Here is a 230686-nt window from a genome sequence, read left to right as displayed (position 1 = left end):
GCCACCGGCGAGCCGGCGATCTCCGCCGCCCTGGTCGACGGCCGGCCCGGCGTGCTCCTCATGGTGGGCGCTCAGTACGGCGCCAACACCCGGGCGGTCACCGCCCGGGTCGAGGCGGCCCTGGAGGACCTGCGCCCTTCCCTGGCGCGCGACGGCGTGACCCTGCACGCCGACCTGTTCCGCCCGGCCAACTTCATCACCATCGCCAACGGCAACGTGCTCCAGGCCCTCGGGCTCGGCGGCATCCTGGTGGTCGTGGTGCTGTTCGTCTTCCTGTACGACTGGCGCACCGCCGTGATCTCGGCGCTGGCGATCCCGCTCTCGCTCATCGCCGCCGTGGTGGCGCTCCAGGCGCTCGGCGAGAGCCTCAACACCATGACGCTGGGCGGTCTCGCCATCGCCATCGGCGAGGTGGTGGACGACGCGGTGATCGGCGTCGAGAACGTGGTCCGGCGCCTGCGCGAGAACCGCCGCCTCGGCGGCCCGCGGCCCGAGGGGAGGGTGGTCCTCGACGCCATCCTGGAGGTGCGTACGGCGGTCGCTTACGCCACGATCGCGGTGCTGCTGGTGTTCCTGCCGGTGCTCGCGCTCTCCGGCATCGCCGGCCGGCTGTTCGGCCCCCTGAGCCTCGCCTACATCCTCGCGGTGGTGGCCTCGCTCGCCGTCGCCCTCACGGTGACCCCGGCGCTGGCGATGGGCTTGCTCACCGGGCGCCGCGAGGCCGATACGCGCGATCCGCCGGTGATGCGCGTCGCGCGGCGCAGCTATGCCCGCCTGCTGACCCGGATCGATCGCTTCCCGCGCCTCGTCATCGCCTGCGGCCTCCTCGTCACCCTGTCGGGCGCCGCGGTCGTGCCGTTCTTCGGCTCGACCTTCCTGCCCGATCTCAAGGAGGGCCACCTGATCCTGCACCTGGCGGCCGCACCCGGCACCGCGCTGCAGGAATCCATGCGGCTCGGCAGCCGCATCACCGCCGAACTGAAGGCGATCCCGGGCATCCGGGCGGTGGCGTCGCAGATCGGTCGGGCCGAAGCCGGCCAGGACACCGCCGGCACCCATTACAGCGAGATCCACATCGACCTCGAACCCGGCCTCGACGGGGCGGGGCAGGGGGCGGCCGAGGCCCGCATCCGGGCCGTGATGGCGGGCTTTCCCGGCGCCGCCTTCTCGCTCAAGACCTTCCTCACCGAGCGCATCGAGGAAACGGTCTCGGGCTTCACCGCCCCGGTGGTGATCAACGTCTTCGGAAACGATCTCGGGGCGATCGAGACGGCCGCCCGCGACATCGCCCGCGAACTCGCCGAGGTGCGGGGCGCGGCGGATATCCAGCAGAGTTCTCCCGCCGGCCTCCCCCAGGTCAATGTCGGCCTGCGGCCCAACGACCTGCGCCACTGGGGGCTCTCGGCCGTCGAGGTGATGGAAGTGGTGCGCACCGCCTACCAGGGCGACATCGTCGGCCAGACCTATGCGGGCAACGCGGTGTTCAACGTCCTGGTCATCCTCGATTCGGCCACGCGCGGCCGGCTCTCGTCCTTGAGCGACCTGCCCCTGCGCGGCTCCGGCGGCCGGGTGGTGCGCCTCGCCCAGGTGGCGGACATCTACGAGACCTCCGGTCGCTACCAGGTGCAGCATGAGGGCGCGCAGCGGGTCCAGGCGGTCACCGCCAACGTCACGGGCCGCGACGTCGCCGGCTTCGTCGCGGATGCCAAGCGCAAGATCGCCCGCGAGGTGGCCCTGCCCCCCGGCACCTACGTGAGCTTCGCCGGCTCGGCCGAGGCGCAGGCGCGGGCCAGGCGCGACCTCCTGGTCTATTCGGGGCTGGCCGGCCTCGGCATCGTGCTGCTGCTGGCCATCGTCACGGGAAGCCTGCGCAACCTGATGCTGGTGCTGGTCAACCTGCCCTTTGCCTTCGTGGGCGGGGTGCTGGCCGTCTTCGCCACCGGCGCCGTCCTGTCGCTCGGCTCGATCGTCGGCTTCGTCACCCTGTTCGGGATCTCCCTGCGCAACACCATCATGATGATCGCCCATTACGAGCACCTCGTGGTGGAGGAGGGGCAGGCCTGGAACCGGGACACCGCGGTGCTCGGGGCCGCCGACCGGATGGTGCCGATCCTGATGACGTCCCTGGTCACCGGCCTCGGCCTCCTGCCCCTAGCGCTGGGGGCCGGCGAGCCCGGCCGCGAGATCGAGGGTCCGATGGCCATCGTCATCCTCGGCGGCCTCGCCACCTCGACGGTGCTCAACCTCCTGATCCTGCCGACCTTGAGCTTACGCTTCGCGCGCTTCGGCACGGCGCGGGGCAGGGCGCTCGAACCGGTTGCCTGAAACGCCCTCGCCCGGGACGACCCGGACGGTACGGCGGCGTAGACCAGGGTGCCGGGACCAGGGCGCCGGATCTCGGACCGGACAGCGGCCGGATAACCGTCCCGGACCCGGGTTCTGTACCTGTCATCGCTATCTGGCGACGGGGAGAGAAAACTGGCGGGGGAATTCCGGGATTAGGCGGGAACCTGCGGGTTCAGGCGGGTCGCTTTTTGCCAGACGCACCATCACGAGTTCTGGTCCGCACGATCACTCGATTGACGGCGGAGCGTGAAGGAACACGCTCCGAGCCGAACCGCTCGATTGCAGCTTCGCGGATGCGATCCATGTCATCGGTGCCGAGGCGGTCCAGAATGAACGCTCGAACCTCTGGGTCTTTGTCGAGTTGGCTGAGGCGGCCGGTACGCTCGAAAGCGGCGGAGCGTTGTAGCATTGCCAGATATTCGGCCTCTGGGATCAGCACGCTTGGTATGCCGAAAGCGATGACGGAAACGGGAAACCGTGGAAGGATCGGCTCCTCCCCAGCCATGGTGATAAAATGCTCATCGATCATCAAAGCTGCCCCCCTCTAATGTTAACTTCGAGAACCTTCGTGTCTCCTCGCGGAGGCTGCAGCGGGTGGAAAGTGGTCGATTATGGCTTGGTCGACGCGTCTCTAGATGTGATTGCCTCGCTTGATTGAGGCGTAGAATATGATCTCAATTGAGCCTAAATTAGCATTCGAGAGGAATGATCGGATCTTGTTTAGGAGCGACGCTGAGCTCCAGCTATTTCCTCGTGAAGATAAGCGCCTTCATCAAGTAGTGATGATTATTTTCAAACCAAATGGAAAATTTAATGAACAGGGCACTATTTGGGCTTTTCGGACTCGCTGCGATAGTTATCGTCGGCGTTTTGGGACTTATGTATCATTTGTATAGCAATGATGCAGCCGCCGTCGCAATGCTAGGACAAAGAGCCGACTTCTTTGGAGGATTCACCAATCCACTCCTCACCTTTCTGACATTCATTGGCGTACTGATAACTATTTCTCTCCAACGAAAAGAATTGGAAGAGACCAGGATTGAGATTAGACGACAGGCCGATGCGCTTGAAACCCAACTGTTGGCGATCGCAAAGCAGAATTTCGAAGCCACGCTTTTCCAAATGCTAAGCCTGCACAACGACGTTGTGAATTCAATCACAGTGATTGATGGCAACGGCAAAGCTGCCAGTGGAAGGGCAGCATTTGCTGAAATCCTTAAGAAGCTTTCACGACATTACAACAGCCCTCCGCCAAATTACCCTACAGATCATCAAAGAATGCCTTATGTTTATGCAGATGTATACGATAACAATCGACACTTACTTGGTCATTATTTCAGAATGTTATTCAATATTATAAAATTTCTGGACGAAAAATGCCCGGCTGAAGCTGGAATGGCTCCTGCCGATGTGAAAATGACTTACGCGAGGGTAATACGCGCTCAGTTGTCTGACGCCGAATTAGCCCTAATGTTTTACAATGCTACAGTCGGCATGGGTAGCAAGTTTATGTCCTACATCACCGACTTTGATCTGCTTGATAATCTTGATGACCAACTCTTGCTCCACGATGCCGATCGAGCCCTACTCGCGCGTATTCGCCCCTAAAGCTCGCCACAATCCCTGGGCTAAGGCCGAGAACGGACCCAGCAATGGTACCGAGGCGCAATCTCGCTCCTTAGGTCCGTTTAGAGCTTGGACTTAGGTGGCATTCTGGATCAGATAACCAACATCTGGCGCGGTGATAATTTCGCGTACGCGCTCGCCTACCCGCATGACGGTGCCGCCTTCCAAACCGATGTTTTTGTCTTCCCAGGAGCCGGCGATGCGGGTCCCATACTGAGCCGTCATGCCGAACGTGGCGCCGCTCTCGGGCCGCGCTTCCGGGTTGATGAATAGCAGTGATATCGACTTGCCCCAGACCCGCTCGATGACCGGGGCCTGACCAGGGCGAGCCGTGTTGACGAAGCCCTCCCCGATCAGAAGCTTTGTCAGCCCCTCGCCTGAGAAGAGCCGGATGAACTCCTCCACCGAGACGATGCCGCGGCCGGTGACGTTGCCCTTGCAGGCGTTCACGATGTGAGGGTGCGACGACAGGATGGACCAGGTCTCTCGGCTCATCACCATCGTGTTGGGGCGGAAGATCAGCGTGCTGTTGAAGCTCTCCTTCAGCACCCCGATCGGGTCGGAGCCATCGTAGTCGGAAAAGCGATCCGACCCGCTGAGGACTAGGCGTCGGGCTGGCGAGTAGCTGCCGGGAGCCTGGATCAGCGCTGCCACACGAACTTCCCGGTCCGTCTGGATGAGGCTGGTCAACAGTTCGGTCGCCGTCGTGACGGGATTGAAAGTCCCCAGGCCGCGACTGCGCATCGCCGCAGCCTCGTTAATGTCCGAGATCGGGATCGCATCCTCCAAGCCATAATCCCTGACTTCGCTGACCTCTCGCGTGCCGGAGAACTCGACGCGCTCCACGCGGCCTCGGCGGCCGACCTGCGTATGAGGAAAGGTGAAACCCTGCTCGATCGGATGGCGCATCCAGCCGAACTTCTCGCCGCCGACTGGCAGGCGAGGCAGCACTTCATCGGCGATGAGGCGCACCCCGGAGTTGCTGTAGGCGATGGAAAGGGCGGTCAGCACCGGATCAACGGGAAAGGGGCGATTGGTCATGCTGTGAGGCTTTCGAGCTGGAGAGGGATGAGCCGGTGTTCAGCGGCCGGCGTTCGGGTTTGCAGCGGCGAACTCAATGGCGTCGGCGATCGAGAGCGTGGCACCGGATCTGATCTGCTGATCGCGGTAGCGGGTGGCACGCGCAGCAAGCGTCTGTGGCGTCTCGGAACCATCCGGGATGCCTGAGAGCGGACGGCCTTCCAGGCCTGATGGGCGCAGCAGCGGCGTCTTACGCGCGAAGAGCTGCTGGACCTGCTCGAAGCCGGCCGGCGTGGTGCAGAGGGCGGCGTAACCGTCCCGCTCCGCCGGCACGATTTTCTTCGCCTTCAACGCCTCTTCAAGAAGCGTCTCAATGGCGGCCTGGTTGTTGGTGGTTTGAAGGGCACCGAGCTGAGCAAGAACCGCCTCGTGCTCGGCCTTCGGCACCTGCTCGGCCCTCATTGTGCGCACGGCCGCAAGGCACTCGGCTTCCGTCGCCGCTTCACTCAAGCCGAGTGCGATCGCCATAGCCTGCAGCGCTCCAGTGGCAGGTCCGCCTCCCGTCCGAGCCAGCGCCGGCTGTCGCGCCAGCGCGGGTGAGGTGACGAGCGCGAGGGCCTTCAGGCGGGTTGCGCTCCCATCCGTCTGGAAGAAGCTCGGCGAGGTGTAGAGGTACTGGCGCGCCTTCAGGAGCGCCCGACCTTCATCGAGCCAATCGACCTTGATCTGAAGACCGCCCTGATGCTCCCGCAGCTCGGTGCCCCAGCCAACGGCCGGCGCCGGGCCGCCGAACAAGCCCGCAGCATCCGTGGCGTGGTTCACATCCACCGGGATCGAGATGCCATCCTCGTGGAAGGCCGCTATCAGGGTTGCGGCCGACACATCGAAGGCGCGCGCATCCCTGGTTTCGACCCGGCCGGTTTTCGGAAACACGGTGACCCACTCCGGGGCGCTGCCATCCTTGGGCAGAGGGTTCACCATCGCGAACAGAGCGACGCCGCTAGCGTCCGCGTGCTCCACCAGGCTCGGCATCATCATGCGTGGATCTGTCATGCGAGATTGCTCCCAAGATCGTGAAGGCCGTTGTCGCGGGTGTCGCGCGCCCGGCGATCCGCCTCCCGGCGAATGCCGGTTTCAAGGCTCGCCACGTCACGCACGCCGTGCACATGGATCGGACCGCTGACGTTGATCCCGCCGCGTTGGCGCAGACCGGCGCTCTGAAGGCGCGGCGTGGTCTGGCTGCCCCCCGTAGCGCGGACTGGCGAGGCCGCCGCAGGGGAACTCGATCCGTTGCCTGGCGCAGCTCGCGGGGCGGTGATGCTCGGCGTGATCGTTGGGGTCGCGGTGAAGCTGAGGGCGGATTTCATCTGTGCCGCCGCCGAAACCACGAGCGCGATCGCGGCCTGGACGCCGGTCGAGAGGGCGCCCTGGTAGCTCTGCATGCTCGCGACCGCCGGCCCGCTGAGATCCTGCTTCAAGGTCGTTTGAAGGCCCCGGGTCGCATCCTCGGCTTGCTTCACAGCGGTGATGATCGGCTGCGCATCGAACTTCGGCGCGGCAATGTTGGGCGATAGCGGGAAGGCCGTTGCAGTACCTGGCTGTCGGCCGATCCGCATGTCAGTCGTCGGGGCCGGTCCATTGAGGTCGAAGCTCAGGGGCACGGTTCGCGGCTGCGGAGCCGTCACACGTTGCTCACGGATGCGCCGCGCCTCTGCCAGCGCACGCATCGCGGCCTCCATGTTGGGGCGGCGGCCTTCCACGTCCGGCGTATCGAAGCTGCGTTGGCGCTCTGCGGCTGGCCGGCGCTCTTCCGGCCCCAGCACATCCTCGATCTGGTCGATGCCGGCACCGGGCTTCACCGGCAGCGTACGGGGCCGAACCGGCGGCAGGGGCACCTTCACCGCGCGCCGCAAGTCGAGCGGGTACGCTTCGTTGAAGGCGACCGTGCCGATCCCGACCGGCTTCACCTCGCCACTTAGCGGTGCGGTCGGATCGACACCCATGCGAAGCGGCTTCCGCTCGGCTAGTGCGGGATCGGCCTTTGCGCGCTCCACCTGTCCCTTGCGACGGCGGGCCTTCTCTACGGCCTCCTCGCGCACCCGCATCGTGGATGCGATCTCGTCCCGAGAACGGCCCTCGCGTAGTAGCTTGTCCCGGAAGGCTTTGTTGTCGGCCTCCAGCTCCGCGATGCGCCCCGTTTCCTGGCGCTCGCGGTCATCGAGCCAAGCCTTGCGGTTTTCCCGGATGCGCTCCGAAGCATCGCCCGTCGCCTGATTAAATGCGCCTTTCAGGCCGCCTTCGGCGTAGGCCTTGTTCACCCGCTCCAACGCAACAGCGATGCTTTGGAACTCCTTGGCCGCCTCGCTGAGGCCGGTGCTTAAGCCACCCGCATCAGCCGCGCGGGAGGCGGCGTCGATGAACCGGCTCCACGAGTTCGAGACACGATCGATGCTGGCCTGCGCATCCTTCGTCACTTGGACGAGATCGCGCAGCACGGTCCCGCCGGACTTGGTCTGAAGGCTCTCCGACAGCTTCTGCCACTCGCCGCGATAGGTCATCAGGGCGAGCATGCCCCGACCGAACTCCTGATCCTTGAAGAGCTTCGGCATCAGCGACAGGTCGCCCTTGGTCGCCTGTTGCGTCGCCTCCTCCAGCACCTCGACGAGGTTGCGGCCTTCCTTACGACCCCGCTTCAACGCTTCTTCGAGGTCGACGCCCATCTTCTTGAAGTTCTTGGCTGTCTCCTCGCTGTTGAGCTTCTGAAAGATGTTCGTCATCGAGACGGCAGCTTCTTCCGCCGTGCCGCTGCCCTTGCGGATGGTCTGGAGCATCGCGACGATGTCGGCGAGGCCTTGCTCCCCCTTGAAGCCCTGTGCCTTCGCGGCAGGCGACAGGCTCGGCAGGTAGCGAGCCATGTCCTTCAGTTCGAACTGCCCGGCCTTGCCACCAGCGGCCATGATGTCGAACGCGGCCTGCATCCGCTTGCCGGCGATGTCGAAATTGGAACCTACGCTGTCGGCCGACTTGGCGATGTCGTCCACCTCGGACCCGCTCGCCGCCGCCGTCCGGCCGACCGAGGGTAGGAAGTCCATCGCTTCCTTGAGGTTGCGCCCCTGCGCCACGAGGGCTTCGAGACCGCCCGCAAGCTTGTCGACGGGAAGCGCCGTCTCCTGCGCTAGGTCGTGGACGCTGGCGCCCAGGGTGTCGATCTGCGCGCGCGATGCCTCGGCCGTCTGGCCGATCATGGTGATACGCCGGTCGAAGGCGGCTGCCTGCTTGTAGGCGCCCGCCACACCGATCCCGCCGACCAGGCCGCCGACCAAACGGTTGCCGCCCGCGACGATGGGAGAGACGCCCGCCTCCTTCGTTCGCACCCGGCCTTTCGAGCGATCCTCTCGGGGATGCTCCGCGACCGGCTCGCCCCAGGGCCGAACCGGCTTCTCTGGAAGCCGGATGCGCGGCACGACCGAGGCAGCACGCTCCAAGTTGCGTGCGAGTTCGGCAGCAACGACCGCCGTCCCGGCGATGCGGGCGCGTTCGGAGCCGATCCGGCCGAGACCACCGGCCGTCTTCGCCGCAGATGATCCGGCGCGATCCAGATCCTGCGACAGGGCTCTGGCAACAGCATCGAGCCCGGCGACGCCGGCACGCTTCGATCCGAGCTTTCGGAGGGAAGCATCCGCCTGGCTTCCAGCGGTCACCACGCCATTCAGGCTGTGGCCTAAGCGGGCTGCGGCAGTCCCGGTGGCACTGAGCCCGCCACCGGCAGCCACAACCTGGCGCAAGCTGGCGTCGGCCCGGCCCCCGACAGTGACCACGCGGCCGAGGTCACGAGCGAGCGCATCGCCGCCACGGGTGATATTCAGCCGTTGGGCGGAGGTCCGCAGGCTATCGAGATCACGCTTGGCCTCCTGGCTCGGCCCCTTAAGGCCGTTGATGAGACGAAGGCGCAGAGCGACATCGAGGTTTGCCATCGCTCAGCTCGGCCGCTTGCTGAGCTGGCGTTCGGCAACGAGCTCGCGCCGATACAGATAGACGGTGCGCTCTGCGGCCCTGCTCGTGCGAGCGACCTTTACGCGCCGCATCTCGACGACTTTAGGACCGGCTACGCGTCCAAGCCCTTCGGGGAAATACTTAGTGCCACTTCTGGCCGACATGAACCCTCAGCTCCCGGCTGCCCTGCGCCGCTGAAGGTCAATGCTTGTTCCTTGGGCCAGTCAGAAAACACGCTGAACGCATTCAGGGCGAAACTGGCCTACTGCAGGGAGGTTCTGGTGTAATAAATGCGAACGGTGGGCCGTAACCCCCTCCCACAGCCCGCTTTCACGGGGATGGCCGAACGGCCGCCCGAAGGCGAATTCCGCGCTCGCTATTGAAGCCTAGCACGAGGCGAGGAGTTTGCTCAAAGGGTAGCCGTCCGTTTTAGGCCGCGGAGGCAGCTTGCTGCTCAAAAGGTACGATCGGAGCCCAAACGCCTCCGATCCCCCTCCAGCACCTTCAAACCACCTTTAAATTTGATCCTAACTCGGAGATGCAACTCGGAGCGTGAGCTGGGACCGAATTGGGAGCCATTTGTCCGACGAGCAACGCAGCTGCACAGCTTCATTCTTCGTGATCTGTGGCTGAAACATAAAAGCCACACCTACAACCTTGAGCAGCGATCAACGCCAACCTATGCCAAACAATCTTGACGAGCAAAATGATGCATGGCCAACGTCAAACACCAAGGAAAAGGTGCGCCAGATGGTCATCCCAGTGACGTACATGGGAACCAAAAGGCAGTTGGCCACCCATGTTAAGCAGATTGCTGAGGAGTGTCAGCCTGGCCCGTTCCTTGATGCTTTTTCAGGCATGTGCTCTGTTGGTTCTGCGATAGCGCCAAGTCGAAACATATGGTCGAACGACAAACAAGCGTTCGCCGCACTTGTTGCAGAGACCCGTTTCACAAGTAAATCAGCACCGCCTACACTCGCACGACTCTTAGATAGCGACTGGAGTGAAGCTGTCGAGCGCTCCGTTGTTGCACAGGATGTTTTATCCTACGAATTAGCGCTTGAGAGGGAAGCTCTATCAACCTCCGATCTATCAAAGCTGAACGACTTAAGCAGCATCGGTAGCAAAAGGCTGGGCTGTTATGCAGACCCCAGCAAGGTTTGCGGCTCCTTCACTGACCGATACGCCGGGACATATTTCGGCTTTCAACAATGCATAGATATCGATGGAATCAGACAGCATATAGATTTCATGTTCGATAGTAACACGGTCGACAACGACGAACATAAATGGCTCATCGTTGCACTTGCTGCTGCCATTTCGAAAGTCTCAACAACTACCGGACATTTCGCACAAGCATTGAAGCCTAAATCTAGCAACGTTAAAAAGTTTGTCGCTCAAAGGAAAAGGTCGGTAAAGACGGAATGGTTTGAAGCGCTTGGCGGACTTTCTCCAGCTGGGACGCAGCAATGGCGCCGAAGGAATAAGGTGTTTCGTTGCGACTCGGAAAAATTGATCGGTGAGCTGCGTCGAAGCCAAGCTCGACCCTCGGTAGTCTATGCCGATCCACCTTACACCAAAGATCAATATTCAAGATTTTATCACATCTATGAAACATTAGTTCTGAACGACACACCAGAAGTTACTGGTATTGGTATATACCGATCAGATCGGTTTACTTCTCAGTTTTCTCTTTCTTCAAACGTTGAATACTCAATTGAAACGCTGATTGCGCAGTGTGCAGAGATCCAAGCTGACCTCATTTTAAGCTACCCTACTAACGGCTTATTGCCGGACTCGGGGCATCGTATACCAGAGATGATCAACCAACATTATCGTAAATACCCGACATCTCTCGCTCTCGATCACGTTCACTCAACAATGGGCGGGTCCAAGGGGATACCGCGGAACAGCGTGACGGAAATGATATATTGGGTGAAACACTGATGCCCATTACGAGAAGAAGCCAGCGACTTCAGAGCTTGTCGCCAGCAGACATCCGGCCAAATCCTGAAAATCCAAGACTCATTTTCCGGCAGGAAGAGATGGAAAGCTTGATGCGTTCCATTGATACCTATGGAATTCAGGTACCACTCACCGTCTATAGAGAAGGTGAGACCTATTACCTCATTGACGGCGAACGAAGATGGCGATGCGCTAGAAAACTAAATCTCTCATCTGTTCCGGCAATTATTCAGGCAAAACCAACAGAACTTGAAAATCTTGTTTTGATGTACAATATCCACGCTTTGAGGGAGCAGTGGGATTATTATACAATTGCGTCAAAACTTGAGAGAGTTATTGACCTGTACGAAGTTGAGAACGGCCTTAAGCCAAACGAAGTAACCCTGTCTGAATTAACTGGTTTGACTAGAGGCGCAATACGTCGCTGCCAATTATTGCTTGAGCTTCCAGATCGCTTCAAAGATATGCTGATGGTAGAGCTTGATAAGCCGAAAGCACAGCAGCGGTTGTCGGAAGATCTCTTTATCGAGATGGAAAAATCTCTCAAAGCAGTAACCAGAAGGATCCCCGAATACTCTACAAAAATTGAAGAAATTCGCGATACTCTCGTAAAAAAGTTCCAAACTGGCGTAATTTCAGCAGTAACAGATTTTCGGCAACTGTCAAAAATTGCAACAGCAGTCGAAGGTCTTGGTGTTGCACAGAAAACGGCACGGCGGGCGCTCGATCAAATTTTCGATCCAAATAAAAAAGTTACTATTCGGCAGGCTTACTCTGAAACAGTGGAATTCGAGTATGGGGAGAAAAAAGCGTCGAGATACATCACTTCGCTCGTGTCCTTCTTAGACGAAGTGACCGCCGAAGAAAAACTTGACGACATTGACGACGAGCTGCGCGATGAGCTGGAAAGCCTCTATCGTAAGCTTGCGAAACTGCTGAGGCATTGAAATGCCTACGGCAGGCCTGAGTTCAGGCGACTCCTTTTTGGTGGACGCGGCCAAAGCCTTCTTTGTGCAGCTGTATCAGAACCCTACAATTCACCTTGGCACCGCAGTTGATAAAACATTGCCTTGGGCGCCGACCATGCACTTTCGTGTACATGATCATTTAACTGTTGTCGCCGAGGTTTCAGAAAATCCTTATCCACTTATCTTGAATTTGCGCCGGACCAACCTGCTCAATCTAGATATGCCTGTTACTGTATATTCTGTTTGTGCCGAAGAAAGTTATTTGGCAAATCAAAGTGACTATAAACGTCTTACAGCCGACGGGTTCGGAATGATAACTGTATCGGCCGATGGGACTGCTCAGAGACGTACCAGTTCGATACCACTTATTCAGCAAATCACCGATGTAGAGTTTGGGGCAGATATAAGAGGTCTGCCGGCCAAGATTAGGGGTAGATTAGCCGAGTCGTTTGATCGCTATAAGCATAGCGCACCGACAGGTGCTGCGGACATAGCGGAAATAATGGAGGGTTTGGTGCTTCGTGCTGGGCGCGACGCTGCATCAAAAGGGTGGATTGCGAACGCAGATGCGAAGCCAGGTGGATCAGCTCGTACACTTGCAGCGATGCAAAAAGCTCCTCAATGCACGGGTGCCGCAGCAGCCCTAGGTGCTGCACAAGCTTTTATCAGTATGTATAGAAATCTCGGCCACCATTTCCCGAAGGACCGAAAGCATGCAGCAAAAAAATACCGAGATTGCCGGCATGGGTTCTTAGAAGGTCTTAAGAAAATCGGGTTCTTTCGAGAGCAGATGAAAAACATCGGCCTTAGCGGCGGATTTTAATAATCCAATGCATCCTTGAGCCGCCGGTCGATCATAGGCGCCAGCATCAGATCCAACGCCCTTCGCGTGCCGGCAGCTGTCAGGCTGTGAAGTCCGCCTTCGTGACCGAGGTGCGTCAGCATCCAGTCCGATAGAGCAGCCTCACTCGTCTCCGTTTTGTTAGACTGGTAGTCGCGCCAAAGCTTCCAGATCAGGTTGGCCTGCGGCTGGGTGATGAAGCCCGGCATGTCCGCTATCCGGGGCGGGTGCTCCGGCGAAATGAACCCTCGGGAGTAGTAGTAGGCGAGCAGACGGCGCTGGCCACGCTCATCGAGATCGCGGGTGGCCACGCACCCGCCACCGATTACGGCGACGAAGCCGATGTGATCGGCGTAGGGCAGGCGCAAGCCGTAAACGGCAAGGTGGATCTGCCCGAGGACGAAGCGCGACATTGCGTGGCGTGGAGGAAGACGCAGCCGCACCCCGAACCTCTGATGCAGATGGGCAAGCATCATGTAGAAGTTGGCGCCTGTCAGGCGCTCCGAGCGCTCGGTTTGGCCGACCTCAGCGAGCAGCGCCGCGAAGGCCGAACCATCGAGCTCGGCATGCAAGCGCGCCTGCTCCAGCCAGGCGAGGTAGTCTGGCGCGACATCCGGCAATCCCTCATCGCGGAAGCCGAAGCCGAAGAGGTAGTCTATCACCAGGTCGAACCGGCTGCGGGTCGCGCGCAGGAGGCCGCCATCGGCCTTGAGGTTCGTGATGAGGCGGGCGAAGATATCGGCCGGGATTGTAGGCCACTGCGCTGCCCGATGCAGCAGCATGAAGTCGGTGTGGCGCAGCTCGCCATCGGGAAGGGCTTGCTCGGCCGCCACGAGGAAGCGCAGGCGGTTCCCAGCCAACTCGGCCGTAAGCACGGGCGGTAGGCTCGTGGCGGCGATGTCCCGGCGTCGGGTCCGGCCCTGAATGACGGTGCGTACCTCGACGGTCGCACCGAGCCATTCGCGACGATGGCCGGCCGCGATCTCTCCGGCGATACGCCTCATCTCGCCGAGCGAGATCCCGGCGGCCTTCGCCACCAGGCGCAGCGAAACGAAGGCGTCTGCCTTGGGAGGCCTGCAACTCTCAGCCATGTCGAGCCTCGTGCTTTGGGGCACTCCGTGCCTTCATCGCCTTCAGCGACGTGATGACCTTCCCGGCTCCGGCCGTGGTCAGGAACCGCAGCGTCGAGGCGCGGTGATAGCGCTCCAGCCATGCGTTCAACTCGGCTTCAACTTCGGAGCCGGACCATTCACGCCAGAGGGCGCGGATCAGTTCGACCTGTTCGGGCGAGGCGAAGCCAGGCCGGCGACCGAAGCCGGGCTTGGTCACGGCCAACGGCTCGCGCTCGAACCCTTCGGCTTCGAGGAAAGCCATGCATAAGTCGAAGCCGCGTCCATCCAGGTCATTGGCTGAGACGACGCCACCGTAGCCCTGGAGCATGCTGTAGTAGCGTCTGTCCTCCATCGCGTTGCGCTTGCGCGCGACCTGTATCAGACGGACCTTGGCTGGCGTGATGGTTCGGCGTGCCGCCACGAAAGCCGCAACGTCGAGGCCGCGCTCTTCCCAACGTGATAGGAGATCGATCAGGCCCCGGCCGCCGAGGTCGCGCAAATCGGCGACACCGCCGTACCCGCGCAGATCGGCCGCGTAGACATGCGGCGAGAGGCCGAGCTGCTGCGCGGCCGCATCGATCAGCTTGCGGGTGGCGGCCGACAGGATAGGCCGCTGCCGGCACTGAAACCGGATGACGGCGAAGTGATCCATTAGCCGGGCGAAGCCCTGAGCAGTCAGGGCCTCGACAGTATCTACGCCGCCGCAGCGGCGCAGGATCTCCGCGAACTCGGCGGGATCAGAGGCCGCGGCCTCTCGGGCGCGCTCGATGAGCTTGAGCTGCGCCGGCCGGATCACAGGCGTGCCTCTTCGCTAGCGAGGCCAGCGCGATCATCCAGCGCCCCCAGCCGGGCGGCGATGGTCTTCATCACATCGACAACAAGGTGCGACGCCTTCAGTAGGTCGCTGTCTGCATCGGCATCATCGATCAGCGCCTTATCGAACAAGTAAGCGAGCGCAATGAGATCGTGGCTGATCATAGAAGCATCCATGACGATCCCGCGCAGTCGGAGGGCATGTTGCTGCGACGTAGCGAGTTGAGCTTCGTATTGGCGCTGCTGGGCGAGGCGCATCGTTTCAGCCTCGCCTAGCATCCTGTGCCAGTTGTCGAGGAGTGATTGTGGCACGTCGTCCGGCACCAGGTGCCGGGCGGGATCGACACGCATGCTGCGCGAGACGCGCGGCATGGTGTCTGGGGCGATGGGGGATGCCTGTGCTGCCATGGTGCTGTGCCTCATCTCCTGGAAGGTCAGCCGGGTCGGAGCTGGCCTGGGGTACGCAACGAAGGGGGAGGGGGGTCAGCGCCGCTTCGGCAGGCGCTTGAAGCTGCTTTGACGCTCGACCTGCGGGGCTGCCTTGGCCCTCGCCAGGTCACGCGAGAAGTGCGGGAAGAGCGACAGCGCTTCGCGCAGATGATCGACGTTGACCGTCCGGCTGCCCGCCGCCTCCGCGACAGCACGGGCGATAGGCAGCACCTTGCCGATGCCGTCCGCGTGGTGGGTCTCGGCGAGGGTACGGCACAGCCGGAGCGCTTCGGGGTCCTCGACGGCATACTGGCCGGCAAGCAGATCCGCGTCCGCGTCGAGGATACAATCGATCTCTTCACGGATCGGCAGGCGCCGGGCGATCTGCCTGATGGCGGCCTTCTGCGAGTTGACGAACTTCAGTACCTCGTCGTTGCCGAGGAACAGCATCTGGACGCGAGCCTGATCGCTGATCGCCAACAGGTCGCGCGCCACGCGGTCGGCAAGGTTCTGCGCCTCGTCGAATAGTAGGACGGGAAATTCGCTGGCCCGGCTACACAGGAGCTTCAGCGTCGCGGAGACGCTGTAGACGGTGCGCAAACCGACGTGAGGAGCGACCTCCTCCAGCACCGCCATGGTCGAATTTCCCATCACGCCAGTGACGGTCACGAGGCCAACCGGTGGCCCTTCCATCGTGCCCGAGCGGCGTACCGCCTCCTCCAGCGCACGCGTCTTACCGACGCCGGGCGCGCCGGTGACGAGCCCGTTATGTCCAAACCGTACACAGCGGTCGATCGTGTCGAGCACGACTTTGGCCGCCGAGGTCATCACGAACGGGGTGTCCCGGCTGGCGTAAGCCTGACGGCGAGCCTCGAACGCCTCTTTCTGGGCGGCTTCGGCTGCGCGCTTTGCAGCGATCTCCGCACGCTTTTGTGCCAAGCTTTCCTGACACCTGCGCTCTTCGCGATCTTCCTCCTCGCGCTCCAATTTGCGCTGGAGGATACCGCGCTGGAGGTAAAGGGGGAGGTGGGCATACTTGGGGTCAAGCATGGGGGTGAGGTCGTCCATCACAAGCCTCTGAAGCGTTCGACGCGTTCAAGGGTGGCCTTGAGCTTGGCCTGCTTCTCCTCGCGGTCGCGATCACGCCGCTCGGTCGGGCTTTCCATGATGCGCCGGCCGATCTCGGCACGGTCCCTGCCCAGCTCGATCGTGCCCTTACTTGCCGGTACAGGAGGCCCGGATTGACGGCGGCCGGAGGCGATCATCTCCGCCACCACATCGATCGGATTGAGGTCGGTCGCCTCAGACCGGATCGCGTCGCGGGCCACGCCCTTGCGGCGAGCCGCTTCCGCGGCCCCGGCCGGATCGAGGCGAGAATAAACCGGGTCGGGGCGGGCAATGCCGATGTATTCGCCCTTCGTCGTGAACACTGGGACGGCTGGCCAGCACAGGTACTTCGGCAGGCGGATGCTGACCCTGTCGCCGGTGTGGCGAGCCAGCGCGTCGCAATAGAGCCATTCCCCGCCGACGCTGATTTTGCCGTCCTGGACCGTGCGCGTAGCCTCCTCCGAGAAGGCCGTCATCAGCGCCAGTTCGTCCACGTCGGTGCGCTGCCAGCCGGCTGCGACCGCCTGCGCGTAGGCTTGCTCGGGCGAGCGCCCAGCGAGGTCGCCGGTCTGCCGCTTCGTGTTGTAGAAGGCGAGCAGCCCAACGAAGTCGTGGGCGAAGTCGTCGAAGCTGCCGTCGAACGGGGAGGGCGCCTTGCCGAGGTTGGCCCGCCGGGAGTTCATGCGGTCGCCGCCGATATAGCCAGGAACAACCGAGAGGATTGTCTGCTCGATGACGCGGAACGAGCCTTCGAGGATGCCCTTGGCTGCCGCATTGTAGGCGGTCGCCCGGATCAGCGCCCTGCCCCGGCCGAAGTCCTCGCAGTCCAGGCCGCCGAGGCGCAAAGCGTCCTTTAGAAACTCGGCAAAACCGTACTCAGAGCCGTTGTCGAGATAGAGCTTCGCCGGCATGCCCCAGTGAGGGTCCTGCGTCATGTGGATGAAGCTGTCGATCACGTCGCTGTTGCGGATCGCCGTGCCGGGCTCACAGAGCACGAGGTCGATGCGCACGCGTCGGGTGCCGGCATCGAGCCAGGCGATGCCCTTGGGGGTCGCCAGCGTGCCGTCCGGGCGGGCAACATACACATCGAAATGGTGAACATCGCCGTAGACGAGTTCCATTGGCGCGAACCCGGACGAGGTGAGACGAAGGCGTGAGCGCTGATCGTCCCAAGCCTTGATGTCCGTGCGGTACTGATGGACGCGCCGGGCGCTGCGGCCCGCCTCGACGACGCCCTTGGGCAGTTCGCACGCCGGCATGATCTCGGCGAAAGTGCCGCCGATCCTGGCCTTAAGGGTGAGATCAGCGAGGTATTCGCCGGCAAGGCGCTGGACCACGCTGTAGACAGCGCCACTGCCCCATAGGTCGCGGATGCGCTGGTGGACCTTGCGGGCGATCTCGGCGCGCAGGGCGTCATCCAAGCCGGCAGTAGCGGCATCCCAACGCTTCGTGAGGATCAGGCGGCTCTCGGGCTTCGTCTCGCGGCGCTTGCGGATCAGCCCCTTCAGGCCGCCGGCCGTCGCCTTGCTGACCTTGCGCTCGATGTCACGTAGGCTCGGCGTGAACCACACCCCGTGCGGGCCGCAAACCTCAACACCCGCTAGCGCTTCCACCGCGGAGCGTCGCTCACGTGAACCCTTCGGGTGCGTCAGTGCGGGCCGGAGGAAATGAGCCCACCATTCGGCCGCTAGAACGGCCTTTGCTGAGGGGTTCAACTGCCCTTCAACAGGCGTTTGCAAGGTCTGAATGCGGAGCTGCAGATCGGCGGGAAGGCTATCAATTCGAACTTCGTAGCTGCGTCCGGAACATCCGCCCCTGCCGTGCCGATCTTTAGTAACGAGCCGGGCACCATGCCAAGTAAATTCCGGCTTACGGCATGTAAGCGAGAGGACCTCGTGTGCGCTCTGCCTACCTATTCCGGCAAGATCAGCAAGTTCTCTCGTTGTGATCCAGCCAGAACCGCGCATCAAACGACCAGTCTGGCAACGGAGTGGCTGATGATGCGCTCGCGGAGGGCGCGGGCCGATACGCCGTCACGGCTCCCTTTGAGTGCGGCGGTTGCCCATTGACGAGTAACCTTGTTTTCCTCGCACCACTTCGAGAGCGATGAGCCTTGCTGTACGAAGGCAGCCCTGACAGCACGGAGCAGTTCAGGTGACGGCGCTACCATCCCCCAGTCCCTTTATGAGTTCAATTTGCAATCATATGGTTGCAGATTGAACTCATGTCAACGCTTCAGACAGACACAGCAGTCGTCCTGCTCGCACTGAAGAGGCACTTCGGGGTCGAGAGCGATGAGTCTTTGGCGGGAAAACTATGCGTCGCTAAAAGCACAATCGCGACTTGGCGGCGTCGAGGCGGAATTCCAACTAAAACAGTTCGAGAATTGGAAGCTCGATATGGCCTCACATTCGACGATTTGACTAATCAAAACTCTAGCTTCCTAAGAGACTATGTCTTGCGTCAAGCATACTATGTAGTTGTGTTCAGAATGCACAAAGAACTCATTGAGTTAGACGTGACTGAGGCTGAACATTGGAATTTTGCGGATGATATAGCGCTGATAGAACCCTACCTTAGACGCGCAATAGTCCGTGCCGCATCTCTAGATGAATATCAAGGAGTAGCAGGTGCTGCTTCGTTTCTGCTTGACTTGAGAGCAAACAAACTCAGCAGCCAAGCCTGGGTGGCTGAGGCGATGGCAGAGCGCCGCAGCGACCTACCGAAATAGGCGAGGGGGCAGGCGACCCTACCAATACCCCTACCAATGGGATGCCACAGATAGTAGCCCCTACCAAAATCCTGAGTAATTTCAGTAGGCTATCTATATCTGGCGGTAAGGAGCGGGGTAGGTTCGGGCTACCAATCGGACACAACTATGTCGTTGTGGCTGCAAGGTTTTTTCGATCTGCCGCCAATTAGTGACAGCAAGCACCCCGCCAATTTCGCTCCGCGGCCCCAGAGCCTCGTTCCCGGCCCCATGAACGCCGTTCGCATAAGATATATTATGGAACCTGCCCAGCGAGAATCAGGGCAGGGGGCTCGTGCTGACGAAAGGTTCACCGCTTTCCGACACCCGGTCTTCACGCAATCTCGACACCGGCGATTCACGTCATCTGCAGATCACAGTCCGGCCGGCAGGATCTCGGGACTAAATCGCTGGCGGATGTCACAATTCCCCCTCATAATACATGATACCGGACGCTATCCCGGCGGGTGCCCGTCCGAATCCATTCTCTTCCGAAGCGAACGCGATGCCGATTCCCGCACGCCCCTCCGCAGCCCTGACCCTGGCCCTGATGGCCCTCGGGTCCGTTGCGGTCGCCCTCGGACATCCGGCCCGGGCCGAGCCGGCTCCCGTCCCGAACGAACAGACCGATCCCGAGCGGTTGGCCCTGGTCCAGACGCCTGCAGCCGTCGCGCCGCCCATGACCGTGACGCGCGCGGCGATCCCGCGCCGGACCCTGGCCCGCCTCCCCCGTCTCGCCAGCCTCATCGCCCAGGGCCAGCCCATCCGGATCGTGGCCTTCGGCTCCTCCTCGACCGAGGGCTCCGGCGCCTCCTCGCCGAACACCACCTACCCGGCGCAGCTCCAGCGCGATCTCGAGGCCCGGCTGAGCGGGATGGGAGCCGCCCATTCCGCCGTCACGGTGCTCAACCGGGGCGTGGGCGGCGACGATTCGGAGGCCATGGCGCGCCGCCTGGAGCGCGACGTGCTCGCCGACAAGCCGGACCTCGTGATCTGGCAGACCGGCAGCAACGACCCGATGAGCGGCGTCAGCGTCGCGCGCTTCTCCGAACTGACCCGCGCCGGCATCCAGGCCATGCGCGCCACCGGCGCCGACGTGGTGCTGATGGACCAGCAATGGTGCAAGAAGCTCTCGACCACCGACGGGGCCGAGGCCTACGGCGTCGCCCTCCACGCCATCGCCACCGAGCTCAACGTGCCGGTGATCCGCCGCAATGCCCTGATGCGCGCCTGGGCCGCCCAGGGCCTGCTGACGCCGACTCAGATGATCGGCCCCGATGGTCTGCACATGACCGATGCGGGCTACGATCGCCTGGCCCAGGCCGCCACCGCGCAGATCCTCGTCAATGCGGGCCTGCCGCAGGACGCGAGCACCCGGAACTGAGGGCGAGACCCCACCGCTACGGCCGAAGGGGCTTCGACAGGAGGTCAGGGCCGTCGCTCGCTGGGGGCAGGGAGGTGGGGCGTTCCCCCCTCCTCCCGGGCCCTCACAGGTCCAGCGTGACGTTCAACCCGTCATAGGCCGGCACCACGTTCGGCGGCAGCCTGGCGCTCAGCGTGGCGTAGTCGAGATCGGTGTGCAGGTTGGTCAGGATGGCGCGGCCCGGACGCACCCGCGCGATCAGCGCCAGTGCGTCCGAGACCGAGTAATGCGTCGGATGCGGGGTCTCCCGCAGGGCGTCGATGATCAGCAGGTCGAGGCCGTGCAGCCGATCCTGCGCCGCCTCCGGCATCAGGCTGACATCGGGGGCGTAGGCCACCGGGCCGAAGCGAAATCCGAGCGCCGCCTCGTTGCCGTGCTCCAGGCCGAAGGGCAGGGCCGTCACCGCTCCGCCGGGGCCGTCCACCTGCATCGCCTCCCCGTCCGCCAGGTCGTTCATGTCGAGGATCGGCGGGTACTCGCTGCCGGGCGGGGTCTCGAAGCAATAGCCGAAGCGCGCCTCCAGCAGGCTCCGGGTCCGGGCATCGGCGAAAACCGGAATGCGCCGGCGCATATGGATCACGAGGGCGCGCACGTCGTCGATGCCGTGGGTGTGGTCGGCATGCGCATGGGTGAAGAGGATCGCGTCGAGGCGCTGGACCGCCCGCCCCAGCAGCTGCTCGCGCAGGTCGGGGGAGGTGTCGACCAGGAGGGTGGTGGCCGCGTCGCTCCTGGTCGCATCGCGTCCGTCTCTATGCCGCTCGACCAGGATCGAGCAGCGACGGCGCCGGTTCCTCGGCTCGCCCGGATCGCAGGCCCCCCAGCCGTAGCCGACGCGAGGCACGCCGCCCGACGAACCGCAGCCGAGGATCGTCACCGTCAATGAACCCATCCGCCCCTCCGTGCCCGTTGGTATCGGAGGCGGGCAGGGCCTGTCACGCCCCGATCCGAGCCCCCTGCCCGGCTCAGGCCGCGGCCTTGTGGAACAGCCGATGGAAATTGGCCGTGGTCAGGGCGGCGAAGTCCGGGAGTTCCATGGCGAGGGTCTGGGCCAGGGAGCGGGCAGTGTCCGCCGTGTAGGCCGGCTCGTTGGTGCGGCCGCGATGCGGCTCGGGCGCCAGGAACGGGGCATCGGTCTCCACCAGGATGCGGTCGCGCGGCACCGTGAGGGCGATCGCCCGCAGGTCGTGCGAGCGCCGGAAGGTGACGATGCCGGAGAACGACACGAACAGGCCGAGCTCGACTCCCACCGCGGCGAGGCGCGCGCCGGACGAGAAGCAATGCAGGACGGCCGTGAAAGCGCCGCGCCCCATTTCGTCGACGAGGATCGCCTCCATCTCGGCATCGGCATCGCGGGAATGGATGACGAGCGGCAGCCCGGTCTCGCGTGCGGCGGCGATGTGGCGTCGGAAAACCCGCTCCTGCACCGCCTCCGGAGCCGCATTGTCGTAGTGGAAGTCGAGCCCCGCCTCGCCGATGCCGATGCAGCGGGGATGGTGCGTGTGGGCCACGATGGCCTCGGTCGGCACGTCCGGTTCGTCGCCGGCCCCGTCCGGATGGGTGCCGATGGTGTGCCAGATCTCTGGATGCGCCTCGGACAGGGCCTCGTAGGTCCGCGCCCTGGCGACCCGCGTCGAAATCGTGACCATCCGGGTCACGCCGGCGGACCGGGCACGGGCGATGACGCCCGGCAGATCCTCCGAAAAGTTCGGAAAATCGAGATGGCAGTGGCTGTCGACCAGCATTGGGGGGCTCGGGATTCCTTGAACCATCTGAAGCAGGCCGGCAGGAACGCTGGCAGCGGGAGGCTAAAGCCTCAGCCCGCGCCGCCCTTCGCCCTGATGTAGCTCCTCAACACCGCGTTGATCCGAGACTGATAGCCTTTGCCGAGGCTTCGAAAGTGGCGCAGCACTTCCGGATCGAGGCGCAGCGTGATTTGCTCCTTTGCTTCCGGCTTGGCAACGGGCAGCCGATCCCAGAAGCCGTCCGGCACCGTGCCTGCATCCGGATCCTGCAGGGCACGATGAGCCACGTCCTCATCGCTGAGGGCCTTGAAGGCCGGGCTCAACGGCTCGGCGGGCGGCATCGCATCGAGGCTGTCAAACCGCACCGTCGTCCCGGGCTCGGAGATACGCTTCCCGGTCATGTCGTCCCGCCTTCCATGCTGAGATAATCCGGATGTCGTCGCCGCGCGGTGTGTGAACCACGCAGAGCACCGTTCCCTCATACGTGCCCAGGGTTATGAACCGCGGCTCGCCGTAGGCACCTCGGGTATCCTCACGCGTGAGTCGAAATCCGCGGAAGACCTCAGCGGCTTGCCGGAAGCCGACAAGGTGCTTGGATTGGTTTGCCGCGTCCTTCTGCGGGTCCCATTGAAAACCCATCAGGCCCTGTCGTTACAGAATGTAGTGCGAGACGATCGAGCCTTCCAGTCCTCTTCCTCAACCCGACCTCCGCCTCAGGCGGACGGCGCCTCCGGCTCGACGAAGCGCGGGAACAGGCCCGCGGGGGCGGGGAGTGCCGTTCCGGGAACGAGGCGGCCGCCCTCCCCCACGTCGACGAGCTGCCGTCGGTCCGTCGGCACGGCCAGGAGGTCGAGGAGCCGGGCACCGGAGCCCGGCATGAAGGGCTGAACCAGGATGCCGATGGCCCGCAGGGTCTCGGCCACCACGTAGAGCGAGGCCGCCATCCGGGCCGGATCAGATTTGCGCAGCACCCAGGGCTTCTGGGCGTCGAAGTAGCGGTCGGCGGCGGTGATCACGGACCAGATCTCGGCGAGCGCGGTGTGGAGGGCGAGCTTGTCCATCGCCGTCCGCACGGTGGCGGGCAAGGCGTCGGCCAGCGCCAGCAGGGCGCGATCGTCCTCGGTGAGATCGCCATGTTCGGGAACCGCCCCGGAACAGTTCTTGGCGATCATCGAGAGCGAGCGCTGGGCGAGGTTGCCGAGGCCGTTCGAGAGGTCCGCCGTGTAGCGGGTGATGATCGCCTCGTGGCTGTAATTGCCGTCGCCGCCGAAGGGCACCTCGCGCAGCACGAAGTGGCGCACCGCGTCGACGCCGTAGGTCGCGATCAGGTCCATCGGGTCGACGACGTTGCCCAGCGACTTCGACATCTTCTCGCCCTTGGAGAGCAGGAAGCCATGGCCGAAGACGCGCTGGGGCAGGGCCAGGCCGGCCGACATCAGGAAGGCCGGCCAGTAGACCGCGTGGAAGCGCACGATGTCCTTGCCGATGACGTGCAGGTCCATCGGCCAGAATTTCGCCCGCGCGTCGGCCTCGTCGGGAAAACCCGTGACGGTGAGATAGTTGGTCAGGGCATCGACCCAGACGTACATGACGTGGTCCGGGTGGCCCGGCACCGGCACGCCCCAGTCGAAATTGGTGCGGCTGACGGAGAAGTCCTTCAGGCCCGAGCGAACGAAGCTCGCCACCTCGTTGCGCCGGGTCTCCGGTCCGATGAAGTCGGGCTCGGCCTCGTACAGGGCGAGCAGCCGGTCCTGATAGGCGGACAGACGGAATAGGAAATTCTCCTCCTCCATCCAGGTCAGGGGCGTGCCGGTCTCGCGCGAGCGCCGCTCGCCGTCGGGACCGATCTCGGTCTCGTCCTCGGCGTAGTAGGCCTCGTCGCGCACCGAGTACCAGCCGGCATATTTCGACAGGTAGAGGTCGCCGTTGGCCTCCATCCGGCGCCACAGTTCCTGGGCGGCGGCGTAATGATCGGGCTCGGTGGTGCGGATGAAGCGGTCGTGGCTGCATCCGAGCGCCTCGGCCATGGCGCGGAAGCGCGCGGACATGTCGTCGACGAGGTCGCGCGGCGTGATCCCGGCCTTGGCGGCGGTCTGCTGGATCTTGATGCCGTGCTCGTCGGTGCCGGTGGAGAACAGCACGTCGTAGCCGTCGAGGCGCTTGAAGCGCGCGATCGCGTCCGTGGCGATCACCTCGTAGGCGTGGCCGATATGCGGCGCGCCGTTCGGATAGGAGATCGCGGTGGAGAGGCTGAAGGTCTTGGCGGCGGCCGGGTCGGTGGCGGTCACGTCGAAAGGTTCCCCGGATACAGGGTTCATGGGATCACGGGCCGGCGCGACGGTATCGGATCCCAGGATACCAGCCCGCGTCAGACGGCGCGGAGCGCACCGGCCAGGTCTCCGAACAGGGACAGGACCAGGGGCCGGCGGTCGAGATTGTAGGTTGCGGCCTCCCGCGCGGCGCGGGCGATCTTGTCACACACCTCGACCAGGGCCGCAAGGCGGGCGGGCGGCTCGTGCCGGCGCCGGTCGAGTTCGGCCGAGACGAAGCGGAACACCGTGTCGAGGCTGTCGGCGAACAGATCGTCGGATTCGCGCCCGCTGAGCTTCTCGGCCAGGGCCAGGATGCGGCGCCAGTCCGGGTGGTCCAGGCGGGCGAGCAGGGTCTCGACCTCCGCGACGAGGTTGGCGCGGGCGGGATCGAGCATCGCCACCGCCTGCGCCACCGACCCCTCCGCGAGCTGCGCCGCCCGGGCGAGCGCCTGCGGATCGGGCTGCCCGAAGGGCGGGGCGAAGCGGGTGATCACCCGCGCCACGTCCGCCTCGGCCAGGGGGCGCAGGGTGAGGGCGCGGCAGCGCGAGCGGATGGTCGGCAGCAGCCGTCCCGGCGCGTGGCTGACGATGAGGAACAGGCAGCGCGGCGGGGGCTCCTCCACCATCTTGAGCAGCGCGTTGGCGCTGTTGGCGTTCAGGTCCTCGGCGCTGTCGACGATGCAGATGCGGTAGCCGCCCGCGCTGCCCGCCGTGGAGCCGAAGAGCGCGAGGGCGCCCCGGGCCGCGTCGACCGAGATCTTGGTCGCCAACGTCTTGGCATTGGCCGCGCGGGTCCGGCGCAGGGCCACGAGGTTCGGATGCGACAGGGCCGCCACCTGCCGGGCCGCCGGATGGGACGGATCGACCGCGAGGGTGTCGGGCACGTCCCGCGCCGTCGGATGGGCGATGAGCCAGCGGGCGACCCGGTAGGCCAGCGTCGCCTTGCCGATGCCGCGCGGGCCGCCGATGAGCCAGGCATGGTGCAGGCGCCCGGAGCCGATCGCCTCGACGAAGGCGGCCTCCGCCTCCGCGTGGCCGACGAGGTCGGCCTGCTCGCGCGGGCGCGGGACCTCGGGGAGGTCGCCCGGCTCGACATCCTCGGGGGCGCGCTCAGGCCGCATCGTCATGCTTCGGACCGTCCTGCTTGGGACCGTCCTGCCCCGAATCGTCCTGCCCCGGCCCGTCTTGCTCGGGCCCGGCCGAGCCGCGCAGGAGGCGGGGCAGGCGCTCGGCGACGACGGCGCGGATCGCCGCCTCCACCGCATCGGCCGGCAGGGCGGCGTTGACGACGGCGCAGCGCTTCGGCTCCTCCGCCGCGATGGCCAGGAAGGCCGAGCGCAGACGGGCATGGAAGGCGAGGGCCTCCGCCTCGAAACGGTCGACCGCCCCGTCGGAACCGGCCTCGCGGCGCGCCCGCGCCCGCGCGAGGCCAAGCTCCGGGTCGCAATCGAGGATCAGGGTCAGGTCGGGCCGGGTCGGGCCGACGACGACGCGCTCGAGGGCGCCGAGGACGGCCGGGTCGAGGCCGCCGGCCGCGCCCTGATAGGCCCGGGTCGAGTCGGCGAAGCGATCGCAGAGCACGATCTCGCCCCGGGCCAAGGCGGGACGGATCCGGGTGTCGAGATGGTCGATCCGGGCGGCGGAGAACAGCAGCGCCTCGGCGAAGGGACCGTGGGGCTTGGCCAGCCCCGACAGCAGCGCCTCGCGGATGCGCTCGGCCTTGACCGAGCCGCCGGGCTCCCGCGTCGTCAGCACGGGGCGGCCGGATTCCGTGCGCAGATGCGCGGCGAGGCGGCGGATCTGGGTGGACTTGCCGGCCCCCTCCCCGCCCTCGAAGGTGATGAAGGTCCCTCCCCCCGATCCGGCCGCCGTCACGATTTCGCGCCGGCCTTCTCGAAGGCTTTGCGGAACAGGCCGGTGCCGACCTCCCAGGTCGCGTCGAGCGCCCGCTGCGGGATGGTGCCCGCCTCCACGGTGTCGCCCGCATAGAGCGGCTGGTCGAGGGCCTGGGTGTCGCCGCGGGTGATGCGCAGGCGGCCGATCTCGCGGCCCTGTTCGACAGGGGCGACCAGGGGTCCCTGGTAGACCACCTTGGCGGTGATCCGGTCGCCGGAGCCCCGCGGCAGCAGCACCCGCACGGCCTTCTTGGCGACGAGCGGCACGCTGCCGGCCGCACCGCCGTAGACGGAGGCCTCCGCCACGGTCTCGCCGCTGGTGAAGATCTGGCGCGGCTCGAAGGCGCGGAAGCCCCATTCCATCAGCTTGCGCGATTCCGCGGCCCGGTCGCGGGCGGTCTTCAGCCCGCTCACCACCATGATCAGGCGCTGACCGTTCTGCACAGCCGAGCCGGTGAGGCCGTAGCCCGATTCCTCCAGGTAGCCGGTCTTGAGCCCGTCGGCGCCGATGTCGAGGGTGAGCAGCGGGTTGCGGTTCTGCTGCTTGATCTTGTTCCAGGTGAACTCGCGCTCGGCGAAGATCTTGTACAGGTCCGGGTAGGTCTCGATCAGGTGCAGGGCGAGCTTGGCGAGGTCGCGGGCGGTCACCTTCTGGTCCGGCGCCGAGTAGCCGGTGGCGTTGCGGAAGGTCGAGCGCGTCAGGCCGATCTCCTTCGCCCGCGCCGTCATCATCCGCCCGAAATTCTCCTCCGTGCCGGCGATGCCCTCGGCGATGGCGATGGCGGCATCGTTGCCCGACTGCACGATGAGGCCGCGCAGGAGATCGGACAGCTTGATGCGGCTGTTGAGCTGGGCGAACATCGAGGAGCCGCCGCCGCCCGCCCCGCCCCGGCGCCAGGCGTCCTCGGTGATCTGGAACTCCGAATCCATGGTGAGCCGGCCCCGCCGGATCTCGTTGAACACGATCTCGGTGGTCATCAGCTTGGCCATGCTGGCCGGCGAGAAGGGCTCGTCGGCCCCCTTCTCGAACAGCACCGAGCCGGAATCGGCATCGACCAGGATGGCGTGCGGCGCCGCTGTCTGAAAGCTCTGGGCCCGGGCGCCGCCCGTCTCGAAGAGGCTCAGCGCCGCCAGCACCGACGCCACGATCAAGCCTGGCACGACTGCGCGGCCCGATCTGCTGCGCCCTGCGAGGCCGGATCCGGTACGCTCCGCAAGGACCAATCTCAAACCCATTCCCCGCCTCACGCCGACCCGTCCATCGCCCCCACGATCAAGCGTGACGTTACAGGCATTCGCCGCCGAGATCGAACCCCAATCGCACCCGATTGTCGATGACGCGACGATGCGTCCGGAACACCACGGACAGGCCGAGGCGACGCTCAGCGCGCCTCGGCGAAGCGGGCGCGGGCCGACGCCTTGGCGACGAGCGCGGGCTTGCCGACCGAAACAGCCTTGGTCCCCGAGACAACCTTGGTCCCCGAGACAACCTTGCCCCCGGAGACAACCTTGCCCCCGGAGACAACCTTGGCCCCCGAAGCCAGCTTCGGTCCAGAAGCCACCTTCGTCCCGGACGCGTTCGGGCCGGACGCCAGCGCCTTGCCCCCCCCGGGGGCGCTCCGCGCCGCCTCGGCCGAGACCTTGGCCGAGACCTTGGCGAAAACGATCGCCTTCGGTGTCGGCCCGGATCGATGGCCGGCGTCGGCTTGAGCGCCGAGGCCCGGCCTCGATGAAGACCCCGCCTTCAGGCTCGCCACCTGAACGGCAGGGGCCCGGGAGCCGCCCGCTTTCGGCGCGAGGCCCGCCATACCCTGCCCGGCCAGCCGGGCCGGGGCGACCGCGTGGCCGGCCGGGCTTGACCCGGCGGCGGCCATCCGGGCGGTCGCCGCGGCCCGGCCGGACTGAACCGTCGCGACGCGGCTCCCGCCGGCCGTCTCGGAGCGGACCGGCTCCGGCCGCGCACCGGCGAGCCGCAGGGGCGGCGGCGTGAGGCTGAGGGGGCTCGGGCGGGAGGCGGCCTGCGTCGTGCCCGCCTGCGGCTCGGGCAGGTTGTGCCGGACCGGCCGGAAGGCCTCGGCCCGCGCCGCCGTGGGCTGCAGGGCGGCCGGCACCGCCACGGTGGCGGCGCTCGCCATCAGCACCGGTGCGGACCGGACCGGGCGCGGGGCCGGCACGGCCTCCGCGGAAGCTTCCGGTGCCGCATCGCGGTCGCTGTCCGACTTGAAGGCCAAAGCCGGCTGGGACGCGCGGGCGAGGCGCTCGGAAGGCACCTGCGGCGCGTCGGGGCCGAGATCGGCCATCATGACCGGCCCCTGGCCGTGAACCCTTGCGGGCTGGCCGTCGGTGCGCAGGGTGGCGAGAAGCTTGCGGTCGTCGCTGCCGGCGGTCGAGGCTTTGCCGGCATACTCGACGCGGACCCGCGCGGTGCCGCTGCGGCGGAATTCCAGGGCCTCGGCCACCTCCTCGGAGACGTCCATCAGGCGGTTGGCATGATAGGGGCCGCGATCGTTGACCCGCACGATCATCGAGTGGCCGTTGGCGAGGTTGGTCACGCGGGCATAGCTCGGCAGCGGCAGGGTGGGGTGCGCGGCCGCGATCGAATGGCGGTCGAAGACCTCGCCGTTGGCGGTCATGCGGCCGTGGAAGGCCGAGCCGTACCAGGAGGCCAGGCCCTCGCGGACATACCCCTTGGCGTCGTCGCGGGGCACGTAGGTGCGCCCGGCCACCACGTAGGGCTTGCCGGAGAAGCGGCGTCCGCCGCCCTTCGGGATCACGTCGCCCTCGTTATAGAGGCGCGGGCTGGCCTTGACGCCGTATTTCGGATCGAGCGCGGAGCCGCTTCCCGAGGCTCCGGCGAGCTTCTGCGGGTTCTGGGCACAATTGGCGGTGGCGAGCGCCACGGCCGAGACGGCCAGCAGCCGCCAGAGCGGCAGCGGGGCCGGATCCTGGTGTTCCGGCTTCGTCCTACGCGCCATCGCGATGATCCGCCTCAAGCCCTCGCCCCGATACGCACAACACGCTGGATCGGCCCGCCGGCGGGCAAGAGCAGGACCGGCCGGACCCTCGACGGACGCACGCTGTGCCTCCCGTTCGATGGGCCAAGATTGTCCGGACGGCGTAAAGGAAGGCTGAACGGAACCGCGAAGCGGGTGTCCGACAGCGTCGCCGGGCTCCGCCGAACCCCGCGGAAGCGTCGCCTCCGGAACCGGCGCCAAACCCCTGTCCCCACTGGCGAAGACGCCTCGGCCGTCCGGTTCGTCGAAGACTGCGGTGTGGCGGCGGGATCGGATACCGCCCCCTCGCCCGTTCCATGAGAAAACCCTGGCAACCTCTTGCCAGGGCTTCGTCATCGTCTCGCATCGGGGGCTCGGATACGGCCTCAGCGGCCGCCCGGATCGTTGAGCTGATCGATCGACCGGGCGCCGCGCTGCTTGAACAGCAGGTCGAGGGCCTCCAGCATCAGGCCGTGCATCTTGGCGCGCTCCGCATGGGCGATGTCGCGGAGCTGATCGTAGACCGGCGGCTCCAGATAGACCGACATCTGTCGGGCGCGCTGCTTCAGGGTGGCGTTGGGGCGTCGGCCGGGTGGGGCGCCGGTGTCGAGCTGGACGATCTCGGCGGTCTGGTGGGAAGGGTGGTGGGATGACCTGGGCGGGGAACTCGAGGCGGCGACGATGGAGGCGAGACTCAGCTTAGGCGGCTTTGGCATTCTTGATCACCTGCTTGATCCCCGGCTTACTCTCCGATCTGCTCACCTGCATGCGCTTCTCGATCCAGCTCCAGAGCTTGCGCACTTCCAGCGCGGCCTGCCCCTTCGGGTTGAACTCGGTGACGCCCTGACCGACGCCGATGGCGTCCTGGTGATCGGTGCGGGCGACGATGTTGACGTCGGGCAGGATGCCCAGCACGGCGAGGCCGTCGGCGGCATCGCGGATGCGATAGGAGCGTGGCGGCGTCTGGTTCAGCACGAAGGCGAACTTCTTCTCCAGCCGGTAGATCGCCGCGAGCGTCGGCTTGAAGGCGCGCAGATCCGCGGGCGTCGGGCGGCACGGGATGATGCAGAGGTCGGCCGCACGGATCGCCGAGAGGGTGCCGGCGGAATCGACGCCCGGGGTATCGATGAAGACGTAGTCGTAGGCGGAATCGCGCAGCTGGTTCATCACGCCCTCGATCTGGGTCGCGTCGATCTGCGCGACCTCCGGACCCTCGGCGGTGCGATGATCGAGCCAGTCGCTGATCGTGGCCTGGCGATCCATCTCGAGGATGCAGACGGAGAGCCCGCGTTCCTGGGCGGCGACGGCCAGCGAGATGCAGAGCGTGCTCTTGCCGCTGCCCCCCTTCTGGGTGACGAACGTGATGGCTTTCATCCTGGCATCCCTTCGCGAGCGTCGATCAATTCGGGTGGCGTGGAATTCGGGTGGCGTGGAATTCCGGCGGCGCGGAATCCCGGTGGCATGTGCGGCGGACGCATCCCGCAATCTGGATCGCCGGCGGTGGGCGGGGCGGTGGCCCCTGTCCCGTGCCCCTCGTCCTGTGACCCAAGGATGCTGCGATCCCGGTGTCGCGCATCATGGTTAACCAACGGTTAAGCCGTCGGCGCCGCCGAAGCCCACATCGGCAATCTCAGGTTGCTAAAATTGGCATCGAATGTTGCACGCGCCCTTTGCGTCAGCGGGTTTCCCCTCTAGGTTGTTCGCGTACCGGCGGGATGCGCGAGACCCCGATGCCAACCTCAGGTCGTCCTGACGTTTCCCGCCATGACCTTTCGAGCGCCCCGTCGAGGAGGCTCATGACGCGATCCCCCCTGCCGGATTCGGATGCGGATCTCCCCGGCGGCCTGCAGGCGGCGCTGTCCGCTTCGGGCGTCGTCGGCGTCTGGCTGCACGACATCTGGGCGGACCGCCTCGTGGTGTCGGACGCCGTGGCCGTGGCCCTCGGCGTGCCGCCGGAAGCGGGCCTGCGGGGCATTCCCCTGGCCACCCTCCTGGCGCGGACCCACGAGGACGACCGGGCGCGGGTCGACAATGCACTCCACGCCGCCATCGCGCGAGGCGGTGCCTTCGCGATCGCCTTCCGCACCGCCCACGCCCCGCGGCGGCTGGACCTGCGCGGGCGCATCGAGGCGGACGCCGCCGGACGGCCGGCACGGGCGCGCGGCATCGTCCTCGACCTGACCGAGGAGCCGGCCGACGACCCCCGGGACCAGCATGCGGTGAACCGGATGGCCGAGCACGCCATCGCCCTGCGCGGCCTGGCCGACGCTCTCGCGCGGCCGGGCCTGTCCCGGCTCCTCGACCACCTGATGATCGAGATCGGCCACGAACTCGCCCGGCACCTCCGGGACGCGCCGGACGGACAGCGGCACTGACCGATTCCCGCAGGCGAGGGCGCCTGACGGAGTGGCGCAGGCCTCCTGCCGGTTCAGCGGGGCAGGGCCGCGGCCTCCCGCGCCGGGCGGACACCCTGGCTGGCCAGCGCCCGTACGGCGCCCCCTGCCCCGGGTCGCGCCAGGGCCTCGGCGTAGGCGGCGATCAGACCGGCGCAGTCGCGCGGCAGGCGTGCCGCCGGGGCGGGACCGGCTTCGCGACCGCCCGGCCCGGCCTGCCGCGCGGCCCGGGCCAGGAGGGTCCGCACGGCATCGGCCGCCGGACGATCCGGGCTCAGGCTCGGAGCCGACAGGACGTCCTGCAAAGCCAGAAGATCGCCCGTCCCGCCGATGGCGAGGCAGGCGTCTGGATCGGCATCGCGACCGGCTTCCGGACCGGCATCAGGACCCACTTGGCGCATGGCCCGCAGGACGAGTCCGCCCAGTTCGGTCCAGGTCGCCGCATCGGCGCCCTGCAGGACCTGCCGGATCGCGCGCGCCGCCCGGGCGCGCAGGCGATCCAGGGCCTCGCCCTCGGAGATCCCGGCCCGGTAGCCGTCGAGGTAGCCGGAGGCCAGGGCGGACAGGATCTCGTCCCGCCCCGCCAGCGCCTCCAGCAGGGGCAGCGCCCGCAGAACCGCCGCCCGGGCGCCGGCGAAGCTCGGGTCGTCGTCGAGGGTGGAATCGGGGAAGCGGTCGGTGTCGACGAGTTCGGTGGCGACCCGGGCCCGGACTAGGCGCGCGGGATCGGGAATCCACAGGCTGTCGGAGGCGACGCCGAGGGCCTCGGCGGCGAAGGACGGGTCGACGCCCGCCGCCACGTAGGCCGCCCGCTCGACCGCGGCATCGGCCTGCACGACTTGGCCGAACAGGCCGGGATCGTAGGGCGCATGAAAGCCGAGGCGCCCGTCGGTCACCAGGGCGCGGGTGGTGCCGCGCACGAAGGCGAGGGTGCAGGCCGAGACGCAGTAATCCGGCACGTAGGTGGAAAGCCCCCGCGCCGCGATCAGGTCGCCGATCGCCGAAGCCTCCGCGACGAGGCCGCCCTCGCTGGTGAGATGGATGCGCGTCACCGCGGGATGAGCCGCCAGGAGCGCGGCGAGGCGGTCGGCCGCGCCCTCCCCGATCTCGCCGGCGAACCGGATGTCGCGTCCGTGCGGGCCGAGCGCGATCCGGGCCGGCGGAGCCGGCGCCTGGGTGTGAAGCTGGTGCTCCAGGCGAAGGGACAGGGCCGCATAAGCACCGCCGAGGGCCGGGAGCGCGCCCGCGGCTGAAAGGGCGCCGCAGGCGGCGGCTGCCAGGACCATCGTGCCGCAGATCGTGCCCCATGGCCGGGCGCGACGCCCGAGTCCCGATCCGGCCGCCCGAACCCCGTCCGCTGCCATGCGCAAGCCCTCACGAACCCGCCCCACGACAGTCATCGTGGCGGCGCGATCGGCCTATTATTGACCCCGCGAAGTCTCTCGCAAACACCCTGCCAGTCCTCGGGCCGAGGCGATCAGCATCGAAGCCAAGACGAAAGGATTTTTATTGATGTGTTCCGGCGGTCACGGGGGACGATCCCCCATCGATCGGGGCAGGAGCCGGACTTTCCTTCCGGATGCCGGTCACTTATGCCGCAGGCCGCTCCCTCAGGTTCGGTCGCGTGCGACCGGCGCGCGCAGCAGGTAGGTGTCCATGATCCAGCCGTGGCGGGCCCGGGCGGCCTCGCGGACGGCGCCGATCTCGGCCGCCACGTCGCCGAGGCGGCCCGAGACCAGGATCTCGTCGGCGCTGCCGAGGAAGGCGCCCCAGTAGATGGTCAGGTCCGGGTCGAGATGGTCGAAGCGGGGGCGCCCGTCGAGCATCACCACGGTGGTGTCGGCACCCTCTCCCAGGCCGCCGGCGATCTGCCGGCCGGTGGTGATGGTGATCGGGGCGCCGATGCGGTTGAGCGGGATACGGTGGCTCGCCGCCAGCGCCTGCACGCTGGTGATGCCCGGAATCACCCGGACCTCCAGGGCCAGGTGGCCGCGCGCCAGGATGCGGTCGATGATGCGCAGCGTGCTGTCGTACAGGGAGGGATCGCCCCAGACCAGGATGGCGCCGCAGCCCTCCGCATCGAGTTCCGTGGCGATCATCCCCTCGTAGAGCGCGGCCCGCGCCGCGTGCCAGGCCTCGACGGTCGCGCCGTAATCGGACGGGTTGCGGTCCCGCTCCGGGTCCTGCGCCTCGACGAAGCGGTAGGGCCTGTCCGTGAGATAGCGGGCGCAGATCTCCCGGCGCAGGTCCACGAGGTCGGCCTTCTGGCGGCCCTTGTCGAGAGCGAAGACCACGTCGGCGGTGTTGAGGGCGCGGATGGCCTGGATCGTCATGTGCTCGGGATTGCCGGTGCCGATCCCGATCACCAGAAGAGTTCTCATCGCGCCGTCCTCCGCTGCCGAGGCGTCCTCCGCACCCGCCCGCGCCGAGGCCCGGGCCGCCCGCTTAGAGCATGCGGCCGCGAAGGGAAACCGATCGCGCGAGAAACGTCGTGTGTTCCCAGTCCCTTAGGGTACGCCCGAGATGCCCCCGCAGGTGGGCGAGCACGCCCCGCGCCAAAACCGCCCTGTCGCCGTCGCCGCCCGCATGCTAACAATGGGGTCGAGATGACCTGCATCCGGCACATGGCACTCTGGCTCGCGGCCACGATCGTTCTGATCGCGGTCAGCCTCATGCCGTCCGGCGCCCAGGCCCATGCTGGCATGGGCCACGCCGGCCAAGCTCATGCTGGTCACGCGCGCGGCGGCGCGGGCCCCCTCCCCCCGGCCGCTTCGGCGCAGGCCCGGACCGGCGACGCCGACGCCCGGATGCTTCTGCCCGTGGCCGCGATCCGGACGGCCGTGATGCCGACGGCCACGCCGGTCCGGGCGCTCAGTGCCGGCGCCTGCGACGGCGCCTGCTCCAATGCCGGCTGTCGCCTGCCCAGTTCCTGCTGCACCAGCGCCGGGCTCACGCCGGACAGCATCGACGCGGCCGGACCACGCGGCCCCAGCGAGCGCACCCTGGCGCGCGCCCTCCCCGCCCGGGCGGACGTCATCCCGGAAGCCGTTCCCGAACCGCCCAGATTCCACGCCTGACGCTGCCCCGCGTCCGATCGGTGCTCGAGGTCCCCGGCGGACCTTGAGGCCGGGACGCGGTTCCGTCTTCCCCGGCGAAAGAATCCTGGTCGAAAGAACCCTGGTCCATGTCCCGTTCCATCGCGGCCGCCCTGCGCGTGCCCGCCCTTCTGTGCGCCCTCCTCCTGCTGATCCTGCCCGGCCCCGCCATCGCCCATGAGGGCCATGATCACGGCGCTGAGGCCGCCCCGGTCCCGGCCGCGGCCCTTCCGCGGGCGGAGAGCGTCTCCGAGCGCTTCGAACTCGTCGTCGTGGTGCAGGGCACCGACCTCGTGCTCTATGTCGATGCCCTGGCGACCAACGCCCCGGTCGCGGAAGCGACCGTCGCCGTCATGACGCCGGAGGGGAGGCGCAAAGCCGTCGCAGCCGCGCCGGGGACCTACCGGCTCGCGGCCCCCTGGCTGGCCTCCGAGCCGCACCACGACCTCGTGGTCGGGGTCTCGTCCGAGGGCCGCACCGACGTCCTCAACCTCGATCTCGACCTGCCCGCGCCGGCCGGTCCCCCCGCGGCGGGCACACCCGCGGCGTTCGGCCCCAAAGCGTCCGACTTAAAGACGTCCGACCCAAGGAAGATGTCCGACCCAAAGGCGTCCGGCCCCACGGCTGCCGCGATGGCCCTGGCGGGCCGCCTCGCCGGGCAGCACCCGGCCGCCCTCGCGGCCGGCGGCTTCCTGGCGTGGCTCGGAATATCCCTCGGTCTCGGCGTCTTCGCCCTGGCGCGCCGCCGCCGCTCCGGACAGATCCTCGCGGTTCTCGTCGCCGTTCTCTTCGCCGTTCTCTTCGCAGCGCTCCTCGCGGGCGCGGCGGCCCTGGTTCTGGTCCCGGTCGGCACGGCCCTCGCGCATGAGGGTCATGCCGAGGGGCCTGAGACGGACACGCCCGTCACGCCGGCCATGCTGAGCGGCGGCGTCCTGATGGAGCGCGCGCGGCGCCTGCCCGACGGCTCGGTCTTCGTGCCGAAATCGCTCCAGCGCCTGCTGGCGCTGCGCACCGGCCTCACGGCCGAGCGATCCGTCACGCGCAGCGCCGAACTGCCGGGGCGGATCATCCCCGACCCCAATGCCAGCGGCGTGGCGCAATCCTCGGTCGGCGGCCGCCTGGCACCGCCCGAGAGCGGCTTTCCCCGCCTCGGCACGCGGGTGAAGCGCGGGGACGTGCTCGCCACCGTGACCCCGCCGGTCCAGGCGGTGGACGTCTCCGACATGCGCCAGCGCCAGGGCGAACTCGACCAGCAGATCGCCATCCTGGAGCGGCGCGTGACCCGCTTCGAGCGGCTCTCCACCACCGGCGCGGTGGCGCAGACCCAGCTCGACGATGCCCGCTCGGAACTCGGCGGCCTGCGCGACCGCCGTGCCGCCCTCGACGCCGTCCGGCGCGAGCCGGAAGCTCTGGTGGCGCCGGTCGACGGCATCATCGCCGAGACCAATGCGGTGGCGGGCGCCATGGCGGCGCCCGGCACGGTGGTCTACCGCATCGTCGATCCGGCCAGGCTCTGGGTCGAGGCCCTGAGCTTCGAAGCTTTGGCCGAGGGCAGCCGGGCCACGGCGCGGCTGGGGGACGGCGGCACCCTGCAGCTCGCCTATCGGGGCACGGGCCTGGCCGACCGCAACCAGGCGGTGCCCGTGCAATTCGCTGTCGAGGGAGACGGGAAGGGCGACATCAAGAGCTTGCGCCTCGGCCAGTTCGTCACCGTGCTGGCGCCCGTCGGCAGCGCCCGCCCCGGCCTGCCGGTGGCGCGCTCCGGCATCGTGCGGGCCGAGGGCGGCAGCCTCGTCTACGAGCACGTCAGCGCCGAACGCTTCCTGGGCCGCCCGGTGCGGGTGGCGCCGCTGGATGCCGACCGGATGCTGGTGGAGGACGGGATCACGGCCGGGCGCCGGGTCGTCGTCCAGGGCGCCGAACTTCTCGACCAGATCCGCTGAGGCCCCGATGTTCGAGACCATCGTCGCGCAGTCCCTGCGCAACCGCCTGCTCGTGGTGGCGCTCGCCGCCGCCCTGGTGCTGACCGGGCTCCTGGCCCTGACCCGCCTGCCCGTCGACGTGCTGCCCGACCTCAACCGCCCCACCGTGACGGTGATGACGGAGGCCGAGGGGCTCGCCCCCCCGGAGGTGGAGCAGCGCGTCACCTACCCGATCGAGACCCGGATGAACGGGCTTCCCGGCGTCACCCGGGTGCGCTCGGTCTCGGGCATCGGCCTGTCCATCGTCACGGTGGAGTTCGCCTGGGACGCCGACCTCTACCGCGCCCGCCAGTTCGTGGCCGAGCGCCTCGCGCTGGCCCGCACCGAACTGCCCGCCAACGTGATGCCCCAGATGGGGCCGGTCTCGTCGATCATGGGCGGCATCCTGCTGGTGGCGGTGACCTCCGAGACCGCGACGCCGATGCAGCTGCGCGAGACCGCCGACTTCACCCTCCGGCCCCGGCTCCTGTCGATCCCGGGCGTGGCCCAGGTCATTCCCATCGGCGGCGAGGTACGCCAGTTCCGGGTGGCGCCGAACCCCGCCGCCATGCGGGCGCTGGGCGTCACCCACGCGGCGATGACCCAGGCGCTGGAGGGCTTCGGCACCAATGCGGGCGGCGGCTTCACCGATGCGGGTGCCCGCGAGGTGCTGATCCGCGCCATCGGCCGGACCATCGACCTCGACGACCTTCGCAACCTCGTGGTGGCCACGCCCGCAGGGCCGGTCTACCTGCGCCAGGTAGCGGAGGTGGATTTCGCTCCCCGGCCCCGGCGCGGCGATGGCGGCTACATGGGCAAACCCGCCGTCATCGTCTCGGTGGAGAAGCAACCGGGGGTCGATACCGTGCGGCTGACCCGGACCGTGGAGGCGGCGCTCGCCGACCTCGCCCCCAGCCTGCCGCCCGGCATCGCGGCGCAGAAGATCCTGTTCCGGCAAGCGGATTTCATCGAGACCTCCCTGCACAACGTGGTGCAGGTGCTGCTCGAAGCGGTCGCGGTGGTCGCCGTGGTGCTGTTCGCCTTCCTGATGAACGCCCGCACCACCCTGATCTCGCTCACCGCGATCCCGGTCTCGATCCTCGCCACGGCGGCGATCTTCTCCGCCCTCGGGCTCTCCATCAACACGATGACCCTCGGTGGGCTGGCCATCGCCATCGGCGAACTCGTCGACGACGCGGTGGTGGATGTGGAGAACATCCTGCGGCGCCTGCGCGAGAACCGACAGGACGGCGCGCCGCGCTCGTCCTTCGCGGTGATCGTGGCGGCCTCCAACGAGGTCCGCTCCGGCATCGTCTACGCCACCGCGATCATCTGCCTCGTCTTCGTGCCGCTCTTCGCCCTGTCGGGCATCGAGGGCCGGCTCTTCGCGCCGCTGGGGCAGGCCTACATCATCGCGATCCTGTCGAGCCTTCTCGTCTCGCTCACCCTGACACCCGCCCTCGCCTCCTGGCTGCTCCCTGGCCTGAAGACCCTGGAGGCGCCGGAGGGCCGGCTGATCCGCTGGCTGAAAGCCGGCAACGGGCGGCTGGTGGCCTTCGCCTTCGGCCACCAGCGCACCGTGATGGCGGCGGCCGTGATCGGCGTCGGCGCGGCGGCCTATGCCGCCACCACCCTGCCGCGGGCCTTCCTGCCCCCGTTCAACGAGGGCTCGTTCACCGTCAACCTCGCCTTCACGCCGGGCATCTCGCTCGCCGAATCGAGCCGGATCGGCGCCATCGCCGAAGGTCTCGTCCTCGACATCCCGGAGGTGGACCGGGTCGGGCGCCGCACCGGCCGGGCCGAACTCGACGAGCATGCCGAGGGCGTCCACTCCACCGACCTGGAGATCGGGATCAGGACCGGGAATCAGGCGGGGAATCAGGCGAGGAATCAGGCCCGCGGGCGATCGCGCGAGGCCGTCGTGGCGGAGCTGCGGGCCCGCCTCGGAGTGCTGCCGGTCTCGGTCAATGTCGGCCAGCCGATCTCGCACCGCCTCGACCACATGCTGTCCGGCGTCCGGGCCGAGATCGCCCTCAAGCTGTTCGGCGAGGACCTCGACGGCCTGCGCCGCACGGCCGAAGCCCTCAAGAGCGCGTTCGAGACGATCCCCGGCATCACCGATCTCGCCATCGAGAAGCAGGTCCGCATCCCGCAGCTCGAGGTCCGGGTCGATTCCGGACGGGCCGCCCTCTATGGCGTCGCCCCCGGCGCCGTGGTCGAGGCGGTGAGCCGCCTCGCCAACGGCCGGGTGGTCTCCACCCTGGTGGACGGCCTGCGCCGCTACGACGTCACCCTGCGCCTGCCGGAATCCGGCCGCTCGGTGGCGGCCCTGCGCGAACTCCTGATCGAGACGCCCACCGGCTGGGTCCCGGCCCACGCGCTGGCCGACATCGCCGAGCGCGACGGCCCCAACCAGATCCTTCGCGAGAACGGGCGGCGCAGGCTGGTGATCCAGGCCAACACCCGGGCCGGCGCCGACGGCTCGGCCGTGGCCGCCGCCATGGCGGAGATCCTGGCGCGGACCACCCTGCCCCAGGGCATCACCCCGAGCCTGGAGGGCGCGTTCCAGGCGCAGGGGGAGGCGACCCGCACCATCGGGCTCCTCAGCCTCGTCTCGCTGGCCCTGGTCTTCGCCCTGCTGGCGAGCCGCTACCGCTCCGGCGTGCTGGCCCTCATCGTCATGGGCAACGTGCCCCTGGCGCTGATCGGCAGCGTCGCGGCCCTGTTCATCGCGGGGCTGCCCCTGTCGGTCGCCTCGATGATCGGCTTCGTGACGCTCACCGGCATCGTCGCCCGCAACGGCATCCTGAAGATCAGCCACATCCTCAATCTCGGGCTGAGCGAGGGCCTGCCCTTCGGCCCGGCCCTGGTGCTGCGCGCCAGCAACGAGCGGCTGGTGCCGGTGCTGATGACGGCGCTGGCGGCCGGCATCGCCCTGGTGCCGCTGCTGGTCGACGGCACGGCGCCCGGCAAGGAAATCCTCCATCCCGTCGCCGTGACGATCTTCGGCGGCCTGTTCAGCGCCACCCTGCTCGACGCGGCGCTCACCCCCGTCCTCGTCCTGCGCTTCGGCCGGGGCGCCTTCGCCCGGCTGCAGGCGGCGCAGGCCCCGGCTCCCCACCCCGCCCCGGGCGCCCCCGCCCCGTCCCTCTTCTGAATCCCCGGAGACGAACCCCATGAAGACCGCGACTGCCGTCCTCGCCGCCCTCGCCCTCCTCGCCCTGGCGGGCACCGCCCCGGCCCACGAAGATCATCATCACGACGACTGGCACGACCACGCCCACGGCACGCCGGGCCACACCCACCCGGCAAAGCCGGCTGGCGCGGTTAAAGCTGGGGCCAAGGCCGGGACTGGGGTCTCGCCCTCCACCAAGGCGTTCCAGAACGCCGCCATGCGGATGCACGGCGACATGGAGATCCGTTATTCCGGCGACGTCGACCGCGACTTCGCCGCCGGCATGATTCCGCATCATGCCGGCGCCATCGCCATGGCCCGGGTCGCCCTGCAATACTCCAAGGACCCGGAAGTGCGCGCGCTGGCCGAGAGCATCGTCAAGGCCCAGGACACCGAGATCGCGCAGATGCAGGCGATCCTGAAGCGCAAGGAGACCGAGAGCAAAGACGCTCAGGGGAAACCGGCCGAGGGGGCGGCCCCGCGCTGACAGCGCCTCCCTTGCCCACGCCCCCCTTGACCACGCCCGCCTGACCACGCCCCCTGGTCGGGAACCCCGGCGGTTCTATCTGGATCGGTTCCAGACAGGCCACGGCGGAGACAGCCCGGCATGAGCTTTCCCATCACGCTGACCGTGAACGGCACGGCCCGCAGCATCGTCCTGGAGGATGCGCGGGTCACCCTCCTCGATCTGCTGCGCGAGCGCCTCGACCTCACCGGGGCCAAGAAGGGCTGCGACCGGGGCCAGTGCGGGGCCTGCACCATCCTGATCGACGGGGTGCGGGTGAATTCCTGCCTGGCGCTGGCCGTCAGCCACGACGGGGCGGCGATCACCACCATCGAGGGATTGGCGCAGAACGAGGCCCTGCATCCCGTCCAGGCCGCCTTCCTGGAGCATGACGGCTTCCAGTGCGGCTTCTGCACGCCGGGCCAGATCCTCAGCGCGGTCGGCCTGATCCAGGAGGGCCAGACCGGGGGCGACCCCGAGCGGGTGCGCGAGGGCATGAGCGGGAATCTCTGCCGCTGCGGCGCCTATGCGGGCATCACGCAAGCCGTGCTGACGGCCCACGCGCAGATGACCGGGCCGGACGTCCTGCCCGGCCGCCAGATCGCGGAGGATGCGGCGTGAAGGCCTTCGACTATCTCCGCCCGTCCAGCGTCGACGAGGCGGTCGCGGCCGCCGGCCGGCCCGGTGCCGCCTACCTCGCCGCCGGCACCAACCTCGTCGACCTGATGAAGGGCGGCGTCACCCGCCCCGACACCCTCGTGGACATCACCCGGCTGCCCGGCCTCGACCGGATCGAGCGCCGCGCCGACGGCACGACACGGATCGGCGCCCTGGTGCGCAACGCCACCCTGGCGCACGATCCGGTCATCGCCCGGCGCTACCCGGCGCTCGCCGAAGCCCTGCTCTCGGGGGCCTCGGGCCAGCTCCGCAACGCCGCCACCACCGCCGGCAACGTGCTGCAGCGGACCCGCTGCGCGTATTTCACCGACACCGCCAGCGCCTGCAACAAGCGCGACCCCGGCACCGGCTGCGACGCGCAGGGCGGCGTCACCCGTGCCCACGCGGTGCTCGGCTGGAGCCAGCACTGCATCGCCACCCACCCGTCGGATTTCTGCGTGCCGCTGGCCGCCCTCGACGCCGTCGTGGAGATCGAGGGGCCGGCCGGTCCCCGCAGCGTGCCCCTGGACGCGTTCCACCGCCTGCCGGGCGACCACCCGGAGCGCGAGACGGTGCTGGAGCCCGGCGACCTCGTCGTCGCCGTCACCCTGCCGGCAGAGGCCGAAACCTTCGCCGGCCACAGCCGCTACCTCAAGGTCCGCGAGCGCACCTCCTATGCCTTCGCGGTGGTGTCGGCGGCCGTCGGCCTGCGCCTCGACGGGGACCGGATCGCGGAAGGCCGCATCGCCCTCGGCAGCGTCGCCCTGAAGCCCTGGCGCGCCCGCGAGGCGGAACACCTGCTCGCCGGCGCGGCCCCCACGTCCGAGATTTTCGCCAGGGCGGCCGAGGCCGCTCTGGCCGACGCCAAACCCTCGGGCGACAACGCCTACAAGATCGAGCTTGCCCGCCGCATCGTCGTGCGCGCCCTCACCCTGGCCGTTGCCGGCACCCCGGATCGCGTGCCCGCGCTCCCGGCCAGTCCCTTCGCCACCCCTTCGGCCGGAGTCTCCGCCCATGCCTGAGCGTCAGCGCCACGGCGCCTCCATCGGCCAGCCGCTCACCCGGCGCGACGGCCCCGACAAGGTCACGGGTGCGGCCCGCTACAGCGCGGATTTCAAGCCCGAGGGCTTGGCCCACGCGGTGATGGCAGTGAGTTCGATCGCGCGCGGCCGGGTCACGCATCGCGACGTCGCGGCGGCGCAGGCCCATCCCGGCGTGATCGCCGTGATGACGCCGGACAATGCGCCGGCGCTCGCCAAGTCGCCGGACCACAAGGACAATCCGTTCACCTTCCGCCTCGACCTGCTGCAGAACGACGGCGTGCGCTACGCCAACCAGCCCATCGCGGTGGTGATCGCCGAGACGCTGGAAGCGGCCACCGAGGGTGCCGCCCTGCTGGCGCCCCGCTACGAGGCGGAGCCGGTCAGCGTCGCCCTCGGAGCCGGCGAGATCTTCAGCCCCGACACCATCGGGGCCGGCTCGGCCACCGACGAGGGGTCCGGCGATCTGGCCGCCGGCCTGGCGGCGGCGGAGACGCGGATCGCGGCCACCTACGACACGGCGGCGCAGTATCACAACGCCCTCGAACCCCATTCCTGCGTGGCGGAATGGGACGGCGACCGCCTGACCCTCCACACCCCGACCCAGGCCCTCTGGATCGCCAAGGGCCGGATCGCCGACCTGTTCGGCATCCCGCCGGAGAACATCCACGTGGTCTGCCACTATCTCGGCGGCGGCTTCGGCTCGAAGGGCTTCATCGCCGCGCCGCAGATCCTCGGGATCATGGCGGCCAAGATGGTGGGACGCCCGGTCAAGCTGGTGACGCGGCGCGAGCAGATGTTCGGCCCGGTCGGCCACCGCGCCGCCACCCGCCAGACCCTGAGGCTCGGCGCATCGCGGGACGGGACGCTCACGGCCCTCGACCACCACACCCTGACCCTGACGAGCCGGCACGACGACTTCGTCGAGCCCTCCGGCATCCTCTCGCGCCACCTCTACGCGGCGGGCGCGATCGCGACCACGCACGCGGTCTCCCGGGCCGATATCGGCACTCCGATCTTCATGCGGGCTCCCGGCGAAGCCTCGGGCAGCGTCGCGGTGGAGAGCGCGCTGGATGAGCTGGCGCTCGAACTCGACCTCGATCCGCTCGAGATTCGCCTGCGTAACTACGCCGAGGTCGAGCCGATCACCCATCGGCCGTTCTCCTCGAAGGCGCTGCGCGAATGCTACGCCCAAGGCGCGGCACGCTTCGGCTGGGCCGCGCGCCCGCGCCAGCCGCGCCAGATGCGCGACGCCGACGGGCTGCTGGTGGGCTGGGGGCTCGGCACCGCCACCTACCCGGCCGGGATGATGCAGGGCGAGGCCCGGGCCACGATCCGGGCCGATGGCACGGCCCTGATCGAAACCGCCGCCCAGGACATGGGCCAGGGCGCCTGGACGGTGCTGGCGCAGATCGGCGCCGACGGCCTCGGACTGCCCATCGCCCAGGTCGCGCTGCGCATCGGCGATTCGAACCTGCCGAACGGCGGGCTGGCAGGCGGCTCCACCGGCACCGCCACGGGCGGCACGGCGGTCCACAACGCCGCGCAGGCGGCGATCGCCGAACTCGCGGACCTGGCCGTCAACGACCCGGCCTCGCCCCTCTACGGCGCCGGCAATGCCGGCGTCACCGCCCGCGACGGACGCCTCGCCCGCAACGACGACCCCGCCCGCTCGGAAGCCTTCTCCGAAATCCTGGGCCGAGCCGGCAAGGCCTCGGTCGAGGCCAAGGGCGCGGGCGCGGGCGACCCCGCTTCGCGAAAAGCCTACGCGATGCACGCGCACGGGGCGGTCTACGCGGAGGTGAAGGTCGATCCGGACTTGGGCCAGATCCGGGTGACGCGCCTCGTCGGCGCTTTCGCGGCCGGGCGCATCGTCAACCCGCACCTCGTGCGCAGCCAATATTACGGCGGCATGATCTGGGGCGTGTCCCTGGCCCTGCACGAGCACGCGGTGCTCGATCCGCGCTCGGGCCGGGTGATGAACGGGAACCTGGCCGAGTACCACATCCCGGTGAATGCCGACGTGCCCGCGATGGAGGCGATCCTGGTGGAGGAACACGATCCGCACGTGAACCCGCTGGGCATCAAGGGGGTCGGCGAGATCGGCATCACCGGCACCGCCGGCGCCATCGCCAACGCGGTCTGGCACGCCACCGGCGTGCGGGTGCGCGACATCCCGGTCACCCTGGACAAGCTGCTGGGGTGAGGCCGGGCGACCGGTCCCTCCGGGTCGCCGGCGCCGCCTCGCGAATCAGGCCTATTCGCGAATCAGCTTGCCCGAATACACCACCGGCCCGGTCGGCAGGCCGGTGGGGGAGCCCCCCTCCGGCTCGACCGAGACCGCGAAGGTGCCGCCCGCCAGGGCGTCGGCCTTGGCCGGCAGAATCAGGCCCTTCGCGTCCGATCCGACGAGCCCGAGGGTCTTCGGCGGTTCTCCCGCGCCGACATACCAGAGTTCGAGGCTGTGCCCCGCGGGCGCCTGCGCGCCGACCGGGCGTACGCGGGCGGTCCCGGCCCGGGTGTCGATGCTGACGAGGAGCGCGGGGGCCTCGCCGCCGCTGTTGACCACGGCGATGTAGCGCCCGTCCCCATCGCCCGGGCGCGGCTCGCCCACGGCGATGAACAGGGCCAGCCCGGCCGCCAGGGCGGCCGCCGTGCCGGCGGCGAGGCGCCAGCGCCACACCGCGCCCTGCAGGGCGCCGATGCGGTCGTCGTTTGCGGCGGCGGCGCGGTGTCCCGGCCCATCGCCGGCCACGGCCCGGGCGATCGCCGGCCACACCTCCGGCCCCGGCGGAACCTCGGGCGCCGCGAGGGCGAGGGGCGCCAGGCGACGCTCCCAGGCCTCCCGCGCCGCCCGGGCGGTCGGGTCGACCGCGAGTTCGAGGTCCACCGCGGCCCGTTCGGCCGGCGGCAGGGTGCCGAGCACGTACTCGGCGAGGCGCAGGTCGCGCTCGTCCGGATCGGGGGTCATGCGACACCGTCCAGGCAGCCGCGCAGGGTCGCGAGACCGCGATGCAGCCAGGTCTTGATGGTGCTCACGGGCCGGTCGTAGCGCAGGGCGAGGTCCTCGCGGGACTGGCCCTCGCAATAGGCCAGCACGATGCAGTCGCGGTGCATCGCCTCGAGCCGGCCGAGACAGGCCCGCAGGGCATCGCGTCCCAGGATCGTGCCCTCGCTGTCGTGGGGATCGACCAGACGCTCCACCCAATCCTCCCCGTCCTCGGTGACCGGCCCCTGGACCTCCTGGCGCCGCCGCACCCCGTCGATGGCGCGGTTGCGCGCGATGGAGCACAGCCAGGCCAGGGGTCGCCCGGCCGCCGGGCTGTAGGAGGCGGCCTTCTGCCAGACCCGCAGATACACCTCCTGCAGCACGTCCTCGGCCATGCCGCGATCGGTCTGGATACGCAGGATCACCCCCAAAAGTTTCGGCGCCGTCCGATCATAGAGGGTCCGCAGGGCGGTTGCGTCGCGCCGGGCGATATCGGCGATCAGGTCCGCGAGGGCGACGTCGGTGCGCGAGGGATCGTCCGCGACGGCACCATCACGCAGGGGGCTGGCACGCAACGGCTGGGCATCCTCTTCCCGGGCGCGGGTTGTCCCCTGCACGACGGCGCGGCCTCGGATCGATTCGGTGCGATCCGCACAATCGCGCCCGCATCAGTTAATCGAGGTCGGCGCCGCGCGCCACCGGACGCCGTCGCCGACCGCGCGATCGATGGGGATATTCGGTCAGGCCGGGCGAAACGGCCTCGCCGTCAGCGGCGCTCGTAGAGCAGACGCGCCCGGATCGTGCCGTCGAGCGCCCGGATCTCCTCCAGCAGGCTCTCGGCGTCGGCATCGGTCACGTCGGTCTCCACCACCACGTAACCGACCTCGCCGTCGGTCTGGTAGAACTGCGCCGCGATGTTGACCCCGCGCCGGGCGAAGGTGTCGTTGAGGCGCCCCAGCATGCCCGGGATGTTGCGCTGGACGTGGATCAGGCGCGTGCCGGTGGGGCGGGCGGGCAGCTGCACCTGCGGGAAGTTCACGGTGCCCACCGTCGAGCCGATATCGGAATAATCGACGAGCTTGCGCGCGACTTCCGAGCCGATGCGCTCCTGCGCCTCCTCCGTCGAGCCGCCGATATGCGGCGTCAGGATCACGTTGGGCAGGCCCTGGAGCGGGCTGACGAAGCGCTCCTGGTTGGAGCCCGGCTCCACCGGGAACACGTCGACGGCGGCCCCCCGCAGGTGGCCGTCGCGCAGGGCACCGGCCAGGGCGTCGAGATCCACCACGGTGCCGCGGGCGTTGTTGATCAGGAAGGCGCCGGGCTTCATCGCCCGGATCTCGGCCTCGCCGATCATGTTGTGGGTCTCGGGCGTCTCCGGCACGTGGAGGGAGACCACGTCGCTCTGGGCCAGCAGGGTCTCCAGGCTGTCGGTGGGCTCGGTGTTGCCGTGGCGCAGCTTGTCGGTCTGGTCGTAGAACACCACCCGCATGCCCATTGCCTCGGCCAGGGTCGAGAGCTGCGAGCCGATATTGCCGTAGCCGACGATGCCCAGCGTCTTGCCGCGCACCTCCTGCGAGCCCGTGGCCGACTTGTCCCACGCGCCCGCATGGGCGCCCACCGAGCGCGGCACGATCCGGCGCAGCAGCATCACGATCTCGCCGATGACGAGCTCGGCCACCGAGCGGGTGTTGGAGTAGGGCGCGTTGAAGACCGGGATGCCGCGGTGGCGCGCGGCCTCGAGATCGACCTGGTTGGTGCCCACCGAGAAGCAGCCCACCGCCAGCAGGCGCTCGCCATGGGCCAGGGCCGCCGCGTCGAGCTGCGTGCGCGAGCGGATGCCGAGGATGTGGGTGCCCTTCAGGGCCTCGTGCAGGGCCTCGCGGTCCAGGGCCTTGGCCACCCGCACGACGTTGGTGTAGCCGGCGGCGGCGAAGAGCTCGGCGGCGCTGTCGTTGATGCCTTCGAGCAGCAGGACGCGGATCTTGTCCTTCGGGAAGGAGAGTCGTTCGGCCATGGTCGTGTTCTTCTCGGATCTCGCGCCCGTGTCGGGCGGATGGGACGCCGGACCCGTCGGGCCGCGCGACGCGGTCGGGCCCGTGGCGCCAGCGCCCGAATGGGCCGTGTGAGAGGCCAGTTCGCCGGGACGGTCAAGGCCCGGCCTTGAGCATCGGCGGCGATTGTCAGGCCGCCCCCTTGACCCGGGCCGCCGCCGTCGGGATGCCGGGGCGACCCGTTTTCGGACAGGCGGCCCGGCCCGGGCCCCCGCACGAGGAGGCCGCCCATGAGCCTGCTGATGAGCCCGACCACCCTGCCCGCCGATCTCCTCGGCCGGCTGGATTCCTGCCTCGGCCGGGGCGGTCTGCTCACCGCCGCGGACGATCTCGCGCCCTACGCGGTCGATTGGCGGGGCCTGTTCCCGGGCCGGCCGGCGGCGGTGGCGCGCCCCGCCACCACCGCCGAGGTCTCGGCCGTGATGGCGGCCTGCCACGCGGCCGGCGTCGCGGTGGTGCCCCAGGGGGGACATACCGGCCTTGCGGGCGGCGCAACCCCGGACGCCTCCGGCGGCCAGGTGGTGCTCTCGCTCGCCCGCATGAGCGCGATCCGCCAGGTCGATCCCCTCGGCCTCACCCTGGAGGCGGAGGCCGGCTGCATCCTCAAGGTGGCGCAGGACGCGGCGGAGGCGCAGGGCCGGCTCCTGCCCGTCAGCCTCGCGGCGGAGGGCTCGGCCATGCTGGGCGGCATCATCGCCACCAACGCGGGCGGCATCAACGTCGTGCGCTACGGCATGACCCGCAACCTCGTCCTCGGGCTCGAGGTGGTGCTGGCCGACGGGACCGTGGTCGACGGCCTGCGCGCCCTGCGCAAGGACAATGCGGGCTACGACTGGAAGCAGCTCTTCATCGGCAGCGAGGGCACGCTGGGCATCGTCACGGCCGCGATCCTGCGCCTCGTGCCGCGCCCGCGCCACACCGCCACGGCGCTCCTGGCGGTGCCGGACCCGGCCGCCGCCCTGCGCCTCCTGCGCGCGGCCCAGGACGCGCTGGGCGACACCATCCAGGCCTTCGAGCTGATCGCGGGCGAGTCCCTGGCGCTGGTGGCCGAGCATGCCGGCCTGGCGAGCCCCATCGCCGCCGCGGACTGGACCGTGCTGATGGAGGCGGGTTCGAGCCTGCCCGGCCTGCGCGAGGCGGTGGAGACGCTGCTGGGCGAGGCCCTGGAGCGGGGCGACGCCACCGACGGCGTGCTGGCCGAATCCGGCCCACAGGCAGCCGGCCTCTGGGCCCTGCGCGAGCACATCACCGAGGCCGAGGCCCGGGCCGGCAAGAGCGTCAAGCACGACGTCTCGGTGCCGATCCCGGCGATCCCGGACTTCCTGGCGGCGGCGGGCGCGGCGCTGCGTGCGGGCGCGCCCGGCACCCGGCCGAACATCTTCGGCCACATGGGCGACGGCAACATCCACTACAACGTGCTCATCGGCCCCGAGCACGGCCCGGAGGCCATCAACCGCATCGTCCACGACGCGGTGGCGCGATTCGGGGGCAGCATCTCCGCCGAGCACGGCATCGGGCAGTACCGGGTCAACGAACTCGTCCGCCACCGGCGCCCGGAGGAGATGGCGCTGGCCCGCCGGATCAAGCAGGCCCTCGACCCGCAGGGGCTGCTGAATCCCGGAAAGGTGCTGCGCGCCGCGCATTGAGCGGTTGCAACGTCGCTCCAGACTGTCGAAATTCGAGCCGGCGACCTATCTCCGGTCTCATCGACACGACACGACGGCAGGAAAGACGCTCCCATGGCCTCGCCCGGAGACTGGAAGATTCCCGCATCCGCCCAGCCCAAGGCCGCCGATTACGGCTACGACCTCGAGCAGGCGCTCACCGCCATCGTGGCGCTCTCGACGCGGGTGCCGCCGGAGGCCTTCACCGCCGAGACCCTCGGCACCGAGCGGGCCGGCAACGGCGTCGTCATCGGCGAGGACGGCCTCGTCCTCACCATCGGGTACCTGGTGACGGAGGCCGAGTCCGTCTGGCTCACCACCCATGACGGGCGCTCCGTGCCCGGCCACGTGGTCGGCTTCGACGCGGTGACCGGCTTCGGCCTCGTCCAGGCGCTGGGGGACCTCAGGATCAAGCCGCTGAAGCTCGGGCGCTCCGCACCCGTCAAGATCGGCGACCGGGCGGTGATGGCCGGGGTCGGCGGACGCGCGCGCAGCCTCGCGGTCGAGATCGTCGCCCGCCAGGAATTCGCTGGCTACTGGGAATACGTCCTCGACGAGGCCCTGTTCACCGCGCCCTCGCACCCGCACTGGGGCGGCGCCGCGCTGATCGGGCCGGACGGGTCCCTCCTCGGCATCGGCTCGCTGCAATTGCAGCAGGGCAGCACGGCCGGGCCGAAGACCATCAACATGATCGTGCCGATCGACCTGCTGCCGCCGATCCTCGACGACCTCACCACCCGCGGGCGGGTCGACCGGCCGGTGCGCCCCTGGCTCGGCCTCTACGCCAGCGACGGCGAGGAGGCCGTGGTGGTGATGGGGCTCGCCGACGATGGCCCGGCCGAGGCGGCGGACCTGCGCCCGGGCGACGTCATCGTGGCGGTGGCGGGCGAGCCGGTGGCCGACCTCGCGGGCTTCTTCCGTCAGGTCTGGGCGCTCGGCGAGGCCGGGGTGCGGGTGCCCCTGACGATCCAGCGCGACGGCAAGCCGCTCAAGCTCTCGGTGACCTCCTCCGACCGCGAGCGCTTTTTGGCCTCCCCCCAGCTCCATTGATCCGAGGGTCGGGCGGGTCTATCCCGTGGCGATGACGGACAGCGCGGACTCCTTGCCCATCCATATCGTCGGCGGCGGTCTCGCCGGGTCGGAGGCCGCCTGGCAGATCGCCGAGAGCGGCCACGACGTGGTGCTCCACGAGATGCGCCCGGTGCGGGGCACCGAGGCCCATCACGGCTCCGACTTCGCCGAACTGGTGTGCTCGAACTCGTTCCGCTCGGACGATGCCAACGGCAACGCGGTCGGGCTCCTGCACCAGGAGATGCGGACCCTCGGTTCGCTGATCCTGCGCGCGGCCGACGCGCATCAGGTCCCGGCCGGCGGAGCGCTCGCCGTCGACCGCGAGGGGTTCGCCAGGGCCGTCACCGCCGCGATCGAGGCGCATCCGCGCATCACCATCGTGCGCGAGGAGGTCGAGGGCCTGCCGCCCGAATCCTGGGGCCGCACCATCATCGCCACCGGTCCCCTCACCGCCCCGTCGCTGGCGCAGGGCATCCGCGAACTGACCGGCGCCGAGTCGCTGGCCTTCTTCGACGCGATCGCCCCCATCGTGCACCGCGACTCGATCGACATGGGCAAGGCCTGGTTCCAGTCGCGCTACGACAAGGTCGGGCCCGGCGGCACCGGCGCCGACTACATCAACTGCCCGATGAACCGCGAGCAGTACGACCGGTTCATCCAGGCGCTCGTCGAGGGTGAAAAAATCGGGTTCAAGGAGTGGGAGGCCTCGACCCCCTACTTCGACGGCTGCCTGCCGATCGAGGTCATGGCCGAGCGCGGCCCCGAGACCCTGCGCCACGGCCCGATGAAGCCGGTCGGCCTCACCAACCCGCACGACCCCACCGTGAAGGCCTGCGCCATCGTCCAGCTGCGCCAGGACAACGCGCTCGGCACGCTCTACAACATGGTCGGCTTCCAGACGAAGCTGACCTATTCCGAGCAGGTCCGGGTGTTCCGCACGATTCCCGGCCTCGAGAACGCCGAGTTCGCGCGGCTCGGCGGCCTCCACCGCAACACCTATCTCGACAGCCCCCGCCTCCTCGACGCGACCCTGCGGCTGCGGGCGCGGCCGAGCTTGCGCTTCGCCGGCCAGATCACCGGCTGCGAGGGCTATGTCGAGAGCGCCGCCATCGGGCTGATGGCCGGCCGCTTCGCGGTCGCCGAGGCGCAGGGCCACACCCTCGAACCGCTGCCCGCCACCACGGCACTCGGCGCCCTGATCGGCCACATCACCGGCGGCCACATCGCGGCCGAGGACGTCGGCACCCCGCGCTCGTTCCAGCCGATGAACGTGAATTTCGGCCTGTTCCCACCCCTCGATCACGCCCCGAAGGGCGAAGGCGGCAAGCGCCTGAAGGGGCCGGAGAAGGCGGTGGCCAAGAAGAAGGCGCTGACCGACCGGGCCCGCGCCGACCTGGCGGCCTGGATGGGACAGGGCGCGGCGCGGATCGCGGCCGAGTAGGGTCCCGCTGCGGCGTCCCGAACACGCCGGCCGCATTGAAACCTTTGGAAACCCTTGTGACCCCGCCGGCCCTAGCGCTCGCGAAAAAACATGCCCACCCTGGGATGAACGGCCCAGGGCCGGGCGTATCAGGCAAGGACCTCCGATGGCGAGCCATCCGGATCACGACCAGGGCGGCTCCCGGGCCTCTACCGTCCTGCGGGTGACGAGCGGCAACTTCCTGGAGATGTTCGACTTCTTCGCCTTCGGGTTCTACGCCACCTACATCGCCAAGGCGTTCTTCCCGAGCGAGAGCGACGTCGCCGCGCTGATGCTGACCTTCATGACCTTCGGGGCCGGCTTCCTCATGCGGCCCCTCGGAGCCGTGCTGCTCGGGGCCTATGTCGACCGCGTCGGCCGCCGCAAGGGCCTGATCGTCACCCTGTCGATCATGGCCGCGGGCACCATCCTGATCGCCCTGGTGCCCGATTACGCCAGCATCGGCCTCGCGGCGCCGGTCCTGGTGCTGATCGGCCGCCTGCTCCAGGGCTTCTCCGCCGGTGTCGAACTCGGCGGCGTCTCGGTCTACCTCGCCGAACTGGCGCCGCCCGGCCGCCAGGGCTTCTACGTCGCCTGGCAATCGGGCAGCCAGCAGGTGGCGATCATGGCGGCGGCCGCCATCGGCTACGCCCTCAACCGCCTGTTGATGCCGGCCGAGATGGGCGCCTGGGGCTGGCGCATCCCTTTCCTGATCGGCTGCCTCCTGGTGCCGTTCCTGTTCTACATCCGGCGCTCGCTGCAGGAGACCTCCGCCTTCCGCGCCCGCAAGGTCCACCCGCCGGTGGGCGCGGTGCTGCGGACCCTGGCCCGCAACTGGCGGATCGTCGGGCTCGGGATGCTGATGGTGGCCATGACCACGATCGCGTTCTACGCGATCACGGTCTACACGCCGACTTTCGGCAAGAACGTCCTCCGCCTCTCCGACACCGACAGCCTGATCGTCACCTTCTGCGTCGCGGTCTCGAACCTGTTCTGGCTCCCCGTGATGGGGGCGCTCTCCGACCGGATCGGGCGGCGTCCGATCCTGCTGCTGTTCTCGGGGCTGACCCTCGTCACCGCCTACCCGGCGCTGGCCTGGCTCGTGGCGCATCCGAGCTTCGAGACCATGCTGGCAGTGCTGCTGTGGCTGTCCTTCCTCTATGGCGGCTACAACGGCGCCATGGTGGTGGCGCTCACCGAAATCGTGCCGCCGGAGGTGCGCACGGCCGGGTTCTCCCTGGCCTATTCCCTGGCGACCGCGCTGTTCGGCGGGATGACGCCGCTGATCGCCACCTGGCTCATCGCGGAGACGGGCAACAAGGCGGCGCCCGGCCTGTGGCTCGCCCTCGGCGGCGCCTGCGGACTCCTCGCCACGCTCATCATCTATCGCCGGAGGGCGTCGGATCTGCCGGCCCCGGTCACGTCCGCTCCGCTCGCTTCCGCCCCCGTCACGCCGGCGCGAACGTGAAGATCCGGCGTCCGGGCAATTCGCCCGCATCGCCGGTGTCGCGGAATCCGACCTTGCGCAGGAGACCGGCCGAGGCCGCGTTTTCGGGACGGCACTGGGCGATGATGAAGCGATGGGGGAAGCGCTCCCGCAGCAGGCCCACGGCGGCGGTGACCGCCTCGGTGCCGAGCCCCTGCCCCCGGGCCGCGCCGCCGACCCAGTAGCCGACCTCGGCGGCATGGTCGCCGCGCAGGTGCAGGCCGATCACCGCCGCGAGGGCGCCGTCCGACCGCAGCCGTGCCCCGAGGAAGCAATCCTTGGTCACCTTGGCCGGGCCGATCAGCCGGCGCGCGTCCTGGAGGGTGAAGGGCGTCGGCAGGAAATCGACCACGCCGGTGATGGCCGGGTCGTCGGTCAGCGCCCGCACGGCCTCGGCATCGGACGGCACCAGCGGCGCGAGCCGCAGCCGGGCCGTCTCGACGGGCTTGAGGTTCGCGAGGCTGTAGCGCGAGGCGAGCTTGCGGAAGAACATGCCCCGGATTTGCGCCCGCGCGGCCCGGGACACAAGCGGCATCGCGCGCCGCCGGGTACCCTCACCGAAAAACCTGCCCCGGATCGTCTCCGGGGCAGGCACCGGCATGGAAAAAACCCGCCCGGACATTTCCGGGGCGGGCACCGGCATAAAAAAAACCCGCCCCGGACATTTCCGGGGCGGGCTCTGTCGTCAGGGTGTCGGGCGGGTGACGCCTAGGGGTGGATCACCATCGCGCTGAAGGGATGCACGTAGGCCTGCAGCATCACCAGGCAGCCGACGAGGCAGGCCAGCACGATCGAGTGCCAGAACACGAAGCGCAGGATCTTGCCCTCCTGGCCGAAATAGCCGGTGGCGGTGGAGGCGACGACGATCGACTGGGCGTCGATCATCTTGCCCATCACGCCGCCCGACGAGTTCGCCGAGGCCATGAGGATGCCCGACAGGCCGAGCTGCTCCGAGGTGATCTTCTGCAGGCCGCCGAAGAGCACGTTCGAGGCCGTGTCCGAACCGGTCAGGGCGACGCCGAGCCAGCCGAGCAGCGTGCCGAAGAACGGGTAGAGGATGCCGGTGCCCGCGAAGGCGAGACCCAGGGTGGCGTCGACGCCGGCGTAGCGGGTGAGCACGCCGAGGGCCAGCATCGCCGCGATGGTGATGAGCGAGTAGCGCAGGACCCAGATCGTCTCGAGGTAGGCCGTCACCAGGCGCCAGGGCGAGAAGCGCATGATCAGGCCGGAGATGATCGCGGCGAAGAGCACGCCGGTGCCGGTGTAGGACATGTAGGTGAAGGAGAAGACGGCCGCTTCCGGGTGCGCCTTGGCCACCACCGGCGGCACCTTCATGATGACGTTGTGCAGGCCCGGGACCTCGTACTTCCAGGTGAAGAGCGGGTTGACGATGCCCTTGAACCAGCCGGTGCCCCAGATCGCCACGATCACCGAGAGGATGATCCACGGAACCCAGGCCATCATGATCTCGCGGGAGGTCGCGGTGCGGCCGCCCAGATCGACCTTCGGCAGGTCGCCGGGCACGGCGGCGCCGAGGGAGACCGGACGGCCCCCGTTGACGTAGCCGATCGACGGGTCGTTGCCGCGCAGCGCCGGGGAGGTCCAGATCTCCTTCGGCTGCCAGACCTTGAGGAAGGCCACCAGGGCGGCCATCGAGATGAGGGAGGCGCCGATGTCGACGATCCAGGGGTTCACGTAGTTCGAGATCAGGAACTGGGCCGCCGCGAACGAACCGCCGCAGACCAGAATCGGCGGCCAGATCTTGATCATGCCGCGGAAGCCCGCGAACACCCAGATCAGCCAGAACGGCACGATGATCGAGAAGAACGGCAGCTGCCGGCCAATCATGGCGCCGAGGATGTAGGGATCGTAGCCCGTCACCGAGGCGAGGCCCTGGATGGGCGCGCCGAGGGCGCCGTAGGCCACCGGCGCCGTGTTGGCGATGAGCGAGAGGCCCGACGCCGCCAGCGGCGAGAAGCCGAGGCCGATCAGGATCGCGCCCGTCACCGCCACCGGGGTGCCGAAGCCGCCCGCGCCTTCGAAGAAGGCGCCGAAGGCGAAGGCCACCAGCAGGAGCTGGATGCGCCGGTCCGTGGTGATGCCCGCCACCGATTGCTGCAGGGTCGCGAACCAGCCCTTCTCCACCGTCAGGCGATAGAGGAAGATGACGTTCAGGATGATCCAGCCGATGGGGAACAGGCCGAGCGCCACGCCGTAGGCGGAGGCGCGGGTGGCCAGATCCGCCGGCATGCCGAACAGGAAGACGGCGACACAGAAGGCCAGCACGAGGGAGAGCACGGCGGCGATATGTGCCTGCACCTTGCCGCTCGCGATCATGCCGAGGAGGGCGATGACCGGCAGCGAGGCCGCCAGGGTCGAGAGCCAGGGACTTCCGAACGGATCGTAGACCTGATTCCAGGTGGTCACTGTGTTCACGGGCGCCGTACTCCTCCAGGGCAGCCCGATCTCCCGCCGGGCCTTGCTTCGTTGCTAGCAGAGCAGTTCGGCGGGCTCAACGCGGTTAATCATGTATTCAGAGGGTGTTGCATGCGGATATCAGCGCGCGGCGCGACGGGGCTGACAAATGTTGCCCCGATTTAGGACACCGAGCCGCACATCATCGTGGTGCCCGAGGGGAACATGCCCCTCCGACGACCCGTTCCCGGTCGAGACCCCGAGCGACCGGAACCGGAGATTTAATCTATGTTTATGCGCGTCGACAAGCTACAGGCCGAGCTTCCCGCCCCGAAGCGGAAAGATCCCAACGCGGCTGCGGCCCTACAGGAACTCCTCGGCGGCAAGTATGGTGAGATGTCAACTCTGGGAAATTACATGTTCCAGAGTTTCAATTTCCGCAGCAAATCCAAGCTACGCCCGTTTTATAGCTTGGTTGCCGCCATCACGGCCGAAGAACTTGGCCACGTGGAGCTCGTCAGCAACGGCGTGGCGATGCTCAACAACGGCCCCGACAACGACGGCGACGCCAAGGACGGCGGCGACATCTCGAAGGCGCCCTTCGAAGACATGAAGGATATCCGGCTCGCGGCCGCCTTCCTGTCGAACGGCGGCGGCGTGACCCCGGTCAACAGCAACGGCGCCTCCTGGAACAACGACTTCATCACCACCACGGGCAACGTCGTGGTCGACCTGCTGCACAACTTCCATCTCGAATGCGGCGCCCGCCTGCACAAGCTGCGGGTCTACGAGACCCTGAAGGACCCGACGGGCCGCGAAGTGTGCGGCTACCTTCTGGTGCGCGGCTCGGTCCACGCCCATGCCTACGCCCTGGCGCTGAAGAAGATCACCGGCGTCGAGATCGAGAAGTTCCTGCCGACCCCGAACATCAACCTCGACAAGATCCCCGAGTGCCAGAAGTACCTGCAGGAGGGGTCGCATCGCCGGCTCTACACCTTCAGCCCCGGCGACTACACCGAGATGGCCGGCATCTGGGGCAATGGCGAGATGGCGCTCCCGGGTGATCCGCCGGGCGAGCTCAGCGTCGTCGAGGGCATGCCCGAAGGCGGCAAGATCCACCAGCTCACCGGCGTCCCCTCGGCCTTCACCCCGGACTACGCGCCCGAGGAGATGTTCGAGATCGCCGAGAAGCTGACGAAGAAGGCCCGCTGACGCGGACCTTTCTTCGAAGCCATCCTGGGGCGGTCCCTTCGGGGGCCGCCCTTTGTCATGCGCCGCGGCGGCCGGACAGGAGCCGGCCGGGCCTCCGGGCCTCAGCCGCGCCGGGAGGCGCGCCAGAGCGCCCACAGGCGGCGCCAGCGCGGGATCTCGATCACGGTGTTGAGGGGATCGTAGCCCGGCCGCTCCATGGCGGCGAGGTAGGGCTCGACCAGGGCCACCGGCAGGAAGGCGGGACGCGCCGCGGGCGCGATGGTGGCGCGGGCCGCCTCGTAGGCCTTGAGATGGCTGCGCGCCAGGGCCCGCAGGTCGGCGGCGGCGCGCAGGAGCCCGGGGCCGCCGCGTCCGGTGACGATGTCCTCGCGGGTGACGCCGTAGGTCTTGAGGATGTCCGCCGGCAGGTAGACCTGGCCGGAGCGGGCGTGCCACGGCAGGGCCCGCAGTAGGCCGGTGACCCCGTAGGCCACGCCGGCATGACCGGCGGCGGCGGCCCCGCCGGGCTCGACCCCGTCGCACAGGACGAGGGCGCCGAGCCGGATCAGGGACGAGACGGTCTCGCCGCAATAGCCCTCGAGATCGTTCACCCGGGGCATCGGGTCCTCGTAGAGGTCGAAGACCCGGGCATCGATCAGATCGACGAAGGGCTGGCGCCCGAGCTTGCGCCGCACGATCGCATCGTCGAGGGCCGCGGCGACCGGGTTGGCCTTCACGTCGCCACGCGCCTCGCCCTGGAGGGCATCGCGCCACCATTGCAGGCGGATCTCGCCGGCCATCGGGTTGGAGGCGGCCTCGCGGACCCGCGCGACGGTGAGGCTGAAGGCGATGAGGGCGAAGAGGTGGGGCCGGGCGCTCGCCGGCGCGAAGAGGGTGGCGAAGTAGCGGTCGGGGTCGCCCTCCCGCACCAGGGCCTCGCAATGCTGGAACGCGAAGGCGAGGTTGCCCTCCGCCGTGGCGGCGCGGGTGTCGGACTCGGTCATGTCCCGGCCCCCCTCACGCGACCGCGATCAGGGCGGCGGCGACCTTGCGGTTCTCCGCCATGAGGATGTTGTAGGTGCGCGCCGCCGCGCCGGTCTGCATCACGTCGAGTCCGATGCCACCCTCCTTGAGCCAGCGCCGGAGCGCATCAGGGAAAGGCGCGATGTCGAGCCCGGTTCCGACGAGGAGCAGGTCCACCGCTCCCGCCTCGGCGAGAATCGGCCGCAGGGCATTGCGGTCGATGCCGCGGGGCTCGGTCACGTCCCAGGCCCGGATGCCCGAGGGCGTGACCAGGATCGAGCCGCGATGCGACATCTCGGCGAAGCGGAAGCCGCCATTGCCGTAGGCGTCGATCAGGTGGCGCCCGGGAACGAAGCCGTCGTGCAGGCTGCCGGAGGACGCCATGGCCGCTCCCTACTCCGCCGCCTGGGGCAGGCGCCCGCCGGTGGGGCCGTTCCCGCCGGTCGGACGGGCCTGCGCCTTCACGCCCGAGAGCATCAGGCCGAGATAGATCAGCACCGGCGTCGAGACGAAGATCGCCGAGTAGGTGCAGATCACTACGCCCGCCAGCATCACGATGGCGAAGCCCTTGATCGCCTCGCCGCCGAACAGCACCAGGGCCAGCAGCGACAGGAAGGCCGAGGTCGCGGTCATCACCGTGCGGGACATGGTGGAGTTGATCGAGAGGTTGAGGAGTTCCACCGTCGGAATGGTCTTGTAGCGCCGCATCAGCTCGCGGGTCCGGTCGAACACCACCACGGTCTCGTTGAGCGAGTAGCCCACGATGGTGAGGATCGCGGCGATCGAGGTCATGTTGAACTCGATGCGGGTGATGACGAAGACGCCGAGCGTCAGCACGATGTCGTGCAGCGTGCCCACGATGGCGCCCAGAGCCAGCTCCCGCTCGAAACGGAACCAGAGGTAGAACAGGACGGCCAGCACCGAGAGCACGACGCCGATGGTGCCGGACTGCACGAGCTCGCCCGAGACGCGCGGCCCCACGGTCTCGGTGCGGCGGAACTCGTAATCGGCGTCGAAGGCGGCATGCGCCTTCTGCATCACGGCGGTCTGGCCCTGCTCGCCCGGCTGAAGCGGGAAGCGCACCAGCACCGTGCCCTCGCCGCCGAGTTCCTGCACCTCGGTCTCGCCGAAGCCGAAGCCGTTCGCCGTATGGCGGACGGTGCCGACATCGGCCGTCTTCGACTTCGCCTGCAGCTCCACCAGGGTGCCGCCCTTGAAGTCGATGCCGAAATTCAGCCCCACCGTCAGGAACAGCACCACCGTCGCCACCGACATGAAGGCCGAGAGCGGGAAGGTGAAGCGCCGGAAGCGCATGAAGTCGACGTGCGACTCGTCGGGCCAGAGGCGGAGCAGGCGCATGATCGGTCTTTCGGCGATGAGGTCGAACGGAGGCCCGATGATCGCACACGCTGCCCCGGGCTCGGCGTCATTCCGGGGCGCCGAAGGCGAACCCGGAATCCAGAACCACGGATGGCGCCGGTCCTGCCGCGTCGGTGCGTCTGGATCCCGGGCTCCGCTTCGCGGCCCCGGGATGACGCGGTGACGTGACGACCGTGCGGATCACGCGAAAACCGGATCGACCTCCCTTTGCAAGCAGTGAACGGACGGACAGCGAAGTTCAGAACGGCCAGACTTTTAGAACGGCAGAGCCTTTGGAACGGCAGGACGTCTAGAACGAAAGGACCTCTAGAACGGAAGGGCTTTGGGCCGGGCCATGTTGTACCACAGGGCGATCATCATGCGGGTCAGGGTCACGGCGGTGATGACCGTGGTGAGGATGCCGAGGATGAACACCACGGCGAAGCCCTTCACCGGGCCGGAGCCGAGGAAGAACAGGATCAGAGCGGCGATCGCCATGGTCGAGTTCGAATCGATGATGGTGGCGAAGGCCTTGTCGAAGCCGGCCTGGAGCGCCGAGACGATGGAGCGCCCGGCCCGCACCTCCTCGCGCACGCGCTCGTAGATCAGCACGTTGGAATCCACCGCCGTGCCGATGGTGAGCACGATGCCGGCGATGCCCGGCAGGGTCATGGTCGCCTCCAGCACCGACATCAGGCCGAGGATGAGGCCCACATGGACGATGAGGGCGATGTTGGCGAAGAAGCCGAACACCCCGTAGGTGGCGAACATGAAGACGACCACGAGGGCGCCCGCCACCAGGGTCGCCAGCTTGCCGGCCTGGATCGAGTCGCGGCCGAGGCCGGGGCCGACCACGCGGCGCTCGACCACGGTGAACTTGGCCGGCAGGGCGCCGGCCCGCAGCAGCACCGACAGGTCGTTGGCCTGCTGCACCGTGAAGTTTCCGGTGATCTGGCCGGAGCCGCCGGTGATCGGCGTGTTGATGCGGGGGGCCGAGACCACCTCGTTGTCGAGCACGATCGCCATGCGGCGGCCGACATTCTCGGAGGTCGCCTGGCCGAAGCGCTGGGCGCCTTTCAGGTTGAACTTGAAGCTGACCATCGGCTCCTGGGTCTGATGGTCGAAGGCCGGCTGCGCGTCGATGAGGTCGCCGCCATCGGCCATGATCCGGCGCTCGACCGGGACCCGAGCCCCCTTCTCGTCGCGGGATGGCAGCAGATCGACGTCACCCGAGGGCGAATCGGCCAGCATGCGGAATTCGAGCTTGGCGGTGGAGCCGAGGAGCTTCTCCAGGCGCTCCGGGTTCTGCTCGCCCGGCACCTGGATCAGGATGCGGTCGGCCCCCTGCTGCTGGATCGACGGCTCGGTGGTGCCGGTGGAATCGAGGCGGCGGCGGATGACCTCGATGCCTTGGCTCACGGCGCGGCGGGTGCGCTCGGTGATGCCGGCCTCGGTGAGGGTCATGCGGATCAGGCCATCGGGCTGCTCGGCGATGTCGAGGGTGCGCCCGGCGCCCTGGCCCACGAGGGGGTTGGCGATCGGCTGGGCGAGTTCGCGCAGCTTGGGCAGCAGCTTGGCGCGGGCGGCCGCGTCGGTGACGCGAACCTGGACGCCGCGCGGCAGGAGCTGGATGCCGCCCTCGGCCCGCACGCTCTCCTGCTGGAGGATGCGGCGGACGTCGTCGCGCAGGGCCTTGGCCTGCGAGGCGACGAGTTCGTTCTGGTCGACCTCCAGCAGCAGCTGCGAGCCGCCCTGGAGGTCGAGGCCCAGCACGATGGCGCGCTGGGGCACGATCCAGCTCGGGAACCAGCCCGGCAGCGAGGCCATGAAGCCCTTGCGCTGCTCGGGCGAGAAGAAGCTCGGCACGGCGAGGCTGAGGCCGATCAGGATGACGGCCAGCGTCGTGACGATCTTGGTTCTCGAGAAGCGCAGCATCCGCCGGTACCGTCCTGTGTCCGTGCCTGTGTCCGTGGGTTCAGTGGCGATGCGGGCCGAGGGCGGCGCGCATCGCGGGTCTTGAGCCGTCAGGCGGCCTTGACCGGCGCGCCCTTGACGCGGACTTCGGAGATCATCGCGCGCACGACCTTGACGCGGACGTTGGGGGCGATCTCGACCTCGATCTCCGAGGCCTCGTCGGCGACCTTGGTGACGCGGCCGACGATGCCGCCGGTGGTCACGACGGTGTCGTCGCGGCGCACGTTCTTGACCATGTTCTGATGCTCCTTCACGCGGCGCTGCTGCGGGCGGAGGATCAGGAAGTACATGATGACGAAGATGAGGACGAACGGCACCACCTGCAAGGCGATGTCCGCTCCGCCAGCGGCCGAAACGGCCCCTTGCGCGAAGGCGGGGGTGATCAAGCGGGTGACTCCTCAAGGATAGGGCCGGGTCCGCCAGACCCTCGTCGAGGGGGCGTCCGGGCTTGTCAAAAAGCGCGCGGACTATAGCCAGGGCCTAAGTGAAAGCAACGCCGCCCGGGTGAGGCGAATGGGTCGAGCCCCCGAAAGGGGCCGTCCGCCGCGCGATTTATCGGGTTCATGCCGATGGCCCGGCGCCGTAAAGGACCGGATCTTCCGCGATCTCCGCCCGCTTCCAGCCCGTTCGAGGAGCTTCCATGACCGCCACGCCTCCCGCCGACACGCCTCCCGCCGCCACGCTTCCCGCCGGTGCCGCGACCCTCGCCGCGGTCCTGTCCGTCCTCGAGCGGATCGCCGCCGCTCTAGAGCGCGCCGCCCCCGTTCCCCCTGCCCCCGTCGACCTGACGGCGGCGGATGCCTTCCTGTGGGGGCCGGAGCGTCGGCTGATCCCGGTGCCGCGGGTCAACCGGGTGGCGATCGGGCTCCTCACCGGCATCGACCGGGCCCGCGACACCCTGGTGGAGAACACGAGGCTGTTCGCCGCCGGCCTGCCGGCCAACAACGCGCTGCTGTGGGGCGCGCGCGGCATGGGCAAGTCGTCGCTGGTCAAGGCGGCGCATGCGGCCATCAACGCGGCCCGCGCCGACGGCGCCCTGCCCCTGAAGCTCGTCGAGATCCACCGCGAGGACATCGAGGCGCTGCCCGACCTGATGGCAACCCTCCGGGCCGACGCCCATCGCTGGATCGTCTTCTGCGACGACCTCTCCTTCGACGGCGACGACACCTCGTACAAGTCCCTGAAGACGGCGCTGGACGGCGGCATCGAGGGGCGCCCCGAGAACGTGCTGTTCTACGCCACTTCGAACCGGCGCCACCTGCTGGCCCGGGACATGGTGGAGAACGAGCGCTCCACGGCGATCAACCCCGGCGAGGCGGTGGAGGAGAAGGTCTCGCTGTCCGACCGCTTCGGCCTCTGGCTCGGCTTCCACAAGTGCAGCCAGGACGAGTATCTGGCGATGATCCGTGCCTACGTAGCGCGCCACGGCCTCAAGGCCGAGCCCGACCGGGTACGGGCCGAGGCCCTCGAATGGGCCACCACCCGCGGCTCTCGCTCGGGCCGCACCGCGTTCCAGTTCATCCAGGATCTCGCCGGGCGCCTGGGGCAGCGGCTGGAGGGGTGAGGACCCAGTCTCATCGTCACGCTTGCGCTGCGCCCGCTCAGAGACCGGATCATCGCGCCGCGCGGCCGCAAGTCAGGGCGATTGCACAGGCTGATCGGCTCATCGGAAACCCACGCGCAACACCGCGTCATCCCGGGGCCGCGCAGCGGAGTCCGGGATCCAGAAACACTGGTTTTGCAAGGTCTTGCACTCTCGGCGGCTCTGGATTGCACGCCGTTGGCGCGCGCCTTCGGATCCAGACTCACCTGCGGCGCTCCAGAATGCCAGCGCGCCACTGGGCGTAAGCTCCGTCCGGTCTGCCGCGGATCGTAGATCGAACCTCCGACCGAGCCACACCGTCTTTATCAAGCCGCGTCCATCACGCAGCCATCCGTCCCGTCACGGCACGCGGTGACACAAAAAAGGGGCAGGGAACGCTGTCCCCTGCCCCCTGGGGCGCGGCCCCCATTTCAGGCCGCGCCGAACGTCGGATAACCAATCAATCCTTGAGGTCGGCCGGCACCTTGCCGCCATTCTCTTCCAGCTTCTTGATGACCTGCTTGTGCAGCCAGACGTTCATCGTGGCCGAGTCTTCCTTGTCGCCGGTGTAGTGCAGCTCGTCGGCGAGCTGCTTGCGGGCGGTGAGGCTCGAATCGAGGTCGAGGAGCTTCATCAGGTCGACGATCGAGGTGCGCCAGTTCAGGCTCTGCGAATTCTTCGCCGCCATGCCGTTGAGCACCTGCTCGACGTCGACGGGGCCGCCGGCCGGGGCGCCGGTGCTGGTCGGGGTCGAGGCGGGGGCATCCGAGCCGCCGGCGGAGGGCTGCGCGTTCGCTTCCGACGGCTTGGCCTGGGCATCTCCGCCGCCGAAGGGATGGAGGATCTTGCTGACGATGCTGCCGAGGAGGCTCATAACAGGTGTTCCCTCAATCTCACGTCGGCGGCCGGTGCCGCGACGGGGTGACAACGGGGTGAGTCCGGACGCGTTCCCGTAACGGCACAGATCACCGGGCGACGCGGGGGAATCCGAGGGGCTGCCGACCTTGCCGGGCAGCCCGCTTCCCTTCGATGGTGGGAGATTCATCTTCTCTCCCGAGCATTCCGCGGAGATGAAAACGCCAAACATCCGGGCTGGAACGTCGAGACCAGAGCGGATTCTTGCGCTGCGGCCCCGTGCATGCCACTGCGCGGCATCCTCCTTGCCGACCCCACGCCGCCGCACGCCGTCCCGCCGCGTGCGCGCCCGGGTTCGGCCCGTCCCTGACCGGAACCCCCCGATGCGCCCCACCCGCCGTACCGTGACCCTCGCCGCGACTTTTGCCGCGTCCCTCGCCGCCGGAGCGGGCCTGCTCGCCGCCGGCCCGGCGGCGGCGCAGACCGCCACCCCCGTGCCGGTCCGCATCGGCGTCATCCCGGTGATCGGCGCGGCGCCGGTCTTCGTGGCCAACGGCGAGGGCTGGCTCAAGGAGGCGGGCCTCGCCCCCACCTTCACCACCTTCGAATCCGGCCCGAACATGATCCAGGCCCTGGCCTCCGGCACCATCGACGTCTACGTCGCCGGCGTGGCGCCGCTGGCCGTCGCCCGCACCAAGGGCATCGACGTGCGGGTGGTGGCCGCCACCGCCATCGAGGAGATGGTGTTCGTGGCCGGCCCGAAGCTCGCCCCCTACTTCGCGAACGGCGCCGACAAGGCCGAGGCCTTCGCGCAGTTCCGGGCCAAGGAGGGCAAACCCGCCCGCCTCGCCACGCAGCCGCCGGGCTCGGTGCCCAACACCACCCTGCAGCACTGGCTCTGGCAGGTGGCGAAGGCCGACAAGGCCAATGCCGAGGTGGTGCCGATGGGCATCGACGCGACCCAGCAGGCCATGCTGGCCGGGGCCGTCGACGGCGCCTCGATCCGCGAGCCGGCGCTGACCATCGTGCAGATGCGCAACCCCGCCATCAAGCTGATCGCCACCGGCGGCGAGATGTTCCCGGACCAGCCGGGCACGGTGGTGGGCGTGTTCGGCGCCTTCGCCGACAAGAACCCGGCCGCGGTGGAGGGCCTGGTGAAGGCCGTGATGCGCGCCACCGAACTCCTGACGCGCGATCCGGCCCGCGCGGCCAAGCCGGTGGAAGCGGCGCTCGGCAAGGGCATCACCGACATCGCCACCATCACCAAGGCGCTGACCTCGCCGGCCGCGAAGTTCACCGCCGACCCGCGCCAGATCATCGCCGCGACCAAGGCGATGCAGGCCTACCAGGTCTCCATCGGCACCCTCGACAAGGACGTACCCCTCGAGGGGCTGTTCGAGCCGAAATACTACGAGGCCGCCACGAAGCGCTGACGCATCCCGTCAGCCCCGGTCCCGGGCGCGCTGCGCCTGGGTGAGCCCGCCATAGCCCCAGGCTTCCGCCGGCACCGCGTCGACCACCACGTAGGTGGCGAGGGGCAGGCCCGCCCCGAGAGTCCCGGCGAGCAGCCGATGCGCCGCCGCGATGAAATCCGCGATCGGCGCCGGGCCGTTGCTGCCGGCCGTGATCGTGGCCACGAGATGGGCCGCGACGGCCACGGGCACGGCCCCGACGCTCCAGGCGCCCGACGCCGTGCCCTCCACCAAGACCGCCGTGAGGTCGGCGCGCTTGCCCAGAACCTCGGCCATCAGGGTCGTGACGCCGGCTTGGAGCGCGGCCACGGCCTCGTCGCGTGGAGGTGGGCCGGCCAGGGTGATGCGGACGAACGGCATGGAGGTCTCCCGGGGCTGTCGCTGCACGGCGGGTCCGTGTTGACGCCCACAGGCTTAGGCGCGCAGAACACGCGCGAAAATCGCGAAGATCCGAACGGATCGTTTGGGAAACCCGAATGGTCGCGCCGACCGCCCTCGACCTCGATGCCCTGCGCAGCTTCGTCACCGGGATCGATCTCGGCAGCTTCGCCAAGGCCGCCGACCGCCTCGCCCGCTCGCCCTCGGCGGTCAGCCTGCAGCTCCGCAAGCTGGAGACCCAGGTCGGCCGGCCGCTGACCCGGAAATCCGGCCGGGGCCTCGCCCTGACCGAGGCCGGCGAAGCCCTCCTGGGTCCGGCCCGGCATCTCCTCGCCCTCAACGACGAGACCCTGGCCCGGCTGCGCGAACCGGCGCTGGCCGGCAGCGTCCGCCTCGGCCTGCCGCAGGATTTCGCCGAGACCTGGCTGCCGGACCTCCTCGGTCCGTTCGCGCGCCAGCATCCCGCGGTGCGGGTCGACGTGCTGGTGGAGGGCAACACCGCCCTGCTGGCGGGATTCCAGGCCGGGCGTCTCGACCTCGTGCTGGCCTGGGACGGCGTCGTCGCGGATTCCGGGGCTTCGACGGCGGCGCTCTGGCCGGGTCCGGCCCCCCTCGCCCGGCGCGATCTGCCGATGGCCTGGATCGGCCCGCGCGACGGCTTCGTGCGCGATCCCGGCACGCCCCTGCCCCTGGTCGCCTTCGCGGCGCCGTGCCTGTTTCGCCAGGCGGGTCTGCGGGCCCTCGACGGGGCCGCGATCCCGTGGCGGGTCGCCTTCACCTCGCCGAGCCTGAGCGGCCTCTGGGCCGCGGTGGGGGCCGGTCTCGGCATCGCCCTGCGGGTGCCGCACGGCCTGCCGCCGGGATTGCGGGCCCTGGAACCGGACGCGGCGAACCTGCCGGCGCTGCCCCGGATCGGTCTCGCCCTGCGGGTCTCGACCGCGCGCCGCTCCCCGGCGCTGGACCGCTTGGCAGAGCTGCTGCGCGCCGCGATGGCTCCAAACCTGTTCGGCTAAGCGTCTGTTCGGCCGAGAGGCTGGTCGCCCGAGGGCCTATTCGGCGGCGAACAGGCCCGGCAGGCCGGATTCCTCGGCCGGCGGCGATGCGGCCGGGGCGCCGGATTTGGTCTCGACCGGGGCCTTCGGGTCGCCCGGCGCGGTCTCGCAGGCCAGGGCCGGCAGGGCGACGATGCGGTTGCCGCGGTAATCCATGCGGCACACGATGGTGCCGCGGGTCTCCACATAGGCGAGCAGGCGCCGGGCCCGGCCGGGCGAACGGCTGCCGATCGCCCGGGCCAGGGCCTCGTCGCCGGGGCAGGGCTCGCCGGCCAGCGCCGCGCGGGCCAGCAACAGGAACAGGCCCTGGACCTCGTCCGGCAGGGCGGCCGCGGCGGCCTGCGCCTCCTCCCAGCGCGCGTCCACCGCGCCCGGGGCGTCGTCGTCCGCATCGAACCCAGCGCGGGCGACGCCGAGGCGGCGGCGGAAGGCGGCCAGGCTCATGGCCTCGCCGTCGAGGCCGCGCATACGGCAGCGCACGAGGAAATCCTGGTAGATGACCGCCACCGGCTGGCCGCCGGCATCCGGGTCGGCGGCGATGCCGCGCAGGACCGCGTCGAGCCCGGCGCGGATCTCCTCCTCGCTCATCGGCGCGGGCGCCTCCACCGGCTCGGGGCGGTAGGCGCTGAGTTCGCGCATCAGGTCGGCCGGCGTGGCGCGGGGGGTCGGCGGCGTGCGCGGGGCCGGCGCCCAGCCCTGCGCCGGCTCGTCGGGCGAACGGGTGAGGATCAGGGCGCGGAGGTCCGCATCGGCCGGGGCGGGCAGCGGCACCAGCTTGGGCGAGCCGGAGCGCGCCGAGGTCGTCACCGGACCGATGCGGAGCGCCAGGGGCCGCCGGCTCAGGGCCGGCCCCAGAGCCACGAACTCGCCGCGGGACAGATCGCGAAACCGCTCGGCGCCGCGCCGGTCGAGGCCGAGGAGGTCGGCGGCGCGGGCCATGTCGATGTCGAGGAAGGTGCGGCCCATCAGGAAGTTGGTGGCCTCGGCCGCCACGTTCTTGGCGAGCTTGGCGAGGCGCTGGGTCGCGATGATGCCGGCCAAGCCCCGCTTGCGGCCCCGGCACATCAGGTTGGTCATGGCGCCGAGCGACGCCTTGCGGGCCTCGTCCGAGACGTCGCCGGCCGCGGCGGGCGCGAAGATCTGGGCTTCGTCGACCACGATCAGGGCGGGGTGCCAGTGGGTGCGCTCGGCCTCGAACAACCCGCCCAGGAAGGCGGCCGCCGCGCGCATCTGCGCCTCCATGTCGAGGCTTTCGAGGGTGAGCACCACCGAGACCCGGTGCGCCCGCACCCGCGCGGCGATGGCCTGGAGGTCGGCCTCCCCGTGGGCGCCGTCCACCACCACGTGGCCGTAGGCCTCCGCCAGGGTGACGAAGTCGCCCTCGGGATCGATCACCACCTGCTGCACCGCGCCGGCGCTCTGCTCCAACAGACGCCGCAGCAGGTGCGACTTGCCCGAGCCGGAATTGCCCTGGACCAGGAGACGCGTCGCCAGGAGTTCCTCGAGGTCGAGGCGCGCGGGCTCCGCCCCCGGCCCCATGCTCAGACCCATCTCGATGCCGACCGTCATGCCTGCTCCGGCTCCCGCGCGGGGGCTGTTCCGCCGCGCCTCCTGGCTCTCGCACGAAGGTCTTAACACGCGGGCCAGCCGGCCGGTCCGTCTCGCGAGGCCGGCATCCACAGGCCAGGGGCCGCACCCCGGGCGGGGGCTGAGCCGGCGAATCTTTTCTTGTTCCGTTTTCGTTCCAAAGGCACCAAAAAGGTATTATCTTTAGTCCTAGGATATAGAACCTGTGCTCTTTATCCTAGGTATCTTGACCTATATCACCTGCGCGACGGCGTCGATGGCATTCCGCATGGAACAAACATGGAACGATCGCCGGCACGGAGACCTGCCGTCACGGAGACCTGCCGTCACGGAGACCTGCCGTCACGGAGACCTGCCGTCACGGAGACCTGCCGTCACGGAGACCTGCCGTCACGGAGACCTGCCGTCACGGAGACCTGCCGGGAGGGAGACCTGCCGGGAGGGAGACCTGCCGGGAGGGAGACCTGCCGGGAGGGAGACCTGCCGGGAGGGAGACCTGCCGGGAGGGAGACCTGCCGGGAGGGAGACCTGCCGGGAGGGAGACCTGCCGGCACGACGATCGACAATCGTCACAAGTTCGGCAGGCTTGAGGGAGAGTCGCAGGCCTTCAAAGCCACCCGCGGCAAAGGCAGCCCTTGCCGCTCCGCCGGCCTGTTCCAGTTAATCCCGTCATGAACCCAGTCCTCGTCGTCGCCCTCGTCTGCGCCTCCACCGTCCAGGCCCCGGATTGCTCGCGGGAAACGGCGCTCGACATCATCACGGGCCCCGCCCACACGCTGCAGGAATGCCTGATGCAGGGACCCGTGCTCGCCGCCAATGCGGGGCACGGCAACGACCAGGGCACCTACGTGAAGACGCGGTGCGAACCGCGGCGCTGACGCCGTGCGGAAGGGCGGGACACGCCAGGGATACCGGACACAGCATGGATGACATCGATCCCGAACGCGCGGTGATGATCCGCCTGCGCGCCCGCCTCGCGGTGGTGGAGCGCGCGGCCTGGTTCGGCCTGGTCCAGGCGATGCGGACGCAGCCCGCGGAGACCGAAGCCTATCTCACGGCCGAGCGGGCCAAGTGCGCCGAAGGCTTCGGTCAGCGCGGCTGGGCCGCCGACCTGACGGAGGCCGAGCGCCGCATGCTCGGCGCCGAGGTCGATGCCGGCCTCGCCGGCCTCATCGCGGATGCCAAGGCCGAACTCGGCCAAACCTGATGCCCAAGGCCGAACTCGGCCCCACCTGATGCCCAAGGCGGGGCTCGGCCAGACCTGGTGCCCAAGGCCGGATTCGGCCCGATCCAATGCCAAGACCGGGCCTGAACCGGTCATCCTCCGAACCGGTCGCGCCAGGCCGGCGGTCCGGCGAATCCCGGCGGGGTCGTGGCGCGATGGACGCCGATCGCCACGGCGCGCGCCAAGGTCCGGGCGGCCGCGTCGCCGATGCGGGCGAGGTCGATGACGGGATCGGCGAGCGCCACCCGCCCGGTGGAGACCGCGAAGACGACGTCGCCGTCGAGCGGCGTGTGGATGGGGCGGATCGCCCGGGCGAGACCGTCCTGGGCCATCACGGCGAGGCGGCGGGCCTGGGCCTTGGTGAGGGTCGCGTCGGTGGCCACCACCGCGAGCGTCGTGCTGGCCCCGGCCGACCCCTTGCGCGGGGGCCAGGTGAACGCATCGGCCGGCATCGCGGCGGGACACCCGAGGCCCCCGAACTCGGCGCCGATCTCGTCGGCGCCGGCCCAGAAATGCGGCCCCTCCCCCAGCGTCACCCGGCCGAAGGCGTTCACCGCCACCAGCGCCCCGACCCGGACGGGCCAATCAGCAGAATCGAGGCCCGTGGGATCGAGGCCGGCGACCTCGGCCGAGGCGGAGCCGATCCCGCCCTTCAGGTTGGCGGTGGCCGCCCCGGTCCCGGCCCCGACCGAACCGAGGGCGAAATCCCGCGTCGCCGCCACCGCCGCCGCATGGCCGAGTTCGCGATAGGGCGCGTACCGGCCCCAGGCCTTGTCGCCGCCATTGAGGAGATCGAACAGGATCGCGGCCGGCACGATCGGCACCCGGGCCGGGCCGATCGCGAAGCCCCGCCCGGTCTCGGCGAGGTGGGCGACGACGCCGGCCGCCGCGTCGAGGCCGAAGGCCGAGCCGCCGGACAGCACCAGGGCGTCGATGCGCGCCACGGTGCGCTCGGGATCGAGAAGGTCGGTCTCGCGGGTGCCGGGACCGCCGCCGCGCACGTCGATTCCGGCCACCACGGGCGCGTCGAACAGGAGCGCGGTGACGCCGCTGGCGAGCCGCAGATCGGTGGCGTGGCCGACCCGGAGGCCGGCGATGTCGGTGATGCGGTTGGTCAGCATGGCGCCTCCCCGCGGGTCGCTCGGCGCGGGCTCCGATCGGAGAGCCCGCAGGATTCAGGACCGCGCGTCGCCGGGCTCTACCTGGGCCGACGCCGCCGGTGCGGACCTGAGATAGGCGAACATGTGCGGCACGTAATCGGCCTTGCCGATCGCGATCCCGTGGTTCCGCAGGATGGCGTAAGCCGTGATGACGTGGAAGTAGAATTGCGGCAGCGCCCAGTCGCGCGCGTAGGTTTCGCCCGTCATGTCGAAGGTCGGGCCGCCCGGAAGCTCGATCGCGATCGGCGCCGTTGCCCCCGCGTCGAGCGCGTCGTCGGCCAGATCGTCCAGATGGGACAAGGCCTCGCCGATCCGGCCCCGCGCCTGGGCGAAGGATCCGGGAACGTCGCCGGCCTGACGCCCCTCGGCCGCCACCGCATCGAGCGACGAAGGAATGGGCTGCCCACGCAGGCGGAAGGTCGCTTCCTGCGCCAGGAAGGCGGCGAATCGCAACTGGGCCGCCAGCGGCAGCATATCGGTGGCGAGGCGCGCCGACAGCAGGCTTTCGGCCCGGGTCGGCGCCTGCCGTTCGACCGTGTCCAGCAGCCCGGCGAGGGTCGCCAGCATGTTTCGATAGGTCGGCACGAGAAGCGCGGTCAGCGACATGGCGGTCTCCGGAATCGGCCGTGCGTCAATCCTATGCGAAACCACAGGGCGGATCGAGCGGTGACACGACGGCGTCCGGGGTCCGCTCACCCGGACGGTCCTCAGGCGCTCCGCGCCTGCCGGGCGGCACGGGTGGCATCGGCCGCGTAGATCGCCAGCGCCAGCCAGATCAGCCCGAACAGCACCATGCGGTGCGGCTCCAGCCGCTCGCCGTACACGAGGGTGCTGAGGACGAGGAGGCAGGAGGGGGCGAGGTACTGCATCAGCCCGAGGGTCGCCAGGGTGAGCCGCTCGGCGGCGGCCGCGAACCAGATCAGCGGCAGGGCCGTGGTGGCTCCCGTGAGCAGGATGAGCCCGGCCCGGACGGGGTCGCCCTGGATCACCGGCGGCGCGAAGATCGCGAGATAGACCAGCGCCACCGGCAGGAGCAGCAGCGTCTCGGCGGCGAAGCCCACCATGGCGTCGACGCCGACGACCTTGCGGGCGAGCCCGTAGAGCGAGAAGCTGCCGGCCAGCGCCAGGGAAACCCAGGGCAGGCTGCCCGCCAGGACGACGGCCAGCAGCACGGCGCCGGCGGCCAGCGCCACGGCCGCGGCCTGGACCGGGCGCAGGCGCTCGCCGAGCACCACGGCGCCCAGAGCCACGCTCACCAGCGGGTTGATGAAGTAGCCGAGGCTGGCATCGAGCATGTGCCCGGATTGCACGGCCCGGAGATAGAGGAGCCAGTTCACGCCGATCAGCCCGGCCGACAGGACCAGGAGCCCGTGCCGGCGCACCAGGGGGAAGGGAGAGCGGATGCGGCGGCGGAGCGCCACCAGCAGGCCGGCGACGAGGAGGCTCGACCAGACGATGCGGTGGGCCAGGATGCTCGGGGCCGGCACGGCGTCGAGCAGGCGGAAATGCACCGGGACCACCAGGCCCCAGCTGAGATAGGCGCCGAGCGCGTAGATCAGACCCAAAGGCCGCCTCCCCTCGCGGGCCCGTCGGCCCGCCACGGCCCGGAAGGGGACCGGGTGGGGCTTATAGCAAGCCCGTCAGCCCGCTTCGCACGGCCGCGCCGGTGCGGGACGGCGCAGGGTGCGCGAGCGCACTCAGCGGCTACGCGCCAGCGTGACGGTGGGGTCGCCGCGCATGAGGGCGTTCAGGCGCTCGGTGTCGAAGCCCTCGGCGGCCTTCCTGGCCGGCTTCGCGGGCGCCACGGAGGCGACCTTGGCCACGGGCTTGGCCGGGGGCCGGCCTGCCGCCTCGCGGGCGGCCGTCTCGCGTGTGGTGGTCTCGCGGGCGGTGGAGGCCCGGGGCACCGGCGGACGGGTCACCGTCGCGCGGGCGACCGGGTCGCGCCCGAGGATGTCGCGGATCGACGGGCCGGTCTCCACCGGCAGCGATCCCGTCATGCTTGGCTCGGGCAGGCTGAGGCGGGTGAGCGCCGCCACCGGGGCGGTGGCGCGGACGGGCGCCGGATGGTCGAGCCGGTCGACGCAGGCGAAGGCGATGACCAGGGCGCTGCCGCCGAAGATGCTGCCGACGACGATGTTCCGCAGGATACGCAAGCGACGAGCTTCCCGAATACGCGAGTGCGAGACAGGATTTAGCGGGTCTGCGTTAACGAACCGGAGCACACGTCTTCGCGAAAACTTCCTGCGCCGGCACAACTCCCGTGCCGCGCTGGCGCGGCCTTCCAACCAAAGAGGTTTCGCGCTGGCGCGGCCTTCCAACCAAAACGGTTTCGCGCTGGCGCGGCCTTCCAGCCAAAAAGGTCGCGCGCAGGCGCGGCCCTGACCACCCCTCAGAGAAGACGCGCGAGAAAATCCCGGGTGCGGGGATGCTCGGGCCGGTCGAAGAACGCGTCCGGCGGCGCGACCTCGACGATCTGGCCCTCGTCCATGAACACCACCCGGTCGGCGACGCGGCGGGCGAAACCCATCTCGTGGGTGACGCAGAGCAGGGTCATGCCGCGGGCCGCCAGGTCCGTCATGGTGTCGAGCACCTCCTGCACCATCTCGGGATCGAGGGCCGAGGTCGGCTCGTCGAACAGCATCACCGCCGGGTCGAGGCAGAGGGCGCGGGCGATGGCGACCCGCTGCTGCTGCCCGCCGGAGAGCTGGCCGGGATGGCGCGGCGCCAGATCCGCGATGGCGAGACGCTCGAGTTCCGCGCGCGCCCGGGCCTCGGCCGCCCGGCGCCCGATCCCGCGCCCGTGGATCGGCGCCAGGGTGCAGTTCTCCAACACGGTGAGGTGCGCGAACAGGTTGAAGTGCTGGAACACCATGCCGACGGCGCGCCGCACCGCCGGAATGCGGGCCGGGGTGAGATCCTGGCCGGCGACCCGGAGGGTGCCGCCCTGATAGGATTCGAGGCCGTTGACGCAGCGGATCAGGGTCGACTTGCCCGAGCCCGAGGGGCCGCAAATGACGATTTTTTCCGATTCGGCGACCGTGAGGGAGACGTCGCGCAGCACGTGGGTGGCGCCGAACCACTTGTTCACGCCGCGGAACTCGAGTGCGGGCGGGGCTGGATCGGCGGGCGTCATGCCCGGCCCCGCTCGCCGGCGGCCAGCCGCCGCTCGATGAAGGCGGCATAGCGCGCCATCGAAAAGCAGACCGCGAGGTAGAACAGGGCCGCGAAGGCGTAGGCCGTGGCGGGAATGGTCGGGGCCGACCAGCGCGGATCGGCGCGCGCCGCCTCCAGCACCCGGATGAAGTCGGCGATGCCCACGATCGAGACCAGGGTGGTGTCCTTGAACAGGCCGATCAGCGTGTTGACGATGCCGGGCACCACCACCTTGAGGGCCTGGGGCAGGATGACGAGGCGCAGGGTCTGCGCCCGCGTCAGTCCCAGTGCCAGGGCCGCCCGCCCCTGTCCCTCGGGTATCGCCTGCAGGCCGCCGCGCACCACCTCGGCCATGTAGGCGGAGGCGAACAGCGCGATGCCGATGAGCGGGCGGACCAGCCGGTCCACGGTGAGGTCGCCGGGCAGGAACAGCGGCAGCATCACGTTGGCCATGAACAGCACGGTGATCAGCGGCACCCCGCGCCAGAACTCGATGAAGCCGATGCAGCCATAGCGCAGCACCGGCAGCGCGGAGCGCCGCCCCAGCGCCAACAGGATGCCGAGCGGCAGCGCGGCGACGATGCCGACCAGCGAGACCACCAGGGTCACCAGCATGCCGCCCCACAGGCTGGTGGCGATCGGGGCGAGGCTGAGGAATTCGGCGCCCGAGAGCAGCCAGAACGACAGGATCGGGCCGACCAGGAAGACGAAGACGGCGCCGAGGCCGCGCTTGGGCGCATCGAGCCACAGCATCCAGACCGCACTGAAGGCCACGAGCCCGAAGAACAGGTCCGGGCGCCAGCGCTCCGCCGCCGGGTAGGAGCCGTAGACGAGGTAGTTGATCTTGTTGCCGATGAAGGCCCAGCAGGCGCCGACCGGGTGCCCGGCGATTTCCGGCCGGCAGGCCTCGCCCGAGGTCCCGCTCCAGACCGCGTCGGTGACGAGGAAGCGGATCACGGGCGGCAGCAGGAGCGCCAGCCCGGCCAGGATCACCAGCGTGGTCAGCGTGTTGCCCCACCCTTCGAACAGGTTCTGCCGCAGCCAGCCGAGGGGGCTGCCGGTCCGGCGCGGCGGCGGAGCCGGGGGCAGCAGGGTCTCGCGGATCACCGTCATCGCGTCACCGGTTTCCATCGGCTCACCGGTTTCATCGCGTCACCGGGGCCGCACGGCGGTTATAGGCGTTCATCAGGCCGGCGAGGCCGAGGCTCAGGGTCAGGTAGACCGCCATGGTGATGGTCACGACCTCCACCGCCTGGTTGGTCTGGTTGAGCACCGTGCCCATGAAGACGTGGACGAGGTCGGGATAGCCGATCAGCACCGCCAGCGACGAGTTCTTCGTGATGTTGAGATACTGGCTGGTGAGCGGCGGCACGATCACCCGCATGGCCTGCGGGATGGTGACGAGCGCCAGGGCCTTGGCCCGGCTCAGGCCGAGGGCCGCCGCCGCCTCCCCCTGTCCGCGATCCACGCTGTTGAGGCCGGCGCGCACGATCTCGGCGATGAAGGCCGCCGTGTAGGTGGAGAGCCCGAGGAGCAGGGCGGCGAATTCCGGCAGCACCCCGAGCCCGCCGTCCGGCCCGTAGGGACCGGGCGCCGGCCACGCGACCGGCACGGGATGACCGGAGAGGCCGAGACCGATCCAGGCCAGGGCCGGCAGGCCGAGCACCAGGGCGAGGCCCGGCCCCGCGACCGGACCGGCTTCGGCCCCGGCCGCGACGCGCCGGTTGGCGCGCCGGGTCCAGGCGACCGCCGCGCCGATCCCCGCCACGAAGGTCAGGGGCACCAGCGAGGCAAACCCGGAAAACTCAGGCCGTGGCAGGACCAGCCCGCGCTGGCTCAGATACGCCCCGCCCCAGGTCGCCGGGTCGCGCGCTTCGGGCAGGGCCACCCGCACGGCCACGTACCAGACGAGGAGCTGCAGCAGCAGCGGCAGGTTGCGCAGGGTCTCGACGTAGATCGCCGCGAGCGTCCGCGCGAGCCAGTTCGGCGAGAGCCGGGCGATGCCGACGGCAAAGCCGATGAGCGTGGCGAGCCCGATGGCGAGGCCCGAGACCAGCAGGGTGTTGAGGAGCCCGACCACGAACGCGTCGCGATAGGTCGAGGTCGCGGCGGCGTAGGAGATCAGCCGCTGGCTGATGTCGAACCCCGCCGGGCGCCCGAGGAAGCCGAACCCGGCGGCGATGCCCTGGCGCGCGAGCTTTTCGGACGCGTTGGTGGCCGCCGCATAGGCCAGCGCCACCAGTGCGAGCACGACGAGAGCCTGGAGCGCGAGGGCGCGGGGGGCCTTACGCATGTGCCGACCTGCGGAGCGCAAAACCCTCCCTCTGCGGGGGAGGGTGGTCGCGGAGCGACCGGGAGAGGGGCTGTGACATGTCCGGTGAGGTCGCCCCCTCTCCCGCCTGCTCCGCAGGCACCCTCTCCCGCAGAGGGAAGAGGGCTTGCGCCCATGGGTCCCGTCTTGCCCCCGCCCTCACCGGATCGGCGGCCCGTAGTGCAGGCCCCCGTTGGTCCACAGCGCGTTCAGCCCGCGCGGGATCTTCAGGGGCGTCGCGTCGCCGAGGTTGCGGGCGAAGACGTCGCCGTAATTGCCCACGTGACGGACGATCCGGTAGGCCCAGTCGGTGGTCAGCCCGAGGCCCTGCCCGTAGGTGCCCTCGACACCGAGGATGCGCTTCACGTCCGGGCTCAGGGTCTCCGTCCGGAGCGCCTCGACATTGGCCTGGCCGATGCCCGCCTCCTCCGCGTCGATCATGGCGTAGTGGGTCCAGGCCACGAGGTCGCGCCAGGCATCGTCGCCCTGGCGCACGCCCGGCGCGAAGGGCTCCTTCGAGATCGCCTCCGCGAGGATGACATGCTCCTCCGGATGCGCGGTCTTCAGGCGCTCGCCGTAGAGGGAGGACTTGTCGGTGGAATAGGCGTCGCAGCGGCCGGATTCGTAGGCGCCGAGCGTCTGCTCGCTGTTGGCGAAGGTGACCACCTGGTAGGTCAGCCCGCGGGTGCGGAACCAGTCGGCGGTGTTCAGCTCCGTGGTGGTGCCCTGCTGCAGGCAGATCGTGGCCCGGTCGAGCTGCTTGACGGCCGTGATGTTGAGGGATTTTCGGACCAGGAATCCCTGGCCGTCGAAGAAGGTGATCACCGGAAAGTTCATCGCGGCGGTGTCGCGCGACAGGGTCCAGGTGGTGTTGCGGGCGAGCACGTCGATCTCGCCCGATTGCAGGGCGGTGAAGCGCGCGGCCGAGGATTGCGGGATGAAGCGCACCTGGTCCGGATCGTCGAAGATCGCGGCGGCGAGCGCCCGGCAGAAATCCACGTCGAGCCCGTGCCAGCGCCCCTGCCCGTCCGGCATGCTGAACCCCGCCACCCCGCCGCTGACCCCGCAGACGAGGTGCCCGCGCGCCTTGACCTGGGCCAGGGTATCGCCTTGCGCGAGCGCCGCAGTCCGGGTCAGCACCGGAGACGCGGCGAGCAGGGCGGCGAGGAGCGGGATCGACAGGGATCGCATGCGCGCATTGCAGGGCATCGCGCGCCGGGGTCAAGCCGGGGACCACGGCGTCGGGTCCAAGACCACGGCGTCGGGTCCAAGACCACGGCGTCGGGTCCAAGACCACGGCGTCGGGTCCAAGACCACGGCGTCGGGTCCAAGACCAAAGGATCGGGCCGCGTGGCTTGTCCGGCCGGCGCGCGCCGGATATCCTTCGCCCATGTCCGTCGAAGTCTTCTATCTCCTGCGAAAGGACGAGCCTGGGGTCGATCTCAGGGAACTCGATGACGTCGTGCTGCTGGCCGACGCGCGGACGGATGACGGAACCCTGATCCAGGCCGGCACGGAGGGCACCGTGGTGGCCGTCTGGCAGGACGGAGCAGCCTACGAGGTCGAGTTCGCCGAGCCCGAAGGCGCCCTCGCGACGGTTCGGGCCACCGGAATCAAGCGGATCGGGCGCCGGGCGGCTTGAGCGGGCCGGCAGCCTCTCCGACGCGGTTCACGATCCGCAACAACAAGCTCGTCGACTACCTGTTGGACCTCTCCCATCCACGGGGCGGCTCGAAGGCACGCTTCTTCCTGACCTTCGGCTTCAGCCGGGACAGACCGATGGAACTGGCCGACGCCCTGGCCGACCACGTCCTCAGGACGGAGGGACGCCCGCAGAATCTGACGGAAAACGGCCCGACCAAGCTCGTCTTCGAAGGGCGGCTTCGCGCGCCGAACGGCCGGGAGCCCTGGGTGCGCTCGGTCTGGCAAGTCGAGGCCGATGGCGTCGCCAGGCTCGTGACGGTCGTTCCCCTGAGGCGCACGGACGAGGAGGCCTGATCCGCCCGCCCGGCTTGACGCCGGCGCGTGCGGCGGGCTTCGGTCGCCGCACGCTCACCCCTCGCCCGCCGGTACCGATGTCGAACACCCCTCCCCGCGACCCCGCCCGCTTCGGGGCGAGCACCCGCCTCGTGCATGCGGGGCGCGATCCCTCCGCCCAGCACGGCTTCGTCAACACGCCGATCTACCGCGGCTCGACGGTGCTGTTCCCGACCTACGACGACCTCCAGCACCGGCGCGGGCGCTACGATTACGGCACCTCGGGCACGCCGACGACGGATTCGCTGACCCAGGCTTGGAGCGAGCTGGCCGGGGCCGCCGGCACGGTGCTGACCCCCTCGGGCCTCGCCGCCCTCACGGTGGCGCTGATGGCGGTGGTCTCGGCCGGCGACCATCTCCTCATCAGCGATTCCGCCTACCGCCCGACCCGCATCTTTTGCGACGGCGTCCTGAAACGCTTCGGGGTGGCGGTGGAATACTACGATCCCCTGATCGGCGCCGGCATCGCCGACCTGATGCGCGACACCACCAAGGCGGTGCTGGTCGAAGCCCCGGGCTCGCAGAGCTTCGAGATGCAGGACGTGCCGGCCATCGCCGAGATCGTGCACGCGCGCGGGGCGGCCGTGATCATGGACAACACCTGGGCGACGCCGCTGCTGTTCCCGCCCCATGCGCGCGGCGTCGACATCGCGGTCGAGGCCGGGACCAAGTACCTCTCCGGCGGCTCGGACCTGCTCCTCGGCCTGACCTCGGCCAACGCCCAATACTGGCCGGCCCTGCACCGGACCTTCGAGCATTTCGCCATGTGCCCCGGCCCGGAGGACGTGTTCCTGGCCCTGCGCGGCCTGCGCACCATGGCGCTGCGCCTGCGCGAGCACGGCGCCCAGGGGCTCGCCATGGCGCAGTGGCTCCAGGCCCGGCCGGAGGTGGCCCGCGTGCTCCATCCCGCGCTCCCCGACGATCCCGGCCACGCCCTCTGGAAGCGCGACTTCGCCGGCGCCTCGGGCCTGTTCGGCGTCATCCTGAAGCCCGCCCCGGAGCGAGCCGTGGCGGCCATGCTCGACGGCCTCGAACTGTTCGGGATGGGCTTCTCCTGGGGCGGCTTCGAGAGCCTCGTCATCCCGTTCGACTGCAAGACCTATCGGACCGCCACCCGGTGGAACCCCGGCGGCCCGGGCCTGCGCTTCCACATCGGCCTGGAAGACCTTGCGGACCTGCAGGCGGATCTCGACGCGGGGTTTGCGCGGTTGCGCGCCGCGCTGTGAATTTTTGCTCGACGAGCGCTGCCGGACCGGTGAACCCGCAATTCCACCGGGCCGTCGCGAATTTTCTCCGGTCGGGCGCCGGCGGCCCCACCGCCAGACCACCAAAAAACATCGACAATATTCCTACTCCGTGGTTCAGTGCGGGCACTCACCTCCCACACGGGAGGCCCTCCGGCGGACCGGGTCGGGGGGCTCGGGGGGAGGAGACGGCGCCCCGCGTCGATGGCCCGGTTTCGCCATCGCCCCGGGCTGCATCGGCGACGCAAGGCGTCTCGGACGGGTAGGCCGCAAGGCTGGACCCGGTCCCCTGGGACGCAACGAGAGATCGGACGGTCCGCCCACTACGAGGCGGGCTCGGAGCCTCGGGCTCTGATCAGACGGCCGCCGGACGCCGCCGCCCGCCAGGGCGTCGGAGCCCGGAGGGGGGCTGCCATGAGCCGGGTCGCCGATGCCGAGAAGACGCCGTGACGAAAAGGGTCGGCCCCGCGAGGGGCCGGGCCGAGGGACGCCGGGGGACCGGCCTATGATTCCAACAACGTGGTTTCGCGGCGTCCCGCGTCTCCCGTTTCGTGTCCTGGCCATCCCCCGCGCCGGAACCGGCGGCGGGGCCGTTCCCGCACGCCCGTGCAGGCGTGGCGGATTTTCACGGCGCCAGCCAGCATCCGCGCCAGTTCCCCGCCCGCTCCCAGGCCGCCCGGCGGTGGCCGCGCCGGTCGAGGTAGAGGAATTCGAGGCGGGCCACCCGCACCACCACGGCGCAGAAGTTCGGGCGGCCGAGGGTCAGCGCCGTCTCGGCATCCGGCAGGGTGTAGGCGTTGCCGCGGGGCAGCACCGCCCCGGGGGCGGGATCGGCGCCGTAGCAGATCCGGCTCATGGCCATCGCGCCGGCCCAGGCCGCTTCGGCCAGGGCATCGTCGCTGTGGAGCGTCGCCGGGCCGGAGGCGCGGATCTGGATCTTGGCGGCGGAATCGTAGCCGTGCAGGGCCGCATGCCCGGAGGCCGCGATCTCGGACGCCTTGTCGGAGCGGCGGTCGCAGTGGAAGCGCAGGGCTCCGGCCGCCGGATCGGCCTCCCGCAGCACCACGGTGCGGACCTGCGGATGGCCCTGCGCATCGACGGTGGCCAGCGCCGGCATGTGGAAGGCGTTGCGGCGCAAGGCGGGCCCCTCCTCCAGCAGGCGCCAGACCTCCGCCCGTGCCGCGTCCAGGTCGTCGTGGAAGAGCGGCAGCGGGTCCATGGTCACAGCGCTGCCCGGGCGGCGCGGCGCTCGCGCAGGATCAGGAAGACGTTGCGGAGATAGATGAAGGTCGAGAGGGCCTGGCCGAAGATGATCACCGGCTCGCGCCGCACCAGGCCGTAGACCAGGGTCATCAGGCCGCCCGCGATGGAGAGGAACCAGAAGGCCAGCGGCATCACGCTTCGGCCGGCCCGCTCGGAGGCGAGCCACTGCACCACGAAGCGGGCGCCGAACACCGCCTGGGCCAGGATGCCGAAGACCAGCCAGGCATCGAAGCGGGTGACGAAGACGTCGTAGACGTAGCCGCGCAGATCCTCGGCGAGCTGGATCAGCATGGCTCAGGCTCCCGTCACGTCCGTGACCCGGGGCGTCACGCGCTTGCGCCGGATCAGCCACCACACCCCGGCGAGATCGAGGAGGCCGACCCAGAGCCGGTCGAACAGGCCGTATTTCGAGGTGCCGGTGAAGCGCGGCCGGTCGACCACGTCGCGATGGACCACGCCGAAGCCCTCGCGGGCAACGAGGGCCGGCATGAAGCGGTGCTGCCCGTCGAAGAAGGGCAGCGTGCGGTAGACGTCGCGGCGCACGAGCTTGTAACCGCAGCCGGTGTCGCGGGTGGAATCCCGGAGGATGCGGACCCGGACCCCGTTGGCGATGCGCGACTGGATCGTCTTCAGGCGTCCGTCCTTGCGCCCGATGCGCTGGCCCTGGGCGAGGCCGACCCCCGCACCGCCCGCCTCGATGGCGTCGAGCAGGGGCGCGAGGAAGGCCGGGTCGTTCTGGCCGTCGCCGTCCATCAGGGCGCAGACCGGGGCGCGGGCCACGGCGATTCCGCTGCGGATGCCGGCGGCCTTGCCGGCGGTGCGGTCGTGGGCGAGCACCCGCAGCCAGGGCCGCCCGGCCCGGGCCGCCTTCAGGGCCTCGGCGGTGCCGTCGGTGGAGCCGTCGTCGACGTAGATCACCTCGAAGGGCGCCAGCGGGGCGCAGGCGGTCTCGAGTTCGGCGACGAGGCTCGCGATGTTGCCGGCCTCGTTCTTCACCGGGATGATCACGGAGAGGCGCATGGGTGTTCGATCCAAGGATGTCTCGGGCGTCGTGTCTAGGGCGTCACGGCATAGGCCGAAAGATCGACCCGGCGCCCGCCATTGATGTTGAAGCCCGAGACCGCGCCGACCCGGTTCGGCACCAGCCCGGCGGCCCGGGCGGCGTCATCGAACGCGGCCGCGAACCGGCCCTCGACGTAGACGAGGCGGCAGGCTCCGGTATCCGGCGCACCCTCGCCCTTCAGGAAGGCCGCGGCCTCGGTACCGGTCCCCAGCATGGCGAGGTCGGTGCCGATCAGGAAGACGAAGCTCGGTTCGCGGTAGCCGAGGCTGGCGACGCGCGGATGCGGACAGGGCAGGCGATCGCGGATCGCGGCGAGGCGCGGCGAGACCTTGAGGGCGGCCATCACCGGCTGGGTCAGGCCGAACACGGCGGGCGAGAGCAGCATCGAGGCCAGGATGCCGAGGACCAGCGCGCGCTCGGGCAGCCCCCGGGAGAAGGCGTGCCAGGCCAGGGCCGCCACCGCGCTGGCGCCGAGCAGCAGCGGCAGCCCGGCCCAGGGCAGAGTCCGGTCGTAGGCGAAGGCGAAGGCCGAGAGCCCGAGGGTGAGTCCGACGGGAATCAGCACCACGAGCCCGGCGGTGAGGCGCGCGCCCCGGCGCTCGGGGTGCAGCGCGCCGGCGGCGAGCGCCCGCACGGTGAGGATGGCGATGGCCGGCATCAGCGGCAGCACGTAATGGGGCAGCTTAGTCGGCACGATCTCGAACAGGATCCAGGTCGGCACGATCCAGGCGAGCAGGAAGGCGATGGCGGGCTCGCGCCGGTAGCCCCAGGCAAAGGGCGCACTGAGCGCCGCGAAGGCCGCCCCCGGCCAGAACGTGCCGAAGAACGCCACGAGGTAGGCGCCGGGCGGGGCGAAGTGCTTCTCCGAGCCGCCCTGGACCTTGCTCAGCATGTCGTGGCCGACCGCCTCCCCGTAGAAGGCGCCGCCGCTCTTCCAGGTGATGGCGGCGAACCAGGGCGCCACGATCAGCAGGGTGAGGGGCAGGCCGAGGCCGGGCCGCAGGGCGCCGAGCCAGCGGCCGGAGCCCGACCGGACGGAGAGGATCAGGGCCGGCAGTCCGCAGAACAGCGGCACCATCGGCCCCTTGATCAGGATGCCGAGGGCGAGGCCGAGCCAGAAGGTCAGCACCGTGGCGGTGTCGAGGGGGCCGGACGCGCGGTCGCGCCGGAGCCAGGCGCAAGCGAGACCGCCGAAGCTCGCCACCGCGCAGGCACAGAGGAGCGCATCGGTCTTGGCGAGGCGCGCCTCGGCCGAGAGCACGACGCAGGCCCCGAACAGGGCTGCGGCGAGAAAGGCCCCCCGCCGGGGCAGGAAGACCAGGGCCGACCAGTAGGTGAGGAGCACCGCCCCGATGGCGCCGAGCAGCGACGGGATGCGGTAGAGGCCGATGGTGGTGCGGGCGTCCGGCACGCCGAGCGCTTCGGCGGCGCCGACGACGGCCGCCTGCGCCCAGTAGATGCCCACCGGCTTCTTGTGCCGGGCCTCCGCCTGGAAGCGGATGTCGACGAGGTCGCCGGTCTCGAGCATCTGCTTCGACGCCTGGGCGAAGCGCGGCTCGTCGCGGTCCATGGGCTGGAGCGAGGCGAGGCCCGGCAGGAAGCAGACGAGGCAGAGGGCGATCAGGAGGGCGCAGGCCCAGGCATGGCTCCGGGTCGCAGCGGCCAGGAGGGTGTCCGGGAACGCGACGGCGTGGCCGCGGGCCGGGGGAGGCACGGTGGCGCGCTCGGTCATGCGGAAGGATGGGCCGTCAGGGGGGACATACGCGGCTCCGGACCGGCGCTCGGCCCGTGGTTCCGGTCGATGCCGCGACGGCCGGCGGTGTCGATGATGCGGCCGGGAATGTCAAATCTCAGGCGCCCCGGGCCGGCCGTCCGGCGTCCCCTCCCCATCGTCGCGGAACCGCTGCCGGTAGGAGGCGGGCGCCACCGCCACGTGGCGCAGGAAGCTGCGCCGCAAGGTCTCCTCCGAGCCGAAGCCGCAGCGCTCCGCGACGCGCTTCAGCGGGAGCGCGGTCTCGGCCAGGAGCCGCCGGGCCGCCTCGACGCGCTGGCGCTCAAGGGCGCGGGCGGGGGTCAGCCCCGTGGCCGCGCGATAATGGCGGGCAAAGCCGCGCGGGCTCATGCCGGCCGCCTCGGCCAGTCGCGGGACGGTCAGGTCCTCGGACAGGTGGTCGGCGATCCAGGCGTGGAGCCCCTCGAAGCGCGTGCCACCGGATTGCAGCGCCAGGACGGTGCTGAACTGGGACTGGCCGCCCGGGCGCTTGAGGAAGACCACGAGGTGCCGGGCGACCGCCAACGCCGCATCCCGGCCGAGATCCGCCTCCACCAGGGCGAGCGCCAGGTCGATGCCCGCCGTCACCCCGGCGGAGGTCCAGACCGCGCCGTCCCGGATGAAGATGGGGTCGGGCTCGACCCGGGCCTCCGGATGGCGCCGCGCCAGTTCGGCGCAACGGGTCCAGTGGGTCACGGCCCGACGCCCGTCGAGGAGGCCGGCCGCCCCGAGCAGGAAGGCGCCGGTGCAGACCGAGGCCACCCGCCGGGCCCGAGGCACCCGGGCGGCGACCCAGGCGGGCAGGCCCCCCGCGACCGCCCCGGCGACGCCGCGCCCGCCCGCCACCACGAGGGTGTCGACGGGCTGGTCCGCGGACGGAAGCGGCTCCATCGCGAGGCCGAGACCGGCGGAGCTGCGGAGCTGGCCGCCGCCCGCCGCGACCACGTGCAGAGCGTAGGGCGCGGGGCCAGGGCCTGCGAGGTCGTTCGCCGTGGCGAAGACCTGGAGCGGCCCTGCCACGTCGAGGAGCTGGACATCCCGGAAAGCCAGGATCTCGACGCGGCGGGGACCATCCGCGCTGCGCCCTGGCAGAAAACGAGGAGTTTTGGTCATTTCGGCCGGAGCCTGGCCGAGTAGGGTCGTCCTGTCCAGACACCCGGAGTTCTGCCGCGATGCCCCTCGAAATCGGCCTCCTCACCTTCCCGAACGTCCAGCAGCTCGACCTCACCGCGCCCTACGAGGTGTTCGTCGGGATTCCGGACGCCCGGGTTCGCCTCGTGGCCACCGGCCCGGGGCCTGTCACCAGCTCCACCGGTCTCGTGCTCACCCCGACGCACACGGTCGACGATTGCCCCCAGCTCGACGTGCTCTGCATCCCGGGCGGGATCGGGGTGAATGCGCTGATGCAGGATGCGGCACTCCTCGCCTTCGTGCGGGCGCAGGCGGCGCGCGCCCGCTACGTCACGTCCGTCTGCACCGGCGCCCTGGTGCTCGGGGCGGCCGGGCTGCTGCGGGGCCGGCGCGCCACCACCCACTGGGCCAGCCTCGACCTCCTGGCGGCCTTCGGGGCGATCCCGGTGGCCGAGCGGGTGGTGCGCGACGGCAACCTCCTCACCGGGGGCGGAGTGACCGCCGGCATCGACTTCGCCCTGACGCTGGCGGCCGAGATCGCCGGCCGACCGGAGGCGGAAACGATCCAGCTCGGCCTCGAATACGCGCCGGCGCCGCCCTTCGCGGCGGGCACGCCCGCCACCGCCAGTCCCGCCGTCCTCGCGGCGACGCGCGCCCGCCTCGCCGCCGGCCGGGCCGAGCGCGAGCGCATCGTGGGGGCGATCAGCGGAGCGCCCGCCATCGTCGCATGGCCGAAACCCAAGCCTTGACGGCAGACGGAGACGGCCTTCGTGGTTCTTAAACGTATTCTGCGCGCCTATCAGGCGGCACCGGCGGCCCTAGAGTGCGGGTCTTTGCCGGCCCTCGAGCGCGGGATTGGACCATGACGACGGGCATCGCCACCGACGCGGGCGCGCCGGCGCGGGCAGATCTCCCCGATGCCCTGCGCATCGGGGCGATGGGCGTGATCCTGCTGATCGTGCTGATCGGGGCCGATCCGTTCCTTGACGGGACGGCAGCCGAGAACGCGGCCTCGCGGGCCGGCGGCAACATCGTCAACCAGGTGCTGTATCTGGCGATGGGCGGACTCGCCGTGGCCGTGCTGGCCTGGCGCGGGCGGGAGGCCCTGCGGCCACTGGCCACCCTGCCGATCCTGGCGACGCTGGGCTGGATCGGCGTCTCCACCGCCCTCTCCATCGAGCCCGCCGTCTCGGCACGGCGCCTGATCTCCCTCGTCATCATGTTCGGCGGGGTGGTGAGCGTGCTGGTGCTCGCCCGCGACGCGCGCCAGTTCGCGCAGGCCCTCGGCGGCAGCGTGCTCCTGGTGCTGGCGCTCTGCTACCTCGGCCTCGTGCTGGTGCCCGAGCGCGCGATGCACACCGCCCTCGACCTGATCGAGCCCGAACACGCGGGCAGCTGGCGCGGCGTCTTCGCGCACAAGAACGGCGCCGGCGCGGCCATGAGCCTGTTCATCATCATTGGGTTGTTCTGGGCCGCGATGGGCCAGCGCATCCTCGGCACCACCGTGGTGGTTCTGGCGGGCGTGTTTCTCGTCTTCACCAACGCCAAGACCTCGATGGTCATGACCCCGGCGGTGCTCGGTCTGACCTGGGCCTGCACCCGCTCCGCCTCGGGCGCCTGGCGCCGGCTGGTGCTCCTCGGGCCCCTGGCGCTGCTGCTGGTGCTCACGGTGGGCTCGGTGATGGTGCCGGGCGTCGGAGCGCTGGTCGCGAGCCTCGCCGCCGACCCGACCTATACCGGCCGTACCGAGATCTGGAGCTTCGCCCTCGACAACATCGCCAAGAAGCCGCTGACCGGCTTCGGCTACGGGGCCTTCTGGGAAAGCGTGTTCTACGGCGGCGGCGGCGATGCGACCACCTGGGTCAATCGCGCCACCGACGCCCATGACGGCTACCTCAACACCGCCCTGGAGAGCGGCCTGCCCGGCCTCGCCCTCACGGTGTGGTGGATGATTCTGGCGCCGGTCTCGGATCTTCAGGCCCAGCGCCAGGACGGCGCAGGGTCCGCCCTCGACCCGCTGCGGCTTCTGTTCCTGCGGATCTGGCTGTTCGGCCTGATGGTGGGGGTGTTCGAATCGGTGTTCTACCAGGCCACCAACGCGCTGTTCTTCCTGCTCGCCCTCTCGGTCCTCGGCCTGCGCTTCGGGGCCGCCGGACGGGTGGTCGGGAGCCGGCCGCGGTGAGCGGCCCGCGCCCGTCTCAGGCCCATCCGCCGGTGACGCCGCTGCCGGCACTCACCGCCCTGCGCTTCGTGGCCGCCGCCTTCGTGCTGGCCTTCCACTATGCGGGCGCGTTCTTCGCCGACGCCGCGGTGCCAGCCCCGATCCGCCTCGGATATTCCGGCGTGACCTTCTTCTTCCTGCTCTCGGGCTTCATCCTGGCCTACACCTACAGCGCCGTAGACCTCCGCGACCGGGCCGCCCGCGTTCGCTTCCGTTGGGCGCGGGTGGCCCGGGTCATGCCGGTCTACCTGCTGGCCCTCGTACTGGCCCTGCCCTGGTTCGTCAGCTGGGTCGCCAAGTCGGCCCCGCCGCTGCAGGGGCTGATGGCCGCGAGCGCGGTCCTGGCACCGCTCGGTCTCCACGCCTGGGTGCCGGGCGCGGCCTGCGCCCTCGACTGCCCGAGCTGGTCGGTCTCGGTGGAGCTGTTCTTCTACGCGCTGTTTCCCGCCCTGCTGCCCCTGGTGCTCGGCGCGCCGGGCCGCATCGCGCGCCTGACCCTCGGCGCCTGGATCGTCCTGACCGGCGGGGCCGGCCTCGCCTTCGCGCATTACGCCCCCGGCGTGTCGCTGATCGGGCCCGAGTCGGGGGGACCGGGACCGGTGCTGCTGGCCCAGGCGATCAAGTACAATCCCCTGCTGCGCCTGCCGGAATTCGTCGCCGGGCTCCTCCTCTACGTGGCCTGGACCCGCCGGCGCATCCCGACGGCCGCCCTCCTCGGGAGCGCGGCGGTGGCCGCCTTTGGCCTCGTTGCAGCGGCACCCATCCTGCCCGAAGTGCTGCTGCACAACGGGCTGACCGCCCTGGCCTGGGCGCCCCTGATCCTGGCCGGCGCGCAGATCCGCTCCGGCCCCCTGGTGGCGCCCGCCTTCGTGTTCCTGGGCCGGATCTCCTTCGCCCTCTACCTCATCCACGTCCCGGCCTATGCCCTGGTGAACAGCTTCGACCGGATCGCCCTCGGGGGCCGGCTTGCCGCCGCGCCCTGGCTCGGGGCGGGGCTCGCCACCGCGCTTAGCTTCGCGCTCAGCCTCGCCCTGCATCTCGGCCTCGAGGAGCCCGCCCGCCGGCGCATCCTGCGCTGGGCCGCGCGGCCCGGCACCACCAGCCCCGTCGCGGCCCGGTGAACCGCATCCCGTCAGCGAGCGTTCAGCAACCTTCCGGCAGGATGAAGCTCTTCCGGCGTCAGGAAGGTCTGCAGCTTCGGGATAGTCCCGCGGCCTTCGAGAAAGCGGAAGATCAAGAACAGCAAAGGTCACACCAGCAGAAGGTCATGGCGTCATGTCCGTGAAATCGCTGACTCACCCGATTCTCGCTCGTACAATGCTTGCCCGTACGATGCTCGCTGCGGCGCTCGGGCTCGGCGGGACCGTTGGCCTCGCCGCGGTCGCCCAGGCCGCGCCCATCACCCCCGCCCCTGCCGGGACGCTGGCGGGCGCCGCCGTCGAGACCGTCGCCTATGGCTGCGGCCCCGGCTTCATCCCGAACCGGTTCGGCTATTGCCGGCCGATGTACCGCCCCTACGGCTATTATCGTCCGCGTCCGTTCTACGGCCCCCGGCCGTTCTACGGACCGCGCTACGGATATTATCGCCCGCGTCCGCCGTTCGGGCCTTACTTCTAGGATCGGTTCGAGGGGGCCGGGCCGCCCGGCCCACGCATCCCGGCCCACGCGCTTGCCGGTCCCTTCGCTTCGGCCCCCGGCTGTGGCACGGGGAGGGGACGTCTCCGCCCCTTCGCAACCGGGAGTCCCATGCGCGCCACCCTCCTGCTCGTCCTGCTGGCGGGCGTCCTTCCGGGTCCCGCCGCGGCTCAGACGGTGCTGCCGACGATCGACGCGGCCAACACCCGCTACGCGGACCTCGACCGGATCAAAGCCGCCAATGTCGGCCGGCTCCAGGTCGCCTGGACCTACTCCACCGGCATCCTGCGCGGCCACGAGGGTGCGCCCCTGGTGGTCGACGGGGTGATGTACGTGCACACCCCCTTTCCCAACACCGTCACGGCCCTGGACCTCGACCACGAGGGCCGCATTCTCTGGCGCTACGAACCGAAGCAGGACCCGGCGGTCTCGGCCCTGCTGTGCTGCGACACGGTCCACCGGGGCCTCGCCTACGCGGACGGCGCCCTCGTCCTGCAGCAGGCCGACACCACCCTGGTCTCCCTCGATGCGAAGACCGGCCGGGTGAACTGGTCGGTGAAGAACGGCGACCCGGCCCGGGGCGAGACCAACACCGCCGCCGTGCTGCCGGTGAAGGGCAAGATCCTGGTCGGCCTCTCGGGGGGCGAATTCGGGGTCCAGTGCCACGTCACCGCCTACGATGCGAAGTCCGGGGACCGGCTCTGGCGCGCCACCGCCACGGGCACCGACGAACAGATGCGGGTCGACCCCGAACGGACCACGTCGCTCGGCAAGCCCATCGGCCGCGATTCCTCCCTGAAGACCTGGGAAGGCGACCAGTGGAAGACCGGCGGCGGCTGCGCCTGGGGCTGGTTCGCCTATGATGCCGCCCTCGACCTCGTCTATTACGGCACCGGCAATCCCTCGACCTGGAACCCGGCGCAGCGCCCCGGCGACAACCGCTGGGCGACGTCGATCGTGGCGCGGAATCCCGATACCGGCATCGCCCGCTGGCTCTACCAGATGACGCCCCACGACCAGTGGGACTATGACGGCGTCAACGAGATGATCCTGACCGACCAGGCATTCGGCGGCGCCACCCGCCCGCTCCTCACCCATTTCGACCGCAACGGCTTCGGCTACACCCTGGACCGCGCCACCGGCGAACTCCTGGTGGCGCAGAAATTCGACCCCGCGGTGAACTGGGCGACGCAGATCGACCTCGACGCGGCCTCGCCGAGCTACGGGCGCCCGGTGCTCGATCCGCGCCATGCCCCCGAGGCCACCGGCGAGGACGAGACCACCACGGGCATCTGCCCCGGTGCCATCGGGGCCAAGAACCAGCAGCCGGCGGCCTACTCGCCCCGGACGCGGCTGTTCTACGTGCCGACCAACCACATTTGCATGGATTACGAGCCGTTCCGGGTCTCCTACACCCCCGGCCTGCCCTATGTGGGCGCCACCGTGAGTCTGCACCCGGCCCCCGACGATCCCCGCACCGGCACCCTCACCGCCTGGGACGGGGTCGCTGGGGCGATCCGCTGGACCATTCCCGAGCCGTTCTCGGTCTGGTCGGGCGTGCTCGCCACCGCGGGGGATGTGGTGTTCTACGGAACCCTCGAGGGCTATCTTAAGGCCGTCGACGCGCGGGACGGCCGCGAACTCTACCGCTTCAAGACGCCGTCCGGCATCGTCGGCAACGTCACCACCTACCTGCACAAGGGCCGGCAATACGTCGCCGTGCTCTCCGGAATCGGCGGCTGGGCCGGGATCGGACTGGCGGCCGGCCTCACCGACCCGAACGACGGCGCCGGCGCGGTCGGCGGCTACGCCGCGCTGTCGCGCTACACGGCGCTCGGCGGGCAGCTCACCGTGTTCGCCCTGCCGGAGTGATTTTTTTCAGGGGTGTGATGGGATCGCAGAGGCGGTGCGCCGAACCGGAACCTCGCTTCCAGTCCCCGTCATGCCGGATCCGCGCAGCCAAGCCCAGGATCCGGATGACGCAAGGTGCCGGATGTTCACGCCTCCGCCGGCCCAGGATCGAACGCGTCCGGCGCAGCCGGCCGACGGCGTTCCCGCTGATCCAAGGAGCCGGCCGATCGGCACGGAGCCTCGTTCGAAGGCCGCGAAGGCGGCCCCCCCTCGCCCCGTCACCCTGCCCCATGCCGGGGCGCGGCTCAGCCCAGATCCTCGTCCTCTTCGGCCGGGGCATAGACCGCCTCGCCGAGGCGCTTCAGCGGGCCGCCCGGGCCTGCGCGCTTCCACAGACGGGTGTTGAGGGCCGCCACCGGGTCGTGGCCCGGAATCTCGAAGCCGAGGCCGGTGAGGCCCTGCCAGATCTCGCCGGCATGGAGAGGCCGGCCGGCCTCGTGCAGCAGGTTGACGGCCGCCGCGACGAGCGCGCGTCCGTGCCGGCGCGCCGCCACGAGATCGTCGCCGGCGCGTGCGGGCTCGACCGGCCCGGGACCCGAGATCGAGCCCGGCGCCACGTCGTCTCCTGCAGCGAAGTCGTCTCCTGCAACGAAGTCGTCTTCTGCAACGAAGGCCTGCCCTGGCATGGAGGCCGGTTCCGCCGCGGCGGACGAGTGGCCCGGAGCAGCCCAGGCGCCGAGTGGAGGCGCCTGCGGTGCAGCGGCGGGCGCCGGGCCGATCGGCCGCAGGCGCCGGCCGAGTTCGAGGTAGAGCTGGTGGTCGGCGATGGCGCGGTCGAGTTCGTCGCGGCGGCGGCGGAGATCCCCTAGGGCGGCTTCCGCTTCGGCTTCGGATAGAAACATCGGATCCCCTTGGAATATTCCGTGTGTTGCCGCGGCAACTCCGTATTTCAGATCCTATTCCCTATGGCAGGCCGCGTCGCAAGTCCTCTCCTGCCTTATATTCCTTCTATAGAAAGGGAATACGGACTTAGCCCGTCGCTGCGGCTCTGCTTGCCGGCTTGGCGCCGCGCGGCAGCTTCGTCCCGCGCGGCGGGATCAGAAGGGCGCTCGGGTCGGCGGGCTGTAGCAGCATGCCGGTGTCGTCGAGGCGGATCGGCAGCTTCGGAAACACCTCCTGCAGGTGGGCGAGATCCGCCTTGAAGGCCTGCCGGAAGCTGCGGATGCTGGCGTTGTCGGCGCCGAACTGCTTGTGCAGGTTGTCCCAGGTGAGGCGTAAGGGGCGCTGCAGGGCGCGCAGGCGGTAGCCGACCCAGAACAACAGGTCGAGCTTGCGCGCCGAGCCCGAGAAGGCCCGGGCCGCGCGGATGTCCACCGGCAGGGCGTGCTGGATCAGGTTGTCGTAGAAATCCTGGTGGAACTGCACGCTCTTCTGCCAGACAACTCCGTCGGCCCCCTGGGGCAGCCAGAGGTCGAGCTGGCGGAAGGGCGGCACGTTGAGGGTGCTGGCGCTGCCCGCCCCGTCCCAGAGGCCGATCTGCAGGGTGCAGGCGGCCAGCCGCGCGAGCTGCTCCTTGAACTGCCGGATGGTGCCACGTTCGCCGCCGGTGACGGCGAATCCCATCTCCTTCATGAAGCCCGACAGGCTGTCGGCCACCGCGATGGTCGGGCTGCGTTGGCGCACCGCCTCGGTGCAGAGGTGCAGCAGCACGAGGCGGGCCTTGGGGCCGTAGGGCAGGCCCTGGAACTCCATCTCGCCGGTGGCCGGGTTCTTGAGGCGCCCCGCCAGCAGGCTCAGGGAATTCCGTCCGTACTCGCGGAAGAACTCGCGGGCGTCACCGGGGTCGCGATAGGGCAGGCCGCACAGGGCCAGCACCGAGTGGATGTGCTGCAGGTTCTCCGGGCCGGTTGGCTCAGTCTCGATCACCTCCCGGATGGCATCGCGGCGGCGCTGGTCGCGGCCCATGGCCTGGCGTCGCCCGGCCACGGCTCCGCGCGCGGCAACCTCCGCATCCCGGGCCCGCTGCCGGTGCAGGATGGTCTCCGCGATCGTGGCGAACAGGAAGCTGCCGCGCGCCGCCTCGACCTCGGCGAGGAGGTCGGCGTCGCGGATGCCCGCCAATGTGTCCTCGATCCCCAACAGACCCCGCCCCGATCGATCCTGGCCCATGATCCCGACAGTGAGTCCCGGACCGCGATGCGCCGACCATGCCCGATTCCCCGCGGCGGAGTCTCGGCGGCAAGCGCCGCAAGTGGGAATCATCCCGGCTATCCACCGGCCGGAACGGGAAAAATTGCCGTCGATCCGCAGGCCGCATCCGGCGCGCAGACGCTGACGCAGAGTTCGATACGGGACCGGATTCGGCACAATCCCCAGAGTTCACCGGCGGGAGGCCTTATCCACGCCGAACCCGATACGGGTTCACGCAGACTCGGATACGCGCGACCCGGATTCTACCGCCGAATCCGATACGCCGGCACGCAGAGTTCGATACGACCCTGCGCAGAGTTCGATACGCGAACCACCCATAAGCCCTCAGTCCGGCAGGGTTTTTCGGCCCTCCATATAACTCTCAGAAATGACTCTCTGAGAATCTCTTACTGATACCTTTCCTAAGGGTCGAGATGCCCGTTCGGAAGAACGAACACGCGCCCGGCCAAGGTTTTTTCAAGGGAATTTGGGGAAGACAACACCGCTTCTCCCGCCACCATCCCCAGCCTCACGGGTTGGCCCGCAATCCGCTACAGGGGTCGGACCGACACCGATGGGCGGAGAAGACGTGGTGAAGATCGAGGATCTGCTGGCCCTGATGGCGACCTTGCGCGACCCGGAGGTCGGCTGTGCCTGGGACGTGGCCCAGGATTTTGCCAGCATCGCCCCCTACACCGTGGAGGAGGCCTACGAGGTCGTCGACGCCATCGCGCGGGGCGACACGGACGACCTGCGCGACGAACTCGGCGACCTGCTGCTCCAGGTGGTCTTCCACGCCCGCATTGCCGAGGAGACCGGGCTGTTCGCCTTCCCGGACGTGGTTCGGGCGGTGGTGGAGAAGATGGTCCGGCGCCACCCGCACGTGTTCGCGCCGGACGGAACTCTGCTGCCGAAGGGCTCGCCCCGGCGCGACCCAGGGGCGGTGGCGCGGCAATGGGAGGCGATCAAGGCCGAAGAGCGCCGGGCCAAGCCTCCGCAGGAGACGGGCCCGCTCGCCGGCATTCCGTTGCCCCTTCCCGCCCTGACCCGCGCCCACAAGCTCTCCGCCAAGGCGGCGACTTACGGCTTCGACTGGAGCGATCCGGCCCAGGTGGTGCTGAAAGTGCGCGAGGAGATCGACGAGGTCGCCGACGCCATGGTCCACGGCACCCGGGCGGCGGTGGCGGAGGAACTCGGTGACCTGCTGTTCTCGGTCGCCAACCTCGCCCGCCACCTCGGAATAGACCCGGAATATTCCTTGCAAGAAGGGAATACGAAGTTCGCGCGCCGCTTCACCGCCATGGCGGCGATCCTGGAGGCTCAAGGCTCGGGCCTCTCCGACAGCGATCTCGAGGCGATGGAGGCGGCCTGGCGGGCGGTTAAGATGTCAGAGGTCAAGATGTCGGAGACGGGCTGACCGACGGTTGGCGGAACGGCCAGTCGATGACTCTGCCGGCATAGAGCGCCCACCAGACGAAGACCGGTTGAAACGCCAGCCGGGGCCCGTGATACCACCAGCTGTCGGGCAGGCCCGGCACGACGATGCCCTCCAGCGCATGCTTGAGGTTGGCCGGGAAGACGCAGACGGCGTAGAGGGCCAGCCCGATCGCGGCCCAGCGCCGGGTCGGCGGATAGGCGAGGCCGAGCACCCCGGCGAGTTCGCACAGGCCGGTGACGATCACGGTGAGCCGAGGCTCCGGCACCCAAGCCGGCATGATCGGCAGGAACGCGTCGGGGGCGGCGAGGTGGACCACGCCGATGAAGCCATAGGCCGCCATCAGCGGCAGGCGCCACCACAGCCGGGACGCCGTCACGGGGTGAAGTCCCCGCGCAGGTCGTCGACCAGGGCCGTCACCAGCGGGTGACCCGCGCTGGCGAAGGCGGTGGCGTCGATGGCCGTCACAGGGGCGAGACCGCGCAGGGAATTGGTGAGGAACACCGCCTCGGCGGCGTGCAGGGCGTCGAGGTCGAAACTCCGTTCGGCGGTGGGCAGGCCCAGGCGTTGGGCCCGCGACAGAATCTCGGCCCTCAGGATGCCGGGCAGGACGCCGTCCGAGAGAGGCGGGGTGACGAGAGTGGCGTCGAGCACCGCGAACAGGTTGGCGGTGCCCGCGCAGGCGACGCCCCCTTGCGTGTTGCGGAACAGGGCCTCGTCGAAGCCCGCCGCCCGCGCCGCGCCCGCCGCCAGCACCGCATCGAGATAGCCGAGCGTCTTCAGGCTCGCGGCCGGCGAGGTCTCGTTGCGGCGAATGCCCGTCGCGTGGAGGGTCAGCGGCGCGAAGGCGAGGGCGTCTCCCACCGGGACGGCGCTCGCCCACAGCACCGGCTGGGGTTCGGCCGGGGGGCTGAGCCCACGCGGGCCGGAGCCGCGGGTCACGGTGGTGCGGATCGCCGCCAGGGGGTGGACCCGCCCCATTTCCGCCGCGAGCGAAATCATCGCTGCCGCGATGTGTGCGGGCGCCACGGGAAAGCCCAGCGTCGCCGTCGCGGCGGCGAGGCGGGCCACGTGCGCGGCCTCGAACAGGATGCGGCCGCTCCGGGCCAGCGCCGTGTCGAACACCCCGTCTCCGAGGGTCAGGCCCCGGTCGGCGAGGTCGAAGGACACCGGCCCCTCGGTGAGTCGTCCGTCAAACCACAGCATCGGTCGCAGCCGGCAGATCCCGGGTCGCGCGCCAATCCCGGGCGAGGCGCAGGAAATTGGCGAAGACGGCATGGCCGTTCTCGGTCAGCACCGATTCCGGATGGAACTGCACGCCCCAGGTCGGGTGGGTCCGGTGCGACAGGGCCATCACCTCCCCTTCGGTCGAGACCGCGTCGATGCTGAGCCGGTCGGCCATGCCGGGCTCCGGCGCCACGATCAGCGAGTGGTAGCGCCCGACCTGCATCGGGTCGGGCAGGCCGGCGAACAGCCCGACCTCGTCGTGGCGGATCGGCGTGGCCTGCCCGTGCAGGGGGCGCCCGGCGCGCGCCACCCGGCCGCCGAAAGCCGCCCCGATGGCCTGGTGGCCGAGGCAGACGCCGAGCAGCGGCACCGCCCCGGAGAGTTCGCGGATGGCGGGCAGCGAGATGCCCGCCTCCGCCGGCGTGCAGGGACCGGGCGAGATCACGATCGCGGCGGGGTCGAGGGCACGGATGCCGGCGACGTCGAGGGCGTCGTTGCGCGCCACCCGCACGGTTTCACCCAGTTCCTCGAAGTAGCGCACCACGTTGAAGACGAAGCTGTCGTAATTGTCGATGACGAGGATCACGGCGCCCTCCCCGCCCCGGACTGGGCATCCGGTTCGCAAGCGTGCGGTACGAAGGCGTCCGGTTCAAAGGCTTGGAACACCCGCGCGGCCTTGGTCAGGGTCTCCTCGTATTCGGGCCCCGGCTCGGACAACAGGGTGACGCCGCCGCCGGCCTGCAGCACGGCCGTGCGGTCGTTCATGAACACGGTCCGGATGGCGATGGCGGTGTCGAGGTCGCCGGTGAAGCCCAACGCGCCGATGGCGCCGCAATAGAGTTCGCGCGCGTCGCCCTCGATGTCCGTGATGATGTCCATGGCGCGCAGCTTCGGCGCGCCGGTGATCGAGCCGCCCGGGAAGGTGGCGGCGATCAGGTCGAGGGCGTCCATGTCGGCTTTCAGGGTTCCGGTGACCACCGACACGAGATGGTGGACGGACGCGTAGGATTCGAGCCCGCACAGCACCGGCACCTGCACGCTGTGGGGTTCGCAGATGCGCGACAGGTCGTTGCGCAGCAGGTCGACGATCATGATGTTTTCGGCCCGCTCCTTGGCATTGGCCTGGAGGGCTTCCCCGAGGCGTGCATCCTCTTGCGGATCGGGGACGCGGCGGACCGTCCCCTTGATTGGCCGGGTCTCGATCGCCCGCCCCTTGAGCTGGATGAAGCGCTCGGGGCTGCTGGAGGCGACCCGCAGCCCCTCGAAGTCGAGATAGGCACCGAAGGTCGCCGGGTTGGTGGCGCGCAGGCGTCGGTAGAGGGCGAAGGAGTCGAAGCCCTCCGGCAGGTCGGTCTCGAAGCGCTGGGCGATGTTGGCCTGGTAGATGTCGCCGGCCCGGATGTAGTCGCGCACCCGCTCCACCGCCGCCTCGTAGGCCGAACGGGTGAAGTTCGAGCGCCAGGCCAGCGGCCCCTGCGACGGAGGTTCCGGGCTCGGGCGCGCGCGCTCCAGCAGGCGGGTGAACTGGGCCAGCCGGGCCTGAGCGCGGGCCTCGCGCGCGGCCGGCTCGGTTTCGGGAAAGCCCGTGGCGAGGAGCCGGCAGCGCCCGGTCGCGTGGTCGAGGCTCAGCACCGTGTCGTAGAGATTGAAGGCGATGTCATCGCAGAGGCCCGCCCGGCGAGCCGCAGGCGCCACCCGCTCCAGGGCCGCCCCGAAATCATAGGCGACATAGCCGATCGCGCCGCCGGCGAAGGCCGGGAGATCGGGGTCGGGTGCCGTGCGGTAGGGCGCGAGGCAAGCCCGCAGCGCCGCGAGACCGCTGCCCGGCACCGTCCGTCCGTCGAGCGTGGCGACGCCATCGCGAAACCGGAAGCGCCCGAACGGGTCCGCCGCCAGGGTCGAGGTCCGGCCGAGCGTGTCGTGGTGCATGGCGCTGTCGAGGAAGGCGAGGCCCGGGAGGGCGCCCAGGGCCTCGGCCGCCGCGACCGGCTCGACGAACGGGAGGTCAGCAATCCACATGATGACTCGAAGGTTCGGGGACGCCGCGGACGGACGATCCCGGTGGGCCGAAGAACTCGAATTGAAGAACCCGAAGTGAAGAACCCGGACTGAGGAACTGGGGCCGAAGCATCCGTCGCGGCTTGCGGTATCATGCACAGGTGGCATGCGCGATGCCGTGGCAAAAGCGCGATCCGCGCATGGCTCGGCGCGGCCTGGCTCGCTTGGGCGCGCGAATCCCGTTATAGGGCTGTCAACCTCTTTGTCCCGCCCTCCCCCGATTCCACGGCCGATCCGGTTTCAGAAGCCGATCCGGCCCGACGAGCATCCATGACCGCATCCCTCCTGCCGCCGGCCCCCGCCAAGGCGGCGCCGAAAATCTCCTTCGTCTCCCTCGGCTGCCCCAAGGCGCTGGTGGATTCCGAGCGCATCCTCACGCACCTGCGGGCGGAGGGCTACGAGCTCGCCCGGCGGCATGACGGCGCGGACGTCGTCATCGTCAACACCTGCGGCTTTCTCGATTCGGCCAAGGCCGAGTCGCTCTCGGCTATCGGGGAGGCCATGGCGGAGAACGGCCGCGTCATCGTGACCGGCTGCATGGGCGCCCAGCCTGAGGAAATCCGCGAAAAGTATCCGAACCTGCTCGCGGTCACCGGGCCGCAGGCCTACGAATCGGTGGTGGCGGCGGTGCACGAGGCGGTGCCCCCGGCGCACGACCCGTTCCTGGATCTCGTGCCGCCGCAGGGCGTGAAGCTGACGCCGCGCCACTACGCCTACCTGAAGATTTCCGAGGGCTGCAACAATCGCTGCACCTTCTGCATCATCCCGTCCCTGCGCGGCGATCTCGTCAGCCGGCCGGCCGGCGACGTGCTGCGCGAGGCCGAGAAGCTGGTGAAGGCCGGCGTCAAGGAACTGCTGGTGGTCTCGCAGGACACCTCCGCCTACGGCGTCGACATCCGCTACGCCTCGAGCCCCTGGCGCGACCGGGAGGTGCGGGCGAAGTTCTATGATCTGGCCGCCGAACTCGGCACGCTCGGGGCCTGGGTGCGGATGCACTATGTCTATCCCTATCCGCACGTGGACGAGGTCATCCCGCTGATGGCCGAGGGCAAGATTCTGCCCTACCTCGATATGCCGCTCCAGCACGCGAGCCCGTCCGTGCTCCGCCGCATGCGCCGGCCCGGCAACCAGGAACGCCAGCTCGAGCGCATCCGGCGCTGGCGCGAGATCTGCCCCGATCTCGCCATCCGCTCGACCTTCATCGTCGGCTTCCCCGGCGAAACCGAGGCCGAGTTCGAGGAATTGCTGACCTGGATTCGCGAAGCCAAGCTCGAGCGCGTCGGCTGCTTCGAGTTCGAGCCGGTGGGCGGGGCGGTGGCCAACAGCCTCGGCGACCCGGTTCCGCCGGAGGTGAAGGCCGAGCGCAAGCGCCGCTTCATGGAGGCGCAGCAGACCGTCTCCGTCCGCCTGCAGAAGGCCCGCATCGGCAAGCGCCTGCCGGTCCTCATCGACGCGGCCGACGGCACCGTCGCCAAAGGCCGTTCGAAGTACGACGCCCCCGAGATCGACGGCACCGTCCACATCACGTCACGCCGCCCCCTGCGGGTGGGCGACATCGTCACCGTGAAGATCGAGCGCGCGGATGCGTACGATCTGTATGGGAGCGCGGTGTAGCGTTTCCAGTGGGCACTTGCCGGAGCGGATAATTCGAATGAAAGGGGCCATAAGCCCCTTTCTACTTTTTATCCTACGGGTACGGCTTTCCGAGATACTTCGCGACATCTTTGGCCATCACACCGACAGCCTTGACGGCGGCGCGCAGTTGATCTGGCGTGACGCCGAATTTTTTGGACCAATCTCTAACCTCCCAATCCTCGTTTACGTTGATGCGGCGTTGGTCGGGTAAGCCACGCTGCGTCAGATCATCAGCCATTTTCACACCTCAGGTTAACAATTTGGAATCTTGTTAACCTGAGGTGTGATTTCAAGGGCGGGCTGTCGCTCTGTGCCGGTCTATCGATCAAGGATTGTCCCACTCATGGCCCGTTCGACCCCGGCCGCTGCCATCTCGGCCCAGGCCTGCGCCACCGAGCCGTCGCGGTCGATCCCCCGCACGGCGTCCGCCACCACCACGGCCTCGAACCCCGCCGCCCGCGCGTCGAGGGCGCTCCAGGCGACGCAGTAATCGGTGGCGAGGCCGCACAGGACCACGCGGGTGAAACCGCGCTCCCGCAGGTAGCCGGCGAGCCCTGTCGGCGTGCGCCGGTCGGCCTCCAGGAAGGCCGAGTAGCTGTCGACGTGGCGGTGATGGCCCTTGCGGATCACCAGTTCGGCGCGCGCCGCATTCAGGGTGGGCGCGAATTCCGCGCCGGTGCTGCCCTGCACGCAATGCTCCGGCCACAGTACCTGCGGGCCATAGGCCAGCGGCACGGTCTCGAAGGGTGCCCGGCCGGGATGGCTCGTCACGAACGAGACGTGCCCCGGCGGATGCCAGTCCTGGGTCAGGACCGCGTGCGGAAACTGCCCGAGAAGGCGGTTGATCGGCGCGATCACCGCGTCGCCGTCCGGCACGGCCAGCGCCCCGCCGGGCAGGAAGTCCGCCTGCAGGTCGATGACGAGGAGGACGTCCCCCTCGGTCGGTCTCACGGGATCATCACCGTGGCGCCGGTGGTCTTGCGGCCGGCAAGATCGCGATGGACCTGCTGCACGTCCGCGAGCTTGGCCGTGTGGTGGACCGGGATCTTCACCGCACCGCTCGCCACCACCGAGAACAGGTTCCGGGCCATGCTGTCGAGGGTCTCGCGCTTGCTCGCATGGGCGAAGAGCGACGGGCGGGTGGCGTAGAGCGAGCCCTTCTGGCCGAGCAGGGCCAGACTGAAATCGTCCACCGGGCCGGAAGCCGAGCCGAAGCTGACGAACATCCCCAAGGGGCTGATACAGTCGAGGGAGGCCGGGAAGGTGTCCTTGCCGACGCCGTCATAGACCACCGGCACGCCCTTGCCCCCCGTGATCTCCTTGACGCGCGCGGCGAAGTCCTCGTCGCGGTAGAGGATGACGTGGTCGCAGCCGTTGGCGCGGGCGAGCTCGGCCTTCTCGGCGGAGCCGACGGTGCCGATGACCGTGGCGCCGATGTGCTTGGCCCATTGGCAGGCGATGAGGCCGACGCCGCCCGCGGCGGCGTGGAACAGGATGGTGTCGCCCGGCTTCACCGCGTAGGTCCGGTGCAGCAGGTACTCTGCGGTGAGGCCCTTCAGCATCATGGCGGCGGCGGTCTGGTCGTCGACGCCGTCAGCGAGATGCACGGCGGCGCTCGCCTCGATCACCACCTCCTCCGCGTAGGTGCTGGCGGCCGAACCGTAGGCCACCCGCTCGCCGACCCGGAACTCGGTGACGCCCTCGCCCAGGGCCACGACCACGCCGGCCCCCTCCTTGCCGGGGGTGAAGGGCAGCTGCGGCGCCTTGTAGGCGCCTGAGCGGAAGTAGATGTCGATGAAGTTGACCCCGATGGCGGTCTGGCGGACGTGGATCTGGCCGGGGCCTGGTGTCGGCAGGGTCACGTCCTCGTAGCGCATCACCTCGGGGCCGCCGTACTCGTGAACCTGGATCGCCTTCGGCATCGTGTCGTTCCCTAATGCAAGTCTTCGAATGGTCTTCGAATGATCTTCGACGGGGCTCCGGTCGGTCGTCGACACCGCCCGGGTCCAAGACCCCGATGAGCAGCGACATAGACGGTCCCGGTGCGCCGGCAATGCCGCAGGGTCTCATCCCTCTCTGGCCGCGCCATGTGCGGCGGCGCACCGGACAGGGGCCTCCGGCCGTTCACCCCGTCTCGCCCTGCGGCGCGTCGCGTCGGAGGCGGGCGCCGGCACACCGGCTCAGACGAGGCCGGTGAGGTAGTAGACGCCGATCACCAGAAACACCGCCGCGGTCTTCAGGAGCGTGATGGCGAAGACGTCGGCATAGGCCTGCCGATGGGTCAGGCCCGTCACCGACAGCAGGGTGATGACCGCTCCGTTATGGGGGAGCGTGTCCATGCCGCCGCTCGCCATGGCGGCGACCCGGTGCAGCACCTCCATGGGGATGTTGGCGGCCTGCGCGGCCGCGATGAAGGTGGAGGACATGGCCGCCAGCGCGATGCTCATGCCGCCCGACGCCGAGCCGGTGATGCCGGCGAGCGCCGTCACCGTCACGGCCTCGTTGACCAGGGGGTTGGGGATCGCCGAGAGCGCGTCGCGGATGACGAGGAAGCCCGGGAGTGCGGCGATCACCGCGCCGAAGCCGTATTCCGAGGCGGTGTTCATGGCCGCCAGCAGCGAGCCCGCCACTGCCGCGCGGCTGCCCTCGGCGAAGCCCTGCGAGACCGGGCGCCACGCGAAGACCAGCACGGTGAGGATGCCGGCGAGCAGCGCCAGCTCCACCGCCCAGATCGCGGTCACGGACGAGACCGCGGTGACGATGGGCTTGTCGAGGCCGGCCAGAACCGTCTCGGCCTTGGGGCCGTAGAGACGCGGGATCGCGGCCGTGAAGGCGAGGTTCGACACCCCCACCACGATCAGCGGCAGGAGCGCGATGGCCGGGTGGGCGCGGGCGGCCTCGTCCATCACCTGCGGCTCGTTGCTGTGGCCTGTGCCGTAGCCCTCGCCTTGGCGCTTGGCCGAGGCGATGCGCCGGTCGAGATAGGCGACGCCCACCACCAGGATGAAGGCCGCGCCGATCAGCCCGAGCCAGGGGGCGGCCCAGGTGTTGGTGCCGAAGAAGGTGGTGGGGATGATGTTCTGGATCTGCGGCGTGCCGGGCAGCGCGTCCATCGTGTAGGAGAAGGCCCCGAGCGCGATGGTGCCGGGGATCAGGCGCTTGGGGATGTCGCTGAGGCGGAAGGCCTCCGCCGCGAACGGATAGACCGCGAAGACCACCACGAAGAGCGAGACGCCGCCATAGGTGAGCAGGTTGCACACCAGCACGATGGAGAGCACCGCCCGCCGTGCGCCGACGAGGTCGATCACCGCAGTCACGATCGAGCGGGAGAAGCCCGACATCTCGATGACCTTGCCGAACACCGCGCCGAGCAGGAACACCGGGAAGTACAGCTTCACGAAGCCGACCATCTTCTCCATGAACAGGCCGGAGAAGACCGGCAGCACCGCCGATGGATCGGTGAGCAGCACCGCCAGCAGGGCCGCCACCGGCGCGAACAGGATGACGGAAAAGCCCCGGTAGGCGACGAGCATCAGGAAGCCGAGCGCCAGCAGCGCGATGAACAGGCTCATGATCGGGGTGGCCTCCGGGTAGCCGATGGTCACGGCCTTGCGCCGGATGGTACAAGCCCCGCCCCTGCGGCACCATCGCGGCCTTGACCGGCGCGGTGACACGCCTCTGTAAGCGTCAGGGTCTTTCGCTAAGCCCCGGGCCGATGCTCGGCCCGATGCCGTTCAGGAGTCCGCGAAGCCGTGGCGACACTTCCTCCGAAATCCGAACCTTTCGCGAAATCCGAACCTTTCGCGGTCGCCGTGGTGGGAGCCGGTGCGGCGGGCCTGAGCCTCGCTCTGGCGCTCGCCCGCGACGGCGTCGCCACAGCCCTGGTCGGCCGGCACGCCCCCGTGGCCGACGGGCGCACGGTGGCGCTCCTCGACGGATCGGTGCGCTTCCTCGACGCCCTCGGGGTCTGGGCGGCGATCGCGCCGCATGCGAGCCCGCTGGCCGAACTCCACATCGTCGACGACACCGGTAGCCTGTTCCGCCCGCCGCCGGCCCGCTTCGTCGCCACCGAGATCGGGCTCGACGCCTTCGGCTGGAACGTCGAGAGCGCCCGCCTCGTGGAGGGCCTGCGGGCCGAGGCGCGGGCGGCGGCCAACCTCACCCTGTTCGAGGAAGACGCCGCGGGTTTCGCCGCCGGCGCCGACGCGGCCACGATCACCCTGGCGGGGGGCGCCACCCTGTCGGCCCGCCTCGTGGCCGGGGCGGACGGCGCGCGCTCGAAGGTCCGTGAGGCCGCCGGCATCGTGCCGCGCACCTGGACCTACCCGCAGAGCGCCCTCACGACGATCCTGGCCCATACGCGGCCGCACCGTGACGTCTCCACCGAGTTCCACACCCGGCAGGGGCCGTTCACCCTCGTGCCGCTGCCCGGCGGGCACCGCTCGAGCCTGGTCTGGGTGATGGGCGAGAATCCGGCCAAGAGCCTGGCGGCCCTCGACGACGAGGCCCTCGCCGGGGCGGTGGGGCATCAGGCCCAGGCGATGCTGGGCACCATGCGCATCGACGGCCCGCGCGGCCTGGTACCGATGCGGGGGCTGTCCGTGCCGAGTCCGGTCGCGGCCCGCCTCGCCCTGATCGGCGAGGCCGCCCACGTCTTCCCCCCCATCGGGGCGCAGGGTCTGAACCTCGGCTTGCGCGACGCGGCGTCCTTGCGCGACGCGGTGATGCGGGCGGTGGAGGATGGGCGGGACCCGGGCTCGCGTGCCGCGCTGTCGGCCTTCGCCCGGGGACGTGACCTCGACGCGCGCTTGCGGAATACCGCCGTCGACGCCCTCAACCGCAGCCTTCTCACCAGCCTCCTGCCGGTGGACGCCCTGCGCGGCCTCGGGCTCCTCGCCATGACGACGATCGGTCCCTTGCGCCGCGTCGTCATGCGCGAGGGCGTGCTGCCCCGCCTCGGCGCGCCGAGCCTGATGCGCTGATCAGCGTCCGGCCACGCTTCGGACCGGAGCGTCCTGCGTGGCCCGGCGCTCCACCGAACCGGTGGCGATCTCCGCCGGGTCCGTCCGGCCGTCCTGAAAGGCCGTGCCGGCCTTGCCCAGGGCCACGCCGTGGTCGAACAGCGCCTTCATGTAGCCCTGATCGAAGGGCGCGGACGAGGTCTTGCCGAAGCGTCCGTCGATCTGAGCCACCTGCAGGTCGAGGCCGGTGCGCCGGGCAAACCCCTCGCTCAGCGCGAGCGCCGCGCGGGTCTGCGCCTTGATCGCCGCCGACATCGAGCGGCCGAGCACGCTCAAGGTGGTACGCGACGCCATCTGGAAGTCGGGCGTCAGGGTGTTGTTGACCACGAGATAGACCTGACGAGTCGGCAGCGGTGTCGGGTCCTTGGCCTGAAGCACCGATTCCGGGGCGAGATAGTACGGCGCTGTGGTTCCGCCGTCGGCGTGCATCTCCTGGAAGCGCTTGCCGGAGCCCGCCACCGCGTCGATCATGACCGGTGGGAACACGCCCGGTACCGCGGACGAGGCCAGGATCACCGACCGGAACAGCGCCAGGGCCTTCGGGCCGCCGGCCTTCGCGATGGCGCCCATGTCCCACAGGACCGGGCGCTCGCCGTCCACCGCCGTGGTCGCCACCAGAAGGCGGCGACCCTTGGCGTGCTCGGCCGCCACCGCCTCAAGCAGCGCCGGCGTCACCGCCCGGTCGATGCGGCGCTTGAGCGGCCAGGTGTCGGTGAGCGCCTCGTTGGTGCCGCCGAACTCGAACACGTCGGCTGCCGAGATCTCGGTGTAGTTCTCCCGCAGCGCGGCGTCTCCACGCGCGCCGATGAAGGCGAAGGGAGCGATCATGGCGCCGGTGCTGACACCGGTGATGACCCCGAAATCCGGTCGGGTGCCGACCTCGCTCCAGCCGTTGAGCAGGCCCGCCGCGAAGGCGCCGTTCTCGCCCCCGCCCGAGAGCACGAGCCAGGGCCGATCGGCGGCGGAGGCCTGATCGATCAGGGCGCGGAAGGCGCCGGCGTCGTCGCCGGGGAGGCGGATGTCCGCGGAAAGCCCGTCCGGCCGGGCGGTCGCGGCCTCGGCCGCCGTGAAGATCACGCGCCCGCTCTGTTTCTCGGATCGAACCTGATTCTCGGCCGACGCCCTGTCCACGTGGGGCTTGGCGCGCTCGCCTGCGAAGGCCGTCTGCGGAAGGCTGAGACCGATGACGGTGGCCCAGAGCAGAGCCGGATGGCGCAAGCCGGTTCGGCTGATCGATGATCCGGACATGGGTCCGTCCTTCGTATCTGGTGAGGAGCCCCCTCGATCGTGAGAACGTGAGGCGGGGCCGCCCGTTCCGCGACTTCACTCCAGGCAGCGGCGTGGCAAATGGCTTGCGTGTGCCCGCACACCTTTACGGGGGGCCTGAGGTTGCCCTAACGGCTGGTCCGGCACGCCCATCTCATCAAGAAGAACCGGGAGCCCGAAACGCCCATGAAACTGCCACGTCGCTTCTTTCAGCCCCTCGCCACCGGCGCCCCGGCCCCGTTCCGCGAGCTTCCGATCAAGCTGGAGCGGATGATCCACTTCGTTCCGCCCCACAACGAGAAGGTCCGGTCCCGCGTGCCGGAACTCGCCGCCACTGTGGACGTGGTGCTCGGGAATCTCGAGGACGCAGTGCCGATCGATCAGAAGGAGGCCGCCCGCAAGGGCTTCGTGGCGATGGCGCAGGCGACCGACTTCGCCAGCACCGGCACCGGCCTCTGGACCCGCATCAATGCCCTGAACTCGCCCTGGATCCTCGACGACCTGTTCGAGATCGTGTCCCAGGTGGGGGACAAGCTCGACGTCGTGATGGTGCCCAAGGTCGAGGGGCCGTGGGATATCCATTACATCGACCAGTTGCTGGCCCAGCTCGAGGCACGGCACGGCGTCTCGAAGCCGATCCTCGTCCACGCCATCCTGGAGACCGCCGAGGGCGTCGCCAACGTCGATGCCATCGCCTCCGCCTCGCCCCGCATGCACGGCATGAGCCTCGGCCCTGCCGATCTCGCAGCCTCCCGCGGCATGAAGACCACTCGCGTCGGCGGCGGCCACCCGGATTACCGCGTCATCGCCGACCCGACGAGCGATGGCGCCGCCCGCGCCTCCGCCCAGCAGGACCTCTGGCATTACACCATCGCGAAAATGGTCGATGCCTGCATGGCCAACGGCCTCAAAGCCTTCTACGGCCCCTTCGGCGACTTCTCCGATGGCGAGGCCTGCGAGGCCCAGTTCCGCAACGCCTTCCTGATGGGCTGCGCCGGGGCCTGGACCCTGCACCCGAATCAGGTCGCCATCGCCAAGCGGGTCTTCGCGCCCGATCCGGCCGAGGTGGCCTTCGCGGTGCGGATCGTCGAGGCGATGCCCGACGGCACGGGCGCGGTGATGCTCGACGGCAAGATGCAGGACGACGCCACCTGGAAGCAGGCCAAGGTCATCGTCGATCTCGCCAGGCTCGTTGCCGAGAAGGACCCGAATCTGGCCAAGACCTACGGTCTCGCCTGAGCTTTTCCCTCCGCCTCCCTGTCATCGGCGCTGGGCCGCCGATGACAACGGCACCGAGGCATCTTATTTTGTGATCATGACTGATACGACCACTGCCGATTCCATGATGAGAACCGCCAAGTTCGGCCTCGGTGCCGTGGTGCGTCACCGCATCTACCCGTTTCGCGGGATCGTCTTCGACATCGATCCGGTGTTCGACAACACCGAGGAGTGGTGGCTGGCGATTCCCGAGGAGGTCCGCCCGCGCAAGGACCAGCCCTTCTATCACCTGCTCGCCGAGAACGCGGAAAGTGAGTACGTCGCCTACGTCTCCGAGCAGAACCTCGTGCCCGACACCTCCGGCGAGGCCTTGCGCCATACCGGCATCGCCGAGGTGTTCGAGCGCGGCGACGATGGCAGCTACCGCATGCGCGGGGCCGCCCACGCCAACTGACGGCGACGGCGCGGCCCGAGGATCCGGCCGGCCATACCCCGAAACGAAACGAGGCCGGGCATCGCGCCCGGCCTCGTTTCGTTGGGGCCGGCCGCTTGCGCGGCCGGCAGGATCGAAGGTCTCAGCCTCGCGATCTCAAGGCTTCGGCGCGGTGGCCGGTGCGCCCGCCGCCGGGGCGCCGCCGGAGGCGTTCTGCTGCTCAAGCTTCTTGCGCATGTCCTCGCTGCGCTTCTCGAGTTCCGCCTGCAGCTTCTTCTGCTGCTCCTCCAGCACCTTCGGGTCGATGGCGGGGCCGTCGAAGGCCTTGCCGAAGCCCGCGATCGGCACCGCGAAGGTGACTTCGCGCTGGGTCTGATTCTGGACGCTGACGTTGAGGGTGGTGCCCTTCTTCATTGCAGCGATGATCTCGGGTCCGACATTGCCGGCCTCGGCGAAGCAGCCGTTGGGGAAGCACACGGCGAACTTGCCCGCGGTGCCCTGCTGACCGTCGATGGTGAAGCGAATGCCCGGCTGCAGCAGCAGACCGAGGGGCAGCAGGTAGCGGATGACCCGCACTTCCTGCTTCTGGGCGGCATTCTTCATCTCGTAGACGGCGACTGCCAGCACGGGCTGGCCCTGGTCGGAGACGAAGTCGCGGGTGGTGTAGCAGACGTCGGTGCCGCTGCCCTGGTCCTTGCCGCAGACCTTGGTCCATTCCGTCTGGGCCGGATCGGACTTCACGTTGACGATCTGCGGCCCCGTCTGGGCTGCGCCGGTCGGCGCGGCAGCCGCAGGAGCCGTCGGGGCGGGAGCGGTCGGGGCCGGCGCAGCCTTACCCTTCGGCGCCTGCGCGAGGGCCGGTCCGGCGAGACCCGCGACTCCGGTAACACCCGCCAGGGCGAGGAACGCGGCGACGCGCAGCGGGCGCGCAGGATGGTTGGCGAAGAACATCAACTCTGACCCCTTAAGATACGGCGTAACGGATTCGGCTCGCGGGATGCGCCTCGAAGCTGGGGCGCGGATTCGCATCGAACGGTTCGGACTGCAAGGGCGCTTCGGGCGTCGGAGCGGACTTCCGGCACCCGGTCGGCGGAATCACCGAACCCAAGTCTGCCGAAACGGCGCCTTCTGACCGAATTCCCCCGGGACGGAGAGACTTGATGGAACCGGGACCGCACCGGCGCCGTGGAAGATCCTTCCCGCGCCGCGGCACCCCTCGGACCAGACCGTTCACGGCCAGTCCCGCCTCGACGACAAGGCGGCCTGCTTTCCTCCCGAATGCGGCGAAGACATGACATCGGAGCCGTTGCCCGGCGGCCGATCGGTTAAGGGGCGCTTAACCCTAAAGCCCCATGAACGAAGGGTCTCGGGAGTCAGCGCACGTGCCGGCGCAGCATGCAGCCCATCTTCAAGCCGCCCACCTTCTGGACTCCGTCCGGGCAGGGATTCCCCTGTCCCAGGCCAGTGGCCGGATGACCGGCTTTCCCCCCGCCGGCCGCGACCGCCCGGCCCTGATCGGTCCGGGGGCGGGTTCCGGCCCGGCCGGCGAGGGTCCGGATACCGTACGGGTTCCGCCCCGGGCGCAGCGTCTCTGTACCCTGCTCGCCGCCACGGCGCAGGCGCATCCGCACCGCGTCGCCTTCATCGATCCGCCGCACAAGCCCCTGTGGAGCGGACGGGCCGCCATTACCTGGACCTACGCGGCGGCGGCGGAGATCGTGGCCCGCCTCGCCAACGGCCTGCGCGGCTGGCGCCTCGCACCGGCGAGCCGCATCGGCATCGCACTCGCAGGCAGCTCCGAGAGTTTTCTCGCCTATCTGGCCGTGGAGGCCGCCGGTCACATCCCGTGCCTGCTGCCGCTCGCCCTTGACGAGGACGGCCTGCTTGCGGCGGTGCAGACCGCAGGCCTCCCGGCGGTCATCACCCAGACGCGGTTCGGCCCCCTCGCCCCGGCCCAGCGCCTGTGTCGCGTCGCGGTGCGCTATTTCGGCCTGCGCTACCTCGCCGCCTTCGGACCCGACGTTCCCGACGGGGTGATCAACCTCGACGCGATGGTCCTGGATGCGGCGGGCGGCCCCTTCGCGCCCGGACCCGGCGGGTTCATCAGCTTCGCGGAGGGAGACCCCGCGCGGCCCGTCCATCGCAGCGGCGACGCGCTGCTCGCGGCGATCGCCGTCTACCTCGTCACGGCCCGGGTCCAGCCCGGAGACCGCATTCTCAGCCTGCTGCCGCAGACCGACCTGCGCGGCCTCGTCACCGGGCTTGGTGCGGCGCTGGTGGCGGGGGCCGGCCTGGAGACGCTCCCGGTGTTCGAGGCCCGCAGCTTCGCCGCCACCCTCGACGGGCCGCTGCCGACCCGGCTCGTGGTGCCCGCCGCTCTGGAACGCAACCTCGCCGCCAGCCGGCTGCCGACCTCCCTCGACGGAATCGTCCTTGCCCATCGCGCGCCGGGACGCCTCGGCCCCCGATGGCTGACCCCGCAGGCGAACCGGCCGGTCATCGATGCGGTCGCCTTCGAGGAGACCGCTCTGCTCGCCGGGGCCCGCGAGGTCAACGATGTCGCCCTGTCCCTGACCCATCCCGAGCGCGGGCACCTGTTCTCGACCCTGATGGCCCTGCGGCGGGACCCCGACGGACGCCTCGCCTTCCGGGGCCGGGCCTGCCATGCCGGCGCGCTGCAGCGCGACATCACCATCCCCGAAACGGTGGATGCCTGGGCGGCTTCGGCCTTCTCGGTCGATGTCGAGGACGACCAGACCCTCGCGATCCGTCGCGCCTGACGCGTCATGCTCCCGTCACGCGGGAGCCGATGATCCGGGCCCTGCCCGTCATGCACGCGGTCAAAGGGCGAGGGATGCGGGCGCGCAGCGCCGCGAACCGGATTGTCGGGTCGTTGGAGGATCTTGCGCCGAAACCTTCGCGCCGTCCCGGCACGGAATGATGCGGCGCACCGAATCGGTTCAGGTTCCGGTCAGGCGGCCGACGTCACGGTCATGTTCGAAACGTGGCCGGCGAACCAACCGCCCCCATGTGTGTTGTCACACGGGTCTCTTTCCAAGGGACGATGGATGGGCTAGCACTGATGCTCATGGGTGCGCTGCAACAAGTTCTCGTTGTCGATGATGGTCACCGCGCCATCGATCATTCGCTTGCCGCCGAACTCGCCGAGCTCGGTTATGCCAGCGTCACCGCCTCGCTCGAGGCGGCGCACGACGTGCTCGCGGTGATTGCGCGCCCGGCCGCAATCCTGCTCCAGGCCTCGTCCCGCCGGGATCCGGCCTATGCCCAGCTCTCGGAGCGTCTGCGGGAGCAGATGCGGCAGGCGGGCATTCCCGTCATCGTGGTGGACGAGGGCATGGCGCGCCGGTCCGGAACGGCCATCGACCTGCAGAGCCAGATCGGTCCCTACGTGCTCAACGAGCCCGACCTCTGAACGGAATCGGTTGAGCGAACGGGCCGAAACGCCTCTTGGAGAACGGCTTTTCGAAACGGGCGTGCCGCGCGGCGCGCCCGTTTCGCGTTTGGGAGACCCGTCGCTTCGCGGCTTAGGCGGCCTTCTTGCGGCGGGCGATGGTCGACAGGCTGCGCAGGATCGTGGTCGTCACCTTGAGGCGCTCCGGGATGGTGTCGAGTTCGCGGATGAACACGATGCTCATGTCCGGCCGCACCTTGGCGAAGGAGGCCTGCTCGGCGACGTAGGTCACCAGCCCCTGCGGGTTGGCGAAGGCCTTGTCACGGAAGTGGACGACGACGCCCTTCGGGCCGGCCTCGACCTTCTCCACGTTGGTGTCGCGGCACAGGATCTTGATGGTGACGATCTTGAGGAGCTGCTCCACCTCCGGCGGCAGGGGGCCGAAGCGGTCGATCAGCTCGGCGCCGAAGCTCTCCATCTCGGCGTCGTTCTCCAGCGTCGAGAGCCGGCGATAGAGCCCGAGGCGGACGGTGAGATCCTCCACGTAGTCTTCCGGAATCGTGACCGGCGCGCCGAGGGCGATGGTGGGCGACCACGCCTCCTCCACCGGCTCGTCGATGCCGGCCTTGAGCGCGGTGACGGCATCCTCCAGCATCTGCTGGTAGAGCTCGTAGCCGACCTCCTTGATATGGCCGGACTGCGCGTCGCCGAGGAGGTTGCCGGCCCCGCGGATGTCGAGGTCGTGGCTCGCGAGCTGGAAGCCGGCCCCGAGGGTATCGAGGGTCTGGAGCACCTGCAGGCGCTTCTCCGCCTGGACCGTGAGGGTGCGGTTGGCCGGGGTGGTGAACAGCGCGTAGGCCCGGGCCTTGGCGCGCCCGACGCGGCCGCGCAGCTGGTAGAGCTGGGCGAGGCCGAACATGTCGGCCCGGTGCACGATCAGGGTGTTGGCGGTGGGGATGTCGAGGCCGGATTCGACGATGGTGGTCGAGAGCAGCACGTCGTATTTGCCCTCGTAGAAGGCCGTCATCACGTCCTCGAGCTGGCCCGCCGCCATCTGGCCGTGGGCGACCGCGACGGTGGTCTCGGGCATCTCCTGGTCGAGGAAGCGCTTGACCTCGGCGAGGTCCTCGATGCGCGGCACCACGTAGAACGACTGGCCGCCGCGATAGCGCTCGCGCAGCAGCGCCTCGCGGATCAGCAGGGGATCGAACGGCGTCACCGAAGTGCGGACCGCCAGGCGATCCACCGGCGGCGTCGCGATGATCGAGAGTTCGCGGACCCCCGTCATGGCGAGCTGCAGGGTGCGGGGGATCGGCGTCGCCGACAGGGTGAGCACGTGGACGTCGGCCTGGAGCGCCTTGAGGCGCTCCTTGTGGGCGACGCCGAAATGCTGCTCCTCGTCGACGATGATGAGGCCGAGATCCTTGAAGGCGACGGTCTTGGCCAGCAGCGCGTGGGTGCCGACGACGATGTCGACGGTGCCGGCGGTGAGCCCGTCGCGCACCCGCTTCATCTCGGTGTTCGAGACGAAGCGCGACATCTGGGCGACCTCGACGGGCAGGCCCTTGAAGCGCTCGGCGAAGGTCCGGTAGTGCTGGCGCGCCAGCAGCGTGGTGGGCACCACCACCGCCACCTGCTTGCCACCGAGCGCGCCCGCGAAGGCGGCGCGCAACGCCACCTCGGTCTTGCCGAAGCCGACATCGCCGCAGACGAGGCGGTCCATCGGCCGGCCGGCGTTGAGGTCGGTGAGCACCGCGTCGATGGCGTTGGCCTGATCCTCGGTCTCGTTGAAGGCGAAGCGCGCCGCGAACTCGTCGTACAGGCCTTCCGGTGCGTGGAGCCGGGGCGCCTGACGGACGAAGCGCTCGGCCGCGATCCGGATGAGCTGGCCCGCCATCTCCAGGATGCGCTTCTTCATCTTGGCCTTGCGGGCCTGCCAGGCGCCGCCGCCGAGACGGTCGAGGGCGACCTCGGCATCCTCCGAGCCATAGCGCGTCAGAAGCTCGATGTTCTCCACCGGCAGCAGCAGCAGGCCGCCGGCATACTGGATCTCGAGGCAATCGTGCGGCGCCCCCGCGGCCGTCACCGTCTTGAGGCCGACGAAGCGGCCGATGCCGTGGTCGGCATGGACCACGAGGTCGCCGGGCTGGAGGGCCTGCACCTCCAGGATGATGTCCTGCGGACGCTTGGCCTTGCGCTTCTGGCGCACCAGCCGGTCGCCGAGGATGTCGCCCTCCGAGATCACCGCGAGCCGGTCGACGACGAAGCCGGATTCGAGGCCCCACACCGCCACCGCCACGTCGGTGCCGCGCTTCAGCGCGTTCACCGCCGTCAGGGTGTTGATGGCGACGGGCTTCTTCAGCCCGTGATCGGCCAGCACCGAGCAGAGCCGGTCGCGCGAGCCGTCGGACCAGGAGCCCAGGATCACGTGATGACCGGACCCCTGGAGGTCCTTCACGTGGGCGACGGCGGCGTCGAACACGCTGGCGGATTCGTCGGCGCGCTCGGCCGCGAAGGTGCGGCCCTGACGGCCCTCGCAGTCGATGGTCGCCCGGTCGGGGCTCTCCGGCATCGAGAAGGGCGAGAGCCGGGCGACCGAGGCCGCGGCCACCCGGTCGCGCCACTCGTTCGGCGTGAGATAGAGGGCGGAGGGTTTCAGCGGCTTGTAGGGCGCGACGCCCGGGGACGGCGCCTTCATCGCCTCGGCGCGGGCGTCGTAATAGTCGCGGATCAGGGTCAGGCGCTCGCCCGCCGCCTCGTCCACCTGGGCGTCGAACACCAGCGGCACCCCGCCGACATAGTCGAACAGCGTGTCGAGATGGTCGTAGAACAGCGGCATCCAGTGCTCGAGGCCGGCATAGCGCCGGCCCTCGCTGATGGTCTCGTAGAGCCGGTCGTCGCGGGTGGCCGCGCCGAAGGTGGAGAGATAGCCCTGGCGGAAGCGCCGGATCGTCTCGGTGGTGAGCTGCACCTCGCTCATCGGCACGAGGTCGAGGGAGCGCAGCTGCCCGACGGTGCGCTGGGTCTCGGGATCGAAGGCGCGGATCGACTCCAGGGTGTCGCCGAAGAAGTCGAGGCGGATCGGATTGGGCAGGCCGGGGGGCGACAGATCGAGGATGCCGCCGCGCACCGCGTACTCGCCGGTGTCGCGCACCGTCCCGGTGCGCAGGAAGCCGTTGGCCTCGACCCAGGCCGTCACCGTGTCCATCGGCACCACGTTGCCGATGGCGGCCGAGAACGTCTCGACCGCGATCTTTTCGCGGGGGGGGACGCGTTGGATCAGGGCGTTGACGGTGGTGCAGAGGATGCGGGGCTGCTCCTCCGAGGAGCGCGAGCGGGCGAGCCGCGACAGGGCCGTCATGCGCTGGGCCGCGATGGCGCCGTTGGGCGAGACCCGGTCGTAGGGCTGGCAGTCCCAGGCCGGCACGCTCATCGTCTCGATCTCGGGCGCGACGAACTTCAGGGCACTGACGAAGGCGGCCGAGCGCCCGGAATCGCGGGCCACGTGGACCAGCACCGCCGGCCCCTCGAAATCGCGGCTGAGCGCCCGGGCCAGATCCGCCACCACGAGGGCGTCGAAGCCCTCCGGCACATTGGCCAGGGTCGGGCTGTCGCCGCGCTTCAGCGCGTCGAGGGCGCGGGCCAGCGCCCCGGATTTCGGCAGGGCGAAGCGCGCCGTCTGGGGCTTCGGCGCGGGGGCGGCCGCTTTGATCTGAGGCGGGTTCGTCTGGGGCTTGGCCATCGGGTCGGGGTTCTGAACTCGTGCTGGGCCGGGCGGAAGCGACTGTCTCCGTCCGCCCTCCTGTCTCGGAAGGACCGCCGCGGCGGCCTCGAAAGGACGTTGCGTTCCCCCGGGCGCGGACCCGGAAGCGACGAACGCGTATGTATCCCTGAGCCCGGTCCTTACCAGACCTGCCCCGCGCCGTACCGGCGTTAACGCACCCCGCCGCGTTGATCCAGCGCAGCGGCGTGCGGCCGGCCTCCCCCAAGCGGCCCCCCCCAAGCGGCTTCACCCAAGCGGCTTCACCCCCGCGCGCGGTTTTGCGCCGGGGGCATGGCCCAAGGAACACGCCGAACGGGGACGCGGGACGCCGCGGAACCCTTCTGTGCGCTTTTGATGGTTGCCGGTCCCCCGGCGTCCCGGGCTCCGGCGTCGCCGCCGGGGCCGTTCACGTCGCGATGTCTCCAACGGATCTCGTGCTGGCGCTAAGTTCGGCGGGTTTCGGAGAGACCCCGCACGCTTCGGAGCGAGCCTTCGTCGCACGCCGCCTCGTCATGGGCGGCGCCGCAGCTTTTCCCCGCTGCCCCAGGGACGGGTCGAACGGCGAGGGCATTTCCTCCCCCGGCGCGCCGCCCAGACCCGAGCCAACGGTTGTAACGAGCCGTCGCCCGAGGCGGCAGCGACCGAAGCCACCGACGCGGGCACCGCCCCGCCGCCCTCCAGCCCACCCGGTCGGTCTCCGGTCAGGCTCCCGATTCGTTCGGGCGGCAGGTGTGGGGATAGAGGCACGATATAGGAATATTGTCAAGTCTTTTCGACGACAGCCTGCCGTTTGCCGACCCTCGGAACTCGGAACTCGGAACTCGGCCGACGACGGGGTTCGGCACCTGATCCGCGGAGCGCGAGGCTTGAGACGCTTTCGTTTTCGTTTGTCCTGTCGGGATCACCGGTTTCCACGGATCCCTGACAAACCCGATGATCCCTGACAAATCCCATGCGTCAGCGGAGAGCGGGCATCCTTGCTCTGCCCTTCAGGGTCAACAAGCTGAGACACCCAAACCCGAAGGCTGCCGTCGCCCCATAGAGCATCACCGCATCGAACCCCTCTCCGAGCGCGTGACGGGCCATCTCAATGGGGATACCGGCGGCCTCGGCCGCGGCGAGGTTGCCGGCGGCGACGGCTTCGGAGAGCGCGGTCAGGCCTGAAGCCGCGTGGGGCGCGACGTGTTCCAGGCTTGCGCGGATGCCCCGGACGAGGATGAGGCCCATCAGGGCGATGCTGATCGAGAGCGCCATCATCCGCACGCTCATGTCCATGGCTGAGGCCATGCCGGCGCGCTCGATCGCGACGGAGCCTGTCGCCGTGTTGGCGACGGGCGTGTTCGTGAGGCCCACGCCGAGACCGGTCACGACACAGCCGGGCAGCAGGGTGACCCAGGCCGCTTCGCCGACGCCTGCCCCCAGCCGCATCAGGACGAAGCCCAGTCCGATGGTGAGGAGGCCGAGCGGGATCACGAAGCGGGGTCCGCGCGCCAGGAGCAATCGCTCGGCCAGCGGGGGGACGAGGAGCGTCGGCAACGTATAGGCGAGAAGCGCCAGACCCATCCGGACGCTGTCGAGGTTCTGAACCGCCTGGACGTAGATCGGCAGGTAGATCACGAAGGGCCAGAAGCTGAAGTTCATGCCGGCCGCGCCGAGAAGGGCGCCGGAGAAGGCCCGGTTGCGGAAGGCGCCGAAGTCGAACATCGGGCGAGGCGTGCGCGTCTCCACCAGAAGGAAGGCGAGGACGCTCGCAAGGCCCGCGAGGGCGAGCGCGAGGGCTGCGGGGTTGGCAGGGACGGGCGCTTCGCCCTGCGTGATGAGATAGACGAGCGCGAAGACGGAGAAGGAGAGCGTTGCCACGCCCGGCCAGTCGAACCGCACCGCCTGGGTGTCGAAGGATTCCGTGATGCCGGCCTTCGCGGCGGCCCATGTCACGGCGGCGAGCCCGACATGAACCAGGAACACCCATTCCCAACGTGCAACCGCCACGGTGAGCCCGCCGATCAGCGGGCCGAATCCGAGACCGAAGCCGAAGACGACGCCCCACCAGCCGAAGGCCGAGCCACGCTCCGCCCCATCGCGGAACTGGTTGGACAGGATGGCGATCTGGCAGGCCAGCATGGCGGCGGCGCTCGCACCCTGCACGAAGCGGGCGGCGATCAGGACCGGCGCCTGCGTTGCCAGCCCGCAGGCCAAGGAGGCGAGGCCGAACGCAAGAACGCCGGCCATGAAGACGCGCTTTCGCCCGAGGCGGTCGGCGAGCGCCCCCATCGCCATGAGACAGGTCGTCATGGCGATCGTGTAAGCGTTCACGATCCATTGCAGCTGCCGGAAATCGGCGGGCAGGACCCGCTCGAGGGTCGGCAGGATGGCCGGGATGCTGGAGATCTCGAGTCCCAGCATGAGGGCCGACAGGGAAACGGCGGCGAGGGCCGCCCCGTTCTTCGCGGTCGCGATGGATGCGCTCACGGGCCTCGTCTCGGCTGACGCCGCTGGACCCCGAAAGATGCAGCTGCAGGTTGCGGTCGGCGCAAGACTTGGCGCGAACGCGATCCCTCTGCAATCGGACGCCGTCGATCAGCGTGACACCGAAACGGAATCGACGGTCTCCGTGGGTGCCGGACCGGACGGGGGCGTGAGGGACCGGACGTTCAGAGCGCTCGTGGCAGGGGAAGGACCAGCGGAAGGGCTTTCGCCAGGGGAAGGGCTTTTGCCAGGTGAAGGGCTCTTGCCAGGGAAAGGTCTCTTGCCAGCGGAAGGACATGGTCGCGCGTGAGCGGGGCCAGCGGGAGGTCCCCTGCTGCGTCGTGCGCGACCCAGATCGCCTCCTCGATTTCCGAGCCGATCGTCGGCGTCCCGGCCAGTCTCAGATGGAAGAGTTCGGCCTGAACCATCATCCCGGTCTCGTTGGCGGCGACAGCCCGGTAACAGCCGAGATGGCGGGCCTCGCCCTCCTCCAGCGTCACGCCGATTTCCTCGTGGAGTTCACGGCACAGGGCCGACCGCGCGCTTTCGCCCGTTTCGATCTTGCCGCCGGCCTGCATGAACCAGCGGGTGCCTCGTTTCCGCACCAGCAGGAGCCGACCGTGACCGTCGTCGATCAACCCGGCGGCGATGCGGATGTCTCGAAACGCGACGGACGTCATGGCGTGATGCTCCGGGCCGACGCCGACGCTTGCGGCTCAAGCCAGACAGGAGGTCTGCACGGGGCAGGATCGACAAGCGATACCGAGGGCGCGAACGGGTCGCCATCGCCCCCTAATGAATCGGCGCGTCGTGCTTATGGAACGCCTTGAGGCGGCGGTAGACCGGGGTGTCGTAGTTCTCGGGCGTCGGGTCCTCGCCGGTGAGCCAGCGGAACAGGTCGCGGTCCGGCACCTCGATCAGGGCCTCGAAGAGGGTCAGCTCCTCCTCCGAGAGGGTGCCGATCTCGGCATCGGCGAAGCGGCCCATGATCAGGTCCATCTCGCGGATGCCGCGGTGCCAGGCGCGGAAGAGGGTGCGGCGGCGGCGCGGATCGAGGTCGGCGCTGGTGCGGGTGGTGCCGGACATGCGGTCAGCCTGTGATGCGGGGATCCCGGGATGCTGTGATCCGGGGATCCCCGGATCATGCCATCCCCTGCCCGGCCCCGATGCGGCATCCGTCGCAGGACCAAGCCTTCGTGGGTGTATATAGAGACAGCCGCCCGCGCCACCATCCCGCCGTCACGCACGGTGGCGCCCGTTCCGCATCCCATCCGTGCCTTCCCTCCAACGAGCCGCATGACCGACGCCGCGCCGCGCCAGCCCCTCCTCCGTCCGAGCATCCTCGATGCCCTGTTCGCGCCCGCGCGCGGACTGCCGGGCATCGGCCCCAAGATGGCGCCGATGATCGAGCGGCTGCTCGGCACGCCCGAGCAGCCGGCCCGCATCGTCGACCTCCTGTTCCACCTGCCGCAGGGCGGCGTCGCCCGGCGCCTGATGGGCTCCATCGCGGAGGCGCCCCCCGGCGAGCCGGTGACCCTCGGCGTCACCGTGACGGGCTACCGGGCGCCCCAGCCCGGGGCCGGCCGGCGGCCGTTCCGGGTGCTGGTCGAGGACGCCACCGGCGACATCACCCTGGTGTTCTTCGGCATGCCCCAGGCCCGGGTCGAGAAGATGCTGCCGCTGGGGAGCCACCGCTACATCACCGGGCGCATCGATCTCTGGGACGGGCACCGCCAGATGGTCCATCCCGCCCGCATCGTCGACGAGGCAGGGCTGGCCGCCCTCCCCGTGGTCGAGCCGATCTACGGCGCCACCGAGGGGCTGACCTCGCGGGCGATCTCGAAGCTCGCCCATGCCGCCCTGGAGCGCCTGCCGGTGCTGCCCGAGTGGCAGGACCCGGCCTGGATCGCCCGCGAGGGGCTGCCGGCCTTCGCCGACGCCCTGCGGGCCGAGCACCGGCCCGAGAGCGCGCCGCCGCCCGTGCCGGAGGGCATGACCGCGCCGCCGCGCACGCCGGCCCGGCGGCGCCTCGCCTATGACGAGCTTCTCGCCTCGCAGCTGGCGCTGGCCCTGATGCGCGCCCGCAACCGCCGCGCCCCGGGCCGGGCCAATGCGGGGGACGGCACGTTGAGCGGCCGGATCGAGGCCGCCCTGCCCTTCGCGCTCACGGGGGCGCAGAGCCGCGCCGTCGCCGAGATACGCGCCGATCTCGCCTCCGACCGGCGCATGCTGCGCCTGCTCCAGGGCGATGTCGGCTCCGGCAAGACCGCCGTGGCCTTGCTCGCCATGGCGTCGGCCGTGGAGGTCGGGCGCCAGGCCGCCCTGATGGCCCCCACCGAGATCCTGGCGCGCCAGCATTTCGAGCGCCTGGCGCCTCTCACCGACGGCCTGCGCCTGCGCCTCCTCACCGGGCGCGACAAGGCCTCCGAGCGTCGCGCCACCCTGGCGGCGCTGGCATCCGGCGCGGTCGACATCGTGGTCGGCACCCACGCGCTGTTCCAGGACAGCGTGGTGTTCGCCGATCTCGGCGTGGCGGTGGTGGACGAGCAGCACCGCTTCGGCGTGCACCAGCGCCTGGCGCTGGGGGCCAAGGGCGCCGCCGTCGACATCCTGGTGATGACCGCGACCCCGATTCCCCGCACCCTGGCGCTGACCTGCTTCGGCGACATGGACGTCTCGGTGCTCGACGAGAAGCCCGCCGGACGCCAGCCGATCGCCACCCGCCTCGTCTCCACCGACCGCCTCGACGAGGTGGTGGCGGGGTTGGGCCGGGCCGTGGCCGCCGGCGACCGGGTCTACTGGATCTGCCCCCTGGTGGCAGAATCCGAGTTCGTCGATCTGGCCGCCGCCGAGGAGCGCTTCGCGGATCTGCGCCACAGCTTCGGCGACGCGGTCGGCCTCATCCACGGCAAGATGCCGGGGCCCGACAAGGACGCCGCCATGGAGCGCTTCCAGCGGGGCGAGACCAGGATCCTGGTCTCCACCACGGTGGTGGAGGTCGGCGTCGACGTGCCGGAAGCGACCATCATGGTCATCGAGCATGCGGAGCGCTTCGGGCTGGCCCAGCTCCACCAGCTGCGCGGCCGGGTCGGGCGGGGTACGCGCGCCTCCACCTGCCTGCTGCTCTATCGCGGTCCCCTCGGGCAGGTCTCGCGGGCGCGCCTGGAGATGATGCGCGAGACCGAGGACGGCTTCCGCATCGCGGAAGAAGACCTGCGCCTGCGCGGCGAGGGCGAGGTGCTGGGCACCCGGCAATCGGGCCTCGCGGCCTTCCGCCTCGCCAGCCTGGAGACCGACGCCGAATTGCTGCAGGTGGCCCGCGACGATGCGCAACTCGTGGTCCAGCGCGATCCCGGCCTGAAGAGCGCGCGCGGCCAGGCCCTGCGGGTGCTGCTCTACCTGTTCGAGCGCGACGCCGCGATCCGGCTGCTGGGCGCCGGATAGGGCACGGACCGGTTTTCGACGATCGGTTTTCAAGGATCGGTTTTCAAGGATCAGTGTCCTGCGCCGGCTGATGAACCTGGCGTCAACCTTCCCGTGCGCAGCCTCCCGCCTGCAACCTTCCGCCTGCAACCAGGGGAGCGGGGTCGATGCCGAGCCAGGGCCAGGGCGAACCCCGGGGATCGCGACGCGACGCCGCGCGTCCGATGCCCCTGATCGATCGCTGGCACGCCGCCCGCCGCGCCGGCGAGGCGATCCCCACCTACGAGTCCGTGGTGCTCGGCACGCTCGGGCGCCATGCCGACCACGCCGCCCTGATCGCCACGCAGGACGGCCGGCCGACCCGGATCCTCTGGAGCGGCAGCCATTTCGCCATCTGGCTCGGGCGCAGCGAGCGGGTTCCCGGCGAGGTCCGCTGCGCCGTGTCGGATCTCGGCGAGGACGTGCGCCAGCCTCTCGACGAGGTCGTCGCCCGCGCCCTCGACCAGAACGGTCCCGCCCGGACACGCTGCGACCGCGTGCAGGACGGCATCGTCACCGGCATCACGTTCCTGGCCCTGCCCCTGTCCTGGGGCACGGAGCAGCCCCTGGTCCTGGTCAGCCTGTCGGGTCCGCCCTCGCGCTACGACCTCGTGAAGGCGATCTTCGGCGCCACCGACCAGGGCATGCTGGCCCTGAGCACGGTCCGCGGCCCCGACGGGCGGCTGAACGATTTCAAGATCGTTGCGGCCAACGAGGGAGCCGCCCGCATGCTCGGCCGGACCATCCCGGAGCTGCAGTGGCGGCGCCTCACCGATATCGTCCCGGGCCTCGTCGAGACCCGGGCCCTGCGGCGCCTGTTCCGCATCATCGAGGCGGAACGCCGTGCGGTGTTCGAGCTCAGCGTTCCGGTGCCGGACGGGGCCGTCCTCCACCTGAAGATCGAGGCCGGCTGCATCGGCGATCTCCTCGCCCTGACCTTCGTCGATGTGGGCGACCTGAAGGCCCGCGAGGCGTCCGCGCGCCTCCTGTTCGAGAACAACCCGCTGCCGATGTGGCTGGTCGACCGCGACAATCATCGCTTTCTCGCGGTCAACGATGCGGCCCTGGTCCATTACGGCTACGCCCGGGATCGCTTCCTCGCCCTGACCCAGGGCGACCTCGAGCCCGCAACCCGGGCGATGACGGATCCGGGCCTGCCCCGGGTCCATCGGCGGGCCGACGGCACCCGGATCGAGGTCAACCTGTTCGAGCGCCGCCTCGAGTTCCATGGGCGCGCGGCGGTGCTGGCCGCCGTGGTGGACGTGACCGAGCGGCGCCGGGCCGAGGCCCGCATCGCCCACATGGCGCATCACGACGCCCTGACCGATCTGCCCAACCGCGTGCGGCTGCGCGACCGCCTCGCGGAGGTGATCGCGCAGCCGCGCTGGAGCGGCGTCGGGGCCTGGCTGCTCTGCCTCGACCTCGACCATTTCAAATCCGTCAACGACACCCTCGGGCATTCCGCCGGCGACACGCTGCTGTGCGGCGTCGCCGAACGGTTGCTGGAGGGTGTCGGGCAAAAATCCGGGCAAAAATCCGGCCGAGAACAGGGTCGAGAAGAGGGCCGAGAAGAGGGCCGAGAAGCCGGGCCGGCGGTCGGACGGGAGGTGGTCGTCGCGCGCATGGGCGGCGACGAGTTCGCGATCCTGATGGTGGACGACCCGGCCTCCGCGCCGATCCCGGTCGAGCGCGTGCGGACCCTCGCCGCCCGGCTGATCCGAAGCCTCGGCCGGCCCTTCCCGATCCAGGGGCAGGCGGTCCGGATCGGCGTCAGCATCGGGCTCGCCCGCCTGCCCCGGGACGGGACCGATCCCGACCGTCTCCTGCGCAATGCCGATCTCGCCCTGTACCAGGCCAAGGCCGCGGGCCGGAACACCCACCGGGTCTTCGAACCCGCGATGGAGGCGGGGCTTCAACGGCGGCGCGCCCTGGAGCAGGACCTGCGCACCGCCTTCGCGGCGGGCGCCCTGGAGGTCCATTACCAGCCGATCCTGGGGGCCGGGTCCGGGCAGCTCACCGGCTTCGAGGCCCTGCTGCGCTGGCGCCATCCCGAACGCGGCTTCGTCCCGCCCGCCGAGTTCGTGCCGCTGGCCGAGGAGACGGGCCTGATCGGGCCGATCGGAGACTGGGTCCTGGGCCGGGCCTGTGCCGAGGCGGCGGGCTGGCCCGGGCACCTCCGGGTCGCCGTCAACCTCTCGCCGCTCCAGTTCCGGGACCGCCGCCTCGCCCAGGGCGTGGGCCGGATCCTGGCCGAGGCCGGGCTGGCGCCCGAACGGCTCGAACTCGAGATCACCGAGACCGTCCTGCTCGCGGAGAACGCGGCCAACCTCGCCACCCTGCACCGCCTGCGCGCCCTCGGCGTCCGGATCGCCCTCGATGATTTCGGCACCGGCTATGCCTCCTTGAGCTACCTGCGCGCCTTTCCGTTCGACCGGATCAAGATCGACCGCACCTTCGTGAGCGAGATGGAATCCAACCCGCACGCGGCGGCCATCGTCCGGGCGGTCATCGGCCTCGGGGCGAGCCTCGGCATCGCCACCACCGCCGAGGGCATCGAGACGGACGCGCAGTTCGCCCGCTTGCGCGCGGCCGCCTGCGACGAGGTCCAGGGCTACCTGTTCGGGCACCCCGCGCCGGCGGCGGAGGCCCGGCGGCGATGTCTGGCAGCTCCGCTCCCGCCGGCCTGACCGGAATCGATCCGCGTCCCGGCGAGGCGCCGGATCAGACCTCTTCGCGGCGGGACGCCGGGCCGGCGGGTTCCCCCTGGGCCGCCCGCAGGGTGGAGGCCAGGGCCTGGGACCTGGTGTGGGACTCCTTTGCGTGGGCGTCCCGGGCATGGCCTTCCCGGGCATGGCCTTCCCGAGCATGGCCTTCCCGAGCATGGGTGTCTCGGGCGTGCGGATCCTCGGGCTGGATCACGCCGGCCGACATCACCAGCTTGGCCGCGTCGTCGACGCTCATGGCCACTTCGACGATCTCGCTGCGCGGCAGGTAGAAGAAGAACCCGGTGGTCGGGTTGGGCGCGCAGGGCAGGAACACCCCGACATGGTCGCCCCCCGGCGCCAGGGCGTTCTGCACGTCCGGGGCGGCGGGCGCCGAGAGGAATACCACTGACCAGGTGCCCTTCACGGGGAATTCCACCAGGCCGACGGTGCGGAACGAGGTGCCGTTGGCCGAGAACAGGGTCTCGAAGATCTGGCGCAGGCCCTTGTAGAGCCCCGAGATGACGGGGGTGCGGGCGAGCAGCACCTCGCCGAACTCGACCACGCTGCGCCCGACGAGGTTGGCGGTGAGGAAGCCCAGCAGCGTCACCGCCACGAAGGCGATGAGGAGGCCGAGTCCCGGAATCGAGAACGGCAGGTAATGGTCAGGCAGGTAGCTCGCCGGCACCAGGGGCTTCACCCAGCCGTCGATGAGGCTGATGAACCACCAGGTCAGGTAGATCGTGATGGCGAGCGGCCCCGACACGATGATGCCGGTGAGGAAGTAGGTCCGCAGGCGGCCGCGCGCGCTCACCCGCGGGCGGCCGCCGGATTCGGGCTCTGGGGGGGGAAGCGGGGGGGACAGGGTGGGCGCCACGGATGCACTTTCGGCCGGCGGGACGGCGTCTCGGAATGCCCCGGCGGCGCCGCGCGCGGCGCGGCCAGGTTTCCGGGCAAGCTTGGCCCCCGCACCAAGACGTAGCCGGTGCGGTGCCTCGGCTCAAGGCCGCGTTGCGGCGGCGCCCCCCTTGCGCCGATCCCCCTTGCGCCGATCCCCCTTGCGCCTATGGAGGACCGCATGACCGAGAAGCTGACGATCCGCGCCCTGTGCGACCTGGGCCTCATCCCCGAGACCGAGGTCAAGGCGGCCATCGAGGCCTTCATGGCCGACCCGATGGCGCCGCCCTTCGTGTTCGCGGCCGGCTACCGGCTGAACCTGGCCAAGGCCATCCGCCGCCATCCCGGCGCCAACGACTTCATCCACCGCAGCGGCGCCGGGCCGCAGCTTCGGCGTCCCTTCGTCGAGGCCGCGATCTGGGAGGCGCGGCCCGACCGGGGCTGAAGCCGACGCACCGGGTCCGGCTGCCCGCCCGGCCGAGGTCACCGCCCGGCCGGCGGGGCGAGCCGCCCAGAACGGCGGATTCATCCACCCAGAACGGTGGATTCATCCACCCGGAATGGTGGATTCATCCACCCAAGATGGTGGCGAGCACCTGCCGGGCGCGCTCCAGGTCGGCGCGGGCCTCGGCCTCCGCGGCCTCCGCCTGGGCCAGGCGATGGACGGCGTGCATCAGGGGCGAGCCCCGGGTCAGGCCCTTGAGCGCCTCCACCGCCGCGGGATCGACCGAGGCGAGGTGGGCGACATCGCCCAGGAGCAGGGCGAGGCGGTGCTCGCAATGCTGGTCCGCGACCCCCTCCGGGCAGGTGCAGGTGAAGCGCACGCCCCGTGGCGTCTTCGTCGCCTCCATCCGGTAGACGCCCTCGCCATCGGAGCGTGACACGGAGAAGATCAGCGCGGTCATCGAGGCTCCTATGGTCATGCTTGCTTGGGATGATGCCGGTTCGACGGGGTCTCTGCTGCGGCGCGAGGGCAACGTCTCCGGCGGGCAACTCTAGCCGACCATCGAATGCGACGCACCCACTCGCAAAGACCCACTCGCAAAGACCCACTTGCAGACGCGACCCGCCGGAACCACATCGGAACGGTCGGAACAAATTATGAACGCGATGGGGGCTCCGCATCGCGACGGGCGGACCGGATGAGAACGGCGGACAAGCAGATCGCGGACATTCTGGTCCGCTACGGGGAACCCTTCGGCGGCAATGTCTGGCGCGTGCAGGGCACGGCGGTGATCTATCACCGGACCCTGGAGCGGATCGCGGCCCAGGCCGGCATCACCTTCGACCCGCCGACCCTGGTGCGGGCCGAGCGCGACGAGGCCGTCATCCTGGTGACGGGCAGGATGGCGGGGACCAAAACCGGGACGAAGGCCGGGACCGAGCGGGTCGAGTGGTCGATCGGCGAGGCCCTGGTCAACGTGAACTACCGGGTGTCCGGCCGCCAGGCCGGCTACGTCTACGCCATGGCGGAGAAGCGCGCCAAGGACCGGGTGATCCTCAAGCTCCTGGAACTGCACGGGCTGGTCTATTCCGAGGAGGAGGCCGACGAGTTCCGGCAGGGCCACCCGGCCGCGATCGAGGCCGTCGACGACGCCTTCGCGGATCCCGATCCGTTCGACGCGGTGACGGAGGCCGAGGCCGACCTGAAGCGCCGCATCGACGCGCAGGACAGCATCGACGCGGTGACCGACCTGATGCTCGATGCCGAAACCCAGCAGGTGCTCGCCGGAATGCCGCCGGGCACCCGCGACGAAGTCCGCGACTACGCCCGCGCCCGCCTCGTCGCCCTGGGCTGGCCGCCGAAGAAACCCAGCCGCCGCGCGGCCTGATTCAACAGAAACAGCCGCCGCGTGGCCTGAGCCTGACGCAGGACTCGTTGCGTGAACAGGATGATCCGCCCGGGCGAGATCGAACCGCATCCGGGCCACGACACCCTCGCGGGCACGATCGAGCGCGTCACCTTCCACAACGCCGAGACCGGCTTCTGCGTGCTCAAGGTGCACGTGGCGGGCCGGCGCGACCTCGTGCCCCTGGTCGGCCACGCCCCGGCGATCGCGGCGGGCGAGTGGATCGCCGCCGCGGGCCAATGGACCAGCGACCGCCAGCACGGGCTGCAGTTCCGGGCCGAGACCCTGCGGGTGACGCCGCCGACGGGCCGCGACGGCATCGCCCGCTACCTCGCCTCGGGCCAGATGCGCGGCATCGGACCGGCCATGGCCGCGCGCATCGTGGCGCTGTTCGGCGCGGACACCTTCGCGGTCATCGAGGCGGAGCCCGGCCGCCTGACCGAGGTGGCGGGGATCGGCCCCAAGCGCGCCGCCCGCATCCTGCGCGGCTGGGCCGAGCAGAAGCAGGTGCGGGAGATCATGGTGTTCCTGCACGCGCACGGGGTCGGCACCGCCCGGGCGGTGCGTATCTTCCGCACTTACGGGCGCGACGCGATTCCCGTCATGACGCAGGACCCCTATCGCCTCGCCCGCGACATCCGCGGCATCGGCTTCCGCACCGCCGATGCCATCGCGATGCGGCTCGGGATGGCGCCGGAGGCGCCGCAGCGCCTGCGTGCCGGGATCACCTTCGCGCTCCAGACCGCCACCGATGCGGGCCACTGCGCCCTGCCGACCGAGCGCCTCGTGGCGCTCGCCCAGCGCCTGCTCGCGGTCGAGCCCGATCTGATCCGCCTCGCCATCGCGCTGGAACTGCGCGGCGCCGACGTGGTGGCGGACACCATCGAGACCGGGCCTTCCGGGGCCGAAACCTGCCTGTTCCTCAAGGGCCTGCACGGGGCCGAGCGGGCCATCGCCGAGCGCCTGATCGCGCGCCGCGACGGCCCCCCGCCCTGGCCCGCCATCGACGCTGCCCGGGCGATCCCCTGGGTCGAGGCGCGCACGGGCCGGACCCTGTCGCCGTCGCAGGGGGCCGCCATCGGGACGATGCTCGCCGCCCGGCTCAGCGTCCTCACCGGCGGGCCCGGCGTCGGCAAGACCAGCACGCTCGACGCGCTCCTGCGCATCCTCGGCGCCAAGGGCGTGCGCGTGCTGCTGGCCGCCCCCACCGGCCGGGCGGCCAAGCGCATGACCGAGCAGACCGGGCTGGCGGCCAGGACCCTGCACCGCCTCCTGGAGATCGACCCGGCGGGCGGCGGCTTCACCCGCGACGCCGACCGCCCGCTCGACTGCGACCTCCTCGTCGTCGACGAGGCCTCGATGATCGACGTGCCGCTGATGAACGCGCTCCTCAAGGCGATGCCGGAGCGGGCGGCCCTGCTCCTCGTCGGCGACGTCGACCAATTGCCCTCGGTCGGGCCGGGCCAGGTGCTGGCCGACCTCATCGCCTCGGCGCGCGTTCCCGTGGCCCGCCTCACCGAGGTGTTCCGCCAGGCCGCGGCGAGCCGGATCGTCGTCAACGCCCATCGCATCAACCGCGGGCTGATGCCGGAGGCGCTGCCTCCGGTGCCGGAGGCGTTACCCCCGGTCCCGGAGGCCGGGCCTCCGGGGTCGGAGACCACAGCTCCGGCATCTCCGGATGCGGCGGATTTCTACTGGATCGCGGTCGACGATCCCGAGATCGGGCTTGCCCGGCTGGTCGACGTGGTCACGACGCGCATCCCCGCCCGCTTCGGCCTCGACCCGATCCGCGACGTGCAGGTGCTGACGCCGATGCTGCGCGGGGTGCTCGGCAGCCGCAACCTCAACCACGAACTCCAGCGGGTGCTGAATCCGCCGGGGGCCGAGGCGGTGGAGCGCTTCGGCTGGCGCTTTGCCCCCGGCGACCGGGTGATGGAGACGCGGAACGACTACGACCGCGACGTGTTCAACGGCGATCTCGGCTGCGTCACCCGCATCGATACCGAGGATCAGGCGGTGATCGTGTCGTTCGACGGGCGCGCGGTCGCCTATCCGTACGGCGAACTCGACACCCTGGTGCCGGCCTTCGCCACCACCATCCACAAGAGCCAGGGCTCCGAATATCCGGCGGTGGTGATCCCGATCGTGACCCAGCACGCCGCCATGCTGGCGCGTAACCTCCTGTACACGGCGGTGACGCGGGGGCGGCAACTGGTGGTGCTGATCGGCCAGCCCCGGGCGATCCGGATGGCTCTGTCCGGCGTGCGGCAGGCGCGGCGCTGGACCAAGCTCTGCCAATGGCTGCGCGAGCGCGGCTAGGAGGGGGCTTTCTCAGGGCGGCGGCCAGCAACGGGTTCGCACCCGTGGCCACCGGCCAAGTTTGAGCACCGGGCCGCGTCAGAACGCGCAGGGCCGGAATCTTGATGAGAACAAAAGAAGAACTTATATCGACGGAACGCCGCTGCAGACCCGTCTTGTCGACAGGACCCGTCCTTCGCGAGGCCCCGCCTCCGAAGATTGTCGGTCCTCTTGGGAGACGCGTCGCGACTCAAACCGAGGAGAGGCCCGGACATGGCTGTCCCGCGTCAGTCCCAATCCCCGTACCGCTTTCACTGCACCGACGGCCACATGGCCATCATCGACCCGACGGGGCTCGCCATCGCCGACCGGACCCAGGTCCGTTTCCACGCCGTGGAGGTGGCGCTGCACGCCATGGAGCGGGTCGGGGCGGCGCTCGACTGGTCGGACTGGATCGTCGACGTCCACGACGGGCAGGGACGCCGCGTCCTCGTTCTCCCGTTTCGCGAGATTCTCCCTGTCCGCGAGATTCTCCCGGCCGGTGAGGTTCGCCCCGTCGGCAAAGCCGCTCGGGTGTCGCGGGCGGCCTGACCCCGGCGCGGGGCACGGGCCGGCGCTGCGACGGCCAGCGTGATGCAAGGCAAAATCCATGAAATGCAAAAGGTCATGAAAGGCAAAAGGGTATGAAAACCACGCCGAAGCGGGCCGCCTACACGATCGAGACCCTGTCCTACAGCAGCACCCGCCTGGTCCGGCTCGGCGGCCGGAAGGTGGCGATCCTGTTCCCGCCCCTGGCGGCGGGCGGCCCCTACCAGCTCTATCCCCATCCGGACACCTTCCGGAGCCTGACCTTCGCGGGCCTGCCCCAGCCCCTGCGCCCGGAATTCATGGCCTTCGACTCCATCGAGGCGGTGGAGGCGTTCCTGGGCATCCGCTCCGCCGCACCGGCCCGGGACGCCCTCCCGCTGGCAGCCTGAGGCCGGTCGGATCAGGCGCCGGGTCCGGCGCCTTCGATCAGCCGGGCATACTCGGCCTCGGCGGTGCCGTAGCTTCCGCCCGCCAGATCCAGCAGGGCCGGGCGGTCCAGGATGGTGATCCGTCCGCGCCGCGCCCGGATGATATGCTGGCTTTCCAGGACCTGCACGGCGAGCGTCGCCCCGGTGCGCTGCACCCCGAGCATCAGGGCCAGGAACTCGTGCGTGATGGCGATCTCGTCGCCATCGACCCGGTCGTGGCACATCAGCAGCCAGCCCGCGAGGCGCACCTCCATGGTGTAGGTGGCGTTGGCATGCGCGGCCTTGCCCAGGTGGATGATCTGGACCTGGACGTAGCGCAGCAGCAGGGTCCGGAGAGAGGCGCTTTGCGCCACGGCCCGGTTGAGCAAGGCGGCGTCGATGGCGAGCAGCTGCCCGGCCTTCTGCACGAAGGCGTGGTTCGGCGTCCGGTCGCTGTCGAGCAGGATGGGGGTCGCCCCGACCAGCCCCTCGCGCCCGATGATCCCGATCTCGACCCGGCCCGCCGCCGATCCGGTCACCACCGAGACGAACCCGTCCTCGGGAAAGTACAGCTGCCGGACGGGCTGGTGCGGCAGGATCAGGGACTGGCGCAGGGTGGCGGCCATCGGCTCCAGGTGCGGCTGCAGACGCGCGAAGTCGTCCGGCGCCATGGCGCGGAGCAGGCGGTTGCGCAGATCGCCCTGCCGGGGCACCGGGCCGGCCTGCTCGGTCCTGTTCAGGGGAGCCTTGGCCGGAGGAGCGTTGGCCAGAGGAGCATTGGAAGGAGGGGGTTTGGGCTGGACAGTGTCGGGCATGGCGCTCCCTCACGACGGCAAGAGCGCGCTCTGTCTCCCAATCGCTTGCGGCCAAACCGGAGCAAGCAACCATTTGATAGTAGTCATCCCGACGCAAAAATCAAGTATTTCCAGAAATCACGATGCGCATCTGCTGAAAAAACAGACTTTTCGCGTATCGAAATACGAGTGCGTGTCGAAGACGAGGGCGGTTGTGGAATGGCCTCCTGGGCATGGTGCCGGTCGCGAAACCCGTTCGACGCTGCGGGCTGTGCGGTTTCGGCGACACCGCGACGCTTTCACGAGGCGTCGGGATGAGAGGCGGCGATGGCCCGTGGCGTCGTCCTTAGTTCCAACCTGGAATAAGTAAAAAACATAGTCCTTGCATCGTAATTATGAATCCTGCCAAGACGATTTTGGGTCACGGACAGTAAGTCAATTCACGTCTGCGACACCGCTCTCGTGCTCACCCGGAATGGTCTTTGGCTGTGAACCGCTTTGTGCTGAATGATAACGCCCGTCCGATCGCCAAGGTAGCCCAGCGTTGCCTTCTGGCGACGCTGATGTCCGGCGTTGCCGCGATCGGGTTCGGTATTCGCGAGTCTCATGCGCAGAACGCCACCGATGCGGTCACCCTCGACACGCTCTCGGTGGAGGGCGTCGGCCTCGGGCGGAACGCGTCGGGCAGCCAGCCGGGCGGGGCGGTCGGGCCGGTGCGGGGCTACGTCGCCACCCAGAGCCGCGTCGGCACCAAGACCGACACGCCGATCCTGGAGACCGCGCAGTCGATCTCGGTGGTCGGTCGCCAGCAGATCGAGGATCAGAACGCCATCACGATCAACCAGGCGCTGCGCTACTCGCCGAGCGTCACCACCGAGCAGCGCGGCGGCTCCGGGGCCAGCCGCCTGGAACAGTTCTTCATCCGGGGCTTTACGGCGCCGCTGTTCCTAGACGGCCTCGCCCTGCCGGGCAGCCGCGACGCCTCGGCCAGCATCGACCCCTACCGGCTCGAGCGCATCGACATCATCAAGGGGCCGGCCTCGGTGCTCTACGGGCAATCGGGACCGGGCGGCATCGTCAACCTCGTGTCGAAGGTTCCGCAATTCGTCCGCCACGGCGAGATCTTCGTCCAGGGCGGCGGTTTCAACGAGGTCCGGGGCGGTTTCGACATCGGCGGCCCCCTCCCCGCCGAGGCCGGCCCGCTCGCCGACCAGTTCGCCTACCGGGTCATCGGCCTCGGCTGGACGGGCGACGGCCCGGCGGTGACCACCCGGGTCGAGCGCGTGCTCATCAACCCGAGCGTCACCTGGCGGCCCTCCACCGACACCTCGCTGACCATCATCGGCAATTACGAGCGCGATCCGTTCTCGGGCTTCTACGGCGGCTTCCCGGCCGTGGGCACGGTGTTCCCGCGCAACTTCGGCAACGGCTTCACCGGCCGCCTGCCGGTGGACTTCTACGACGGCGACCGCAACTTCGAGCGTTCGGACCGGACCCAGGCCTCGATCAGCTACATCTTCGACCACAATGTCAACGAGGCCCTGCACTTCCACTCGGCGGGGCGCTACCTGCGCACCGAGGGCGATTACCGCAGCGTCTACGGCGCCTTCAACGACACCACGGGACCCTTCGCCAGCGGCCCGCTCATCGACCGCTCGCGCATCGCCACCCGGGTCGGCATCGACGCCTACACCCTCGACAACAACCTCGTGGGCAAGTTCGATACCGGCATCTTCGCCCATACCGCCCTGGTCGGCGTCGATTACCGGAGCTTCGAGACCCGGACGCTGTCGTCGGCCTTCCCGGCCGCCCCCAGCCTGAACGTCCTGTTTCCGAACTACGCCATGAACATCCCGACGCCGCCCTTCACCACGGATTCGCGGATCACCTCGGAGCAGACCGGCGTCTATTTCCAGGACCAGGTGAAATTCGACCGCCTCGTCCTCACCCTCGGCGGCCGCTACGACTGGGCCCGCAATTCCGGCCCGACCCGGAGCCTCGCCACCAACGTCGTGACCAACCAGGACGTGCCGTCCGAGGCCTTCACCGGCCGGGCGAGCCTGCTCTACCTCTTCGACAACGGCTTCGCGCCTTACGTCTCCTACAGCGAGGCCTTCGAGCCGATCACGGCCGGACGGATCTTCGACGCGAATTTCGGCTCGATCGGCCGCATCCCGGACCCGATCACCAGCGACCAGTTCGAGGCCGGCATCAAGTACCAGCCGCCCGGCACCGACATCCTGCTCACCGCCGCCGCCTTCGACATCCGCCGCTCGAACGCGACCAACCCCGATCCGGTCAACCGGAACTTCGTGGTGCAGACCGGCGCGGTCGGCGTGCAGGGCATGGAGTTCGAGGCGCGGGTCAATCTCGCCGAGGGCCTGAACGTCATCGGCGGCTTCTCGTTCATCGACGCCCGCGTCGTGACCGACCTCACCACCACGCTGAACCAGGTCACCAACCAGCAGGTGGCGCTCCAGGGCCGCGTCCCGGTCCAGATCCCGGACACCACCGTGTCGCTGTTCGCCGATTACCGCTTCACCAGCGGCCCCCTGCTGGGCCTCGGCATCGGCGGCGGTGTGCGCTACCTCGGGTCGTCCTGGGGTGACCCCGCCAACACCTTCAAGGTCCCGGAGAGCGTCCTGGTCGATGCCGTGCTGTCCTACGACCTGAAGAACCTCGACACGACGCTCAACGGCTTCACCCTGCAGGTCAACGCGCAGAATCTCCTCGACGAGCGCTACGTCACGGGCTGCTTCAGTTATTCGAACTGCTATTACGGCCTGCCCCGCACGGTCTACGCCACCCTGCGCTACCGCTGGTAACGCGCAGGCTCAGGGCGGCGCGACAATCCGCAACCGGAGGACCGCATGGGGACGACCTTCCGTCAGGCGATGGCCTGGCTCCACACCTGGTCCGGCCTGATCGTCGGCTGGGTCCTGCTGGCGGTCTTCGTCACCGGCACGGCGAGCTACTACCGGGCCGACATCTCGCGCTGGATGCGGCCCGAATTGGTGCAGGCCGCGCCGCTCTCGCCCGACGCCATGGCGCGGGCGGCCGAACTCGGCGTCGCCCACCTGACGGCCCATGCGGGCGGGGCCCGGACCTGGTTCGTCGGCCTGCCGCAGCCCGACAGCCCGGTCATCGACCTGTTCTGGCGGACGAAGCCCGGCACCCCGCCGGGGCAGGCCCGGCTCGACCCCGCGACGGGCGCGCCGGCCGCGATCCGCGACACGAAGGGCGGCGATTTCCTCTACCGCTTCCACTTCGAGCTGCACATGCCGCCCCTGTGGGGCCGCTGGATCGTCGGCATCTGCGCCATGGTCATGCTCGTCGCGCTGATCTCCGGCATCGTCACCCACCGGCGCATCTTCGCCGATTTCTTCACCCTGCGGCGGGACAAGTCGCCCCAGCGCGGCTGGCTCGACGCCCACAACGTCACCGGCGTGCTGGCGCTGCCGTTCCACCTGATGATCACCTACACGGGCATCGTCACCCTCGCGGTGATGTACATGCCCTGGGGCATCACCACGGCCTACAAGGGCGAGGCCCAGACCTTCTTCGCCGAGAGCGGTCAGATCCCGGCGCCGCGCGCCCCCGCCGGGCAGCCCGGCACGCTCGCGCCCATCGGCCCGATGGTGCGGGACGCGATGGCGCAGGTGTCGGAACCCCTGGAGCGGCTGTCGATCGCCAACCCGCGGGACGCGAATTCCGTGGTGACGGCGGTGTTCGAGGAGCCGCACGGGCTCTCGCACGCGCATCCGCAGATCGCCTTCGACGGGGTGACCGGCGCGGTGCGCGAGGTCCGGCAGGGCGGCCTCAAGCCGGCGACCCGGACCTTCACCACCATGGTCGGCCTGCACGAGGCGCATTTCGCCGGGCCGGCCCTGCGCATCCTGTTCTTCGTCTGCGGCCTGATGGGCTCCGCCATGGTGGCGACCGGCCTCGTGCTGTGGTCGGTGGCGCGCCTGCCCAAGGCCGGCGAGCGGGGCTTCCTCGGCTTGCGCCTGGTCCAGGCCCTCAATATCGGCGCCGTCGCCGGGCTGCCGGCGGGAATCGCGGCCTACTTCCTGGCCAACCGTCTGCTGCCCCTCGGCCTGTCGGGGCGGGGCGACTGGGAGATCGGGGCCTTCTTCACCACCTGGGGCCTCGTCACGCTCGCGGCCCTCGCGGGGCCGGGGCGCAGGGCCTGGGGCGCGGCGCTGGCCGCGACCGCCGGTCTCTATCTCGCGGTGGTGGCCGCCGACCTCGCCCTGGTCGATCACCGCTGGGCCGGGCTCTTTGCCGGGCAGGCGCGGTTCGTGTGGTTCGACGCGACGCTCCTCGCTTTGGCGGGCCTGTTCGCCTTCGCGGCCCGCAAGCTCGCCCGCTATGCCGGGCCGCGGCGGGCGGCCCGGGCCGCCGCGGCCGCGCCAACCCGTGCGGGCCTCGGCGACTTCGCCCCCATCGGCCCGTCCGCCCGCTGAGGCGGGCGCGCAAACGGCTCGGTGCGGGGCAACCAAACCGGCCCGTGCCCGTTTCCAGGGTCCTTCAACGAACCCGAAACGGGACGACCCGCCATGATGTACCGCCTTGCCGCCGCTGCCGGCCTTTTCGCGATGAGCGCCGGCCTCGCGCTGGCCCAGACCCCCGCCACCACCCCGGCCACCGGGACCGCCGCCGGCGGCACCGTCGCCAAGACCGACAAGGACCTGAAGGAATATCAGCTCGCCGCCGTCAGCAAGGTCACCCTCGCCCAGGCGCTGACCACCGCCGAGAAGCAAGGCGAGAAGGGCCGCGCCATCGACGCCGACTTCGAGAAGGCCGATGGCAAGAACCCGAACCACTACAGCATCAAGGTCGTGTACCCCGACGGCAAGCTGGTGGAGTACGGCATCAACGCCGATGACGGCGCTCTCTACAAGACCGAGAACCAGCCGATCGAGCGCTACTTCACCCGCCTGAAGCCGGCCGATTTCCAGAAGGCCACCGTCTCGCTCAAGGACGCCCTGGTCATCGCCGAGAAGAAGGCCGGCGGCGGCAAGGCCTACGAGGCCGAGGTCGAGCGCGAGGGCGCCTCGGTCGAGTACGAGATCAAGGTGGCGCATGCCGACCGCGAGCAGACCGTCAAGGTCGGCCCGGACGGCAAGGTCGTCGACTGATCCCACCCCGGACGGCTGGCCCCCGGGCCGGCCTCCCTCCGTCCCGGCCTCCATGCCGGCGAGACGGCCCCCCTCCCGCCGGGGCTCAGCGGTAGTCGGTCGGCGTGAGCCCGTGCCGGGCGATCTTGTCGTAGAGGGTCTTGCGCGGCGTGCCGAGGGATTCGGCCGCCATCCGGACATCCCCGCCGGCCATGATCAGCTCCTCGCGGATCAGGCTGCGCTCGAACCGGTCGACCTGATCCGCCAGGGTGCCGGCGGTGACGGCCTCCGGGGCGGAGCGCTCCAGGTCGGCGAGGCCCAGGGCGAAGCGTTCGGCGAAATGCCCGAGTTCGCGCACGTTGCCGGGCCAGTCGTGCCGACGCAGGTGGTCGAGCACCGGGCCGGTGATCGCCGGGACCTCGCGGCCGAACCGGGTGGCCGCCCGCCGCAGGAATTCCTGGAACAGCAGGATCACGTCCTCGCGCCGGTTCCGTAAGGGCGGGATCGCGATCGTGATCACGTTGAGCCGGTGGTAGAGGTCGTCGCGGAACGTCCCCTGCGCCGCCGCCTGTCCGAGATCGACCTTGGTGGCGGCGACCACGCGCATGTCGACGGCCAGGGTGTCGTTGCCGCCCAGCGGTTCGACCTTGCGTTCCTGCAGCACGCGCAGCATCTTCACCTGCAGGTTGAGCGGCATGCTCTCGATCTCGTCGAGGAAGAGCGTGCCGCCCTGGGCGTGCTCGATCCGGCCGACCCGGCGCTTCAGGGCGCCCGTGAAGGCCCCGGCTTCGTGGCCGAACAATTCGCTCTCGGCGACGCTGTCGGGCAGGGCGCCGCAATTCATCGCCACGAAGTTGCGCTTGGCCCGCCGGCCCCAGCGGTGCAGGGCGCTGGCCACCACCTCCTTGCCGGCCCCGGTCTCGCCGAACACCAGCACGTCGACATCGGCATGGGCCACCTCGCGCACCAGCTGACGCAGGCGCACCATCTCGGGCGAGACTCCGAGGAAGGCCGGGTCCTCCTCCAGGGCGGCATCGAGGCGCGCCCGCAACTGGCGGTTCTCCAGCACGAGGCGGCGGCGCTCCAGGGCGCGCCGGGCCGAGGCCAGCAGCGCCTCGGCCGGGTACGGCTTGGCCAGGAAATCGTAGGCGCCGTCGCGCATGGCCGCGACCGCCATGCGGATGTCGCCGTGCCCGGTGATCAGGATCACGGGCAGTTCCGGGTCGATCGTCCGCAGGCGCGCGAACAGGGCATTGCCGTCGAGGTCGGGCAGGCGCACGTCGGTGATGACGAGGCCGGGCGGATCGGCCAGGATCGCCGTCAGGGCCGGCCCGGCCGCCCCGAAGGTCTCGACCCGGAAGCCGTCGAGCTCCAGGCTCTGCCGGTTGGCGCGGCAGACCTCCGCCTCGTCGTCGATGAAGACGACCCGCTCGGCCGAACCCGGCCCATCCGCTGTCTCGCTCACGTGGTCGCCTCCGCCGGTCCCGCCGCCCGGCCGGCCTTCTGTTCCAGAATCTCTTGCTGTCCCAGGCTCTCTTGCTGTTCCAGAATCGTCTGCTGATCCAGGCCCTCTTCGGGGTCCCGGACCTTGGCCAGGACCTTGGCCAGCACCATGCGGAAGATCGTGCCCCCCGCGGGATCGTCGAGGACCGTCAGGCTGCCGCCGCAATCCTCGACGATTCCGCGGGCGATGGCGAGCCCCAGCCCGAGCCCGTCCGATTTGGTGGTGAAGAAGGCGTCGAAGACCTGCGCCCGGACGGCCTCGGGCATGCCCGGGCCGTTGTCCCGGACCTCGACGCGGACGCGGTCCGGGGCCTCGGCCGAGGCGTGCAGATCGACGCGCAGATCGACGCGCGGGCCCGCCGGGCTGCCGTGTCCGGGTGGCTGGCCCGCCACCGCGTCGAGGGCGTTCTGCAGCAGGTTCACGACCACCTGTTCGAGGCGCGGGCCGTCGCCCAGGACCCGCAGGCCGGCCGGCCCCATCTGCACCGTGAGCAGGATGCCGGCCGCCGCCGCCCGGGCCGCCACCAGCTCCAGGCCGTTGTGCAGGATCTCGGCCAGCACCACCGGCTCGCGCCTGCCGGAGGAGCGCCGGGCGAAGCCCTTGAGCTGGCGGGTGAGGCCGCCGATGCGGTCGGTGAGCCGTCCGATGGCGAAGGCGTTCTCCTCCGCCTCGTCGGTCCGGCCGCGCCGGACCAGGATGGCGGCGTTGTCGGCGTAGGAGCGGATGGCCGCGAGCGGCTGGTTGATCTCGTGGGCCATGCTGGCGGCGAACTGGCCCAGGGCCGCCAGGCGTCCGGCCTGAGCGAGTTCGCGGCCCAGGCGCTCGCGCTCGGCCTCCGCCCGCCGGCGCTCCTCCATCTCGAGCCGCAGCATCCGGTTGGCGTCGGTCAATTCCCGGGTCCGCTCGCCGACGCGAGCCTCGAGGATGTCCCGCTGCGCCGAGGCCTGGGCGAGGCGCTCCCGATTGCGCCGGCCGCGGCCCGCCAGGGCGGTGAGGCCGAGGCAGGCGAAGCCGGTGACCAGGGCGGCGATGATCCAGGCCTGGGCCCGCTCGCGCTCCACCGCGTGGCCGAGGGGCGTCAAGGTGAAGAGGCGCCAGCCCGTGCCGGGGATCGGCGCGTCGAGGAGGAGCGCGGCCCGCGCCGGCTGCCCGCCCTGCCCCACCCGCACCAGGTCGGTGGTGCCCGCGATGGGGTAGAGCGGCATGGCCGGAAGGGGGCTGTCGCCGAACTCCCGGGCCTCGCGGATGCGGCTGCGCTCGGTCTCGTCGATCTGCCGCAGGGTGGCCAGGTGCCAAGCCGGGTCGCTCGCCACCAGGACGATGCCGCGCCCATCGGCGACGAACACCCCGTCGCCGGCCCGGCGCCAGGCGGCCTCGACCGCCGCGAACTCGATCTTGACCACCACGACGCCGCCGGCCGTCCCGATCCGGCGCGAGAGGTAGAGGCCCGCGCGGCCGCTCACGGTACCGAGGGCGAATTGCGAGCCGACCCCGTCCTGCATGGCCTGCCGGAAATAGGGCCGGAACGCGTAGTCCCGGCCGAGGAAGCTGCCGGAGGTGCCCGCATTGCTGGCCGCCACCGTGATGCCGTCGGGCCGGATCACGTAGATCACCGCCGAGCCGGTGGCCTCGGCCACCTGGGCCAGCCGCCGGTTCACGCGGTCGAGGAGTGGGCGGGACGACGGGTCTCCCGAGGTCGCGGCGGCTGCGGCGGCGATCTCCGGGTCGGCCGCGAGGGCGAGAGGCAGCGAGGCCTGCTTCTGCATCTCGGCCCGCAGCGCCCCGACCTGCAGCCCAAGGGCGGCCTGGGCGGTGCGGCGCAGATCCGCCAGGGCCCAGCGCTCGGCGACCCGTCCGGCCGACCAGGCGGCGAGCAGGATGGCCGCAAGGCTCGCCAGCAGGACGAGGCTCCGGCGGCTCGGCACGTGCAGCCGCCCATGCGGTCCGGCCTCGCGCCTCATCGGGTCCGAACCGCTGCGAATTTCCGGACAGGATTCTCGGACCGCGTCCGAGTTTCCGCAGACCCGCGCCACGGCATCACGCGCATCGCAGGCAAAAAGCATCTTCGTTTCGAGGACTTAACAAAAAGTTCCGGCCTGCCGGCATCTGGCATGCCGGTTGCCATTCCGAGGCGGTAACGCAGCCCTGCGCTTTCCGCGGGGCTGCCGACCGGGACGCGGACGCCGCCGGATCTCCGGCGGCCGAGGCCCATCGGTTCGAGATCAAGACCAAGACCAAGACCAAGACCAAGACCAAGATCAAGAACGGACGGAACCGGGGCGAGCCCCTGGACCCGAACCGACATCCTTCGCGAGACCCACCGGGAGAACGCCCTCATGGCCACCGTACCACTGCCCCTCACCGCGCCGCACGATCCGCCGAAGCCCCGGCCGCTCTACCGGACCCTGTATTTCCAGGTCCTGGTCGCGGTGGCGATCGGCATCGCGCTGGGACACTTCTACCCGCAGGTCGGCGCCGACATGAAGCCGCTCGGCGACGCCTTCATCAAGCTCGTCAAGATGATCATCGCGCCGGTGATCTTCCTCACCGTGGTCTCCGGCATCGCCGGCATGACCAACCTGGAGAAGGTCGGCCGCGTCGGCGGCAAGGCGCTGATCTACTTCATCACCTTCTCCACCCTGGCGCTCATCGTCGGCCTGATCGTGGCGAACCTCGTCCAGCCGGGCGCGGGCATGCACATCGATCCGAAGTCGCTCGATCCGAAGTCGATCGCGATGTACGCCGACAAGGCGAAGACGCAGTCCATCACCGACTTCCTGATGAACATCATCCCGACCACGGCGGTGGGGGCGTTCTCGGGCGGCGAGATCCTCCAGGTGCTGTTCTTCTCGGTGCTGTTCGGCTTCGGCCTCGCCTTCCTGGGCGACCGCGGCAAGCCGGTCCTCGACATCATCAAGGTGCTGTCGGAAGCCATCTTCGGCGTCGTCAACATCATCATGAAGGTCGCTCCCATCGGCGCCTTCGGCGCCATGGCCTTCACCATCGGCAAGTACGGCATCGCCTCGCTCGCCAACCTCGCCTACCTGGTCGGCGCCTTCTACCTGACCTCGGCGATCTTCGTGCTCGGCGTGCTCGGCCTCGTCGCCCGCTACAACGGCTTCTCGATCCTCAAGCTCATCCGCTACATCAAGGAAGAGCTGATGCTGGTGCTCGGCACCTCGTCCTCCGAGTCCGCCCTGCCCTCGCTGCTCGAGAAGATGGAGCGCGCCGGCTGCTCGAAGCCCGTCGTCGGCCTCGTGGTCCCGACCGGCTACTCGTTCAATCTCGACGGCACCAACATCTACATGACCATGGCGGCTTTGTTCATCGCGCAGGCCACGGACACGCCCCTCACCTACGGCGAACAGGGCCTCCTGCTCCTCGTGGCGATGCTGTCCTCCAAGGGCGCGGCCGGCGTCACCGGCTCCGGGTTCATCACCCTGGCGGCGACCCTCGCGGTGGTGCCCTCGGTGCCGGTGGTCGGCATGGCGCTGATCCTCGGCGTCGACCGCTTCATGTCCGAGTGCCGCGCGCTCACCAACTTCATCGGCAACGCGGTGGCCTGCATCGTGGTCGCCCGCTGGGAGGGCGAGGTCGACGACGTCAAGCTCGCGGCGGCGCTCGGCGGCAACCCGATGCCGCTCGACTCGGAGCTGCCGGCTCTCCAGCCAGCCGAGTAGTCCTTTGCATGATCACGGCCGGGCGCCAAGCGCTCGAAGGAGCGAGCGCCCGGCCTACGGAAAAAGGGACGCGCGGACCGGTTGGTCGTCGCGTCCCTTTTGATATCGGAACCCCCGAATCGACCGTGATGGGCCTATTCCACCGTGACGGATTTCGCGAGGTTGCGTGGCTGGTCGACGTCTTTGCCCATGAAGACGGCGGTGTGGTAGGCGATGAGCTGGATCGGCACCGCGTAGACGATGGGGGCCACCACCGGATCGAGGTCCGGCATCGTCACGGTGGCCATGGTGTCGAGGCCTGCGGCCGCCGCGCCCTTGGCGTCGCCGATCAGGATGATGCGGCCGCCGCGGGCGGCCACCTCCTGCATGTTCGACACCGTCTTCTCGAAGATCGCGTCGTGGGGCGCGATGACGATCACCGGCACGCTCTCGTCGATGAGGGCGATGGGGCCGTGCTTGAGTTCACCCGCCGCATAACCTTCCGCGTGGATGTAGCTGATTTCCTTGAGCTTCAGGGCACCCTCCAGCGCCATCGGATAGCTGGTGCCGCGCCCCAGGTAGAGCACGTCGCGGGCCTTCGAGACCTCGCGGGCCAGGACCTCGATCGGGCCTTCCAGCTTGGTCGCGTCGGCCATCAGGCCCGGCACCGTGATCAGCGCGTCGACGAGGCGGCGCTCCTCCTCCGGGCTCACGGTGCCGCGCGCCCGGCCAGCATGGATGGCGAGACACAGCAGCACCGTGAGCTGGCACGAGAACGCCTTGGTGGAGGCGACCCCGATCTCGGGGCCGGCCAGGGTCGGCACGGTCGCGGAGGCCTCGCGCGCGATGGTGGAGGTCGGCACGTTGACCACGGCGAGCGTGTGCTGGCCCTGCCCCTTGGCGTAGCGCAGGGAGGCCAGGGTGTCGGCGGTCTCGCCCGATTGCGAGATCACCAGGGTGAGGCCGTCCCGGTCCAGCGGCGGCTCGCGGTAGCGCGCCTCCGAGGCGACGTCGATCTCCACGGGGAGGCGGGCCAGGCTCTCGAACCAGTACTTGGCGACGAGCCCGGCATAATAGGCGGTGCCGCAGGCCGTGATCGAGATCCGCGAGAGTTTGGCGAAGTCGAAGGGCAGGGCCTCGGGCAGGGCCACGCGGCCGTTGGCGAGATCGACGTAATGGGCCAGCGTGCGGCCGACCACCTCGGGCTGCTCGTGGATCTCCTTGGCCATGAAGTGGCGATGGTTGCCCTTCTCCACCCGGTAGGCCTGGGCGACGATGCGCTGACGCTCGCGGGTGACGGGCTGGCCGTCCTGGTCGCGGATCTCGGCCCCGTCCCGGGTCAGGATGGCCCAGTCGCCCTCGTCCAGGTAGGTGATCTCCTGGGTGAAGGGGGCCAGCGCCAGGGCGTCCGAGCCGAGATAGGTCTCGCCCTCGCCGAACCCGATGGCCAGGGGGGCGCCGTGGCGGGCGCCGATGAGAAGGTCGTCGTGGCCGGTGAAGATGAAGCCGAGCGCGAAGGCCCCGTGCAGGCGCGGCAGGCAGGCCGCCACCGCCTCGACCGGACCCAGGCCCCCCTCCAGGGCGTGGCTGACGAGCTGGGCCACCACCTCGGTGTCGGTCTCGCTCTCGAAGCGCACGCCCTGGCCCTGCAGCTCGGCCTTCAGCGCGCGAAAGTTCTCGATGATGCCGTTATGCACGACGGCGACGCGCGTCGTGGCGTGCGGATGCGCGTTGGTCTCGTTGGGACGGCCATGCGTGGCCCAGCGGGTGTGGCCGATGCCGATGCTGCCGCCGAGCGGCGCGTCGCGCAGGCGCATCTCCAGGTTGGCGAGCTTGCCCTCGGCGCGCCGGCGCTCCAGGTGCCCCTGCGTTAGGGTGGCGATGCCGGCCGAATCGTAGCCGCGATATTCGAGCCGGCGCAGGGCTTCCACCAGCTGCCCGGCCACGGCGTCCCGCCCGACGATGCCAACGATTCCGCACATGGGTTGGTGTCTCTCAGGTGTCTCTCGGATGTCCGGCGCGGAGCCCGGACGCGATGGCAGGCGGATGTCCGGCGCGGAGCCCGGACGCGAACGCATGGTCCCGGCTTGTACCGGATCGGGACAGCCGCGCGCCAGCCGCGTGCCCCACGGCTCGCCAAGCCCCGTCCGGAGCCTGCCAAGCCTCGTCTGGAGCCTGCCCCGACAATGCTGAACGAGGGCTTGCAGCCTTGGTCGGCCGGGACGAATCCCACGCTGGCGTCACGGCTGCGATTTCGTGGCCCGCGCCACCTTCTCCGCCTGGAGCGCCGCCCGCTTGCCCGGCGCCCAGCCGGGCAGGGTGCGCTGGCGCCCGCGCGAGACCGCCAGGGCCTCCTCCGGCACGTCTGAGGCGATCACCGAGCCGGCCCCCACGATGGCGCCGGCGCCGACGCTGACCGGCGCCACCAGCGCGGTGTTCGAGCCGATGAAGGCCCCCGCCCCGATCGTGGTGCGGTGCTTGTTCACCCCGTCATAGTTGCACGTGATGGTGCCGGCTCCGAGATTGGCCCCCGCCCCCACCTCGGCGTCCCCCACATAGGTCAGGTGGTTGGCCTTGGCGCCGGCGCCCATCCGGGCGTTCTTGATCTCGACGAAGTTGCCGATGCGGGCGCCCGCTTCCAGCACCGCTCCCGGGCGCAGGCGGGCATAGGGGCCGATCTGCACGCCGGCCGCCAGGGTGGCGCCCTCCAGATGCGAGAAGCTGTGCACCACGCACGCATCGCCGACCGTCACGTTGGGCCCGAACACCACGTGAGGTTCCACCAGAACATCACGCCCCAACACCGTGTCGATGCTGAAGAAAACCGTTTCGGGCGCGATCAGCGTCGCCCCCGCGATCTGGGCGGCGCGGCGCAGGCGCCCCTGGATCTCGGCCTCGGCCACCGCGAGCTGGACCCGGTCGTTGACCCCCTGCGCCTCGGCCTCCGCCACCGGCACCACCGCGACCGGCAGGCCGTCCGCCACCGCGAGGGCGACCGCATCGGGCAGGTAGTATTCGCCCGCCGCATTGGCGTTGCCGATGCGGGTCAGGAGAGAGAGCGCATGGGGGCCGGACAGGGCCATCAGGCCGGCATTGCACAGGGTGACGGCGCGCTCGGCCGGGCTCGCATCCTTCTCCTCGCGGATCGCCAGCACGCGGTCCCCGTCGGTCAGCACCCGGCCGTAGCCGGTGGGATTCGGGCTCTCGAAGGCCAGCACCGCCACGGCCGCGCCCTGGGCCAGCGGCGCGCGCAGGCGCGCCAGGGTGTCGGCGGTGATCAGCGGCGTGTCGCCGAAGGCGATCACCACGTCGTCGTCGCCCGCCTCCAGGGCGGCCCGGGCGGCCAGCACCGCGTGAGCGGTGCCGAGGCGTTCGGCCTGCGGATAGACGGCGGCACCGGGCGCCAGGGTGGCGATCTCGCGGGCGACCGCCGCCTGCCCCGGCTCCGCCACCACGGCGATCCGGGTCGCGCCGGCCCCCTGCGCGGCCGTCAGCACGTGCCCGAGCAGGGTCCGGCCGGCGACCCGGTGGAGCACCTTCGGCAGGTCCGAGCGCATCCGCGTGCCCTTGCCGGCGGCCAGCACGATGGCGGTGAGGCTGCGGTCTGCGTTCGGGGTCGTCTGATCGGTCATCGAGGGGTCCGCCGCGGGCCAAGCTGTTGCTCCCCGTCGGCTAAAGCGCGGATGGGGCTGTTTCAAGTCCGGGCGCGATCGGGCCGGGCTTCATCGATGCGGACCTGCATCGATGCGGACCTGCCGCCGTCTTTCGGCAGTATCCGTCGCGTGATCGGATCTCGCGACTAAGCTTTGACCCGGCCCGGGCCGAACGGCCCGGACGCTTTCGGCGTTGACCGGCGCGGTTCGGGACGGCTTAACCCCCGGTTCAGGGCTCGGCATGGTAGACACATACGAACCTCAACCTCCGCAAGCCCCGATCCCCAACGCCCTCGCCTTAACGCCCTTGCAACGCCCTTGCCTTTTCCGCGCGCCCGCGCCGACCACACGGACCTGATGACGCCGCCGAACCCGGATCTCCTCGACGACCCGTCCGCCCGCAGCCCCGGCGGCTGCACCGGCCCCAGCCGCCGCACCGTTCTGCGGCAGGTCGGTTTCGCGGCCCTGGCCGGCGGGCTCGCGGCCCTGCCGGGGGCCGCCGCCGCCGACGAGGCCCCCGCCCTTCCGGCGGACGGCACGCCGTTCCAGCCCGGACTCGTCACCGACCTCGCCCGGGCCCTGGCCAAGCGTGCCTACGCGGCGCCGCGCACCGACGACCTGCCCGAAGCCCTGGCGGGCCTCAACCGCGAGCAATACGCCGCCATCCGCACTCGACCCGGCAGCGCGGTCTGGGCCGAGGCGGCCCTGGGCTTCACCCTGGAGCCCCTGCATCGCGGCTCGGTGTTCCGCTCCCGCGTGGCGCTCGCGTTGATCGAGGACGGCACCGTGCGCGCTCTGCCCTACGATCCGGCGCGGTTCGAGACCGAGGGCGTGGCGCTCCCGGCCTTCAAGGACGACCCCGGCTATTCGGGCTTTCGCATCCGCGCCCGTTTCCGGGGCGGCGACCTCAGCGACTTCGCCATGTTCCAGGGGGCGTCGTTCTTTCGCCTGCTCGCCACCGGCCAGGGGTTCGGGGTCACGGCGCGGGCGCTGACCCTGCGCCCGGCCGACGCCCGGGGCGAGGAATTCCCCGAATTCCGCGCGATCTGGATCGAGCGGCCCGGTCCCGGCGGCCCCCTCGTCCTCCACGCGCTGGTGGATTCCCCCTCCGCCACGGCGGCCCTGCGCATGAGCCTGCGCGCCGGGGACGCTTCGCTCTGCGACGTCGAGGGCACGGTCTTCGCCCGCGCCGCCATCGACCATCTGGGCCTGGGCGGCATGACCACCAGCTACCTGTTCGGCCCGCACGACCGGCGCGGGTCCGACGATGCCCGGGCCGGCGCCTATAGCAGCGGCGGCCTGCAGATCCGCACCGGCGCCGGCGAGGCGATCTGGCGCCCGGTGCACAACCCCGAGACCCTGCAGATCTCCTCCTTCGTGGACGAGAATCCGAAAGGCTTCGGCCTGATGCAGCGGGCGCGCGACTACAGGGACTTCCAGGACGACGTGCAGCACTGGGAGTGGCGCCCCTCGCTCTGGCTCGAGCCCCTCGGCGCCTGGGGGCCCGGCGCCGTGACGCTTCTCGAGATCCCGAGCGATTCCGAGTTCAACGAGAACGTGCTGGCCTATTGGCGCCCGAAGGCGACCCTCGCGGCCGGGGCCGAGATGCCGTTCAGCTACCGCCAGCACTGGTGCTGGCAGCCCCCCGAGCCGCCGCCCGTCGCCTTGGTCTCGGGCACCCGCAGCGGGCGCGGGCCCGAGAACCGGCGCCTGTTCCTGGTGGACTTCACGGGCCAGGGGCTCGCCGCCCCCGACGACCTCCAGACCCAGCTGAGCGCGGCCTCCGGGGCGATCACGTCGAGCACCCTGTACCGCTACCCCGAGCGCGACACCCTGCGGGTGGCCTTCGAGCTCGACCCGAAGGGCGGGAAGTCCTGCGAATTGCGGCTCGCCCTGCAGCGCGCCGGCACGCCTCTGACCGAAACCTGGCTCTACCGTTGGACCCCGTGACCGCATCCCCGCTCTCCCCCGACGTGGCCGCGCCGGTCGCAGCCCCGACCGCTGCCTCCTTCGCCCCCGCGATGCCGCCCGAGGCGCCGCTGCCGATGCCGGTGCAGGACCTCGTGCGCTGGGACCCGGCCACCGGCCACCGGCCGGTGCGCCACGGCAGGCCCTGGCTCGCCCGCGCCTTCGTCTTCGGCGGGGCGGCGCTGCTGACCGCCTACGGGGCGATGCAGATGTACGAGGTGGTGGCGGTCTCGGGCGGCACCACGGCGCTGCAATACGTGCTGCTCGCGCTCTTCACCCTGAACTTCTCCTGGATCGCGCTGGCCTTCACGGGCGCGATCCTGGGCTTCCTCGTGTTGCTGCGGGGCTTGAAGACCCCGCCCCTGCCGTCGCACCTCGCCACCCGGACCGCGGTGGTGATGCCGGTCTACAACGAGGCCACCGCCCGCACCTTCGCGGGCCTCGAGGCGATGCGGTCCGAGATCGACGCCACCGGCCACGGCGACGCGTTCGACTATTTCGTCCTGTCGGATTCGACCCAAGGGGATGCCTGGATCGCCGAGGAGCGCGCCTTCCTGGATCTGCGCGCCCGCTGGGGCGCGGAGCCCCGGCTCTACTATCGCCACCGCCCGAAGAACCACCATCGCAAGGCCGGCAACATCGGCGACTTCGTCGCCCGCTGGGGGGGCGCCTACGACCACATGCTGGTGCTCGACGCCGACAGCCTGATGACCGGCGCCTGCGTGGTCCATCTGGCCGCCGCCATGGAGGCGGACCCGGATGCCGGCATCATCCAGTCGCTGCCGCTGATCATCAACCGCAACACGCTGTTTGCCCGCGTCCAGCAATTCGCCGCGCGCATCTACGGGCCGGTGATCGCCACGGGCCTGTCGGTCTGGTCCGGCCGCGACGGCAATTACTGGGGCCACAACGCCATCATCCGCACCCGCGCCTTCGCGGCAGCCTGCGGCCTGCCGGACCTGAAGGGCAAGCCGCCCTTCGGCGGCCACGTGCTCAGCCACGACTTCGTGGAGGCGGCGCTGATCCGGCGGGCCGGCTGGAGCGTGACCATGCTGCCGGCGCTGCCCGGCTCCTACGAGGAGAGCCCGCCCTCGCTCATCGACGTCGCGGTGCGCGACCGGCGCTGGGCGCAGGGCAACCTCCAGCACAGCCGCATCATCGGCACCGCGGGCCTGGCGCTCGCCTCGCGCCAGCACTTCGCCACCGGCATCGCCGGCTACGTCGCCTCGCCCCTGTGGCTGGCCCAGCTGGTGGTGGGTATCGCCCTGGTGTTCCAGACCGCCTATGTGCGGCCGGAATACTTCACGAGCGAGTTCGGTCTCTATCCGGTCTGGCCGCGCTTCGACCCGGTGCGCGCGCTCCAGCTCTTCGGGCTGACCATGGGCATCCTGCTGGCGCCGAAGTTTCTGGGACTGGCCCTCGCGCTGATCGACGGGCCGGTGCGCCGGGCCTGCGGCGGAGCCATCCGCCTCGTGCTCTCGAGCCTGATCGAGATCCTGCTCTCGGCCCTGATCGCCCCGATCGCGATGCTGATCCAGTCGGGCTCGGTGTTCCAGATCCTGCTCGGCCGCGACACCGGCTGGAACCCGCAGCGACGCGACGACGGCTCGATCCCCTGGGCCGACATCGTCCGGCGCCACCGCTGGCACATGGCCCTCGGGCTGATCACCGGCGTAGCCGCCTTCGCCATCGCCACCTCGCTGTTCCTCTGGATGTCGCCCACCATCCTGGGCCTCGTGCTGGCGATCCCGATCTCCTGGGCCAGCGGCCAGCTCGGCCTCGGGCTGGCCCTGAAGCGCCTCGGCCTGCTGATGACCCCGGAGGAGCGCACGCCCCCGACCATCGCCGTGCAGGCGGGCGCCCTCAGCCGGCGCAACGCCGAGGCCGGCCTCGACGACGCGGATGCGCTCCGGGCGCTCCACGCCGATGCCGGCCTGGCGCAGGCCCACGCCATGATGCTGCCCGAGACCGCCCCGCGCCCGCGCGGCGCCATCGACCCGGACCGCGCGTTGGCCCAGGCCAAGGTGGTGGAGGCCGACGCCCTCGCCGAGGCCCAGGCCTGGCTCACCCCGAAGGAGCGCATGGCCCTCCTCCACGACCGCGCCCTCCTCGACCGCCTCACCCGCCTGGCGCCCTGACACGCCCGGTCCTGGGATGTGGTCTGTTCCAGGGCTGGCCAATCCCCGGGACTTGCCGGATCCTCGGACTCGGCCGAGCCCCGATCGGCGCGTTTTTCGATTTCCGCGGCGCCCGATCTCCGATAGAACCGCCCGGACGGAAGGGTGGCCGAGTGGTTTAAGGCAGCGGTCTTGAAAACCGCCGTGGGTGAAAGCCCACCGTGGGTTCGAATCCCACCCCTTCCGCCAAATTATTCATCTAAGTAACTTAATTTATTGATCTAATTAGACGGGAACGAATTTTCACCCCAACGTTTACCCCAGCAGAAGATTTGGATCAACGTGGATACTCACGGGCTTTGGGGGACAGGTAAGTTGCGGCTTGGTTGAGATCGGGCAGCGTAAGGCGGGAAGGAGGCAGCAAAGCCACAGCCGGCAGCACCTGGCTGATCAGTCCGATGGCCTGTTAGACGCTGACTCGGATCCCCTGTTGCTGGCTCAGTCAATGACGCCGAATGGCTTTGCACCGACCTTCGGGGCCGCCGCTTAAGCTACCCGGATCGATCCGTCCTGCTCCCAGATGGGGGCATCTAACCCGTCTCGGGCAAACATCGCAGCGACAGCGCCGCGCACAGGGTCTGCGCCATCTTGCTTGGAAGCATCGTCCAGAAGTCGTCTTAGTTCGCCGACATCTGCCTGCGTGTCACCCATCGGCCATAGAGCTGATGCGGCCAGTCGACGCTTGCGATGCATCAGGCCGTGGAGCAAGCAGTCGAACGAGCCCTCGCGATAGCCAGCGTGGATGGCCATCGGCAGGTGGATGGTAACTGGGCGGGTTTGCCCAAGCCGATGGACACGGTCGTTGCACTGCTCCTCGACCGCGGGGTTCCACCAGCGGGACAGGTGGATGACGTGCGTCGCAGCGGTGAGCGTCAGCCCCGTGCCAGCCGCCTTTGGGCCGAGAACGAGAAGATCGAACTGCTCCTCTCCTCCGAGATGCCGTTGAAATCGATTGACAATGGCTTGGCGTTGAGAGATTGGCGTGTCGCCGTTGATCAGATCAATGCGGGGTAGGCCGAACCGCGCGCGGGCAAGTTCAACTAATCTGTGCTGCATGCGCCGATGCTCGACAAAAACGAGCGCTCGCTCGCCCCGCTCGGCGATCGACTCCAAAATCTCGAACACGGCGCTGAGCCGTGCTGAAGCTTCGACGAAGGCAGCATCTTCCTCCATCGTATCAAGGCTAGGATGTACCGAGACGGTTCGGATGTGGTGCAGCATTTTGAGCGCAGCCCCTGCCCCGCCCTGCGCGAGCTTGAAGTGGGCGTCTTCGTAGGCCACAGCTTGGCGATCGGGCATTGCTCGTGGATGCAGACGTCGCACCTTTTCCGGCAGGTCCCGCGCCACGACGTCCTTGATCCGCCGCAGCGCCAGAGGCGGCGTGGACATGAACACGCGGCGATGAAGCTCCGTCATGTTGGTCGCGTCTGGCGTGCCGTACCGGGCGCGGAACTCGGGAAGGCTGTCGAGTGAGCCCGGCGCCAGCTGATCCATGATGGCCCACAGGTCGGTCGCGGCGTTCTCGATCGGCGTCCCCGTCAACCCGATGCGGAAGTCTGCCCGGACGGCTCGGGCGGCGGCGGAGCGCAGGCTGGCGGGGTTCTTCAGCGCCTGGATCTCGTCGAAGACAACCGCGCTGAAGGGGATCTGCCGGAGGCTGTGCTGGTAGTTGACCAGGGTCGTGTAAGTTGTGAGGATCCAATAGCGGTGGGCTCGTCTATCGTCCAAGGCCTCGCGCAAGAAGGTGAGATCGAGCTTGCTTTCCCCCGTGTCGATGTCGCGTCCGGCGGCGTCGGCTTGCTTTCGCGCGCCGATCCCTGAGCCGTAGAGGCGTATGAGGTGCCCGAGGCCCGGTTCTCGCGTGTGGCGAGCGACCTCCTGCTCCCAGTTCTGGAGGAGCGAGGTCGGCGCGACGACGAGCACCGGCCCACGCTCTACCGCCCGTGGATTGGCCGCGTGCTGCTTTAGCCATGCCAGGAACGCGATCGTCTGGAGCGTCTTCCCGAGACCTTGCTCATCCGCGTTGAGGATGCCTGGCAGGCCGGCCTTCCAAGACGCAATCTGCCACTCGAAGCTCGCGTGCTGATGCGTTTTGAGATCTGTGCGGATGATCAACGGCAGGGCATCGGTACCTGTCGCGACACGCGGCTTGCACCGAGCAATCCACTGCAATTCGTCAAAATTGACGGCCGTCTCGAGAACGATCGGCTCGGACGCAGCCGTCTCCTCGTGGCCATCGCCCTCAGGCGCTTCGTCGCTTTCCCGATACTGCGCAATGAGCGCGAGCGCTTCGGGGCGAGCGGGCAGGTCGAACCCGGCAAGCTGCACGGTTGCCTTGCCGGCCGCCATAGCGTGAGAGACCTGTCGATGCAGTGCTTCGAGCTCCACCGGGGCAAGGGCTGCGAGAGCGCTTCTGAGCTTCTCGACGAAGTCTTCCGGCAGCCAAGTCGTACCACTGCCTGGTCCTATTTCGAGATCGGGCTTGCGGAACACGCCGATGCCCGTCACCCGGTCCGCGTATTCCTGCGTCTCGACGAGCAGCGGAAGGGCCGCAGTTTCGATGGCTTCTTCCTCGCCGATCGCGTCGAGGTCGTCGAGCTGGCCTGCGCTACGCAGCGCGGCCTCGACTGCCTGCGTGATAAGCGGGCGCGGGTTGCGCAGGAAGGCCTCTCGCGCCGAAGGAGAGGCGTGCTGCATCCTGGTCATCACAGATAGCGCTGGTGCTGCAGCCGGATCGATGACGAGGAAGTTGCCTGGTCTGAGCCGATAGGCTGACAGCGCTCCTCGCGAACGCACCCGTTCTTGAAATTCACGCAGGAGCGGGCCTGCTAGCTCGCCCGCGTCTTCGGGGACGCCGACCGCACCCTCCTCATACCCAGCCTGGGCGAGCTCCCGACCCAAGAACGGGACGATGTCGAAATCGTCGTCGGCGGTTGGTGCAAGCGCGAAGCGGTCTGCGATCCGAACCTCAAGACCGGCCAGGAAGTCCGTCATCGAGACGCGGGCCGCCGCCGTTGGGTCTTCGATACGGACGCCAGGGTCGAGTAGCTGCCGGAACTGGGCCAGGGCGTTCCAGTGCTGGGTCTCGTTGCGGCCAGGCTCGAAACTTTCCGACACCGCGACCGCGTCCATGAGCCATTCCGGCAGCCGACGCTCGCCCGCCGATGTCTTCAAGATGGCGCCTATCCGCTGCACGGTCTGGCGTTGTCCGTTCTTGAACCACTCGTGCCGCAGGCGAAACGAGGGAGATCCCAGAACTCCCTCGACGTCCGTGCGAAGCGCAAGATCGATGATGGGTGGCAGACCAATCGCCTCGGCGGTCTTAGCGTCCAGGGCTGCCGCCAAACGGTGAGACAGGCGAATGCGGTCGGCTGTCACCTCGAACAATTCGGCAGGCTTCTCGGCGGCCAGGGCGCGAAGGTCAGCAATGGCGAGAAGGAGTGTGCGCTCCGCAGGCGGCAGACGATCGAGTTCGCGGCGATCGCGCCGGAACCCCAGCCGCTCAAGGAGACTGCCGGTCTTCGGAAGCGAGAGCGTGACAGCCTCGGGATCGAACGCGAACGCGAGAGCGGGCGACATGGTCAGATTCTCTCCTCGACCCATCCCTGCCAATTACCGAGATGCGATTTCGCCTCAGCCCCAGGCGTCAACCGGATGGCCTCGCAATCGTAGCTTCGTTGGTACAGCGCCGGCGCATGCCGATCTCCCTCGCGGAAAATGTGTACCCTGTAGCTGTGCGAGCCCTCGACGATGATCTTGGAGCCGCATTTCAGGATGAGGAGCGAAGTGCCGGCCCGCGAGCCGCCCGCACTCTGATGGCCGTAATTGAGCACGCCCCGAGTCCCACGCGCGGCGAGTATGCGTCGGGCGTACTCGGCGCCGCTCGGAGAAAAGGCAACCCAGGCCGCATCGATCCGGCGTTGGGCGTGAAGCTTGAGCCAGAAACGCCGCCGTGGCTCCCACATATGACTGTCCTCAACGGCCGAGACGACATCCAGGAAGAACCGGATGTTCTCGCCCGTGAGCCAGCGCATGATTACCGCAAGGCAATCCGGCGCGACGCCAGCCCATGCCCCGCCCTGTTGCACGCGTGGGTCGCCGTAGAACTCGACGAAAGACTGCGTGATCAAGCTGACGTCCGTCTCCGGCGGATCGCTTGTTCGCCAGTGGCCCAGCACCGCATCTATCGCTTGGCTCGCGCCCGACATCCGGGCCGCGGTCTGTCCATCGGGCTTCAGCCAGGCGAAAAGTTGCTCAAGCTTTGGGTGTGTTGTCAGCCTCGGGCCGAGCTGCTTGATGTAGGCGAGATGGGCGAAATCCATCAGGCCCGGTGCATGCGGCGCGCGTAGCCCGAGTGCCTTCAGGCCCGACCAGGGATCGGACATCTCCATCATCGCTTGTGCGATCGCGTCGGGCGCCGCATCCGGACGAAACACTTCTGGGATGGTGGTGAGGAGTTCGCGCCAGCGTGCACACAGGCGATCGCGGATCTCGCTCAGGGCTCCCCCGAGATCGCCTGTGTGCGGGGCATCCGGCTCGAAGCTCTCGAGGTAGACGGCGGCCATCGCCCCCAAGAACGTCGTCCGTCGGGAGGCCCGAATCTCGTCGAGATAGAAGCGGCGCAACTCCGCCAAATCGGGTCGCCGTCGCCGTCGCTCGTCGAAGAGGGCCCGGGCCGCGGCGGTGACGAGCGACATCCTGACGTCGCCCCACTCATCCTGCACGTGATGTGCCCGCATGCGCTGGACGAGCGCCTCGCGGTCGCGTTCGGGCGGGTCGGGCACGACGTCCGGCCAGCGTTGAAGGACTCGCTCTGCCGTTGTCGTGAGGGCTTTCAGGTTTGGCAGGGCGGGCGGCTCCGGGAGGCGCATCCGCGCGAGGCGATCGTCCAGGCTCATCGCAGAGTCGTTCCTGCTAAGCCGCGCCTCAGGCTGTCCTTGATCCGTTCGACTTCCTCCACGTTCTGCGGCGTATACATGATGATCCGCAGGTCGATACGCCGGTTCGTGGCCTTACCGCGCTCTGAGGTGTTGTCCGCAACGGGGCGGAGGCGTCCGTAGCCGGACACGGAGAGGACCGGCTGTCCCGCGCTGTTGAGATCGTCGAGCAGCGCGGGCTCGCGCCCACTCATAGCGAAAAGGGTCTCGATCGCTCGTTCCGTCGAGAGGCTAAAGTTCGATCGATCAAGACCGGAGGCATCCGTGTGGCCCTCGATCTGTACCGCCTCAATCACTGCACCAGCAGCATTACACTCCGTCTGCCACCGCGCCGCCTTTCCAAACGTGTAGCAAGGCAGGAGCTCGTTCAGCCGGGCCGCGATCGCAGCGACGATTCGGCGCTTGTCCTCGGCCAGCCGGCTGGCGCCGCTGGCGAACAATCCGTCCCCTTTGAAACGAAGTGCGTCGGTCTCAATGCTGACGATCTCCTTCAGGTCGGGGAAGTCCGAGAGCAACCGGTCGCGCAACGTCCGTAGGATCCGATCGCGCTCGCTCGACACCGCAGCCAGATAGGTCTGAAGGCGGTTCGTACGCTCCTTGCGCAGTTCCTCTTCAAGTCGCGCGACCTCGCGGCGGAGTTCGGCAGTCTCTTTAGCAAGTCGGTCTCGCTCACGCTCAAGCGCCTCCTTGCTCGTGCGCAGCGCGTTCCGTTCATCGAAGACCCGCTGATACTCCACGACTGGAACCGTCTGGTCATCCTTCAACTGGGAGGCAAAGAAGGCGAGCAGGATGATCACGATGAACAGGAAGCTCACCGTGAGGTCCGTCATCGAGACGAACGCGGATTCCTCTTCCTCGTCATGCGCGAGGCGACGGATGGCCCCGCGCATCAGCGCCTCCGGCTCTCAGGGATGAACTGCTCGGCCTGCTCGACGACGGCGCGCAGGGTGTCCAGGGCTGGCGCGAGTTCGGCCTGCATCCGCCGCACGTAATCGGACAGGGTGTCGACGGCCGCCGCAACCTTCACCGCGTAGAGATCGAAGGCACTTCCAAGCTTCTCGTCGAGGGTATCGAGCTGCGCGCCCTGGCCCTTGAGGCGATCGACGATCTGGCCCACACCCACAAGCGAAGCCTCGATTGCACCCGCATGGCCTCCAAGAGCGGCCTGCGCGGCGGCCAGGGTATCAGCGGCGCTGCGCGCAGTCTGCTCGGCGGACTGGCTCACCGAACTGGCGACATGCTGTGTCGCCTCCGCAAGCTGCCGGATTCCGGTCTCGATCCGTTCCGTGGTGGCACGCAGAGGAGCCGCAGCCGAGACGAGGGCCTCTGAGGCGCCCCTGAACTGGCCGGCCGCGCGCTCGGCTGCTTCTGCACTCGCACGTACCCCGTCGCCCAGTCGGCCAGTATGGCCCGCGGCCGCCGTGACCCCGTTGGCGGCCTCACGCAATCGCGTGGCGATGCTGTCCAGGGGAGCGAGCAGGTCGCGGGCTGCCTTGGCGCCAACCTCTCTCGTCGCCTCAGCAATGTCGCTCGCCGTACGGCTGAAGGCCTGAGCGACGGTCGAACCGGCGGCGCCGATCTGAGCGCTCGCGTCCAAACCGGCCGCCTGCATCCGAGCTGTGGCGTCCGCAGCGCCCGAGCGGGTAGCCGCCTCAAGTTCGGTGCGAAACCCTTCGGCCGCCGCGCGCATGTCCGCTGCGGAGGCACCCATGGCCTCAGCCCCCGCGCGGGTGTTGTCGCGGATCTCTTGGAGGGTCTGGTTCATAGCCCCGAGCAGACGATCCGCACCGTCGGTGAAGGCCCCGCTCGCCGAGGCCGCCGTGGCGCTCATCGTGCCCCGCAGGTCGTCGACGGCCTGAGCAAGCCGGGTCACAGCGGCGTCCATCTCGGACCCCATGCGGCCAGAACTCTGGTCCATGCGCGTGGAAAGATCGCCGATGCGGTCGCCCGCCTGTACCAGGCGCTCGCTCGCCTGTGCCAGGGCACGGCCGACATCATCGGAAAAGCGCGCCGAGAGGTCCTTAACCATGCTGCCCATGTGATCGGTGCCGAGCTGGCCGACCTGCTGCAGCAGCGGGCCCATCGTGGCGTTGATCGAGTTGGAGATCGCCGCCGGGATTTCTTCGCGCAGGGGACGGCCGAGTTCTGCCACGAGCTCTAGGCCGATTAGGCGGAAGTGCTCCCGTTGCTCTCGTGTGGCCCGGAGCTGCTCGGCCGCGAGGCTCTCCAGGCTGATAAAGCTAAGGCGCTTTTCGATCTCAGCGCAGAGCGTGTGCAGCGCGCTGTCGATGCTGCCGATGCCCCAGCGCAGGATGATCGTGAACACGATCGAACAGAGGAGGCCAGTCAGCGACATGATGAATTTTGCCGAGGCGATCAATAGCAGCTCGCGTAATGAGCTCTGCACCTTGTCCGGCGTCGAGAGGTCCATCGCCCCGAGCGCGGAGACCAAGCCAAGGAATGTCAAAAACAGACCGATCGTGACGAAGAGGCCTGGCACTGCCCGCCAGAAGCCGGATCCGAAACCAAGGTCGTCCGCGTTGAAGAAGACGGCCGGTCTCACCGAATTACGCAGGATGATTTCACCATCCTCGTCGTGCTCGACCAGCGTCTCTCGGTATTTGTCCCAAGCGGTGGCAATCTGTTTGCGCGCACCTCGTCCACCCGAGCGGAGAACCTCCGCGTCGAGATCGGCAATGGATCGCCCGAACGAGGCCTCATCGGCAGCCCGGCGCACCACGATGCGCAACCCTCGGACCGCCCTCACTCGCATGACTATGCCACGGCCGTAGAGCGCAGCGAGGATTGCGAGGGCGAGCACGAGCGTTACCGCGATAAGCCCTGGGACAGCCTCGCTCTTCAGCAATCCCGCCGTGGCGAGTACGGCGTCGCGCGCCGCGATTCCAAACGCAGATATCAACTCGGCCATGAGGTCGCGAAGCCTAGCAATTCTTTAGATGTCGGCTGGAGGAGTGTGCAGCGCTCTGGCGCCCGCGATGCGAGTTCAGCACAGAGCCCGTGAGCGCGTCGGCTCGGTGAGGCGACCGCTCTCAGGCGTCAAGGCCGGCATGTCCCCCTCCCTGCGCCTCCAGCCGTGCTAGGCGTCAAATAGCTTAGGAAGTGCGTACCACAGGTTGATGTGTCGAGCATGCAACAGTTGGTCGGCTACGCGCGGTAGTCGATCTGGGGGAATAAGAATTATCAGCTGCGCGTCCGGTGCCAAATCTTGCGAAGGCTTCACCGCCGGTATCGTGGCAGGCCTTGCGCGACACCGCGCTTGGGGCCGCAAGCCTGCGAGGCCAGACGCTTCGACTGCGTGTCGATGATCAGCTGAGGTGTGCCCTTCTAGCTGATGATAATGACGGGCCGTGTGAGGAAGCGTTGTTGAGCAGCTTGCCCCGTTTTCGGTGAGTTCGATCAGGCAGTAACGGCCGTTCCCCTGCAAGCGTGATGCGACCTCCGCCTTTGCAATTCTACGAATAGCACGTTCATTTCTAAGAGAAGCGTGTAGCCCTGTGCCCGGCCGCGTAAAGTCGTCTGAAACTGGTCGCCGAGGTACAACGCGCCAGCCATTTCAAGTCGCCCCAGCGAGCATTCGTGCGGTCAAGGATCTGCCGGTCCAACATATACCCCAACGAGAAACCTGGATCAGTGCGAATACTTATAGGATTCATTGTAAAGGTAAGCAGCCGCTTTGCTAATGCCACGCTGGCCAGCCGCTATAGGCGGCGCACCGACATCCATATCCCCTTCCTCGCCCTCGCCCTCGCCCTCGCCCTCGCCTTGGCCTCATCACCTTGCGCTTCTTCCAATGGTGGTTCTGTTAGACGCTCGAAATCTTCACGCAGCAACGCGAGACTAGTGCGCGGAGCTGCTCCGGCGCTGTCGCAAGTTGCTCGAGGTCAATAGTACCGACGAGAAGCTCATCATCGCTGCCTATGATCCGGTGGCGGCTGCGCAAGCCTGGCTCCTCGCCGAGCCGCGCGTGGTGAGGGTAGAGTAGGAGCAGCTGTGTACATCGGTACAGCCGACCATAGGCCATCATCTGGTAGACGTCGGATTGTGAGATCCCCTGCTTCGGATCCTCGAAGACTGGCGCGAGGCGCTTCCACTTTGTGTCAATTACGAGAGTGGTTGAGGTGTCCCGCTTCACCAGGATGTCAGGCTTTGTGCGAAACCTTCGGGCGCCGCTGACTGGATCCTCAAGACAATGCAGCAGCCCACCCTGCGCCACTAAGTGTTGCCCGCTGCCCGTCAGCACGCGATTCAGCATCCGGGCGACGTACTCCTCGAACAGCTCGTGCATCGGGAATAGCAGGGAGAACCCAGCCGTCGTTCCTCCCGAGGTGGTCTGGAAGCGCCCTTCAAGCAGCAGGCGCGCGAGCGCTAGAAGGTCGCGCCAGCGTGCGTTCGTGCGATCGAGGATCACGGCATCGAAGCGCAAAGCACCGACCGGAGCCTGCGCAATGTCAGCGTATGCGAAGGCGAGCTCCCGGAGGATGCGACGGGTCTCGGCGCTGCGAGCCAGAGTTAGGAGGCGCAGCAGGGTCGCTTTCATAATTTGGTTCAGCGCGATATCGGCGGAAAGCGCGTCGAACCGGCATGCGAGGATCTGGGGGCTGGCGGCAAGCCGAGTAAACTGGCGCGTGGCGTCAAGGCGTCCGCGCAACACGGGTAGGTCGTCTTCTTGGCCGACGTAGCGCCGTGGTATGCCTCTGCGTACCGCCTCGGTGAGCATTCGGGCAAATAGGCGGATGAGGATCTCGAGGAGATCGTTCCGCTGCCAGTCGTGTGCAGTCAGCGCCCCCGTCGACACGTTCAGGTCGTGGGTGACGGCGAGCATGTGAACGAGCTGGCGGCGAATGCCTCCGTTGTCGAGGTTGTCGATCTTTGGCAGGATCTCCAGCGCGCACCCCTCCGCCGCAAGGACGCCAACCGACTGGGCGGCCCTCAGATCCTTGCGGCCGAGGCTGAGGATCCCGCTGCCGTCGGTGCCCCCGAGCGGCAGCGCCCGGGCGACAGCAGCCAGCCGGACTGCAGCGGACTCGTCGATCTGCGTGTCACCGGGGCCATAGGCCATCCGGCCCCATTCGGACACTGTTCTGCGGATCACGCGAGGGTCTGGTAGGCGTCGGGGGCGAACGCCGATCGGACGGACCAGCGCGAGCGTTCCTCGGCTCCCCCCTCAGCAAGACCGGCGGGCGGCTTGAGCGCGGTTCGCTCCAGGAAGAGTTCTCCCGCCGGGTCGCCGAGGGCGAGGGCCACCTTGCTCCAGTCCTCGTAGAAATATTCGGCGAGAAGCGGGATCACCCGGTGGCGCATCACCTCATCCACGTTGGCTCGGCTCGCGCAGTGGATGAAATAGGCGTGGCCGATCTGGTGCTCCCGATCGAAAAGGTACTCGATGCGAGCGTTGATCCCGTTGAGCAGTGCCACGAGGTCAACGCCACACCGCCCGCTCGCTTCGGCGAGAAGCCCAGGCTCGGGCATCAGCTCCTCGAAATTGAAGCGGCGGCGCAGGGCCGTGTCGAGGAGCGCGATCGACCTGTCGGCAGTGTTCATGGTGCCGACGATGTGGAGGTTGTCGGGAATCCCGAAGCTGTCGCCGGACGCAGGGAGACGGACGGTGATTTCCCCAGAGCGACCCAGCCGCTTGTCCGGCTCGATGAGTGTAATTAATTCGCCGAAAACCTTCGAAATATTCGCCCGGTTGATCTCGTCGATCACCAGCACGAATTGGTCGGGCGCTGCCGGTGCGTCCATGGCGGGACCGCCTGGCAGGAGACGGGCAAGGGCCTCCCGCTTCAAGTGCTCGTCGGATAGAAGATAGCAGGAAGCTTGCGAGAACTGCTTGGCGTAGATTTCCTCCACCGGCAGTGGCTCGCTGAGGACGAGGAGCCAGCGCACGTCCCGCCGATGCGCGTATTCGCGGACGTTTGTCGGATCGTAGCGGTAGGGACTGGTCACCTCACCGATGGCGCGGAACCGCGAGTTTCCCTCCGAGACGACGATGAGGTCGCCTACCCGCATTGAGCGGAAGCGCCAGATCTGGGTGATGTTGCCCGCATTGCCCGGCGTGCCGGGCTCGATCTGGTTCCAGCGGTCGAACACCGCTTGATAGTTCTCGTATTTCGGATCCGACCAGTCCTCCGAGCCGCCCCAGCCTAGGATTGCGTAACCACCTGAGATGGCGGCTTCGTAGATATGGTCCTCACTCCCGGCCCGACCGAGCGACATTTTGTAAACGCGTCGCCCGATGAGGTCGAAGGGGGCCGAGGGCGAGCCCTTCCTGCGCGCCTGCTCAGCCAGGGTTGCGATCTCCCGAAAAATGCCGCGCCGTGGTTCCAGCCGGAAACCCGTCGCGTCTTCGCCCACGCCCGTTAGTGGCCTGAGGCCCTCCACAAAATCTTCGTAGGAGTAGGACTGGTGAAAGGTGACGAAGCGGATCTGTCCCGTCTCTGATAGCCGGTGATAGCGCGTCATTGTCGCCTCGCGTGTATCCGGGACCGCTCCGTCGCACAGCCGTACGGCCTCTGCTGCGGTCCTGTAGGTCTTTCCGGTTCCGGGAGGGCCGTAGAGGATCAGGTTCGTGGGGTCTGGCATCAAGAACGGCGCTGGAGTTTCGAATCGGGATGCGGGCGGGCGGCTCCCGCCTTCGACTGGAAGGTCGAGCGCGTCGGCGATGTCCGGGCGGAGTCTGTAAGCGACGAGCCTTCCGGGAAACACAAGGTATCTCGTGCCATTGGTGCCGTTCTCTCGGATCCGCACGGCACGACCGTCGATTAGGAGCGCGCGCGCCACCTCGACGATGTCCTGCTCCTCAATCGCGTCCTCGGTCTCGTTAGAGGCGCCCTCTGGCTTGATCCGGTAGGCTTCGGTTCCGGACGCGCGACTCTTCATTCGAATCGGCCTGAAGATCTTGCCATTCCCGTCGAAGAGAACGACCGGGTCCTCGTCGGCATCAGCCGGTTCGCCCTTGCTGAAGGCGGCGTAGCGGCGAAGCCAGTACAGGTAGCCATGGAGCCGCGGCACCGGATTGGTTGCATCGGGCATGAGTATGCGGAACTGCTCGCCTCCAGCCCGGGCGTCGTCTCGCACGGCTTCAAGGGCCAGACGGACTCGCTCAAGGTCATCGGTAGCAAACGCCACATCAAGATCGCTGGAGGACAGACCCAGCTCAGCTAAGTGCCGCTCGATACGAAATACTGTGTTTAATCCCGTATTGACGGAATTTGGCGAATGTTTTGGCTCCAACCAAGACCGAAAATCTTCGCGCCTCAATGTGACTTACTCCTCAAAATTCTAAATTTAAGCGGCACGATTCTAGTTACATTAGTTTAATCGTTTTTGGTCTGAACCAGCACTGACCCGATCGGTATTTTGGGCCAAGCCAGTTGAGAGGGTACTGCATGGCGATAGCCTTGGGTACCTGGAAGGCTAGATCCGGGAAGGTGACAGGCACGGGCGGGAGGTTACCCAAGGCAGAAAGCGGTCGAATGCGGTTGTGGTGTTCTGTCAAATCCCAAACACGATTTGCGCCTTCTTTTAATGAGTAGCAGATCTCAGGGCGTAGACGCTCGTCCTACAGTTCCGCTCGGGGCTCTCAGCCTCCATGCACGCTCTCGCCAAACTCTTGACCTGTGCCGCCTGCACTTCAATCTGGTCCCTAGGCACGCCGTTTGACCCGCCGGACCGCAACGAGCGCCACTCATGCCCATACGACACTTTTCTTAATCATCACGATCACCTCCGACACCTTGACTTCCAAGAGGCCCCTTGCCGTCTCTCGTGCACGCTCCACCGGAGGGCGCCCGGGGAACGTTGACGTCAGACCGCCGCGTCCCCGCATCGAGTTGGCAGGAGCTAGCTTTTCGAGCTGGTCGTCTACCTTCGCTGTCGCTTGGGGATCTCTGGACGTACCTGCACACGCGACTCGTAGATTTCTCTGCGGAGTGAGCACGGACGTCTCTCGGTGCCGAATAACCAACGCGCGTGCGGCCGCAGCACGCACCTAAGCGATCCGAATAAAGTCGTAGCGTGTGTCGCGCTCGGTGCGCTACGCTCCCTTTCAGAGTTGAAAACCGCACCGGGGACCTTTGTTGAGCACCACGACTTTCTACAAGTGCCCAATCCTCAACTCACCCTACGAGGCGACATCCCGCCACCACGCCCTCAACGACGACGGCCATCCCCTCAATCAGGCTCCCCACCCAGGTCGGCGCGAATCGCGGTTCCTAACCCCCGTCCCAAAGCGCGCCTTCAACTTCGACGCTCACGCTTCGGAGCTGACTAAACTTGGGCCGGTGTTGAATACGGAGGCGAAGATGAACTCAAACCTGCACATGGCCGGGGAACTTAAGAATGCCGGCATGGGCAACCTGTTCGTGGTGTTCGGCGAGTCCGACATTGAGACGCTAGACGATGACCATATCCAGGTACGGGTCAACGGCGTCGAGGTGTTCGACCGGAACACCGTCGACATCCGCTCCTTTGACACGGCGGACATCGCGGCCTGGTTGATCGATACCAACTACGACGAGGAAAGCTTCGTCGTCCGTCCCGCCTACTTCCTGGATGCGCAGGATCCCTACAAGAGTCTGAAGACGGTGCTTAGGGCCGAGATCAACGAGGAGGCCCAGGCGAGCCTCTACCGCGACACATCGTGGCTATTCGACCGACCAAGCACGGGCCGGATCGCCGGCAAAGTGATCAAATACTTCGGGTGCGAGATAATGAATTTCATCCCGGTCTAGCGATGCCGACTGTCTTCTTCTCCCGCTGCAAGCCCCAATGGACAGACGCAATCGACCTCGTCCTCGAGCATCGGCGCGTGTTCATCGGCTATCCGATGCCGCGCCCGAACGCGGCGTACGACGCGAAGAATATCCACGCCTGCGTCGTAAGCCCTGATGCTCCGGAAGTAGAATGGCGACAGGCCCACGCTCAAAGCCATCCACGGCGCCGGGAGTATAAGCAGAACCGAAACCTCGTACAGCGCATCAAACAGGGCGACATCGTCATGGTCCCGCGGCCGAGCCGGGGCTACATCTACTGCGGAACGATCGAAGGCGATTTCCAGTTCGAGAACGCGCCGCCCTGGTACGATCAGTACATGGCCATCCGCTCAGCGCAGGGGCAGTCCTTCGATGGCCAGGATCAATGGCATGCGGCCGACGTCGCCCAGGGTTGGCAAGTCGATCGCTTCAGATCCGTTCCGGTGCCCAAGATCCCCGCCTGGATACGACGATCGTTGTTCGGCCGGTCGACCTACGGCGTCGTCAAGGCTGACGGGGAGATCAGCATTGATCCCTACGATGCTGTCCTCAACGCCATGGACGCCCAGGGTTTCCCGGTTCGGGATTGGACGGTCGATCCCGCCGTAGTCGAGCAACGATTGCTCAACGATCTGACACCCTCGACGCTCGAGCACCTCGCCGTCTCGCTATTACAGCTGGAGCATCCGGGTGAGGCTTGGTCTCAGATCGGGGGGGCCGGCGACGGTGGGATCGATGGCATCGGAGCCGATCATTCCGGGCAAGTCGTTGCCGTGCTGCAATGCAAGTGGCAGTACTGGGGCGGAGATCCGTTCGCCCAGTCCACCATGTGGGACGCGGGCTCTGGCCGGCTTCGGCAGTACCTCGCGACGCTGAGGCATCCGCACGCGGTCGGTGCGCCGGCCTCTGCGATCTTCCTCGATCGGCCTGCCATCGCTGCCCTCGTGATCAAACACGCGGGTCGACTTCCACAGGCCCTCTCCATGCGGGTCGGCGCTCCGGAACAAGCCGCACCTTCGACGGCGCGATGACGGCCGCTGTAATCGAGCGCTTTGCCGATGCGCACGGCCCCCTGCGCGCGCTCGTCGTCGGTGAGGAATGGGGACACCGAGCTCAAAGAGCGGACGGAGGTAGCCGCAGCTTGGGCACCTTGGGACGGAGCTGGTCGGCCACCCGTCGCCATTGCTGACGGGCCGCCTCGGCATCATCCTGGGCGAAGGCGGTGGCGATGAAGGCCGACACGACGCGCCGCCCGCTGCGGCTGGCATGGGCGAGCACGTTCCTCATGAAGTGCACCCGGCAACGCTGCCAGGTGGCGTTCATCACCTTGACCACCGAGGCCTTGATGCCCTCGTGCGCATCCGAGATCACCAGCTTGACCCCTCGCAAACCGCGCCGGGCGAGCTTGCGCCGGAAGGCGGTCTTATACGTCTCGGCCTCGGAGGGTCCGACGTCCATGCCCAACACCTCCCTTCGCCCGTCGCTGTTGACGCCGACCGCCACGATGACGGCGACCGAGATGATGCGGCTCTCGCTCCTAACCTTTACGTAGGTCGCGTCGATCCAGAGATACGGCCACTCGCCTTCGATGGGTCGGTCGAGGAACGCGCCGACCCGTTCGTCGATCTCCTGGCACAGGCGCGAGACCTGGCTCTTCGACACGCCCGTGCCGCCCATGGAGGGTCCCTATCGCGGCTTGCCGCGATGGGTGCCCTGTCTGGACCAGATCATCCACGGAGCGGGTCGAGATGCCCTGGATGTAGGCCTCCTGGATCACCGCCGTCAGCGCTTTCTCGGCCATCCGGCGCGGTTCTAGGAAGCCGGGGAAGTACGAGCCCTTGTGCAGCTTCGGGATGCGCAATTCGACCGTGCCAGCCCGCGTCTGCCAGTCTCGGTCACGGTAGCCGTTGCACTGGACTAGTCGCTCGGCGCTCTTCTCGCCGTGGGCCGCGCCGGTCAGGCCGCCAACTTCCAGCTCCATCAGTCGCTCGGCTGCAAAACCGATCATCTCGCGCAGCAGATCGGCGTCGGCACTCTTCTCCATCAGCCCACGCCGGGCCATGATCTCGTCGGTCATCGGGTGTCTCTCGGGTTCGGGGTTGGTCGTCGCAACCCGACCCTACCCGGCAACCGCCGATGACCACCCCCCAGCTACACCACCGCCTGGGACACGACCCCCGACCCTACACACCCCGCACCAATGGCAAGGCCGAGCGCTTCATCCAAACGACACTGCGCGAGTGGCTCTATGCCAGCCCCTACGCCTCGTCCCATCAGCGCACCGCCACCATGACCCTGTGGCTCTACGCCTACAACCGACACAGACCCCACGCCGCACACGGCGGAAAACCGCCTATCAGCAGAATCCCCGAGGACAACCTCCTTGGAAATGACACCTAGCTGATCCTCTCAATCAGCCCGGTCTAAAGCCAGTCTGTCACGTCAGCCGCGCCGGGGCCGGGGCCGGGCGGAATCCCCCCCCCTGCCGTTCAGACCGGCCCGTAAAGCATCATCGTGGTGATTGGCGCGGTCATAATGACCAGGCCGATAGTGTCAAGTAATTCCCCGTCATAAAGGGTGATTTTGCTTAACAGGTCGTATCGCCCACGCACGGGCTCCTGACACTCAGGCGATATTTTATACGGAGAGAACTGTACCGGTCGTGACATACACCACCATTCCTTCCGGAATGCCTGTTACCTCCAGATAACGCCGAACCTGCGACCGGTAATGGTCTGATGTTGCGGGACTCGGATCTACGTCACTCTTCCAATCGATGACTGCCGATGGCTTACCGTCATCACCAATGGCAAGCGCGTCAACGACACCGAAGATGGCAAGTTCGACCCCTTCATCCTGGCCCAAGCCATAAACCGGCAGCTCGGGCGTCAGCCTTGACCGGATCGCGGCGATCTTCGGCAGGGCCAAGGTTCTCGCAACCGTACCGGCCATCTCATCCGCGGATAGGTGGCTTGCTGGATCTGATCCTGGCTCGCGGCCAAGATCCCGGATGAGAACGCCTGCCCTGTCGGTCAGCGCGCCGATATCGTCTGTCGTTTCGCCGGTCAGCACCTCCTCAAGGAGCTTGTGAATGACAAGCCCCCGCTCGCGTCCACCCTGGACAGAGATTGCTTCATTCGCAGGCGGCTCGACATCGTCAGCAATCACGATCTGCGGGACGGACGCGATATCGAGCGGACCGGATGTATTCTCGTCCCTGCTCGGCGCGACCCAGCGCAGCTTGGTGGTGGCTGCCACTATAGCCGCGGCCTCGTCCGCAAAAATCTCGCGCGTCTGGGCATTCTCGGGATCGCCGTCGATGGTCTCGAAGCCAGGCGGATGCTGCTCGATCTCGACCAGTGGCAGGCTGTCGAGATCGAAGTCCATCAGTCCGTTCCAGCTGGTCTTTCCCGGCGGGACATCGAGCTTCGGCAAAACGAGCAGCTCACGGGCACGGGTCGCTGCCACGTACCAGAGCCGCAGCCGCTCGCGCTCCCTTTCGGCTACCTCGGCGGCTTTGGCATCCTCGTAGCCGGTCGGCGCGACGCCTAAAATTGGGAGATGGATGGTCTTCGTCTCGTTGTCGATGATCGGGTCGCGCACGTCGTTGCTGGCCGTCATCGTGTTGATCGGAACGACGATCGGCCATTCGAGGCCCTTGGAAGCGTGCATTGTCACCAGCGACACCGCTTCCTCCTGGGCATCGGGACGTCCCTCGACGGATCGGGTTTTTCCATCCCAGGCAGCCGTCATGGCATCTGCGAACGCTCGCAGTCCACGCACGCCATAGGGCTGCGCAAGGCTTAGGAAGAGATCGACATTGGCCAGCGGGCGTTCCGCCTGACCAGCGTGGCGCTGGAGAAGGATCGGTCGCACGCGCAGGACGTCGATCGCCTCGGCCAGCAGCTGGTGCGGGGTGGTGCCGTTGATTCCTCGCCGCAGTGACTGCAGCTTCTCGATAACCTCGCGCGCATGGTCGTTCTGGATCGCCTGCGGATCGAGGTGAATGGTGAGCTTTGGTCGCGCGTCGGGCCGCTTCGGATCGCGCGGCTGGCTCCAGACGAGATCGAGCAGTTGCTCTTCGGTCAGTCCTACCAGCGGGCCACGCAGCAGCGCCAGCAGGGCAAGGCTGTCACGACTGTCGGCCATCACGCGTGTGATGGCGATGAGATCCTGGATTTCCTGGCGCCGATAGAAACCTTTACCCGCTTGCGTCGCGACCGGGATACCACGCTTTTCGAGCGCCTCTTCGTACCGCCATAATTCGGTGCCGCCTGGCGCCAGCAGCGCTATGTCGCCAGGCCGGCAGGGTCGGCGCGTGTCGGTCTTGCGATCGATGATGATCTGGCTGCCAATCAGGCGGCAGCACATCTCCGCCACCGCCTCGGCTTCGCAGTCGCGTTGCGTGCCCGCTTTGGCCTTGCCGTCGTCTCCCGCGCACGCGACCGGGAGCGCAGCCACGCAGAGCCCCTCCCCATGGTCCGGGTGGAAGCTGTCAAGAGCGGTGAACCCGGGCTGCCCCTTCTCGACCGTCATATGCGGCGCGAACCGCTCGTTCACATAAGCGAGGATCGCCGCGCAGGAGCGGAAGTTGGTCGAGATCGACAGCAAGGCATCGGGGTCGTGCTCCCTGATCGCTTCGCGGGCGCGGACGTATGCGGTCACATCCGCACCGCGGAAGCGGTAGATCGCCTGCTTGGGATCACCCACGAGGAACAGGGCACCCGGTCTGATCCGGTACCGCGCCCAATCCTGCAAGTCGGAGCCAGCGACCGGATCACCGCACAGGCGCCAGAAGATCTCGGTCTGGAGCCGATCGGTGTCTTGGAACTCGTCCACCAGCACATGGGCGTAACGCGTCGCAAGCGCTATCCGTACTCCCGGATGATCGCGCAGCAGGTCGCGCGCCGCGAAGATCAGGTCATCAAAATCGAGCAGCGCTGCCGAGCGCTTATAGGTTCGGAAGCTGGCGGCGATCGGCTGGATGGCCGTGATAAGGTCCGCCAGCACGCGTGCCGCTACTGCCTGGAGCAGCGCCGTCCAGCGCTGGCAGCAAACAACATGAAGCTCCTCGGCCTGCACGTTGAGCAGACCGCCGTCTGCTTTGGACAAGCCTGCGGCTTTTGCCGCGGCTTCCCACTTACCCTTCTTCTTATAGACGCTGAAACTGCCCTTGGCGGTGCACAGCGATGGGTGCGCCACCGAAAAGAGCAGGCGGACGAGCGCCGCAGGAGTGTCGTCGCCAGCCGCGCTCGAGAGGACCTCACCCATTTCTGTGAACGCCGCAGCGGCGGCGATGCTCTCCGGCTCCTGGGCCGCCGCGCCAGTAACGAAGGAGCGATAGGCGTCAGATGCCGCGCGATAGTTCGCGACCAATGGCGTGATGGCTTCAGTTACGGGTGCCACCAAGACGCGATTGTCGCGTAGCGCGCCAGCTACGGCTGCGATCACCTCGCTCGCCTTGCTCGGATCGCGGAACACCAGCTCAGCGACGAGACTCTCCTCACCCGAATTGAGCGTGTCGCGCAGCCAGCGATCGACGGCATCGCCAAACACCAGATCCGCTTGGCCTGCGTCCATCAATGAGGCGCCCGGATCGATGTCCGCCTCGACCGGATAAGGCTTGATAAGCCGCTGGCAGAAGCCGTGGATCGTCGAACAGGTGATTTCGTCGATGGCGGCGGCGGCCTGATCGAGATTAGCCCGCTGCCCGGCCGAAAGCCCGTCCGGCAGCGCGATGCGCAGCTCTCGCGGAACATGCCCGTCCAGAAGTTCGTCGATGAAGTCGCGAACGCGGGCCAGCAGCTCGCTGGCGGCGAGTTCGGTGAAGGTCACGGCCGCGATCGCTTTGGGCGCGGCACCGCATGCAAGCAGCAGGACGAGCCTGCCAGCCATGACCGCCGTCTTGCCTGAGCCGGCGCCGGCCTCGACCAGGACGGATCGATCATGCGCGGTCATGGCGACAAGACGAGCCGTCTCGTCACGAAGGACAGGAACGTCGATGGTCATCAGATCGCCTCCCAAATAAGGGCGGCATCGCCCAGCGCCTCGCGGGCCGTGTCAAGCTTTCGAGGGCAATACCCGTTGGTGGCGTTCGCCGGGAGCGCGAAGCTCAGATCATCATAGTCCCCGCCATTATCAGGCCCGATCAACGCCCGCCCGGCGAGCAGATTTTGCCGTGCCGCCCGGAGATGGACAGCCAGCGCCTCCAGTACGACAGCGGGTTCTTCGAGGTGACGTGCCTCGGTATCGCGCGGGTATAGCAACGCCGCATAGATCTCTATTTCGTCGCCGAGCAGCGCTTTCACCGCATAGGCGTAAAGGCAGCGCTGCAGTTCCTTACCCCCTTGTAGAGTCACAGGCTTCGCGGGCAACCGGCCGCTCTTGTAGTCGAGCACCCGCGCTTGTCTGCCGTCACCGGAAAGATCAAGCCGGTCGATATAGCCCCAGATCCGAAACCCGGTGTCGGCGATCGTAACCGGACCGGCGGGGTTCCAGGGCAAGCCGCCGCTAGACTTGGCCTCCTGGCCGCCAAACGGCACCTCGGTATAGCTTTTTTGGCCGTCGAGGGCCGTTCCCGGATGCTGAAGCGCGTTGCAGGCGGTCTGCCGTGTTTCCGCGATAGTGCGCCGCCATACCACCAGTGGCGGCACCGCCTGCTGGGCCTGCCACTGCTCGGCCACGGCAGCGGCTGCTTTCTCTATGGCGGCTTCGATCTGATCCGGTCCTGCGGCGGCAAGGCTGCCGTCCCCCTCCAGCATCCGCACGGCATGATCGAGCGTCTCGTGAAGCAGGATGCCGCTCTGGCGCGCGTCGAGTACCAGCGCTTCCTCCGCGCTTTCCGGTGCCATGACCCCGAGTGCATAGCTCCAGATGAAACCAAGCGGGTTGCGCAGCAGCTTGGCCAGTGAACTCGCCGACTGCACGCGGTCGAGCGCAGCGAGGAGCGCGGGGTGGTCGGGTGGGACGATCCCGTCATGCGGCGTCACCGCGGGTTGCTGCCAGTGACGCCAGCAGTCCGCCACCGCTCGCCCCTGGGCGCCGGTGACAAAATCAGCGGGACGGGCGAGAAGCCGGTCCGTTTCGCTCATCGCGTGGTCTGGCCGCCGGTTGCGCCGGATATATTGGGACTCCGGCTGTCCGCGCAGCAGCGGGCTTTTGCCGAGCAGCCGACCTTCCTTGTCACGGCGCGCGCGCGACAGCACGACCTGGGTGGTCGTGGTTCGCAGGATGGTCTCAAAGTCGCGCCGATCGGCCGCCGTTACGGGCCACGGGTCGATCTCGCCCGTGGGCACGATATGATCCGACAACAGCCGGTCTTCGGAGATCCGTCGTGGCCATCCGGTCGATGTGAGGCCTAGCAAACGTACGAACTTGCGGGGCGAGGCCGCAAGCGCCGATGCCGGCAGCCAAACCACCGATACGCATGCCTCGGAGGGGTCTTCCTGGCGAAGTCCGTCGATGGTGACGTCGATGGCGGCTCCGCTACCGGCGAGCAGTGCCTTCTTCCAGATGCGGAGCGCGGCACCTGATAGAAATACCGGGCCGGTCTCGGCCGCAAGGGCGGCCCCGCCCGCGAGCCTTTCGATGATGGCGCGCAGCTTGGGAGTATGGTCGACAGCATCGGGCCAATGCTCGGCGGCAAGGCCGTTCAGGAACTGTGCCCAGGCGCCTGCAGACGAGAGTGGCGCACCAGATGGCAGAATCCGCTGCCAGGCTTCCGGTAGCTCCTTGAATGGCCCCGAGCCCGGAAGTAGCGTCGCAAGCCGCCGCAGGCGCGCTTGGGAGACGCCTCGGACCAGGATGTCGGCAAGCGCCGCGGCCGCCTGACCGTCGCGGGTGGTCACCACCCGGATGCTATGGACGAAATGCAGATCGAGATTGGCGTCTGCTCTGAGGGCCATGAACTCATCGTCGTAGACCGCGGGTGCCGCAGCCGCGATCGCGATTTCCGCCGGCTTGGCGGTCCCATTCGCGATCAGCTCCCGTGCCCAGCGCAGCGCCTCAATCGCTTCATGATAGCTGTTAGCGGCACTCATTGCCTCCACCTGCGGCGTGGCGGGCTCCGAGCGGATGATCTCGATCGATGAGCCCTCGACCCACTCGGGGAGCGAGCGTGGACCGGCGTTCCAGCGCACCGGTATTGTCTCCGCGAGTGAGAGCAGCAGGGCGCGCCAGCAGGGCGCAAGTTCACTGATGCCGAGGATCTCGATTTCGCCGAACAGGACGGGTGCATGGCGGATGCGGGCCATGGCTTTGACGGCAAGATCGACGGGCCGCAGCATCGATGCAGGCAGACGGGCCAGAACAGCCTTCTCAAGTATTGTCATGGCGGCCAGGCGGGGGTCATCAGCGCTTCTTGCCGAGAGGTCGAGCCCTGTTCGCCAGACCTTCTGCAGCGTATCGGCGGCAGCACCGACCATGCCTGGCAGGAGCTTGATGTCATCCAGCTCGCCCAGCATCGTGTCGGGTAAGGCCTGCTGGATGACATCGCGCAAAGTTTCGGGATTAACCGGCTGCGTGAAACCGCCAGCGAGCCTGGCCGCCATCTGCTCGAATGACATCACTTGAACGCCGTGGCGCTGGCCACGCGCGGCATCGAGACGAAGCTCACGAGAGGCGAGGCGGCCGTGCGCCACGTAAGTTTGCCGCTTCATGAATCCGCCCTGTCGCTTTTTTTGGTTGGTGATGAGAATAAATGAGCCGAACGACCGTCTCAACGGGGTTCTCGTCGTGACTAATCAGACAGAGCGGAAATAATTTAAGTATTTACAGTGATTAATTTAAGCATATATCGGCTCGTTATACATCCAGATCTACCGCCCGGTGGGAAAGGCTTGGCCCCCCGCTGCGGGCCGATCGACTATAGACGTGTCGAAAGCGGAAGGAATACCCCTGTGCCTGAATATGAGGTGCAAACCTCTGAGGCGGTGGTCAAGCTCAACCCGGCCTGTCGAGGAGTGCGTTCGCTGATGCCGACCAGGATCTATGTGAAGCTGCAATAGGAATATATTGACATAACTGCGCTGAGGTGGTATGCTCAAGGCGTGCACGTCTGTGTTGCCGCGTCTCGCGCTCTGCCGCCTCGCCTCATCGGTGACCTGGTCTGTTGAGCATTCGGCCGCCCAACGAGACGTCCGGCGTGCACGACTTTCTTTCCATCATGGAGTTTGCCGTGCCCCTCGATCACGATCGCCCTCCCCTGCCCAGCGTATCGACACTTGTTGATCCCCGCCGCGACAGCACCCTCATCCTGACCCTCGCCGTGGCCGCGCTAGGCCGTACCATCGTCGAGCGGGTGTTCCTCAGCCTCTGCCTCGTCGATGCCACCTACTGCGCAGCTGAGGGCGAACACGACCACATCGGCTCGCTACGCGTCGCTGGCGGTGAGATTGCCTACTCCATCGTGCATCGTGCCGATCCGATGCGTGCGACTGACGAGGCGCCGTCGACCAGCACGCGCCGCATCGTCAGCTTGAGCATAAAGGGCGAGCGTTAGAGCCGCCGCTCCCCTTCCTCGACGCCCTCCCAATCGCCTGAGGTCACCAGCCTTCCGCTGAGGCGCCCGACAGACGCCATTGCTGCGCCGTCCGCGGCTGCCCAGGCGCTGAGCACCTTCTGCCGCTGACACTGCGGCTCCTCCAACCCTCCCTCCCATCAGGATTATCGCCATGACCATGCCCCTCGCGTGGCGCATTCGCGTGCGCACTCTTAACGATCTTCTTCGCTGCCAACATCAGGGCGGCCGCATCGTCATCACGCCGGGCGTCCAGGCTCTCAACGAAACGACGATCCAGCGCCTCGACGCAGCCCTGACCGCCTTCGATGCCTTCTCGCCCGTCAACGACCCGCATGATGAACACGACTTTGGTGCCCTCACCGTCGACGGACACCGGGTTTTTTTCAAAATTGATTACTACGATGTCGACCTCCGGGGCGCTTCACCTGACCCAGCTGACCCCAGCGTTACCCAGCGCGTCCTCACCCTCATGCTGGTCGAGGAGTACTGAGAATGGTCCGCCGCAAGCGGATCATCCGGCGACCTGCGTGGCCGGAGGGTGCCTCACGGCGTCCTCCACGCCCGTACCAGCAGGGTACCTTTTCGGCATTATGCGGGGCCTATGCCATCACGAACGGCTTTGCCCTGCTCTGCCCCGAACTCACCCACGAGGCGTGCCGCCGACTGTTCCAGGTCGTGCTGCGCGGCCAGGTCGAGGCCGACAAGGCGTCGATAGCTTCCCTCTGGAAGGGGTGCGGTCCTCGCAACTACGCCGCCTCCTGGGTCTCGCGGTTGAGCACGTTAGGAAGGTGCATGGCGTCCCGGTTCATGCCTCTAGGTTGGATGTCAGTCCCAAGACGCTGGCGGCCCTCTGGAGCGTCCTGGAGGCCCAGCTACAGGCCGGGCATCTTGTGATCGTTGGGCTTGCCGGAGTTCATCGGCACTGGACGGTGATCCGGCGAATCACTCCTGGCGCCCTATGGCTCGCAGACTCCGACGGGCTGTGCCTGTTGCGGCGTTCACATTGTGCCCTGCGCCTAGAAGAAGGTTACCACCTTCTCAACCTGCGCGAGATCATTGTGCTCCGCCGAACTCCCAAGAAAGCGGGTTAAGTAATGACGATGTTGGGCTCCCGGGGTGAAGAGAGCAGAGAAGGAGCGCTCTTCTAACGTGAGCGCTCCCGCCGAGTTTAGACGATCCCGGCTTCATGCAACGCCGACTTGAGTCGGCCTGGGCGCAACAAGAGGAGGCGTGGCTTATCATAGGTCTTAGTGCCGATCGTCACTCGCACTGGGACTTGGCATGTGCGCCGGCCGCCGTGCCCCTTCCGTGCAACACCTGTACTTTGAAGCCAGGTCTCGACGAGTCGGTGCTCTGAGGACAGGTGCTCCCGAAGGGCAGCAAGCCGTAAACCGATCACTTCGCGTTCATCCTGCTGACACCGTATCGCTAGCAGATCGCGTTCACGCTTCGCGCTCAAGGTACATCCTGGCCGAGCGGGTCGAACGAGCTTCGGATCGATGATCAATCGCGCAAAGGCGGCCAGTCCTGCCGGGCAGGTTGGTTCGCCGAGCCGTTCGGCCTTCGAACGCTGGTAGAGCGTGGAAACAGCTTGCAGTGGCAGGCGTTTGTTCCACCCCAAGATCTGAGCATTCTCGTTTGCGATTTTGCCTGCCGCATAAACCAGGCCGAACTTCTGTGCGATCCGGCCTTCCAGCCCAGTCGGAGAACCATGATTGTGCAAGAATCGCTGTATGTACGAGTTGATCAGAGCAACCGGCATCGCGCTGTGGATATAAGTCACCCACGGTCCTAGTAGCGTTCCATGCTCCGCGATAAGCGCCTCGTCGAGGTTTTGGAAAAGCTTAGCGGTGTACGCGGCCAGATCTATCGTCTTTGGGTTCAGGCGATCGAAGATGCCGCCCTGCGCCCCTGGTGGCACTGGAATGTCGATGAAGCGCGCTTCGTCTTGAGGCCCCCATACAGCGCCAACACTTGTGGCCATCTCGCGACCTGAAGAGTTGCTGGTGCTCAGGGTTACGCATTGCCAGGTCAGGTCTGGGAATCGGTCTTGGACGCCCGCAGACCGCACCGTGGACGCTCCCTCCGACAGCATGTGCACGATCCGCGTGAGGAGGAGGTGCTTCTCCTTGGGCTGACAGCGCTCGGCCGCGTTCAAAAGCAGAAGCGTATGGGTGTGTCGGGCAGCCGTCTCCTCTAAACCTCTCGGTTTCTGGTCCCAACTGCTGATGGCGTTAGGATGCCCCTGTACCGCCGCTCCTACCCGGCAGGCGGTAGTCTTGCCAGTGCTGGACTCGCCATAAAAGTTGAAGATTGGATCCTCTGCGAGCGCTGCCCACGGTCGCAAAGGTGCAGCAAGCGCGCACATAATCGAGAACGCGATGTAATTGGAGTGGCCAACAAATCTCCCGTAGAATGACCGCCAACCCTCGGCCGTCCCGCAGCTGGCTCCAATTTCGGCTGTTCGGCTGGTCGCCCCTGCAAGCCAGCTGTAGGAGGACTCCCCAAAATCGAAGACCTGGCGTGGTGTCACAAATGCCTTGAGCCCCGAGAGAGGGTTTCCCGCGTCAATGAACTTCCAACCCGGCTGATCTGTGCAGGGTTGCGGAGCGCCCGCCTGCACCATGAGGGTTTCGACGAACGTTTGAGCTGCCCGCGTAGAAGCGGGTAGGAGCGTGGTCTTGGCCCGAATGGCACGGACAGCTTGCGACGAGGTCAACTCACTCGAGATTACCACCTCAGCAATGCTTTCATCAGCGGTTGGCACCGTGAATAACCAAAGGTGATTGCCGCTGACATCATGTCGGAAGAGCTTGGCGGACCAGTGTTTCCGCTTGTTCTCGTTTCCCGGAATTTGATCGGCGGTCATAAGGAAACTCGCTGCTGGTGTGACGATGAAGGATCTCACCGTCTCGCCTATATTTACAGCATTCATGTATTGAATGTACAGTGTATCTAATAAAACTGGATAAAACCTCAGTCTAACGTGCCACGGAGGTCCACAAAGGGTCATTACAGTCCATTTCAGCCTCTAACCACCTCACTTTCGTGTGACAAACTCCTCGTCGACACGAAAGAAATTGAAGGCAAAATGTCGATTCTGAGGACCAATGCCTCCCAACCAGACGGCGAACTCAGCCGCCTGAGCCGTCGGTAGTGGGTATTTGGAGGCACGCGCTTGGGCGCTCGTCTTGGAGTAGTCGCAGCGATGTGTAGGGAATGGCTTACAGGCGTATGAAACCTGCTTCAGCCAGTCTTGGACATCATCGATTCGGAGTGGCCTCTTTACGCTAGTTCCCTCAGCCAACTCCTCTCTGAGGCTCTTGAGCATCGGACGGTACTTCGCTTCGGTCACCACGTGGAAGTGCGGGCACCAATGCGGCTCGTACAGGCCTCCAGAATGCGTGTTCCAGCTCAGGTCTACATATCCCCAAAGAGGGATCAGGTGACCTCCGGCACGCTCCAGTGCTCGCCGAAGCCCTCTTTGGATGGATTTCAGCTGGAGGGTGTGCAAACGACCGGCCGGACGCTCCAGCTTTTTGATGATGATTGATGCTGAGATCAGGTCAGTGGATGCCGGGTACACCCGCTCCAGCGCCGCAATGGCTTCAGCCTGGAAGTTAATGGCGCAGGTCGGGCATGCGGCTGAGTGGCAGGGATCCGCTGGTTCGCAGCAACTGAGGCGGGATGCGAGAGCTTGGGCAGCCGGACTGCTGCCTTTGACAGAGCCGAGGGCCCCAATGAGTCGCTGAGTGGCGTTTGCAAGCCGTTCATCAGTCGGGACACCCTCGCGGCTTTGGATTTCACGCACGCGTCTTCGAAACGGGGCTGTTTGGGCCACGGCGATACCTCTCGATTCAAGTGGAAGCAGATTGATGGAGGCGCTTGCCCCCTTGGAAGGGGGGCGTCCGGCTACGTTGGACCGTCACCAAGTTCGACGGACACAAGCATGTCTGGGTGGATCGAAAGCAGGACCTGCTTGCCCACTTCAACTAGGTACAAAGCAGATGGTAAACGCTCAGCAAGCCCCGGCTGCGCATATACTCGCACCACCTTTGGCTTCGTCAGTACTGACTCTTCGGGTTCGAGGCCCTCGTCGTTTTCCTGGGGCTCTGGCTCTTGGCTTTTGCGCAAATTGGCAGCCAGGGCGGCAAGATGTTTCAGGCCGGATCGGTTTTTAGGACCACGGCTCCTCTCAATTTCTTTAACAAGGTTTTCTGGAGTGACCCCCTGGACTGCAAGGTACCAGAGGGCATTTCCGATCATGCTGGCCCGCTGGTTGCGCTCGCGTGTACCGCCGCCAATGACCTTGGCCACAGCAAAACGCATTGCACTCTCAGCACCGTGAACACCCGGCTTAGGGCGGTGCCCTAAGTGCGTCTTCCAACTCGGATGGCGGTAAAACTCATCTCGAAGCTCTTCATCGACTTGCAGGTGGAGACCGGCCCCGTATGTCGGTACCAGGCGGTTGTTCTCACGCTGTCGAGAGCTGTCGCAATCAGTTATGTCTTGTGAGGAGAGCACCGTAAGTAGATTTATCATCAGTGCCGCTTGCTTTACCGAGTCACTCGAAGCAGATGCCTCATTAATGAGGACGAGGGCTCGGTTTGTCGGATAATCCGACAGAGATTCAGCCGAACCGCTCATCGTACAAGCGTCCGAAACGCTGCGAGAAGCTCCGCCCGTTCCCAAACCGAGACTCGTCCGCATTTCAGAGGCTTGGGTAGATGTCCGGCCGCAACGAGGGCAAAAAACTTGGACCTTCCAATCCGCAACAATCCATCGGCGCCATAAATTTCGTTTGCTCGCAGAAACTCGGGCGTAGCCTCGCTTGTGGTCGACATGATCACCTCCACCAGACGATTCGCTCTGGTGGGATCTCATATAAATCAGCTTTTCGAGCGCTTGCTTCGACGCATTCCGCAAATGCGTCGAAGCTGTATCTACGACGTTGGCTTTTTCCTCGAGCCCAAAGCTTCGTGGAGCGCCTTTTGGACCCCTGCACGGCCTATCTTGAAGCCTATTTCTTCGGCGCTGGCAATTATATCTGTAATAGCTTTGCGCTTAGTTCCGAATCCGTGTTCTTCGGCAAATATGCACAATAAGACGTACATACATCTTAATCGTCTGCCGTCTGGCTCTGGTGCATCAAAATGAGGATCCTCCAGGCTGACTTTATTGTCCCGCTTAAAGGCACGGAAGCTTTTCTGAAGATTTCTGTATTTTCTCTTCCAGTTATCAACCTTTTCCCCAGAGATTACTGCTTCTTTCAGTGCTTTTGGTACGAGGATTGAGTTGCTTGAGCACCATGAAATGAACTCCTCCGGTTCGCAAGGATCATTGATGAGACCCATGTCTCGACTACGAACAAGTAGGCGCTTGTAGTCTCTGTAAGATGCCTTTGCCTCGGAAGCAGACGAAAGGTCTTTTATTTTGTCAGGATCGATCAAAAGCAGGAGAGCGGCTGCCTCTTGGAGCTGCCACCCTGGCATTTTCGACCAGTACTCAAGGCGCGATGCATTTATTTCTGTCTCTGAGCTTTCCATGAGCCCCTCATTCGCTGATTATGCCGACCGTCAACAATGCCTATCCTACTCACGTGAGCGGGCCTTTGTAGCGCGAATGTTCTGGTAGCATTGCTTCATGAGGGGACGTTGGCCGCTGCCGCGGAAGCAGACATTCCGCATCCGACCCATGCCAGACGCCCGGACCATCCACATCGCGTCCCAGAAGCGGTCGTTCGTCGGGCGTCCGGCACATTCGCTCGAAGCACACTTCCACGGTGTGCGCCATCTCACTGCGTCTTCGATGGCAGGTGCCTTAGCCACCCTGGATGAGCATCAGCATCCACGACGTCAGCGTCCCGATCTTCGTTAACGCGCTACGCAACATGAGCGCGTGGCTCGACAAGGCGGCATCGGAAAAGCCGGAAGCCGAGTTGTTCGTCCAGCGGCTGGCACCCGACATGAAGCCTCTGCCTGCCCAGTATCAAATGGCGTCCGACAGCGCGAAGAACGCGGTGGCACGGCTCGCCGGGATCGAAGCGCCCTCGATGCCAGACGTCGAGGCCACCTTCGCCGAACTCAAGGAGCGCTGTGCCAGGACGATTGCCTTTGTCGAGGGCATCGATCCGGCCGCGTTGGCCTCAGGCGCGGAGCGCGAGGTGGAACTGAAGTTCCCGAACGGCATGGGATACCGCTTCAACGGGCAGGCCTATCTTACCGGCTTCGCGCTTCCGAACTTCTTCTTCCATGTGACCACAGCCTACGGCATCCTCCGCAGCGCTGGCGTGAGCCTCGGCAAACCGGATTTTCTCCAGCATCTCGGGCCGCCGAACATCCACTCCGCGAACTAGACGTCCAAGATTCCCAGGCCCGAATCCGATCTGCGGGATGGGGTGAACGTGCGCATGACGAATATGCCTCGGCTGCCTTCAGGTCGTCGAGTGAGCCTTGGCGCCGCCGGCGCGTTCACTCCCGTGAACTCACCCGAACGGGAGTCCCGATGTCGAGCCTATCTGAGCGAAAGGCTCGCCTGATTCTCCATGGCGATCAGCCCTGCAATGCCGAACCGCCTCTTGGCCGACTGCGTGCTTCCTACCGGACGCCGGCGGAGGACTTCTATGTCCGCTCGCACGGCGATCTACCGGACCTCGACCCGGACACCTGGCGCCTGACCGTCGAGGGCGGAGCCGGTGTCACGCTGGAGCTGTCGCTGCGCGACCTCCGTACCCGCTTCCCGGAAGCCACGGTCACGGCAACGATGCAATGTGCCGGCAATCGGCGCGCCGACATGCGAGCGGTTGCCCCGGTCTCCGGCGACCCATGGGATGCCGGTGCCATCGGGACGGCCGAATGGACCGGGGTCCGCCTCGGCGACCTCCTGCGCGAGGCGGGTGTCGCGGATGGCGCGGATCTCCATGTGGCCTTTGAGAGCCACGACATGGTGGAAGGTCACCCGTACGGAGCCTCGATCCCACTGGGCAAGGCCATGGCGCCCGAGACCTTGCTTGCCTACGCCATGAACGGTGAAGCCTTGCTGCCCGAGCACGGCTTCCCGGTCCGTGCGGTCGTGCCGGGATATGCTGGCGTGCGCAGCCCCAAATGGCTCCGGCGCCTCGCCGTGCAGGACCATCCGTCCGACAACTCGATCCAGGCCGACGATTACAAGCTGTACCCGTCCGACGTGACCGCGGAGACGGCGGACCCGACCAAGGGACACACCATCGACACGATGCCGCTCAACGCCGCGATCTGCGACTCGGAACGCGGAGCCGTACTCACGGCCGGACGGAACATGGTTCGCGGTTACGCGGTGAGCGGCGACAGGGGCATCGTCCGCGTCGATGTCTCCGGGAACGGAGGCCGGTCCTGGCTGCAGGCAGATCTGGAGCACGAGCCGGATGCGCCGTTCGCCTGGACGTTCTGGAGCGTGGACCTCGACCTGCCCCCAGGCGAGCACGAGCTTGCTGTCCGCGCCTGGGACGCGGCCAGCCAGACGCAGCCGGCGCTACCGGACGATACATGGAACCACAAAGGCTACCTCTGCACCTGCTGGCACCGGGTGCGGGTGCGTGTGACCGGGTAGACCCTTGGTCGCTTGATCACCGTTTCAAATGGTCGAAGGGGCTCGTCAGCTATCCCCGCTCTGATGCCTCCGCCGGATGGGGCGATGCCCAGCAACGGCGGAGTTCGAGGGCAAAGACGATTGTCAGGACTTGAGATGCCGAAACATGTTGGCGCGCGCCTCGTCGTCCATCTCGGGCTTGAAGGGGAAGCGGTCCTTGAGGCCGGCAGCACGCGCGGCGGCTGGGCGGGTAGCAATCTCGTCGTGGTGGCGCTTGAGGTGGGGCAGCTCCGCCCAGGCCGTCTCGCCGAGGACGAAGGGGATCATGCGGGCCCATCCCCAGGCGCTCATGTCCGCGATGGTGTAGGCGTCGCCCACGAGGTAGCGGCGCTGGGCGAGGTGTGCGTTCAGGATATCGTAGTGACGGCGCGCCTCGAAGCTGTAGCGCGCCTGGGCATAGGGCACCTGTTCCGGGGTGAAGTGCCGGAAATGGACCGCCTGGCCGGAGAACGGCCCGACGCCCGTCGCGACGAACATCAGCCAGGACAGGAGTTGAGCCCGGTCGCCACTCGAAGGCGGCAGGAATCGTCCGGTCTTCTCGGCGAGGTAGAGCAGGATGGCATTGCTGTCGAAGATCACATCCGCGTCGTCGACGAGGACCGGCACCTTGCCGTTCGGATTGAGGGCCAGGAAATCAGGTGCGAACTGGTCACCCTTGCGGGTGTCGATCGGGACGGGCTCGTAGGGTAGTCCGAGCTCCTCCAGCAGCAACGCGACCTTCGTCGGGTTCGGAGAGCCGTTGAAGAAGAATTTCAGCATTTCAAAACCTCATGCCGTTCCGTGCCGGTGGCCGCCAAACCGCTCGGCAACTCCCGTTTAGCGGCGGTCCACATGACACCGATCGGCGGATATCGGGCGATTCACGTTCAGACTCACTACAGCCCGGAAAACCAGTTGTAGCCCTGATCTTCCCAGTATCCACCCGGGTAATCGTTCGTCACCGTGATGGCCATGATGTGCTTGGGGTTCTTGAACCCGAGCTTCGTCGGAATGCGCAGCTTGACCGGAAAGCCGTATTTCGGCGGCAGGGGTGCGCCGGCGTAGTCCAGGGCCAGGATCGTCTGGGGGTGAAGCGCGCTCGGCATGTCGATGCTCGTCCAATAGTCGTCCCCGCAGGCGAAGCGGACGTAACGTGCGGTCGTGTCGGCCCCGATCCGTTCGAGGAAGGTCCGGAACGGGACCCCCGACCATTGCCCGATGGCGCTCCAGCCCTCGACGCAGACGTGGCGGGTGATCTGCGCTTCCTGCGGCAGGGTCCTCAGGCGGTCGAGGGTCCACGGCGCCTTGTCGGCGACGAGACCGGCGAGTTCGAGCTTCCAGGTCGACCCGTCGATCACCCGGATCTTGCTCGCCGGATAATAGGCATTGAAGGGGAAGTCCGGGGTGATCTCCGAGACAGCGAAGGTCGGGGCCAGGCGCGTGCCCCCGAAGAGGGCACCCTGGACGCGATCGTTCAGCCGCGAGATCCCACCAAGGATGCTCTCCACCTGCGGGTTGTCCGAGATGTCGCAACCGCCGAGCGCGAGGCTCCCCGCCGCGACGAGGCCGCCGCGCAGGAACAGGCGTCGGTCGGCGCGGACGAGGGGCGTCCCAGGGACCGTGAGATCCGGACGCGGGCGGCGGAGAAGGCGATCGAGGGGCGTCATAGCTTCACCACGCGGTTGCGGCCGAAATGGATCTCCCGGCCAATGATCATCGCCGGCAGGGTCCTGGGAACCAGGAGCACCAGGGCGAGATGCACTGCCACGAAGCCGGCGATGCCGGCCATGGCGAGGAAATGGACGATCCGCGCCGTGTCGTAGCCGCCCATCAGCGCCGTCAGGGGCGCGAACTGGACCGGCTTCCAGATCGCGAGACCGGAGAGCACGATGACGATTCCGATGAGCAGGACCGCGACGTAGAGGAGACGCTGAACGGCGTTGTAGACGCCCGGGTCGTGGGGAAGCCTGAACCTCAGGGCGGCGACGAAATCATGCCCGATCTCGCGCGGCCGCAGGGGCGTGAGGCGCCGGCGCAGGTGGCCCGAGATCAGTCCATAGGTCAGGTAGACGAGGCCGTTGGCGACGAGGAGCCACATCCCCGCGAAGTGCCATTGCAGGGCCCCGCCGAGCCAGCCACCCAGGGTGACCGATTTCGGGAACGCCCAATCGCCGAAGATCGGCGAGGCGTTGTAGATGCGCCATCCGCTGGTGATCATGATCAGCATGGCCAAGGCGTTCACCCAATGGGTGATCCGAACGACCAGGGGGTGGATCGGGCGCTCGGCCCGCGGCGAAGAGGGATACATCGGGACCGTCCTGAAGAGGTGGTGGCTGTCGGACCGTCGAGCCCGAGGCGTGGGATCGCGTCAGGCGGGGTCGTGTCCGACGAGGGCCGGAGCCGGCGCGGCGAATTCGGGAAAGAAGCGTTTCAGGTCGCGCACCTTCGCGGCGTCGTTGGCGACGATGTACGGGTGTCCGGGATGCAGGACCATGAAGTCCTGGTGGTAGGCCTCGGCCGGGTAGAACGGAGCACCGAGTTCGATCCGGGTGGCGACCGGCGCACCGTAGCCTCCGGAGGCGTCGAGTTGCGCTATGTAGGCGCGGGCCACGGCGCCCTGCTCGGCATTGCCCGGGAACAGGGCCGAGCGGTATTGCGGGCCATGATCCGGCCCCTGCCGATCGACCAGCGTCGGATCGAGGGCGACGGAGAAGAAGACCCGGAGCAACGTGTCGTAGGAGACCACGCGTGGATCGTAGGTCACCCGGACCGCCTCGGCGTGTCGCGTACGCCCGCTGGAGACGGCCTGGTAGTTCGCGCTTGCTCCGTCTCCGCCGGCATAGCCCGAAACCGCCTGGGTGACGCCGCGGACGTTCTGGAACACCCCCTGCACGCCCCAGAAGCATCCACCGGCGAACACCGCGCTCTGAAGCCGGGCGGGTTCACGCGCCGGTGTCGCGGCGGCCGGCAGGCGCCGGCTCGCTTCCTCGGCGCCGGCCCGTTCGATCGTCATGGAGAGGACGAGGCCGAACAGGGCCAGGACACCGCCGCCGAAAGCCCCCGTCAGGCGCGAGCGATACGGGGGAACGGTCGCGGGCTTAACGATCTGGGACATGGGGGTGGTCCTTTGGGGTGGTCCTTTGCGGGACGGTAAAGACGCGATCGGTCAGGCGGGCTCGAAGCGCAGCGCGACGCCGTTCATGCAGTAGCGAAGTCCCGTGGGGGCGGGTCCGTCGGCGAAGACGTGGCCGAGATGCCCGCCGCAGCGCCGGCAATGCACCTCCGTCCGGCTCATCCCCAGGCTGGAATCCGTCGTCGTGCCCACGGCCTCCGCGAGGGGGGCGGTGAAGCTCGGCCAGCCGGTTCCGCTCTCGAACTTTGCGCTGGAGGCGAATAGCGGCTGGTCGCACCCGGCGCAGGCGAAACGACCGGCGCGCTTCTCGGCGTTGAGTGGGCTCGAGCCGGCGCGCTCGGTGCCGTGCCGGCGCAGGACCGCGTAGCCGTCGGACCCGAGCTGCGCCCGCCAAGCGGCCTCGCTCTTCGCGACGGCGAAGGTTTCGGCCGCGGCGGGGCCGCCGACCAGGGCCCCTCCGGCGGCGCGAAGGAATGTCAGGATGCCGAGTGCCGAGACGCCGGCGGTGAGGATCTGTCTGCGGTCCATGGTGCCGAGTTCCTTGATGCCGGGCTCCTTGCCGGAGGCTCTGGTCAGTCATTCGCCTTGCGGATCGAGCCGGTTACAGGCCGGCCTCGCGGTCCGGCATTTCTGTCGAGGAGGCGGCCGCCGAAAAGACTGTTCAGGCCGACGACGATGAGGACGGCGACGAGGTGGACCAGCAGGTCCGTCGCGGTGGCGTCGTGCGGATGGAACGGCACCAGCAAGGCCGCCGCCGCCGCGGCTGCGGCAAGTCCCCCGAGGGCCGCCGTGAGATTGGGGCGAAGCGGGCAGGCCCGCCGCAGCATCAGCACCAGTAGGACGGACAGCGGCAGCGAGACTCCCATCAGGAACACGAAGCAGCCCCGCATCTCCTCCGGCTCGGCGAGGTTGGCGGCCGGCGCGAGCCAACCACGAAGGCAGCCGAGGCCACTGGCGCCGAGCCAGAGGACGAGCGGGGGGAGCGGCAGCCATGACCAGGCCGCGCTTCGGCCGGGCACGCTGCTCTGGAAGGCCGCCAGCGCAGCCGCGATGGCCGTGAGGATCGCCCCGAGGGCCGCCCAGTGCAGGTCCGGCACACCGAGACGCGCCCGCAATCCCGAGACGTCGGACATCGGCACGAGGAGGAGGCCCACCGTGAGCACCGCGCCGGACCAGACCAGGGTCCGGCGCCCCGGGCCCGGGAGCCGGCGGACCGGCGTCAGCGACCGGGCCAGATCCTCGACGAGATCGTGGGTGGAAAGGTCTCGGCTGGCCGGGTCTTGGGTGACCGGGTCTTGGGTGACCGGATCAGACATCCGTGTCTTCCTTGCGGGATGAGAGCGATACGCGGAGGGCCTTGAGACCACGGTGGAAGTTGACTTTGAGCGCCCCCTTGGTCCGCCCGGTGAGCGTCGAGGTCTCGTCGAGGGACAATTCGCGCAGGGCGATGTGCTCGATCGCCTCCCGCTGTCCTTCGGGGAGATGCGCAACGGCCGCAGCGAGGATCGCTGCACGCTCGCGACGCGCCAGGTCGTCACCCGGCCCAGGGCCGTCGTCGGCACGCGCCTCATAGGCGAGCGGCTCGTGGACTTCCTGCGGACGACGCCCCTTGCGGCGCAACGCGTCGATGGCCCGCCGCTGCGTAATGGCGCGCAACCACGGCAGGAACGGCCGGGCCGGATCGTAGGTCGCCCGCGCGCGATGAAGGGTGAGCAGGGTGTCCTGCACCACGTCGTCGAGCGCCGCTCCCTGAACCCCCTTGGCCCGTGCCATCGCGGAGATCACCGGCAGGCAATCGCGCAGGAGTGCCCGGTAAGCGGCGGCATCGCCGACCTGCGCCGCCTGCATCGCGGCGGACAGGGCTGCCTCGCCGGACGAGGCCGCTGATCGAACGGGCATGGGATCGGGGATTCCGGACGCTGCGGGGAGAGCCGGGAAGAACCCGGCATGAGGAACGGGCGGCCCGAATGGCCGACCCGCACCGTCCGCATGAGGCCGAACTTACTTCTTCATCGAGTCCTTGGCCATGCCGTCCTTACCCATCGAATCCTTGGCCATGCCGTCCTTGGCCATGGAATCCTTGGCCATGGAATCCTTGCTCATCCCGTCCTTCTTCATTCCGTCCTTGGCCATGGAGTCTTTCGACATGCTGTCCTTGGCCATGCTGTCCTTGGCCATCCCGTCCTTGGCCATGGAATCGACGGCATAAGCCGGAGCACCGGAGACGGCGGTGGCGAGGACGAGAGCGGCGGCGACGCGGAAGAGAGTGCTCATGTGAGGCGATCCTTCTGGGGTGTACCGAAAATCTTGGCGGTACTGGATTGTCTTTCGAAGGGGTGCCGACGACGGTTACAGGTCAGGGCGAAAAATCCGTCGTGATCTTGTCTGGGCTCTCGCGCTCCGCTCGCTCGATGGCGTCCCGTAGCGTTGCCGGCGCCAGAAGTTCCGGCAGGGCCTCGCCGCGCGGCAGGCCGGGCCCGTAGACGGCCACAAGCGGGATCCCGAAGCGTCCGAAGCGGCGCAGGAAGGCGAGGATGGCCGGGTCTGCCTGGGTCCAGTCCGCCCGCATCGCGACCGCATCGGGCGCCGACAGGCGCGCAAGGGTCTCCGCGCGATCGAGGGTGGTGACGTCGTTGATCCGGCAGGTCAGGCACCAGGACGCCGTCACGTCGACGACGACGACCTTGCCCTCCGCCACCAGGGCGGGGATCGCCTCGGGGGCGAAGGCGCGCCAGGGTCCGTCCCCCACCTGAGCCACCGGGGTCATTCCAGAGCTGCGCGGCCACACCGTCACCGAGACGAGCGCGAGGACGAGGGCCGCGGTGACCAGGCTTCGGCGACGATCGGGAACGCGCGGCCGTCGGCTCAGGGCGAGCCAGCCGAGCAGAAGGGCCAGGATGCCCGCCAACCCCATCGCCCGAGGGATGCCGGCCACCTCGGCGAAGACCGTCAGGAGCCATACGGTCGTTCCGAGGAGAAGAAGGCCGAACCCGCTTCGAAGCCGGATCATCCAGGGGCCGGGTCGCGGCAGCAGGCGCGTCCATCCCGGTCTCAGCGCAAGAAGCACGAAGGGGAGCGCCATTCCGAGGCCGAGCGCCGCGAAGACCGTCAGGATCTCGAAACGTCCCCGGGTCAGCGCGAAGCCCACCGCGCTTCCGACGAACGGTGCCGAGCAGGGCGTGGCCAGCAGGGTGGCGAAGGCGCCGGTGAGGAAGGCCTCCGACAGGTGCCCGGACCCGCGCAGGGATCCGAGGGCGGCCAGCGGGCGGGGCAGTCCGAGGGTCACCCACGAGAACAGGCTCGCGGCGAACAGCGCCGTGAGCAGGGCCATGCCGGCGAGAAACCACGGTGCCTGGAACTGGATGCCCCAGCCGACGCTGGCCCCCGAGGCCTTCACGGCGATCAGAGCCAGGGCGATGGCGAGGAAGGACGCGAGGATGCCCGCCGCCGTCGCGAGCAGTTCGGCCCGGACGCTCCCCCGCTGCGCTCCGGCTGCCCGCGTCAACGCGAAGGCCTTCAGGGACAGGACCGGCAGGACGCAGGGCATCGCATTGAGGACGAGACCGCCGAGCAGGGCCGTCGCCAGGATGGCGAGCCACGCACCCCAGCCGGTGCCGGTCGTGGCCGGGAGCGTGACTTCGGCGCTGCGCAGGCCATCGACCAGGGTGATGCGCAGCGCGCTATCCGCAGCGTCCGGGGGCAGGCTCAGGGCGAGCCGGGCCGCACGGCCACCGTCGGCCAGGGCGATTTCCGGAGGGGCGGTCACGACGCCCGTCAGACCCTCGACGAACAGATCCGGCGCGACGAAGGCTCGGCGTTCGCTGGTCACCCGCAGGACCAGGCGCCGGTCGTTCGGCGGTCCCTCCCGGGCCTGCCCGACGAGGGCGAAGCCCGCAGCCTCGGGCGGCCCGGGAACGCGCGCGCGGGCGGCATCGATCAGTCCCGCCTCCGCCGAGGGGCGATCCGGTCCCGCCGGCAGCGCGAGTTCGAGGGTCGCGCGATAGGGCACGCAGACCTCACCGCAGACCGCGTGCACGAGGCGCAGGCGCAGATGCGCGGCCCCGTCGCCACGCCGTGTGAAGCGAAGGGGCAGGACGACGCCGGATTCGTACACGAACGTCTGGAGGTCGCCGACGGTGAGGCGTCGCGGTGCGGGCCAGGCGATGGATTCGAGCACGAGCCCGTCCGATCCGCTCCAGTCGAAGGTCGGGGCCAAGCCGGCATCGCCCGGGCTGCGCCACGCCCCGTGCCAGCCCTCACCGAACCGAAACTCGAGGCCCGCTTCGACGGGCGATCCGTTGTCCACGGCGTCCGTGGCCGTCACGAGCCGCACCGCCGCTCGGTCGTCGCCGATCCACGCGGTGGATGCCGCCTGCGCGGGGAAAGCTCCGAGAAGGAAGAGCGGCGCGAGGCAGGCGAGCAGACTGCGCCGGACGGGAGCGATCGGGACCATCCTCAGGCACTTGCGCGAAGCAGGCGCCGGCCGAACCCGGCCCCGGCTCCGGAGAGCAGCGCCACCGCGAGCGCGTGCAGGGCGAGGTCATTCAGCGCCATGGCGAAGGGGTGGAACAGGCCCAGGATCGACGCCGCGGCGGAGGCCGCCGCCAGACCCGCGAGGCCGCCGCTTAAGGATGGATTGAGGGCGTAGCCGCCCTTCAGGATCGCGGCGAGAAGCAGCGCGAAGGGAACGCCGAGCCCCAGGATGAATCCGACGCAGGCGCAGGCTTCCGACAGGGCGATCGGCGCTCCATGCTCCGCGCCTGCGCCGGAGACACTCGCCCCGATCCAGAGCGCAAGGCTCGGCGCGGGTAAAAGGGCCCAGCGCGGATCACGGTCGGGCAGCGTCGCGAGGATCGCCGCCGCCGCCGCGGTGACGGCGGTGGCAATCGATCCGACGGCTGCCAGGACGAGGTCTGGCTCGCCAGCGTGGCGTGAAAGTGCCCCCTTCAGGTCGGCGACCGCCGCGAGGCCGGCGCCGGGGAGAGCGACGACCAGCAGCCAGCCGAGCATCCGCCGGAGCGGTGAGCGCAGGCGCCGGACGGGAACGAGGCCGCGGGCCAGCGCGTCGATCAGGCGGGTATGACGCAAGGCGCCAGGACTTGGCTCGTCGTTCCAGAGGGGCATGTCTCAAGCCCCTGGCGAGAGGCGTGCGGCTCCGAGGATGCGGCCGTCCGATTGCTGCACGATCACGGCGGCATCCTGCCCGGCCGGCAACGCCTCGCTGAACTGCAGGGGCTCGCCCGACCAGGTGCCGAGGGTGCGCAGCGAGCGCACGACATTGGCCTGCACGAGGGTCCGTCCGCTATTCTCGCCCCGGGCCACGGGGGTGCGCAGGGACCGGTCGAAGCCGACGAGGATCACCCGGGCGCTGCCCTTGCCGGACCCGACCGTCACGGCGATGCGGCCGTTTCGGCGCGCGATCGCGACCTCGGTTCCGGTGCTCACCTCGGCCCGAGCCGCCGCGACGGCCGAGGCGGCCTCCGCACGGCGCGATCCCACCACGCTCCTGCGGCCGTCGATCACGAGCTGCGGCGTGAAATTTCCCTCGCCGAGATGCCCCGCATAGGTCGCCTGCCGCTCGGTCGCGCCCGCGAAGGAGGCGGTGTCCTTCCAGCCGAGATCGTCCCAATAGGTGACGTGGAATCCCAGTGCCAGAAGGTCGTCGCGACCGGCCAACTCACCGAGCAGCGCTTCCGCCGGCGGGCAGGACGAGCACCCTTGCGACGTGAACAGTTCCACCACCACGGGCCGGGCGAGCACAGGCCCGGACACGAGCATGACCGACGTCAGGGCGAGGAGAAGAGACGTGAGGCGGGACGACATGGCGTACTCCGTGACGCGGCGGGATACCCGTCATTCGTCGCGGGCGACGCCCGGTTACAGTCTATCGGTGGTTCTGTACGGGTCGCAGGGCCCGGTTCGCCGAAGTCCTGATGTCAAAGAACCGTAACGCTGTTCTCGACGACGCATTCGAGCGAAGCTGACCGAATCGCGTCCGGGCGGCGGATCTCCGTCTGCCGCGCGCGACACGCGGGTGGGACTTCCGATTTCCATGTAACCGTGACGGGCCGGTCGGCGAAACCTCGTCAGGGACGCACGCTCGTCCTGCGAAGGTCTCCGGGGGGGGCGATCGCCATCGGAGGAGAAGGGATGCTCGGCGATGCCTGCGCAGCAAGTCCGCCCCGACGGCGTATCCGCTTCGGCCATGCCCCGTGGTCTGCCGATGGAGCCTGAGGAAACCTTCGCCCCGCTCCCGTTCCGCTACGCCGCCGTTCCGCGCCTGACGCGGTTCTCGGACGTGCTCGATGAAGCCTTCTACTTCCCGGTGCCGGACACGTGGTGGATCGCCCTCTGCGACGTGGTGATGTCCACCCGCGCGATTGAGGAGGGGCGCTACCGGTCCGTGAACATCGCCGGGGCCGCCCTGATCGCGGGCGTGCGCAACGCCCTGCCGGAGGCCGACACGCCGTTCGTCTTCGGGGGCGACGGTGCGACCCTGCTGGTCTCACCCGAGCATCGCCAGACGGTCGAGGCGGTTCTGGCCGCGACGGTGACCTGGGTCGGCGAGACCCTCGACCTCACCTTGCGGGCCGGGCTGATGCCGGTCTCGGCGGTGCGGGCCGCCGGACACGACCTCCGGATCGCGCGCTACGCCGCCTCTCCCAGAGTCGATTACGCGATGTTCTCCGGCGGCGGCCTCGCTTACGCGGAGGCTGCGCTGAAGCGCGGGCTCCACGCGATCCCGGCGGCCGCAAGTGGCGCGAAGCCGGACCTCACCGGTCTGTCCTGCCGGTTCGAGGCGGTGCCGGCCCAGGGTGGCCTGGTTCTCTCCCTCATCGTCCTGCCCGAGGCGGGCGCCGACCGGAACGCCGTGCTCGCGAGCCTCGGCGAAGTTCTAGCCGTAGTCGAGGCAAGCCCCGGCATGGGGCGCCCGTTGCCGGATTCCGGTCCCGCGATGCGGCCGCCCTGGTCGGGCCTTCGGGAGGACGCGCGCGGACAAGATCCGTTGGCGGGGTCGCGCTGGCTTCGCCTGGCGAGCCTGTTCCTGTCGCGCAGCGCGACCTTCGCGTTGTTCCGCCTCGGCGTGCCCTTCGGCCGCTTCTCGCCGCGCCACTATCGACGGCGGCTGGCCGCCAATGCCGACTTCCGGAAATACGAGGACGGGCTCCGCCTGACTGTGACCTGTCCGGTCGCGACGGCGGATCGGATCGAGGCGCGGCTCGCCACCGCACAGACGGCAGGGCTGGTGCGGTACGGCCTGCACCGCCAGGAGGCCGCGGTGGTGACCTGCATCACGCCCTCCGTGCTGCGCGACGACCATGTCCATTTCGTCGATGGCGCCGACGGCGGATATGCCCGGGCCGCCACCATGCTCAAGCGGCAGCCATGACGGCACCGGACATCCCGTTCCTGGCCGGCCTGGACCCGGAGGCCGCCGCCGCGGTGCGGGCGCGTATGGTCCCGGTGGCGGTGGCGGGCGGAAGCACGCTGTTCGCGCAAGGCGAGGCCGGGGACGCGCTCTACACCCTGGTGTCCGGTGCCATCGGGATCTCGACCGACGGTGCCATCGGGCCGTCCCGCCGGATCGCCCGGTTGAACCCGCCCGAGAGCTTCGGCGAGATGGCCCTGCTCTCGCCGGCCCCCCGATCCGCCACCGCCACGGCCCTGCGGGATTCCAATCTGCTGCGGCTGGCCCGCGCGGATTTCGAGGCGGTGGTCGCGGATCATCCCCGGATGCTGCTCTACTTCGCGCAGGCGCTCACCGAGCGCATCCGTGCCGGCCAGGAGGGCGAGACGGTGCGGCACAGACCACGCAGTTTCGCCGTGCTCGCCGTCACCGAAGGGCTCGATGCGGCGGCTTTCGGGAACGCCCTGGCGGCGGCCTTCGACGCCACCCTGCCGGGCCGCACCGGCTGCCTGACACGCTGGCCGGAGGGCGCTGACGAGACCTGGTTCCACGACTACGAGACCCGCCACGCCCGCACGATCTTCGTGGCCCACGAGGTCGGTTGCCCGTGGTGCCGGCTCTGCCTGCGCCACGCGGACCACGTCCTGCTGCTCGCCGAGCCCGGCCGGTCGCCCCGCGACGGGGCCGCCGCCTGGCTCGGGAGCCTGCGGTCGGACTGGATCCGGATGGATCTCGCCGTCCCGCAGGACGCGGATGCGGTTCTGCCCCGCCCTGTCCATCCCGATGTCGCGGCCTTGCCCGCCGCCCTGCGCATTCCGGTGCGGGCCGGCAACGTGAGCGATCTCGAGCGGCTCGCGCGCCTCGCGAGCGGCTCGGCCCGGGGCCTCGTCCTCGGTGGCGGCGGCGCGCGCGGCCTTGCCCATCTCGGGGTGCTGCAGGCCCTCGAGGAGGCCGGCTGCGCCCCCGACTTCGTCGGCGGAACCAGCATGGGCGCGGTGGTCGCGGCCAGCCTTGCCATGGGTCTCGGCATCGACCGCATCCGCGCACGGACGGTCGCGTTCTTCGTCGGCAACAATCCCCTCAACGACTACACGCTGCCCTACCACGCGCTGACGCGCGGGGCGAAGGTCGACGCGGGTCTCGCCGCATGGTTCGGCGGCGCCCGGATCGAGGATCTCTGGCTCCCCTTCCTCTGCGTCTCCTCCAACCTGACGACCGGCACCGCGATGGTCCACCGCAGCGGCGACCTGCCTGGCGCCTTACGAGCCAGCATTGCGATTCCGGGCCTGCTCCCCCCGGTCTGCACCGAGGACGGCGTCCTGGTGGACGGGGGCATGATGAACAACCTGCCGGCCGACGTTCTGGCCGGCCTGGAGCGGGGACCGGTGCTCGCCGTCGATGTCGGCAGCGACCGCGCCTTCGGCGACATGCCGGTGCGCTCCTGGCGCGGACGTCTGATCCGGCGGATGCTCGGCGCGCCCGCCGCCATGCCGGGCATCGCGCCCCTGCTGCTGCGGGCCGCGACCGTGTCGGGCGACGCGCAATCGATGATGGCGGTCGGCCACGCCGCCGCCCTGCTCAAGCCGCCGCTGGCCGGCATCGACCTGCGGGCCTGGTCGAGCTTCGAGGCCATCGCGGGGATCGGGTACCGCCACACACAGGAAGCGCTCGCCCAGGGCCGTCTGCGCGCCTGGACCGAGGGCAGCGGACCCCTGCGTTCATGAGTCGGGTCGGGGAACCCGGTGCGCCAGCGCACCAGGCCGGGCGCTCGCCCGTAACCCGGATGTGCACCGCAGCGATGGTCTCGGTATCGCAACTGACGCATCGAGGACGCGCCGCCATGAAGGTGCTGATCGCCGCCACGGCCCTGACCGGGCACATCAATCCGCTTCTCAGCCTGGGCCGGCGTCTCGCCGCCCGCGGCGACAGCGTCGTTCTGACGACCGCCGAGCGATACCGCGAAAAGGTCGAGTCGGCAGGCCTGCGCTTCTCGGCTTACGACGACGGCGATGCCGCCGCGTATCGCGAGACCGACCTGCCGGCCGGCCCCGAGCGCTACCGGCGCGAGTTCGCGCGCCGTTTCATCGATCCGATTCCGGTCCAGGCCGAGGCCCTGCGTCGCCTCGTCGAAGCGGAGCGGCCCGACGTGATCGTCGCCGGCAGCCTGTTCCTCGGCGTGCTGCCGATGCTGCTCGCCTCCGCGCCGCGTCCTCCCGTCGTCGTCCTCAACGTCAGCTTCCTGTTCCTCGACCGGCCGGACCACGCGCCGGTCGGCCTCGGCCTGCCGCCGGCCCGAACGGACGCCGAGCGCGCCCATTACGCGGTCCTGAAGGCCGGGATGGATGCCGCCTTCGTCGATCCGGTGCGTGCCTACGGGGACGCACAGCTGGCGCAACTCGGCCTGCCGCCCCTGCCGGCTTCGCTGCCGCACTCCATCGCCGTGCTGCCGGACCTGTTCCTCCAGCCGACGGTGCCCGAGTTCGAGTATGATTTCGGGACGCTGCCGCCCAACCTGCGCTTCACCGGCCTGCTGCCGGCACTGAGGGCCGAGGTCGCGCTCCCCGATTGGTGGCAGGCGCGCGACCGGGCCAAGCCCGTCGTCCTCGTCACGCAGGGCACCCTGGCGAATGCCGATTTTGGCGAACTGATCGAGCCGACCCTCGCGGCCCTGGCGGACCGCGACGACCTGCTGGTGGTGGCGACCACGGGCGGGCGCCCCGTCGAGGCCCTGCGTGGCCCTCTTCCGGCGAATGCCCGGGTGGCGCCGTTCCTGCCCTTCGACGCGATGCTGCCGGAGGTGTCCCTGCTCGTCACGAATGGCGGATATGGCAGCGTCTCGCAGGCCCTCGCGGCCGGCGTGCCGATCGTCTCGGCCGGGCTGACCGAGGACAAGGCGGAGATCGGCGCTCGCATCGGCTGGTCGGGCGCTGGGCTCGATCTCGCGACCAACGCGCCGTCGATCCCGGCGCTGCGCGAGGCGATCGAAACGGTGCTGGCCCAATCCCGCTACCGCGCACGGGCCGCATCCCTGGCACGCGCCTTCGCAGGGCTGGACGCTGGGTCCTCGATGCTCGCGGGCATCGACGAGGTGGTCCGCTCTCGCTCGAGCCTCCGGGGGATCGCCGCATGACCGCTCTCCTGATCTTCGGCCCGGCCTGCGCCCGAGTCCTGGCCGGAGCGACGGCGAACCGGCACTGCGACGGCGGGCGCACGCCCCGGCCGATCGTGTTCGCCGCCAGCCTCGTCCTTGCCGCCCTGACCGGCCTGCCCCTGGCATCGGTCGTCAACCTGATCCCGCGGGACGACGATCTGTCCGATCCGTTCCTCGGCCTCTGACCGCCAGCGAGGTATCGCCATGACCGACCCCACCGAACCCGTTCCAGGCGAAGCCGCGCCGCTTCGTGTCGTGGTCGACCTCAATCGGTGCCAGGGCTACGCCCAGTGCTGCTACGCCGCGCCCGGTGCCTTCGAGGTCCGGGGTCACGAGATCCTGTTCTACGATCCGGCTCCGCCGCGTGCGCGTCGGGGAGAGATCGAGCGGGCCGTCCAGGCCTGCCCCGTCCGCGCCATCAGCCTCCAGGCCGAATTCGGAGACGTATCGTGAGTAAGGCGGAGCCGGCCGGCATCGTCGTCGTCGGCGCGTCGCTCGCCGGCCTCCGGGGCGCCGAGGCCCTGCGCCGCAACGGCTATGCCGGCCGGCTCACGATCGTGGGCGACGAACCATATCGCCCCTACGACCGGCCGCCCCTGTCGAAGCACGTCCTGTCGGGCGAACTGGCATCGAATGCCACCGCGCTTCCGGAACGCGTCGCCCTCTATGCGCAGTGGCGGCTGGGGCACGGGGCCATCGCCCTCGACCGGGATGCGCGCACGATCCGCCTCGCGGACGGGGCGGTGCTCGCCTACGAGCGCCTCCTCATCGCCACCGGTGCGCAGGCGCGCCCCTGGCCGCCGGCCTCTGGAGGCGGGCTCGCCGGCATCTTCACCCTGCGCGGCCGGGACGATGCCGCCCGCCTGCGCACCGCGTTGGCGGAGGGGCCTGCCCGCGTCCTCATCGTCGGTGCCGGCCTGATCGGCTGCGAGGTGGCCTCCTGCTGTCGCGGTCTCGGACTACCGGTCACGCTGGTCGATCCCAATTCGACGCCGCTCGCCCGTTCGCTCGGCACCTGGGTCGGCGGCGTCATCGCCGATTGCCTGCGGGAGGCCGGCGTGACCTTTCAGGCCGGCGCACAGGTGCTCCGCTTCGCGGGCGACGCCTCGGGCCGGGTCGTTCGCGCCCATCTGGCGGATGGCAGCGCGATGGAGGCCGATCTCGTGATCGTGGCGCTCGGCGCCACGCGCGCCACGGACTGGCTCTCGGGAGCGGGCCTGATGGCCGACGCCAGCGGCGTGACCTGCGACGGCGCCTGTCGGGTGCTCGGCGCCGATGGGACGCCGTGCTCGGACATCTACGCCGCCGGGGACGTCGCGCGCTGGCCGAACGCACTCTACGGCGGCCGGCTGATGTCGGTGGAGCATTGGGGCAACGCCGTCGGGCAGGCCGCGCACGCCGCGCGCAACATGCTGGCGGGACCCGAGGACCAGCAGGTCTACCACCACCTGCCGGCCTTCTGGTCGAGCCAGTTCGGGATCAACATCAAGGCCGTCGGCTTGAGCGAGGGCGCCGACGCGGTCGCGATCGTGCAGGGCTCGCGGGCGTCACGGCGCTTCCTCGCCGTCTATGGCCGCGCGGGACGCAGCATCGCGGCCGTGTCATTCGATCAGGCCCGCTGGCTTCCCGCCTATGCCGAGGCGATCACGGCCGGACAGGCGTTTCCGCCGATCCGCGACGCGAGCGACCAGGGCGGCTTCCTCTCCCAGTCACCGGACTTCCCGCCACCCCGTGCCACGTCCACGCGCATCGAGACCCGTCATGCTTGAGGACACGCTGTTTTCCGAGGTCCTGGACCCCGCCAACCGGGCCGATCCCTACCGGATCTACGCGCGGCTTCGCGAGACCCCGGTCTCGCTCCAGCGTGACGGCAGCATCGTCGTGAGCGGCCACGCGGCGATCCGTAGCCTGATCTTCGATCCGCGCCTCAGCTCCGAGGATCTGCCACCCTCCCACCGCCCGCGCACCGGTAACCCGCTCAAGGACTGGCTCCTCAATCCGATCAAGGACCGCATCGCCACCGCCCATCGCCCCCTGATCTTCCGCGACCCGCCGGACCACGACACCCTGCGCCATGCCGTGATGCGCGAGTTCTCGGTGGCGCGGGTGCAGGCGCTGCAGCAGCGGGTCGTGCGGGACGTGGACGCCCTCATCGACGCCTGTGTCGGTCGCAAGGAAGTCTGCCTCGTCGAGGACCTGTCCTATCCGCTCCCGGTCTCGGTGATCTGCGACATGCTCGGCGTGCCTGAGGCGGACGAGCCGCAGTTCCAGGCCTGGGCGACGCAGCTCGCCACCGCCCTGGAGCCCGATGGCCGCCACGACGAGGCCAGCCGGCACCGGACGGTGGCGGCCTTCGACGCGATCTCCGGCTACATGCGCGCCCTGATCCGCGCCAAGCGCCGACGCCCCACGGCCGACATGCTCAGCGCCCTGGCCGCGCCGGGTCCCGACGGCAAGGCGGTGATGGGCGATTTCGACCTGATCTCGACGGCGATCCTGCTGCTGGTGGCGGGCCACGAGACCACGGTGAACCTCATCACCAACGGCATGCTGACCCTGCTGCGCCATCCGCAAGAGTTGGAGCGCCTGCGCGCCGATCCGGAGCGGGCGCCGCGCGTGGTCGAGGAGTTGCTCCGCTACGAGCCGCCCGTGCATTTCCGCACCCGCAAGGCTCTCGGGACCATCGAGATCGCAGGCAGAACCATTCCGAAGGGCACGCCGGTCATCCTGCTCTTCGCCGCCGCGAATCGCGACCCGGCCCGCTTCAGGGATCCGGACCGTTTCGACCCGGATCGGGAGGACAACCAGCATTTCGGCTTCGGCGGCGGATTGCACTACTGCATGGGCGCCCCGCTCGCGCGGATCGAGGCCGAGATCGCCCTGGTCGCCCTCTGCCGCCGCCTCGTCGCCCCCCGACTCATGGCCGACCCGCCGCCCTACAGGCCCGGAGCCTCCCTGCGTGGTCCCGAGAGGCTCGGCATTCGGATCTCGGGCATCGTGTCGGGGAACGCCTGACGCCGGAACGCGGTGGAAACGTGGAGAACGCGATGTTTCGCCGGCACGCCACCGCCCTTACCCTCTCAGGGCGGGCATGATGTCGGTACGGGATCACACGAACCGGCCGTCGATCAGGTAACGCATCGTCGTGGGCCACGAACTCCAAGTATCGGTACTTGGAGACCCGCCATGCTCACCATCCTTCGCCCCGTCGTCGTCGCGCTCACCCTGACGAGCTCAGCGCCCTTCGCCGTGGCCCGCACACCGGAGGCGGCCGTTCCATCGGCGGGCACCTTCCTTCCCACGGCAACGACCCTGCTCCGACACGTGGCTGCCAATGGAACCACCAAGCCGCTGGGCGCGCCCGTGGATCAGCGCCTTGGTACCTCGCTGCACTTAGCAACGGCCGACATGCGTCTGAGCCGCGCCATCCGCGCAGCGATTTGTACAGGCTGTTGAAACGCCCCCATGCAGGAGACGATAAGGCCTCGTTCTTCCTTTCCTGAGCGTACAACAGGTGACACCGTCCGCTTCGGTACATCCTGTACCCGAAAGCGGCCAGACAGTTCTCCACCCATCCCAGTCATACAACTCAAATTATTGGACTGCTCGAAAGCGGACCTTTCCAGCTTCCGCATGGGCAGAAACAGACAGGATCAAGAGTTACCCTTCTGCTGCAACGAAGGTGCTCCAAGCTTCCATCATTGCCCGCCGCTTCTCTAGTGCGTCACCCCGGCGGTAGGCTCGCTCCGTCGCATCGCCAACGACATGCGCCAGTGCTGTCTCTGCGATCTCACGGGGGAACGCCGTGCTCTCTCCAGCCCAGTCCCGGAACGAGGAGCGAAAGCCATGAACCGTCACATCAACCTTCATCCGCCGCAGCATCATCTCCATGGCCATGATGGAGAGAGGCCGTTCTGGCTTCTGGCCTGGGAATACATATTCGCCTCGTCGCACCGGCTCGGCTTGATCGAGGATCGCTAACGCAGCTTCGGTAAGCGGCACCCGATGCTCAATGCCGGCCTTCATGCGTGTCGCTGGAATGTTCCAAACCTTCGCCTTGCGGTCGATCTCACTCCAGCGGGCACCCAGCACCTCACCTGAGCGCGAGGCGTTCAGGATACAGAACTGCAAGGCAAGGCCAGCCATGGCATCGCGTGATCGCAGGTCCGCCATGAAGGCCGGGACCTCGTCAAACGGCATGGCGGCGTGGTGGCCGCGCGTGAGCTTGCGGCGTGCCGGCAGCAGCTTGTCGAGGTGCCCGCGCCAAAGCGCCGGGTTCTCGCCGGTTCGCAGCCCCTTGGCCTTGGCTGCGTCCAGCACGCGCTCGATGCGCCCGCGCAGCCGGGATGCTGTCTCGCTCTTGGTTTGCCAGATGGGGGTGAGGACACGCAGAACATCGTCCGTGCCGATCTCATCGATGGGCCTGAGCCATAGCGAACCTGCATAGGTCGTCAGCGTCGAGGACCACTGCGCTTTGTGCTTGTCGTTCCGAAAGCCCTGTGCCAGTGACCTCACCACCTCTTCCGCAAAGGCGCCGAAGCTGACCGCGGCAGCTCGCTCCTCTTTGGCTGTCCGCCTGTGTTCAATAGGATTTTTGCCGGCTTTGAGGATCTGGCGGGCGGCTAATGCTTTCTCGCGGGCCTCAGACAAGGAAACCGCCGACAGACCCCCTAATCCCATCTCTTTCAGCTTGCCCTGCCACCGGAACAGGTAGAGCCAGCGCTTGGCGCCGCTCGCGTCCACAACGAGGTAGAGGCCATCACCGTCGGAGTGTCGCCCAGGCGCTGTGAGGGTCGAAACGGCTCGCGCGCTCAGCTTCTTTACAGCGCGAGCCATTGCCCTACCCTACCCCAACATTTACCCCAACGAATGACGTGGATCTTAACGGACGCTGACACACTCCGATAGATCTCGAATCCTTTAAAGTATTGTTTTCGTTGAAACATATGGACGCCCAAGGAGCTGCGTGGACCTTGGTGCGACGGACACCCCTTCCGCCAGTTTCGTTTCCGCCAAGTTCTTCCCAGAATGCGCCCGCCACGGCGCCCCAGGCGCCGCTGAGAGCTGGATCGGCTCAGGCTTGACTGGGCGCTCGACCCTCCGGCCCCCGCCCCCAGCCGTTCGGCTATCAGCCGCCGTCCTGTCCCGTGCCGGATCGCCCGGCGCCGGCGGGTTGTCCGCCGATGGTGGTGCCGTCCGGAGTGCGTTCTGCGGCGGGGGTCGCGGGGATCAGGTCGATGGCGTCGTAGGACAGGCCGGGGCTGAGAAAGCCGATGCCCCGGATGCCGCTCGCGATCGCGAGACGGAGTTCGTTCCGGCCGACGCGCAGCGCGGAGGCCGGGAGCGCGATGGCGTAGATCCGGTTGTTGCCGCGATAGGTGCCGACCGTCAGCGTGCGGCTCCGGGGCTGCGGGGTGGAGACCTGCGGCGGCGCCTGCCAGCCGTTGAGGGCGACCGCCGGCCTGGCGCCCGCGAAGGCCGCGGTGATGCCGATGCGCAGCGTCATGGCGGCGACCTGCGACCGGGTCAGGGTGAAGCGGATCCGCACGGGCGTGTTGACGTCCGCCCACTGATAGGCGGGAAATCCGGTCGCCGCCTGGGCTTCACCGACCACGAACGGCGGCGTCGACCACGGCGCCATCCGGATGTCGGAGGGATGCATGGTCGTCACCCGGTCGCCGTTGAGAAACCCGGACGGCGTCCCGTCCCAGGTGCCGATGCGCCAGATCGCCTTGTCGCGGGCGGGATCGGCGTCGATCCGGAGGGTGGGAAGGGACGTGGTCGTTCCCGCGCGCACGTCGACGTCGCGCGCCGCCACCGCGCGTTCCGACTTGTAGACTGTCAGCCGATAGGTCCCGGGCAGCAGGCCCTCCCGCGCGAAGGTCCCCGCGCCCGGTCGAGCCTCGGTCCAGTATTGGGCCTGCGCGTTGGCGAAGCCGATGGTGTAGCCGAAGGCCGCATCCATGCCGTCGAGGCCGGCGCCGGTGACCGTCCCGCGCGCCTCCGGAGCGACGTATCCCGTCAGGCCCATGCGGCCGAACCAGGACGTGTCGAGCGGATCGGGCGTCCCGCCCGTCGTGAACGCCAGGGCGTAGCCGTCGAGGATGCCGGTCCGGAACGGCTCGGTCTGCGCCTCGCCGTAATTCACGATGTAGGTCAGTTCCTGATCCGTATCGGTGCCCTGATCGAGCAGGCTGCGGTAGAACGGCCCGCCCGATCCGCCCTCGTTGTCGTCGCGCACCATCCAGGCGGCCACGCCCGGCCCGCGCGCGCCGAAGAAGCGCCAGTCCTTGAGGCGCAGGTTCGAATAATGCTTGGACCGGGTCTGGCCGTCGGGCCGCCCGAACACGTCGTGCGCCTCGACCAGACGGTCGGTCCCCGTCAGGTTCGACGGCTCCGGCCCCTCGGGCAGCACCGCGCGCCGGAGTCGCGCGATGTAGCGCACCAGGCCCAGGCGCGGTTCGCGCGTGAAGGTGGTCGCCATGAAGATCGTCGCCACGCCGCGCCTGGCCATGTAGGCGTGGATCAGGTCGCCGGCCCGGACCGTCACCTTGATATGATCGGCATCGACGCGCGTCGCCGCGACGCTGGCGGCCGTCTGCCCCTCGTACAGGCCCGGGAAGCCGATATTGACCTGACTGCCCTTCGCGGGATCCTGATATTCGACGTCGTGCCAGCGCATCGACACGATGTCGCCGACCCCCTTGCCGGAGCCGTCCGCGGCCCCGCTCCGGACCGTGAACACGAGGCCCGCCCCGGTGTTCACCGTGATCGATGTGGCGTCCTCGCTGAGCCCGAAGGATGACGCGGCGGACAGCGCAGGGAGCGGACGGGCGGTGAGGAGCAGGCCGGCGGCCACCGCCAGCCCCCGCGCGCCGGACGATCGGAACCGGGCCTTCGACATGCGTTTCGATCCTGTGTCACGCCGACGCTCCCTCCGGGGCGGCCCGAAAGCAACCCGTCCGGCTGACACAACGCCGGCGATCTCAGGCTTCGCCGCCCCGGAGCGTCGTCCCGGTGACGCCCCCGCCGGCTTCCCGGTTGACCCCGGACCCAACCCCAACCCCAGTCCCAGCGTCGATGACGGTCGTCACCGGGTCGCGAACGTGATGCTGATCGCCGCCTTGGCGACGAGGCCGGGGTTCGGCAAGGCGTTGAGGTACTGGGTGTAGCGCTTGTCGAAGGCGTTCTGCAGGATGAAATCCGCCTTGATCCGGTCGTTGACCCGGTAGGAGGCGAAGAAATCCACCAGCGCGTAGGCCTTGGTCGCCAGGATGGTGGCGCCGGGCGGGACGTCGGTGCGGGCGTCGACGAGGTTCAGGCGGGAGCCGACGGTCAGGCGGTCGTCGAGGAAGCGCAGGCCCAGGGTGGTGCTGATCCGGTCGGGCGGCACGGTGAGGAGGGTCTGGCGGGTGGCCCTGTCGCGGCCCTCGGTGTGGGTGGCCGCGAGGGAGACGAAGCCGCCACCCCAATCGTAGGCGCCCTCGAGCTCGACCCCCGAGAGCTCGCCCTGCGCGATGTTGAGGTACTGGAACGACTGGACCGGGATGACGCAGGGGAAGCGCCCCGGAATCCGGGCGCAGATCGAGGCCGGGATGCCCGCGAGGGCGGGCACGAAGTAGGTCGGTCCCACCGCCTCCATGTTGATGAAGTCGTCGATCTCATTCTGGAAGACGTTGAGCTTGGCGCGGAACACGTCGCCGGGGACCAGCACCTCGTTGTATCTCAGGTTGACGCCGCCCTCGACCGTGCGGGCCACCTCCGGGCGCAGGGCCGGGTTCGGCAGGATGCTGAAGGCCGGGAAGGGGTGGATGCCCTGGACCAGCGTCTCGGTGATCGAGGGCGCGCGGTAGCCCTCGGCGTAGGTGCCGTAGACCTCGATGCCGGCGAAGGGCGAGACCCCCACGGTGATCTTGGGCGAGACCCGGTCGCCGCTGGAGCGATAGGCGCCCCCCGACAGCGTGTAGGTGTCGTAGCGCAAAGCACCGATCACCCGGAGCCAGTCGGCGTAGCGGATCTCGTCCTGCACGAAGGCGCCGGCGAGGGTGCGCGACCCCGAGGGCGTGAAGGCGCCGCCGAAGCCGCCGGCCCGGTCGCTGGTGCGCACACGATTCTGAACCAGATCGCCGCCGACCGTGAGGGCGTGGCGCAAGGGCCCTGTGTCGAAGCGGGCCGTGTTGTGGGCGTCGAAGCCCGTGGTCTCGAGGTCGTAGGTGATGCGGTCGCCCGCCCGGGTGCCGAGGCGGCCGTAGAGGCCGCTCGCGGTGTCCTGCAGGTAGGTCAGGTCGTTATGCGTGGTGGTGGCGTAGCCCTTGAGGCTGACATCGATCAGGGGCACGTCCGGCCGGGCGAATCGATAGCCCAGCGTATAGGTGTCGGCCTGCACCGCGTTGGCGAAGCGCGCACCGGCGTTGTTGGGGCCTGCATTGGTGAAGTCGAAGCGCTGCAACAGGGCCGTGCCGCTGATCTCGTGGCCGTCGGCGGGCCGGATATTGATCTTGGCGAGGCCCGCGGACAGTTCGTTGCCGGTGTCCGGCACCGTCGTGCCGAAGCCCTCGCGGTAGGGGCCGTTGTTGCGGAACACGAACTGCCCGAACACGTCGGCCGCCGTTCCGATGCGGGCGCCGAGCGCGGTCGCGTTCACGAAGCGCTGGCCGTTGGTGCCGAAGCCCTGCTTCTGCACGGCGCCGGCCGTCTCGTCGGGGGCCAGGATGTCGTCGATCGACCGGGTCCGGAAAGACGCGACGCCGCCGATCGCGCCCGAGCCGTAGATGGTGGCGGTCGGACCCCGGGTGATGTCGACGCCGCCGACCAGTTCGGGATCGAGGTAGAACACGCCGTTGGCGCTGTGGCCCGAGGTCTGGAAGTCCTGGCGCGCGCCGTCGATCAGGACGTTGACGCGCCCGAAATCCTGCAGGCCCCGGATGTTGATCGCCTGGGCCGGATCGCTCGGGTTCTCCTGCGTGGTGACGCCGGGGACGTCGCGCAGCACCTCCGAGAGGCGGCTCGGCTGGATGCGGTCGATCTGCTCCCGGGTGACCACGCTCGTGCCCGAGAGGGCGTCGACCGCGCGGCCCGGGGTCTTCGTCGCGGTGACCGAGATGGTGTCGAGGCTGATATCGGCCCCGGGCGGCCCCCTCCGGGCCGGCGCCAGGCTCTGCGCCGAGGTCGCGTCCTGTGCCTGCGCCGCGCCGAGCGCCGTCATCGAGACGCCGAGCGCCAGCCAGGCACGGTGAGACAGTCGAGACATGGGTGCATCCGCCCAGAGCGCAGGGGAACCGTTGGCTGGCTGGCGGAGGGCTGGCTGGCTGATGTCCGGGTGGTCTGCGGTCCGGTCCGGGATGGGTCAAGCGACCGTGTCGGCCCTGAGTCTGGAAGCATTCGGATCTGCCAGCGGGTCAGTCTGCAGGGATTCCAGATCCGCTTGATTCCAAGGGTGCTTGTGACATTCCCGCCATACGCCGCGGCGGCAGCACGAAGGGCTGGCCGGGCTCCGGCAGCTGGCCGACCCGCCACGGCACGCCGAACACCCGCGCCAGGAGATCGTCCCGGATCACCGCGGCCGGCGGGCCGCGGGCGACGATCCGTCCGGCCTCCATCACCAGAAGGAGGTCGGCATAGGCCGCCGCGAGGTTGAGGTCGTGCAGGATCGCCACCACGGCGGCCCCCTCGGCGGCGACCCGCGCGGCGGCCTCGAGCAGTCCCGTCTGGTGGCGCAGATCGAGGCTCGCCGTCGGCTCGTCCAGGAAGAGCACCTGCCGCGGCGCCACCGTTCGCCCGGCCGCGATCTGGCACAGGGCGCGGGCGAACTGCACCCGGGCCTGCTCGCCGCCGGACAGCGTCGCGTAGGTCCGGTCCGCCAGGTGGGTGACGTCCGCCCGCCGGAGCGCGTCGGCCAGGAGCGCGTCGCGGGTCCGGCGGTCGAGGCGGCGGCCGATGCCGTCGAGGCCGATCCGCGCCACCTCGGCGGCGGCGAACGGGAAGGCCAGCCGCGTCGCCTGCGGCATCACCGCCCGCAGGGTCGCGAGGCGCCAGGGCGGGATCTCTGCCGCCGGTTCGCCCGCATAGGCGAGGCTGCCGGCCAGGGGCCGCAATTCGCCGCTGAGGAGCCGCAGCAGGGTGGATTTGCCGGCGCCGTTGGGGCCGACGATGACCTGCACCGTTCCGGGTTCGGCCTAGAAATCGGCCGCCTCCACCAGGCGCCGCCCGCCCGCCGCATAGGACAGGCCGCGGCCGACGAGCAGGGCGGGCTCAGTCATGCGCCACGCTCGACCGGCCCAGCAGGAGCCACAGGAAGGCGGGCGCGCCGACGAGCGCCGTGACGATGCCGATCGGCAGTTCGGCCGGCGCCACCACGAGGCGGGCCGCCACGTCCGCCAGCACCAGCAGCGTCCCGCCGAGGACGGCGCAGGCGGGCAGCAGCCGGCGATGCTCCGGGCCGATGAGGAGGCGCAGGGCATGGGGCACCACGAGCCCGACGAAGCCGATGACGCCGGCTGCCGCGACCCCCGCGCCCACCGCCAGGGCGACCAGCAGGATGACGCGGCGCTTCAGCCGTTCCACCGCGATCCCGAGATGGAAGGCCTCGGCCTCGCCGAGCACGAGGGCGTTGAGCCCGCGCCCGAGCCAGGGCACGAGGACGAGGACGGGCAGGATCGCGAGGGCGCTCGCCAGGACCTTGGCCCAGGTGGCTCCGCCGAGGCTGCCCAGCAGCCAGAAGGTGAGATCGCGCAAGCTGCCGGTCGTCGCTGGCATAGACCAGGAGGCCGGTGAGTGCGCTGGCCAGGGCCGCCAGGGCGATCCCGGCCAGGAGCAGGGTCGCCACCGAGGTCCGCCCGGCCCGGGAAGCCACGACGTAGAGCGCGAGGGTCGCGGCGAGCCCGCCCAGGAACGCGGCGGCGGGCAGGATCGCTTCAGGCAGGATCGCTTCAGGAAGGATCGCATCGGGCAGCGGGCCGGCGAGGCCGAGGGCGGCGCGCAGGCGATCGCCGAGGACGATCACCGTCGCGGCGCCGAGGCCGGACCCGGCCGAGACGCCGACGAGGGCGGGGTCGGCGAGCGGGTTCCGGAACAGGCCCTGCATCAGGGCGCCGGACACCGCGAGGCCCGCGCCCACCAGGAGGCCCAGGAGGGTGCGCGGCAGGCGGATGTTGAGGATCACCAGGGCATCGCGGGCGGCGCCGGTATCGCCACCGCCGGGCTCCCCTCCCCCATGCAGCAGAATTGCGGCGACGCGGCCCGGAGGAATGGAGACCGCGCCGAGGCCGAGGGACATCAGCACGGCGCCTGCGAGGACCAGGCCGAGGATCGCCCAGACGACGAGGCCGGGCCTGCGCGCGCCGGACGGCCTCGCGGCCCGCGCCTCAGCCATGCCGGAGGTCCGGATAGGCGCGCCGCATCAGGGTGTCCGCCGCCTCGGGCGTGCGCGGCCCGAATCCCAGGAGCGTGAGCCCGTCCAGGATCACCAGCGCGTGGGCGGCCGCCGCCGGGGTCCGGCCCAGGGCGGTTCCGGGCGCGAACACCGTCTCCGGAGTCGGCGGGGTGCCCTCCGGCGCCATCATCACGACGAGATCCGGAGCGGCCGCCACGATCGCCTCGTCGGTGATCGGCTTGAAGCCCTCGAGGTCGGCGGCCGCGTTGCGAAGCCCGGCGAGCTTCAGGATGCCGTCCGCTGCGGAGTTGCGCCCGCCGACCATCACCCGGCCATGGGCGAGGGAGAGAATGACGAGGGCCGGGATCGGGTGCTCGACCCGGCGGCGCGCCTGCGCCAGGGCGGTGAAGCGGTCCGCCACCGCCTGCGCGAGGCCGCCGGCCTCCGCCGCGAGCCCCGCAAGGCGGCCCACCTGCCGGATCTTCTCCAGCACCCCCTCGGCGGAGGGCGGTTCCCGAACCCAGCGTACCGGTACGCCCGCTTCCGCCACCAGGGCGAGCACGGCCGGGGGGCCCGCCCCCTCGGCGGCGATGACGAGATCGGGCGCCACGGAGAGCAGACCCTCGGCGGAGAGCGCCCGCAGGTAGCCGGCATTCGGCTTCAGCCGCTGGACCTCGGCCGGATAGAGGCTGGTGGTGTCGACGACGGCGATGCGCGGAGCGGCCCCGAGAGCCCACAGGATCTCGGTCACGGCGCCCCCCAGGGAGGCGATGCGGACGGCCGGCGCCTCTGCCCGTGATGCCTCCGCCCGTGATGCCTCCGCCCGGGATGATTCCTCCCGTGATGATTCCTCCCGCGGCGCTTCCGCCCGCGCGGGCCGGACCATCAGCGCGCAGCCGGCGGCGAGGAGCGCGGCGCGGCGGGTCGAGGCGGGCGCGCGGGTCATTTGGTGAGGATCAGCTTGTCGTTGGCGGTGATCCGCAGGCGGTAGCGGTCGCTTCCGTGCAGGATGGTGATTTCGCGCTGCCCACGCAGGAGGGCCTGCGTGCTGACCTCCGCAGGCGCGCCTGGCGGCCTCGGCATCGCGGGGGCCTGGCTTGGGTGGGGCGCAGGGTTTGCGCCATCCGGGAAAGGCATGGGATCGAACTTCCAGGCTATGTCTTTTAGTTAAAACAACTAAAAAGAACGCTGACGAGCATGTATGCTGATAAATATTCTCGACAGCCATCGCAAGCGGGTCTATCGCACGGCTCTCATCAGATCATCCAAGAGGTTTTCCGTGTTTATCGCCATGAATCGCTTCAAGGTCGTCAAGGAGGCCCAGGCCGAATTCGAGCAGGTCTGGCTCACTCGCGACAGCCGCCTCGGCGAGATGGCGGGCTTCGTCGCCTTCGAACTGCTGCGCGGCCCGGAGGCCGACGACCACGTGCTCTACGCCTCGCACACCGTCTGGCAATCGAGGACCGATTTCGATGCGTGGACGCAGTCGGAGCAATTCCAGGCGGCGCATCGCCGCCTGCCCTCGGCGAATCCCCTCTACCACGGGCACCCGAGCTTCGAGGGCTTCGAAGCCATCCGGGCCTGATCCGGCAGGACAGGGCGAGGCGGCGCTTCGCGCACCGCAGGGTGGGGGAAGCAGCCCGACCGTTGGGACTTTGTTCGGTCGAAGCGTCAAGAGGACGGACCTTCGTGGTCGCGTCCGAAGTGCGCCCGCACCGGATATTCAGGGGCCGCCTGGCTTTCGAGGACGGCGCGATGTCGCGTTGAAAGGTCGGGTCAATGAATCTCGCCGCGTCGGACCGGTGATCGCGGCCGTCGTGACGGCACGGTCTGACGACCCGATCAGGAGTCTCGACGTGGCGTGCGGGTCCATTGCCGATCGTCCGGGGACGGCGCCTGGGAACGGCTTTCCGATCCTCGCCGGGTCCGCGGGGGTATCGATTCGGGCCGCTGGATCGGTCTCATCCCGCGGGATGGCCCGATGCTGCCGGGGCGCGGGCGCCGCGGCGGCTCGCCCGCGGCTGCCCGTCTGGTGATCAGGTGGCGGCTGGCCGGCCGCGCAGGAGGCCGCCGAAGCTGTGGAACGGCAGCCACAGCAGCTTCAGGAACGCCCGGATCGTCAGGACGGCGGCGACGGTGAAGAGCGCCAGCAGCGTTTTGATCATGGGGTAGACTCCTTGTCCGAGGCCGCAACGGCTGCGTGTTCCAGGATCCCGGCCGTTCCCAATGGGCTCGGAGAAACGGGCGGGATTAAGGACGGGCCGATGAATTTCCGACGCGCCGGCGCGATCGCGGCGCGAATGCCGTCCTCGGCCTCCGTCCCGTGCTCCCGCCCCGGCCCGTATCGCGGATCGACGGCGGTACGGGCGCGTGGCCAAGCTGGGGTCGCAGTGGTTAATAAAGCGTGGCGCGGGCCCGGGCGGGCGGTCCGCAAGGGACCCTGCTATGGACCTCGACCTCTCGTCATGACCCTCGACCTCCCGTCATGACCCTCGACCAGTTGCGGATCTTCGTGGCGGTGGCCGAGCGCGAGCACGTCACCCGCGCCGCCGAGGCGCTGAACCTCGTCCAGTCGGCGGTGAGCACCGCCATCGCCACCCTGGAGGGCCGCCACGCCACCAAGCTGTTCCATCGGGTGGGGCGCGGCATCCAGCTGACCGAGGCCGGCCGGGTTTTCCTGGCGGAGGCGCGGGCCGTGCTGGCCCGGGCCGAGGTGGCCGAGCTGGTGCTTGCCGATCTCAGCGGGCTGCGCCGGGGCACCCTGGCGATCCAGGCGAGCCAGACCATCGCCAGCCACTGGCTGCCGCGCCACCTGGTGGCCTTCCGCCGGGCCTATCCCGAGATCGCGATCCGGCTGGAGGTGGGCAACACGGCGGACGCGGCCGCTGCCGTGCGCGAGGGCCGGGCCGAACTGGGCTTCGTCGAGGGCGTGCTCGACGATCCCGCGCTCGCCAGCGCCGATGTGGCCTGGGACGACCTGGTGCTGGTGGTGGCGCCCGGGCATCCCTTGGCGGAGGACCGGGCGATCGGCCTCGACGATCTCACGGCGACGCCGTGGGTGCTGCGCGAGCCCGGCTCCGGCACCCGCTCGGCCTTCGAGGCCGCGCTGGAGGCCAAGGGCCTGTCGCCCGGCCGCCTCACGGTGGCCCTGGAACTGCCCTCGAACGAGGCGGTGCAGGCCGCCGTCGCGGCCGGTGGCGGAGCGAGCGTGCTCTCGGCCTCGGTGGTCTCCGGGGGCCTGGGCGCCGGCACCCTGGTGCGGGCCCCGTTCGCCCTGCCGTCGCGGCCCTTCCGGGTCCTGCGCCACCGGGCGCGCTATCGCAGCCGCGCGGCGGATGCGCTGCTCGCCCTGATCGCGGCGGCGACCGAGGCCTGACGGCGGCGAGAGTCTTTCGTTTCCGTTTGTCGTGTCGGGATAATCGGTTTCCACGGATCCCTGCCAAACTCTACAGGATGCCGAGGCCGTGGATCAGCCCGAGGCTGACCGCGCCCAGCGCCAGCAGGGAGAGGATCACGGCACACGTCACCCGCAGGCCGGCCCGCGCCACGACCCGGACATCGACCCCGAGACCGAGGGCCGCCATCGACACCACGGTGAGGAGGTTGGCGCTGCCGGACAGGGCCGGAAGGGCCGCTTCGGGGATCAGCCCGGCCGAGCGCAGCCCCGCCAGGGCCAGGAAGGCGAGGATGAACCACGGCACCAGCTGGTGCAGCGCGACGCGGCCCTCCGCCCGATCCCGTCCCGAATTCGGCCCCGAGTCCGGCCCTGGCCGAGGCCGGCTTAAAGAGAGCGCCAGCACCACGGGGCCGAGCATCAGAACCCGCACGAGCTTGACCAGGGTACCGACCTGCACGCTGAGCAATCCGATGGGTGCGGTGGCGGCGAGGACCTGCGGCACGGCATAGACCGTGAGGCCGGCGAGCACGCCGTACTGCATCGGCGAGAGGCCGAGCAGCGGCACGAGCAGCGGCAGCAGCAGGACGACCAGCACGCCGAGCACCGCCGTGAAGGCGATGGCGGCAGCGACCTCCTCGCCATCGGCCCCGATGACCGGCGCGGTGGCGGCGATGGCCGAATTCCCGCAGATGGAATTGCCGCAGGCCACCAGCATCGCCATGCGGTGGTGCAGGCCGAGCGCCCGGCCGACGCCGTAGCTCGACGCGATCGCGACCGCCACGACCCCCGCGATGCCGAGGAGGAGCCCGGGTCCCGCCGCCCACAGCGTGCCCAGGCTGAGCGAGGCGCCCAACAGCACCACGGCGACCTCCAGGACGGTCTTGGCCCCGAAGGCGATGCCGGTCTGCCAGCCCGGTGCCGGAACCCACAGGCTCCGGACCAGCGTGCCGATCAGGATGGCGAGGACCAGGGACTCGAGCCAGGCCCGGCCGAAGACGGCGACCTCGGCCGCCTCAAGCAGCATCGCCCCTGCGGTGACCGCGAGGCAGAGCCCGAGGCCGGGAACCACAGTGCCGGAAACCATCAGGCGCAGCGTCGCGGCGGCCGGGTGGCGATCTGCCTGTGGGGAACGGATGGACATGGTCGGCTCCGGGTTGAAGCCCGGACCGTCCCATAACCCTATCATTCGATCCAACAGAACGTCGAGATGGCTTTGTTCTCTAAATGAGATGAAAGAAAGAGTCGACGAGACCGTCCCGCAGGATCGTCATCGGAAAAGAGACGGGTTCGACGAAGATCGAGCGCGGATCGTGCCGGATCGCGGCACGTCCCTGGCAAGGGACGCTCCGGCAGGGTTGCAGGGTCGGCAGACCCGATTCTCGTTCGAGAGCGATCCGGGGCAAAAGGACTTTTCTCGGCAAGGGCGCGCGATCGGCCCTTCCGGCGACGCGAAGCGAGAGACCGCATGACGAACCGACGCTGCATCCTCCTCGGCGCCCGCGTCCAGGAGGGGGCCGGTCGCCTGGGCTGCGACATGGGGCCGAGCGCCTACCGGGCGGCCGGCCTGGCCGAGACCCTGTCGGGCCTCGGCCTCGACATCGTCGATGCGGGCGACCTCGCGCCGGCCGCCATCGTCGCGCGCGACCATCCGAACCGGGCGCTGCGCCATCTCGGGGCCTTCGCGGCCTGGACCGAGGTCCTGGCGGCGGCCGCCTATGCGCACAGCGCCGACGCGCTCCCGATCTTCCTCGGTGGCGACCACAGCCTGTCGGCCGGCACCCTGTCGGGACTCGGCCGCCGGGCGGCCCAGGAAGGGCGTCCGCTCTTCGTGCTCTGGCTCGACGCGCACGCGGATTTCCACACCCTCGACACCACGACGAGCGGCAACCTGCACGGAGTCCCCCTCGCCTACGCCACCGGGCGCCGGGGCTTCGCCGGCTCCCTGCCGGTTCCGCCGGCTCCCATCGACCCGCGCAACGTCTGCCTGATGGGCACCCGCAGCCTCGATCCGGCGGAGCGCGTGGCGGTGCTGGAGGCCGGCGTCCTGATCCACGACATGCGCAGCATCGACGAGGCCGGGGTCGTGGCACCCCTGCGGGCGTTCCTCGGCCGTGTCGCGGCGGCCGGCGGCCGCCTGCATGTCAGCCTCGACGTGGATTTCCTGGACCCCGGCATCGCCCCGGGGGTCGGCACGACGGTGCCGGGCGGCGCGACCTTCCGCGAGGCCCACCTGATCATGGAGATGCTGCACGATTCCCGCCTCGTCGGCAGCCTGGACCTCGTCGAACTCAATCCCTTCCTCGACGAGCGGGGGCGGACGGCGCATCTCATGGTCGATCTCGCCGCGAGCCTGATGGGCCGGACCGTGCTCGACCGGCCGACGCAGAGCTACTGATGCCGGATCGCGGCGGGCGGTTCGGCATGGCTTTCCGATCAAGTCGGAGCATCTCAGGATTGTAAAAAATTACCCAACCTCGTGTGAGGTCTTTCGTAAGATGTCTTAAGATAATTCCGGGCATCGATAAGATTCAACGGGACCGCATCATGCAGGCCGAAGCGCAGTTCGAGGAGCAGGAGCGACTGGCGGCCCTCGATCGCTACGACATCCTCGACACCCCGCAGGAGGAAGTGTTCGACCGCATCACCCGGCTGACCCGGCGGATCTTCGACATGCCGATGTCGACCATCACGCTCATCGATGGACATCGCCAGTGGTTCAAGGCGCGGTCGGGCGTGGACGCCTGCGAGACCCCGAGGGGACCCGCCCTCTGCGATGTCGCGCGGCACGCGCCGCGCGCCCTCGTGGTCCCGGATACCACCGCCGACGATCGCTTCGCCCGCAATCCCTTCGTGGTCGGCGCGCCGCATATCCGGTTCTATGCCGGTGCGCCGTTGCGCACGCCGCAGGGGCACAGCATCGGCACCCTGTGCACCATGGATACGCGGCCGCGCCCCTTCCCCGACGATGCGGTCGCGTCGCTCACCGACCTCGCGAAGATCGTGATGAGCGAACTGGAGCTGCGTCGCGTCGCCATGACCGACAGTCTCACGGGCGCCCTGTCGCGCGGCGCCTTCCGGGCGGAATGCGAACGCACCCTGGACCTGGCGCTGCGGCATCGCCACGCCCTGAGTTGCATCATGATGGACCTCGATCACTTCAAGGCCATCAACGACCTGCACGGCCACCCGGTCGGCGATCGGGTCCTGTCGGAGGTGGCCGAGAGCTGCCGCAGGGGGCTTCGGGTCTCCGACGCTTTTGGCCGGGTGGGGGGCGAGGAATTCGCGGTTCTTCTGCCGCACACCGATCTGGCCGCGGCGATGATCGTCGCCGACAAGCTGCGCGCGTCCGTCGTCCAGCTGCAGGTGCCGACCGCCCCCGGCACCCTTCGGGTGAGTGCCAGCTTCGGCGTCGCGGCGCTGGACGCCTCGGTGAACGGCCTCGATGCCCTCTTGGGGCATGCCGATGCCGCCCTCTACACCGCCAAGACCGGGGGGCGGAACCGCTGCGCGGCCTGGACGCCGACTGCCGCCCCGCTCCCGTCGCAGCCCCTGCGCCGTCGGGTGCTGAAGGCGGGCCAGATCACCTTCAACGGCGGTCGCTCGGTCCTCGATTGTACCGTGCGCGGCCTGTCCGAGACGGGGGCGGGCTTGCGGATCGTCAGCACGGCCGGCGTGCCGGAGACCTTCAAGCTGGCGATCGGGGCCGACCAGGTCTCCCGCCTGTGCCGGATCGTGCTCAGGAGCGAGGGACAGCTCGAAGTCGAGTTCGTCTGAGGGCAAGATCCCAGGGGCAAGATCCCAGGAGCAAGATCCCAGGAGCACGATCCGAGAACAGGGACGTGTGCGGCGGCGGAAAGCCCGGTTCAGGCGAGCGCCCGGGCGTGGGATGGCTCGAGGCCGAGCAGGTCGGCGATCTCGGCCCGCGGTTCGCCGATCAGATCCGCCAGGGTGACCTGGTCGAGAACCGTCAGGAACGCGGTCAGCGCATCCGCCAGAACCTGCCGCAGGCGGCAGGCCGGAGTCAGGAGGCAGGCGCCTCCGGCGAAGCATTCCGCCATCGCGAAATCCTCCTCCGTGGCCCGGATGACGGTGCCGAGACGGATCTCCGCGGCCGGCTTTCCCAACCGCAGCCCGCCGCCGCGGCCGCGCATGGTCCGGATCATTCCCAATTGTCCCAGCTTGTGAACCACCTTGGTGAGATGGCTCTCCGAGATCCGATAGGCGCGGGCGATCTCCGCCGTCGAACTCTGACGTTCGCCGTTGACGCCAAGATACATCAGGATGCGGATGGCGTAATCGGTGTACAGCGTGAGCCGCATCGGGATTCCTTCGGACGTGCCAAGTTTAACTTCGCGAAGCGCTCGGCCCCCGCTTAGTGTTCAAGCTGGGTTTCACACCCTCTCCGCCATCATCCTCTCTGGAATTGCCTTCAGGCTCCCCAGATCGGCCGCGATATTCCGTAGGTTGCATTGAAATTGAATATCGCTCAGCGGAAATATTCGACGCTATACTCTTCCTAGTGATGTGTATCACAAATAAAGTCTGATCGAACAGGGAGTCCTGCTGCAAAATTTGATGTTTGTTATATTTTTTTGAGGGGACCGGACCGGATCGTCGACGACCCTGGTCCCGGCAGTCTCGGCCCAGACTGTCTCGGCCTACACGGCTCGCTTCAGGCCGGTGCGAGCCAAGCTGTCGCGATCACTCGGAGATGCGTGTCGAGGACCGAGGGGCGGTGCCGGACTGCCGGCGTTCTGCCCAGTCCCGGTCCCGCGCGGCCTGGGCGGCGCGGACCTCGGCGGACCAATGCTCCCATGCGGGATCGACGGGGCGCGGTCGCTTCGCCGCGCGGGTTGCCGCCCGTTTCCGCCGGGCCTCGTCCGCCTCCTTCTGCCGTCGCACCTCGTTGGCCGTGATCGGCTCGGGAGGCGGCTTCGGCTCACCAGCCCGCTTCGGGGCCGGGTCCGGCCGGGTCCACGGGGAGGGGCCGGTGGGCTGGGGCCGGCGCGGCGCATCCGCCGAGCCGGGTCGCGGCGCATGGGCTCGATCGACCAGGGCCAGCGCTTCGGCCAGGCTCAGGCCGGCCGCCGCGGCCACTCGGGTCGCGGCGGCGCGTGCCGCCGCCCTTTCTCCGGACGTGGCGCCGCGCTCCATCAGCGCTCGGCATTTCGCGAAGCGGACGCGATCCAGGATCGAGGGCTGTTTAATCGATGCTCCTTTGGACGTCTCGACGATCTCACCGAGGCGCAGCCCTACGCCCAAACTCGGCGCCCCGCCTCTGGTGATGGCGGTCATCCACAAGGCAGGCCCGATGCGGGGCGCGTGCGTCAGGGCACCGCCGACCGGCCCTCCGCCTTCCTACAACAAGGCGGGCCTCGGCCCCAGACATCGCAGGTGACGCTTCGTTCCACATCCGGCCCAGGAGATTCCCCATGCTTGTCGCAGGTTCGATCCGCTGGCTCCTGGCCGTTTTCGCGTTGATCTCGCCGTTCGCGGCCGCGACCTGCAGCGACGCCGCCCGTCAGCCGGAATCGGAGACGAACGTGGTGTACCGCCACTTCCTGTAGGGTCTTCCGCATCGGGTCTTTCGCGGCCCCGTTGCATTCGGTGGCCAAACCCGCGACCTTGCCGGCCCGGCTCTAGGCCTCCGACCCGTCGAGCATGTCCGCCTTCACCTTCATCCACGCCGCCGACCTGCATCTCGGCAGCCCGCTGAGCGGGCTCGCCCTCAAGGATCCGGACATCGCCCGGCGCTTCGCCTCGGCCGGCCGACGGGCCTTCGAGGACCTCGTCACGGCTGCGATCGAGCGGAGCGTCGCCTTCCTGATCGTGGCCGGCGACGTCTATGACGGCGACTGGTCCGACAACACCATCGGGCTGTTCTTCGCCCGGCAGGTCGCCCGCCTCGACCGGGCCGGCATCCCGGTGATCCTGGTACGCGGCAACCACGACGCCGAGAGCGTCATCACCCGCTCCATCACCCTGCCGGCCTCCGTGCGCAGCTTCTCCGCGACCCGGGCCGAGACCCACCGCCTCGACGAGCTCAAGGTGGCGCTGCACGGGCGCAGCTTCCCCAACCGGGCGGTGGAGGAGAACTACGCCCTCACCTACCCGGCCGCCCTTCCGGGCTGGTTCAACATCGGCATCCTGCACACCTCCTGCACCGGCCATGCGGCCCACGCCACCTACGCCCCCTGCTCGGTGGCGGACCTGACGGGGCGGGGCTACGCCTACTGGGCGCTCGGCCACGTGCACGACTACGCCGAACTCGCCCGCGACCCCTGGATCGTGTTTCCGGGCAATCTCCAGGGGCGCAGCATCCGCGAATGCGGCCCCAAGGGCGCCGTCGCGGTGTCCGTCGCCGACGGACGGGTCCAGGGCGTGGAGCGCCTGATCGTCGACCAGGCCCGCTTCCACCACCTGGAGGTCGATCTCTCCGGTCTGGCCGGCGAGCGCGAGGCCGTCGTCGCCATCGAGGAGGCCCTGCGTCCCCTCGGCGCGGCGGCCGCCGAGCGGCTCATGGCCGTGCGGGTGCGGCTGCACGGCGAGACCCCCGCCCATGACCGCCTCGCGGCCGACCGCGACGGGCTCACCGCCGAGATTCAGGCCGCTGCCCACCGCATCCACGAGGATCTCTGGCTGGAGCGCCTGAGGATCGAGACCGCCCGCCCGCGCCGCGCCGTCACCGAGGCGCGGCCCGACGCCTTCGCGGCCATCGATCCCGCTACCCTGCTGGAGGCGGTGGACCGCGACCCCGAGTTCCGCGCCCGCGCCCGGGCGGCGCTCGCCGAGATCACCGCCAAGATGCCGGGCGGCCTCGCCGAGGCGGAAGATTTCGGCGCCGACCTCGATGCGCTCTGCGCGGAGGCCGAGGCGGTGATCCTCGGTCGCCTCTCCGGCCGCACGTGCTAGAGGCTTTCGTTCTCGTTTGTCCTGTCGGGAGAACCGGTTTCCACTTAGCTCCCTGACAAACGCCAGACGGCGGCTCGGCGGAGCGGGCGTGTCGCTGGTCCGCAACCGGCGCCCGTCCCTGGCTCACGTCCCTGGCTCACGTTCCTGGCTCACGTCCCTGGCTCATGTCTCCGGCGTACGTTCCGGAAAACGGCTCGGGAGATGGCGGGGTGACGGGCCTGCCATGTGCGGGGCCCGACCGGCCGCTTGCGGAGATCGCCGGCGGAGATCAAACGTCTGGCCCCGACTCCCGGACACTCGCCGCCCAAGGTCCCGATGCGCCTCCTCTCGCTGGCCCTCGAACGCTACGGCCCCTTCACGGGCCGCACCGTCACGTTTCGTGAGGATGCGCGCCTGCACGTGGTTCTGGGGGCCAACGAGGCCGGCAAGAGCTCGGCCCTGAGCGCCGTCACGGATCTCCTGTTCGGCATCGAGACGCGCACCCGCTACGACTTCCTGCACGACATGCCCCAGATGCGGATCGGCGCCGAGATTCGGGCCGCCGACGGTCGCCGCCTCGGCTTCCGGCGGCGCAAGGGCACCCGGAACACCCTCGTGGATGCCGCCGACGCGGCCCTGCCCGAGGACGCCCTGGCGCCCTTCCTCGGCGGCCTGTCGCGCGACGTGTTCTGCCGCGCCTTCGGCCTCGACGCCCGCTCGCTGCGGGCGGGGGCGGCCGAGATGATGGATGCCGAGGGCGAGGTCGGCGCCAGCCTGTTCGCGGCGGCCTCTGGCCTGCGCGGCTATAGCGGCCTCCAGGCCGAACTGGACGGGGAGGCCGCCGGCATCTTCATGCCGCGCGCCGCCCAGAGCCGGACCTTCTACCAGGCGCTCGGCCGCTACGACGAGGCCCGCAAGGCGATTCGTGCCGGGGAACTCCGGGCCGGCGACTGGCGCGACCTCAACGGCGAGATCGAGGCTGCCGGCGCCGCACTCGACGAGATCAAGGCGGCGCGAGGGCGCCTCGCCGTGGAGCAGGCCCGCCTCGCCCGGCTGCGCCGGGTCGGGCCCCTGCTCCAGGCCATCGACGCGGTGGCCCTGCGGGCCGAGGCCGAGGCCGATCTGGTCACCGTCCCGGAGGCCTGGATCGATCGGCTCGGACAGGCGCTGGCGAGCCTGCGGGCGACGGGCGAGGCCGTCACCCGCACCGAGGCCACTGCCGCCGAGGCGGTCCTGGCCCTGGAGCAGGTGCCGGTGGACGAGGGTGTGCTCGCCCGCGCAGACGCGATCCTGGAGGCCTTCCGCGGCACCGACCGCTTCGACAAGGGTGGCCTCGACCTGCCCCGCATCCAGGGCGAGGCCGACGGCTTCGCCCGCGAACTGGCCCAGCTCGCGGCCCGGATCGGGCTGCCCGATGCCGAGGCCCTGCGCGCCCGCCAGCCGTCCGACGCGGCGCGCACCCGCATCGAGGGCCTGATCCGCGCCGGCCGCGAGGACGCCGCCGCGCTCGCCCGCCTGCGCCAGGACCTCGCCGCACGCCGCAGCGAGCGGGATCGGCTCGCCGCCGCCCTTCAGGGCGCCGGCGGCCTCGTCGATCCGGCTCCGCTGCGGGCCGACCTCAAGCCCTTCGCCACCCTGCGGCGCGACCTCGACCGGCGCGACGACCTCGACGGTGCCCTGACCCGCGAGGCCGCCTCGATCCGGACGCAGGCCGCGCGCCTCAGCCCCCCGATCCCGGATCTGGCGGCCTTCACCGCCGGGCGCCCACCCTCGGCCGAGGCGGTGACGCGATACCGGCGCACCCTCGACACGGCGATGCGCGAGCGCGACCGGGCCGCCGACCGGCTGTCGGTGGCGGAGACGGCGGTGGCCCAGCGCCAGGCCCGTCTGCGGGCCCGCGCCGCCGGGCGGCCGATCCCGACGCGGGACGACCTCCTGGCCCTGCGCAACCGCCGCGACGGGCTCCTGGCCGCCCTCCCCGGCGGGGCGCCGGAGGAGTTCGCCCGCTTCGGCGCGGCCCTGGCCGCCACCGATCGCGCGGCCGACGATCTCGTCGCCGATGCCGCCCGTGTCGCCGAGCAGGATGCCGATCATCGCAGCCTGGAGGCCGAGCAGGCCGAGGCCGCCGCCGCCGCGGAGGCGCTCGCCGCCTGCGACGCCCGCCTCGCCGAGGGCGCGAGTGCCTGGCGCGCGGCCTGGGCGCCGTGCGGAATCGACCCCGCCGCCCCGGCCGAGATGGCCGCCTGGCTCACCGAGGTCGAGACCCTCCAGGATTCGGCCCAGGGTCTGGAAACCACCCGGCTGGAGCAGGCCCGCATGGCCGCCCGGGTCGAGGCCTGCCGGGCGCCACTCGCCGATCTCAGCCGCCGGGCCGGCCTGTCCGACCTCGACGGCCTCGATGTCGGGCGGATGCTGGCCCGGCTCGAGGACCGGCTCGCGGAACTCGCCCAGCGCTGGGACACGGTGCGCGAGGCCAAGGGCCGCGCCGAGGCGGCCGCCGAGCAGATCGCCGCCACCGAGGCGGCCCTTGCCGACGGGGTGGCTCGGCAGGCGGCGTGGCGCACGGCCTGGGGGCCTGCCCTCGCCGAACTCGGCTTGGCGGCCGAGGCCGGGCCGGACGAGGCCGAAGCGGCCCTCGTGGCGTGGCGGGCGGTGCCGGCGGCCCTGTCCGAGCGCGACAACCGCCTCGCCCGGGTCAACGGCATCCTGCGCGACCTCGACGCCTATCGGGGCGCGGTCGCGCGCCTGACCGAGGCGGTCGCGCCCGATCTCGCCGCCCTGCCCCCCACGGCCGCGATGAAGGCGCTCCACACCCGCCTGCAGAACGCCCTCCGGGGCGAGACCCGCCGGACCGAGCTGGCGCGCCAGCGCGACGCGGCCGAGGCCGCCCGGGCGCAGGCGGCCCGGGCGGCGGAGGGCGCGCGCGCCGAACTCGCCGGCCTGCTGGCGGAGGGGCCGGCGGGCGCCTTGCCGCCCGGCACCGATCCGGAGGTGCTGCATGCCCGCCTGACCGCCCGCCGGGCGTGCCAGGCCGAGCTTGCCGAGCGGCGGGCCGAACTGGCGCGCATGGCCGACGGCCATGCCGAGGCGGACCTGCGGGACGAACGCGCCGCCCTGACCGGCGACGACATCGAGGGCCTGCTCGCGAATCTCGCGGCGGAGGAGGACGACCTCGACCGGCGCGGAAAGATCGCCTTCGCCGATCGCGACCGGCACGAGCGCCGCCGTGCCGAACTGGAGAACGGCATCGGCGCCGAACTGGCGCTCGCCCAGCGCAAGGCGGCGGAGGCCGAGCTTCAGGCCAATGCCCGGCACTGGGCGGTGCTCAAGCTCGCCAGCCTGATGCTGGGGACCGCCATCGGCCGCCACCGCGCCGGCCAGCAGGACCCGCTCCTCACCCGCTCGGGCGACCTGTTCCGGGCCCTCACGGGTGGAGCCTTCTCGGGCCTCGCCCAGGATTACGACGCCTCCGACACGCCCCGCCTCGCCGGCCGGCGCGCCACCGGCCCCCTGGTTCCCGTGGAGGGCCTGAGCGAGGGCACCCGCGACCAGCTCTACCTCGCCCTGCGGCTGGCCTACCTGGAGGATTACGCCACCCGCGCCGAGCCCGCCCCCTTCATCGGCGACGATCTCTTCCTCACCTTCGACGATGCCCGCACGGCCCACGGACTCGAGGCCCTCGCGGCGGTGGGCGACACGATCCAGCCGATCCTGTTCACCCACCACCGGCACGTGGCGGACCTCGCCCGGGCGCGGCTCGGCGATGCGGTGGACGTGCTCGATCTGTAAGGCGCGCCGGCCGGACGGGACGGCTCAGAAGCGGTAGCCGAGGCCCGCACCCACGACGAACATGTTCAGGTCGACCGCGACCGCCACGCCGGCGATCGTGTAGGACTGGCGCGGCACGAAGACGTACTTCGCCGAGGCGTTCCCGAACCAGTTGCCGACGAGGTGATAATCGAAGCCGGCCTGGAGCACGGCGCTGGTCTGCGCCTTGAGCGAGAAGTCGGGAATCTCCTTCGCCGGGTTGATCGCGATGGGGGCGGTCACGGCGACGCCGACCCCGAGATAGGGATTGAAGCGCGCGCCGGGCAGGAGGTGATACTGCACGATCGCCATGGCGGCGGCGTTCCAGATCGATCCGATCGCCAGGTCGCCGACCAGCGAATTCCGGATCTTCGGGCGAATCCGGACCGCGCCGACCTGGCCCTCGATGGCGATGTGATCCGTCAGGAAGTACGACACGTCGCCGTCCGGCAGGAGAGCGGTGGGCGTCTTGTTCTGCCCGCCCACGATGGCGATGCGGGAGGTCTGCTCGACGGGGATCGTCCCCATCAGGCGGCCGCGCACGAGCCAGTCCCCGGCCCGCAGGCCCGTCTCCGTTCTGTCGGGGGGCGGAGGTGACCGATCCGCCGTATCGAGGGAACGCGGGGGCGGCTCCGCCGCCTGGGCAGCCCCGACTCCCGGCGCGAGCGCGAGGCAACCGGCCAAGCCGCCGATCAAGCTGCGGGCCAAGCTGCGGGCCAAGCCGCCGGCCAAGCAACCGGAGAGGACCAGGCTTGCGGGAGCGGGGAGCGTCGACATGGGGTGTGCTTTCGGAGGTCCGGACCGCGCGACGATCTCGGGGGCTCTAAGGACCGGAGCGGCGAAGCGTTCCGAGGGGTCCAGGCATGACCTAGCCAGGAGAATTGATAAAACTCTTAAGTATGCTGATTTCCGTGTCTTTAAATGTCGGTCTCTAGGGTCTTGCAGGTGAATAACTACCGGTTGCATTTATATTATTCAGATAAAAGTCAGAATATCGATGTGTGCCGATGATGTGCGTCCCCGGGGATCTCGGTTTCTCTTGAATGAGAAGAGCTATGATCGTCATCAGTGACCGGAAGGATTGTTTGACGGCGAGTTCGTTCTTGCCGGGAGCGATATGCAATGATGCTTGATCTCTATACGCTGCACTTTGCCAGCGCTGCCAGTCGGTGCGCCTACGTCGTCGTTTTCCTCGTGATGGCCCTTAGCCAGCGCCAGCAGACGTATCTTTGGCAATGGATGGGCGCCATGGGAGCGTCGATGCTCGGGTCGCTCATCATGATGCGGGTTCCTTCGGAGACTTCGCCTCCGTTCTGGATCACGATGATCGTCTATTGGCTGTACGGCGGAAGTCTGGTCCTGTCTTGGACGGGCCTGCGCAGCTTCTTCGGCCGCCCCGTGAGGATCGATCTCGCCCTCGCGTTGGTTGCCCTTCCGGGCATCCTCCCGCCGCTCCTGCTCTGGGCCGAGGCCTCCACCCGGCTGGCCTTCGCCGCCGTCTTCGCCTGCTGCCTCGTCGTGGTCCTCCTGTCGGCCTACGAGACGGTGCGCCTGTCGCCCGGCACCGAACGTCTCTGGTCGCAGTCGATCGAGTCCTTCGCTTTCGGGTCCTATGCGCTGGTCTTCATCGCCTCGATCCTGGTCCTGGTCGGGACCGACTGGCCGATGGCCTCGGCCGAGAGCGAGCGCGCCTCCATGATCCTGGATCAGGTCATGGGCGTCTTCGTCTATTTCGGATACGTCGCGATGGCGGCCGAGCGGGCCAATCGCACGCTGCTGCGTCAGGCCGAGACCGATCCGCTCACGGGGCTGTCCAACCGCCGCGGCCTGCAGAAGATGCTGCGGCACCGCTTCCCGGCCCCGGGCCAGCATCCGGTGGGCGGCGTCCTGATCCTGGACATCGACCGCTTCAAGTCCATCAACGACCGGTATGGCCACGAGGGCGGGGATTTCATCCTGGCCGCGTTCGCGGCCCGGATGAAGGCCGCCCTCAGGGCGACGGACATGATCGCGCGCTGGGGCGGCGAGGAGTTCCTCGTCGTACTTCCGGGCGCCAATCCGCAGGAACTTCGGCTCGTCGCCGAACGATTGCGGGTGAGCGTCGCGGACCGGCCGTTTCTCCTTCCGGCCGGGGCGCTGCCCGTGACGGTCAGCATCGGGGCCGCCATGATGGGGCCGGACGAGCCGAGTTTCGAGGGCGTCACGCAACGGGCCGACACCGCGCTCTACCGGGCCAAGGCCGACGGCCGGAATCGCGTCTGCTGCGAGCCGACGCCCCCACCGGAATCCGGGCTGGCGGTCCAGGGCGTCGACCTGTCGCTCGTACCCTTGCCATCTGCGGCCCTGCCGCTCGCCGAACTGCGTCTGGTCTAGGTGCGGGATCTTGTGGCGTGATCCTGGGCCGACCAGCGCGCTTGAGCTGCTCGGCCTTCGGTGAGGCCTGCGCTCTCATCTCCGATCCAGGAGGACCCCTCGTGCCCGGGCGCTTTCGTTAAGCGCCCGGGCGATAGGCCTTCCCGGTCAGGAAACCCTCAACACGGCAGATGGAACCAGGGTTGCTCCGATGTTCGTCCTCATTCTGGATGATGCGCCGCTCAACAACCTGCTGATGGTCGAGGCCATTCGCGACCTGCCGGGCTGCATCCCGCGCGATTTCCTCGATCCCGCGGATGCCCTGGCCTTCGTCCGCGAGGATCCGGAGGAGATCGGCGTCGCGATCTGCGATTTCGAGATGCCGGGCATGAGCGGCATCGACTTCATCCGGACCGCCCGCATGGTTGCGGGCTTCGAGCACGTTCCGGTGATTATGGTGACGAGCCTCGACCAGCGCAGCCTGCGCCGGGAGGCCCTCGCCGCCGGGGCCACCGATTTTCTCAACAAGCCCTTCGATCCCATCGAGGTGCGGTCCCGCGTCACGAACCTTCTGGCCCTCAACCAGGCGCGCCGGGTGCAGATCGACCGCGTGGCCTGGCTCGATCGCGAGGTGAAGGCCGCCACGGCGCTGATCGCCGCGCGCGAGCGCGAGATCATCAACCTGCTGATGAAGGCCGCCGAACATCGCGATACGGAGACCGGCAACCATGTGGCGCGGGTCGCGGAATCCGTGACCCTGATCGCCGAAGAACTGGGGCTTGCCCCGGAGAGGGTGGAGCAACTCAGTCTCGCCTCCACCATGCACGACGTCGGCAAGATCAGCGTTCCGGATGCCATTCTGCGCAAGCCCGGACGCCTGTCGGAGGAGGAGCGGCGCGAAATGGAGACGCATGCCGAACGGGGCCGCCGCATCCTCGAAGGCAGCGCCTCGCACCTCGTCCAGCTCGCGGCAGAGATCGCCGCAACCCATCACGAGCGTTGGGATGGCGGCGGCTATCCGGCCGGTCTCAGCGGAGAGGACATTCCGCTCTCCGGGCGGATCGTTGCGGTGGCGGACGTCTACGATGCGCTCACCTCCGACAGGCCCTACAAGAAGGCTTGGTCGCATACGGATGCGGTGCTCCACCTCCAGGCGGAATCCGGTCGTCATTTCGATCCCGCTTGCGTCGATGCCTTTCTGAAGGGACTCGGCCGCCGGGCATGAGGCCGGCCGGACTCATTCCCATTTCCCGTTATTTCTCGCGTCAGGAAGATTTGCCTTAATCCTGATCCGCGCCACCGGGCGATGAATGGAAGTTTTCGGCAAACAAGCTCAGGATGTCGATAAACGGTCCTGAGGCAACGTGGCCTCATGAGAGCCGACAAAGCCGCCACGCCTGCTACCACGTCTGCTATCAAGTCTGCTGCCGGGTTTCGCGCGAGCCAGAGCGGCGGCGTCCTTGTTCTTGCAGCCCTCGTCTTCCCGGTCCTGACGGGTCTGAGCGCTGTGGCCATCGACTATGCCTCGCTGGTCAAACGGCGGGCCGAGCTCCAGCGCGCCGCCGACAGCGGCGGCATCGCGGGCGTCAACCCGTTCAAGCTCGCGAATGCCGACGATGCGGCGGCGATCCGGACCGCGAAGGAGCGGCGCAGGGCGACGCACCTCCGCCTCGCCCCCCCTCCCTCCCGAGACCCATCAGCAGGCACCCTCGCGCCGACCGCCACCGTCACCGCCAGGGCGAAACCGTGATGGGCCAAGATCGCGTTCAGGCATCCCGGCGTGCGGGCCGCCGCCACAGCGCGCGCCCGAGGAGAAGCCCGAGGCGACGGCAGAACAGGGCGAGCCCGACGCACCAGGCGAGGCCCGCCAGGAGGGCGTTCGCCAGGGCCGCGAGCCCGGTGGCCAGTGCCAGCGCCCCACGCCCGAGGAGCGCCAGGGCGGCGCGGGTGCGGGGTCCCAGCCGCTCGCTGAGGCGGACCGCGCGGGCCACATCGGTCGGATCGCGGGCGAGACCGAGCACCTGCAGCACGCCGCGCTGGCCGGTCCGGCGCCCGAGCACGACGGCATCGCCGGCCAGGGTCGTCAGCCGCGCCACCGTACCGGGCCGGATGGCGAGACCGGCGGCGGCCCGCGCGCCGATGAGGTCCAGGCGGGACGAAGCGGCGACCGCGCGGGCCACGGCCTCGCGATCGAGGCCGGCGCGCAACGTGCGGCCGAGGCTCGCGGCGAGCGCCGGTGAGAGCCGGCCGCCGCGCCGTGCGACCTTCAGCACGGTCATGCCCGCACGCGGGCCCGCCCCGGCTCCGGCCGTCCAGGTGGCGACGGTGAGCGGCAGGCCCACCAGGGCCATGCCGAGGAGAAGCGGATCGTAGGGCTCGGCACGAGCGTAGCGCGTTCCCTCGCGCAGGAGGTCGCGGATGTCGCCGAGGCCGGTGACGTCGGCGGCGAGCGATCCCGCGAGACCCGCCGCTCCCTCCGCCTCGCCCGAGACCGCGCCGGTGGCGAAATCCCGCGCCGCGCGCGCCACCCGTCCCTGCGCCAGGGCCTCGACGCGCAGGCGCCGATCCGGATCGACGGGGAGGCCGCGGGCATCGGCCAGAGCCAGGAAGCTCAGCGCCAGATCCTCGTCCTCGGCCGCGAGGGCGGCATCGAGCCCCGCTGCCAGGCGCTGCGGCGTGGCCGCCCGTTCCAGGCGGATCTCCGCCAGGGTGCCGGGATCGTCGGTCGCCGCGAGAAGGCGGCCCGCGAGGACAGCGGGTGCGAGCACCGGCGCCGCCGCGACCGCCAGGGCCGCGCCGGTCGCCAGGAGGCCGATCCAGCCCGCCGCTGCCCGTCGTCCGCGCGCCGCAGCGTTCATCGAGACGACACCGTCGCGCAGGCGCATCCCCGCCTCCGCCGTCACGCGGCCTCCAGGCCATAGCGCTGGTGCAGGCTGCTGGCGAAGCGGTCGGCGAACTTGGCCGTCGCCACCGGCAGGGTGCGACCGCGCAACTGTCCCAGGATCAGCGTCATCGGGGCGAGGTCGCGGGCGTCGATGGGGCGGAAGCGCAGGCGCGGATCGTCGGGGATGCCGCTCGGCACCTGCAGGCTGACCGCGTCCTCGCGCAGGACGAGGTTGCGCAGGAATTCCAGCGAGCTCGACTCGATGACGGGCGTCAGCGGCGTGCCGCGGCGGGCCAGCGCGTCGTCGAGGTGGTGGCGGATGGCGAGCGACCGGTCCGGCAGGGCCATCGGGTGGGCGAGGCAGTCCCGCAGGCGCACCGGCCCGGCCTCGGCGGCCAGGGGATGCCCGGCCCGGACCAGGGCGCACAGGGTCTGGCGGCAGGAGAACAGCACCTGCATGTCGGCGGAGGGCGGCGGCTGCAGCACCAGGGCGAGATCCGCCTCGAACTGCGCCAGCGCCGCCACCGCCTGGACGTGGTCGCGCACCTGTACGGTGAAGGTCACCTGCGGGAATTGCGCCCGGTAGGCCTCGACCTCGTCCGGGACCACGTGGTTGACGAAGGCCTGGCTGCAGGCCAACGCCACGTGGCCGCGCCGGACCCCCGACAGGTCGGCGATCTGCGAGCGCACCCGGTCGAGGTCGGCGCGCTGGTCGCGGATGTGGCGCACCAGCAATTCGCCGGCGGCGTTCAGGCGCATGCCCTGCGCCACCCGCTCGAAGATCGGCGTGCCGAGCTCGTACTCGATGTCCTGGATCTGCCGGGTCAAGGCGGACGGCGTGATGTTGAGCCGTTCCGCCGCCCGGCGGATCGCGCCGTGCCGGGCAACCTCGGCCACGTAGGTGAGAATGCGCAAGTGCTTCATCGCGGGAGCCCGACCGTCACGCCACCCTGTTGCCCGACCGGCAACGGGGCAGTCAAGAAACAGCACTCGCGTGCAACAGGCGACAGCCCTAGCCTCGGTCTACGAGATTTGAGCCTCGGCACACGAGACGTGCCTTCCGGAGCCCTGCCATGATCCGCCGTCGCACCCTCCTGGCCGGCCTCGGCGTTGGCATCCTGGCCGCGCCCCTCGGCCTCCCCCGCCCGGCACGCGCGCAAGGCCCGACGGTGATCCGGATGGGCTCCCTGAAGCTGATCCACTCGATCGCACCGCACTTCTACGAGCAGTTCACCCCGACCGGGTACAAGGTCGAGGTCGTGCCGTTCGAGAGCCCCACCGAGTGCAAGAACGCGGTGGTGACGAAGTCGGTGGATTTCGGGACCTTCGGCATCGCGGCCGGCACCCTCGGGGCGGCGGCGGGCGAGCCCCTCGTCATCATCGCCTCCACCTGCAACCGCGGCATGGCGATCATTGCCAAGAAGGATGCGGGTATCGCCACCCTCAAGGACCTGAAGGGTCGCCGCGTCGCCCTCTGGCCCGGCTCGACCCAGGAGGTCTTCGCCCTGGAGCGCCTGCGCCAGGAGGGGATGAGCGTGAAGGACATCACGCCGGTGCGGATCTCGTTCTCGGAGATGCACATCGCGCTGGCACGCGGCGACATCGACGCCTATGTGGGCGCCGAGCCGGCCCCCGGCGTGAGCCTCGCCAGCGGCATCGGCACCCTCGTCGAGTATCCCTACGGCACCGAGATGGGCGCCCTCAACATGGTGTTCGGCGCCCATGCCGACACCACGGCGCAGCGGCCCGAGATCGTCCGCACCATGCTGGAGATCCACCGCAAGGCCACGGAGTTCGCGCAGGGCAACCGCGAGGCGATGATCGCCATGGCGGTGGCCAAGCTCGGCCAGAAGCGCGAGGCGCTGGAACTCTCCGCCCCGAACGTCGAGCTGAAGTGGAAGCTGGGCGAGACCGAAATCGCCCAGGCCAAGGTCTATGCCGACCGCATGCTGGCCCTGAAGCAGATCAAGCGCCTGCCCGATTTTTCGACCTTCATCGACACCCGCTTCGTCGACGCGATGAGGGACGCGTGAGCCCGGCACAGGCCGCCGTCGCGGCGGCCCCCGTGCCGGAGGCGGCGCCCCGTCCGCGCCCCGCGCTGACTTGGAGCCGCTTACCCTGGGGGCGCCTGCGCGAGGCCGCCCTGGCGGTCGCCATCCCGGCCGTGCTGGTGGTGGTCTGGCATGTCCTGACCACCGGCCGGGCCTACAGCCTGATCCCGCCGCCCGCCGAGGTGTGGACGGCGCTGGTCGACCTCGCCGTGGGGGGCATCAACGACGACGCCTTCAGCGCCACCCTGCTCACGCATCTCGGCGCCTCGCTGTCGCGGGTCTATGGCGGCTTCGCCCTGGCGGTGCTGTTCGCGCTGCCGCTGGGTCTCCTCATCGGGCGGGTGCCGCTGATGCGCCAGCTGCTCGATCCGACCTTCCAGATCCTGCGGCCGGTGCCCGTCACCGCCTGGCTGCCGCTGGCCATGATCCTGTTCGGCCTCGGGCCGCGCTCGGCCTACTTCCTGGTCTTCCTCGGGGCGTTCTACCCCATCCTCGTCAACACCATCTTCGGGGTGCGCTCGGTGGAGCCACGGCTGTTCGAGGCGGCCGCGATGCTCGGCTGCCGGGGCTCGGCCCAGTTCGCCCGGGTGGTGCTGCCCGCCGCCCTGCCGTCGATCTTCACGGGGCTGCGCCTCGGCCTCGGCTTCGCCTGGGTGGTGATCGTGGTCGGCGAGATGACCGGTGTGCAGACCGGCCTCGGCGCCATCATCATGGAGGCGCGCCAGCTCTCCCGCACCGAGATCGTCATCTGCGGCATGATCGTCATCGGCGTCGCGGGCTTCCTGTCGGACCGGATCGTCATGGGGATCGGCCGCCGTCTCCTCGCCTGGAGTCCTTCTCATGGGTGATCCGACCCTCCCGATCCTCGAGATCCGCGACGTCGGAAAGACCTTCGCGGTCCAGGGCAAGACCGTCACGGCCCTGAAGGGCGCCAACCTCACGGTGAAGCGCGGCGAGTTCGTCTGCCTGCTCGGCGCCTCGGGTTGCGGCAAGTCCACCCTGCTCCGCATCACGGCGGGCTTCGAGTCCGCCACCTCCGGCGAGGCCCTGATGTGGGGCAAGCCCATTGCGGGCCCCGATTCCTCGCGGGGCATGGTGTTCCAGGATTACGGCCTGTTCCCCTGGCTCTCGGTCCGCGACAACATCGGCTTCGGTCCGAAATCGCGCGGGCGTCCGGCGGCCGAGATCCGCGACACGGTGGCCCGCTACATCGACCTCGTCGGCCTCGGTGCCTTCGCGGACGCGCATCCCCACCAGCTCTCGGGGGGCATGAAGCAGCGCGTCGCCATCGCCCGCGTCCTCGCCAACGAGGCGGAGGTGGTGCTGATGGACGAGCCGTTCGGGGCCCTCGATGCCATGACCCGCGAGCGCCTGCAGGACGAACTCCTCGACCTGTGGCGTCGCACCGGGCTCACCGTGCTCTTCGTCACCCACGCCATCGAGGAAGCGATCTTCCTCGCCGACCGCGTGGTGGTGATGTCACCGAGCCCCGGCCGCATCGACGCCGTCCACGACATCACCCTGCCCCGCCGCCGCGACGTTTCGAGCCCGGCCTTCAACGACGTGCGCCGGATGCTCTCGGCCCAGCTTCACAGCCACCACGGCCGCGTGGCGGCGTGAGGGGCGGCCGTGACGGGTCGTCTCTCTCGAAGAAAGAGGGGGACGCGCCTCTTTTGAACGGGCCGCCGCCGCGACCCAGCGTTTCATCGCCATCGCCGCATCGCCGCCCATGACCGAACCCGATATCTCCGATCCCCGCCGCCCCGAGCATCGCCTCGCCTACCGGGCCGCCATCGACCGCCCCCGCCTCGTCCTGCCGGGAGGTAAGCACGTGGCGATCTGGCCGGTGGTGAATGTCGAGCACTGGCTCATCGACAACCCGATGCCGCGCCAGATCCTGGTGGCGCCGACGGGCGCGCCGCTGCTGCCCGATCTCGCCAACTGGGGCTGGCACGAATACGGGATGCGGGTCGGGTTCTGGCGCGTCCTCGCGGCCTTCGCGGCGCGGGGCCTGCGCCCGACCCTGTCGATCAACGGCTCGGTCTGCGGGGCCTATCCCCGCGTGGCGGAAGCCGCTCATGCCGCCGGCTGGGAGTTCATGGGGCACGGCTTCCACCAGGTGCCGACCCACCGGATCGCGGACGAGCCCGCGATGATCGCCCGCACCCTCGCGGCGATCCGGGCCGTGACGGGCGCCAACCCGCGCGGCTGGCTCGGCCCCGGCCTCACCGAGACCCTCGACACCCCGGACCACCTCGCCGCCGCAGGCCTCGACTATGTCGGCGACTGGGTGGTGGACGACCGGCCCAGCCGCATCACGACGGCCACGAAGCCCCTCATCGCCCTGCCCTATTCGGTGGAACTGAACGACATCCCCCTGCTGGCGATCCAGCACCATCGCGCCGACGAGTTCGTGGCCCGGGCGCTGGCCCAGGTCGATCGCCTCGCGGCGGAAGCGGCGGGCGACGGACCGTTGAGCGGCGCGAAGGTCATGAGCTTCGCCATCCACCCCTACATCACCGGGGTGCCTCACCGCATCGGCCTGCTGGAGCGGCTCCTCGAGGCGCTGTGCGCCCGCGACGACCTCTGGTTCGCGCAAGGGGGCGACCTCGTCGATTGGTATCGGGGAACCGGCGATGATGCCTGAGGCGGAGTGGCGCGACCTCGATCGCGCGGCGTTGAGCCGGGCCTACGACAATTCCGCCGCGGTGGCCGACAGCGCCGCCCGTCTCGCGGAATGGCGGGCGCGCAGCGCAGCCTTCCGGGCCCGGCCGGGCCACAGCCTCGACCTCCCCTACGATCCGGGCCCACCCTATGGTGCCGGGCCGCGCAACCGGATCGACCGCTTCGGCTGCGGCCGCCCGGGAGCGCCGCTCCTGGCCTTCATCCATGGCGGCTACTGGCAGCGCAATGCCAAGGAGGGCTTCGCCTGCCTGGCGCAGGGACCGATGGCCCTCGGCCTCGACGTGGCGTTGATCGGCTACACCCTGGCACCCGATGCCTCCCTGACCCGGATCGCGGCCGAGATTCGGTCGGCCCTGCGCACCCTGCGCGCCGGAGACGCGGCGGCCGGTCTCGGGCGCCGGCGCCTCGTGGTCTCGGGCTGGTCGGCGGGCGGACACCTCGCCGCCCTGGCGCTCGACGGGCCCGAGGCCGATGCGGGCCTGGCGATCAGCGGGATCTTCGATCTCGCGCCGATCCGCGGCACCACCCTCGACGAGGCGCTTCGCCTCACGCCGGGGGAGGTCGAGACCCTGTCGCCGATCCGCCGGATGACCCGCCCTGGCGCTCCGCTCGTCCTCGCCTACGGGGCGGACGAGCTGCCCGAGCTCCGGCGCCAGTCACGGGACTATGCCGCCGCCCGTGCCGCGGCGGGTCTCGAGACCCGCTGCCTCGCGCTGGAGGGGGCGGATCATTTCTCGATCCTCGAGACCCTGATCGACCCGGAGGGGGCCCTGGCCCGCCTTGCCGCCGAGCTCGCCCACGCGTGAGCCGCGGGCGGATTCGCGCCCCGAGTCTTGGAGGCGCCCGGCGTCAGCGTTCTTTCCACGCTTTGGCGATCTGGTCGGTCAGGGGCTTGGTGAGATAGCTGAGCACGGAACGGTTGCCGAGCTGCATGAAGGTCTCGACCGGCATCCCCGGCACCAGCCGCAGGGGGCCGAGGCGGTCCTTCTGATCCTCGGGCACCCGGATGCGGGCGGTGTAGAAGCTCATCCCGGTCTTCGGATCGGTGGTCACGTCCGCCGAGACGCGGCTCACCACCCCGTCGATCTCCGGGGTGGTGCGCTGGTTGAAGGCGGAGAAGCGCAGCACCGCCGGCTGGTCGATGCGGACGTTGTCGATGTCCTGGGGCTGGATCTTGACCTCGACCGCGAGCTGGTCGGCCTCCGGCACGATCAGCATGGCGGCCTCGGAGGGCGTCACCAATCCGCCGATGGTGTGCACCGTCAGCTGGTGGACCGTGCCCGATTGCGGGGCGCGCATGTCGACCCGCTTGAGCTGGTCCTCGGCGGTCACGCGCTTCTCGACGTATTCCGACCACTTGCCGCGAATTTCCGCGAGGTCCTTGCCGGTCTCGGTGCGCATGTCGCCGTCGATCTGCAGGATCTGCAGCTCGGTCTCGGCGATCTTGCCCCGCGCCGAGGCCGTCGCGGCGACGAGCTGTCCGCGCTCGCCGTCGAGGCGGGCGGCGTCGCGCTCCAGGGCGTTGACGCGGGCCAGCGGCACCAGGTTCTTGGCGTAGAGTTCGCGCACGCCCGTGAGCTCGCCGGTGATGAAGCCGACCTCGCGGGCCTTGGCGGCGACCTGCTCGGTCAGGCCCTTGATCTCTTCGCGCAACTGCTGGACGCGCTCGCGCAGCTGCGCCTTCTGGCCCTCGCGGCCCGCCACGCGGGACGTGAACAGCCGGGTCTCTCCCTCGATCAGGCGGGCCACCGCCGGGTCGCTGCCCGCGCGCGCCAGAAGTTCGGGCGGAAAGGTGATCTGCTCGGCTCCGTCGCGCTCGGCCTCGTCGCGGGCGCGTCGGGCCGAGAGCTCGTCGAGCGCCTTGAGGACGATGTCGAGGTTGGCCCGGACCTGGGTCTCGTCGAGGCGGATGAGGATGTCGCCGGCCTGGACCCGCGAGCCCTCGCGCACCCGGAGCTCGCCGACGACGCCGCCGGTGGGGTGCTGCACCTTCTTGACGTCGGATTCGACCACGAGCTGGCCCGGCGCGATCACGGCACCGGAGATGGAGGTGAAAGTGGCCCATCCGCCGACGCCGACCACCAGCACCGCGCCCAGGCCGAGGGCGAGGGCGAGGTGGCGGCGGATCGAGCCCTGGGCGGTGGGGCGCGGCGCCGTCAGGGCGGGATGGAGATCGGTCGGGCTGAGGGCGACGGCCATCATGCACTCTCCTGCAGGGCGCCGGGGGCGGCCCGTGTTTCGACGGGAACCGAGGCCGGGCGCAGCACGCGCTTGAGCACCTCGTCCTTGGGTCCGAAGGCCTGGACCCGGCCCTCGGCCATCATCAGGATCAGGTCGACGGCGCCTAGCGCCGACGGCCGATGGGCGATGACCACGCAGATGCCGCCGCGCCGGCGCACCCCGATGATCGCCTGGGTCAGGGCGTTCTCACCCTCGGCGTCGAGATTGGCGTTGGGCTCGTCGAGAATGACCAGGAAGGGATTGCCGTAGAGTGCGCGGGCGAGGCCGACGCGCTGGCGCTGGCCGGCGGAGAGGCCTGCCCCGCCCTCGCCGATGCGGGTGTCGTATCCCTCGGACAGGCGCAGGATCAGGTCGTGCACGCCCGCCGCGCGGGCGGCCGCGATCACCGCCTCGGAGGGGGCCTGCGGATCGAAGCGGGCGATGTTCTCGGCCACCGTGCCGGCGAACAGCTCGACCTCCTGGGGCAGGAAGCCGATATGGGGGCCGAGATCGTCGGCCGTCCACTGGTCGAGGGCGGCGCCGTCGAGCCGGACCTTGCCCCGGAGGGCCGGCCAGACGCCGACCAGGGCGCGCACCAGGCTCGACTTGCCCGAGGCCGAGGGACCGATGATCCCGAGGCCCTGGCCGGCCTGGAGCGCGAAGGTGACGTCCTGAACCACGAGGCGCGGGGTTCCGGGCGGCGCCACGCTAATGCCTTCGACCTGGAGCGAACGGATGGGGGCCGGCAGCGGATGGGGCCTGTCCCCCGCCGGCATGCGGGCGAACAGCTCGGACAGGCGGGCCCAGGACTGGCGGGCCTGGACGAAGCCCTTCCAGTTGGCGATGGCGAGCTCGGCCGGGGCGAGCGCCCGCGCCACCAGGATCGAGGAGGCGATGATGATGCCGGCCGAGGCCTGACCGTTGATGACGAGGTAGGCACCGAGCGCCAGCACGCCGGATTGCAGGGCCATGCGGAAGACCTTGGACCCGGCGCCGTAACCGCCGGCGATGTCCGAGGTGCTCTGCTGGGACAGCATGTAGTCGCGGTTGGCGATCGCCCAGCGGGTGGCGAAGCGTCCCTGCATGCCCATGGCGGCGAGCACTTCGGCGTTGCGGCGTCCGGATTCGGCGAGGCCGTTGCGGCGCAGGCCGTGGCCGGTGGCGGTCTGGGCCGGCTGCTTGGTGGCCCGGTCGGTGAGGAGGCCGAGCATCGCCAGCACGGCCGCGCCGATCAGGGCGGCGACGCCGATCAGGGGATGGAACAGGAAGCAGATCAGCAGGTAGATCGGCATCCAGGGCAGATCGAAGAAGGCGGACGGACCCGACCCGCCGAGGAAGGCCCGCAGGGCATCGAGGTCCCGCAGGGGCAGGAGGCCGTCGCCGGGGGCGGCCCCCTTGAGCGGGGCGCGCACCACGATGTCGAAGACGCGCCCGCTCAGGGACTCGTCCAGGGCCGCGCCG

191 protein-coding genes, 1 tRNA gene and 3 pseudogenes (2 of these 195 running past the window's edge) are annotated in these 230686 nt (G+C 69.1%); 84 read left to right on the top strand and 111 right to left on the bottom strand.

The annotated features are described in order from the left end of the window. Positions 1-2325, top strand: the 3' portion of a protein-coding gene (locus ACV7NL_RS16415) for an efflux RND transporter permease subunit (RefSeq protein WP_463357146.1). Its footprint begins 837 nt before the window's first position; only the last 2325 of its 3162 coding nucleotides appear in the window; its start codon lies off the left edge, out of view; the stop codon is at positions 2323-2325. Between the two features lie 193 nt (positions 2326-2518). On the opposite strand, the gene ACV7NL_RS16410 is transcribed toward ACV7NL_RS16415, so the two are convergent. Next, positions 2519-2875 (bottom strand): hypothetical protein, encoded by a 357-nt coding sequence (locus ACV7NL_RS16410; protein WP_463356248.1) that lies wholly within the window; start codon positions 2873-2875, stop codon positions 2519-2521. A gap of 284 nt (positions 2876-3159) precedes the next feature. On the opposite strand from ACV7NL_RS16410, the gene ACV7NL_RS16405 reads away from it, so the two are divergent. Further along, on the top strand, positions 3160-3954 hold the full coding sequence (locus ACV7NL_RS16405; RefSeq protein ID WP_463356247.1) for a putative phage abortive infection protein: 795 nt from the start codon (positions 3160-3162) through the stop codon (positions 3952-3954). Between the two features lie 93 nt (positions 3955-4047). Here the strand turns inward: ACV7NL_RS16405 and ACV7NL_RS16400 are convergent, their stop codons facing one another. From ACV7NL_RS16400 to ACV7NL_RS16390, 3 genes are read right to left on the bottom strand one after another with little or no spacing between them, the layout of a single operon-like run. Further along, positions 4048-5013, bottom strand: a complete 966-nt coding sequence (locus ACV7NL_RS16400) for a capsid protein (RefSeq protein WP_463356246.1) — start codon at positions 5011-5013, stop codon at positions 4048-4050. Positions 5014-5052: 39 nt separating this feature from the next. Continuing rightward, on the bottom strand, positions 5053-6027 hold the full coding sequence (locus ACV7NL_RS16395; RefSeq protein WP_463356245.1) for a phage protease: 975 nt from the start codon (positions 6025-6027) through the stop codon (positions 5053-5055). Positions 6028-6041: 14 nt separating this feature from the next. Then, entirely contained in the window at positions 6042-8966 is a 2925-nt protein-coding gene (locus ACV7NL_RS16390; RefSeq protein ID WP_463356244.1) for a phage tail tape measure protein, read from the bottom strand. Positions 8967-9642: 676 nt separating this feature from the next. Here ACV7NL_RS16390 and ACV7NL_RS16385 point away from each other — a divergent pair. The 3 genes from ACV7NL_RS16385 to ACV7NL_RS16375 are packed head-to-tail and all read left to right on the top strand — an operon-like array spanning position 9643 to position 12741. Beyond that, positions 9643-10932: a DNA adenine methylase gene (locus ACV7NL_RS16385; protein WP_463356243.1), complete on the top strand. Its 1290-nt coding sequence runs from the start codon at positions 9643-9645 to the stop codon at positions 10930-10932. Continuing rightward, positions 10917-11897 carry a ParB/RepB/Spo0J family partition protein gene (locus tag ACV7NL_RS16380; RefSeq protein WP_463356242.1) on the top strand — a complete coding sequence of 327 codons (981 nt, stop codon included), beginning with the start codon at positions 10917-10919 and terminating at the stop codon, positions 11895-11897. Before ACV7NL_RS16385 ends, ACV7NL_RS16380 begins: the two co-directional genes overlap by 16 nt. Before the next feature lies 1 nt (position 11898). Beyond that, complete coding sequence (locus ACV7NL_RS16375; protein ID WP_463356241.1) at positions 11899-12741, top strand: hypothetical protein; 843 nt, start codon at positions 11899-11901, stop codon at positions 12739-12741. Here ACV7NL_RS16375 and ACV7NL_RS16370 read toward each other — a convergent pair. From ACV7NL_RS16370 to ACV7NL_RS16350, 5 genes are all read right to left on the bottom strand, one after another. Next, the gene (locus ACV7NL_RS16370) at positions 12738-13874 is read right to left on the bottom strand and encodes a hypothetical protein (protein ID WP_463356240.1); all 1137 of its coding nucleotides are present in this window, start codon (positions 13872-13874) and stop codon (positions 12738-12740) included. The genes ACV7NL_RS16375 and ACV7NL_RS16370 overlap by 4 nt on opposite strands. Beyond that, positions 13843-14667 (bottom strand): regulatory protein GemA, encoded by an 825-nt coding sequence (locus tag ACV7NL_RS16365; RefSeq protein ID WP_463356239.1) that lies wholly within the window; start codon positions 14665-14667, stop codon positions 13843-13845. Before ACV7NL_RS16365 ends, ACV7NL_RS16370 begins: the two co-directional genes overlap by 32 nt. Further along, positions 14664-15092, bottom strand: coding sequence for a hypothetical protein (locus ACV7NL_RS16360; protein WP_463356238.1), 429 nt, complete (start codon positions 15090-15092; stop codon positions 14664-14666). The genes ACV7NL_RS16365 and ACV7NL_RS16360 overlap by 4 nt, the downstream gene beginning before the upstream one ends. Positions 15093-15167: 75 nt before the next feature. Next, positions 15168-16181, bottom strand: coding sequence for an AAA family ATPase (locus ACV7NL_RS16355; protein WP_463356237.1), 1014 nt, complete (start codon positions 16179-16181; stop codon positions 15168-15170). Continuing rightward, the gene (locus tag ACV7NL_RS16350) at positions 16181-17833 is read right to left on the bottom strand and encodes a hypothetical protein (RefSeq protein WP_463356236.1); all 1653 of its coding nucleotides are present in this window, start codon (positions 17831-17833) and stop codon (positions 16181-16183) included. The genes ACV7NL_RS16355 and ACV7NL_RS16350 overlap by 1 nt, the downstream gene beginning before the upstream one ends. Before the next feature lie 611 nt (positions 17834-18444). On the opposite strand from ACV7NL_RS16350, the gene ACV7NL_RS16345 reads away from it, so the two are divergent. Next, the gene (locus ACV7NL_RS16345; protein ID WP_463356235.1) at positions 18445-18951 is read left to right on the top strand and encodes a helix-turn-helix domain-containing protein; all 507 of its coding nucleotides are present in this window, start codon (positions 18445-18447) and stop codon (positions 18949-18951) included. Between the two features lie 523 nt (positions 18952-19474). Then, on the top strand, positions 19475-20353 hold the full coding sequence (locus ACV7NL_RS16340) for an SGNH/GDSL hydrolase family protein (protein WP_463356234.1): 879 nt from the start codon (positions 19475-19477) through the stop codon (positions 20351-20353). A 103-nt stretch (positions 20354-20456) separates the two neighbouring features. Here ACV7NL_RS16340 and ACV7NL_RS16335 read toward each other — a convergent pair whose 3' ends face one another. The 11 genes from ACV7NL_RS16335 to ACV7NL_RS16285 all read right to left on the bottom strand — a co-directional run bounded on the left by ACV7NL_RS16335 (position 20457) and on the right by ACV7NL_RS16285 (position 30708). After that, positions 20457-21281, bottom strand: coding sequence for an MBL fold metallo-hydrolase (locus ACV7NL_RS16335; RefSeq protein WP_463356233.1), 825 nt, complete (start codon positions 21279-21281; stop codon positions 20457-20459). Positions 21282-21354: 73 nt separating this feature from the next. Continuing rightward, the gene (locus ACV7NL_RS16330; protein ID WP_463356232.1) at positions 21355-22134 is read right to left on the bottom strand and encodes a TatD family hydrolase; all 780 of its coding nucleotides are present in this window, start codon (positions 22132-22134) and stop codon (positions 21355-21357) included. 71 nt (positions 22135-22205) lie between these two features. Continuing rightward, entirely contained in the window at positions 22206-22535 is a 330-nt protein-coding gene (locus tag ACV7NL_RS16325) for a BrnA antitoxin family protein (RefSeq protein WP_244478405.1), read from the bottom strand. After that, positions 22489-22773: a BrnT family toxin gene (locus tag ACV7NL_RS16320; protein WP_082507923.1), complete on the bottom strand. Its 285-nt coding sequence runs from the start codon at positions 22771-22773 to the stop codon at positions 22489-22491. Before ACV7NL_RS16320 ends, ACV7NL_RS16325 begins: the two co-directional genes overlap by 47 nt. Positions 22774-22847: 74 nt before the next feature. Then, positions 22848-24422, bottom strand: a complete 1575-nt coding sequence (metG, locus tag ACV7NL_RS16315) for a methionine--tRNA ligase (protein ID WP_463356231.1) — start codon at positions 24420-24422, stop codon at positions 22848-22850. An 80-nt stretch (positions 24423-24502) separates the two neighbouring features. Continuing rightward, the gene (locus ACV7NL_RS16310) at positions 24503-25567 is read right to left on the bottom strand and encodes a DNA polymerase III subunit delta' (protein WP_463357145.1); all 1065 of its coding nucleotides are present in this window, start codon (positions 25565-25567) and stop codon (positions 24503-24505) included. Further along, the gene (gene tmk, locus ACV7NL_RS16305; protein WP_463356230.1) at positions 25557-26321 is read right to left on the bottom strand and encodes a dTMP kinase; all 765 of its coding nucleotides are present in this window, start codon (positions 26319-26321) and stop codon (positions 25557-25559) included. The genes ACV7NL_RS16310 and tmk overlap by 11 nt, the downstream gene beginning before the upstream one ends. Further along, positions 26318-27577 (bottom strand): D-alanyl-D-alanine carboxypeptidase family protein, encoded by a 1260-nt coding sequence (locus ACV7NL_RS16300; RefSeq protein ID WP_082504261.1) that lies wholly within the window; start codon positions 27575-27577, stop codon positions 26318-26320. Before ACV7NL_RS16300 ends, tmk begins: the two co-directional genes overlap by 4 nt. Before the next feature lie 146 nt (positions 27578-27723). Then, positions 27724-29316, bottom strand: a complete 1593-nt coding sequence (locus ACV7NL_RS16295) for a septal ring lytic transglycosylase RlpA family protein (RefSeq protein ID WP_463356229.1) — start codon at positions 29314-29316, stop codon at positions 27724-27726. Positions 29317-29720: 404 nt separating this feature from the next. Further along, positions 29721-30050, bottom strand: a complete 330-nt coding sequence (locus ACV7NL_RS16290) for a ribbon-helix-helix domain-containing protein (RefSeq protein WP_056184886.1) — start codon at positions 30048-30050, stop codon at positions 29721-29723. Then, a complete protein-coding gene (locus ACV7NL_RS16285; protein WP_463356228.1) occupies positions 30034-30708 on the bottom strand; it encodes an AAA family ATPase in 675 nt (224 codons plus the stop codon). Before ACV7NL_RS16285 ends, ACV7NL_RS16290 begins: the two co-directional genes overlap by 17 nt. Positions 30709-31130: 422 nt before the next feature. On the opposite strand from ACV7NL_RS16285, the gene ACV7NL_RS16280 reads away from it, so the two are divergent. Further along, entirely contained in the window at positions 31131-31709 is a 579-nt protein-coding gene (locus tag ACV7NL_RS16280; protein WP_056184893.1) for a PAS domain-containing protein, read from the top strand. A 53-nt stretch (positions 31710-31762) separates the two neighbouring features. Here the strand turns inward: ACV7NL_RS16280 and ACV7NL_RS16275 are convergent, their stop codons facing one another. Together ACV7NL_RS16275 and cobF are read right to left on the bottom strand one after the other, a co-directional pair. After that, on the bottom strand, positions 31763-33013 hold the full coding sequence (locus ACV7NL_RS16275; RefSeq protein WP_463356227.1) for a hypothetical protein: 1251 nt from the start codon (positions 33011-33013) through the stop codon (positions 31763-31765). Between the two features lie 324 nt (positions 33014-33337). Next, entirely contained in the window at positions 33338-34108 is a 771-nt protein-coding gene (cobF, locus tag ACV7NL_RS16270) for a precorrin-6A synthase (deacetylating) (RefSeq protein WP_056487145.1), read from the bottom strand. Positions 34109-34351: 243 nt separating this feature from the next. Here cobF and ACV7NL_RS16265 point away from each other — a divergent pair, with 243 nt between their 5' ends. The 7 genes from ACV7NL_RS16265 to ACV7NL_RS16235 all read left to right on the top strand — a co-directional run bounded on the left by ACV7NL_RS16265 (position 34352) and on the right by ACV7NL_RS16235 (position 44366). Next, positions 34352-34804 (top strand): hypothetical protein, encoded by a 453-nt coding sequence (locus ACV7NL_RS16265; protein ID WP_463356226.1) that lies wholly within the window; start codon positions 34352-34354, stop codon positions 34802-34804. Positions 34805-34911: 107 nt separating this feature from the next. Continuing rightward, positions 34912-36765 (top strand): HlyD family efflux transporter periplasmic adaptor subunit, encoded by a 1854-nt coding sequence (locus ACV7NL_RS16260; RefSeq protein ID WP_463356225.1) that lies wholly within the window; start codon positions 34912-34914, stop codon positions 36763-36765. Between the two features lie 7 nt (positions 36766-36772). Beyond that, positions 36773-39940, top strand: coding sequence for an efflux RND transporter permease subunit (locus tag ACV7NL_RS16255; protein WP_463356224.1), 3168 nt, complete (start codon positions 36773-36775; stop codon positions 39938-39940). Between the two features lie 19 nt (positions 39941-39959). Continuing rightward, positions 39960-40445: a CopM family metallochaperone gene (gene copM / locus ACV7NL_RS16250; RefSeq protein WP_463356223.1), complete on the top strand. Its 486-nt coding sequence runs from the start codon at positions 39960-39962 to the stop codon at positions 40443-40445. 120 nt (positions 40446-40565) lie between these two features. Continuing rightward, on the top strand, positions 40566-41084 hold the full coding sequence (locus ACV7NL_RS16245; protein ID WP_056184915.1) for a (2Fe-2S)-binding protein: 519 nt from the start codon (positions 40566-40568) through the stop codon (positions 41082-41084). Beyond that, complete coding sequence (locus tag ACV7NL_RS16240) at positions 41081-42142, top strand: FAD binding domain-containing protein (protein ID WP_463356222.1); 1062 nt, start codon at positions 41081-41083, stop codon at positions 42140-42142. Before ACV7NL_RS16245 ends, ACV7NL_RS16240 begins: the two co-directional genes overlap by 4 nt. After that, positions 42135-44366 (top strand): xanthine dehydrogenase family protein molybdopterin-binding subunit, encoded by a 2232-nt coding sequence (locus tag ACV7NL_RS16235; protein WP_463356221.1) that lies wholly within the window; start codon positions 42135-42137, stop codon positions 44364-44366. Before ACV7NL_RS16240 ends, ACV7NL_RS16235 begins: the two co-directional genes overlap by 8 nt. Before the next feature lie 51 nt (positions 44367-44417). Here ACV7NL_RS16235 and ACV7NL_RS16230 read toward each other — a convergent pair whose 3' ends face one another. The 3 genes from ACV7NL_RS16230 to serA form a co-directional block, all read right to left on the bottom strand. Further along, complete coding sequence (locus ACV7NL_RS16230) at positions 44418-45131, bottom strand: anti-sigma factor (protein ID WP_056184926.1); 714 nt, start codon at positions 45129-45131, stop codon at positions 44418-44420. Continuing rightward, a complete protein-coding gene (locus ACV7NL_RS16225; protein WP_463356220.1) occupies positions 45128-45724 on the bottom strand; it encodes a sigma-70 family RNA polymerase sigma factor in 597 nt (198 codons plus the stop codon). Before ACV7NL_RS16225 ends, ACV7NL_RS16230 begins: the two co-directional genes overlap by 4 nt. Before the next feature lie 191 nt (positions 45725-45915). Beyond that, complete coding sequence (serA, locus tag ACV7NL_RS16220) at positions 45916-47163, bottom strand: phosphoglycerate dehydrogenase (protein ID WP_056184929.1); 1248 nt, start codon at positions 47161-47163, stop codon at positions 45916-45918. 279 nt (positions 47164-47442) lie between these two features. Between serA and ACV7NL_RS16215 the strand changes: the two genes are divergently transcribed. The 4 genes from ACV7NL_RS16215 to tcuC all read left to right on the top strand — a co-directional run bounded on the left by ACV7NL_RS16215 (position 47443) and on the right by tcuC (position 52862). Continuing rightward, entirely contained in the window at positions 47443-48846 is a 1404-nt protein-coding gene (locus tag ACV7NL_RS16215) for an FAD-binding oxidoreductase (protein WP_463357144.1), read from the top strand. Positions 48847-48939: 93 nt separating this feature from the next. Beyond that, the gene (locus tag ACV7NL_RS16210) at positions 48940-49914 is read left to right on the top strand and encodes a S1C family serine protease (protein ID WP_056184932.1); all 975 of its coding nucleotides are present in this window, start codon (positions 48940-48942) and stop codon (positions 49912-49914) included. A 31-nt stretch (positions 49915-49945) separates the two neighbouring features. Continuing rightward, a complete protein-coding gene (gene trmFO, locus ACV7NL_RS16205) occupies positions 49946-51376 on the top strand; it encodes a methylenetetrahydrofolate--tRNA-(uracil(54)-C(5))-methyltransferase (FADH(2)-oxidizing) TrmFO (RefSeq protein WP_056184935.1) in 1431 nt (476 codons plus the stop codon). Positions 51377-51521: 145 nt separating this feature from the next. Beyond that, complete coding sequence (gene tcuC, locus ACV7NL_RS16200) at positions 51522-52862, top strand: tricarballylate/proton symporter TcuC (protein WP_463356219.1); 1341 nt, start codon at positions 51522-51524, stop codon at positions 52860-52862. On the opposite strand, the gene ACV7NL_RS16195 is transcribed toward tcuC, so the two are convergent. Together ACV7NL_RS16195 and ACV7NL_RS16190 are read right to left on the bottom strand one after the other, a co-directional pair. Then, the gene (locus ACV7NL_RS16195) at positions 52843-53373 is read right to left on the bottom strand and encodes a GNAT family N-acetyltransferase (RefSeq protein WP_056181316.1); all 531 of its coding nucleotides are present in this window, start codon (positions 53371-53373) and stop codon (positions 52843-52845) included. The genes tcuC and ACV7NL_RS16195 overlap by 20 nt on opposite strands. Positions 53374-53588: 215 nt before the next feature. Next, a complete protein-coding gene (locus tag ACV7NL_RS16190; RefSeq protein ID WP_056181313.1) occupies positions 53589-55307 on the bottom strand; it encodes an L-lactate permease in 1719 nt (572 codons plus the stop codon). 276 nt (positions 55308-55583) lie between these two features. Here ACV7NL_RS16190 and ACV7NL_RS16185 point away from each other — a divergent pair, with 276 nt between their 5' ends. Next, positions 55584-56507, top strand: coding sequence for a manganese catalase family protein (locus tag ACV7NL_RS16185; protein ID WP_056181259.1), 924 nt, complete (start codon positions 55584-55586; stop codon positions 56505-56507). Between the two features lie 101 nt (positions 56508-56608). Here the strand turns inward: ACV7NL_RS16185 and ACV7NL_RS16180 are convergent, their stop codons facing one another. From ACV7NL_RS16180 to yajC, 5 genes are all read right to left on the bottom strand, one after another. Beyond that, a complete protein-coding gene (locus tag ACV7NL_RS16180) occupies positions 56609-57490 on the bottom strand; it encodes a phytoene/squalene synthase family protein (protein ID WP_056181256.1) in 882 nt (293 codons plus the stop codon). 13 nt (positions 57491-57503) lie between these two features. Continuing rightward, entirely contained in the window at positions 57504-57893 is a 390-nt protein-coding gene (locus tag ACV7NL_RS16175) for an Mth938-like domain-containing protein (protein WP_056181253.1), read from the bottom strand. Positions 57894-57902: 9 nt separating this feature from the next. Then, positions 57903-58868 (bottom strand): protein translocase subunit SecF, encoded by a 966-nt coding sequence (gene secF / locus ACV7NL_RS16170; protein ID WP_056487175.1) that lies wholly within the window; start codon positions 58866-58868, stop codon positions 57903-57905. 327 nt (positions 58869-59195) lie between these two features. Continuing rightward, on the bottom strand, positions 59196-60803 hold the full coding sequence (secD, locus tag ACV7NL_RS16165; RefSeq protein ID WP_056181249.1) for a protein translocase subunit SecD: 1608 nt from the start codon (positions 60801-60803) through the stop codon (positions 59196-59198). An 89-nt stretch (positions 60804-60892) separates the two neighbouring features. Then, the gene (yajC, locus tag ACV7NL_RS16160; RefSeq protein ID WP_056181245.1) at positions 60893-61228 is read right to left on the bottom strand and encodes a preprotein translocase subunit YajC; all 336 of its coding nucleotides are present in this window, start codon (positions 61226-61228) and stop codon (positions 60893-60895) included. Between the two features lie 254 nt (positions 61229-61482). Here yajC and ACV7NL_RS16155 point away from each other — a divergent pair, with 254 nt between their 5' ends. Then, positions 61483-62406, top strand: coding sequence for an ATP-binding protein (locus ACV7NL_RS16155; RefSeq protein ID WP_463356218.1), 924 nt, complete (start codon positions 61483-61485; stop codon positions 62404-62406). Between the two features lie 478 nt (positions 62407-62884). Here ACV7NL_RS16155 and ACV7NL_RS16150 read toward each other — a convergent pair whose 3' ends face one another. Beyond that, entirely contained in the window at positions 62885-63298 is a 414-nt protein-coding gene (locus tag ACV7NL_RS16150) for a DUF3597 domain-containing protein (protein ID WP_055949101.1), read from the bottom strand. Positions 63299-63662: 364 nt separating this feature from the next. Here ACV7NL_RS16150 and ACV7NL_RS16145 point away from each other — a divergent pair, with 364 nt between their 5' ends. Continuing rightward, positions 63663-64712 carry an ABC transporter substrate-binding protein gene (locus ACV7NL_RS16145; RefSeq protein WP_247636372.1) on the top strand — a complete coding sequence of 350 codons (1050 nt, stop codon included), beginning with the start codon at positions 63663-63665 and terminating at the stop codon, positions 64710-64712. A gap of 9 nt (positions 64713-64721) precedes the next feature. On the opposite strand, the gene ACV7NL_RS16140 is transcribed toward ACV7NL_RS16145, so the two are convergent. After that, positions 64722-65111 (bottom strand): tautomerase family protein, encoded by a 390-nt coding sequence (locus tag ACV7NL_RS16140; protein WP_463356217.1) that lies wholly within the window; start codon positions 65109-65111, stop codon positions 64722-64724. 116 nt (positions 65112-65227) lie between these two features. Between ACV7NL_RS16140 and ACV7NL_RS16135 the strand changes: the two genes are divergently transcribed. Further along, on the top strand, positions 65228-66142 hold the full coding sequence (locus ACV7NL_RS16135) for a LysR substrate-binding domain-containing protein (protein ID WP_463356216.1): 915 nt from the start codon (positions 65228-65230) through the stop codon (positions 66140-66142). A gap of 36 nt (positions 66143-66178) precedes the next feature. Here ACV7NL_RS16135 and ACV7NL_RS16130 read toward each other — a convergent pair whose 3' ends face one another. Beyond that, on the bottom strand, positions 66179-67750 hold the full coding sequence (locus ACV7NL_RS16130; protein WP_056181229.1) for a helicase HerA domain-containing protein: 1572 nt from the start codon (positions 67748-67750) through the stop codon (positions 66179-66181). 689 nt (positions 67751-68439) lie between these two features. Here ACV7NL_RS16130 and ACV7NL_RS16125 point away from each other — a divergent pair. Next, complete coding sequence (locus ACV7NL_RS16125; RefSeq protein WP_056181226.1) at positions 68440-68646, top strand: hypothetical protein; 207 nt, start codon at positions 68440-68442, stop codon at positions 68644-68646. 44 nt (positions 68647-68690) lie between these two features. Next, positions 68691-68975, top strand: coding sequence for a hypothetical protein (locus tag ACV7NL_RS16120; RefSeq protein WP_056181223.1), 285 nt, complete (start codon positions 68691-68693; stop codon positions 68973-68975). A 110-nt stretch (positions 68976-69085) separates the two neighbouring features. Here the strand turns inward: ACV7NL_RS16120 and ACV7NL_RS16115 are convergent, their stop codons facing one another. From ACV7NL_RS16115 to ACV7NL_RS16080, 8 genes are all read right to left on the bottom strand, one after another. Beyond that, entirely contained in the window at positions 69086-70114 is a 1029-nt protein-coding gene (locus ACV7NL_RS16115) for a P1 family peptidase (RefSeq protein WP_463356215.1), read from the bottom strand. A 54-nt stretch (positions 70115-70168) separates the two neighbouring features. Continuing rightward, on the bottom strand, positions 70169-70759 hold the full coding sequence (locus ACV7NL_RS16110) for a DUF1993 family protein (RefSeq protein ID WP_056487196.1): 591 nt from the start codon (positions 70757-70759) through the stop codon (positions 70169-70171). Positions 70760-70860: 101 nt separating this feature from the next. Then, positions 70861-71718 carry an EamA family transporter RarD gene (rarD, locus tag ACV7NL_RS16105; protein ID WP_463356214.1) on the bottom strand — a complete coding sequence of 286 codons (858 nt, stop codon included), beginning with the start codon at positions 71716-71718 and terminating at the stop codon, positions 70861-70863. Positions 71719-71850: 132 nt separating this feature from the next. Beyond that, complete coding sequence (locus tag ACV7NL_RS16100) at positions 71851-72309, bottom strand: hypothetical protein (RefSeq protein ID WP_463356213.1); 459 nt, start codon at positions 72307-72309, stop codon at positions 71851-71853. A gap of 236 nt (positions 72310-72545) precedes the next feature. Further along, complete coding sequence (locus ACV7NL_RS16095; RefSeq protein ID WP_056487199.1) at positions 72546-73289, bottom strand: amino acid ABC transporter ATP-binding protein; 744 nt, start codon at positions 73287-73289, stop codon at positions 72546-72548. Continuing rightward, a complete protein-coding gene (locus ACV7NL_RS16090; RefSeq protein ID WP_463356212.1) occupies positions 73286-74440 on the bottom strand; it encodes an amino acid ABC transporter permease in 1155 nt (384 codons plus the stop codon). The genes ACV7NL_RS16095 and ACV7NL_RS16090 overlap by 4 nt, the downstream gene beginning before the upstream one ends. A gap of 13 nt (positions 74441-74453) precedes the next feature. Next, positions 74454-75602, bottom strand: a complete 1149-nt coding sequence (locus tag ACV7NL_RS16085; RefSeq protein ID WP_463356211.1) for an amino acid ABC transporter permease — start codon at positions 75600-75602, stop codon at positions 74454-74456. Between the two features lie 177 nt (positions 75603-75779). Further along, positions 75780-76811 (bottom strand): amino acid ABC transporter substrate-binding protein, encoded by a 1032-nt coding sequence (locus tag ACV7NL_RS16080; RefSeq protein WP_056181311.1) that lies wholly within the window; start codon positions 76809-76811, stop codon positions 75780-75782. Between the two features lie 199 nt (positions 76812-77010). Between ACV7NL_RS16080 and ACV7NL_RS16075 the strand changes: the two genes are divergently transcribed. The 3 genes from ACV7NL_RS16075 to metC all read left to right on the top strand — a co-directional run bounded on the left by ACV7NL_RS16075 (position 77011) and on the right by metC (position 78883). After that, positions 77011-77262 (top strand): DUF4926 domain-containing protein, encoded by a 252-nt coding sequence (locus tag ACV7NL_RS16075; protein WP_247636381.1) that lies wholly within the window; start codon positions 77011-77013, stop codon positions 77260-77262. Then, on the top strand, positions 77259-77618 hold the full coding sequence (locus ACV7NL_RS16070) for a DUF6883 domain-containing protein (RefSeq protein ID WP_463356210.1): 360 nt from the start codon (positions 77259-77261) through the stop codon (positions 77616-77618). The genes ACV7NL_RS16075 and ACV7NL_RS16070 overlap by 4 nt, the downstream gene beginning before the upstream one ends. 77 nt (positions 77619-77695) lie before the next feature. After that, positions 77696-78883: a cystathionine beta-lyase gene (metC, locus tag ACV7NL_RS16065; protein ID WP_056181304.1), complete on the top strand. Its 1188-nt coding sequence runs from the start codon at positions 77696-77698 to the stop codon at positions 78881-78883. A 643-nt stretch (positions 78884-79526) separates the two neighbouring features. Here metC and ACV7NL_RS16060 read toward each other — a convergent pair. The 5 genes from ACV7NL_RS16060 to ACV7NL_RS16040 form a co-directional block, all read right to left on the bottom strand. Next, on the bottom strand, positions 79527-80120 hold the full coding sequence (locus tag ACV7NL_RS16060; RefSeq protein WP_463357143.1) for a pyridoxamine 5'-phosphate oxidase family protein: 594 nt from the start codon (positions 80118-80120) through the stop codon (positions 79527-79529). Positions 80121-80122: 2 nt separating this feature from the next. Further along, positions 80123-80455 carry a lipid-A-disaccharide synthase N-terminal domain-containing protein gene (locus ACV7NL_RS16055; RefSeq protein WP_056181186.1) on the bottom strand — a complete coding sequence of 111 codons (333 nt, stop codon included), beginning with the start codon at positions 80453-80455 and terminating at the stop codon, positions 80123-80125. A gap of 3 nt (positions 80456-80458) precedes the next feature. Then, positions 80459-81184, bottom strand: a complete 726-nt coding sequence (locus ACV7NL_RS16050; RefSeq protein WP_056487209.1) for a glycosyltransferase family 2 protein — start codon at positions 81182-81184, stop codon at positions 80459-80461. 35 nt (positions 81185-81219) lie between these two features. Further along, positions 81220-82959, bottom strand: coding sequence for an ArnT family glycosyltransferase (locus tag ACV7NL_RS16045; protein WP_463356209.1), 1740 nt, complete (start codon positions 82957-82959; stop codon positions 81220-81222). 111 nt (positions 82960-83070) lie between these two features. After that, a complete protein-coding gene (locus tag ACV7NL_RS16040; protein WP_463356208.1) occupies positions 83071-84111 on the bottom strand; it encodes a GlxA family transcriptional regulator in 1041 nt (346 codons plus the stop codon). Between the two features lie 59 nt (positions 84112-84170). Between ACV7NL_RS16040 and ACV7NL_RS16035 the strand changes: the two genes are divergently transcribed. The 5 genes from ACV7NL_RS16035 (at position 84171) to ACV7NL_RS16015 (ending at position 89857) form a co-directional block, all read left to right on the top strand. Next, positions 84171-84878, top strand: a complete 708-nt coding sequence (locus tag ACV7NL_RS16035) for a DJ-1/PfpI family protein (protein ID WP_056487217.1) — start codon at positions 84171-84173, stop codon at positions 84876-84878. Between the two features lie 113 nt (positions 84879-84991). Further along, positions 84992-86311 (top strand): O-antigen ligase family protein, encoded by a 1320-nt coding sequence (locus tag ACV7NL_RS16030; protein ID WP_463356207.1) that lies wholly within the window; start codon positions 84992-84994, stop codon positions 86309-86311. Then, a complete protein-coding gene (locus tag ACV7NL_RS16025) occupies positions 86308-87471 on the top strand; it encodes an acyltransferase family protein (RefSeq protein ID WP_463356206.1) in 1164 nt (387 codons plus the stop codon). Before ACV7NL_RS16030 ends, ACV7NL_RS16025 begins: the two co-directional genes overlap by 4 nt. Before the next feature lie 196 nt (positions 87472-87667). Then, complete coding sequence (locus tag ACV7NL_RS16020; RefSeq protein ID WP_463357142.1) at positions 87668-87967, top strand: GCG_CRPN prefix-to-repeats domain-containing protein; 300 nt, start codon at positions 87668-87670, stop codon at positions 87965-87967. Positions 87968-88096: 129 nt separating this feature from the next. Beyond that, the gene (locus tag ACV7NL_RS16015) at positions 88097-89857 is read left to right on the top strand and encodes a PQQ-dependent dehydrogenase, methanol/ethanol family (protein WP_463356205.1); all 1761 of its coding nucleotides are present in this window, start codon (positions 88097-88099) and stop codon (positions 89855-89857) included. Between the two features lie 284 nt (positions 89858-90141). Here ACV7NL_RS16015 and ACV7NL_RS16010 read toward each other — a convergent pair whose 3' ends face one another. Both ACV7NL_RS16010 and ACV7NL_RS16005 read right to left on the bottom strand, forming a co-directional pair. Next, positions 90142-90738, bottom strand: coding sequence for a winged helix-turn-helix domain-containing protein (locus ACV7NL_RS16010; RefSeq protein ID WP_247636390.1), 597 nt, complete (start codon positions 90736-90738; stop codon positions 90142-90144). A 127-nt stretch (positions 90739-90865) separates the two neighbouring features. Then, positions 90866-92005: a replication protein RepA gene (locus ACV7NL_RS16005; protein WP_463356204.1), complete on the bottom strand. Its 1140-nt coding sequence runs from the start codon at positions 92003-92005 to the stop codon at positions 90866-90868. A gap of 595 nt (positions 92006-92600) precedes the next feature. On the opposite strand from ACV7NL_RS16005, the gene mazG reads away from it, so the two are divergent. Next, positions 92601-93443, top strand: a complete 843-nt coding sequence (gene mazG / locus ACV7NL_RS16000; protein ID WP_463356203.1) for a nucleoside triphosphate pyrophosphohydrolase — start codon at positions 92601-92603, stop codon at positions 93441-93443. Here the strand turns inward: mazG and ACV7NL_RS15995 are convergent. Genes ACV7NL_RS15995 through pabB form a run of 4 tightly spaced genes read right to left on the bottom strand, consistent with a single transcriptional unit; the run spans position 93421 to position 96707 of the window. Next, on the bottom strand, positions 93421-93804 hold the full coding sequence (locus ACV7NL_RS15995) for a DoxX family protein (protein ID WP_056181301.1): 384 nt from the start codon (positions 93802-93804) through the stop codon (positions 93421-93423). The genes mazG and ACV7NL_RS15995 overlap by 23 nt on opposite strands. A gap of 32 nt (positions 93805-93836) precedes the next feature. Next, entirely contained in the window at positions 93837-94667 is an 831-nt protein-coding gene (locus tag ACV7NL_RS15990; protein ID WP_463356202.1) for an aminotransferase class IV, read from the bottom strand. Beyond that, entirely contained in the window at positions 94654-95274 is a 621-nt protein-coding gene (locus tag ACV7NL_RS15985; protein WP_463356201.1) for an anthranilate synthase component II, read from the bottom strand. Before ACV7NL_RS15985 ends, ACV7NL_RS15990 begins: the two co-directional genes overlap by 14 nt. Continuing rightward, the gene (pabB, locus tag ACV7NL_RS15980) at positions 95271-96707 is read right to left on the bottom strand and encodes an aminodeoxychorismate synthase component I (protein WP_463356200.1); all 1437 of its coding nucleotides are present in this window, start codon (positions 96705-96707) and stop codon (positions 95271-95273) included. The genes ACV7NL_RS15985 and pabB overlap by 4 nt, the downstream gene beginning before the upstream one ends. Positions 96708-97016: 309 nt before the next feature. Here pabB and rimO point away from each other — a divergent pair, with 309 nt between their 5' ends. Beyond that, positions 97017-98360 carry a 30S ribosomal protein S12 methylthiotransferase RimO gene (rimO, locus tag ACV7NL_RS15975; protein ID WP_463356199.1) on the top strand — a complete coding sequence of 448 codons (1344 nt, stop codon included), beginning with the start codon at positions 97017-97019 and terminating at the stop codon, positions 98358-98360. Between the two features lie 73 nt (positions 98361-98433). On the opposite strand, the gene ACV7NL_RS15970 is transcribed toward rimO, so the two are convergent. The 4 genes from ACV7NL_RS15970 to ACV7NL_RS15955 all read right to left on the bottom strand — a co-directional run bounded on the left by ACV7NL_RS15970 (position 98434) and on the right by ACV7NL_RS15955 (position 101953). Then, positions 98434-98619 (bottom strand): DUF3606 domain-containing protein, encoded by a 186-nt coding sequence (locus ACV7NL_RS15970; protein WP_082504265.1) that lies wholly within the window; start codon positions 98617-98619, stop codon positions 98434-98436. 80 nt (positions 98620-98699) lie between these two features. After that, the gene (gene pncA / locus ACV7NL_RS15965) at positions 98700-99332 is read right to left on the bottom strand and encodes a bifunctional nicotinamidase/pyrazinamidase (protein ID WP_463356198.1); all 633 of its coding nucleotides are present in this window, start codon (positions 99330-99332) and stop codon (positions 98700-98702) included. Then, positions 99329-100303: a quinone oxidoreductase family protein gene (locus ACV7NL_RS15960; protein WP_056487254.1), complete on the bottom strand. Its 975-nt coding sequence runs from the start codon at positions 100301-100303 to the stop codon at positions 99329-99331. Before ACV7NL_RS15960 ends, pncA begins: the two co-directional genes overlap by 4 nt. 258 nt (positions 100304-100561) lie before the next feature. Then, on the bottom strand, positions 100562-101953 hold the full coding sequence (locus ACV7NL_RS15955) for a GntP family permease (protein ID WP_247636395.1): 1392 nt from the start codon (positions 101951-101953) through the stop codon (positions 100562-100564). A gap of 180 nt (positions 101954-102133) precedes the next feature. Here ACV7NL_RS15955 and ACV7NL_RS15950 point away from each other — a divergent pair, with 180 nt between their 5' ends. Continuing rightward, positions 102134-103363: an FAD-dependent monooxygenase gene (locus tag ACV7NL_RS15950; RefSeq protein WP_463356197.1), complete on the top strand. Its 1230-nt coding sequence runs from the start codon at positions 102134-102136 to the stop codon at positions 103361-103363. Here the strand turns inward: ACV7NL_RS15950 and ACV7NL_RS15945 are convergent, their stop codons facing one another. Beyond that, the gene (locus ACV7NL_RS15945) at positions 103364-104650 is read right to left on the bottom strand and encodes a patatin-like phospholipase family protein (protein ID WP_463356196.1); all 1287 of its coding nucleotides are present in this window, start codon (positions 104648-104650) and stop codon (positions 103364-103366) included. Between the two features lie 204 nt (positions 104651-104854). Between ACV7NL_RS15945 and ACV7NL_RS15940 the strand changes: the two genes are divergently transcribed. Both ACV7NL_RS15940 and hspQ read left to right on the top strand, forming a co-directional pair. Continuing rightward, positions 104855-105907 (top strand): HpcH/HpaI aldolase/citrate lyase family protein, encoded by a 1053-nt coding sequence (locus ACV7NL_RS15940; protein ID WP_463356195.1) that lies wholly within the window; start codon positions 104855-104857, stop codon positions 105905-105907. 103 nt (positions 105908-106010) lie between these two features. Continuing rightward, a complete protein-coding gene (gene hspQ, locus ACV7NL_RS15935) occupies positions 106011-106340 on the top strand; it encodes a heat shock protein HspQ (RefSeq protein ID WP_443136728.1) in 330 nt (109 codons plus the stop codon). 135 nt (positions 106341-106475) lie between these two features. Here the strand turns inward: hspQ and ACV7NL_RS15930 are convergent, their stop codons facing one another. Then, positions 106476-107270 carry an invasion associated locus B family protein gene (locus ACV7NL_RS15930; RefSeq protein ID WP_463356194.1) on the bottom strand — a complete coding sequence of 265 codons (795 nt, stop codon included), beginning with the start codon at positions 107268-107270 and terminating at the stop codon, positions 106476-106478. A gap of 521 nt (positions 107271-107791) precedes the next feature. Between ACV7NL_RS15930 and ACV7NL_RS15925 the strand changes: the two genes are divergently transcribed. After that, on the top strand, positions 107792-109099 hold the full coding sequence (locus ACV7NL_RS15925) for an AMP-binding protein (protein WP_463356193.1): 1308 nt from the start codon (positions 107792-107794) through the stop codon (positions 109097-109099). Positions 109100-109407: 308 nt separating this feature from the next. Continuing rightward, positions 109408-109752 (top strand): hypothetical protein, encoded by a 345-nt coding sequence (locus ACV7NL_RS15920; RefSeq protein WP_056181292.1) that lies wholly within the window; start codon positions 109408-109410, stop codon positions 109750-109752. A gap of 112 nt (positions 109753-109864) precedes the next feature. Here the strand turns inward: ACV7NL_RS15920 and mfd are convergent, their stop codons facing one another. The 4 genes from mfd to ACV7NL_RS15900 form a co-directional block, all read right to left on the bottom strand. Further along, positions 109865-113473 (bottom strand): transcription-repair coupling factor, encoded by a 3609-nt coding sequence (mfd, locus tag ACV7NL_RS15915; protein WP_056487267.1) that lies wholly within the window; start codon positions 113471-113473, stop codon positions 109865-109867. 978 nt (positions 113474-114451) lie between these two features. Then, the gene (locus tag ACV7NL_RS15910) at positions 114452-115963 is read right to left on the bottom strand and encodes an MFS transporter (RefSeq protein WP_463356192.1); all 1512 of its coding nucleotides are present in this window, start codon (positions 115961-115963) and stop codon (positions 114452-114454) included. Between the two features lie 182 nt (positions 115964-116145). After that, complete coding sequence (locus ACV7NL_RS15905; protein WP_463356191.1) at positions 116146-116640, bottom strand: NUDIX hydrolase; 495 nt, start codon at positions 116638-116640, stop codon at positions 116146-116148. Between the two features lie 112 nt (positions 116641-116752). Further along, positions 116753-117046, bottom strand: coding sequence for an FAD assembly factor SdhE (locus ACV7NL_RS15900; protein ID WP_056181110.1), 294 nt, complete (start codon positions 117044-117046; stop codon positions 116753-116755). Between the two features lie 210 nt (positions 117047-117256). Here ACV7NL_RS15900 and recG point away from each other — a divergent pair, with 210 nt between their 5' ends. Next, complete coding sequence (recG, locus tag ACV7NL_RS15895) at positions 117257-119404, top strand: ATP-dependent DNA helicase RecG (protein ID WP_463356190.1); 2148 nt, start codon at positions 117257-117259, stop codon at positions 119402-119404. A 203-nt stretch (positions 119405-119607) separates the two neighbouring features. Next, the gene (locus ACV7NL_RS15890; RefSeq protein ID WP_463356189.1) at positions 119608-122109 is read left to right on the top strand and encodes a putative bifunctional diguanylate cyclase/phosphodiesterase; all 2502 of its coding nucleotides are present in this window, start codon (positions 119608-119610) and stop codon (positions 122107-122109) included. A gap of 34 nt (positions 122110-122143) precedes the next feature. Here the strand turns inward: ACV7NL_RS15890 and ACV7NL_RS15885 are convergent, their stop codons facing one another. Continuing rightward, positions 122144-123001 carry a DUF502 domain-containing protein gene (locus tag ACV7NL_RS15885; RefSeq protein ID WP_463356188.1) on the bottom strand — a complete coding sequence of 286 codons (858 nt, stop codon included), beginning with the start codon at positions 122999-123001 and terminating at the stop codon, positions 122144-122146. 201 nt (positions 123002-123202) lie between these two features. Here ACV7NL_RS15885 and ACV7NL_RS15880 point away from each other — a divergent pair, with 201 nt between their 5' ends. After that, positions 123203-123466 carry a hypothetical protein gene (locus tag ACV7NL_RS15880; protein ID WP_056181282.1) on the top strand — a complete coding sequence of 88 codons (264 nt, stop codon included), beginning with the start codon at positions 123203-123205 and terminating at the stop codon, positions 123464-123466. A 124-nt stretch (positions 123467-123590) separates the two neighbouring features. Here ACV7NL_RS15880 and ACV7NL_RS15875 read toward each other — a convergent pair whose 3' ends face one another. Next, positions 123591-123926 (bottom strand): hypothetical protein, encoded by a 336-nt coding sequence (locus tag ACV7NL_RS15875; protein WP_056181101.1) that lies wholly within the window; start codon positions 123924-123926, stop codon positions 123591-123593. 237 nt (positions 123927-124163) lie between these two features. Here ACV7NL_RS15875 and ACV7NL_RS15870 point away from each other — a divergent pair, with 237 nt between their 5' ends. From ACV7NL_RS15870 to ACV7NL_RS15855, 4 genes are all read left to right on the top strand, one after another. Further along, entirely contained in the window at positions 124164-124853 is a 690-nt protein-coding gene (locus tag ACV7NL_RS15870; RefSeq protein WP_247637206.1) for a trna delta -isopentenylpyrophosphate transferase, read from the top strand. A 51-nt stretch (positions 124854-124904) separates the two neighbouring features. After that, positions 124905-127190 (top strand): SF1B family DNA helicase RecD2, encoded by a 2286-nt coding sequence (gene recD2 / locus ACV7NL_RS15865; RefSeq protein ID WP_463356187.1) that lies wholly within the window; start codon positions 124905-124907, stop codon positions 127188-127190. A 252-nt stretch (positions 127191-127442) separates the two neighbouring features. After that, positions 127443-127760, top strand: coding sequence for a DUF6894 family protein (locus ACV7NL_RS15860; protein ID WP_463356186.1), 318 nt, complete (start codon positions 127443-127445; stop codon positions 127758-127760). 92 nt (positions 127761-127852) lie between these two features. Continuing rightward, positions 127853-128146, top strand: coding sequence for a hypothetical protein (locus ACV7NL_RS15855; RefSeq protein WP_463356185.1), 294 nt, complete (start codon positions 127853-127855; stop codon positions 128144-128146). 11 nt (positions 128147-128157) lie between these two features. On the opposite strand, the gene ACV7NL_RS15850 is transcribed toward ACV7NL_RS15855, so the two are convergent. Next, positions 128158-128835: a Crp/Fnr family transcriptional regulator gene (locus ACV7NL_RS15850; RefSeq protein WP_463357141.1), complete on the bottom strand. Its 678-nt coding sequence runs from the start codon at positions 128833-128835 to the stop codon at positions 128158-128160. A gap of 686 nt (positions 128836-129521) precedes the next feature. Here ACV7NL_RS15850 and ACV7NL_RS15845 point away from each other — a divergent pair. The 3 genes from ACV7NL_RS15845 to ACV7NL_RS15835 all read left to right on the top strand — a co-directional run bounded on the left by ACV7NL_RS15845 (position 129522) and on the right by ACV7NL_RS15835 (position 134099). Next, a complete protein-coding gene (locus tag ACV7NL_RS15845) occupies positions 129522-131783 on the top strand; it encodes a TonB-dependent siderophore receptor (protein WP_247637208.1) in 2262 nt (753 codons plus the stop codon). 45 nt (positions 131784-131828) lie between these two features. Next, complete coding sequence (locus ACV7NL_RS15840; RefSeq protein WP_463356184.1) at positions 131829-133424, top strand: PepSY-associated TM helix domain-containing protein; 1596 nt, start codon at positions 131829-131831, stop codon at positions 133422-133424. Positions 133425-133517: 93 nt separating this feature from the next. Next, positions 133518-134099, top strand: a complete 582-nt coding sequence (locus ACV7NL_RS15835) for a PepSY domain-containing protein (RefSeq protein ID WP_056181089.1) — start codon at positions 133518-133520, stop codon at positions 134097-134099. An 85-nt stretch (positions 134100-134184) separates the two neighbouring features. On the opposite strand, the gene ACV7NL_RS15830 is transcribed toward ACV7NL_RS15835, so the two are convergent. Continuing rightward, on the bottom strand, positions 134185-135543 hold the full coding sequence (locus ACV7NL_RS15830; RefSeq protein ID WP_056181086.1) for a sigma-54-dependent transcriptional regulator: 1359 nt from the start codon (positions 135541-135543) through the stop codon (positions 134185-134187). Next, on the bottom strand, positions 135540-137543 hold the full coding sequence (locus ACV7NL_RS15825) for a sensor histidine kinase (RefSeq protein WP_463356183.1): 2004 nt from the start codon (positions 137541-137543) through the stop codon (positions 135540-135542). Before ACV7NL_RS15825 ends, ACV7NL_RS15830 begins: the two co-directional genes overlap by 4 nt. 375 nt (positions 137544-137918) lie before the next feature. Here ACV7NL_RS15825 and ACV7NL_RS15820 point away from each other — a divergent pair, with 375 nt between their 5' ends. Continuing rightward, positions 137919-139262, top strand: coding sequence for a dicarboxylate/amino acid:cation symporter (locus ACV7NL_RS15820; RefSeq protein ID WP_056181080.1), 1344 nt, complete (start codon positions 137919-137921; stop codon positions 139260-139262). A 134-nt stretch (positions 139263-139396) separates the two neighbouring features. On the opposite strand, the gene glmS is transcribed toward ACV7NL_RS15820, so the two are convergent. Beyond that, complete coding sequence (gene glmS, locus ACV7NL_RS15815; RefSeq protein WP_056487373.1) at positions 139397-141223, bottom strand: glutamine--fructose-6-phosphate transaminase (isomerizing); 1827 nt, start codon at positions 141221-141223, stop codon at positions 139397-139399. Between the two features lie 258 nt (positions 141224-141481). Beyond that, positions 141482-142873 carry a bifunctional UDP-N-acetylglucosamine diphosphorylase/glucosamine-1-phosphate N-acetyltransferase GlmU gene (gene glmU, locus ACV7NL_RS15810; protein ID WP_056487380.1) on the bottom strand — a complete coding sequence of 464 codons (1392 nt, stop codon included), beginning with the start codon at positions 142871-142873 and terminating at the stop codon, positions 141482-141484. Between the two features lie 378 nt (positions 142874-143251). On the opposite strand from glmU, the gene ACV7NL_RS15805 reads away from it, so the two are divergent. From ACV7NL_RS15805 to ACV7NL_RS15795, 3 genes are all read left to right on the top strand, one after another. Then, entirely contained in the window at positions 143252-144844 is a 1593-nt protein-coding gene (locus ACV7NL_RS15805) for an OpgD/OpgG family glucan biosynthesis protein (protein WP_463356182.1), read from the top strand. A gap of 23 nt (positions 144845-144867) precedes the next feature. After that, positions 144868-147000 (top strand): glucans biosynthesis glucosyltransferase MdoH, encoded by a 2133-nt coding sequence (gene mdoH, locus ACV7NL_RS15800; protein ID WP_348773023.1) that lies wholly within the window; start codon positions 144868-144870, stop codon positions 146998-147000. A gap of 138 nt (positions 147001-147138) precedes the next feature. Further along, positions 147139-147228: transfer RNA gene (locus ACV7NL_RS15795), tRNA-Ser, on the top strand. Between the two features lie 297 nt (positions 147229-147525). On the opposite strand, the gene ACV7NL_RS15790 is transcribed toward ACV7NL_RS15795, so the two are convergent. The 6 genes from ACV7NL_RS15790 to ACV7NL_RS15765 form a co-directional block, all read right to left on the bottom strand. After that, positions 147526-150618, bottom strand: coding sequence for a DEAD/DEAH box helicase (locus ACV7NL_RS15790; RefSeq protein ID WP_463356181.1), 3093 nt, complete (start codon positions 150616-150618; stop codon positions 147526-147528). 2 nt (positions 150619-150620) lie between these two features. After that, entirely contained in the window at positions 150621-151937 is a 1317-nt protein-coding gene (locus ACV7NL_RS15785) for an EH signature domain-containing protein (RefSeq protein ID WP_463356180.1), read from the bottom strand. Continuing rightward, positions 151934-152866 (bottom strand): OmpA family protein, encoded by a 933-nt coding sequence (locus tag ACV7NL_RS15780; protein WP_463356179.1) that lies wholly within the window; start codon positions 152864-152866, stop codon positions 151934-151936. The genes ACV7NL_RS15785 and ACV7NL_RS15780 overlap by 4 nt, the downstream gene beginning before the upstream one ends. Further along, complete coding sequence (locus tag ACV7NL_RS15775; protein WP_463356178.1) at positions 152866-154905, bottom strand: hypothetical protein; 2040 nt, start codon at positions 154903-154905, stop codon at positions 152866-152868. Before ACV7NL_RS15775 ends, ACV7NL_RS15780 begins: the two co-directional genes overlap by 1 nt. A gap of 894 nt (positions 154906-155799) precedes the next feature. Then, positions 155800-157056 carry an McrC family protein gene (locus tag ACV7NL_RS15770; protein WP_463356177.1) on the bottom strand — a complete coding sequence of 419 codons (1257 nt, stop codon included), beginning with the start codon at positions 157054-157056 and terminating at the stop codon, positions 155800-155802. A gap of 29 nt (positions 157057-157085) precedes the next feature. Then, entirely contained in the window at positions 157086-159257 is a 2172-nt protein-coding gene (locus ACV7NL_RS15765; RefSeq protein ID WP_463356176.1) for an AAA family ATPase, read from the bottom strand. An 818-nt stretch (positions 159258-160075) separates the two neighbouring features. Between ACV7NL_RS15765 and ACV7NL_RS15760 the strand changes: the two genes are divergently transcribed. Both ACV7NL_RS15760 and ACV7NL_RS15755 read left to right on the top strand, forming a co-directional pair. Then, positions 160076-160729, top strand: coding sequence for a hypothetical protein (locus ACV7NL_RS15760; RefSeq protein WP_463356175.1), 654 nt, complete (start codon positions 160076-160078; stop codon positions 160727-160729). A 2-nt stretch (positions 160730-160731) separates the two neighbouring features. Further along, complete coding sequence (locus ACV7NL_RS15755; protein ID WP_463356174.1) at positions 160732-161781, top strand: hypothetical protein; 1050 nt, start codon at positions 160732-160734, stop codon at positions 161779-161781. Between the two features lie 106 nt (positions 161782-161887). On the opposite strand, the pseudogene ACV7NL_RS15750 reads toward ACV7NL_RS15755, so the two are convergent. Continuing rightward, positions 161888-162827: pseudogene (locus ACV7NL_RS15750) on the bottom strand (IS256 family transposase); the annotation flags it as partial. 101 nt (positions 162828-162928) lie between these two features. Here ACV7NL_RS15750 and ACV7NL_RS15745 point away from each other — a divergent pair. Beyond that, positions 162929-163150 (top strand): annotated as a pseudogene (locus ACV7NL_RS15745) (integrase core domain-containing protein); the annotation flags it as partial. Positions 163151-163387: 237 nt separating this feature from the next. On the opposite strand, the gene ACV7NL_RS15740 reads toward ACV7NL_RS15745, so the two are convergent. Continuing rightward, positions 163388-166759: a UvrD-helicase domain-containing protein gene (locus tag ACV7NL_RS15740; protein ID WP_463356173.1), complete on the bottom strand. Its 3372-nt coding sequence runs from the start codon at positions 166757-166759 to the stop codon at positions 163388-163390. Further along, positions 166759-169470 (bottom strand): PD-(D/E)XK nuclease family protein, encoded by a 2712-nt coding sequence (locus tag ACV7NL_RS15735; RefSeq protein ID WP_463356172.1) that lies wholly within the window; start codon positions 169468-169470, stop codon positions 166759-166761. The genes ACV7NL_RS15740 and ACV7NL_RS15735 overlap by 1 nt, the downstream gene beginning before the upstream one ends. A gap of 422 nt (positions 169471-169892) precedes the next feature. Between ACV7NL_RS15735 and ACV7NL_RS15730 the strand changes: the two genes are divergently transcribed. Both ACV7NL_RS15730 and ACV7NL_RS15725 read left to right on the top strand, forming a co-directional pair. Then, positions 169893-170249, top strand: a complete 357-nt coding sequence (locus tag ACV7NL_RS15730) for a hypothetical protein (protein WP_463356171.1) — start codon at positions 169893-169895, stop codon at positions 170247-170249. A gap of 172 nt (positions 170250-170421) precedes the next feature. Continuing rightward, complete coding sequence (locus ACV7NL_RS15725; RefSeq protein WP_463356170.1) at positions 170422-170760, top strand: DUF3768 domain-containing protein; 339 nt, start codon at positions 170422-170424, stop codon at positions 170758-170760. 678 nt (positions 170761-171438) lie between these two features. Here ACV7NL_RS15725 and ACV7NL_RS15720 read toward each other — a convergent pair. The 4 genes from ACV7NL_RS15720 to ACV7NL_RS15705 form a co-directional block, all read right to left on the bottom strand. After that, positions 171439-173139, bottom strand: a complete 1701-nt coding sequence (locus ACV7NL_RS15720; RefSeq protein WP_463356169.1) for a DUF927 domain-containing protein — start codon at positions 173137-173139, stop codon at positions 171439-171441. A 171-nt stretch (positions 173140-173310) separates the two neighbouring features. After that, positions 173311-174111: a hypothetical protein gene (locus ACV7NL_RS15715; RefSeq protein ID WP_463356168.1), complete on the bottom strand. Its 801-nt coding sequence runs from the start codon at positions 174109-174111 to the stop codon at positions 173311-173313. A 71-nt stretch (positions 174112-174182) separates the two neighbouring features. Beyond that, complete coding sequence (locus tag ACV7NL_RS15710) at positions 174183-174917, bottom strand: hypothetical protein (RefSeq protein WP_463356167.1); 735 nt, start codon at positions 174915-174917, stop codon at positions 174183-174185. Between the two features lie 296 nt (positions 174918-175213). Next, the gene (locus ACV7NL_RS15705; protein WP_463356166.1) at positions 175214-175816 is read right to left on the bottom strand and encodes a hypothetical protein; all 603 of its coding nucleotides are present in this window, start codon (positions 175814-175816) and stop codon (positions 175214-175216) included. Between the two features lie 287 nt (positions 175817-176103). On the opposite strand from ACV7NL_RS15705, the gene ACV7NL_RS15700 reads away from it, so the two are divergent. Next, the gene (locus ACV7NL_RS15700; protein WP_247637115.1) at positions 176104-176625 is read left to right on the top strand and encodes a DUF1993 domain-containing protein; all 522 of its coding nucleotides are present in this window, start codon (positions 176104-176106) and stop codon (positions 176623-176625) included. Between the two features lie 149 nt (positions 176626-176774). Continuing rightward, complete coding sequence (locus ACV7NL_RS15695; RefSeq protein WP_463356165.1) at positions 176775-177857, top strand: molybdopterin-dependent oxidoreductase; 1083 nt, start codon at positions 176775-176777, stop codon at positions 177855-177857. Between the two features lie 123 nt (positions 177858-177980). Here ACV7NL_RS15695 and ACV7NL_RS15690 read toward each other — a convergent pair whose 3' ends face one another. The 11 genes from ACV7NL_RS15690 to ACV7NL_RS15640 form a co-directional block, all read right to left on the bottom strand. Continuing rightward, entirely contained in the window at positions 177981-178655 is a 675-nt protein-coding gene (locus ACV7NL_RS15690; protein WP_463356164.1) for a glutathione S-transferase family protein, read from the bottom strand. A 116-nt stretch (positions 178656-178771) separates the two neighbouring features. Next, entirely contained in the window at positions 178772-179542 is a 771-nt protein-coding gene (locus ACV7NL_RS15685; RefSeq protein WP_463356163.1) for a molybdopterin-dependent oxidoreductase, read from the bottom strand. After that, on the bottom strand, positions 179539-180183 hold the full coding sequence (locus ACV7NL_RS15680; protein WP_463356162.1) for a cytochrome b/b6 domain-containing protein: 645 nt from the start codon (positions 180181-180183) through the stop codon (positions 179539-179541). Before ACV7NL_RS15680 ends, ACV7NL_RS15685 begins: the two co-directional genes overlap by 4 nt. Before the next feature lie 60 nt (positions 180184-180243). Next, entirely contained in the window at positions 180244-180990 is a 747-nt protein-coding gene (gene msrA, locus ACV7NL_RS15675) for a peptide-methionine (S)-S-oxide reductase MsrA (RefSeq protein ID WP_463356161.1), read from the bottom strand. A gap of 51 nt (positions 180991-181041) precedes the next feature. Next, complete coding sequence (gene msrB, locus ACV7NL_RS15670; RefSeq protein WP_463356160.1) at positions 181042-181536, bottom strand: peptide-methionine (R)-S-oxide reductase MsrB; 495 nt, start codon at positions 181534-181536, stop codon at positions 181042-181044. A gap of 44 nt (positions 181537-181580) precedes the next feature. Further along, on the bottom strand, positions 181581-182324 hold the full coding sequence (locus ACV7NL_RS15665) for an NrsF family protein (RefSeq protein ID WP_463356159.1): 744 nt from the start codon (positions 182322-182324) through the stop codon (positions 181581-181583). Then, positions 182317-182907, bottom strand: a complete 591-nt coding sequence (locus ACV7NL_RS15660; protein ID WP_463356158.1) for a sigma-70 family RNA polymerase sigma factor — start codon at positions 182905-182907, stop codon at positions 182317-182319. Before ACV7NL_RS15660 ends, ACV7NL_RS15665 begins: the two co-directional genes overlap by 8 nt. A 102-nt stretch (positions 182908-183009) precedes the next feature. Next, the gene (locus tag ACV7NL_RS15655) at positions 183010-183282 is read right to left on the bottom strand and encodes a pentapeptide MXKDX repeat protein (RefSeq protein WP_463356157.1); all 273 of its coding nucleotides are present in this window, start codon (positions 183280-183282) and stop codon (positions 183010-183012) included. An 82-nt stretch (positions 183283-183364) separates the two neighbouring features. Then, on the bottom strand, positions 183365-185461 hold the full coding sequence (locus ACV7NL_RS15650; protein ID WP_463356156.1) for a protein-disulfide reductase DsbD family protein: 2097 nt from the start codon (positions 185459-185461) through the stop codon (positions 183365-183367). 2 nt (positions 185462-185463) lie between these two features. After that, positions 185464-186132: an NrsF family protein gene (locus tag ACV7NL_RS15645; protein WP_463356155.1), complete on the bottom strand. Its 669-nt coding sequence runs from the start codon at positions 186130-186132 to the stop codon at positions 185464-185466. A 3-nt stretch (positions 186133-186135) separates the two neighbouring features. After that, positions 186136-186831: a DUF1223 domain-containing protein gene (locus ACV7NL_RS15640; RefSeq protein ID WP_056093269.1), complete on the bottom strand. Its 696-nt coding sequence runs from the start codon at positions 186829-186831 to the stop codon at positions 186136-186138. 400 nt (positions 186832-187231) lie between these two features. Between ACV7NL_RS15640 and ACV7NL_RS15635 the strand changes: the two genes are divergently transcribed. From ACV7NL_RS15635 to ACV7NL_RS15600, 8 genes are all read left to right on the top strand, one after another. Further along, on the top strand, positions 187232-188398 hold the full coding sequence (locus tag ACV7NL_RS15635; protein WP_463357140.1) for a DUF3095 domain-containing protein: 1167 nt from the start codon (positions 187232-187234) through the stop codon (positions 188396-188398). Next, complete coding sequence (locus tag ACV7NL_RS15630) at positions 188395-190140, top strand: patatin-like phospholipase family protein (RefSeq protein WP_463356154.1); 1746 nt, start codon at positions 188395-188397, stop codon at positions 190138-190140. The genes ACV7NL_RS15635 and ACV7NL_RS15630 overlap by 4 nt, the downstream gene beginning before the upstream one ends. 116 nt (positions 190141-190256) lie before the next feature. Beyond that, positions 190257-191546, top strand: coding sequence for a glycosyltransferase (locus tag ACV7NL_RS15625; protein ID WP_463356153.1), 1290 nt, complete (start codon positions 190257-190259; stop codon positions 191544-191546). Next, complete coding sequence (locus tag ACV7NL_RS15620; protein WP_463356152.1) at positions 191543-191752, top strand: hypothetical protein; 210 nt, start codon at positions 191543-191545, stop codon at positions 191750-191752. Before ACV7NL_RS15625 ends, ACV7NL_RS15620 begins: the two co-directional genes overlap by 4 nt. Before the next feature lie 19 nt (positions 191753-191771). Further along, a complete protein-coding gene (locus tag ACV7NL_RS15615) occupies positions 191772-192020 on the top strand; it encodes a ferredoxin (RefSeq protein WP_247637124.1) in 249 nt (82 codons plus the stop codon). Continuing rightward, the gene (locus ACV7NL_RS15610) at positions 192017-193336 is read left to right on the top strand and encodes an NAD(P)/FAD-dependent oxidoreductase (RefSeq protein WP_463356151.1); all 1320 of its coding nucleotides are present in this window, start codon (positions 192017-192019) and stop codon (positions 193334-193336) included. The genes ACV7NL_RS15615 and ACV7NL_RS15610 overlap by 4 nt, the downstream gene beginning before the upstream one ends. Then, the gene (locus ACV7NL_RS15605; protein WP_463356150.1) at positions 193329-194582 is read left to right on the top strand and encodes a cytochrome P450; all 1254 of its coding nucleotides are present in this window, start codon (positions 193329-193331) and stop codon (positions 194580-194582) included. Before ACV7NL_RS15610 ends, ACV7NL_RS15605 begins: the two co-directional genes overlap by 8 nt. 171 nt (positions 194583-194753) lie before the next feature. Beyond that, the gene (locus tag ACV7NL_RS15600; RefSeq protein ID WP_056093290.1) at positions 194754-195023 is read left to right on the top strand and encodes a hypothetical protein; all 270 of its coding nucleotides are present in this window, start codon (positions 194754-194756) and stop codon (positions 195021-195023) included. 204 nt (positions 195024-195227) lie between these two features. On the opposite strand, the gene ACV7NL_RS15595 is transcribed toward ACV7NL_RS15600, so the two are convergent. The 7 genes and pseudogenes from ACV7NL_RS15595 to ACV7NL_RS15565 form a co-directional block, all read right to left on the bottom strand. Continuing rightward, positions 195228-196403 carry a tyrosine-type recombinase/integrase gene (locus ACV7NL_RS15595; RefSeq protein ID WP_463356149.1) on the bottom strand — a complete coding sequence of 392 codons (1176 nt, stop codon included), beginning with the start codon at positions 196401-196403 and terminating at the stop codon, positions 195228-195230. A 292-nt stretch (positions 196404-196695) separates the two neighbouring features. Continuing rightward, complete coding sequence (locus tag ACV7NL_RS15590) at positions 196696-198471, bottom strand: rhamnogalacturonan lyase B N-terminal domain-containing protein (protein ID WP_463356148.1); 1776 nt, start codon at positions 198469-198471, stop codon at positions 196696-196698. 186 nt (positions 198472-198657) lie between these two features. Continuing rightward, positions 198658-200817 (bottom strand): TonB-dependent hemoglobin/transferrin/lactoferrin family receptor, encoded by a 2160-nt coding sequence (locus tag ACV7NL_RS15585; RefSeq protein WP_463356147.1) that lies wholly within the window; start codon positions 200815-200817, stop codon positions 198658-198660. Positions 200818-200965: 148 nt separating this feature from the next. Next, on the bottom strand, positions 200966-201727 hold the full coding sequence (locus tag ACV7NL_RS15580; protein ID WP_463356146.1) for a heme ABC transporter ATP-binding protein: 762 nt from the start codon (positions 201725-201727) through the stop codon (positions 200966-200968). A 91-nt stretch (positions 201728-201818) separates the two neighbouring features. Next, positions 201819-202938: pseudogene (locus tag ACV7NL_RS15575) on the bottom strand (FecCD family ABC transporter permease). Then, the gene (locus ACV7NL_RS15570) at positions 202931-203884 is read right to left on the bottom strand and encodes a heme/hemin ABC transporter substrate-binding protein (RefSeq protein ID WP_463356145.1); all 954 of its coding nucleotides are present in this window, start codon (positions 203882-203884) and stop codon (positions 202931-202933) included. The pseudogene ACV7NL_RS15575 and the gene ACV7NL_RS15570 overlap by 8 nt, the downstream one beginning before the upstream one ends. Then, entirely contained in the window at positions 203881-204021 is a 141-nt protein-coding gene (locus ACV7NL_RS15565; protein WP_200935910.1) for a hemin uptake protein HemP, read from the bottom strand. The genes ACV7NL_RS15570 and ACV7NL_RS15565 overlap by 4 nt, the downstream gene beginning before the upstream one ends. Before the next feature lie 196 nt (positions 204022-204217). On the opposite strand from ACV7NL_RS15565, the gene ACV7NL_RS15560 reads away from it, so the two are divergent. Continuing rightward, positions 204218-204523 (top strand): antibiotic biosynthesis monooxygenase family protein, encoded by a 306-nt coding sequence (locus tag ACV7NL_RS15560; protein ID WP_056181271.1) that lies wholly within the window; start codon positions 204218-204220, stop codon positions 204521-204523. Positions 204524-204974: 451 nt separating this feature from the next. Here ACV7NL_RS15560 and ACV7NL_RS15555 read toward each other — a convergent pair whose 3' ends face one another. Beyond that, entirely contained in the window at positions 204975-205103 is a 129-nt protein-coding gene (locus ACV7NL_RS15555) for a hypothetical protein (RefSeq protein WP_274533541.1), read from the bottom strand. 320 nt (positions 205104-205423) lie between these two features. Between ACV7NL_RS15555 and ACV7NL_RS15550 the strand changes: the two genes are divergently transcribed. Next, positions 205424-206314, top strand: coding sequence for a LysR substrate-binding domain-containing protein (locus ACV7NL_RS15550; protein WP_463356144.1), 891 nt, complete (start codon positions 205424-205426; stop codon positions 206312-206314). 70 nt (positions 206315-206384) lie between these two features. Here the strand turns inward: ACV7NL_RS15550 and ACV7NL_RS15545 are convergent, their stop codons facing one another. Beyond that, positions 206385-207419 (bottom strand): YeiH family protein, encoded by a 1035-nt coding sequence (locus ACV7NL_RS15545; RefSeq protein ID WP_463357139.1) that lies wholly within the window; start codon positions 207417-207419, stop codon positions 206385-206387. A gap of 381 nt (positions 207420-207800) precedes the next feature. Between ACV7NL_RS15545 and rocF the strand changes: the two genes are divergently transcribed. Then, positions 207801-208730, top strand: coding sequence for an arginase (gene rocF / locus ACV7NL_RS15540; protein ID WP_463356143.1), 930 nt, complete (start codon positions 207801-207803; stop codon positions 208728-208730). Positions 208731-208879: 149 nt separating this feature from the next. After that, on the top strand, positions 208880-210109 hold the full coding sequence (locus ACV7NL_RS15535; RefSeq protein WP_463356142.1) for a sensor domain-containing diguanylate cyclase: 1230 nt from the start codon (positions 208880-208882) through the stop codon (positions 210107-210109). 89 nt (positions 210110-210198) lie between these two features. Here ACV7NL_RS15535 and ACV7NL_RS15530 read toward each other — a convergent pair whose 3' ends face one another. Together ACV7NL_RS15530 and ACV7NL_RS15525 are read right to left on the bottom strand one after the other, a co-directional pair. Then, a complete protein-coding gene (locus ACV7NL_RS15530; protein ID WP_247637257.1) occupies positions 210199-210654 on the bottom strand; it encodes an Rrf2 family transcriptional regulator in 456 nt (151 codons plus the stop codon). Between the two features lie 382 nt (positions 210655-211036). Continuing rightward, entirely contained in the window at positions 211037-211489 is a 453-nt protein-coding gene (locus ACV7NL_RS15525; RefSeq protein ID WP_463356141.1) for a hypothetical protein, read from the bottom strand. A 278-nt stretch (positions 211490-211767) separates the two neighbouring features. On the opposite strand from ACV7NL_RS15525, the gene ACV7NL_RS15520 reads away from it, so the two are divergent. The 3 genes from ACV7NL_RS15520 to ACV7NL_RS15510 all read left to right on the top strand — a co-directional run bounded on the left by ACV7NL_RS15520 (position 211768) and on the right by ACV7NL_RS15510 (position 217015). Next, entirely contained in the window at positions 211768-211902 is a 135-nt protein-coding gene (locus ACV7NL_RS15520; protein ID WP_274533540.1) for a hypothetical protein, read from the top strand. A 94-nt stretch (positions 211903-211996) separates the two neighbouring features. Next, entirely contained in the window at positions 211997-213247 is a 1251-nt protein-coding gene (locus ACV7NL_RS15515) for a metallophosphoesterase family protein (RefSeq protein ID WP_056180991.1), read from the top strand. A 315-nt stretch (positions 213248-213562) separates the two neighbouring features. Continuing rightward, on the top strand, positions 213563-217015 hold the full coding sequence (locus ACV7NL_RS15510) for an AAA family ATPase (RefSeq protein WP_463356140.1): 3453 nt from the start codon (positions 213563-213565) through the stop codon (positions 217013-217015). 24 nt (positions 217016-217039) lie between these two features. Here ACV7NL_RS15510 and ACV7NL_RS15505 read toward each other — a convergent pair whose 3' ends face one another. Beyond that, complete coding sequence (locus tag ACV7NL_RS15505; RefSeq protein ID WP_463356139.1) at positions 217040-217810, bottom strand: OmpW/AlkL family protein; 771 nt, start codon at positions 217808-217810, stop codon at positions 217040-217042. 345 nt (positions 217811-218155) lie between these two features. Here ACV7NL_RS15505 and ACV7NL_RS15500 point away from each other — a divergent pair, with 345 nt between their 5' ends. The 3 genes from ACV7NL_RS15500 (at position 218156) to ACV7NL_RS15490 (ending at position 221135) form a co-directional block, all read left to right on the top strand. Then, complete coding sequence (locus ACV7NL_RS15500; protein ID WP_463356138.1) at positions 218156-219406, top strand: GGDEF domain-containing protein; 1251 nt, start codon at positions 218156-218158, stop codon at positions 219404-219406. A 190-nt stretch (positions 219407-219596) separates the two neighbouring features. Then, positions 219597-220610, top strand: a complete 1014-nt coding sequence (locus ACV7NL_RS15495; RefSeq protein ID WP_463356137.1) for an HD-GYP domain-containing protein — start codon at positions 219597-219599, stop codon at positions 220608-220610. A gap of 147 nt (positions 220611-220757) precedes the next feature. Continuing rightward, positions 220758-221135, top strand: a complete 378-nt coding sequence (locus ACV7NL_RS15490) for a pilus assembly protein TadG-related protein (protein ID WP_463356136.1) — start codon at positions 220758-220760, stop codon at positions 221133-221135. Positions 221136-221151: 16 nt separating this feature from the next. Here the strand turns inward: ACV7NL_RS15490 and ACV7NL_RS15485 are convergent, their stop codons facing one another. Continuing rightward, on the bottom strand, positions 221152-222288 hold the full coding sequence (locus ACV7NL_RS15485) for a hypothetical protein (protein ID WP_463356135.1): 1137 nt from the start codon (positions 222286-222288) through the stop codon (positions 221152-221154). Next, the gene (locus ACV7NL_RS15480) at positions 222285-223193 is read right to left on the bottom strand and encodes a LysR family transcriptional regulator (RefSeq protein ID WP_056180971.1); all 909 of its coding nucleotides are present in this window, start codon (positions 223191-223193) and stop codon (positions 222285-222287) included. Before ACV7NL_RS15480 ends, ACV7NL_RS15485 begins: the two co-directional genes overlap by 4 nt. Positions 223194-223342: 149 nt before the next feature. Between ACV7NL_RS15480 and ACV7NL_RS15475 the strand changes: the two genes are divergently transcribed. From ACV7NL_RS15475 to ACV7NL_RS15455, 5 genes are all read left to right on the top strand, one after another. Beyond that, positions 223343-224302, top strand: coding sequence for an ABC transporter substrate-binding protein (locus tag ACV7NL_RS15475; RefSeq protein ID WP_463356134.1), 960 nt, complete (start codon positions 223343-223345; stop codon positions 224300-224302). After that, on the top strand, positions 224299-225168 hold the full coding sequence (locus tag ACV7NL_RS15470) for an ABC transporter permease (RefSeq protein ID WP_082504277.1): 870 nt from the start codon (positions 224299-224301) through the stop codon (positions 225166-225168). Before ACV7NL_RS15475 ends, ACV7NL_RS15470 begins: the two co-directional genes overlap by 4 nt. Further along, complete coding sequence (locus tag ACV7NL_RS15465; RefSeq protein ID WP_056180968.1) at positions 225161-225940, top strand: ABC transporter ATP-binding protein; 780 nt, start codon at positions 225161-225163, stop codon at positions 225938-225940. Before ACV7NL_RS15470 ends, ACV7NL_RS15465 begins: the two co-directional genes overlap by 8 nt. Positions 225941-226049: 109 nt before the next feature. After that, entirely contained in the window at positions 226050-226967 is a 918-nt protein-coding gene (locus ACV7NL_RS15460) for a polysaccharide deacetylase family protein (protein ID WP_463356133.1), read from the top strand. Then, on the top strand, positions 226960-227811 hold the full coding sequence (locus tag ACV7NL_RS15455; RefSeq protein ID WP_247637404.1) for an alpha/beta hydrolase: 852 nt from the start codon (positions 226960-226962) through the stop codon (positions 227809-227811). Before ACV7NL_RS15460 ends, ACV7NL_RS15455 begins: the two co-directional genes overlap by 8 nt. 43 nt (positions 227812-227854) lie before the next feature. Here the strand turns inward: ACV7NL_RS15455 and ACV7NL_RS15450 are convergent, their stop codons facing one another. Beyond that, positions 227855-229204 carry an HlyD family type I secretion periplasmic adaptor subunit gene (locus tag ACV7NL_RS15450; RefSeq protein ID WP_247637403.1) on the bottom strand — a complete coding sequence of 450 codons (1350 nt, stop codon included), beginning with the start codon at positions 229202-229204 and terminating at the stop codon, positions 227855-227857. After that, on the bottom strand, positions 229204-230686 hold the 3' portion of the coding sequence (locus ACV7NL_RS15445) for a type I secretion system permease/ATPase (protein ID WP_056180959.1). The gene runs 257 nt beyond the window's last position; only the last 1483 of its 1740 coding nucleotides appear in the window; its start codon lies beyond the right edge, outside the window; it ends in the stop codon at positions 229204-229206. Before ACV7NL_RS15445 ends, ACV7NL_RS15450 begins: the two co-directional genes overlap by 1 nt.

The organism is Methylobacterium sp. Ger2507, from assembly GCF_055231875.1.
Note: the sequence above shows the minus strand (reverse complement) of the source record. Positions and strands in the feature narration are given on the sequence as shown.

Excerpts from the sequence above, each read along its gene's own strand:
- ACV7NL_RS16045 (WP_463356209.1), bottom strand. The coding sequence starts at position 82,959 with ATGACCGAGCGCGCCACCGTGCCTCCCCCGGCCCGCGGCCACGCCGTC.
- ACV7NL_RS15635 (WP_463357140.1), top strand. The coding sequence starts at position 187,232 with ATGGAGCCTGAGGAAACCTTCGCCCCGCTCCCGTTCCGCTACGCCGCC.
- ACV7NL_RS16215 (WP_463357144.1), top strand. The coding sequence starts at position 47,443 with ATGAGCCCGACCACCCTGCCCGCCGATCTCCTCGGCCGGCTGGATTCC.
- ACV7NL_RS15820 (WP_056181080.1), top strand. The coding sequence starts at position 137,919 with ATGGCCACCGTACCACTGCCCCTCACCGCGCCGCACGATCCGCCGAAG.
- ACV7NL_RS15615 (WP_247637124.1), top strand. The coding sequence starts at position 191,772 with ATGACCGACCCCACCGAACCCGTTCCAGGCGAAGCCGCGCCGCTTCGT.
- ACV7NL_RS16410 (WP_463356248.1), bottom strand. The coding sequence starts at position 2,875 with ATGATCGATGAGCATTTTATCACCATGGCTGGGGAGGAGCCGATCCTT.
- ACV7NL_RS15515 (WP_056180991.1), top strand. The coding sequence starts at position 211,997 with ATGTCCGCCTTCACCTTCATCCACGCCGCCGACCTGCATCTCGGCAGC.
- ACV7NL_RS16295 (WP_463356229.1), bottom strand. The coding sequence starts at position 29,316 with ATGGCGCGTAGGACGAAGCCGGAACACCAGGATCCGGCCCCGCTGCCG.
- glmS (WP_056487373.1), bottom strand. The coding sequence starts at position 141,223 with ATGTGCGGAATCGTTGGCATCGTCGGGCGGGACGCCGTGGCCGGGCAG.
- ACV7NL_RS15720 (WP_463356169.1), bottom strand. The coding sequence starts at position 173,139 with ATGACCGCCGATCAAATTCCGGGAAACGAGAACAAGCGGAAACACTGG.
- pabB (WP_463356200.1), bottom strand. The coding sequence starts at position 96,707 with ATGTGGATTGCTGACCTCCCGTTCGTCGAGCCGGTCGCGGCGGCCGAG.
- ACV7NL_RS16355 (WP_463356237.1), bottom strand. The coding sequence starts at position 16,181 with ATGGACGACCTCACCCCCATGCTTGACCCCAAGTATGCCCACCTCCCC.
- ACV7NL_RS16040 (WP_463356208.1), bottom strand. The coding sequence starts at position 84,111 with ATGACCAAAACTCCTCGTTTTCTGCCAGGGCGCAGCGCGGATGGTCCC.
- ACV7NL_RS16330 (WP_463356232.1), bottom strand. The coding sequence starts at position 22,134 with ATGCTGGTCGACAGCCACTGCCATCTCGATTTTCCGAACTTTTCGGAG.
- ACV7NL_RS15905 (WP_463356191.1), bottom strand. The coding sequence starts at position 116,640 with ATGACGTCCGTCGCGTTTCGAGACATCCGCATCGCCGCCGGGTTGATC.
- ACV7NL_RS15565 (WP_200935910.1), bottom strand. The coding sequence starts at position 204,021 with ATGCCGAGGCCGCCAGGCGCGCCTGCGGAGGTCAGCACGCAGGCCCTC.
- ACV7NL_RS16245 (WP_056184915.1), top strand. The coding sequence starts at position 40,566 with ATGAGCTTTCCCATCACGCTGACCGTGAACGGCACGGCCCGCAGCATC.
- ACV7NL_RS16320 (WP_082507923.1), bottom strand. The coding sequence starts at position 22,773 with ATGGGTTTTCAATGGGACCCGCAGAAGGACGCGGCAAACCAATCCAAG.
- msrB (WP_463356160.1), bottom strand. The coding sequence starts at position 181,536 with ATGGACCGCAGACAGATCCTCACCGCCGGCGTCTCGGCACTCGGCATC.
- ACV7NL_RS16005 (WP_463356204.1), bottom strand. The coding sequence starts at position 92,005 with ATGGGCCAGGATCGATCGGGGCGGGGTCTGTTGGGGATCGAGGACACA.
- ACV7NL_RS15930 (WP_463356194.1), bottom strand. The coding sequence starts at position 107,270 with ATGTTCTTCGCCAACCATCCTGCGCGCCCGCTGCGCGTCGCCGCGTTC.
- ACV7NL_RS16395 (WP_463356245.1), bottom strand. The coding sequence starts at position 6,027 with ATGATGCCGAGCCTGGTGGAGCACGCGGACGCTAGCGGCGTCGCTCTG.
- ACV7NL_RS16345 (WP_463356235.1), top strand. The coding sequence starts at position 18,445 with ATGTCAACGCTTCAGACAGACACAGCAGTCGTCCTGCTCGCACTGAAG.
- ACV7NL_RS15660 (WP_463356158.1), bottom strand. The coding sequence starts at position 182,907 with ATGCCCGTTCGATCAGCGGCCTCGTCCGGCGAGGCAGCCCTGTCCGCC.
- ACV7NL_RS15835 (WP_056181089.1), top strand. The coding sequence starts at position 133,518 with ATGATGTACCGCCTTGCCGCCGCTGCCGGCCTTTTCGCGATGAGCGCC.
- ACV7NL_RS16135 (WP_463356216.1), top strand. The coding sequence starts at position 65,228 with ATGGTCGCGCCGACCGCCCTCGACCTCGATGCCCTGCGCAGCTTCGTC.
- ACV7NL_RS15490 (WP_463356136.1), top strand. The coding sequence starts at position 220,758 with ATGAGAGCCGACAAAGCCGCCACGCCTGCTACCACGTCTGCTATCAAG.
- trmFO (WP_056184935.1), top strand. The coding sequence starts at position 49,946 with ATGACGGACAGCGCGGACTCCTTGCCCATCCATATCGTCGGCGGCGGT.
- ACV7NL_RS16085 (WP_463356211.1), bottom strand. The coding sequence starts at position 75,602 with ATGCGTAAGGCCCCCCGCGCCCTCGCGCTCCAGGCTCTCGTCGTGCTC.
- ACV7NL_RS15600 (WP_056093290.1), top strand. The coding sequence starts at position 194,754 with ATGCTCACCATCCTTCGCCCCGTCGTCGTCGCGCTCACCCTGACGAGC.
- ACV7NL_RS16175 (WP_056181253.1), bottom strand. The coding sequence starts at position 57,893 with ATGGCGTCCTCCGGCAGCCTGCACGACGGCTTCGTTCCCGGGCGCCAC.
- ACV7NL_RS15680 (WP_463356162.1), bottom strand. The coding sequence starts at position 180,183 with ATGTATCCCTCTTCGCCGCGGGCCGAGCGCCCGATCCACCCCCTGGTC.
- ACV7NL_RS15705 (WP_463356166.1), bottom strand. The coding sequence starts at position 175,816 with ATGGAAAGCTCAGAGACAGAAATAAATGCATCGCGCCTTGAGTACTGG.
- ACV7NL_RS16285 (WP_463356228.1), bottom strand. The coding sequence starts at position 30,708 with ATGAAAGCCATCACGTTCGTCACCCAGAAGGGGGGCAGCGGCAAGAGC.
- ACV7NL_RS15775 (WP_463356178.1), bottom strand. The coding sequence starts at position 154,905 with ATGGCCGAGTTGATATCTGCGTTTGGAATCGCGGCGCGCGACGCCGTA.
- mfd (WP_056487267.1), bottom strand. The coding sequence starts at position 113,473 with ATGGCCAAGCCCCAGACGAACCCGCCTCAGATCAAAGCGGCCGCCCCC.
- ACV7NL_RS16390 (WP_463356244.1), bottom strand. The coding sequence starts at position 8,966 with ATGGCAAACCTCGATGTCGCTCTGCGCCTTCGTCTCATCAACGGCCTT.
- ACV7NL_RS16340 (WP_463356234.1), top strand. The coding sequence starts at position 19,475 with ATGCCGATTCCCGCACGCCCCTCCGCAGCCCTGACCCTGGCCCTGATG.
- ACV7NL_RS15520 (WP_274533540.1), top strand. The coding sequence starts at position 211,768 with ATGCTTGTCGCAGGTTCGATCCGCTGGCTCCTGGCCGTTTTCGCGTTG.
- ACV7NL_RS15700 (WP_247637115.1), top strand. The coding sequence starts at position 176,104 with ATGAGCATCAGCATCCACGACGTCAGCGTCCCGATCTTCGTTAACGCG.
- ACV7NL_RS15960 (WP_056487254.1), bottom strand. The coding sequence starts at position 100,303 with ATGCCGAAGGCGATCCAGGTTCACGAGTACGGCGGCCCCGAGGTGATG.
- ACV7NL_RS16050 (WP_056487209.1), bottom strand. The coding sequence starts at position 81,184 with ATGCGCCTCTCCGTGATCATCCCGGTGAAGAACGAGGCCGGCAACATC.
- ACV7NL_RS15590 (WP_463356148.1), bottom strand. The coding sequence starts at position 198,471 with ATGTCGAAGGCCCGGTTCCGATCGTCCGGCGCGCGGGGGCTGGCGGTG.
- ACV7NL_RS16290 (WP_056184886.1), bottom strand. The coding sequence starts at position 30,050 with ATGCCAAAGCCGCCTAAGCTGAGTCTCGCCTCCATCGTCGCCGCCTCG.
- ACV7NL_RS15595 (WP_463356149.1), bottom strand. The coding sequence starts at position 196,403 with ATGGCTCGCGCTGTAAAGAAGCTGAGCGCGCGAGCCGTTTCGACCCTC.
- ACV7NL_RS16265 (WP_463356226.1), top strand. The coding sequence starts at position 34,352 with ATGGCACTCTGGCTCGCGGCCACGATCGTTCTGATCGCGGTCAGCCTC.
- ACV7NL_RS15530 (WP_247637257.1), bottom strand. The coding sequence starts at position 210,654 with ATGCGGCTCACGCTGTACACCGATTACGCCATCCGCATCCTGATGTAT.
- ACV7NL_RS15725 (WP_463356170.1), top strand. The coding sequence starts at position 170,422 with ATGACCATGCCCCTCGCGTGGCGCATTCGCGTGCGCACTCTTAACGAT.
- ACV7NL_RS16090 (WP_463356212.1), bottom strand. The coding sequence starts at position 74,440 with ATGGAAACCGGTGACGCGATGACGGTGATCCGCGAGACCCTGCTGCCC.
- ACV7NL_RS15870 (WP_247637206.1), top strand. The coding sequence starts at position 124,164 with ATGAGAACGGCGGACAAGCAGATCGCGGACATTCTGGTCCGCTACGGG.
- cobF (WP_056487145.1), bottom strand. The coding sequence starts at position 34,108 with ATGAGAACTCTTCTGGTGATCGGGATCGGCACCGGCAATCCCGAGCAC.
- mazG (WP_463356203.1), top strand. The coding sequence starts at position 92,601 with ATGGGCGGAGAAGACGTGGTGAAGATCGAGGATCTGCTGGCCCTGATG.
- serA (WP_056184929.1), bottom strand. The coding sequence starts at position 47,163 with ATGGCCGAACGACTCTCCTTCCCGAAGGACAAGATCCGCGTCCTGCTG.
- ACV7NL_RS15925 (WP_463356193.1), top strand. The coding sequence starts at position 107,792 with ATGACCGGCTTTCCCCCCGCCGGCCGCGACCGCCCGGCCCTGATCGGT.
- ACV7NL_RS16120 (WP_056181223.1), top strand. The coding sequence starts at position 68,691 with ATGGATGACATCGATCCCGAACGCGCGGTGATGATCCGCCTGCGCGCC.
- copM (WP_463356223.1), top strand. The coding sequence starts at position 39,960 with ATGAAGACCGCGACTGCCGTCCTCGCCGCCCTCGCCCTCCTCGCCCTG.
- ACV7NL_RS15990 (WP_463356202.1), bottom strand. The coding sequence starts at position 94,667 with ATGCTGTGGTTTGACGGACGACTCACCGAGGGGCCGGTGTCCTTCGAC.
- ACV7NL_RS16235 (WP_463356221.1), top strand. The coding sequence starts at position 42,135 with ATGCCTGAGCGTCAGCGCCACGGCGCCTCCATCGGCCAGCCGCTCACC.
- ACV7NL_RS15875 (WP_056181101.1), bottom strand. The coding sequence starts at position 123,926 with ATGACCGCGCTGATCTTCTCCGTGTCACGCTCCGATGGCGAGGGCGTC.
- ACV7NL_RS16155 (WP_463356218.1), top strand. The coding sequence starts at position 61,483 with ATGACCGCCACGCCTCCCGCCGACACGCCTCCCGCCGCCACGCTTCCC.
- ACV7NL_RS16275 (WP_463356227.1), bottom strand. The coding sequence starts at position 33,013 with ATGGTCCTGGCAGCCGCCGCCTGCGGCGCCCTTTCAGCCGCGGGCGCG.
- ACV7NL_RS15625 (WP_463356153.1), top strand. The coding sequence starts at position 190,257 with ATGAAGGTGCTGATCGCCGCCACGGCCCTGACCGGGCACATCAATCCG.
- ACV7NL_RS16325 (WP_244478405.1), bottom strand. The coding sequence starts at position 22,535 with ATGACCGGGAAGCGTATCTCCGAGCCCGGGACGACGGTGCGGTTTGAC.
- ACV7NL_RS15535 (WP_463356142.1), top strand. The coding sequence starts at position 208,880 with ATGCAGGCCGAAGCGCAGTTCGAGGAGCAGGAGCGACTGGCGGCCCTC.
- ACV7NL_RS16075 (WP_247636381.1), top strand. The coding sequence starts at position 77,011 with ATGTCCGTCGAAGTCTTCTATCTCCTGCGAAAGGACGAGCCTGGGGTC.
- ACV7NL_RS16180 (WP_056181256.1), bottom strand. The coding sequence starts at position 57,490 with ATGACCGAGTCCGACACCCGCGCCGCCACGGCGGAGGGCAACCTCGCC.
- ACV7NL_RS15605 (WP_463356150.1), top strand. The coding sequence starts at position 193,329 with ATGCTTGAGGACACGCTGTTTTCCGAGGTCCTGGACCCCGCCAACCGG.
- ACV7NL_RS16055 (WP_056181186.1), bottom strand. The coding sequence starts at position 80,455 with ATGCTGATCCAGCTCGCCGAGGATCTGCGCGGCTACGTCTACGACGTC.
- ACV7NL_RS15495 (WP_463356137.1), top strand. The coding sequence starts at position 219,597 with ATGTTCGTCCTCATTCTGGATGATGCGCCGCTCAACAACCTGCTGATG.
- ACV7NL_RS15550 (WP_463356144.1), top strand. The coding sequence starts at position 205,424 with ATGACCCTCGACCAGTTGCGGATCTTCGTGGCGGTGGCCGAGCGCGAG.
- ACV7NL_RS15505 (WP_463356139.1), bottom strand. The coding sequence starts at position 217,810 with ATGTCGACGCTCCCCGCTCCCGCAAGCCTGGTCCTCTCCGGTTGCTTG.
- ACV7NL_RS15945 (WP_463356196.1), bottom strand. The coding sequence starts at position 104,650 with ATGTCCGGATCATCGATCAGCCGAACCGGCTTGCGCCATCCGGCTCTG.
- ACV7NL_RS15995 (WP_056181301.1), bottom strand. The coding sequence starts at position 93,804 with ATGGCGGCCTATGGCTTCATCGGCGTGGTCCACCTCGCCGCCCCCGAC.
- ACV7NL_RS16030 (WP_463356207.1), top strand. The coding sequence starts at position 84,992 with ATGACGACGGGCATCGCCACCGACGCGGGCGCGCCGGCGCGGGCAGAT.
- ACV7NL_RS15640 (WP_056093269.1), bottom strand. The coding sequence starts at position 186,831 with ATGTCGTCCCGCCTCACGTCTCTTCTCCTCGCCCTGACGTCGGTCATG.
- ACV7NL_RS16335 (WP_463356233.1), bottom strand. The coding sequence starts at position 21,281 with ATGGGTTCATTGACGGTGACGATCCTCGGCTGCGGTTCGTCGGGCGGC.
- ACV7NL_RS15645 (WP_463356155.1), bottom strand. The coding sequence starts at position 186,132 with ATGCCCCTCTGGAACGACGAGCCAAGTCCTGGCGCCTTGCGTCATACC.
- ACV7NL_RS15940 (WP_463356195.1), top strand. The coding sequence starts at position 104,855 with ATGAAACTGCCACGTCGCTTCTTTCAGCCCCTCGCCACCGGCGCCCCG.
- ACV7NL_RS16060 (WP_463357143.1), bottom strand. The coding sequence starts at position 80,120 with ATGGACCCGCTGCCGCTCTTCCACGACGACCTGGACGCGGCACGGGCG.
- ACV7NL_RS15710 (WP_463356167.1), bottom strand. The coding sequence starts at position 174,917 with ATGAGCGGTTCGGCTGAATCTCTGTCGGATTATCCGACAAACCGAGCC.
- ACV7NL_RS15955 (WP_247636395.1), bottom strand. The coding sequence starts at position 101,953 with ATGAGCCTGTTCATCGCGCTGCTGGCGCTCGGCTTCCTGATGCTCGTC.
- ACV7NL_RS16125 (WP_056181226.1), top strand. The coding sequence starts at position 68,440 with ATGAACCCAGTCCTCGTCGTCGCCCTCGTCTGCGCCTCCACCGTCCAG.
- ACV7NL_RS16035 (WP_056487217.1), top strand. The coding sequence starts at position 84,171 with ATGCCCCTCGAAATCGGCCTCCTCACCTTCCCGAACGTCCAGCAGCTC.
- ACV7NL_RS15825 (WP_463356183.1), bottom strand. The coding sequence starts at position 137,543 with ATGAGGCGCGAGGCCGGACCGCATGGGCGGCTGCACGTGCCGAGCCGC.
- ACV7NL_RS15460 (WP_463356133.1), top strand. The coding sequence starts at position 226,050 with ATGACCGAACCCGATATCTCCGATCCCCGCCGCCCCGAGCATCGCCTC.
- ACV7NL_RS16020 (WP_463357142.1), top strand. The coding sequence starts at position 87,668 with ATGCTTGCCCGTACGATGCTCGCTGCGGCGCTCGGGCTCGGCGGGACC.
- ACV7NL_RS15740 (WP_463356173.1), bottom strand. The coding sequence starts at position 166,759 with ATGACCATCGACGTTCCTGTCCTTCGTGACGAGACGGCTCGTCTTGTC.
- ACV7NL_RS16400 (WP_463356246.1), bottom strand. The coding sequence starts at position 5,013 with ATGACCAATCGCCCCTTTCCCGTTGATCCGGTGCTGACCGCCCTTTCC.
- ACV7NL_RS15690 (WP_463356164.1), bottom strand. The coding sequence starts at position 178,655 with ATGCTGAAATTCTTCTTCAACGGCTCTCCGAACCCGACGAAGGTCGCG.
- ACV7NL_RS16095 (WP_056487199.1), bottom strand. The coding sequence starts at position 73,289 with ATGACGCCCGCCGATCCAGCCCCGCCCGCACTCGAGTTCCGCGGCGTG.
- rimO (WP_463356199.1), top strand. The coding sequence starts at position 97,017 with ATGACCGCATCCCTCCTGCCGCCGGCCCCCGCCAAGGCGGCGCCGAAA.
- ACV7NL_RS16375 (WP_463356241.1), top strand. The coding sequence starts at position 11,899 with ATGCCTACGGCAGGCCTGAGTTCAGGCGACTCCTTTTTGGTGGACGCG.
- glmU (WP_056487380.1), bottom strand. The coding sequence starts at position 142,873 with ATGACCGATCAGACGACCCCGAACGCAGACCGCAGCCTCACCGCCATC.
- ACV7NL_RS16140 (WP_463356217.1), bottom strand. The coding sequence starts at position 65,111 with ATGCCGTTCGTCCGCATCACCCTGGCCGGCCCACCTCCACGCGACGAG.
- ACV7NL_RS15860 (WP_463356186.1), top strand. The coding sequence starts at position 127,443 with ATGGCTGTCCCGCGTCAGTCCCAATCCCCGTACCGCTTTCACTGCACC.
- ACV7NL_RS15500 (WP_463356138.1), top strand. The coding sequence starts at position 218,156 with ATGATGCTTGATCTCTATACGCTGCACTTTGCCAGCGCTGCCAGTCGG.
- ACV7NL_RS16405 (WP_463356247.1), top strand. The coding sequence starts at position 3,160 with ATGAACAGGGCACTATTTGGGCTTTTCGGACTCGCTGCGATAGTTATC.
- hspQ (WP_443136728.1), top strand. The coding sequence starts at position 106,011 with ATGATGAGAACCGCCAAGTTCGGCCTCGGTGCCGTGGTGCGTCACCGC.
- ACV7NL_RS16010 (WP_247636390.1), bottom strand. The coding sequence starts at position 90,738 with ATGTTTCTATCCGAAGCCGAAGCGGAAGCCGCCCTAGGGGATCTCCGC.
- ACV7NL_RS15570 (WP_463356145.1), bottom strand. The coding sequence starts at position 203,884 with ATGACCCGCGCGCCCGCCTCGACCCGCCGCGCCGCGCTCCTCGCCGCC.
- ACV7NL_RS16080 (WP_056181311.1), bottom strand. The coding sequence starts at position 76,811 with ATGCGATCCCTGTCGATCCCGCTCCTCGCCGCCCTGCTCGCCGCGTCT.
- ACV7NL_RS15510 (WP_463356140.1), top strand. The coding sequence starts at position 213,563 with ATGCGCCTCCTCTCGCTGGCCCTCGAACGCTACGGCCCCTTCACGGGC.
- ACV7NL_RS16150 (WP_055949101.1), bottom strand. The coding sequence starts at position 63,298 with ATGAGCCTCCTCGGCAGCATCGTCAGCAAGATCCTCCATCCCTTCGGC.
- ACV7NL_RS15465 (WP_056180968.1), top strand. The coding sequence starts at position 225,161 with ATGGGTGATCCGACCCTCCCGATCCTCGAGATCCGCGACGTCGGAAAG.
- ACV7NL_RS16310 (WP_463357145.1), bottom strand. The coding sequence starts at position 25,567 with ATGCGGCCTGAGCGCGCCCCCGAGGATGTCGAGCCGGGCGACCTCCCC.
- ACV7NL_RS16210 (WP_056184932.1), top strand. The coding sequence starts at position 48,940 with ATGGCCTCGCCCGGAGACTGGAAGATTCCCGCATCCGCCCAGCCCAAG.
- ACV7NL_RS15545 (WP_463357139.1), bottom strand. The coding sequence starts at position 207,419 with ATGGTTTCCGGCACTGTGGTTCCCGGCCTCGGGCTCTGCCTCGCGGTC.
- secD (WP_056181249.1), bottom strand. The coding sequence starts at position 60,803 with ATGCTGCGCTTCTCGAGAACCAAGATCGTCACGACGCTGGCCGTCATC.
- ACV7NL_RS15525 (WP_463356141.1), bottom strand. The coding sequence starts at position 211,489 with ATGGAGCGCGGCGCCACGTCCGGAGAAAGGGCGGCGGCACGCGCCGCC.
- ACV7NL_RS15845 (WP_247637208.1), top strand. The coding sequence starts at position 129,522 with ATGTCCGGCGTTGCCGCGATCGGGTTCGGTATTCGCGAGTCTCATGCG.
- rocF (WP_463356143.1), top strand. The coding sequence starts at position 207,801 with ATGACGAACCGACGCTGCATCCTCCTCGGCGCCCGCGTCCAGGAGGGG.
- ACV7NL_RS16110 (WP_056487196.1), bottom strand. The coding sequence starts at position 70,759 with ATGTCGCTGACCGCGCTTCTCGTGCCGACCTATCGAAACATGCTGGCG.
- ACV7NL_RS15840 (WP_463356184.1), top strand. The coding sequence starts at position 131,829 with ATGGGGACGACCTTCCGTCAGGCGATGGCCTGGCTCCACACCTGGTCC.
- secF (WP_056487175.1), bottom strand. The coding sequence starts at position 58,868 with ATGCGCCTGCTCCGCCTCTGGCCCGACGAGTCGCACGTCGACTTCATG.
- ACV7NL_RS16260 (WP_463356225.1), top strand. The coding sequence starts at position 34,912 with ATGTCCCGTTCCATCGCGGCCGCCCTGCGCGTGCCCGCCCTTCTGTGC.
- ACV7NL_RS16185 (WP_056181259.1), top strand. The coding sequence starts at position 55,584 with ATGTTTATGCGCGTCGACAAGCTACAGGCCGAGCTTCCCGCCCCGAAG.
- ACV7NL_RS16360 (WP_463356238.1), bottom strand. The coding sequence starts at position 15,092 with ATGGCAGCACAGGCATCCCCCATCGCCCCAGACACCATGCCGCGCGTC.
- ACV7NL_RS16280 (WP_056184893.1), top strand. The coding sequence starts at position 31,131 with ATGACGCGATCCCCCCTGCCGGATTCGGATGCGGATCTCCCCGGCGGC.
- ACV7NL_RS16255 (WP_463356224.1), top strand. The coding sequence starts at position 36,773 with ATGTTCGAGACCATCGTCGCGCAGTCCCTGCGCAACCGCCTGCTCGTG.
- ACV7NL_RS16195 (WP_056181316.1), bottom strand. The coding sequence starts at position 53,373 with ATGTTCTTCCGCAAGCTCGCCTCGCGCTACAGCCTCGCGAACCTCAAG.
- ACV7NL_RS15790 (WP_463356181.1), bottom strand. The coding sequence starts at position 150,618 with ATGTCGCCCGCTCTCGCGTTCGCGTTCGATCCCGAGGCTGTCACGCTC.
- ACV7NL_RS15685 (WP_463356163.1), bottom strand. The coding sequence starts at position 179,542 with ATGACGCCCCTCGATCGCCTTCTCCGCCGCCCGCGTCCGGATCTCACG.
- ACV7NL_RS15555 (WP_274533541.1), bottom strand. The coding sequence starts at position 205,103 with ATGATCAAAACGCTGCTGGCGCTCTTCACCGTCGCCGCCGTCCTGACG.
- ACV7NL_RS15620 (WP_463356152.1), top strand. The coding sequence starts at position 191,543 with ATGACCGCTCTCCTGATCTTCGGCCCGGCCTGCGCCCGAGTCCTGGCC.
- metC (WP_056181304.1), top strand. The coding sequence starts at position 77,696 with ATGTCGAACACCCCTCCCCGCGACCCCGCCCGCTTCGGGGCGAGCACC.
- ACV7NL_RS16300 (WP_082504261.1), bottom strand. The coding sequence starts at position 27,577 with ATGGGTTTGAGATTGGTCCTTGCGGAGCGTACCGGATCCGGCCTCGCA.
- tcuC (WP_463356219.1), top strand. The coding sequence starts at position 51,522 with ATGGCGAGCCATCCGGATCACGACCAGGGCGGCTCCCGGGCCTCTACC.
- ACV7NL_RS15695 (WP_463356165.1), top strand. The coding sequence starts at position 176,775 with ATGTCGAGCCTATCTGAGCGAAAGGCTCGCCTGATTCTCCATGGCGAT.
- ACV7NL_RS15770 (WP_463356177.1), bottom strand. The coding sequence starts at position 157,056 with ATGGCCTATGGCCCCGGTGACACGCAGATCGACGAGTCCGCTGCAGTC.
- ACV7NL_RS15585 (WP_463356147.1), bottom strand. The coding sequence starts at position 200,817 with ATGTCTCGACTGTCTCACCGTGCCTGGCTGGCGCTCGGCGTCTCGATG.
- ACV7NL_RS15970 (WP_082504265.1), bottom strand. The coding sequence starts at position 98,619 with ATGGCTGATGATCTGACGCAGCGTGGCTTACCCGACCAACGCCGCATC.
- ACV7NL_RS15880 (WP_056181282.1), top strand. The coding sequence starts at position 123,203 with ATGACCGAGAAGCTGACGATCCGCGCCCTGTGCGACCTGGGCCTCATC.
- ACV7NL_RS16230 (WP_056184926.1), bottom strand. The coding sequence starts at position 45,131 with ATGACCCCCGATCCGGACGAGCGCGACCTGCGCCTCGCCGAGTACGTG.
- ACV7NL_RS15455 (WP_247637404.1), top strand. The coding sequence starts at position 226,960 with ATGCCTGAGGCGGAGTGGCGCGACCTCGATCGCGCGGCGTTGAGCCGG.
- ACV7NL_RS15805 (WP_463356182.1), top strand. The coding sequence starts at position 143,252 with ATGACGCCGCCGAACCCGGATCTCCTCGACGACCCGTCCGCCCGCAGC.
- ACV7NL_RS15755 (WP_463356174.1), top strand. The coding sequence starts at position 160,732 with ATGCCGACTGTCTTCTTCTCCCGCTGCAAGCCCCAATGGACAGACGCA.
- ACV7NL_RS16015 (WP_463356205.1), top strand. The coding sequence starts at position 88,097 with ATGCGCGCCACCCTCCTGCTCGTCCTGCTGGCGGGCGTCCTTCCGGGT.
- recG (WP_463356190.1), top strand. The coding sequence starts at position 117,257 with ATGACCGACGCCGCGCCGCGCCAGCCCCTCCTCCGTCCGAGCATCCTC.
- ACV7NL_RS15785 (WP_463356180.1), bottom strand. The coding sequence starts at position 151,937 with ATGAGCCTGGACGATCGCCTCGCGCGGATGCGCCTCCCGGAGCCGCCC.
- ACV7NL_RS15900 (WP_056181110.1), bottom strand. The coding sequence starts at position 117,046 with ATGTCCGGCACCACCCGCACCAGCGCCGACCTCGATCCGCGCCGCCGC.
- ACV7NL_RS16130 (WP_056181229.1), bottom strand. The coding sequence starts at position 67,750 with ATGACGGTCGGCATCGAGATGGGTCTGAGCATGGGGCCGGGGGCGGAG.
- ACV7NL_RS15655 (WP_463356157.1), bottom strand. The coding sequence starts at position 183,282 with ATGAGCACTCTCTTCCGCGTCGCCGCCGCTCTCGTCCTCGCCACCGCC.
- ACV7NL_RS15665 (WP_463356159.1), bottom strand. The coding sequence starts at position 182,324 with ATGTCTGATCCGGTCACCCAAGACCCGGTCACCCAAGACCCGGCCAGC.
- ACV7NL_RS15855 (WP_463356185.1), top strand. The coding sequence starts at position 127,853 with ATGAAAACCACGCCGAAGCGGGCCGCCTACACGATCGAGACCCTGTCC.
- ACV7NL_RS15650 (WP_463356156.1), bottom strand. The coding sequence starts at position 185,461 with ATGGTCCCGATCGCTCCCGTCCGGCGCAGTCTGCTCGCCTGCCTCGCG.
- ACV7NL_RS15850 (WP_463357141.1), bottom strand. The coding sequence starts at position 128,835 with ATGGCGCCGGACGACTTCGCGCGTCTGCAGCCGCACCTGGAGCCGATG.
- ACV7NL_RS15480 (WP_056180971.1), bottom strand. The coding sequence starts at position 223,193 with ATGAAGCACTTGCGCATTCTCACCTACGTGGCCGAGGTTGCCCGGCAC.
- ACV7NL_RS15890 (WP_463356189.1), top strand. The coding sequence starts at position 119,608 with ATGCCCCTGATCGATCGCTGGCACGCCGCCCGCCGCGCCGGCGAGGCG.
- ACV7NL_RS15450 (WP_247637403.1), bottom strand. The coding sequence starts at position 229,204 with ATGGCCGTCGCCCTCAGCCCGACCGATCTCCATCCCGCCCTGACGGCG.
- ACV7NL_RS15630 (WP_463356154.1), top strand. The coding sequence starts at position 188,395 with ATGACGGCACCGGACATCCCGTTCCTGGCCGGCCTGGACCCGGAGGCC.
- ACV7NL_RS16145 (WP_247636372.1), top strand. The coding sequence starts at position 63,663 with ATGCGCCCCACCCGCCGTACCGTGACCCTCGCCGCGACTTTTGCCGCG.
- ACV7NL_RS15920 (WP_056181292.1), top strand. The coding sequence starts at position 109,408 with ATGGGTGCGCTGCAACAAGTTCTCGTTGTCGATGATGGTCACCGCGCC.
- ACV7NL_RS16115 (WP_463356215.1), bottom strand. The coding sequence starts at position 70,114 with ATGCTGACCAACCGCATCACCGACATCGCCGGCCTCCGGGTCGGCCAC.
- ACV7NL_RS15780 (WP_463356179.1), bottom strand. The coding sequence starts at position 152,866 with ATGCGCGGGGCCATCCGTCGCCTCGCGCATGACGAGGAAGAGGAATCC.
- msrA (WP_463356161.1), bottom strand. The coding sequence starts at position 180,990 with ATGTCCCAGATCGTTAAGCCCGCGACCGTTCCCCCGTATCGCTCGCGC.
- ACV7NL_RS15475 (WP_463356134.1), top strand. The coding sequence starts at position 223,343 with ATGATCCGCCGTCGCACCCTCCTGGCCGGCCTCGGCGTTGGCATCCTG.